The sequence below is a fragment of the Ekhidna sp. genome (genome assembly GCF_964218185.1).
GTDB lineage: Bacteria > Bacteroidota > Bacteroidia > Cytophagales > Cyclobacteriaceae > Ekhidna.
In genome coordinates this window covers 57,672-288,357 of sequence record NZ_CAXPLV010000005.1, presented here as the reverse complement: position 1 = coordinate 288,357, position 230,686 = coordinate 57,672, and the positions used below count along the sequence as shown (strand labels likewise).

211 protein-coding genes and 1 tRNA gene (2 of these 212 only partly in view) are annotated in these 230,686 nt (G+C 42.1%); 127 read left to right on the top strand and 85 right to left on the bottom strand.

Translation table 11 applies throughout. The features are described from left to right. Both nadC and ACEQZT_RS06710 read right to left on the bottom strand, forming a co-directional pair. On the bottom strand, positions 1 to 205 hold the 5' portion of the coding sequence (nadC, locus tag ACEQZT_RS06715; RefSeq protein ID WP_370088504.1) for a carboxylating nicotinate-nucleotide diphosphorylase. Its footprint begins 653 nt before the window's first position; only the first 205 of its 858 coding nucleotides appear in the window; its start codon is at positions 203 to 205; its stop codon lies off the left edge, out of view. Positions 206 to 246: 41 nt separating this feature from the next. Beyond that, positions 247 to 621 (bottom strand): DUF4783 domain-containing protein, encoded by a 375-nt coding sequence (locus ACEQZT_RS06710; RefSeq protein WP_370088502.1) that lies wholly within the window; start codon positions 619 to 621, stop codon positions 247 to 249. Positions 622 to 723: 102 nt separating this feature from the next. On the opposite strand from ACEQZT_RS06710, the gene gpmI reads away from it, so the two are divergent. Then, positions 724 to 2,226: a 2,3-bisphosphoglycerate-independent phosphoglycerate mutase gene (gene gpmI / locus ACEQZT_RS06705; RefSeq protein ID WP_370088500.1), complete on the top strand. Its 1,503-nt coding sequence runs from the start codon at positions 724 to 726 to the stop codon at positions 2,224 to 2,226. A 2-nt stretch (positions 2,227 to 2,228) separates the two neighbouring features. Further along, positions 2,229 to 2,777 carry a hypothetical protein gene (locus ACEQZT_RS06700; protein ID WP_370088498.1) on the top strand — a complete coding sequence of 183 codons (549 nt, stop codon included), beginning with the start codon at positions 2,229 to 2,231 and terminating at the stop codon, positions 2,775 to 2,777. Here the strand turns inward: ACEQZT_RS06700 and ribH are convergent. From ribH to pdhA, 3 genes are all read right to left on the bottom strand, one after another. Then, positions 2,774 to 3,256 carry a 6,7-dimethyl-8-ribityllumazine synthase gene (gene ribH / locus ACEQZT_RS06695; RefSeq protein WP_370088496.1) on the bottom strand — a complete coding sequence of 161 codons (483 nt, stop codon included), beginning with the start codon at positions 3,254 to 3,256 and terminating at the stop codon, positions 2,774 to 2,776. The genes ACEQZT_RS06700 and ribH overlap by 4 nt on opposite strands. A 146-nt stretch (positions 3,257 to 3,402) precedes the next feature. Continuing rightward, positions 3,403 to 4,098 carry a tetratricopeptide repeat protein gene (locus ACEQZT_RS06690; protein ID WP_370088494.1) on the bottom strand — a complete coding sequence of 232 codons (696 nt, stop codon included), beginning with the start codon at positions 4,096 to 4,098 and terminating at the stop codon, positions 3,403 to 3,405. 101 nt (positions 4,099 to 4,199) lie between these two features. Then, positions 4,200 to 5,216, bottom strand: coding sequence for a pyruvate dehydrogenase (acetyl-transferring) E1 component subunit alpha (pdhA, locus tag ACEQZT_RS06685; RefSeq protein WP_370088492.1), 1,017 nt, complete (start codon positions 5,214 to 5,216; stop codon positions 4,200 to 4,202). 188 nt (positions 5,217 to 5,404) lie between these two features. Between pdhA and ACEQZT_RS06680 the strand changes: the two genes are divergently transcribed. Both ACEQZT_RS06680 and ACEQZT_RS06675 read left to right on the top strand, forming a co-directional pair. Next, on the top strand, positions 5,405 to 6,472 hold the full coding sequence (locus ACEQZT_RS06680; RefSeq protein ID WP_370088491.1) for a DNA replication/repair protein RecF: 1,068 nt from the start codon (positions 5,405 to 5,407) through the stop codon (positions 6,470 to 6,472). Beyond that, positions 6,472 to 6,762 (top strand): DUF721 domain-containing protein, encoded by a 291-nt coding sequence (locus ACEQZT_RS06675; RefSeq protein WP_370088489.1) that lies wholly within the window; start codon positions 6,472 to 6,474, stop codon positions 6,760 to 6,762. The genes ACEQZT_RS06680 and ACEQZT_RS06675 overlap by 1 nt, the downstream gene beginning before the upstream one ends. On the opposite strand, the gene ACEQZT_RS06670 is transcribed toward ACEQZT_RS06675, so the two are convergent. Beyond that, positions 6,759 to 7,418, bottom strand: coding sequence for a DUF6048 family protein (locus ACEQZT_RS06670; protein WP_370088487.1), 660 nt, complete (start codon positions 7,416 to 7,418; stop codon positions 6,759 to 6,761). The two genes, ACEQZT_RS06675 and ACEQZT_RS06670, sit on opposite strands and share 4 nt — an antisense overlap. After that, positions 7,399 to 7,839: a hypothetical protein gene (locus ACEQZT_RS06665; RefSeq protein ID WP_370088485.1), complete on the bottom strand. Its 441-nt coding sequence runs from the start codon at positions 7,837 to 7,839 to the stop codon at positions 7,399 to 7,401. Before ACEQZT_RS06665 ends, ACEQZT_RS06670 begins: the two co-directional genes overlap by 20 nt. A 149-nt stretch (positions 7,840 to 7,988) precedes the next feature. Between ACEQZT_RS06665 and rimO the strand changes: the two genes are divergently transcribed. The 7 genes from rimO to ACEQZT_RS06630 all read left to right on the top strand — a co-directional run bounded on the left by rimO (position 7,989) and on the right by ACEQZT_RS06630 (position 18,128). Beyond that, complete coding sequence (gene rimO / locus ACEQZT_RS06660) at positions 7,989 to 9,305, top strand: 30S ribosomal protein S12 methylthiotransferase RimO (protein WP_370088483.1); 1,317 nt, start codon at positions 7,989 to 7,991, stop codon at positions 9,303 to 9,305. 16 nt (positions 9,306 to 9,321) lie between these two features. Continuing rightward, positions 9,322 to 10,875, top strand: a complete 1,554-nt coding sequence (gene bshC, locus ACEQZT_RS06655; protein ID WP_370088481.1) for a bacillithiol biosynthesis cysteine-adding enzyme BshC — start codon at positions 9,322 to 9,324, stop codon at positions 10,873 to 10,875. A 60-nt stretch (positions 10,876 to 10,935) separates the two neighbouring features. Further along, complete coding sequence (locus ACEQZT_RS06650) at positions 10,936 to 12,021, top strand: alanine racemase (protein ID WP_370088480.1); 1,086 nt, start codon at positions 10,936 to 10,938, stop codon at positions 12,019 to 12,021. Position 12,022: 1 nt separating this feature from the next. Then, positions 12,023 to 13,171, top strand: coding sequence for a glycoside hydrolase family 3 protein (locus tag ACEQZT_RS06645; protein WP_370088478.1), 1,149 nt, complete (start codon positions 12,023 to 12,025; stop codon positions 13,169 to 13,171). A gap of 39 nt (positions 13,172 to 13,210) precedes the next feature. Beyond that, complete coding sequence (locus ACEQZT_RS06640) at positions 13,211 to 14,083, top strand: bestrophin family protein (RefSeq protein WP_370088476.1); 873 nt, start codon at positions 13,211 to 13,213, stop codon at positions 14,081 to 14,083. Positions 14,084 to 14,121: 38 nt separating this feature from the next. Beyond that, positions 14,122 to 15,018, top strand: coding sequence for a hypothetical protein (locus tag ACEQZT_RS06635; RefSeq protein WP_370088474.1), 897 nt, complete (start codon positions 14,122 to 14,124; stop codon positions 15,016 to 15,018). Between the two features lie 116 nt (positions 15,019 to 15,134). Further along, positions 15,135 to 18,128, top strand: a complete 2,994-nt coding sequence (locus tag ACEQZT_RS06630; protein WP_370088472.1) for an ATP-binding cassette domain-containing protein — start codon at positions 15,135 to 15,137, stop codon at positions 18,126 to 18,128. Here ACEQZT_RS06630 and lipA read toward each other — a convergent pair. The 7 genes from lipA to ACEQZT_RS06595 all read right to left on the bottom strand — a co-directional run bounded on the left by lipA (position 18,125) and on the right by ACEQZT_RS06595 (position 24,293). Then, positions 18,125 to 19,006: a lipoyl synthase gene (gene lipA / locus ACEQZT_RS06625; protein WP_370088470.1), complete on the bottom strand. Its 882-nt coding sequence runs from the start codon at positions 19,004 to 19,006 to the stop codon at positions 18,125 to 18,127. The two genes, ACEQZT_RS06630 and lipA, sit on opposite strands and share 4 nt — an antisense overlap. Before the next feature lie 55 nt (positions 19,007 to 19,061). Continuing rightward, positions 19,062 to 19,769 (bottom strand): hypothetical protein, encoded by a 708-nt coding sequence (locus ACEQZT_RS06620; RefSeq protein WP_370088468.1) that lies wholly within the window; start codon positions 19,767 to 19,769, stop codon positions 19,062 to 19,064. 37 nt (positions 19,770 to 19,806) lie between these two features. Next, on the bottom strand, positions 19,807 to 20,184 hold the full coding sequence (gene ytxJ / locus ACEQZT_RS06615; RefSeq protein WP_370088466.1) for a bacillithiol system redox-active protein YtxJ: 378 nt from the start codon (positions 20,182 to 20,184) through the stop codon (positions 19,807 to 19,809). A 9-nt stretch (positions 20,185 to 20,193) separates the two neighbouring features. Beyond that, on the bottom strand, positions 20,194 to 21,453 hold the full coding sequence (locus tag ACEQZT_RS06610; RefSeq protein ID WP_370088464.1) for a hypothetical protein: 1,260 nt from the start codon (positions 21,451 to 21,453) through the stop codon (positions 20,194 to 20,196). Between the two features lie 71 nt (positions 21,454 to 21,524). After that, a complete protein-coding gene (locus ACEQZT_RS06605; RefSeq protein WP_370088462.1) occupies positions 21,525 to 23,075 on the bottom strand; it encodes a ribonuclease E/G in 1,551 nt (516 codons plus the stop codon). A gap of 145 nt (positions 23,076 to 23,220) precedes the next feature. Beyond that, the gene (locus ACEQZT_RS06600) at positions 23,221 to 24,006 is read right to left on the bottom strand and encodes a tetratricopeptide repeat protein (RefSeq protein WP_370088460.1); all 786 of its coding nucleotides are present in this window, start codon (positions 24,004 to 24,006) and stop codon (positions 23,221 to 23,223) included. Continuing rightward, a complete protein-coding gene (locus tag ACEQZT_RS06595) occupies positions 24,003 to 24,293 on the bottom strand; it encodes an HU family DNA-binding protein (protein ID WP_089355061.1) in 291 nt (96 codons plus the stop codon). Before ACEQZT_RS06595 ends, ACEQZT_RS06600 begins: the two co-directional genes overlap by 4 nt. A gap of 93 nt (positions 24,294 to 24,386) precedes the next feature. Between ACEQZT_RS06595 and mutY the strand changes: the two genes are divergently transcribed. The 9 genes from mutY to ACEQZT_RS06550 all read left to right on the top strand — a co-directional run bounded on the left by mutY (position 24,387) and on the right by ACEQZT_RS06550 (position 33,608). After that, positions 24,387 to 25,433, top strand: coding sequence for an A/G-specific adenine glycosylase (gene mutY / locus ACEQZT_RS06590; protein ID WP_370089538.1), 1,047 nt, complete (start codon positions 24,387 to 24,389; stop codon positions 25,431 to 25,433). A gap of 7 nt (positions 25,434 to 25,440) precedes the next feature. Further along, positions 25,441 to 25,881: a single-stranded DNA-binding protein gene (locus ACEQZT_RS06585; RefSeq protein WP_370088458.1), complete on the top strand. Its 441-nt coding sequence runs from the start codon at positions 25,441 to 25,443 to the stop codon at positions 25,879 to 25,881. Positions 25,882 to 25,943: 62 nt separating this feature from the next. After that, complete coding sequence (gene gldE / locus ACEQZT_RS06580) at positions 25,944 to 27,260, top strand: gliding motility-associated protein GldE (RefSeq protein ID WP_370089537.1); 1,317 nt, start codon at positions 25,944 to 25,946, stop codon at positions 27,258 to 27,260. A 19-nt stretch (positions 27,261 to 27,279) separates the two neighbouring features. Beyond that, the gene (gene gldD / locus ACEQZT_RS06575) at positions 27,280 to 27,858 is read left to right on the top strand and encodes a gliding motility lipoprotein GldD (RefSeq protein ID WP_370088456.1); all 579 of its coding nucleotides are present in this window, start codon (positions 27,280 to 27,282) and stop codon (positions 27,856 to 27,858) included. A 198-nt stretch (positions 27,859 to 28,056) separates the two neighbouring features. Further along, a complete protein-coding gene (locus tag ACEQZT_RS06570; protein WP_370088454.1) occupies positions 28,057 to 28,893 on the top strand; it encodes a M57 family metalloprotease in 837 nt (278 codons plus the stop codon). A gap of 167 nt (positions 28,894 to 29,060) precedes the next feature. Next, a complete protein-coding gene (locus tag ACEQZT_RS06565) occupies positions 29,061 to 29,894 on the top strand; it encodes a M57 family metalloprotease (RefSeq protein ID WP_370088452.1) in 834 nt (277 codons plus the stop codon). A gap of 194 nt (positions 29,895 to 30,088) precedes the next feature. Next, positions 30,089 to 32,182 carry an ATP-dependent DNA helicase RecG gene (recG, locus tag ACEQZT_RS06560; protein ID WP_370088450.1) on the top strand — a complete coding sequence of 698 codons (2,094 nt, stop codon included), beginning with the start codon at positions 30,089 to 30,091 and terminating at the stop codon, positions 32,180 to 32,182. A 38-nt stretch (positions 32,183 to 32,220) separates the two neighbouring features. After that, a complete protein-coding gene (locus ACEQZT_RS06555; protein WP_370088448.1) occupies positions 32,221 to 33,192 on the top strand; it encodes a peptidoglycan DD-metalloendopeptidase family protein in 972 nt (323 codons plus the stop codon). Next, positions 33,189 to 33,608, top strand: a complete 420-nt coding sequence (locus ACEQZT_RS06550; RefSeq protein WP_370088446.1) for a hypothetical protein — start codon at positions 33,189 to 33,191, stop codon at positions 33,606 to 33,608. Before ACEQZT_RS06555 ends, ACEQZT_RS06550 begins: the two co-directional genes overlap by 4 nt. A gap of 108 nt (positions 33,609 to 33,716) precedes the next feature. Here ACEQZT_RS06550 and purH read toward each other — a convergent pair whose 3' ends face one another. Genes purH through ACEQZT_RS06535 form a run of 3 tightly spaced genes read right to left on the bottom strand, consistent with a single transcriptional unit; the run spans position 33,717 to position 36,227 of the window. Next, positions 33,717 to 35,240 carry a bifunctional phosphoribosylaminoimidazolecarboxamide formyltransferase/IMP cyclohydrolase gene (purH, locus tag ACEQZT_RS06545; RefSeq protein ID WP_370088444.1) on the bottom strand — a complete coding sequence of 508 codons (1,524 nt, stop codon included), beginning with the start codon at positions 35,238 to 35,240 and terminating at the stop codon, positions 33,717 to 33,719. Positions 35,241 to 35,294: 54 nt separating this feature from the next. Continuing rightward, the gene (locus ACEQZT_RS06540) at positions 35,295 to 35,873 is read right to left on the bottom strand and encodes a phosphoribosylglycinamide formyltransferase (protein ID WP_370088443.1); all 579 of its coding nucleotides are present in this window, start codon (positions 35,871 to 35,873) and stop codon (positions 35,295 to 35,297) included. A gap of 12 nt (positions 35,874 to 35,885) precedes the next feature. Continuing rightward, positions 35,886 to 36,227, bottom strand: a complete 342-nt coding sequence (locus tag ACEQZT_RS06535; protein ID WP_370088441.1) for a YraN family protein — start codon at positions 36,225 to 36,227, stop codon at positions 35,886 to 35,888. Positions 36,228 to 36,272: 45 nt separating this feature from the next. On the opposite strand from ACEQZT_RS06535, the gene ACEQZT_RS06530 reads away from it, so the two are divergent. Further along, entirely contained in the window at positions 36,273 to 37,244 is a 972-nt protein-coding gene (locus ACEQZT_RS06530) for a type I phosphomannose isomerase catalytic subunit (protein WP_370088439.1), read from the top strand. 3 nt (positions 37,245 to 37,247) lie between these two features. After that, positions 37,248 to 37,952, top strand: a complete 705-nt coding sequence (gene lipB, locus ACEQZT_RS06525) for a lipoyl(octanoyl) transferase LipB (protein WP_370088437.1) — start codon at positions 37,248 to 37,250, stop codon at positions 37,950 to 37,952. Position 37,953: 1 nt separating this feature from the next. On the opposite strand, the gene ACEQZT_RS06520 is transcribed toward lipB, so the two are convergent. Next, positions 37,954 to 38,655: a hypothetical protein gene (locus ACEQZT_RS06520; protein ID WP_370088435.1), complete on the bottom strand. Its 702-nt coding sequence runs from the start codon at positions 38,653 to 38,655 to the stop codon at positions 37,954 to 37,956. A gap of 62 nt (positions 38,656 to 38,717) precedes the next feature. Between ACEQZT_RS06520 and ACEQZT_RS06515 the strand changes: the two genes are divergently transcribed. The 7 genes from ACEQZT_RS06515 (at position 38,718) to ACEQZT_RS06485 (ending at position 44,995) form a co-directional block, all read left to right on the top strand. Next, complete coding sequence (locus tag ACEQZT_RS06515) at positions 38,718 to 39,107, top strand: hypothetical protein (protein ID WP_370088433.1); 390 nt, start codon at positions 38,718 to 38,720, stop codon at positions 39,105 to 39,107. An 85-nt stretch (positions 39,108 to 39,192) separates the two neighbouring features. Next, positions 39,193 to 39,915, top strand: coding sequence for a 3'-5' exonuclease (locus ACEQZT_RS06510; RefSeq protein ID WP_370088431.1), 723 nt, complete (start codon positions 39,193 to 39,195; stop codon positions 39,913 to 39,915). A 22-nt stretch (positions 39,916 to 39,937) separates the two neighbouring features. Then, on the top strand, positions 39,938 to 42,112 hold the full coding sequence (gene rnr / locus ACEQZT_RS06505; RefSeq protein WP_370088429.1) for a ribonuclease R: 2,175 nt from the start codon (positions 39,938 to 39,940) through the stop codon (positions 42,110 to 42,112). Further along, the gene (locus tag ACEQZT_RS06500; RefSeq protein ID WP_370088427.1) at positions 42,109 to 42,639 is read left to right on the top strand and encodes a hypothetical protein; all 531 of its coding nucleotides are present in this window, start codon (positions 42,109 to 42,111) and stop codon (positions 42,637 to 42,639) included. Before rnr ends, ACEQZT_RS06500 begins: the two co-directional genes overlap by 4 nt. Positions 42,640 to 42,775: 136 nt before the next feature. Continuing rightward, positions 42,776 to 43,321, top strand: a complete 546-nt coding sequence (locus ACEQZT_RS06495; RefSeq protein ID WP_370088425.1) for a hypothetical protein — start codon at positions 42,776 to 42,778, stop codon at positions 43,319 to 43,321. A 64-nt stretch (positions 43,322 to 43,385) separates the two neighbouring features. Next, on the top strand, positions 43,386 to 44,639 hold the full coding sequence (locus tag ACEQZT_RS06490) for a sensor histidine kinase (protein WP_370088423.1): 1,254 nt from the start codon (positions 43,386 to 43,388) through the stop codon (positions 44,637 to 44,639). After that, positions 44,636 to 44,995: a response regulator gene (locus ACEQZT_RS06485; protein WP_370088421.1), complete on the top strand. Its 360-nt coding sequence runs from the start codon at positions 44,636 to 44,638 to the stop codon at positions 44,993 to 44,995. Before ACEQZT_RS06490 ends, ACEQZT_RS06485 begins: the two co-directional genes overlap by 4 nt. Here the strand turns inward: ACEQZT_RS06485 and ACEQZT_RS06480 are convergent. Next, positions 44,992 to 46,467: a DUF4301 family protein gene (locus ACEQZT_RS06480; RefSeq protein WP_370088419.1), complete on the bottom strand. Its 1,476-nt coding sequence runs from the start codon at positions 46,465 to 46,467 to the stop codon at positions 44,992 to 44,994. The genes ACEQZT_RS06485 and ACEQZT_RS06480 overlap by 4 nt on opposite strands. Positions 46,468 to 46,572: 105 nt before the next feature. Here ACEQZT_RS06480 and ACEQZT_RS06475 point away from each other — a divergent pair, with 105 nt between their 5' ends. Beyond that, positions 46,573 to 47,031: a hypothetical protein gene (locus ACEQZT_RS06475; RefSeq protein ID WP_370088417.1), complete on the top strand. Its 459-nt coding sequence runs from the start codon at positions 46,573 to 46,575 to the stop codon at positions 47,029 to 47,031. On the opposite strand, the gene ACEQZT_RS06470 is transcribed toward ACEQZT_RS06475, so the two are convergent. Continuing rightward, a complete protein-coding gene (locus ACEQZT_RS06470) occupies positions 47,028 to 47,795 on the bottom strand; it encodes a S1/P1 nuclease (protein ID WP_370088416.1) in 768 nt (255 codons plus the stop codon). The two genes, ACEQZT_RS06475 and ACEQZT_RS06470, sit on opposite strands and share 4 nt — an antisense overlap. A gap of 400 nt (positions 47,796 to 48,195) precedes the next feature. On the opposite strand from ACEQZT_RS06470, the gene mfd reads away from it, so the two are divergent. Then, positions 48,196 to 51,555, top strand: coding sequence for a transcription-repair coupling factor (mfd, locus tag ACEQZT_RS06465; RefSeq protein WP_370088414.1), 3,360 nt, complete (start codon positions 48,196 to 48,198; stop codon positions 51,553 to 51,555). A 148-nt stretch (positions 51,556 to 51,703) separates the two neighbouring features. Next, positions 51,704 to 53,038: a gliding motility lipoprotein GldJ gene (gldJ, locus tag ACEQZT_RS06460; protein ID WP_370088412.1), complete on the top strand. Its 1,335-nt coding sequence runs from the start codon at positions 51,704 to 51,706 to the stop codon at positions 53,036 to 53,038. A gap of 53 nt (positions 53,039 to 53,091) precedes the next feature. Here gldJ and ACEQZT_RS06455 read toward each other — a convergent pair whose 3' ends face one another. Continuing rightward, complete coding sequence (locus ACEQZT_RS06455) at positions 53,092 to 53,763, bottom strand: ComF family protein (RefSeq protein WP_370088410.1); 672 nt, start codon at positions 53,761 to 53,763, stop codon at positions 53,092 to 53,094. A 23-nt stretch (positions 53,764 to 53,786) separates the two neighbouring features. Here ACEQZT_RS06455 and ACEQZT_RS06450 point away from each other — a divergent pair, with 23 nt between their 5' ends. The 8 genes from ACEQZT_RS06450 to ACEQZT_RS06415 all read left to right on the top strand — a co-directional run bounded on the left by ACEQZT_RS06450 (position 53,787) and on the right by ACEQZT_RS06415 (position 65,053). Continuing rightward, a complete protein-coding gene (locus ACEQZT_RS06450) occupies positions 53,787 to 54,143 on the top strand; it encodes a hypothetical protein (RefSeq protein ID WP_370088408.1) in 357 nt (118 codons plus the stop codon). A gap of 40 nt (positions 54,144 to 54,183) precedes the next feature. Beyond that, positions 54,184 to 57,558 carry a hypothetical protein gene (locus ACEQZT_RS06445; RefSeq protein ID WP_370088406.1) on the top strand — a complete coding sequence of 1,125 codons (3,375 nt, stop codon included), beginning with the start codon at positions 54,184 to 54,186 and terminating at the stop codon, positions 57,556 to 57,558. After that, the gene (locus ACEQZT_RS06440) at positions 57,551 to 57,955 is read left to right on the top strand and encodes an ATP-binding protein (protein ID WP_370088404.1); all 405 of its coding nucleotides are present in this window, start codon (positions 57,551 to 57,553) and stop codon (positions 57,953 to 57,955) included. The genes ACEQZT_RS06445 and ACEQZT_RS06440 overlap by 8 nt, the downstream gene beginning before the upstream one ends. Then, complete coding sequence (gene ybeY / locus ACEQZT_RS06435) at positions 57,955 to 58,377, top strand: rRNA maturation RNase YbeY (RefSeq protein ID WP_370088402.1); 423 nt, start codon at positions 57,955 to 57,957, stop codon at positions 58,375 to 58,377. The genes ACEQZT_RS06440 and ybeY overlap by 1 nt, the downstream gene beginning before the upstream one ends. Before the next feature lie 63 nt (positions 58,378 to 58,440). Next, positions 58,441 to 60,306, top strand: a complete 1,866-nt coding sequence (gene mnmG / locus ACEQZT_RS06430; protein WP_370088401.1) for a tRNA uridine-5-carboxymethylaminomethyl(34) synthesis enzyme MnmG — start codon at positions 58,441 to 58,443, stop codon at positions 60,304 to 60,306. Next, complete coding sequence (locus ACEQZT_RS06425; RefSeq protein WP_370088399.1) at positions 60,306 to 61,175, top strand: class I SAM-dependent methyltransferase; 870 nt, start codon at positions 60,306 to 60,308, stop codon at positions 61,173 to 61,175. The genes mnmG and ACEQZT_RS06425 overlap by 1 nt, the downstream gene beginning before the upstream one ends. Continuing rightward, the gene (locus ACEQZT_RS06420) at positions 61,172 to 62,863 is read left to right on the top strand and encodes an Ig-like domain-containing protein (RefSeq protein WP_370088397.1); all 1,692 of its coding nucleotides are present in this window, start codon (positions 61,172 to 61,174) and stop codon (positions 62,861 to 62,863) included. Before ACEQZT_RS06425 ends, ACEQZT_RS06420 begins: the two co-directional genes overlap by 4 nt. A 429-nt stretch (positions 62,864 to 63,292) precedes the next feature. Then, complete coding sequence (locus ACEQZT_RS06415) at positions 63,293 to 65,053, top strand: tetratricopeptide repeat protein (RefSeq protein ID WP_372530140.1); 1,761 nt, start codon at positions 63,293 to 63,295, stop codon at positions 65,051 to 65,053. Here the strand turns inward: ACEQZT_RS06415 and ACEQZT_RS06410 are convergent. Next, on the bottom strand, positions 65,030 to 65,500 hold the full coding sequence (locus ACEQZT_RS06410) for an Lrp/AsnC family transcriptional regulator (RefSeq protein WP_370088393.1): 471 nt from the start codon (positions 65,498 to 65,500) through the stop codon (positions 65,030 to 65,032). The genes ACEQZT_RS06415 and ACEQZT_RS06410 overlap by 24 nt on opposite strands. Positions 65,501 to 65,634: 134 nt before the next feature. On the opposite strand from ACEQZT_RS06410, the gene ACEQZT_RS06405 reads away from it, so the two are divergent. Then, on the top strand, positions 65,635 to 66,873 hold the full coding sequence (locus ACEQZT_RS06405) for a cystathionine gamma-synthase family protein (protein WP_370088391.1): 1,239 nt from the start codon (positions 65,635 to 65,637) through the stop codon (positions 66,871 to 66,873). A 3-nt stretch (positions 66,874 to 66,876) separates the two neighbouring features. Here ACEQZT_RS06405 and ACEQZT_RS06400 read toward each other — a convergent pair whose 3' ends face one another. Continuing rightward, positions 66,877 to 67,434 carry a hypothetical protein gene (locus tag ACEQZT_RS06400; protein ID WP_370088389.1) on the bottom strand — a complete coding sequence of 186 codons (558 nt, stop codon included), beginning with the start codon at positions 67,432 to 67,434 and terminating at the stop codon, positions 66,877 to 66,879. Between the two features lie 89 nt (positions 67,435 to 67,523). Here ACEQZT_RS06400 and ACEQZT_RS06395 point away from each other — a divergent pair, with 89 nt between their 5' ends. From ACEQZT_RS06395 to ACEQZT_RS06375, 5 genes are all read left to right on the top strand, one after another. After that, the gene (locus tag ACEQZT_RS06395) at positions 67,524 to 68,018 is read left to right on the top strand and encodes a MarR family winged helix-turn-helix transcriptional regulator (protein WP_370088387.1); all 495 of its coding nucleotides are present in this window, start codon (positions 67,524 to 67,526) and stop codon (positions 68,016 to 68,018) included. Between the two features lie 29 nt (positions 68,019 to 68,047). Beyond that, positions 68,048 to 70,429: a 3-hydroxyacyl-CoA dehydrogenase/enoyl-CoA hydratase family protein gene (locus ACEQZT_RS06390; protein ID WP_370088385.1), complete on the top strand. Its 2,382-nt coding sequence runs from the start codon at positions 68,048 to 68,050 to the stop codon at positions 70,427 to 70,429. Between the two features lie 31 nt (positions 70,430 to 70,460). After that, positions 70,461 to 70,811 carry a four helix bundle protein gene (locus ACEQZT_RS06385; RefSeq protein WP_370088383.1) on the top strand — a complete coding sequence of 117 codons (351 nt, stop codon included), beginning with the start codon at positions 70,461 to 70,463 and terminating at the stop codon, positions 70,809 to 70,811. A gap of 38 nt (positions 70,812 to 70,849) precedes the next feature. Beyond that, the gene (locus ACEQZT_RS06380) at positions 70,850 to 72,025 is read left to right on the top strand and encodes an acetyl-CoA C-acyltransferase (protein WP_370088381.1); all 1,176 of its coding nucleotides are present in this window, start codon (positions 70,850 to 70,852) and stop codon (positions 72,023 to 72,025) included. Positions 72,026 to 72,153: 128 nt separating this feature from the next. Beyond that, positions 72,154 to 73,623, top strand: a complete 1,470-nt coding sequence (locus ACEQZT_RS06375; protein ID WP_370088379.1) for a M28 family peptidase — start codon at positions 72,154 to 72,156, stop codon at positions 73,621 to 73,623. Positions 73,624 to 73,996: 373 nt separating this feature from the next. Here ACEQZT_RS06375 and ACEQZT_RS06370 read toward each other — a convergent pair whose 3' ends face one another. From ACEQZT_RS06370 to ACEQZT_RS06345, 6 genes are all read right to left on the bottom strand, one after another. After that, on the bottom strand, positions 73,997 to 74,656 hold the full coding sequence (locus tag ACEQZT_RS06370; protein ID WP_370088377.1) for a response regulator: 660 nt from the start codon (positions 74,654 to 74,656) through the stop codon (positions 73,997 to 73,999). Between the two features lie 23 nt (positions 74,657 to 74,679). Continuing rightward, on the bottom strand, positions 74,680 to 75,450 hold the full coding sequence (locus tag ACEQZT_RS06365) for a sensor histidine kinase (RefSeq protein ID WP_370088375.1): 771 nt from the start codon (positions 75,448 to 75,450) through the stop codon (positions 74,680 to 74,682). 241 nt (positions 75,451 to 75,691) lie between these two features. Then, complete coding sequence (locus ACEQZT_RS06360) at positions 75,692 to 76,372, bottom strand: hypothetical protein (RefSeq protein WP_370088373.1); 681 nt, start codon at positions 76,370 to 76,372, stop codon at positions 75,692 to 75,694. Positions 76,373 to 76,374: 2 nt separating this feature from the next. Further along, positions 76,375 to 76,725, bottom strand: coding sequence for a hypothetical protein (locus ACEQZT_RS06355; RefSeq protein ID WP_370088371.1), 351 nt, complete (start codon positions 76,723 to 76,725; stop codon positions 76,375 to 76,377). Positions 76,726 to 77,037: 312 nt separating this feature from the next. After that, positions 77,038 to 77,166, bottom strand: coding sequence for a hypothetical protein (locus tag ACEQZT_RS06350; RefSeq protein WP_370088369.1), 129 nt, complete (start codon positions 77,164 to 77,166; stop codon positions 77,038 to 77,040). After that, positions 77,163 to 78,254 (bottom strand): aminotransferase class V-fold PLP-dependent enzyme, encoded by a 1,092-nt coding sequence (locus ACEQZT_RS06345; protein ID WP_370088367.1) that lies wholly within the window; start codon positions 78,252 to 78,254, stop codon positions 77,163 to 77,165. The genes ACEQZT_RS06350 and ACEQZT_RS06345 overlap by 4 nt, the downstream gene beginning before the upstream one ends. Positions 78,255 to 78,345: 91 nt before the next feature. Between ACEQZT_RS06345 and ACEQZT_RS06340 the strand changes: the two genes are divergently transcribed. After that, positions 78,346 to 78,663, top strand: a complete 318-nt coding sequence (locus ACEQZT_RS06340) for a Rieske (2Fe-2S) protein (RefSeq protein ID WP_370088365.1) — start codon at positions 78,346 to 78,348, stop codon at positions 78,661 to 78,663. Here ACEQZT_RS06340 and ACEQZT_RS06335 read toward each other — a convergent pair. Next, complete coding sequence (locus tag ACEQZT_RS06335; protein WP_370088363.1) at positions 78,660 to 79,856, bottom strand: sodium:calcium antiporter; 1,197 nt, start codon at positions 79,854 to 79,856, stop codon at positions 78,660 to 78,662. The two genes, ACEQZT_RS06340 and ACEQZT_RS06335, sit on opposite strands and share 4 nt — an antisense overlap. Before the next feature lie 166 nt (positions 79,857 to 80,022). Between ACEQZT_RS06335 and ACEQZT_RS06330 the strand changes: the two genes are divergently transcribed. From ACEQZT_RS06330 to ACEQZT_RS06320, 3 genes are read left to right on the top strand one after another with little or no spacing between them, the layout of a single operon-like run. After that, complete coding sequence (locus tag ACEQZT_RS06330; protein WP_370088361.1) at positions 80,023 to 80,784, top strand: SDR family NAD(P)-dependent oxidoreductase; 762 nt, start codon at positions 80,023 to 80,025, stop codon at positions 80,782 to 80,784. 60 nt (positions 80,785 to 80,844) lie between these two features. Continuing rightward, positions 80,845 to 81,264 carry a TerB family tellurite resistance protein gene (locus ACEQZT_RS06325; RefSeq protein WP_370088359.1) on the top strand — a complete coding sequence of 140 codons (420 nt, stop codon included), beginning with the start codon at positions 80,845 to 80,847 and terminating at the stop codon, positions 81,262 to 81,264. A gap of 14 nt (positions 81,265 to 81,278) precedes the next feature. Next, entirely contained in the window at positions 81,279 to 81,674 is a 396-nt protein-coding gene (locus ACEQZT_RS06320) for a TerB family tellurite resistance protein (protein WP_370088357.1), read from the top strand. A gap of 53 nt (positions 81,675 to 81,727) precedes the next feature. Here ACEQZT_RS06320 and ACEQZT_RS06315 read toward each other — a convergent pair whose 3' ends face one another. Together ACEQZT_RS06315 and ACEQZT_RS06310 are read right to left on the bottom strand one after the other, a co-directional pair. Beyond that, positions 81,728 to 82,552 (bottom strand): arylamine N-acetyltransferase, encoded by an 825-nt coding sequence (locus ACEQZT_RS06315; protein ID WP_370088355.1) that lies wholly within the window; start codon positions 82,550 to 82,552, stop codon positions 81,728 to 81,730. Then, positions 82,549 to 83,628, bottom strand: coding sequence for a hypothetical protein (locus ACEQZT_RS06310; RefSeq protein ID WP_370088353.1), 1,080 nt, complete (start codon positions 83,626 to 83,628; stop codon positions 82,549 to 82,551). Before ACEQZT_RS06310 ends, ACEQZT_RS06315 begins: the two co-directional genes overlap by 4 nt. A gap of 66 nt (positions 83,629 to 83,694) precedes the next feature. Here ACEQZT_RS06310 and ACEQZT_RS06305 point away from each other — a divergent pair, with 66 nt between their 5' ends. The 6 genes from ACEQZT_RS06305 (at position 83,695) to ACEQZT_RS06280 (ending at position 92,029) form a co-directional block, all read left to right on the top strand. After that, positions 83,695 to 84,273 carry a DNA-3-methyladenine glycosylase I gene (locus ACEQZT_RS06305; protein WP_370088351.1) on the top strand — a complete coding sequence of 193 codons (579 nt, stop codon included), beginning with the start codon at positions 83,695 to 83,697 and terminating at the stop codon, positions 84,271 to 84,273. Positions 84,274 to 84,296: 23 nt separating this feature from the next. Continuing rightward, positions 84,297 to 87,089, top strand: a complete 2,793-nt coding sequence (locus ACEQZT_RS06300; RefSeq protein WP_370088349.1) for a T9SS type A sorting domain-containing protein — start codon at positions 84,297 to 84,299, stop codon at positions 87,087 to 87,089. Between the two features lie 55 nt (positions 87,090 to 87,144). Next, the gene (gene prfA / locus ACEQZT_RS06295) at positions 87,145 to 88,215 is read left to right on the top strand and encodes a peptide chain release factor 1 (protein WP_370088347.1); all 1,071 of its coding nucleotides are present in this window, start codon (positions 87,145 to 87,147) and stop codon (positions 88,213 to 88,215) included. Positions 88,216 to 88,230: 15 nt separating this feature from the next. Beyond that, entirely contained in the window at positions 88,231 to 89,604 is a 1,374-nt protein-coding gene (locus ACEQZT_RS06290; protein WP_370088345.1) for a hypothetical protein, read from the top strand. Positions 89,605 to 89,671: 67 nt separating this feature from the next. Next, positions 89,672 to 91,651 (top strand): tetratricopeptide repeat protein, encoded by a 1,980-nt coding sequence (locus ACEQZT_RS06285; protein ID WP_370088343.1) that lies wholly within the window; start codon positions 89,672 to 89,674, stop codon positions 91,649 to 91,651. A 3-nt stretch (positions 91,652 to 91,654) separates the two neighbouring features. Beyond that, the gene (locus tag ACEQZT_RS06280) at positions 91,655 to 92,029 is read left to right on the top strand and encodes a response regulator (protein WP_370088341.1); all 375 of its coding nucleotides are present in this window, start codon (positions 91,655 to 91,657) and stop codon (positions 92,027 to 92,029) included. Here the strand turns inward: ACEQZT_RS06280 and ACEQZT_RS06275 are convergent, their stop codons facing one another. After that, a complete protein-coding gene (locus ACEQZT_RS06275) occupies positions 92,030 to 92,326 on the bottom strand; it encodes a hypothetical protein (protein WP_370088339.1) in 297 nt (98 codons plus the stop codon). It abuts the gene before it with no gap. A gap of 50 nt (positions 92,327 to 92,376) precedes the next feature. On the opposite strand from ACEQZT_RS06275, the gene ACEQZT_RS06270 reads away from it, so the two are divergent. The 7 genes from ACEQZT_RS06270 to ACEQZT_RS06240 all read left to right on the top strand — a co-directional run bounded on the left by ACEQZT_RS06270 (position 92,377) and on the right by ACEQZT_RS06240 (position 100,559). Further along, on the top strand, positions 92,377 to 93,105 hold the full coding sequence (locus ACEQZT_RS06270; RefSeq protein ID WP_370088337.1) for a DUF3667 domain-containing protein: 729 nt from the start codon (positions 92,377 to 92,379) through the stop codon (positions 93,103 to 93,105). A gap of 48 nt (positions 93,106 to 93,153) precedes the next feature. Next, entirely contained in the window at positions 93,154 to 97,101 is a 3,948-nt protein-coding gene (locus tag ACEQZT_RS06265; RefSeq protein ID WP_372530138.1) for an ATP-binding protein, read from the top strand. A gap of 89 nt (positions 97,102 to 97,190) precedes the next feature. Further along, positions 97,191 to 97,583: a hypothetical protein gene (locus ACEQZT_RS06260; RefSeq protein WP_370088333.1), complete on the top strand. Its 393-nt coding sequence runs from the start codon at positions 97,191 to 97,193 to the stop codon at positions 97,581 to 97,583. Between the two features lie 134 nt (positions 97,584 to 97,717). Next, complete coding sequence (locus ACEQZT_RS06255) at positions 97,718 to 98,251, top strand: RNA polymerase sigma factor (RefSeq protein ID WP_370088331.1); 534 nt, start codon at positions 97,718 to 97,720, stop codon at positions 98,249 to 98,251. A gap of 13 nt (positions 98,252 to 98,264) precedes the next feature. Continuing rightward, a complete protein-coding gene (locus tag ACEQZT_RS06250; RefSeq protein WP_370088329.1) occupies positions 98,265 to 99,008 on the top strand; it encodes a HEAT repeat domain-containing protein in 744 nt (247 codons plus the stop codon). Between the two features lie 49 nt (positions 99,009 to 99,057). Further along, positions 99,058 to 99,897, top strand: coding sequence for a DUF4097 family beta strand repeat-containing protein (locus ACEQZT_RS06245; RefSeq protein ID WP_370088327.1), 840 nt, complete (start codon positions 99,058 to 99,060; stop codon positions 99,895 to 99,897). A 2-nt stretch (positions 99,898 to 99,899) separates the two neighbouring features. After that, positions 99,900 to 100,559 (top strand): hypothetical protein, encoded by a 660-nt coding sequence (locus tag ACEQZT_RS06240; protein WP_370088325.1) that lies wholly within the window; start codon positions 99,900 to 99,902, stop codon positions 100,557 to 100,559. A 14-nt stretch (positions 100,560 to 100,573) separates the two neighbouring features. Here the strand turns inward: ACEQZT_RS06240 and ACEQZT_RS06235 are convergent, their stop codons facing one another. Further along, complete coding sequence (locus ACEQZT_RS06235; RefSeq protein ID WP_370088323.1) at positions 100,574 to 101,608, bottom strand: SMP-30/gluconolactonase/LRE family protein; 1,035 nt, start codon at positions 101,606 to 101,608, stop codon at positions 100,574 to 100,576. Here ACEQZT_RS06235 and ACEQZT_RS06230 point away from each other — a divergent pair. Then, positions 101,589 to 102,104 (top strand): hypothetical protein, encoded by a 516-nt coding sequence (locus ACEQZT_RS06230; RefSeq protein ID WP_370088321.1) that lies wholly within the window; start codon positions 101,589 to 101,591, stop codon positions 102,102 to 102,104. The genes ACEQZT_RS06235 and ACEQZT_RS06230 overlap by 20 nt on opposite strands. Here the strand turns inward: ACEQZT_RS06230 and ACEQZT_RS06225 are convergent. Both ACEQZT_RS06225 and gcvP read right to left on the bottom strand, forming a co-directional pair. Then, the gene (locus ACEQZT_RS06225) at positions 102,101 to 102,769 is read right to left on the bottom strand and encodes a hypothetical protein (protein ID WP_370088319.1); all 669 of its coding nucleotides are present in this window, start codon (positions 102,767 to 102,769) and stop codon (positions 102,101 to 102,103) included. The genes ACEQZT_RS06230 and ACEQZT_RS06225 overlap by 4 nt on opposite strands. A gap of 80 nt (positions 102,770 to 102,849) precedes the next feature. Next, positions 102,850 to 105,729 carry an aminomethyl-transferring glycine dehydrogenase gene (gene gcvP, locus ACEQZT_RS06220; protein ID WP_370088317.1) on the bottom strand — a complete coding sequence of 960 codons (2,880 nt, stop codon included), beginning with the start codon at positions 105,727 to 105,729 and terminating at the stop codon, positions 102,850 to 102,852. A gap of 145 nt (positions 105,730 to 105,874) precedes the next feature. On the opposite strand from gcvP, the gene ACEQZT_RS06215 reads away from it, so the two are divergent. The 3 genes from ACEQZT_RS06215 (at position 105,875) to ACEQZT_RS06205 (ending at position 109,136) form a co-directional block, all read left to right on the top strand. Continuing rightward, a complete protein-coding gene (locus tag ACEQZT_RS06215; RefSeq protein WP_370088315.1) occupies positions 105,875 to 107,320 on the top strand; it encodes a M28 family peptidase in 1,446 nt (481 codons plus the stop codon). A 334-nt stretch (positions 107,321 to 107,654) separates the two neighbouring features. Further along, positions 107,655 to 108,995, top strand: a complete 1,341-nt coding sequence (locus tag ACEQZT_RS06210) for a dihydroorotase (protein WP_370089536.1) — start codon at positions 107,655 to 107,657, stop codon at positions 108,993 to 108,995. A gap of 65 nt (positions 108,996 to 109,060) precedes the next feature. Then, positions 109,061 to 109,136, top strand: a tRNA-His gene (locus tag ACEQZT_RS06205). A 169-nt stretch (positions 109,137 to 109,305) separates the two neighbouring features. Here the strand turns inward: ACEQZT_RS06205 and ACEQZT_RS06200 are convergent. Next, on the bottom strand, positions 109,306 to 109,962 hold the full coding sequence (locus ACEQZT_RS06200) for a hypothetical protein (RefSeq protein ID WP_370088313.1): 657 nt from the start codon (positions 109,960 to 109,962) through the stop codon (positions 109,306 to 109,308). A gap of 106 nt (positions 109,963 to 110,068) precedes the next feature. On the opposite strand from ACEQZT_RS06200, the gene ACEQZT_RS06195 reads away from it, so the two are divergent. Together ACEQZT_RS06195 and ACEQZT_RS06190 are read left to right on the top strand one after the other, a co-directional pair. Next, a complete protein-coding gene (locus tag ACEQZT_RS06195; protein ID WP_370088311.1) occupies positions 110,069 to 110,617 on the top strand; it encodes a DUF4442 domain-containing protein in 549 nt (182 codons plus the stop codon). 184 nt (positions 110,618 to 110,801) lie between these two features. Beyond that, positions 110,802 to 111,365, top strand: coding sequence for a hypothetical protein (locus ACEQZT_RS06190; protein WP_370088309.1), 564 nt, complete (start codon positions 110,802 to 110,804; stop codon positions 111,363 to 111,365). Positions 111,366 to 111,385: 20 nt separating this feature from the next. Here ACEQZT_RS06190 and ACEQZT_RS06185 read toward each other — a convergent pair whose 3' ends face one another. The 6 genes from ACEQZT_RS06185 to ACEQZT_RS06160 form a co-directional block, all read right to left on the bottom strand. Next, complete coding sequence (locus ACEQZT_RS06185; protein WP_370088307.1) at positions 111,386 to 112,555, bottom strand: hypothetical protein; 1,170 nt, start codon at positions 112,553 to 112,555, stop codon at positions 111,386 to 111,388. A gap of 31 nt (positions 112,556 to 112,586) precedes the next feature. Next, a complete protein-coding gene (locus ACEQZT_RS06180) occupies positions 112,587 to 112,985 on the bottom strand; it encodes a hypothetical protein (RefSeq protein WP_370088305.1) in 399 nt (132 codons plus the stop codon). 71 nt (positions 112,986 to 113,056) lie between these two features. Then, positions 113,057 to 113,779: a DJ-1/PfpI family protein gene (locus tag ACEQZT_RS06175; RefSeq protein WP_370088303.1), complete on the bottom strand. Its 723-nt coding sequence runs from the start codon at positions 113,777 to 113,779 to the stop codon at positions 113,057 to 113,059. Then, complete coding sequence (metK, locus tag ACEQZT_RS06170; protein WP_370088301.1) at positions 113,779 to 115,032, bottom strand: methionine adenosyltransferase; 1,254 nt, start codon at positions 115,030 to 115,032, stop codon at positions 113,779 to 113,781. Before metK ends, ACEQZT_RS06175 begins: the two co-directional genes overlap by 1 nt. 51 nt (positions 115,033 to 115,083) lie before the next feature. Then, entirely contained in the window at positions 115,084 to 115,794 is a 711-nt protein-coding gene (locus tag ACEQZT_RS06165; RefSeq protein ID WP_370088299.1) for an SAM-dependent methyltransferase, read from the bottom strand. Next, a complete protein-coding gene (locus ACEQZT_RS06160; protein ID WP_370088297.1) occupies positions 115,791 to 116,552 on the bottom strand; it encodes an alpha/beta fold hydrolase in 762 nt (253 codons plus the stop codon). Before ACEQZT_RS06160 ends, ACEQZT_RS06165 begins: the two co-directional genes overlap by 4 nt. A gap of 108 nt (positions 116,553 to 116,660) precedes the next feature. Here ACEQZT_RS06160 and ACEQZT_RS06155 point away from each other — a divergent pair, with 108 nt between their 5' ends. The 4 genes from ACEQZT_RS06155 to ACEQZT_RS06140 are packed head-to-tail and all read left to right on the top strand — an operon-like array spanning position 116,661 to position 122,024. After that, positions 116,661 to 118,019 (top strand): alanine/glycine:cation symporter family protein, encoded by a 1,359-nt coding sequence (locus ACEQZT_RS06155; protein WP_370088295.1) that lies wholly within the window; start codon positions 116,661 to 116,663, stop codon positions 118,017 to 118,019. A 60-nt stretch (positions 118,020 to 118,079) separates the two neighbouring features. Further along, complete coding sequence (gene trkA, locus ACEQZT_RS06150) at positions 118,080 to 119,420, top strand: Trk system potassium transporter TrkA (RefSeq protein ID WP_370088293.1); 1,341 nt, start codon at positions 118,080 to 118,082, stop codon at positions 119,418 to 119,420. Positions 119,421 to 119,423: 3 nt separating this feature from the next. Continuing rightward, entirely contained in the window at positions 119,424 to 120,881 is a 1,458-nt protein-coding gene (locus ACEQZT_RS06145) for a TrkH family potassium uptake protein (RefSeq protein ID WP_372530137.1), read from the top strand. A 48-nt stretch (positions 120,882 to 120,929) separates the two neighbouring features. Continuing rightward, positions 120,930 to 122,024 carry a prolipoprotein diacylglyceryl transferase gene (locus ACEQZT_RS06140; RefSeq protein ID WP_370088289.1) on the top strand — a complete coding sequence of 365 codons (1,095 nt, stop codon included), beginning with the start codon at positions 120,930 to 120,932 and terminating at the stop codon, positions 122,022 to 122,024. Positions 122,025 to 122,064: 40 nt separating this feature from the next. Here the strand turns inward: ACEQZT_RS06140 and ACEQZT_RS06135 are convergent, their stop codons facing one another. The 3 genes from ACEQZT_RS06135 to ACEQZT_RS06125 all read right to left on the bottom strand — a co-directional run bounded on the left by ACEQZT_RS06135 (position 122,065) and on the right by ACEQZT_RS06125 (position 125,955). Continuing rightward, positions 122,065 to 125,268 (bottom strand): T9SS type A sorting domain-containing protein, encoded by a 3,204-nt coding sequence (locus ACEQZT_RS06135; RefSeq protein ID WP_370088287.1) that lies wholly within the window; start codon positions 125,266 to 125,268, stop codon positions 122,065 to 122,067. Continuing rightward, positions 125,243 to 125,620, bottom strand: a complete 378-nt coding sequence (locus ACEQZT_RS06130; protein ID WP_370088285.1) for a hypothetical protein — start codon at positions 125,618 to 125,620, stop codon at positions 125,243 to 125,245. Before ACEQZT_RS06130 ends, ACEQZT_RS06135 begins: the two co-directional genes overlap by 26 nt. A 104-nt stretch (positions 125,621 to 125,724) precedes the next feature. Then, complete coding sequence (locus tag ACEQZT_RS06125) at positions 125,725 to 125,955, bottom strand: hypothetical protein (protein WP_370088283.1); 231 nt, start codon at positions 125,953 to 125,955, stop codon at positions 125,725 to 125,727. 253 nt (positions 125,956 to 126,208) lie between these two features. Between ACEQZT_RS06125 and clpB the strand changes: the two genes are divergently transcribed. Beyond that, complete coding sequence (gene clpB / locus ACEQZT_RS06120) at positions 126,209 to 128,824, top strand: ATP-dependent chaperone ClpB (protein WP_370088281.1); 2,616 nt, start codon at positions 126,209 to 126,211, stop codon at positions 128,822 to 128,824. 166 nt (positions 128,825 to 128,990) lie between these two features. Here the strand turns inward: clpB and ACEQZT_RS06115 are convergent, their stop codons facing one another. Both ACEQZT_RS06115 and ACEQZT_RS06110 read right to left on the bottom strand, forming a co-directional pair. After that, positions 128,991 to 129,512, bottom strand: coding sequence for a DinB family protein (locus ACEQZT_RS06115; protein WP_370088279.1), 522 nt, complete (start codon positions 129,510 to 129,512; stop codon positions 128,991 to 128,993). 41 nt (positions 129,513 to 129,553) lie between these two features. Beyond that, complete coding sequence (locus ACEQZT_RS06110) at positions 129,554 to 130,708, bottom strand: PQQ-binding-like beta-propeller repeat protein (RefSeq protein ID WP_370088277.1); 1,155 nt, start codon at positions 130,706 to 130,708, stop codon at positions 129,554 to 129,556. Positions 130,709 to 130,816: 108 nt separating this feature from the next. Between ACEQZT_RS06110 and ACEQZT_RS06105 the strand changes: the two genes are divergently transcribed. The 3 genes from ACEQZT_RS06105 (at position 130,817) to ACEQZT_RS06095 (ending at position 133,719) form a co-directional block, all read left to right on the top strand. Next, a complete protein-coding gene (locus ACEQZT_RS06105; protein WP_370088275.1) occupies positions 130,817 to 132,046 on the top strand; it encodes a hypothetical protein in 1,230 nt (409 codons plus the stop codon). Positions 132,047 to 132,125: 79 nt separating this feature from the next. Next, positions 132,126 to 132,293 carry a hypothetical protein gene (locus ACEQZT_RS06100; protein WP_370088273.1) on the top strand — a complete coding sequence of 56 codons (168 nt, stop codon included), beginning with the start codon at positions 132,126 to 132,128 and terminating at the stop codon, positions 132,291 to 132,293. A 55-nt stretch (positions 132,294 to 132,348) separates the two neighbouring features. Continuing rightward, positions 132,349 to 133,719: a T9SS type A sorting domain-containing protein gene (locus ACEQZT_RS06095; protein ID WP_370088271.1), complete on the top strand. Its 1,371-nt coding sequence runs from the start codon at positions 132,349 to 132,351 to the stop codon at positions 133,717 to 133,719. A 46-nt stretch (positions 133,720 to 133,765) separates the two neighbouring features. Here the strand turns inward: ACEQZT_RS06095 and ACEQZT_RS06090 are convergent, their stop codons facing one another. The 3 genes from ACEQZT_RS06090 to ACEQZT_RS06080 all read right to left on the bottom strand — a co-directional run bounded on the left by ACEQZT_RS06090 (position 133,766) and on the right by ACEQZT_RS06080 (position 136,225). Further along, positions 133,766 to 134,602 (bottom strand): dienelactone hydrolase family protein, encoded by an 837-nt coding sequence (locus ACEQZT_RS06090; protein ID WP_370088269.1) that lies wholly within the window; start codon positions 134,600 to 134,602, stop codon positions 133,766 to 133,768. Positions 134,603 to 134,680: 78 nt separating this feature from the next. Beyond that, entirely contained in the window at positions 134,681 to 135,328 is a 648-nt protein-coding gene (locus tag ACEQZT_RS06085; RefSeq protein ID WP_370088267.1) for a TPM domain-containing protein, read from the bottom strand. A gap of 12 nt (positions 135,329 to 135,340) precedes the next feature. Further along, positions 135,341 to 136,225, bottom strand: coding sequence for a YgcG family protein (locus ACEQZT_RS06080; protein ID WP_370088265.1), 885 nt, complete (start codon positions 136,223 to 136,225; stop codon positions 135,341 to 135,343). Positions 136,226 to 136,251: 26 nt separating this feature from the next. On the opposite strand from ACEQZT_RS06080, the gene ACEQZT_RS06075 reads away from it, so the two are divergent. After that, complete coding sequence (locus ACEQZT_RS06075; RefSeq protein ID WP_370088264.1) at positions 136,252 to 136,842, top strand: LemA family protein; 591 nt, start codon at positions 136,252 to 136,254, stop codon at positions 136,840 to 136,842. Between the two features lie 18 nt (positions 136,843 to 136,860). Here the strand turns inward: ACEQZT_RS06075 and ACEQZT_RS06070 are convergent, their stop codons facing one another. From ACEQZT_RS06070 to katG, 4 genes are all read right to left on the bottom strand, one after another. Further along, a complete protein-coding gene (locus ACEQZT_RS06070; protein WP_370088262.1) occupies positions 136,861 to 137,550 on the bottom strand; it encodes a TonB family protein in 690 nt (229 codons plus the stop codon). A 64-nt stretch (positions 137,551 to 137,614) separates the two neighbouring features. Beyond that, positions 137,615 to 138,130 carry a hypothetical protein gene (locus ACEQZT_RS06065; RefSeq protein ID WP_370088260.1) on the bottom strand — a complete coding sequence of 172 codons (516 nt, stop codon included), beginning with the start codon at positions 138,128 to 138,130 and terminating at the stop codon, positions 137,615 to 137,617. Between the two features lie 31 nt (positions 138,131 to 138,161). Beyond that, a complete protein-coding gene (locus ACEQZT_RS06060) occupies positions 138,162 to 138,521 on the bottom strand; it encodes an ankyrin repeat domain-containing protein (RefSeq protein WP_370088258.1) in 360 nt (119 codons plus the stop codon). Between the two features lie 66 nt (positions 138,522 to 138,587). Then, positions 138,588 to 140,792: a catalase/peroxidase HPI gene (gene katG / locus ACEQZT_RS06055; RefSeq protein ID WP_370088256.1), complete on the bottom strand. Its 2,205-nt coding sequence runs from the start codon at positions 140,790 to 140,792 to the stop codon at positions 138,588 to 138,590. Positions 140,793 to 140,884: 92 nt separating this feature from the next. On the opposite strand from katG, the gene ACEQZT_RS06050 reads away from it, so the two are divergent. Both ACEQZT_RS06050 and ACEQZT_RS06045 read left to right on the top strand, forming a co-directional pair. Continuing rightward, positions 140,885 to 141,826 carry a LysR family transcriptional regulator gene (locus ACEQZT_RS06050; protein WP_370088254.1) on the top strand — a complete coding sequence of 314 codons (942 nt, stop codon included), beginning with the start codon at positions 140,885 to 140,887 and terminating at the stop codon, positions 141,824 to 141,826. Further along, positions 141,823 to 142,878, top strand: a complete 1,056-nt coding sequence (locus tag ACEQZT_RS06045) for a DUF3089 domain-containing protein (RefSeq protein WP_370088252.1) — start codon at positions 141,823 to 141,825, stop codon at positions 142,876 to 142,878. Before ACEQZT_RS06050 ends, ACEQZT_RS06045 begins: the two co-directional genes overlap by 4 nt. Here ACEQZT_RS06045 and ACEQZT_RS06040 read toward each other — a convergent pair. Continuing rightward, positions 142,875 to 143,636, bottom strand: a complete 762-nt coding sequence (locus tag ACEQZT_RS06040) for a hypothetical protein (RefSeq protein ID WP_370088250.1) — start codon at positions 143,634 to 143,636, stop codon at positions 142,875 to 142,877. The two genes, ACEQZT_RS06045 and ACEQZT_RS06040, sit on opposite strands and share 4 nt — an antisense overlap. 83 nt (positions 143,637 to 143,719) lie before the next feature. Between ACEQZT_RS06040 and ACEQZT_RS06035 the strand changes: the two genes are divergently transcribed. The 6 genes from ACEQZT_RS06035 to ACEQZT_RS06010 are packed head-to-tail and all read left to right on the top strand — an operon-like array spanning position 143,720 to position 147,849. Next, complete coding sequence (locus tag ACEQZT_RS06035) at positions 143,720 to 144,202, top strand: hypothetical protein (RefSeq protein WP_370088248.1); 483 nt, start codon at positions 143,720 to 143,722, stop codon at positions 144,200 to 144,202. 9 nt (positions 144,203 to 144,211) lie between these two features. Further along, positions 144,212 to 144,556, top strand: coding sequence for a DUF4260 domain-containing protein (locus ACEQZT_RS06030; RefSeq protein WP_370088246.1), 345 nt, complete (start codon positions 144,212 to 144,214; stop codon positions 144,554 to 144,556). A gap of 3 nt (positions 144,557 to 144,559) precedes the next feature. Then, positions 144,560 to 144,964 (top strand): VOC family protein, encoded by a 405-nt coding sequence (locus ACEQZT_RS06025; RefSeq protein ID WP_370088244.1) that lies wholly within the window; start codon positions 144,560 to 144,562, stop codon positions 144,962 to 144,964. 1 nt (position 144,965) lies between these two features. Further along, a complete protein-coding gene (locus ACEQZT_RS06020) occupies positions 144,966 to 145,673 on the top strand; it encodes a glycosyltransferase (protein WP_370088242.1) in 708 nt (235 codons plus the stop codon). Then, entirely contained in the window at positions 145,670 to 146,680 is a 1,011-nt protein-coding gene (locus tag ACEQZT_RS06015; RefSeq protein WP_370088240.1) for a glycosyltransferase family 2 protein, read from the top strand. Before ACEQZT_RS06020 ends, ACEQZT_RS06015 begins: the two co-directional genes overlap by 4 nt. Beyond that, complete coding sequence (locus tag ACEQZT_RS06010) at positions 146,680 to 147,849, top strand: nitrate/nitrite transporter (RefSeq protein WP_370088238.1); 1,170 nt, start codon at positions 146,680 to 146,682, stop codon at positions 147,847 to 147,849. Before ACEQZT_RS06015 ends, ACEQZT_RS06010 begins: the two co-directional genes overlap by 1 nt. On the opposite strand, the gene ACEQZT_RS06005 is transcribed toward ACEQZT_RS06010, so the two are convergent. After that, positions 147,830 to 148,279, bottom strand: a complete 450-nt coding sequence (locus ACEQZT_RS06005; protein WP_370088236.1) for a DUF6265 family protein — start codon at positions 148,277 to 148,279, stop codon at positions 147,830 to 147,832. The genes ACEQZT_RS06010 and ACEQZT_RS06005 overlap by 20 nt on opposite strands. Before the next feature lie 76 nt (positions 148,280 to 148,355). Here ACEQZT_RS06005 and ACEQZT_RS06000 point away from each other — a divergent pair, with 76 nt between their 5' ends. The 3 genes from ACEQZT_RS06000 (at position 148,356) to ACEQZT_RS05990 (ending at position 150,790) form a co-directional block, all read left to right on the top strand. After that, on the top strand, positions 148,356 to 149,156 hold the full coding sequence (locus ACEQZT_RS06000) for a hypothetical protein (protein WP_370088234.1): 801 nt from the start codon (positions 148,356 to 148,358) through the stop codon (positions 149,154 to 149,156). Further along, a complete protein-coding gene (locus tag ACEQZT_RS05995) occupies positions 149,153 to 149,665 on the top strand; it encodes a DUF350 domain-containing protein (RefSeq protein WP_370088232.1) in 513 nt (170 codons plus the stop codon). Before ACEQZT_RS06000 ends, ACEQZT_RS05995 begins: the two co-directional genes overlap by 4 nt. A 132-nt stretch (positions 149,666 to 149,797) precedes the next feature. Further along, positions 149,798 to 150,790 (top strand): hypothetical protein, encoded by a 993-nt coding sequence (locus ACEQZT_RS05990; RefSeq protein ID WP_370088230.1) that lies wholly within the window; start codon positions 149,798 to 149,800, stop codon positions 150,788 to 150,790. Positions 150,791 to 150,801: 11 nt separating this feature from the next. Here the strand turns inward: ACEQZT_RS05990 and ACEQZT_RS05985 are convergent, their stop codons facing one another. Together ACEQZT_RS05985 and ACEQZT_RS05980 are read right to left on the bottom strand one after the other, a co-directional pair. Then, entirely contained in the window at positions 150,802 to 151,236 is a 435-nt protein-coding gene (locus ACEQZT_RS05985) for a YHS domain-containing (seleno)protein (protein WP_370088228.1), read from the bottom strand. 74 nt (positions 151,237 to 151,310) lie between these two features. After that, positions 151,311 to 151,580, bottom strand: a complete 270-nt coding sequence (locus ACEQZT_RS05980; RefSeq protein WP_370088226.1) for a hypothetical protein — start codon at positions 151,578 to 151,580, stop codon at positions 151,311 to 151,313. Between the two features lie 232 nt (positions 151,581 to 151,812). On the opposite strand from ACEQZT_RS05980, the gene ACEQZT_RS05975 reads away from it, so the two are divergent. Continuing rightward, complete coding sequence (locus tag ACEQZT_RS05975) at positions 151,813 to 152,682, top strand: hypothetical protein (protein ID WP_370088224.1); 870 nt, start codon at positions 151,813 to 151,815, stop codon at positions 152,680 to 152,682. A gap of 6 nt (positions 152,683 to 152,688) precedes the next feature. Here ACEQZT_RS05975 and ACEQZT_RS05970 read toward each other — a convergent pair whose 3' ends face one another. After that, complete coding sequence (locus ACEQZT_RS05970) at positions 152,689 to 154,101, bottom strand: SUMF1/EgtB/PvdO family nonheme iron enzyme (RefSeq protein WP_370088222.1); 1,413 nt, start codon at positions 154,099 to 154,101, stop codon at positions 152,689 to 152,691. 387 nt (positions 154,102 to 154,488) lie between these two features. On the opposite strand from ACEQZT_RS05970, the gene ACEQZT_RS05965 reads away from it, so the two are divergent. Beyond that, positions 154,489 to 155,277: a PhzF family phenazine biosynthesis protein gene (locus tag ACEQZT_RS05965; RefSeq protein ID WP_370088220.1), complete on the top strand. Its 789-nt coding sequence runs from the start codon at positions 154,489 to 154,491 to the stop codon at positions 155,275 to 155,277. 137 nt (positions 155,278 to 155,414) lie between these two features. Here the strand turns inward: ACEQZT_RS05965 and ACEQZT_RS05960 are convergent, their stop codons facing one another. Both ACEQZT_RS05960 and ACEQZT_RS05955 read right to left on the bottom strand, forming a co-directional pair. Next, positions 155,415 to 156,035, bottom strand: coding sequence for a DinB family protein (locus ACEQZT_RS05960; protein WP_370088218.1), 621 nt, complete (start codon positions 156,033 to 156,035; stop codon positions 155,415 to 155,417). Positions 156,036 to 156,122: 87 nt separating this feature from the next. Continuing rightward, positions 156,123 to 156,941 (bottom strand): LytTR family transcriptional regulator DNA-binding domain-containing protein, encoded by an 819-nt coding sequence (locus tag ACEQZT_RS05955; RefSeq protein WP_370088216.1) that lies wholly within the window; start codon positions 156,939 to 156,941, stop codon positions 156,123 to 156,125. A gap of 94 nt (positions 156,942 to 157,035) precedes the next feature. Between ACEQZT_RS05955 and ACEQZT_RS05950 the strand changes: the two genes are divergently transcribed. Continuing rightward, positions 157,036 to 157,290 carry a type II toxin-antitoxin system HicA family toxin gene (locus ACEQZT_RS05950; RefSeq protein WP_370088214.1) on the top strand — a complete coding sequence of 85 codons (255 nt, stop codon included), beginning with the start codon at positions 157,036 to 157,038 and terminating at the stop codon, positions 157,288 to 157,290. Then, positions 157,287 to 157,631: a type II toxin-antitoxin system HicB family antitoxin gene (locus ACEQZT_RS05945; RefSeq protein WP_370088212.1), complete on the top strand. Its 345-nt coding sequence runs from the start codon at positions 157,287 to 157,289 to the stop codon at positions 157,629 to 157,631. The genes ACEQZT_RS05950 and ACEQZT_RS05945 overlap by 4 nt, the downstream gene beginning before the upstream one ends. Here ACEQZT_RS05945 and ACEQZT_RS05940 read toward each other — a convergent pair. Then, entirely contained in the window at positions 157,626 to 160,490 is a 2,865-nt protein-coding gene (locus ACEQZT_RS05940; RefSeq protein WP_370088210.1) for an FAD-binding and (Fe-S)-binding domain-containing protein, read from the bottom strand. The two genes, ACEQZT_RS05945 and ACEQZT_RS05940, sit on opposite strands and share 6 nt — an antisense overlap. Before the next feature lie 304 nt (positions 160,491 to 160,794). On the opposite strand from ACEQZT_RS05940, the gene ACEQZT_RS05935 reads away from it, so the two are divergent. The 13 genes from ACEQZT_RS05935 (at position 160,795) to mnmD (ending at position 171,205) form a co-directional block, all read left to right on the top strand. Further along, positions 160,795 to 161,346 (top strand): RNA polymerase sigma factor, encoded by a 552-nt coding sequence (locus ACEQZT_RS05935; RefSeq protein ID WP_372530136.1) that lies wholly within the window; start codon positions 160,795 to 160,797, stop codon positions 161,344 to 161,346. An 8-nt stretch (positions 161,347 to 161,354) separates the two neighbouring features. Beyond that, on the top strand, positions 161,355 to 162,143 hold the full coding sequence (locus tag ACEQZT_RS05930; protein WP_370088207.1) for a HEAT repeat domain-containing protein: 789 nt from the start codon (positions 161,355 to 161,357) through the stop codon (positions 162,141 to 162,143). Positions 162,144 to 162,159: 16 nt separating this feature from the next. Continuing rightward, positions 162,160 to 162,984, top strand: a complete 825-nt coding sequence (locus tag ACEQZT_RS05925) for a DUF4097 domain-containing protein (RefSeq protein ID WP_370088205.1) — start codon at positions 162,160 to 162,162, stop codon at positions 162,982 to 162,984. A gap of 12 nt (positions 162,985 to 162,996) precedes the next feature. Then, positions 162,997 to 163,824 (top strand): DUF4097 family beta strand repeat-containing protein, encoded by an 828-nt coding sequence (locus ACEQZT_RS05920; protein WP_370088203.1) that lies wholly within the window; start codon positions 162,997 to 162,999, stop codon positions 163,822 to 163,824. 109 nt (positions 163,825 to 163,933) lie between these two features. Further along, entirely contained in the window at positions 163,934 to 164,857 is a 924-nt protein-coding gene (locus tag ACEQZT_RS05915; RefSeq protein ID WP_370088201.1) for a bile acid:sodium symporter family protein, read from the top strand. Positions 164,858 to 165,013: 156 nt separating this feature from the next. Then, the gene (locus ACEQZT_RS05910) at positions 165,014 to 166,846 is read left to right on the top strand and encodes a SurA N-terminal domain-containing protein (protein WP_370088199.1); all 1,833 of its coding nucleotides are present in this window, start codon (positions 165,014 to 165,016) and stop codon (positions 166,844 to 166,846) included. A gap of 86 nt (positions 166,847 to 166,932) precedes the next feature. Continuing rightward, positions 166,933 to 167,193 (top strand): DUF493 family protein, encoded by a 261-nt coding sequence (locus ACEQZT_RS05905; RefSeq protein ID WP_370088197.1) that lies wholly within the window; start codon positions 166,933 to 166,935, stop codon positions 167,191 to 167,193. 12 nt (positions 167,194 to 167,205) lie between these two features. Further along, on the top strand, positions 167,206 to 167,439 hold the full coding sequence (locus ACEQZT_RS05900; protein ID WP_370088195.1) for a 4a-hydroxytetrahydrobiopterin dehydratase: 234 nt from the start codon (positions 167,206 to 167,208) through the stop codon (positions 167,437 to 167,439). A 159-nt stretch (positions 167,440 to 167,598) separates the two neighbouring features. After that, positions 167,599 to 168,279: a 16S rRNA (cytidine(1402)-2'-O)-methyltransferase gene (rsmI, locus tag ACEQZT_RS05895; protein WP_370088193.1), complete on the top strand. Its 681-nt coding sequence runs from the start codon at positions 167,599 to 167,601 to the stop codon at positions 168,277 to 168,279. Next, positions 168,276 to 169,061 carry an inositol monophosphatase gene (locus ACEQZT_RS05890; protein WP_370088191.1) on the top strand — a complete coding sequence of 262 codons (786 nt, stop codon included), beginning with the start codon at positions 168,276 to 168,278 and terminating at the stop codon, positions 169,059 to 169,061. Before rsmI ends, ACEQZT_RS05890 begins: the two co-directional genes overlap by 4 nt. A 34-nt stretch (positions 169,062 to 169,095) precedes the next feature. Beyond that, the gene (locus ACEQZT_RS05885) at positions 169,096 to 169,932 is read left to right on the top strand and encodes a DUF4349 domain-containing protein (protein ID WP_370088189.1); all 837 of its coding nucleotides are present in this window, start codon (positions 169,096 to 169,098) and stop codon (positions 169,930 to 169,932) included. Between the two features lie 57 nt (positions 169,933 to 169,989). Further along, positions 169,990 to 170,475: a 2-C-methyl-D-erythritol 2,4-cyclodiphosphate synthase gene (ispF, locus tag ACEQZT_RS05880; protein WP_370089535.1), complete on the top strand. Its 486-nt coding sequence runs from the start codon at positions 169,990 to 169,992 to the stop codon at positions 170,473 to 170,475. Positions 170,476 to 170,539: 64 nt separating this feature from the next. Then, positions 170,540 to 171,205, top strand: coding sequence for a tRNA (5-methylaminomethyl-2-thiouridine)(34)-methyltransferase MnmD (mnmD, locus tag ACEQZT_RS05875; protein WP_370088187.1), 666 nt, complete (start codon positions 170,540 to 170,542; stop codon positions 171,203 to 171,205). Here the strand turns inward: mnmD and ACEQZT_RS05870 are convergent, their stop codons facing one another. Together ACEQZT_RS05870 and ACEQZT_RS05865 are read right to left on the bottom strand one after the other, a co-directional pair. After that, complete coding sequence (locus ACEQZT_RS05870) at positions 171,206 to 171,916, bottom strand: hypothetical protein (RefSeq protein ID WP_370088185.1); 711 nt, start codon at positions 171,914 to 171,916, stop codon at positions 171,206 to 171,208. It lies immediately after the preceding gene. A gap of 56 nt (positions 171,917 to 171,972) precedes the next feature. Then, positions 171,973 to 172,683 carry a hypothetical protein gene (locus tag ACEQZT_RS05865; RefSeq protein ID WP_370088183.1) on the bottom strand — a complete coding sequence of 237 codons (711 nt, stop codon included), beginning with the start codon at positions 172,681 to 172,683 and terminating at the stop codon, positions 171,973 to 171,975. A 103-nt stretch (positions 172,684 to 172,786) separates the two neighbouring features. Here ACEQZT_RS05865 and polA point away from each other — a divergent pair, with 103 nt between their 5' ends. The 3 genes from polA to ACEQZT_RS05850 are packed head-to-tail and all read left to right on the top strand — an operon-like array spanning position 172,787 to position 177,387. Beyond that, a complete protein-coding gene (polA, locus tag ACEQZT_RS05860; protein WP_370088181.1) occupies positions 172,787 to 175,546 on the top strand; it encodes a DNA polymerase I in 2,760 nt (919 codons plus the stop codon). Positions 175,547 to 175,555: 9 nt separating this feature from the next. Continuing rightward, the gene (locus ACEQZT_RS05855; RefSeq protein ID WP_370088179.1) at positions 175,556 to 176,506 is read left to right on the top strand and encodes a threonine/serine dehydratase; all 951 of its coding nucleotides are present in this window, start codon (positions 175,556 to 175,558) and stop codon (positions 176,504 to 176,506) included. After that, positions 176,506 to 177,387 (top strand): diacylglycerol kinase family protein, encoded by an 882-nt coding sequence (locus ACEQZT_RS05850; RefSeq protein WP_370088177.1) that lies wholly within the window; start codon positions 176,506 to 176,508, stop codon positions 177,385 to 177,387. Before ACEQZT_RS05855 ends, ACEQZT_RS05850 begins: the two co-directional genes overlap by 1 nt. Here ACEQZT_RS05850 and lgt read toward each other — a convergent pair. Continuing rightward, positions 177,374 to 178,156, bottom strand: a complete 783-nt coding sequence (gene lgt / locus ACEQZT_RS05845) for a prolipoprotein diacylglyceryl transferase (RefSeq protein ID WP_370088175.1) — start codon at positions 178,154 to 178,156, stop codon at positions 177,374 to 177,376. The genes ACEQZT_RS05850 and lgt overlap by 14 nt on opposite strands. Before the next feature lie 71 nt (positions 178,157 to 178,227). On the opposite strand from lgt, the gene ACEQZT_RS05840 reads away from it, so the two are divergent. Next, a complete protein-coding gene (locus tag ACEQZT_RS05840) occupies positions 178,228 to 178,617 on the top strand; it encodes a hypothetical protein (protein WP_370088173.1) in 390 nt (129 codons plus the stop codon). Between the two features lie 5 nt (positions 178,618 to 178,622). On the opposite strand, the gene ACEQZT_RS05835 is transcribed toward ACEQZT_RS05840, so the two are convergent. After that, positions 178,623 to 179,105: a PaaI family thioesterase gene (locus ACEQZT_RS05835; protein WP_370088171.1), complete on the bottom strand. Its 483-nt coding sequence runs from the start codon at positions 179,103 to 179,105 to the stop codon at positions 178,623 to 178,625. A 124-nt stretch (positions 179,106 to 179,229) separates the two neighbouring features. Between ACEQZT_RS05835 and ACEQZT_RS05830 the strand changes: the two genes are divergently transcribed. Next, positions 179,230 to 180,114 (top strand): MBL fold metallo-hydrolase, encoded by an 885-nt coding sequence (locus ACEQZT_RS05830; RefSeq protein ID WP_370088169.1) that lies wholly within the window; start codon positions 179,230 to 179,232, stop codon positions 180,112 to 180,114. A 39-nt stretch (positions 180,115 to 180,153) separates the two neighbouring features. Here the strand turns inward: ACEQZT_RS05830 and ACEQZT_RS05825 are convergent, their stop codons facing one another. From ACEQZT_RS05825 to ACEQZT_RS05810, 4 genes are all read right to left on the bottom strand, one after another. After that, entirely contained in the window at positions 180,154 to 181,656 is a 1,503-nt protein-coding gene (locus ACEQZT_RS05825; protein WP_370088167.1) for a RagB/SusD family nutrient uptake outer membrane protein, read from the bottom strand. Between the two features lie 2 nt (positions 181,657 to 181,658). Then, positions 181,659 to 184,745: a SusC/RagA family TonB-linked outer membrane protein gene (locus ACEQZT_RS05820; protein ID WP_370088165.1), complete on the bottom strand. Its 3,087-nt coding sequence runs from the start codon at positions 184,743 to 184,745 to the stop codon at positions 181,659 to 181,661. A 111-nt stretch (positions 184,746 to 184,856) separates the two neighbouring features. Then, positions 184,857 to 187,232, bottom strand: a complete 2,376-nt coding sequence (locus ACEQZT_RS05815; RefSeq protein ID WP_370088163.1) for an FtsX-like permease family protein — start codon at positions 187,230 to 187,232, stop codon at positions 184,857 to 184,859. Between the two features lie 58 nt (positions 187,233 to 187,290). Further along, on the bottom strand, positions 187,291 to 187,644 hold the full coding sequence (locus tag ACEQZT_RS05810) for a DoxX family protein (protein ID WP_370088161.1): 354 nt from the start codon (positions 187,642 to 187,644) through the stop codon (positions 187,291 to 187,293). Positions 187,645 to 187,785: 141 nt separating this feature from the next. Between ACEQZT_RS05810 and ACEQZT_RS05805 the strand changes: the two genes are divergently transcribed. Continuing rightward, positions 187,786 to 190,059, top strand: a complete 2,274-nt coding sequence (locus ACEQZT_RS05805) for a penicillin acylase family protein (protein ID WP_370088159.1) — start codon at positions 187,786 to 187,788, stop codon at positions 190,057 to 190,059. A gap of 37 nt (positions 190,060 to 190,096) precedes the next feature. Here ACEQZT_RS05805 and ACEQZT_RS05800 read toward each other — a convergent pair whose 3' ends face one another. Further along, entirely contained in the window at positions 190,097 to 190,762 is a 666-nt protein-coding gene (locus ACEQZT_RS05800; protein ID WP_370088157.1) for a hypothetical protein, read from the bottom strand. Between the two features lie 94 nt (positions 190,763 to 190,856). Between ACEQZT_RS05800 and ACEQZT_RS05795 the strand changes: the two genes are divergently transcribed. Further along, positions 190,857 to 191,570, top strand: coding sequence for a membrane or secreted protein (locus ACEQZT_RS05795; RefSeq protein ID WP_370088155.1), 714 nt, complete (start codon positions 190,857 to 190,859; stop codon positions 191,568 to 191,570). Positions 191,571 to 191,656: 86 nt separating this feature from the next. Here ACEQZT_RS05795 and ACEQZT_RS05790 read toward each other — a convergent pair whose 3' ends face one another. After that, the gene (locus tag ACEQZT_RS05790) at positions 191,657 to 193,318 is read right to left on the bottom strand and encodes a glutamine--tRNA ligase/YqeY domain fusion protein (RefSeq protein ID WP_370088153.1); all 1,662 of its coding nucleotides are present in this window, start codon (positions 193,316 to 193,318) and stop codon (positions 191,657 to 191,659) included. A 119-nt stretch (positions 193,319 to 193,437) separates the two neighbouring features. Beyond that, positions 193,438 to 194,751 carry a fibrobacter succinogenes major paralogous domain-containing protein gene (locus ACEQZT_RS05785; RefSeq protein WP_370088151.1) on the bottom strand — a complete coding sequence of 438 codons (1,314 nt, stop codon included), beginning with the start codon at positions 194,749 to 194,751 and terminating at the stop codon, positions 193,438 to 193,440. A 114-nt stretch (positions 194,752 to 194,865) separates the two neighbouring features. Between ACEQZT_RS05785 and ACEQZT_RS05780 the strand changes: the two genes are divergently transcribed. The 3 genes from ACEQZT_RS05780 (at position 194,866) to ACEQZT_RS05770 (ending at position 197,595) form a co-directional block, all read left to right on the top strand. After that, positions 194,866 to 196,740 (top strand): ATP-binding protein, encoded by a 1,875-nt coding sequence (locus ACEQZT_RS05780; protein WP_370088149.1) that lies wholly within the window; start codon positions 194,866 to 194,868, stop codon positions 196,738 to 196,740. Further along, complete coding sequence (locus ACEQZT_RS05775; protein WP_370088147.1) at positions 196,737 to 197,348, top strand: response regulator; 612 nt, start codon at positions 196,737 to 196,739, stop codon at positions 197,346 to 197,348. Before ACEQZT_RS05780 ends, ACEQZT_RS05775 begins: the two co-directional genes overlap by 4 nt. A gap of 82 nt (positions 197,349 to 197,430) precedes the next feature. Next, entirely contained in the window at positions 197,431 to 197,595 is a 165-nt protein-coding gene (locus ACEQZT_RS05770; RefSeq protein WP_370088145.1) for a Lacal_2735 family protein, read from the top strand. Between the two features lie 11 nt (positions 197,596 to 197,606). On the opposite strand, the gene ACEQZT_RS05765 is transcribed toward ACEQZT_RS05770, so the two are convergent. After that, on the bottom strand, positions 197,607 to 198,095 hold the full coding sequence (locus ACEQZT_RS05765; RefSeq protein ID WP_370088143.1) for an arsinothricin resistance N-acetyltransferase ArsN1 family B: 489 nt from the start codon (positions 198,093 to 198,095) through the stop codon (positions 197,607 to 197,609). Positions 198,096 to 198,246: 151 nt separating this feature from the next. Here ACEQZT_RS05765 and ACEQZT_RS05760 point away from each other — a divergent pair, with 151 nt between their 5' ends. From ACEQZT_RS05760 to ACEQZT_RS05750, 3 genes are all read left to right on the top strand, one after another. After that, positions 198,247 to 199,092 carry a helix-turn-helix domain-containing protein gene (locus ACEQZT_RS05760; protein ID WP_370088141.1) on the top strand — a complete coding sequence of 282 codons (846 nt, stop codon included), beginning with the start codon at positions 198,247 to 198,249 and terminating at the stop codon, positions 199,090 to 199,092. Then, on the top strand, positions 199,089 to 199,799 hold the full coding sequence (locus ACEQZT_RS05755) for a CPBP family intramembrane glutamic endopeptidase (RefSeq protein WP_370088139.1): 711 nt from the start codon (positions 199,089 to 199,091) through the stop codon (positions 199,797 to 199,799). The genes ACEQZT_RS05760 and ACEQZT_RS05755 overlap by 4 nt, the downstream gene beginning before the upstream one ends. A gap of 107 nt (positions 199,800 to 199,906) precedes the next feature. Next, positions 199,907 to 200,071, top strand: a complete 165-nt coding sequence (locus ACEQZT_RS05750) for a Lacal_2735 family protein (protein ID WP_370088137.1) — start codon at positions 199,907 to 199,909, stop codon at positions 200,069 to 200,071. A 2-nt stretch (positions 200,072 to 200,073) separates the two neighbouring features. Here ACEQZT_RS05750 and ACEQZT_RS05745 read toward each other — a convergent pair whose 3' ends face one another. The 8 genes from ACEQZT_RS05745 to ACEQZT_RS05710 form a co-directional block, all read right to left on the bottom strand. Then, positions 200,074 to 202,743, bottom strand: a complete 2,670-nt coding sequence (locus ACEQZT_RS05745; RefSeq protein WP_370088135.1) for an FtsX-like permease family protein — start codon at positions 202,741 to 202,743, stop codon at positions 200,074 to 200,076. Continuing rightward, the gene (locus ACEQZT_RS05740) at positions 202,740 to 203,072 is read right to left on the bottom strand and encodes a PadR family transcriptional regulator (protein ID WP_370088133.1); all 333 of its coding nucleotides are present in this window, start codon (positions 203,070 to 203,072) and stop codon (positions 202,740 to 202,742) included. Before ACEQZT_RS05740 ends, ACEQZT_RS05745 begins: the two co-directional genes overlap by 4 nt. A gap of 274 nt (positions 203,073 to 203,346) precedes the next feature. Beyond that, positions 203,347 to 206,007 (bottom strand): ABC transporter permease, encoded by a 2,661-nt coding sequence (locus ACEQZT_RS05735; RefSeq protein ID WP_370088131.1) that lies wholly within the window; start codon positions 206,005 to 206,007, stop codon positions 203,347 to 203,349. Continuing rightward, a complete protein-coding gene (locus tag ACEQZT_RS05730) occupies positions 206,000 to 206,353 on the bottom strand; it encodes a PadR family transcriptional regulator (RefSeq protein ID WP_370088129.1) in 354 nt (117 codons plus the stop codon). Before ACEQZT_RS05730 ends, ACEQZT_RS05735 begins: the two co-directional genes overlap by 8 nt. A 209-nt stretch (positions 206,354 to 206,562) precedes the next feature. After that, the gene (locus tag ACEQZT_RS05725; RefSeq protein ID WP_370088127.1) at positions 206,563 to 208,119 is read right to left on the bottom strand and encodes an FtsX-like permease family protein; all 1,557 of its coding nucleotides are present in this window, start codon (positions 208,117 to 208,119) and stop codon (positions 206,563 to 206,565) included. Between the two features lie 160 nt (positions 208,120 to 208,279). Continuing rightward, the gene (locus ACEQZT_RS05720; RefSeq protein WP_370088125.1) at positions 208,280 to 209,287 is read right to left on the bottom strand and encodes an ABC transporter permease; all 1,008 of its coding nucleotides are present in this window, start codon (positions 209,285 to 209,287) and stop codon (positions 208,280 to 208,282) included. Further along, positions 209,280 to 211,877, bottom strand: a complete 2,598-nt coding sequence (locus ACEQZT_RS05715; protein ID WP_370088123.1) for an ABC transporter permease — start codon at positions 211,875 to 211,877, stop codon at positions 209,280 to 209,282. The genes ACEQZT_RS05720 and ACEQZT_RS05715 overlap by 8 nt, the downstream gene beginning before the upstream one ends. Then, the gene (locus ACEQZT_RS05710) at positions 211,878 to 212,213 is read right to left on the bottom strand and encodes a PadR family transcriptional regulator (protein ID WP_370088121.1); all 336 of its coding nucleotides are present in this window, start codon (positions 212,211 to 212,213) and stop codon (positions 211,878 to 211,880) included. A gap of 176 nt (positions 212,214 to 212,389) precedes the next feature. On the opposite strand from ACEQZT_RS05710, the gene ACEQZT_RS05705 reads away from it, so the two are divergent. The 6 genes from ACEQZT_RS05705 (at position 212,390) to ACEQZT_RS05680 (ending at position 217,405) form a co-directional block, all read left to right on the top strand. Beyond that, entirely contained in the window at positions 212,390 to 213,178 is a 789-nt protein-coding gene (locus ACEQZT_RS05705) for a DUF6503 family protein (protein WP_370088120.1), read from the top strand. 69 nt (positions 213,179 to 213,247) lie between these two features. Further along, a complete protein-coding gene (locus tag ACEQZT_RS05700; RefSeq protein ID WP_370088118.1) occupies positions 213,248 to 213,769 on the top strand; it encodes a sigma-70 family RNA polymerase sigma factor in 522 nt (173 codons plus the stop codon). A gap of 50 nt (positions 213,770 to 213,819) precedes the next feature. After that, positions 213,820 to 214,680 carry a PhzF family phenazine biosynthesis protein gene (locus ACEQZT_RS05695; RefSeq protein ID WP_370088116.1) on the top strand — a complete coding sequence of 287 codons (861 nt, stop codon included), beginning with the start codon at positions 213,820 to 213,822 and terminating at the stop codon, positions 214,678 to 214,680. Continuing rightward, a complete protein-coding gene (locus ACEQZT_RS05690) occupies positions 214,677 to 216,077 on the top strand; it encodes an aspartate aminotransferase family protein (protein ID WP_370088114.1) in 1,401 nt (466 codons plus the stop codon). Before ACEQZT_RS05695 ends, ACEQZT_RS05690 begins: the two co-directional genes overlap by 4 nt. Before the next feature lie 70 nt (positions 216,078 to 216,147). Continuing rightward, positions 216,148 to 216,567, top strand: a complete 420-nt coding sequence (locus tag ACEQZT_RS05685) for a cupin domain-containing protein (protein WP_370088113.1) — start codon at positions 216,148 to 216,150, stop codon at positions 216,565 to 216,567. A gap of 1 nt (position 216,568) precedes the next feature. Further along, positions 216,569 to 217,405 carry a DUF6597 domain-containing transcriptional factor gene (locus tag ACEQZT_RS05680; RefSeq protein WP_370088111.1) on the top strand — a complete coding sequence of 279 codons (837 nt, stop codon included), beginning with the start codon at positions 216,569 to 216,571 and terminating at the stop codon, positions 217,403 to 217,405. A gap of 10 nt (positions 217,406 to 217,415) precedes the next feature. Here ACEQZT_RS05680 and ACEQZT_RS05675 read toward each other — a convergent pair whose 3' ends face one another. Beyond that, on the bottom strand, positions 217,416 to 217,874 hold the full coding sequence (locus ACEQZT_RS05675; RefSeq protein ID WP_370088109.1) for a nuclear transport factor 2 family protein: 459 nt from the start codon (positions 217,872 to 217,874) through the stop codon (positions 217,416 to 217,418). A 32-nt stretch (positions 217,875 to 217,906) separates the two neighbouring features. On the opposite strand from ACEQZT_RS05675, the gene ACEQZT_RS05670 reads away from it, so the two are divergent. Beyond that, positions 217,907 to 218,947, top strand: coding sequence for a hypothetical protein (locus tag ACEQZT_RS05670; protein WP_370088107.1), 1,041 nt, complete (start codon positions 217,907 to 217,909; stop codon positions 218,945 to 218,947). Positions 218,948 to 218,978: 31 nt separating this feature from the next. On the opposite strand, the gene ACEQZT_RS05665 is transcribed toward ACEQZT_RS05670, so the two are convergent. Continuing rightward, the gene (locus ACEQZT_RS05665; protein ID WP_370088105.1) at positions 218,979 to 222,074 is read right to left on the bottom strand and encodes a CHAT domain-containing protein; all 3,096 of its coding nucleotides are present in this window, start codon (positions 222,072 to 222,074) and stop codon (positions 218,979 to 218,981) included. A 324-nt stretch (positions 222,075 to 222,398) separates the two neighbouring features. Between ACEQZT_RS05665 and ACEQZT_RS05660 the strand changes: the two genes are divergently transcribed. Next, on the top strand, positions 222,399 to 230,686 hold the 5' portion of the coding sequence (locus ACEQZT_RS05660; protein ID WP_370088103.1) for a LamG-like jellyroll fold domain-containing protein. The gene runs 6,388 nt beyond the window's last position; the window shows 8,288 of its 14,676 coding nt (coding positions 1-8,288); its start codon is at positions 222,399 to 222,401; its stop codon lies beyond the right edge, outside the window.

Genomic DNA, 230,686 nt, shown 5'->3' with positions numbered 1-230,686 from the left:
GGTCGGCATCCACATAATTGAAGATCTTTTCTGCAAGCTCCAAACCGGCAATCATGCCATCATCTTTAATTATTAGGTGCGCCTGGCTAGTGGCATCCTCGGGTATTGACCCCAGTGACGAGTGATCACCACTGCCAATATCCTCGGCGAGGGCCGCCTTGATAAAGGCATTGATATTTTTAGTCGTTAGATACGGTAAATTCATAACACGGGCGGATTACAGTAACAGGCGAAAGACGAAATAAGTTACTCCTGACTAAAATTCAAAGTATCGATCAGGTATTTGTCGCCTATTTTCTTAATGAACATAACCACTCTATAAGCTCCATCAGCGTGGGTATAACGTCCAATTGTGTATTTAAGTCCCTCAGGGGATGCTCCCTGGTGGATGTAGGTGAAATTTTTTGGTGCGTTTTTACTAAAAAAATTACGCAAAATCACTTCTGCCTGAGCTTTGCTGTAGTTGGAGCTCTCTCCATTTATTTTTATTTCCACAGTTGCGTTGCAGAATTTGATAAGCTCTTTAGAGCTGCCGGCTTTTATAGCCGTGCCAATATCCTTCACAGTTTCATCCTGTGTAGGGCCAAGCATCAAAGAGAGTACTATTATCAAAAACTTCATTAGGCTTTAGTCTAAATGTTTGTACACAATGTAGTAAAAACCATGCCCAATTTATTCATTCGATGGAGGACATTCAAAAATTGACCCTTCTATATTTGTAAAATGAACAAGAAAGTCATTCTTCTGATACTTGATGGCTGGGGTATCGCCACAGACAAATCAGTCTCTGCTATTGATAAAGCGAACACTCCTTTCATGGACCGAATGTTTAAAGAATATCCCCATAGTACGTTAGAGGCCTCTGGCTTGGCTGTAGGCTTACCTAATGGGCAAATGGGGAATTCCGAGGTAGGTCACATGAATATTGGTGCCGGGAGAGTGGTGTATCAGGATCTGGTAAAAATCAGCAATGCGGTAGAAGATGGATCAATAGCGGAGAATGAAACACTAAAGTCAGCAGTTGACTATGCCAAAGAAAATGACAGGCCTATTCATCTAATTGGGTTGGTTTCTGACGGTGGAGTGCATTCTCACATCAATCATTTGAAAGGACTTCTATCCACTTTTCGTCAGGCAGGTTTTGATAATGTTTTTGTTCATGCTTTCACTGATGGAAGGGACACTGACCCAAAAGGTGGCGTGGATTACCTTCGAGACCTGCAACACCACATGGCTGATACGGTGGGAACGCTGGCGACCATTACAGGAAGATACTACGCCATGGATAGGGATAACCGATGGGAGCGGGTGAAACTGGCGTATGATGCCATGGTCAAAGGAGAGGGGAAGGTAGTTCAGGATCCGCTCCGGGCTGTAGAAGAATCCTACATGGAAGAGGTAACAGATGAGTTTTTGAAACCTATTATCTGTGCAGATGCAAAAATTCAAGATGGAGATGTAGTCCTCTGTTTCAACTTCCGAACCGATCGGGGAAGACAAATTACGCAGGCACTTACCCAGCAGGATTTCCCAGAGCATGACATGAAAAAGCTCGACCTTCATTACGTCACGATGACTAACTATGACGATTCCTTCAAGGGAGTAAATGTGATGTATGGAAAAGAAAACCTGATCATGACGATGGGTGAGGTGTTGGAGAAAAATGGGAAGAAACAAATCCGTATTGCAGAAACAGAGAAATATCCGCATGTGACATTTTTCTTCTCAGGTGGGCGAGAGGAGCCCTTTGAAGGTGAGAAACGCATTCTGTGTCCATCACCCAAAGTGGCAACTTATGACCTACAGCCGGAGATGAGTGCGTATGACATTCGGGATAAGATTATTCCTGAACTGAAAGCTAAATCCGCTGATTTCATTTGCCTGAACTTTGCCAACCCCGATATGGTGGGGCATACCGGCGTTTTTGAGGCTGCCGTAAAAGCGTGCGAAACGGTAGATCACTGTGCTGAGGCGGTAGTAAATGCCGCTTTAGAAAATGACTATGTGTCAATCATCATAGCAGACCATGGTAACTCAGACATGATGATAAATCCGGACGGGACACCCAATACGGCACATACTACGAACCTTGTCCCCTTCATTGTGGTTGACAAGGAGTTTAAAGGTGAACTTAAAAGTGGAAAACTTGGCGATCTGGCTCCAACCATTTTAAAATTTATGGGACTGAAAGCCCCTGAGGAGATGACCGGAAATGTTTTGATTTGAAGATGAATCGATTAATTGATTTGAAGATTTTATTGCTGCTTTTGGTTCTGGTAAGTTGTCAAAAACTGAAACCGGAATCAGTAGCTATCCCAGAATACCCTGATTTTAAATCACTGATGGATGATCAGGTGGAGCGACTTGGGAAAGGGCGGATCAAAAAAGAAGTTTGGCTGGATGGGAAGAGCGAAGTTCGGATAATCGAAATGGATTCTACAAAGTGGGCTGAAGAGCTTTCATTCCTGAAAGAAATCAATCCAAATCAACCTGAGTATGTAGGAGCTTTCGAAAAGTCAGCAGATGACCAAAATCAGGTTTTGACCCTCTCACCTAATGAAAAGGGAGCTATCAAAAAGATTTCTTTTTCAAAAAGTGATGACGAATATCAACGAATTACTGCTTCCTTTCACGAAGACAAGGATGTCTACATCCATCACCGCGATATTGAAATGACCTTTGAAGATGGCATACTCAACTTCTTAAAAATAGATGGTTATCAGAAAATGATGTTTAAGGATACGGTGAGGTTTAGGGTAAAAGTTGAGGTTTATTAATCTCTAACCCCCAACATCTTTATTGCTGTAGCAGCTGCTTCATCGCCTTTGTTGCCATGTTTGCCTCCGGCACGATCAAGTGCCTGTTTCATCGTATCCGGAGTAAGCACACCGAAGATTACTGGCTTATTGAACTTCAAAGACACATTGGTAATCCCGTTTGCTACTGCATCGCAGATGAAGTCGAAGTGGCGGGTCTCGCCTTGGATCACACAGCCCAGACAAATCACTGCATCAATGTCATTTCGTTCAGCCATCCACTGGCCTCCGAGGCTCAGCTCAAACGTGCCGGGCACATTCATTCGTTCAATATTATCGCGATTCGCTCCAGCTCCAATCAGGGTTTGGTAAGCCCCGGAGTAAAGGGATTCGGTTACTTGCTCATTCCATTCCGCTACGACGATTCCAAATTTGAACTTGCTGACGTCAATGGATGAGTTGATCTTAACGTCGCTGAGGTTTTTATCTGCTGATGACATAACGATTCATTTAAGTTATTCCTCCCCCAACCCCCTCCAGAGGAGAGGATGTATCCCCTTGAGGGGATTATAGGGGTGATTAAATATCTACAAATAAAAAATGTCATCCCAAGTGAGATGACATTTCCTATAATTTTATTTCTAGCTTACTGAGCTAAAGCCTCAAGTCTGGCTTTCTGCTTTTTCGCATCATGAATTTGTGCAGAGTTCGGATAGTCTGACACAATCACTCCATAGGTTTTTGCTGCTTCTGCCAAGTTTCCATTTTGCTCTTGTGCAATGGCCAACTTCTTCAAATAGATTGGAGTAAAAGACTCATTCTTCTTATAGTTTGCGGCCTGCTTATAGCTAGCAATAGCATTCGAAAAGTCATCCATTTCCATGTACGCATCACCTATTAATGAATAAGCTCTTCCTTGTAATAGGTAATCGTCGCTGCTAAATTCTTTCAACTGCCGAATGGCGCCATCAAAATCTCCTTGCTTCAAGAATGACGCACCAGCATAAAACCTGGAAAGATTTGCTGCTTTTGTTCCGGGAAATTCTTCAATGATCTCAAGAAACCCGTAGCTATTTCCATCGCCATTGAGTGCTAGCCCCAGGCTATCTGCATCAAAGTAGAATTGTGCCTGGAACAGCTCCTCCTGTGCAGTTTGATTTTGGTTTGTGATGTAGTAATTATATCCAGCAAAGCCCACGATCAATAGTGCGATCACACCACCGATTCCAAAGACCATCGCTTTGTTTCGTTTGTTGCTAAAAAATTCATTGGCTTTTTCAACGATTGCATTTGGATCCTCCAGGATCTCGATACCATCATCTTGCTTTTTTCCTTTTGCCATTTTCTTCTAAAATCTTGTTGTTAATCAAATCCCAGCCTGATGCCAGAAAATGCGGTCGCAAAGATATATTTTTTGTTCAGATGTGTAAGACTCTCAGTTAATTATGTGTTTACGAATGGGTAATCGTTCTCTACATAATTGTCTGTGTATGCCTCAGATGCCTCCGGCCATGGCGATTCTTCCGCAAAATCTACCGCTTTCTGCACCTGATCTTTGATCTCTTTGTCAATTTCTTTCAGCTCATCTTCTGTCGCCCACTTCTTCTTGAGGATCGTCTGTTTCACCTGCTCAATCGGGTCTTGCTGCTTGTATTCTTCTAGCTCCTCTTTGGTTCTATATTTTGCCGGATCAGACATAGAGTGTCCTTTGTATCGGTAGGTTCTAAATTCAAGGAATGTTGGTCCATCACCTTTGCGTGCTCTTTCTGCTGCTCTTGCCACCGCGTTATGCACATCCTCCACCTTCATAGCATCCACTGGCTCAGAAGGCATATCATAAGCTTCCGCCAATGTATGTAGCTCAGTCACATTTGAGGTTCTTTGCACAGAAGTTCCCATAGCATAGCCATTGTTTTCCACTACAAAGATTACAGGCATTTTCATGGTCATGGCCATGTTGAATGCCTCATGCAGTGCTCCCTGACGAACGGCTCCATCACCCATGTAGCAGATACACAGGTTTTTTGTGCCCTTATATTGTTCCGCAAAACCAATTCCTGCTCCCAGCGGAATCTGACCTCCAACGATCCCATGGCCCCCCATGAAATTCACTTCCTTATCAAACATGTGCATGGAGCCTCCTTTACCCTTAGAAACGCCGGTCGCCTTTCCATAAAGCTCGGCCATCACTCTGCCAGGATCTGTGCCCAGTGCCAGTGGGTGACCGTGATCTCGATATGCTGTGATCCATTTATCATCTTTCTCAAGAGCTGAAACCGCACCAGATGCACACGCCTCCTGTCCGATATATAAATGACAAAATCCGCGAATTTTCTGCTGGCCATACAGCTGGCCTGCCTTTTCTTCAAACCTCCTCATGAGCTGCATCGAGCGAAACCACTCCATGTATTGCTCTTTCGAAAACTCACTTGATTTTTTTGTTGTCTTTTTAGCCGCCATAGGACCCAATTGTTTGATTTACTTTGCTAAACGGATTGCGAAATTAGCTCAAAACAGGTTGAGTTGAAAAGATTTGGCCTTAGATGCTTCCTTCGTCAGCATGACATGATGGTAAAAGCACCGCTTACAAATCGAAGTTTCATCCTGATCCGCCGGTTGGCGGAGAAGGATCTTTACAAAAAAGATAGATGATCCTTAAAAATTTAAAGCTCACATCCTTTAAAAACCATCCCGAATCCACTTTTGAGTTCGGAGAGAGGATCAATTGCGTGCTGGGGAAAAATGGTATGGGCAAAACCAACTTGCTGGATGCTATCTACTACCTCTCGTTTACCAAAAGTGCAGTCGGCTCTCAGGATAAATTAGCAATCACGCAGGAGCATCGAGCCTTTACCCTCCATGGGTCTTATCAGGATCTGACCATTGCTCTCCAATTTGAAAAGGGGAAGGTAAAAACCTTGAAAATTGATGGACAAGAACCAGAGCGGTTGAGCGATGTGATTGGTAAAGTCCCGTTGGTCATCGTTTTGCCGGATGACACCTCCATGATCAAAGAAGGAAGTGAGGAACGCAGAAAATTTTTTGATGGCGCGCTATCGCAATTTGATGCTGAATATTTGAAAGCATTGCTCAAATACAACAAGGTGCTGAAGCAGAGAAACAGCCTTCTTAAAATTGAAGACGGCAGGAAATTAAATCAAAAGTTGCTGGAAACTTATGATGATCAGCTAATCCCGCTAGCAATAGAAATATCCAAAAAAAGACAGGAGATGAAAGAGGTGTTTCTCCCCTTTCTTCAAAAAAACTATGCGGATCTGCATGATGGGGGTGAGGTTCCCGATCTGAATTTCAAATCCCATGTGAATGATGACTTTGAAGATCGATTCAAGGCAAACACTCAAAAAGATCAGATCATGCAGCGTACGCTGATGGGTAGTCACAAAGATGATTTTGAATTTTTGCTGGATGGGGAGCTGATCAAAAAATTTGGCTCTCAGGGACAGCAGAAGACTTTTATCATTGCCTTGAAACTGGCGCTCTATGATTTTCTGAAAGAAAAAACCGGTAAAAAACCGCTTCTACTCCTTGACGACATTTTTGACAAGCTGGATGATTCGAGAATAGAATTACTTGTATCGCTATTGCTAAATCATGAGCGTTTTCAACAGATCTTTATCACTGATGCAAGAAAAGACCGAAGCAAAGAATTGTTTAAAGGAGAGAAAGAGGTGAATTTTATTGAAATTGCACCGTGATGAAAGAAGATCCAATCAAAAGTTTCCGAAACGCTTTTCAGGGATTTCTCAAAGAAGAAAACCTCGAGCACACCTACAAGCAAAAGCAGGTGATTGCTGACTGGGAGCGGATTATGGGCAAGACTATCGCATCCAGAACTACTAAGATGTTCTTCAATCAAAAAACGCTATTCGTTAAGTTTTCCTCAGCACCACTAAAAAATGAGATGCAAAACTCAAAGTCACAGATCATTGAGTTAATTGAGAAAGAGATTGGGAAGGGTGAAGTGGAGGATGTGAGGTTTCTTTAATCCCTAAAAGGGATCCTCCACATCAGATAATAATCAAAAGCGGTAGAGTTCTGTCGCTTTGTTTTTCCAAAGCCCGGGATGTCATAAGTCTTCAACTCTCCTTCACCATTGATTTTTCTGGCAAACTGCCAGCGCATAGTAAAGCCCATGTACAGGTTTGAAACAACCTTGCCTCGCAACCCAAAAGCTACCTCGAGCCACCTGGCTGTTAAGTCATCGTTTTCGAGGGTGTAGGTTTGCTCACCAAATCCCTGATCAGAAGTAAATGTCATGCGATCCTCAAAGCTGGCTCGGGCATATCTAAGCCCAAGAGAGAGCACATTCCCACTTTCTTTGTCCTTAGTAAAATTCCGATCTATGCCTACCCGGTAGTATCCTCCTTTATTCTGGTAGTCAAAAGATGCTCCTCGCTGATTCTCCTCCACGCCAAAATCAACAACCACATTATATCTGTGTACTGCCAGAGCAGCTTCTACTTCATGAGAAGTGAGTCCGGAACCAAACGCCGTGCGTCCACTTCTGATCGCATTAACCCCAATTTTGATTTCATACGGACGAAAGTCCACGGGTTCTTTGGGTTTTTGCTGCTGCGCTGGCTGCCCAAAAACTAAGAGACTCCATGCCAATGTCGATATGCTAAAAATATACTTCAACATTGGTATCAAGTTGTCTATTGGTAACTGTTCCGGGGATAGATAAAGAATCAAAAGTATGTCTTACTGTATCCAGACCTATGAAGGTTAGAGCCGGTTCACATTTAGGGTCAAAAATGGAAACCTGAAACTGATCATAACTCATTTCCAATTCAAAATGTGAAGTGTCCGAATCAAAGAAGAAAGTAGTAGTAGGATCATCTGGATTCAGGGGCAGCCCTACTCCTGTGGAGTCTGTGAAAGGTGTAAACTGATATGGCGAGTTTTCTGCGGTTATTGTAAATCCAATCTTCTGTGCGCTCTGGGTCTCGTAATCAAAGAATCTCAAAATCATAAAGTCCAGGTTATCATCCGTTCCACAATTTTCGATATCCTGGCAGGACACAATGATCAGACCTAAAATTATGATTGAGAGTTTTTTCACAGGCGGCAAAATTAAAGCTTAAAGGTTTCTAACTAAGGGTATACCTAAGATTTCCACTAGCTTTGCACCCGCCAAGCGGGATTGATTCATGAATGATTGTATTTCAATCTAAATACTAAAAAAGACAGAACACTTGTCTATCTAAAGAAATGAAAACGAAGGGGTTAAAGAAAACAAAAGTCAACATCGTTACACTGGGATGCTCCAAAAACCTAGTGGATTCTGAAGTGATGCTGACACAGCTGAGGGGAAACAATATTGATGCCACACATGAATCAACGAAAGACGATGCAAATGTGGTGGTGGTGAATACCTGCGGGTTCATTGACAATGCGAAGCAAGAATCAATCGATACCATCCTGAGGTATGTGGATGCGAAGCAAGAGGGTCTTGTGGAAAAGGTGTACGTTTCCGGCTGTCTGTCCCAGCGATATAAAGATGAGTTGAAAGAAGAAATTCCTGATGTGGACGCCTGGTTTGGAACGGGGGATTTGCCTGCTCTTTTAAAAAAATTCAAAGCTGACTATAAGAAAGAATTGCTTGGTGAGCGAATATTGACAACCAGCAACCATTATGCTTACTTAAAGATCGCCGAAGGATGTGATCGTCCGTGTAGTTTTTGTGCAATCCCACTCATGCGTGGCAAGCACGTGTCCAAACCGATGGAGCAGGTCATCTCTGAGGCAGAGTCTTTGGTTCGTCAAGGGACGAAGGAAATCTTACTCATTGCGCAGGATTCTACTTATTACGGGCTGGATCTTTACAAAAAAAGAAACCTGGCCGAACTAATGGATCGTTTGGCTGACGTGGAAGGACTGGATTGGATTCGCTTGCATTATGCTTTCCCAACAGGATTCCCAGAAGATGTTTTGGATGTAATGGCCAAACGATCAAACATCTGCAACTACCTCGACATACCACTTCAGCATGCCTCCACCAATATGCTGAAAATGATGCGAAGGGGCACGACCCGAGAAAAAACCGAAGCACTACTCGATATGATGAGATCTAAGGTTCCGGATATCGCAATTCGAACGACCCTCATTGCAGGCCACCCGGGAGAAACTCAGCAAGACTTTGAGGAAATGCTGGATTTTGTTGAAAAGAATAGGTTTGAGAGACTAGGCATTTTCACCTATTCACACGAAGAAAATACCCACTCATACAATTTTGAGGATGATGTGCCTGAGGAAACCAAACAAGAACGAGCAAATGCCGTAATGGATTTGCAGGAAGAAATTTCCATGAGTATCAATGAGGGAAAGATAGGGAAAGAGTTCAAGGTGCTGATCGACCGGATGGAGAGCGGAACATTTATCGGGCGTACAGAGTATGATTCGCCCGAAGTGGACAATGAGGTAATCATCCCGGCGGACCACTCATACTTGCGAATTGGAGATTTTGCCCAGGTAAAAATTACCGACGCTACAGCCTTTGACCTGTACGGCGAACCAATTAAGCAATAATTCACATTACTAAAGCGTGCGCACCGAGACCATTCCTTTAGACGAGACCGACTGTTTTTCACAGTTTTTTATCGATTACATCACGCAGAAAAAAGAGCTCGCTCCATTTTATTCTGCATTTCCCTCGGTTAAAAATTTTAAGGAAGCGATCGCTTCAAGAAATTTCCAGGCCGCTAATCGGCAAGTACTAGGAGAGGTTTTGAAGGAGCAATATGCTAATACAGCTATGAGTTCCTCGGTTAGTCAAAACATTGACCTTCTTGAAGATTCTAAAACCTTCACCATCACTACCGGTCATCAGCTCAATATTTTCACGGGTCCGCTATATTTTATTTATAAGATCGTCACAGTAATCAATGCCTGCAAAACACTGAAACAGGCTTATCCGGAATATAATTTCGTTCCAGTGTATTGGATGGCAAGTGAGGATCATGATTTTGATGAGATCAATCACTTCTTCTTGGAGGGAAAGAAATACGAGTGGCAGACTGATCAAAAAGGTGCTGTAGGTCATTTCGACCCATCGGGGTTGAAGGAAATTGCTGCTAAGCTGCCGAAAGCTGCCGAGTTTTTTAAAGAAGCTTATTCCCAAAAAAGTCTAGCTGAGGCTGTTCGAGAATATGTAAATCACCTTTTTGGCAATGAGGGGCTGGTGGTAGTTGATGCGGATCATGCAAGGCTAAAAGCATTGTTCAGCCATGTTATGCAAAGTGACCTTTTTGATCATACACCTGAAGCATTGGTGGCTGAAACCTCCTCTTCACTTGAATCCCTGGGCTACAAAACTCAAGTTCATGCCCGGCCTGTCAATTTCTTTTATTTGGATAAAGGCATTCGTGAAAGAATCGAAAAGACGGAAAGTGGATTTCAGGTGGTTGATACAGATCTCTCATTTTCCGATTCTGAAATGAGGCAACTGATTCAGAACCAGCCGGAGCGCTTTAGCCCAAATGTAATTCTTCGTCCGCTCTATCAGGAAACCATCCTCCCGAACCTTGCTTACGTAGGAGGCCCATCCGAAGCAGTCTACTGGTTGCAACTCAAAGCTGTTTTTGATCATTTCAAAACGGCATTTCCTCTTTTGATGCCCCGAAATTTTGCGCTTGTTATACCAGGAGCAGCATCAACTAAATGGAGCAAAACAGGACTTTCACAGAGAGATCTTTTTCTAAGTGCCGAAGCAGCCTTTGATAAATGGGTGAAAGCCAACTGTGATCATGATATTTCTTACGGGTCGGAATTGAAAAAACTCGCGAAAATTGAAAAGGAATTGAAAGATAAAGCCTCCGCTGTAGACCCTACATTGACTCAGCACATCGAAGCTCTACATACCTCATATACAAAACGAATTGAAAAGGCTGAAAAGAAATTAGTGAGAGCAGAGAAACGCCTCTATGAGGATAGAAAAAAGCAGATAGAAGCTGTAAAAGAATCTTTATTCCCTGCTGGAAGCTTGCAAGAACGCAGGGATAATTTCCTCAACTTTTATCTCAAAGATCCAACATTTATCGAGAAGCTTTTACAATCATTTGATGCATTTGACTATCGGGTGTATTTACTGTTTCAGTAGGTAGAGCCTTAGTGTTTTCAGTGATTGCTTCGTATTTTTCAGTTAAGTAATCAGCTCATCATGGAAATCAAAACACCCACACTCCTGATCGATAAAGAGAAGTGCATCAGAAACATTGACCGTATGGTGTCAAAGTCTGTGAAAGCAGGCGCCTCACTTCGCCCTCACTTCAAAACACATTTCTCCGGAGAAATCGGAAACTGGTTTAAAGAAAAAGGTGTGAAACAATGCACAGTTAGCTCAGTTTCCATGGCCCAGTATTTTGCCAGTCACGGATGGGATGATATTACCATCGCCTTCCCATACAACACATTGGAATCAAACGAAATCAATGCTTTAGCACAGAACATTAAGCTAAACATCCTGATTGAATCAACCGAAAGCATGGAGCATGCTTCCAAAAGCATCAAGGAAAAAATTGGCTACTTTATCAAAATTGATGTGGGCACTCATCGCACTGGAGTGGACCCCAGAAATGAAACATTAATCAACCAACTCATAGCAGATTCTTCCGAAAAGATACAGTTCAAGGGGTTCTTGGCTCATGCTGGACATACATACGGTTGTAGAGACCTGGATAGCATCAAATGGATTTTTGATGGTTCGGTCAAAATCCTGACAGAGTTGAAAAAGAAATTCGGAGGAATCATCTCATATGGTGACACACCGTCGTGCAGCTTAATGGACGATCTGTCATTTTGTGATGAAATGCGTCCTGGAAATTTTGTGTTCTATGATTGGATGCAGCATCAAATTGGTTCATGTTCATTAAACGAAATAGCCGTTTGTCTTGCTTGTCCCGTTGTGGCTATACACAAAGAAAGGAATGAGGTTGTGGTTTATGGTGGAGCTGTTCATCTTTCAAAAGAATCGATGATAGAAAAAGATGTGCGAGGAAAGGATAAGCACTGTTTTGGAAAACTGGTGAAACTCACTGAGGATGGATGGAGCGCCGAAATTTTAGGCAATGTAGAGCGACTTTCTCAAGAGCATGGTATCATTAAATTGAGCAGTGAAGAAGTCGCTCGTGTAAAAGTGGGCGATCTGATTGGTGTGATTCCTGTACATTCGTGCCTTACTGCCGATTTACAAGGACACTATCTTTCCACCAGTGGTGAGAAGATTGAAAAAATGACGAAAAACTAAAATGCAAAAAATACTTTCGCTGGTTTTTATTGTACTCGCCCTATCCGGTTTCTCCAGAACTGACCCACCGAAAGATTCCATTGATATTATGATCGGACAGATGATCATGATTGGGATTGGTGACTTTAATCTAGTAGACGCCTCTGAGCCCATTTTCAAGGAAATAAAAGATGGAAAAGTGGGTGGTGTCGTGCTTTATGAAAAAAACATCCTCTTTGAAAGTCCAAAACCGGAGCTAGCTCTTCTGGTAGAACTCCTTCAACGAAATGCCTCCATCCCCCTTTTTGTAAGCATCGATGAGGAAGGCGGAAGGGTAACTCGAATGAAGACACGATATGGTTTTCCGAAAAATGTCTCCGCACAATATTTAGGAGACATGAACAACCTGGATTCCACCCGCTTCTATGCCAATCAAACAGCGTCAATTCTTAGCAGCTTTGGTATAAATATGAATTATGCTCCTGTGGTAGATGTGAATCTTAACCCTAAGAATCCGGTAATTGGAAGGATTGAAAGAAGCTACTCCGAAGATTATGAAGAGGTTATTCGTCAGGCATATGAAGTCATCAACCAGCACAACAAGCGAGGGATAGTCCCCGTGCTCAAGCATTTTCCAGGTCATGGAAGTAGTCATAGCGATACACACCTTGGTCTTACCGATGTAACTGAAACCTGGCAGCTTGAAGAAATGTATCCATATTCTGCGCTGATCGATAGTGGGGTGGTAAAAGCCGTAATGACTGCCCACATTGTGAATAAGACACTGGACGGTACGAAAAACCCAGCCACCCTTTCAAAGCGAATCGTAACCGGAATGCTGCGAGATTTTCTGGGCTTTCAGGGTGTGATCATTTCTGATGATATGCAAATGGGAGCCATCAACAATGAGTATGGATTGAGGGAAGCTATTCGTCTATCCATTGAAGCAGGTGTTGACATGTTGATGTTTGCTAACAATGTGCAGGATTACAATATGGTATCAGCCAGTACCGTACATGCTATCATCAAGGATTTACTTTTTGAGGGTATAATCACAAGGGAACGAATTTATGCGTCGTATAAGCGAATTATGAAACTAAAAGTAGAGACGGGGTTATGTGATGAAGGGTATTACCGATCATTGAAAAATAAACTTCGAGCATACAACTGAGTACCGAATAAAAACTGATTTTACTATCTTCACCAGTCCATGATCCAATACAACCCAAAATCGTGGTTTTCGCTCATCTTTGATGTCTACAGCAGGTACGTCATTCGGGCGCTCTTTCCGCTAATTTTATTTGCGGGAGTGCTCACATCCGTGCTGTGTTTCTTATTCATAGATGTGATGCAAATCACTATCGTAGATACCAAGGCCTTTCACTCCATACTTGGGGTGATCCTCGGCTTGTTTCTCGTGCTTCGTACCAATACCGCTTATGACCGATGGTGGGAAGGACGGAAGCTTTGGGGCCAACTGGTAAATGATACCCGTCAGCTTGCAATCAAACTAACAGCCTTCATCCCGGAAGATGCTAAAGAAGATCGTTTGTTCTTCAAGAAAATGATTCCCAATATCACTTTCGCAATGAAGAACAGCCTTAGAAACAGCATTCTTGTTGGCGAGATGGACTTCTATGATGAGGCCACCAAAAAGAGAATCATTGACAGCACACACCGCCCGAACATCATCAATAAAATCTTGATGGAAAGGGTAGTGGATATGAATAAGCGAGGGTTAATCACCGCAGACAAGCTGTTTATTTTAGATAAAGAAATCAAAGGGTTTACGGACATAATCGGCGCTTGTGAGCGAATTAAGTCTACGCCTATCCCTTATTCATACAGTATGTTCATTAAGAAATTCTTGTTCATTTACTGTATTACGCTACCCATGACATTCATTGGAGAATTTGGATATTGGTCTATCATCCTCGTGGTAGTCGCATTCTATTTCTTAATGAGTGTGGAGCTTATTTCAGAAGAAATTGAGGATCCATTTGGAAAGGACATCAATGATTTGCCTTTGGATGAACTTTGCGTGAAAATCAAAAAGAACATCATTGAAATTTTTAACAGGTAACTTCACAACCAATAATTGCTATTAACACATTACTAATTATGAAATTCAATCAACTTAAACTAGCCTCTCTTGCACTTTCAGCTGCTGTGCTCGTTTCATCTTGCGGTGGCGGAAGTCAGGAAAAATCCTCAGATGCCGGATCTGAGTTTGATGCAGCCAAAGAGCAGGTTGCTGCTGATGTATCTAAAGTACTCAAAGACCTTCCACCTCCATCAGAGGTTCCTTACTTGCTAATGAACGCAGGAGCTGAGTTTGATGAAACAATTATCAACTCGCTGGACAACATGGAATCTTATCAAAATGATGAAACCAAAGCAGCGCTAAATCTTGGCGTATATGCTACGGATATTGGATACCTTGCTTCTTACGAAAAATCTGAGCTAGCGCTTGATTACATGGGTGAGTGTCAAAAACTAGCCGCGCCTGTGGGTGTCGCAGAAGCCATTGATTATGGTATGATTGCACGCTTTGAGTCAAACATGGAAAACAAAGACTCTCTCACTGCAGTAATCAACGATGTGATGCAAAAGTCTGGTGAGCGTCTAAGCGAACTAGATGAGCTAAACAGCGCCGCACTTTTATTGGCAGGTAGCTGGATCGAAGGAGTTTATATCTCTACAACTATCGTAAACACTTATCCTGATGATCTACCGGAGGAGTCAAGAACTTTGATCCTTGAGCCTTTGGTTAAAATTGTGATGGATCAAAAATTATCTCTTGAAGACCTTCTGCAGGTAATGAAAGATGTGCCAGAGTCTGAAGCAGTGAACAGCATGATGGCTGAGCTTAAGAAAGTAAAAGCCATCTATGACGGAGAGCTTGCTGAGGTAGAAAAACAGATCGCAGAAAATACCGGAGGCTTTGTTCTTAAGCCAAGTACGCTGGACAATCTTGCTGCTGAGGTGGGACGCATCCGTGCTTCAATTGTAGAATAATATCATTAATTTGAGAAAAAGCCGTCATCGCATCGCTTTGACGGCTTTTTTTATTTACCGGGATGAGCCGAATGTTATAAATTTATCCCTTACTACTAACCTAACCACGTCACAAAATGAGTGAAGAACTCCTGAAAGCCATCATTCGCCTTCTTGTAATAGTTGCCAAAGAAGAAGGAGAGGTTGATGAAAGTGAGAAAGAGACCGTAAGGGAGTTTCTCTATGAAAATGTAAGCCGTGACGATACCAGGCATTACCTGAAAATACTCGACCAGTATGTTTCCGAAATTGATACCGGAAAGGATGATACAAGCCAAATCGGTGAAATAACCAGAAGCATAAACAACGAACTCACCCAGCAACAAAAACTTGTGGTGATGGTTCGCCTCATGGAGCTCATCATTGCAGACGAAAAAATTACTGAGCGAGAGGCCAAGCTTCTGTATTTGATTGGAAAAGAATTCAAGTTTGATGATGAAGTAGTAGACGCCATCAAACACTTTGTGGTAAATAAAGATCCCAATGAATATTCAGACCTATACTCAGTAGTGGTCTCCGGAGCAGACGAGCCAAAGCTTCCCAAACAAATCCATTTGGAGGACTTTAGAGGACATATAGCCTTTTTTAAGCTCCCTAAAATTGATACCTGCTTTTTCAAATATTATGGAGGTGACATCCTCAACCTAAACGGGCTGATGGTATCTCCATATAAGATCAAGGTGTTTTCTACTGGTAGCTCTCTCAAGGGAAAAAGAACAGAGCGTCTTTACTACAGCGATGTAATCAGTGTCTTCCGCGATGATGTGACCGAAACAAAAGTCTCCTTTGTTGCAGAGGATATTTCGTACCAATTTAAAAACGGAGATCTCGGATTAGTCAATATCAACATTTCCGAACCAAGCGGGAAGCTCTTTGCCATCATGGGCGGAAGCGGTGCTGGTAAATCTACGCTCTTTAATGTGCTAAATGGAACGGCCAAGCCCTTCAAAGGGTCAGTTCGAATCAATGGAATTGACATCTACAAAAAACCGAAAGAAGTAGAGGGGATCATAGGTAATGTGCCTCAGGATGATTTGCTCATTGAAGATTTAACGGTCTATCAAAACCTCTACTATGCTGCAAAGCTTTGTTTTGACAAAACCGAAAAACCCGTGCTTCATGAGCTCGTCACTAAAACGCTGGATTCGCTCGGCCTCACAGAAGCAAAGGATTTGAAAGTTGGAAATCCACTTCAAAAAACTATTAGTGGAGGCCAGCGAAAGCGCCTCAATATTGGTTTGGAGTTGTTACGGGAGCCATCTGTACTTTTTGTGGATGAGCCAACCAGTGGGCTCTCCTCTCGAGACTCAGAAAACATAATGGATCTTCTGAAAGAGCTTTCTCTCAGGGGAAAAATGATATTCGTTGTGATCCACCAGCCCTCATCAGAAATCTTCAAAATGTTTGATCGGTTGCTCATTCTTGACGTAGGAGGTCATCAGATTTATTATGGCAATCCAGTCAAGGCAGTCACCTATTTCAAAAACATCGTGGAGATGATTGACAAAGATCAGAGTGCCTGTATCGAATGTGGCAATGTAAACCCTGAGCAGATTTTCAACATCATCGAAATGAAGGTGGTGGATGAATATGGACGCTTTACAAACAAGCGAAAATATTCCCCTGCACAATGGCATGAGCAGTTTGAGTCTAATATTGATGTTGAAAAAGCTGTAGAAGAAAAAAGTAAGCCAGAAAAATCTCTTGATCTGCCTAGTAAAATCAAGCAGGCGCAGATTTTCTTGCAAAGAGATGTGTTGGCCAAAATCAGCAATCGTCAGTACGTGCTTATAAATCTGCTGGAGGCTCCTGCCTTGGCCTTACTCCTTGCCATCATCACAAAATATGCTCCGGCTGGCGCAGATTATACTTTTTATAAAAACGAAAATATCCCTGTCTTTTTCTTCATGAGTATCATTGTGGCGCTTTTCATGGGCCTCACAGTCAGTGCAGAAGAAATCATCAAAGACAGAAAAATACTCAAGCGCGAAGCGTTTCTGCACCTGAGTAAACTCAGCTACTTATCCTCGAAAACACTCCTGCTATTTTGCTTATCTGCCGTTCAAACCCTGCTTTTTGTTTTAGTAGGATCGTGGATTTTAGAAATTCATGGTATGACGCTCTGGTATTGGATCATCCTGTTTTCTGTATCCTGCTTTGCCAATATTCTAGGTCTTAACATTTCTGCAGGATTCAATTCCGTCATTACAGTCTATATTTTAATTCCGCTCCTTATCATCCCTCAGCTAATTCTTAGTGGTGTAGTTGTAGATTTTGACAAGCTCAATTCATCATTTGCCAACAGAGCAAAAGTTCCGCTGATCGGTGAGCTCATGGCATCAAGGTGGGCATATGAAGCGATTGCGGTTACTCAATTTCGTGACAACCCTTCCAACAAAGAAATCTACCCGCTGGAACGGCAAGTGGCTGATAACACCTACAAATCCATTTACTATACAAAGTATTTGCAAGAACACCTGGATTATTGCTATCAAAACAAAGACTTCAACGGTCATGAAGGACAACTTAAGCTGGTTCAAAACGAGATCAAGAAACAGCTAAGCATTTTCGGAGCTGATAAGCTGACTGTTGTGGATCAGATCACAGCTGAAGGACTCACAAAAGATGTGTATAATCAAACAGCGGAGTTCTTAGCCGCCATCCAGTCGGTGTATAACACAAGGAGGAAAAAAGCCAAAGATCAACTGGACGATTTGATTGAGCGGCGAACAGCAACTCCAGAATTGGAAGAGTATTACCTATCTCAACGAGACAAATATGAGAATGAGCGACTGACTCTGATGGTGAAAAACATTCAAACCAAACGCAGAGTAGTGAGGTCTGGTGAGGAGCTGGTTCAGAAGATTTATCCAATTTATGCCAAAAATGAGCAGCCTGAGCATGCGCTGGATTTTAGAACGAACTTTTATTACCCTGAGAAGCATTTTGCAGGAGTGTATATAGACACTAAAATCTTCAACGTGATCATTATTTGGGTAATGACCATTATCTTATTTGTGGCTGTCTATTATGATTGGCTGAGAAAAATAATTAGAAGTGGTCGGTTTTAGATAGGAACGTTTACATGTCGCTCCGCATGATATGAAGATCTCACCAGCGGACCTGACTCTACATATTTTAACCCTCGCTTAAGTCCCTCTTCACGGAAGTGATCGAACTTGTCAGGGTGAACGAACTCAGCAACCTCAATATGTCTTTTCGTCGGTTGCAGGTATTGTCCTAGTGTGAGGATGTGAAGTCCATGCTCTACCAGATCATCCATTGCTTTGTAAACCTCCTCATCGGTTTCCCCTAAGCCTAGCATAATTCCCGACTTTGTTCGTTTTCCGGCTTCATTTGTCAGTTTAATTTGCTCAAGGCTTCTATTGTATTTTGCCTGAGGCCTTACTCTTCGGTAAAGGCTCTCCACTGTTTCCATATTGTGTGAAACTACTTCCTGACCACCTTCAATCATTCGGTACAGCGCTTCCCAATTTCCTTTCACATCGGGAATCAATGTCTCTATTGTAGTCTCCGGGGAAAGTTTCTTCGTCTCCACCACTGTCTGATACCATATTTCAGCACCTCGATCTTTAAGCTCGTCACGGTTTACCGAGGTAAGTACTGCATGCTTTACTCCCATGAGTTTGATAGCCTCAGCTACTCGCTTTGGCTCTTCCTGATCATACTCTGGAGGTCTCCCCGTGGCAACCGCACAAAACGTACAGCTTCGGGTACAAACATTTCCAAGAATCATAAACGTGGCTGTCCCCTCTCCCCAGCATTCGCCCATATTCGGGCAGTTTCCGCTTTCGCAAATGGTATGAAGCTTATGCTGATCTACTAGTCTCCGTACTTTCGCATAATTTTCCCCTACTGGAAGTTTTACTCTAAGCCAGTTTGGTTTTTTCTTTCTTTCCGGATTTTCTACTACTGGTAAATCGATCATACGCTTCAATTCAGATATAACAATGCAAATCTAATCAGGACTAAGAGATTACCCGTTACTTTCGGGTGCCCCAAAACAATGTGAAGAAAACAGAAGAGTAAACAGATTTGTTCGGCTGGGTAGGTACGAGGATGATTTCTTTAGTGAATGCTTCCACCATTACGCCAACTTCCACGCCAGCCACATTGCTTCTATATGTTCCAAATTCAAAAAGGACAGAGCCCTTGGTGTTTAAACCAGGCACAAAATCTGAATCTCCTAACCCTTGAAACAGTTTCCCCGGACCTAGAATAGCACCGGGTGACCCATGTCTGGAGAGTGAAAATTGCTCGTATCTCTGATCCGAGCTTAATACATAATAAGGAGTGACCAGACCAAAGGTGGGGCCAGCTGCTGCTGCCAGGCTGATTTGAACGCCCTGTTGATTTGCCTTCTTGAACATAAGTCTCTCCAGCCCATAATTTGTGCGGATGGCATAGAGATAATTTGACTTTCCGTAAATAAAGCCTGCACCCTGAAGACCAACATACCTGGCCTCACTTGGATGCTTTACGTTAGAGAGTTCCAACCCAAATGTGTGGTAAACATCATTCCCCTTTTTCCGGCTGTGTCGCACCATCAGACCACCAATCAATCCACCATTGGTGTTTTTGTTTATTCCCCAGATCCACTCAGATGTATATTCAAACTCCTCTCCTTCAAAAAGCTGAGCCGATCCCATGAATGGGAGTGTGATAAGAAGAATGATTGAAAGCCTTTTCATCTGCGTGAAACAATAACAAAAATAATGCGCAAAGCCCCTAACTCCTTTGCGCTATTGAATTTAGCTCATCAAAATTGATTGCCGTGTGCGATTCGTGGAAAATTACTTTTCCGTCTTTGATCAAAATCGCTTGAGGAGACTCATGCTTAATTCCATACTTGGAGGCAATCTCATTAGAAATGTCCCGGTGAGCAATCAGGTCTAAAAAATACGGCTCAAAAGCAGCCTCTTCCTGAAATGAACGCTCAAATCTACTTAGGGTCATTGCACTGATTGAGCACCTGGTGCTGTGTTTGAACAACAAAACCGGCTTTTTATATGAGGCTTCATCAACTTTATTTAGTTGATCTATTTGGTTGAGGTGAGTCCATGGCAACTCGACTTTTTCTTTCTTGGAAAATAGGCTTGAAAGCATTGTAATTTCTTAATTATTCCAGATCACCCGTTCTTTCTTGTCGAACTTAGGCTCTTTTACTGGCTCATTAACACCATCAGAGTTTTGCTTGTTCCCATTCATGCGAGTCCAGAAAATATTCCACTTTCTAAGCATTTTTCGAACCTTGGGGTTATTAAACTTCATGGCCAGGTGGTAGTTGCTACTTGGGTGTTGGTCTCCGATTTTTTTGTGTTTAACCTTAAGATCCCCCTCCCACATGGATGACTCTCTGAAGTACTGAGCCTCACCCCATTCTTTTGTGTTACCAAACCAGCCGATTTTAGTACCAGTATACCTGGGGCGTACTTTATAATCTACACCCCTGAACGGTGAGCCCGCAGAATAGCGAGGCTTTACATTGTAATCTTTACCTCTAAATGGCATGCCTTGGGAATATCTGGGATTTACATGATAGTCTTTTCCTCGAAAAGGCATCCCTTGAGAATATCTTGGGTTGACGTTATACCTCTGTCCTCTAAATGGATTAGGTGCTGAATAGCGAGGAGTCACTCTATAGTCTTTACCCCTAAATGGCATCCCTTGAGAATAGCGAGGGGTTACCTTATAGTCTCTGCCTTTGAAAGGACTGCCAGCAGAGTAACGGATATTAACCCTATAGTCTTTGCCTCTAAATGGGTTTCCTTGTGAATAGCGTGGGGTCACCCTGTAATCTTTTCCTCTAAATGGACTTCCTGCAGAATAGCGGATGTTTACTTTATAATCTTTCCCTCTGAAAGGATTCGAAGATGAGTATCTCGGAGTAACACGATAGTCCTTTGCTCTGAATGGATTTCCACCGGAATAGCGAGGCGAAACCTTAAATTGACTCCCCCGAAATGGGTTGCCAAATGAATAGCGTGGGGTCACTTTATAATCACTGCCTCTAAATGGATTGCCACCGGAATATCTCGGAGATGATTTTCGTGTCTTGAAGTTGGCAACACCACCTGAATATCTCGGCCTTACTGAATATCTTTTTTGGCGCTCTCGAGGTGAGGAGTACCTGGGAGAAGTGGAGCCTGAAAGTTTGAACGGAGAGGAGGCGCTGGAGTATCGTGGGGTAGTACGATCACCAGAACTTGGAATACCATCACTTGTTCCCGGATTCTTTTTACTTCTAAAAAAAAGGAATCCTTTACGTTCGACTTTTTTAGTTTTCAGCCTTCTGTCAGAGTCTTCAATTAATTGAGCATCGGCAGAATACACTGCCGTGCCAATTAAAAATGCTATGATCAGAAACCGTTTCATTCACTCCGTCTCACCCAAAGGTTCACAATTTAGGTGATAATCTCAACGATTTGGCCGATTCGATTCGTATCCTATATTTGAATTGGCTCTCCCTGAGCGTTGAGTACTTCAAATTCGGTCAGTGCTTTTGAGCTATCCTCTACCATGTTAACCCAACGGAAATATTTGAAAAACCATTTAGTTCTCCGTGAAAAAACTCCTGCTGTAAAGTAAGTGTACAAATAAGGGTGTAGTGCTACAGTAATTTTCTTTTCGTTTTGTGACTCAAAGAAATACTTAACGGTATTCTCCACCTGATCTGCAACCTGAATGGATGCTGAAATTTTTCCTGTTCCTCCACATGTAGGGCATGCCTCCTTAGTGGTAATGGCTAGTTCCGGTCTCACTCTCTGACGAGTGATTTCCATCAAACCAAACTTTGATAAAGGAAGGATCGTATGCTTTGAGCGATCATCCTTCATTGCTTCTTTCATCTTTGCGTAGAGCTTTTTCTTATTCTCTATTTTTCGCATATCGATGAAATCAACAACGATGATTCCTCCCATATCGCGCAATCTAAGCTGCCTGGCTATTTCTTCTGCAGCATCAAGATTTACCTTGAGTGCTGTATCCTCCTGATTATCTTCTTTGTTGGACTTATTGCCACTGTTCACATCGATTACATGGAGCGCCTCCGTGTGCTCAATGATCAAGTAGCCTCCATTCAGCATACTTACAGACTGACCAAATGAGGTCTTCATCTGCTTCTCAACACCGGTAGCTTCAAATATTTTGGCTTTGCCAGTATACTGCTTGATGATCTTCTCCTTATCCGGAGCTATCCCTTTTACAAAGGTTTTGATCTCCTGGTAGAGATCCTTATCATCTACCTGAATGCTGTCAAAGCTTTCGTTGAGAACATCTCGCAGGATAGAGTTGGCGCGATTCATTTCGCCAATCACCTTGTCACGCACCTTAGCTGTCTTAAGAGCCTGCATGCCCTTATCCCATCGCTCAACAAGGTTTCGAAGGTCTGTATCCAGCTCTTTTACATCCTTTCCTGTAGCCACAGTACGAATGATCACACCAAAACCCTCAGGTTTGATTGAGCTGATAAGACGCTGCAGACGCTTACGTTCGTTTGCGTCTGTAATTTTTTTAGAAACGTTTACCGTATTAGAAAACGGTACCATCACCAGGTATCTACCTGCTAATGACAACTCGCATGAAAGTCGTGGGCCTTTTGTAGAAATGGGCTCCTTTACTACCTGAACCAATACTTTTTGTCCTTTAGTAAGGACCTGATTCATCTTGCCAAGCTTATTAATATCCGGCTCTGTTTTGAAACCTGCGAGCCTTGTGCTGTTCAGCTTCTTTGCCAGTGTTAGCTTGGTAAATTTATTCAGGGATTGGACTTGTGGTCCTAAATCCAGATAGTGTAAAAAGGCATCTTTTTCATATCCAAGATCAATGAAAGCGGCGTTCAATCCCTGAACTACTTTTTTAACTGATCCCAGGTATATGTCACCAACGTTGAAGGTCTGGCCTCCTCCGTCCTGGTGAAATTCTACCAGCCTTTTATCCTTAAGTAAAGCAATACGACATCCTTCGCGAGTTGAGTTAATGATTAGTTCATTACTCATAGCGATTGATTAATGGTGTGTATTACTTCTTCTTGTGTCTGTTTTTTCTAAGTCTCTTTTTTCTCTTGTGAGTGGAGATCTTATGTCTCTTTCTTTTCTTACCGCAAGGCATAATTTCTGTTTTTTAAAATGTTTTCAAAATGTTTTAAAGTCCTTCCAGGTAATCACTCGCCATCATTTTGATAGCTGGAATAGAATCCTGAGAGGCTAAAATTTCCTCCAAAAGCAGGCGTGCCTGCGATTGTTGATTTATTTCTATCATCGAAACCGCCAAGTAAAGTTTTGCTTCATTGTCAGCAGGGTTCAACGATATCAAATTTTCAAATCGTTCCTTGGCTCTCTCAAACTGTCCACTTTGAATAGCCAGTAGGCCAAGGTTTAGAATAGCTTGCCTGTTTGTTTCATCCTGTGCCAAAATTTCTCTCAGCATAGCTACCCCTGCCATAGGGTTTTCTGAAACAACCAACGTCATTGCCAGTCTGTTTTTCAATACCAAATTTGTTGGATCTTTATCCAACAAGCTCTGCAAAATTCCTCTGGCTTTTACAGCATATTCTTTTGCTTGCTCAGGTCCTGGTGACCTCTCATAAGCAGTGAAGTAGATGTCTGCGGCTAGCTCAGATGGGGTTTCTTTCCATCTCTGAATGGCCTCTGCATATCTTGCTGCACTATCCACTATCCCATAATCAAGATAGCGTCTTGCCAAAGAGTGCGCAAAGTTAGCTTTTTTATCAATATTTTCTTCCTCTTCGATTAATCTTCTTAACTCATTGATCTGAGTTTCAACTTCTTGAGGAATTTCCATCGAATGACTTTCTGGACCGCCAACTTCCTGAAGCTGTTCATTCTCTACCACACTGCGGGGTAGCTGAAACAAAACAACCACCAAGGCGGCTGCTCCCAGTACAAGGATTAATTGTGATCTAGTCACTTGATCTTAGGAGAGTTTTTGATTTTCTCTACAAAAATTTTGGATGGCTTAAAAGACGGTATGTAGTGCTCGTCGATCACAATGGCGGTATTTTTTGAGATATTTCTGGCAATCTTCTTCGCTCGCTTTTTGTTAACAAAGCTTCCAAAACCTCTCACGTATACATTCTCTCCATTGGCCATGTTGTTTTTTACTACTGTAAAAAATGCTTCAACAGAGGCCTGTACATCTGCCTTATCAATTCCTGTCTTATCAGATATCTCGTTTATCACATCAGCTTTTGTCACAACTGTCTGGTTTATAGGTGGGTGTTAAAAATTGGGAGGCCAAAATTAAATTTGCACCTTCACATAAAAAAAGGATTTCTAAATTATTAAGCCATCGAAGAGAAAACATTTACCAAAAGGCTAATTAATTGGTACACAGAGAGAAAGCGAGACCTTCCGTGGCGGAAAACGAAAGACCCATATCCCGTTTGGTTGTCCGAGATTATCCTGCAACAGACCAGAGTAGATCAGGGGTTGCCCTATTGGGAACGATTTATGGAGAGCTTCCCAAATATTCATGATTTGGCAAACGCCCCTGAAGAAAAGGTGCTAAGGCTGTGGCAGGGGCTGGGCTATTATAGTAGAGCAAGGAATCTGCATGCCTCGGCTAAACATGTTTCTAAAGATTTGAGTGGAGTTTTTCCACAGTCTTATTCCGAAATCAAAAAACTAAAAGGTGTAGGTCCATATACTGCGGCGGCAATTGCATCTATTTGTTTCGGTGAGGCTACCCCTGTTGTTGATGGAAATGTGTTTCGGTTTGCCTCCAGGTACTTTGGTATTGAAGATGACATCTCTAAGAGTGGAACCCGAAAGATTTTTGAAAGAAAGCTCGAGAAAGCAATTTCCAAGAAACATCCAGGGGCCTTCAATCAAGCAATGATGGAATTTGGTGCTACTGTGTGTTCTCCAAAGCCAAAATGCGAAGAATGCCTGTTTCATATAGAATGCTATGCTTTCAGAAAAAAGATTCAACACACACTTCCTGTAAAAACCGGCAAAACGAAAGTTAGAGATCGTCACTTTAATTATATGGTCATTTCCACGGATGAAGGCTACTTTATGAAAGAACGAACAGAAAAGGATGTGTGGAACGGTCTTTATGATTTTTATTTGATTGAAGGGAAACTGACTGAAGAAAGTGTGCTGAGGCAAATGAAAGAAAAACTAGATCTGAATGGGTTTCAGGTTGAAGATATCACTGAACCTGTTTTGCATATTCTCAGCCATCAAAAAATACTCGCCCGGTTTTATTCTATTAAGATTAGCGGGGATGTCAAAACTCCGGGAGGATTAAAATCATATTCCGTTGAGGAAATGCTAAATTTGCCAAAACCTAAATTGATCGTAAATTACCTACAACGAGTAGGTATCAAATAAAAACACTATGTCTGGAGTAAATAAAGTAATCTTAGTAGGCCGATTGGGCAAAGACCCTGAAGTTCGTCACCTGGAAAATGGTGCAACCGTAGCTAATTTTTCATTGGCTACTTCTGAGACGTACAAAGACCGACAGACTGGTGAGCGAAGAGAACAAACTGAGTGGCACAACGTAGTGCTATGGAGAGGTTTAGCTGAGGTCGCTGAAAAATACGTGAAGAAAGGTGATATGATTTACGTAGAAGGGAAGCTCCGTACCCGATCGTGGGAAAAAGATGGAGTGACCAGATATACTACCGAAGTGGTAGGCGATAATATGACCATGCTAGGTGGCAGTGGAGGTGGATCTTCTCAAAATCAAGGAGGAGACTATAGTAACCAACAGCCTCAGGAGTCCGCACCTGTTCAGGATACGGGTAGCGATGCTTCGGATGACCTCCCTTTTTAGAAACTAAAAGATAGTACTTGGAAACATCACTGGACGACCCATTCCCCACGGTTTTGCTTAGCATGATGGGAGACATGCCCATCTCATTTTACCTGATCAATGGATTGGTGATATTGGTACTGCTGTGCCTATCCGGATTGATTTCAGGGTCTGAAGTGGCCTTCTTTTCATTTTCACATAATGAAATCAAAGAATTTAATAGCTCAATGAGTGTTAACGAAAAGAGAATAAGTCGCCTGCTTTATCATCCCAAAAGGCTACTGGCCACTATTCTCATTCTTAACAATCTTGTGAATATTTTCATTGTGACCATTTCCACTTTTGCCACTTGGCAAATTGTCGGAGAGCAAGGTAAACAGGGTATAACTATTGTTATTCTAACAACTGCCATTACTGTTCTCATCATTTTTTTCGGAGAGATCATCCCAAAAGTATATGCCAATCACAATGGAAAAGAATTTGCCAAACTGACCTCTGGCCTTCTTCTTATTTCTTACAAATTTTTCAAACCCGTTTCTTGGTTTCTAATGTCCGTCACTGGGCTGATCGAAAGGCGCATGGAGAAGAAAGGATATAACCTTTCTGTTGAAGAAATAAATCAGGCGCTGGAAATTTCTGTGGAAAAGGAACAGGTATCTGAGGAAGAAAAGGGGATACTCAAAGGAATCGTAAATTTTGGAACACTCTCTGTAAAACAGGTGATGAAGTCGAGAATGGACATAACTGCCATTGATAAGGAGACGGATTTTCACGAGTTGATGAACCAGATCAATAAGACGGGGTACTCTCGTATTCCAATTTTCACGGAGACTGTAGACAAGATCGATGGTATTCTATATATCAAGGATTTGCTTCCGCATATTGGTGAGGAAGAAGACTTTGAGTGGTCTCAACTTTTGCGCCCAGCTTTTTTCGTGCCTGAGAGCAAAAAGATAGATGACTTGTTTAAAGACTTCCAGGAAAAGCAGGTACACATTGCTGTGGTGATCGATGAGTATGGTGGAACGTCCGGGCTCATTACCATGGAAGACGTGATTGAGGAAATTGTGGGTGAGATCAATGATGAGTTTGACGATGAAAGCGATGTGGCATATAACAAGCTGGACAACAACACCTACATTTTTGAAGGCAAAACCTCGCTAAACGATTTTTGCAAAATCACCAATTCGGATATCTCAATTTTCGATTCCGTAAAAGGAGAGAGTGAGTCTCTGGGCGGACTGCTTCTGGAAATAAATACCAAGCTTCCAAGTGCCGGAGAAAAAATCCGATTCCTAAACTTTGTGTTCACGGTGGTGGCTGTAGATCAAAAAAGAATCAAAAGACTAAGGGTTTATATCAATTCTGACAAGAGTAACGTTGCAGGGTTTGAAGATTAGTCAGAGTTTTGCCTCGTTTATGAAAAACCTTACCATCCTTCTTATCTTCTTTTGTTTTGCCTGTGGTTCTGATTACTTGCCAAAACCAAAAGGCTATAATCGCATCGATCTTCCGGAGGCTGCCTATCAACCCCTCCCTGACAGTCTTCCTTATTTTTTTGAATACTCAAAGCATGCCGATCTTTTGCGAGACTCCAGCTGGATCACCGAACGATACTGGATCAATCTTTACTATCGAGAAATGGGAGCAACCATCCAGATCACTTACAAACCTGTTACAGACTCAATCATTAGGGAATACCTTAGCGATTCATATAAGCTTACCTCTCAACACAACGTGAAAGCTTATGCCATAGAAGAAAGTATTATCGAATTGCCCAATGGGCTGTACGCTTCGTTCACAGAGCTGGAGGGGGAAGTTCCCACACAGGCACAATTTCACATCACCGATCAGGACAGCACCGATCACTTTTTAAGAGGAGCTCTTTACTTCAGGACTGCCACAAAAAATGACTCACTTGCTCCAGTAATCTCATACCTCAAGCAGGACATTCTACACTTGATTACCTCCATGCAATGGAGGGACTTAGCAGATTAATATTTTCATCCGTTTCCTTCTCATTTTCAGTAGAATTATTCTGAAAATCAAGACAATTATCTGACTAAAAATAGAATTTAGTCAGCCAAATAATATTTTTCAATACAATCAATTGTATTTTAATATTTGGTATTATTTCTATTTTATTTAGATATATATTGCCAATCTTTAAAAACACCCAACATTAAACTAAACATTATGAGGAGAATTAATTATGTGTTAAGTCTTGTCGTGTTGGCAAGCTTCACATTTGTTTCATGTTCGGAAGATCAAACTTTGGTTGATGATCTTACTGTCCCACAAGATGTAGTAGCACAAATCGCTGCTCTAGGATTTGATGTGGACAATTTTATTCCTACCAAATTCGAAAATGGTTATCTGGTAGAAGGTGATATCTATCTAACCGACCAAACTATTGCTGAAATGGGTCAGCCAAACAAGCTGGCTTCTAAAGAGCAGTATAGCACTAATAACCTGGTATCAACAGGTGGTAACAGAGTGATCACACTATATGCACCAGTTGGTGGAAATAATGGGTATAGCCCGGGTATGATTGCTGGGCTTGATCTGGCCATCGCGCGTTACAATGCTGAAAACCTTTCACTCTCATTTCAAAGAGTAGCCTCTTCTGGTGGAGCGGATATTGTGATGACACGCCTTAGCAAAAGAGATGAGCGAAGAGGGGTGCTGGGTTCAGCTGGCTTCCCAACTTCTTCAGGCGACCCTTATGGTCAAATTAAAATGAGTGGAATCCTGGAATCTTCTTACGGTTTAAGTACTGCGGGCATTGCTACAATTATCGCTCACGAGATGGGGCACTGCATAGGTTTCCGCCATACCGATTACTTCAACAGAAGTATCTCTTGTGGGGGAAGTGCATCGAATGAAGGAACTGCTGGAGTAGGTGCAAACCATATTCCGGGAACTCCCACAGGCGCTACTGCTTCTGCAAAATCCTGGATGCTGGCCTGTACCGATGGTGGAGACAGACCATTTAACAATGATGATAAAACAGCTCTTAATTATTTGTACTAAAAACGAAACATTAACCTAATGGGTGTTTTAAAGGGAGATTCGTCTCCCTTTTTTATTACCAAATAATCTATCGTTTTTTAAATAATTCTCAGATTATTAAATGGGTTAAAAATAATTTATATAGATTGGCGATTGCTAAAAACACCCAACACTTTAAAATAATTATTATGAGGAGAATTAATTATGTTTTGAGTCTTGTCGTATTGGCAAGCTTCGCTTTCGTTTCATGTACAGAAGATCAAGCTGTTGTTGATGACTTATCTGTACCACAAGATGTAGTAGCACAAATCGCTGCACTAGGATTTGACGTAGACAATTTTATTCCTACCAAATTCGAAAATGGTTACCTGGTAGAAGGTGATATCTATCTAACCGACCAAACCATTGCTGAAATGGGTCAACCAAATAAGTTGGCTTCTGCTGAGCAGTATAGTACTAACAACCTTGTATCAACAGGTGGTAGTAGAACAATCACTATGTATGCTCCTACTGGCAGAAAGGGATACAGTGCTGGTATGATTGCTGGCCTTGACCTGGCCATTGCTAGGTTTAATGCTGAAAATCTTGAAATTTCGTTTCAAAGAGTTAGCTCTTCGGGGGCTGCTGATATTGTAATGAAACGACTCAGCAAAAGAGATGAAAGAAGAGGGGTGCTTGGATCAGCTGGATTCCCAACCAATAGTGGTGATCCTTATGGTCAAATTCTTATGAGTGGTATTCTTGAGTCATCTTATGGATTGAGCACTGAGGGAATTGCAACTATCATTGCACATGAGATGGGGCACTGTATAGGTTTCCGCCACACAGACTTCTTCGACAGAAGCATCTCTTGCGGAGGTGGTACTGCAAATGAAGGAGACGGTGGAGTAGGTGCAAACCACATCCCTGGTACTCCAACCGGAGCTAATGCTTCTCAAAAATCTTGGATGCTGGCTTGTACTGATGGTGGAGATCGTCCATTCAACAATGACGATAAAACTGCACTAGATTACCTATACTAAAAAATAAACATTAACCTAATCGGGTGTTGAGAAAGGGAGCAAAACATGCTCCCTTTTTTTGTGTTTTTATTTTAAAACAAAATATTATATTGCAAGGTGATTAACAATCACCTTTTATTATGAGAAGATGTAAGGTGAACCAAAGGGAGCTGCTCAGCTCCCTTTATTATTTTGGTTAAAACTATCTTAGCCAGATGCACCCATTCTTTGATCGATCCATTGAGTATCTGAAAGGAGTCGGCCCACAGCGAGCCGAAACGCTCAACAAAGAATTGCAGATTTTCACCTTCGGAGATCTACTCCAGCATTATCCATTCCGACATGAAGATCGGAGTAAGTTTTACAGAATCAAAGAGCTACAACCCGACCTCCCCTATGTTCAGCTAATTGGAGAGTTCAAGTCATTTAAAACCATAGGAATTGGTCGAAAGGCGCGATTGGTCGGGGTGTTCGCTGATGAAACGGGAACCATCGAAATGGTCTGGTTTAAAGGTGTGCAGTGGATTCAAAAAAGTCTAACCATCGGGGTGAAGTATGTCGCTTTCGGCAAGGCAACTCTTTTCAATGGTAAGTTCAACATTGCCCACCCTGAGATCGAAATCCAGACAGAAAAAAACACAAAAGGAGGCTACCTCCAACCTGTGTACAACACCACCGAAAAAATGAAAAAGAAAGGGCTGGACAGCAAGTTCTTTTCGAAAGTCATGAAAGTGTTGTTGGTGGAGGCTGTAAATCATATTCCTGAAACACTTCCTCAAAACCTCCTCAATCAATTTCAGCTGATCGATAAAAAAACGGCTGTTGTTTCGATGCACTTTCCAAGAAATGCTACACTGCTTCAGCAAGCACAAAATCGGATGAAGTTTGAGGAGTTATTCTTTGTGCAACTTCGGTTGATCAAACTAAAAATTGCCCGAACGGAAAAGTACCGCGGTGCGATTATCAACAAAAGTGACCTCCTCAACAAGTTCTACGAAAATCATATGCCCTTTGAGCTGACAGGTGCACAAAAGCGAGTGGTCAAAGAGATTTATGCTGACTTCAGATCCGGCCAGCAAATGAATCGACTTGTGCAAGGGGATGTAGGGAGTGGGAAAACCATGGTTGCCTTTCTCTCCATGCTCATCGCCATTGGTTCGGGATTTCAATGTGCCTTTATGGCCCCAACCGAAATATTAGCAGAGCAGCATTTCAAAGGATTACAAGAGCAAGCTAAACCATTGGGCATCCACATTGCCCGTCTTACCGGATCTACACCAAAGTCTGAGCGAAAGCTGATTCATGAAGGATTGATGTCGGGGGTGATCACCATTTTGGTTGGCACGCATGCGCTGCTGGAGGATAAAGTGAAATTTAAAACCCTCGGGCTTGCAGTTATTGATGAGCAGCATCGTTTTGGGGTGGCGCAGAGAGCCAAACTCTGGACCAAAACAAAGGAGGTCTATCCGCATGTACTGGTGATGACTGCCACCCCGATTCCACGTACCCTTGCCATGACCCTTTATGGTGATCTGGATATTTCAGTCATCGATGAACTGCCCGCTGGGAGAAAGCCCATCATCACCCGGCACTTTCGGGACACCAAGCGGCTGGAAATGTTTGGGTTTGTGGAAAAAGAAATCGAAAAAGGACGGCAGGCATACATCGTATATCCGCTCATCGAAGAGTCTGCCACATTGGATTACAAAGATCTGATGGATGGGTATGAAAGCATTAAACGGCGATTTCCCAATTATCAGATTTCGATTGTGCACGGTCGCATGAAGGCCGAGGACAAAGAGTGGGAGATGCAGCGGTTTGTAAAAGGTGAAACCCAAATCATGGTGGCCACCACCGTAATTGAGGTGGGGGTAAATGTGCCGAATGCTTCCATCATGGTCATTGAAAACGCTGAGCGGTTTGGTTTGTCCCAACTCCACCAGCTAAGAGGAAGAGTGGGTCGTGGGGCTGATCAATCTTACTGCATACTTATGACGGGGGTGAAGCTTAGCACCGAAGCACGCACTCGTACCAAAACTATGGTGGACACAACCGATGGGTTTAAAATTGCCGAGGTGGATCTTGCCCTGCGTGGGCCTGGTGACTTGATGGGGACTAGGCAGAGTGGAGCGTTGGACCTCCTGGTTTCGGATTTGGTGAAAGATGGAGAAATATTGAAAACGGCTAGAATTGCCGCACAGGATTTATTGAAAGATGACCCCAAACTAGAGAAGCCCGAACACAGAATGATCAAATCACATATTGATTCATTCAGTAAAAATGCCGTTAATTGGGGGAGAATCTCCTAACTGGGATTAAATGAAAACAAATTACCCAATTTAAAAACATGAGACTAATCACCTATATCACGCTAATAATTACATTTTCTGCTATTCAGGCGCAGAATGAGCAGGAAACTTACAAGGAGGTTTCCGGAAAGCTCGAAGCATATTACAACTCTGGAGATTACAAAATGATCTTTGAGCTTTATTCTCCGGAAATGAAAGCCGCTCTACCTGAAGATAAGTCCACCGCTTTTTTCACGACACTAAGCATGCAGGTAGGTCAAATAAAGGAACGGACTTTCAAAAACTACATGAACAGAACATACGCTGTTTACAAAACCAATTTTGAAAGAGGCGTGCTGGCGCTCAACCTTTCTTTGAACACACAAGGTGAAATCAACGGGTTGCTTTTCAAGCCATATGTGGATGAGTCATTTCCGGTAATTGAACGAAACTCCACTTCGCTAATCCTACCATTTAAAGATGAGTGGACGGTGTTTTGGGGAGGAGAAACCAAGGAGCAAAATTATCATGTTGACTATCCCAACCAGAAAGGAGCCTTTGATCTTATCATTACGGATAAGAATGGGAAATCTTTTAAAGGTGATGGCAAGACTAATGAAGACTATTACGCCTTTGGCAAAGAGCTGATAGCACCATGTGATGGTGAGATTGTTTTGGTGGTGGATGGGGTAAAGGACAACAAACCGGGCGAACTAAACCCGACTTATGTTCCAGGAAATACGGTCATTATCAAAACGGAAAAAGATGAGTTTTTCTTTTTCGCACATTTCAAACAAAACTCCATCGTCCTGAAGCAGGGAGACAAGGTGAAGCAGGGCGACTTGCTAGGGCTCTGTGGAAACTCGGGCAATTCATCCGAACCACATTTACATTTTCACCTACAAAACATTGAAGACTTTAATAGGGCAACTGGGGGTAAAACTTACTTTGAAAAAATTGAAGTAGATGGCGAAGTGAAAGAAGATTACTCCCCGGTAAAAGGTGAAAAAATAAAAAACATAGAGCAGTGAAATCGGAATACATCAAACTCCTCAAAAAACAGATCAGCAAGCTGGACGATGGACAGTTTGACCTGGAAGCCTGGAAAACCAGTGCCATCACCGTTCTTCACCGGATTTTTGGTGAGGGCGATATCCGGGCAAAACAGATTGATCAGCTAAAGATTGATTACAGTAGCTGGGCACTACGTGACTCCAACGCTAACTATAAGCCTGTGGAGACCGCTAAACTCAAAGGCAAAGAAATCCTCAATACGGCCATTGATGAGATTGAGATTTTTGGCGCCCCGGAAAACCATGCTATGGATATGCTTGGTCAGGATTTTGCAAAAAAACTGCAAAACATGAGCGATTCCGAGCGTAAAAAATATTTTGAAGGAATGAAGAAGGATGAGTTGGTGGAGTTGTTGATGAAGTTGACATCTTGAGTTTTCCGTCATTCCGGTTTTTGAGGAACGAAAAATGCCGGAATCTCAATGATAAATGAGATTCCTGAATCCTTCCTTCGTCAGTCTTAGGAATGACGCAGTATCATGTCAGTGCTTAAAATGCCTTACTCCTGTCATCACCATAGCTAAGCCATTTGCATCGCAGTAGTCTATGGAGTCCTGATCTTTGATAGAGCCTCCCGGTTGAATAACTGCAGTAATGCCTGCTTTGTGCGCGATCTCCACACAATCAGGGAACGGGAAGAACGCATCTGATGCCATCACCGCACCATTCAGGTCGAAACCAAACTTGCCTGCTTTTTCAATTGCCTGATTGAGTGCATCCACCCGTGAGGTTTGCCCTACTCCGCTGGCGAGTAGTTGCCCGCCTTTAGCCAGCACAATTGTATTTGATTTTGATTGCTTACAAACCTTAGCAGCAAACAATAAATCCTCCACTTCATCAGCCGTTGGCTGTTTTTTGGTTTTCACTTCCAGGTCGTCTTTGGTCTCAGACTTTAGGTCATAGTCCTGAACGATGGTGCCGTTCAGCAGGCTTTTGTATTGGGTTTGCTGATGCCATGGCTTTTTCTGAACAAGCAGGATTCTGTTTTTCTTCGTTTTCAAAACCTCAAGCGCCTCCACGCTAAATGACGGAGCAATTAAAATTTCGAAGAAAAGGCTGTTCATTTCTTCGGCAGCCTCCTTATCAATTTCCTTGTTGGAAACCAGCACACCGCCAAAGGCTGAGATCGTGTCCGCCGCAAACGCTCGCTGGTAGGCCTCTTTGGTTGTTGATCCGGTGGCAATGCCGCATGCGTTGTTGTGCTTCAAAATTCCAAAAGCCGTTTCATCAAACTCGGCCATCAACTGTACAGCCGCCTCTATGTCCACCAGGTTGTTGTATGAAATTTCCTTACCGTGCAGCTGATCAAAATATTCTGAAAGGTCACCGTAAAAGGTACCCTTCTGATGTGGGTTTTCGCCGTATCTCAATACCCTGCCAGGTCCCGATGAAATTCTAAATTCCGGAAGTTGGTCATTTCCATTCATCCAATTGAAAATGGCCGAATCATAATGGCTGGAAGTCGCAAATGCCTTCGCAGCAAATAACTTTCGTTCCTCCTCTGTTGTTTCGCCGTTTTGATTTTCAAGGATGTTTTGTAAGTCCTGATAATACTGCCTCGAGCTCACCATTACCACATCTTTGTAGTTTTTGGCTCCTGCGCGGATCAGCGCTATCCCTCCGATATCTATTTTTTCAATGATGTCCTCCTCGGAAGCTCCGCTGGCGACCGTCTCCTCAAACGGATATAAGTCCACAATCACCAAATCAATGGGTGGAATCTCAAACTTCCCCGCCTCAACCAGGTCAGACTCATTGTCTCTTCGGTGAAGAATTCCTCCGAAAATTTTTGGGTGCAGTGTTTTCACTCGTCCACCAAAAATGGAAGGATAATCCGTTAGGCTTTCCACAGGTATTACATCTATCCCTAGCTCTTTGATGAATTTCTCTGTACCTCCGGTGCTGTAAATTTTTACTCCTTGCTCGTCCAGTTTACGAACGATTGGCTCCAGGCCGTCCTTGTGAAAAACAGAGATTAGCGCAGACTGAATTTTTTTGGTAGACATGTTTTGTGGGTTGGTTTATTTCAAGGTATGCAAAGTTAACCATCGAGAATGGTTTTAGCTGTTTTGTGCAACGATATAGCTTTCAATTGTTTTAGGAAAATGTGTGTACTCTAAACTGTGGATTTTACTTGCTAGCGAGTCTGGAGTGTCACTAGGCTCCACCTCGCATTTAGCCTGAAAAAGGATTTTTCCTTTGTCGTATTCTTCATTTACCAAATGAATCGTAATGCCAGATTCCTTTTCGCCTGCCTCGATCACAGCTTTATGCACATGATCTCCATACATGCCTTTGCCTCCAAACTTTGGCAGCAGTGAAGGATGAATATTGATGATTCGGTTGGGGAAAGACTTTACAAGAAACTGAGGAATCAGCCATAAAAATCCGGCCAGGATGATGTAATCGATATCTTCCAGTCTTTTGATAAACGAGGAATCACGAAACTGATCGCGTGTGAAAGTTGATGAGGGAATATCTAGTTTTCTGGCTCTTTCATGGACAAAAGCATCAGGTTTGTTTGAGAGAATCTCCTTTACCTGAATATTAGGGTGGGTGTCAAAATACTTGGTAATATTTTCTGCATTACTTCCGCTACCGGATGCCAGAATAGCCAGGTTTACTTGTTTATCCATCATCGCAAAACTAATTCAGAACGCATCCTCAAACACTTCAATGTTTCCCTGGCCATCCACGCACACAATATCAAACCGAATGTCTTTCTGCCAGTTGATTCCATAGATGTACTCTTCAGCTGCTTCTTTGATCCGCTCTTGTTGCGATTCTGAAACAAACGTTTCTGCCTCACCAAAATCCTTCCGACTCCTGTTCTTAACCTCAATGAATATTAGCAGGCTTTCATTTTGCAAGGCGATCAGGTCAATCTCCCCTCGCTTATAGCGGTAGTTTTCTTCCAAAATTTCACAACCTTGTTTTTCATAGCACCGTTTTGCTATTGCTTCACCTACAATACCTTTAGTTTTGCGATCCATGTTTGCTTTTTGGAGTTTAGCGTGTCGAAACCCGACTTAAAGTTAATGTCAGAATTATACCCACTTAAGTTCCGTCCCATTTTCAAAGAAAAGCTTTGGGGAGGTCAGAAAATCAAAACCATTCTCGGAAAAGATTTTGGTGATCTGGACAACTGTGGGGAGACCTGGGAGCTTTCCGGGGTTTCTGGGAATGTCTCTGAAGTGTCTGCTGGGAATTTAACTGGGCAAAAGCTTTCAGATCTGGTCTCGGAGTTTAAGGGTAATCTCGTTGGAAATGTGATTTATGACAAGTTTGGTGAAGAGTTCCCTTTGCTTATCAAATTCATAGATGCGGCAAAAGATCTTTCCATTCAGGTGCACCCAGATGATGAGCTAGCAAAAAAAAGACACAAAGGAGTAGGTAAATCTGAAATGTGGTACATCCTACAGGCTGATAAAGGGTCGTCATTAATAAATGGCTTTGCTAAAGACTCAAACAAAGAAGAATATCTTGAAAACCTTAAATCTGGGAAGTTGGAGGAGCTACTAAACAGGGAAGATGTGAAAGTTGGAGATGTATTCTACCTGCCTGCTGGTAGAGTTCACACAATCGGAAAAGGTTTGTTACTTGCAGAAATTCAACAAACTTCTGATTTTACATACCGCATTTATGATTTTGACCGGGTAGATAAGCATGGAAATAAAAGAGAGCTTCACACAGAGCTCGCTTTGGATGCCATCGACTTTTCAAAGCCGAAATACGTAAAGAGTGCATATGACCAAGTACCCAATCAGACCAACAGCATTGTCTCCACTCAGTACTTCACAACAAACAAGCTAATTCTGAATGAGAAAAAGCAAATACTTAGAAATGAACTTGACTGTTTCAAAATTTACATAGGTGTTGGTGGAAGTGGAAAAATCGGAGGAGAGGAGATTCACCTTGGTGAAGTCATACTCGTCCCTGCCTGTATGAAATCCTACTTCATTGAACCGAATGGAGAACTTGAATTGTTAGAAACTTATATTGAGCTCTAACTCGTGAACAAAAAAACTCAATTCATACACCTCGGACTTAAGGATTACCAGGAAGCCTGGGACTACCAGGAGCAACTATTTAAGGAAACCGTCGATCAGAAAATTAGCAACAGAAAACTGCCGGAAAAAGAACAAATTCAAACTAAAAATTACCTGATCTTCTGCGAGCACCCCCATGTCTACACGCTGGGTAAAAGTGGTGATGAAAATCACCTCCTCGCTAACGAGGCTTTTTTGAAAGAAAAAAAAGCAACCTTCTACAAAATCAACCGCGGAGGCGATATTACTTACCATGGCCCTGGCCAAATCGTGGGATACCCAATTTTGGATTTGGATCATTTTTTTACCGATATCCATAAGTACCTCCGCTTCCTTGAAGAAGCTGTGATCCTAACTCTAAAGGAATATGGTATCGAGGGTGGAAGAGTAGACGGACTAACAGGCGTGTGGCTGGATGGCGGTGAGCCAGGCAAAGCAAGAAAAATCTGTGCACTTGGGGTAAAAAGCAGCAGGTGGGTAACCATGCATGGCTTTGCATTCAACGTCAATACCAATCTTGAATACTTCAACTACATTGTGCCGTGTGGCATCCAGGATAAAGCAGTGACTTCCCTGCAAAAAGAATTGGGCAAGGAAATTGACATCAAGGAAGTAGAGGAAAAACTAAAACACCACCTCTCCTATGTGTTTGAGATGGAGTTGTACTAACTCACCTCTTTACAAACCAATAAGAAATCAAGAAACCAAGCCCGGTCGCCATCACATGCATTAAAGAGATGTGCAGGTCTATTCCTAAAACCGTAAGATTAAAAATTTCGAAGAGCACCGGCATACTCAGCATAATCCATGGTTTTCGACTCCTGGTTGCAAGAGCACCATACACTTGAAACATCCCAATCGAGCCACCCATCCAGTTTCGTTCAAAAGCAAACAGCATAAACTCACTGTCTGGAAAGAAGTGAAGTCCAACGTTATAAAACACACCAAAAAATGGAGCCACTGTCAAGTAGGCTGATAGAAAAATTAGTCCCGTCACTTTAGAACCAAAAATCACCTCGTGTGATTGAACAAAAACCAGAACCCCCAAAACGGATACAAACAAGATATGATCCAGGCCATTGTGAAGAAACAGGGTCGTGAACATGTTCCTTATAAAAACCCAGGGAGCTTCAGTCAGGTTTTTTACCCAAAATGCATACTCGCACTGCAGTGCTAACTGCCACGTTCCCTCACAGTTTCTGGTAGAGGCAAAGCCAAGAACACCTATAATGGTCCAGATGATGACCAAGTATAAAATTGAAAATGATTTTAATCGGATCAACTGACCGAAAGAAATCTGCTCATTACTGGCCCCTTTCCATGGCCATACAAATGGAAAAATTCTTTCCTTTTGAGGGTTATTTTGGTTCATTTGCCTAAAATAGGTATTGTGAGCGTCTTGCAAATAATTGAAACTAAAATCAAACCAAGTTTGTGAAAAAAGACATTGATTTTTCTCCGGTAAAAGATGTGCATGTAGTCATTGGAAAAAGTGACGAAGGGTGGAGGGTTTTCATCATCAACCGAAACAAATCCAAACTGGAAAATGTAATGGTGACATCTCGGGGATACGGAGAAACTAAAACTGAAAAACAAAAGACCTCTATCCTTAGACATATGATCCCGTACATTGAGCCTGGGATGTATGCCCTAATCGAGCCCATTGATGAATCCGTTTTTCACCTTAACAATGAATATTGGGTCAGTTATTTCATTGACGGGCAGGTCTACGACAAAAAGTTTATCTTTGTGCCCGACTCCATCGTTGAAGAAAACCTCATCTTCATTGAAGAGTTAGGAATGAGCGGTATCTTGCATGATTAATTGCTCTATCAAACACTGAGAGACGATATTCTCATAACATAGATCAGGTTAGACAGGGCAAACGAAGTATTAAAACAAACCAAGTTTGCGTAATCACTTTCAAGACTTCCTTATCATTGATATTGAAACCGTCTCAGGAAATGAAAATGTAGAACAACTGCCTCCTGCTCTACAGAAGCACTGGGAACGAAAAGCTGGCTTTATTCGAAACCCTGACGAGAAAACACCAGATGAGCTTTACGGCGATAGGGCTGCTATTTATGCAGAGTTTGGAAAAATCATTGTGATTGGGATGGGTTTTTACCATGAGCAAAAGGGGAAGCCGGCGTTACGGGTCAAATCCATCGCATCCCATGATGAAAAGAAATTATTAACAGAATTTAAAAACTTTATAGAATCAAAATTTGATCAGGATAATCTCAAGCTATGCGCCCACAATGGAAAAGAATTTGATTTTCCATACCTGTGCCGTCGGATGCTGATCAACGATATTAAAATCCCCTGGTCATTAAACATGACAGGGAAGAAACCATGGGAAGTTAATCACATAGATACCATGGAACTATGGAAATTTGGCGATTGGAAAAGTTTCACTTCGCTGGATTTGCTAACCACCATTTTTAACATTCCGTCGAGCAAAAAAGAATTAGACGGATCAATGGTGACAAAAACATATTATGAAGAAAAAGATGGGTTAAAGAAAATTGAGGAATATTGCCAAAAAGATGTGGTAGCCACTGCCCAGCTCTACCTCCGCCTCAACAACTTACCTCTGATCGATCCTGATCAGATAAACATCGTAAAATGACCGCACGGTCGAAAAACAAACAATGAGTAAAAAACGAAAAAAGAAATTAGGAACGAGATCAAAAAATCAAGAACCCAATCACGTAAAAACAATTAAGAATAAGCTTCACGAAGTTTTCGCTCTCAATGATGGAAAATCCTACGGGTACCGTGAGCTAATCCGAAAGCTTCAGCTTAAAGATAAAAAATCAAAAGACTATCTAAAAACCCAGCTCTTCAGTCTGGAGAGTAAAGACAAAATCAGGCGGCTAAGTGACGGAAGATACGTCACCAACGCTGAGACCGAATATATTCAGGGAAAAGTAGACCATGTCAATCCCAACTTCGCATATATTTTGACCCCTGAAGGCGATGATGATATTTGGGTAAAAACCCAGGATCTGAATTTTGCCATTCACGGGGATCTGGTTAATGTCATTCTCACAAAACCCGCAAACAAAGGATTTCGCCCAGAAGGCAAAGTGGTCAACATCCTCAACAGAGAACGAGATGAATTTGTCGGGAGAATTGAGGTGTCCCAAAAGTTCTCTTTTGTAGTCCCGGATAGTAGGCACATCCACTTCGACATCATGGTCTATCCTGAAAAAATCGGGAAAGCAAAACCAAACGATAAGGTATTGGTGAAGATTGACAAATGGCATGATGCGAAAAACAGGAGTCCGCTCGGAACTGTCACAGAAGTGCTGGGTCAGGCTGGAGAAAATGAAGCAGAAATTCATTCGATCATGGCCGAGTTTGGTTTGCCCTTCAGGTTCACTAAGAAAATAGAAAAAGCAGCAGACCAAATTTCTGATTTGATCACCGAAGAGGAAATCAAAAAACGCCGTGATTTTCGTGACATTACCACTTTTACAGTGGACCCACACGATGCAAAAGATTTTGATGATGCATTATCCATCAAGGAAATTGGTGATGGAAAATACGAGATCGGCATTCACATTGCCGATGTGTCTCATTACGTAGAAGAAGGTAGTGAACTGGATAAAGAAGCTGTTGATCGGGCCACTTCCGTTTATCTGGTCGATCGAACCATCCCGATGCTGCCGGAAAGGCTGTCAAACGGACTTTGTTCGCTTCGTCCCAATGAAGAGAAGCTGACCTTTTCAGCTGTTTTTGATATTGATTCAAAAGGAGTGGTTTCCAAAAAGTGGTTCGGACGTACGATCATTAATTCTAATAGGAGGTTTACCTACGAAGAAGCACAAGAACGAATTGAAGGACTGGACAGTGATTTCACTAAAGAAATAGTCACGCTCAACAATATCGCCAAACAGTTGAGGAAAAAGCGCTTTCAGCAGGGAGCTGTGAACTTTGAAACAGTTGAAGTGAAATTTCGACTGGATGAAAAGGGAAAGCCATTGGAAGTAATTCCGAAAGAGCGGAAAGATGCCCATAAGATGATTGAGGAGTTTATGCTATTGGCTAACAAAGAAGTGGCCACTCATATTTACAAGTGGAAAGAGAAAGGCAAAGAGGAAGGTAGCAAAACCTTCGTTTACCGTGTACACGATGATCCGGATCCTGAGAAGCTGAGCACATTTGCTTCGTTTGCAGCGCGGTTTGGCCACAAGGTAGATACGGGTGGTAGCATCTCCCATGGGTTGAACAAGCTCATGGAAAACATTGAAGGGAAGCCTGAGCAAAATGTGCTGGAGTCTCTTGCCATCCGATCCATGGCAAAAGCCAAATACACTACAGACCCAAGAGGCCATTTTGGTTTGGCCTTCGAACATTATACTCACTTTACATCACCAATTAGACGATACCCCGATGTAATGGTCCATCGCCTCCTCGAACACTATCTGCAAGGAGGGAAGAATGTGGGCAATGAAGAGTATGAGCCGCTTTGTATGCATTCTTCAGAGAGAGAAAAGCGAGCAGCTGATGCTGAGCGCGCTTCTATTAAATACAAGCAAGTGGAATTCATGGAAACTATGCTTGGTCAGGAGTTTGAAGGAATTGTTTCCGGGGTAACCGAGTGGGGAATCTTTGTGGAAATCATTCAAACAAAATGTGAAGGAATGATTCGGATGACCGATCTGGACGATGACTTTTACGAGTTTGACGAAAAGCAAATGCGGGTAATTGGAAGAAATAACAAACGAATCATTACATTAGGTGACAAACTAAATGTCCTGGTAGCCAAAACAGACATTGATCGAAGGACGATTGATTTGGAGTTGGTGACAGAAAAATGAATTCACTTAGCAAAAAAGCACTGGATATGCTGGAGTACAATGGGTACTCTTTCAAGCAAACAAGCAAGCAATCCATCTTCAGGAAAACTGGAATGGATCGAGTTGGGCTCACGATTATTATCATTCTTTGTTTGATTTTTATCACTCTTGTTTTTGCGCTCCAATGGTGGGCAGGATTTATAGCTTTAGCCATTGGTTTTTTTGTGTTTCGCCCACTTGTAAATAGAATACCCGGTAGCTTGAAGCTCCTGATCGATCCGGACAACAGAACCTTGGAGCTGGATAACAGAACCAGAATTTTCAACTTTGATCAAATAAGTGGTGTCTATGTCCACTCCAAGTTTGTGGATGAATACTCTAGTGCATTTAAGAGCACAAGTCAGGAGCATCAGATCACAATTGGGTTAGAGCTTACTAATAAGCAGCTAAATCCTCTTTTCAAGCTAATCTCAGATCACGCAAACCCTTCAAAGGAGATGAATGAGGTGCAAAGGTTTATTGAAAATTCAGTGAAATCCGGAAGGTGAGTTATAACGATTTAGGCAAGTTGTAATAGAATCAGTGCTTGATTAATTACCTCCAAAAGGGTGGAATCCTAAAAAATTTCGCTTAATATTAGATTAGATTGAAGTAAAGCTCTGACGCTTTCAAACCAATTTACTCATGAAATCACCTAACCTAAGCAAGGGAGCTGTTCACCTTCTAGAAGAAAATGGCTACTCTTTTAAATCGAAAGATGGCAAAGTAATAATCAAACACAGGAGTAGTTACATGGGGGCTGTTGTCCTCCTCTTTGTTACCCTTTTTCTCTCCATTCCTGTTTTTTCCGCCGGCACTATTTATGGCATTGCTCTCATCGGAATTGTGCTGGGAACTATCATTATAAGTAAAATCTATTTTGCCAAAAGATCAAGCCTTACCATGGACTTGAATCAAAACACCTTCACAGCAAAAGTTGGAACATTTTATCAGGAGGATCAACCCCTTAAAATGATTTCTGAAATAAAACTTAGTTCAAAGTTTGTTGATGAATACACCACTGCCGCTCGAAACTCCGTGGAAGAACACCTGATATCCATAAGCATACAACTAATAACCAAAGAGGAGGTAACTCTCTTTCATTTAAAATCTGATCAGTCTGAGCCTACCCCGGAAATAAACGAGCTATATGAGCTGCTGGAAAGTGCTGTGAAAGAAGCAAAAAGCTGATACGCTTTATAAGGTAAGCTTGCTTCTTATTTGCTAATTTTCAGGAATCACCGAAACCGCCACAGTGAACAAACTAAGATACCTGCAAAAAGAACAAAGTTTCTATCTGTTTCTGATGATTTCCGCCTATGCATCCACCCTGGTCTTTGGCGGTTTTTACTATACGGCGGACATTCCAGAGCTCTACTGGCCTACATTTATAGCATTCTTTTTGTTTGTTTTCTACGGTATTCTTTCCTTCTTTTCGATAGGGCTGGTCGCACTGTTTCGGTTATCTATAATCACAGCGCTGCTAGCATTTTTGAATCAGATATTCTACACAGGTGGTGTGCTCTCTCCAGCACTTGTAGAGCTCCTAATTCCACCCCTTCTTGCCTACTTTTATCGCCCTATTTATGATCGGTACATTTTTATGATTGTATCCGCTGTTGTCATGATCATCATGTACCCTTTGACAGAAGCCGGATACACCTCTAACCTGATTCCTGAAGTCTATGAAAACTCACATGGTATTCTCTGTGCTTTATTTGTATTCACCATTGTTTCCATTTACAGCTTCCTGTTTCGAAATGCGCTGGTGATCAAAAACCAAAAACTGGGAGACTCAATGAAGCAGCTGCAGGAAACCACTCATAAGCTGGTAGAATCAGAAAAAATGGCATCTCTCGGAATGCTCTCTGCTGGTGTGGCACATGAGATAAACAACCCGCTCAATTTCATAAAAGGAGGTGTCGAGATTTTGGAATCAGAACTAAAAGCTGAAAAAGAGCTGAGTTTTGAGGCAGCACCGAGTATTCATGTTATAAAGGAAGGCCTCAACAGAGCTACCGTTATTGTAAATAGCCTGAACCATTTCAGCAGAAACACCGAAGCAATGAATGAACGCTGTAACATTCACGAAATCCTGAATAATAGCCTTGTCATGCTTCAGCCCAAGCTGAAATACAAAGGGACGGTTGTAAAAGAGTTTGACAATTCGGATTTGATCATCTCAGGAAATGAGGGAAAGCTGCATCAGGCGTTTTTAAACCTGATTTCAAATGCGGAGCAAGCAATTGGCTCCACTGGTACGATCACCGTAAAAACGAAAAAGCTGAGTAATAAAATCAGGGTGGAAATAATCGATGATGGCGTAGGTATCAGCAAAGAAAACCTCAATAAAATTAGTGATCCGTTCTTCACCACAAAGCCCGCCGGAAAAGGCACTGGGCTTGGCTTATCCATTACCTACAAAATAATTAAAGAGCACAATGGTGAGATAAAAGTTAGTTCAAAGCCAGGCAAAGGCTCTAAATTTGCCATTTCTTTTAGTTTGTGAAAAGCACCATTCTGTTTGTAGATGATGAGTTGATCAACCTTTTTGTGCTGGAAAAAAGGTTTGAGGAAGAATATTATGTGCTTACCGCACAGTCCGGTCAAGAGGCTCTTCAAAAAATTAATGAGCATCGAGATTCACTAAGTGCAATCATCAGTGACCTACGTATGCCCGAAATGAGTGGGCTGGAGTTGATCCAAAAGCTAAAGACAGAAATTGATATCCCTTGTTTTCTACTCACCGGATATGACAACCACGAGCAAATAAAAGAAGCCATCGAATCAAAGATGGTTTATTGCCAGTTCAAAAAGCCATTTGATTACAACGAAATACATCAAACACTGCAGGAGGTACTTTAGCGGTGTGTTGGTTTCAAGAGGTCAGTCACTGTTTTTACCGGATTAAAAGTAATCAAAGGCACCTCCACAAAGATGGTATTCCAGTTCGCCATACTTCCATTCCAAAGCCCGGGAAGCTCCATAGCAAGTAGTTTCTGCCCATTATGCGATTTTTCTGAAATAAAACCCGTCTCGTCATCTCTATATTTCAGCAAATCAAATTTTTCACCCTTGTAGTTTTTGATTCCACAAACCAGGTCTACCGGGTTGAAATGTGTGCCTGTCTTAAAAATAGATTTTTGCGACTTGTCATCTTTGTCCACTTGCGCAGACTCTACTATTTGAAGTGTCTGATCAGAACCACTTGCTACCCAAAACGGGCCCCCTCCAGGCTCTCCCTCATTTTTCACCATCCCGCATACACGTATTGGTCTGTTTAGCAGCTCTTCAACTTTTTGGTTTGAAAAGTCACCTTTATATCCCAGGTCTTCCAGAAGTCCCCGCGCTTCATCATAAACATCAGCTCCTGACTCAAGTTGACTTAGAAGTGAAAATATTTTTGATTGATAAGTAATTAAAACTCCCGCCAGCGCCTTCTTATATCGAATGGTTTCCTTTTTGATACGATCTGGCACCACATTATCAATATTCTTAATGAAAATAATGTCGGTGCTGATTTGATTCAGGTTTTCGAGCAGAGCGCCATGTCCTGCCGGGCGGAAAAGGAGACTTCCATTATCTAACCTAAACGGAGAAAAATCTGGCTTTGATGCGATGGTGTCTGTTTCAGGTAGTTGTGTACTGTAACCAACCTTGAAATTATCATTCTCACCTAATATCCCGTCAACATGACTTTTGAACGCCTCTAAATGTTCGGGTGAGACAGTAAAATGAACTTTGATTTTACCCTGCTTGTGCGCGTAGGCTTTTGCTTCCACCAAATGTTCGTGAGCAGGAGTTCTAGGCCCTTCTTCATACTCATGAAATTTCAATAGTCCTTTCGGGAGCTGACCATAATTCAGTCCTGTCTGACCCAAAAGGGTTTCGACAATCAGCTTATAACCGCCCCCATTTAATACTTCACCAACTTGCCGATTTTCTCGTTTAATTATTTCACTGGATAATTCTCCGTAGAATGCAAACTCATCCAGTTCTGTAAAAAACTTACCCACTTTTTTTTCTTCCCGGGTGATGAAATCAAAGTTTGATCCATCAAAATGTTCCAAAAACTGAAACAGGGGCTTAAACATGCGGGTTGCTGCTCCCGATGCTGGCACAAACTTGATCACATCCAAATCTTTCCTATCATCGTAGGCCTCAACATAGTGATCAACTTCTTCCTGGCTTAGCTTTATTATACCATCACCAATAGTGGCTGACCGGGTTAGATGTATATGCGGGAAGCCTTTTCTAAATCGATCAAGCTGTTGATCCACTTTTTGGAGTGTAATCCCACGCTTTTTTATCTGCTCTATATCGCTATCTGAAAACATGCTTCTTTCTAATTCGGGGACAAATGTAAATTCAGGCTGTTAAGAAGTTCCATTTCATCTTAAAACAAATTAATTTGGATAGATCAAATTTTTCGCCAAAACAATATGAGCACAGATATTTTCAAAATCGCCCCAACATTTTATGGTATCACAATGGTGCCTCCCGCTTCTTGGAGAGAGTATGGCTATGCACTTCTCATTATTGCGGGCTCAGATGGTGAGGTGTCTGACCCTGAGCTCGAGTGGCTTACTGTAGAGTGTGCACAAGCTGTTGGTGTGGATGAAGAAATTATCGCAGATTGGGAGGAGTTCGATTTTGAGGAATGTGAGCTGGAAGAGATCTTTCATGAGTTCAACACAAAATCATTTGCCAACTTCAACAAACTCTTGATTTATGACGCGATCAGGATGTCAAGTGCAGATGGTGATTATGCTCAAGACGAGCGCGATCAGGTTTACCATGCGGCTCAAATCTTGAAAGTGCCAATGGAAACTGTAATGGCAATAGAAGCATTGGTAGATTTGGAACATGCAGCCAACAAGCTCCGGCTAACTATACTTTAGCCATAAATCTTATTCAGGACATTCGCTAGTCTGATTCCAGCCTGGAGTAACCTTTGATTTAGTAGCTCAATATTATCGTAGCTATATCGGTAACTCAATTCTTTATTCTCAGGCATAGTATCATAGCACTGATTTCGCCATTCTTTCGATTCATTAGCCCAGTCCAGCACATTCAAAGAAGACCATTGGTCCAGCTGATCGTCAGTAGCATGATCTATCCACTCAACATATTCGGTATAGCTATACTGCTGCCCATCAATCATCTCACTATCCCACACCCTATGCAGATTAGAACTCTGCCAGAAATATTCCAGCTTCACATCATTCCCCCCCCTATCTTCTCCATTGCCTACATGAAGGGGCTGATGAATATCGCCGATGAGATGAACCAGACATTTTAGTGCAAAAGCCTCATCTTCATCGGTGAATGATTTTGTCTCCAATTCTTTCATCAAACGCTGAAGTGTCACGATGATATCTCCCTCCTCTGGTGTTCCGGCTTCAGCATACGTTTTTCCGTCAGGAATAGTAGCATAATGCCAGGGCGACATGTGCCGGTAAGTTGCGTCAGACTTTATAAAATCCATGTAATTGCTTACTTCGGCCAGGGTCTCAGTTCCCAAAACAAGCGCAATGTTTTTCTTAGCTTTTTTGGTAAGATGTCGCTCTGCAATCAGCCCTACGATTCTGTGGCCTGTAGCTCCCCACCCGAAGGATTTGAAAGTAATTAGAAAAATAACAGTGATTAGCGAAAACTTCTTCATGGAATAAAGTTAGGCGAATAGAATAAATGAAAGGTGTGTTGATTGTTAAGAAAGTGATAAAAAAGAGAAGGCGTGCCCGAAGAACGGTACACGCCTAATCACCAACCTAACCTAAAAGAAAGTTTTTAAACAAACGTTTGAAGTCTGTTTTATTATGTCTTTAAGAAAACAAGAAGAGAAGAGAGTTGATTCCTTCTTATCCTGAACTCTTTGGTTCTATAAACCCATGTTTTCCACTATATGTTGCAATTGCATCTTGAAATAGTTCATTTTTTAGATGAATTGCCAATTATGATCTATCAACTGCCTTTTTAAGTCAAACATTAAAATCATGCCTGCGTGTTTGAACCATAGGTGAATCAGAAGAGTTTACTTTTGCGACCTATAAAGGATAGAGGGTTTGAATACACATGATTTATTAAGGAAGTACCAGGAAAGCTCTAATGTACAAGCTATAGCCGAGAGCATTGGCAAAAAGAATCAGCTTCGCTTGAAGGGAATTTCAGGGAGCTATGATGCTCTTTTGCTAGCTGCAGTAGCAAAGCGTGCAGGCGGCATACACCTTGTTGTGCTGCATGATTTTGAAGAGGCGTCCTATTTTCAAACTGACTTGTCTAATTTTCTTGAGGATGAGTTTATTGCTTTCCCTTCTTCCTATAAAAAGCCCTATCAGTTTGAGGAAATTGAAAATGCAAACATTCTTCAGCGAGCAGAAGTGCTTAGTGACCTGAACGACAAAGATCATCTGGTCATCATCACATATCCAGAGGCTTTGTCAGAAAAAGTGATTAACAAACGGTCGCTCGTTTCAAACACTTTTACTGCACGGTCCGGAGAGCAACTTGACACTGAGTTTCTATCGGACCTTCTTCTAACCTATGATTTTGAAAAAACGGACTTTGTTTACGAGCCTGGTCAATTCTCTGTCAGGGGGGGTATCGTCGATGTTTTTTCCTATGCCCATGAGCGACCTTACAGGCTGGAATTGTTTGGAGATGAGATTGAGTCAATTCGTGAGTTTGATCCTGAGAGTCAGCTGTCAACCAAGGAGCTCGATCATATTTCGCTGATTCCAAATGTGCAGACCAAGCTGGTAACAGAGGAGCGTCAGTCTTTCCTTGAGTACATTCCAAAAGAAACCACTATCTGGCTAAAGGATTACCAGCAATCCCTCGACATTATAGATAAGTCATTTCACAAGGTTGAAGAACAATTTCAGACTATTCGTGAAATGAGTGGTGATTCCAAGCTGATCACATCACCAGAACAATTATTCGAAACGCAGGATTCTTTTACCTCATCTCTTGAAAGTTTCACCAAGATAGAATTTGGGAAGCGCTTCTATATTCAACCTGATGAGGAGCTCACATTGGCAACCCGACCGCAACCTTCTTTTCATAAGAATTTTACATTGCTTGCAGAAAACCTCCGGGAGCTACAGCAAACCAGCTATCAAAAATTTATTGCTGCAGAGTCTTTCAAGCAAATCGAGCGATTGGAAACAATCTTTGAGGAAATTGATCCTGAGATCAAATTTGAAGGAGTGACTGCTTCCTTACGCGAGGGGTTTATTGATGATCACGAAGAGCTTTGTGTTTATACAGATCATCAAATCTTCGATCGGTTTCATCGATACAAAGGCAAAGAAAAGTTTACCAAAAGCAAGGCGCTCACCCTCAAGGAGCTAAAAACACTGCAGCCAGGAGATTTCGTCACTCACATCGACTATGGGGTTGGACGATTTGCCGGGCTGGATACCGTGGATGTCGGAAACAATAAACAAGAAGCAATCCGATTGGTTTATCGGGATGATGATTTGCTTTATGTCTCCCTTCATTCGCTACATAAAATTTCAAAGTATTCCGGTAAGGAAGGAGAGCCTCCATCCATCAACAAACTGGGATCCCCAGATTGGGAGAATAAGAAAAAGAAGGTCAAGAAAAAAGTTAAGGACATTGCCAAGGACTTGATTGAACTCTACGCGAAACGAAAAGCTGCCAGAGGGTATGCTTTCCCGGCAGATGATTATTTGCAGGCAGAGCTTGAGTCTTCCTTCATGTATCAGGACACACCTGATCAGTCCATGGCTACCTCTGATGTAAAAGCTGACATGGAGCTCGAACACCCGATGGATCGACTGGTCTGTGGCGATGTGGGGTTTGGGAAAACAGAAATTGCGATCCGTGCAGCCTTTAAAGCGGTTAATTCCGGAAAACAGGTGGCTGTGTTGGTTCCAACCACCATTCTGGCTATGCAGCACCACCGAACGTTTGCTTCACGTTTAGAAAATATGCCGGTGAGCATCGATTACATCAATCGTTTCAAAACATCCAAGCAAATCACAGACATTAAGAAAAGGGTAAAAGAAGGAAAAATCGATATTCTGATCGGTACGCACCGAATCGTAAATAAGGATATCGAGTTCAAAGATCTTGGCCTAATGATTATAGATGAGGAGCAGAAGTTTGGGGTAAAAGTGAAAGAACGATTGAAAGATATGCGTGTGAATGTTGACGCATTGACCTTGACCGCAACTCCAATTCCAAGAACACTTCATTTTTCCCTGATGGGAGCAAGAGACTTGTCTATTATTTCCACACCACCCCCCAACAGAAGACCGGTAACGACAGAGTTGCATGAGTTTAATGAAGAGGTAATTCGAGATGCAGTTAGCCATGAGCTGAGAAGAGGGGGTCAGGTTTTCATGGTTCACAATCGGGTAAGCGATATCGAGCAGGTCGGCAATATGATATTCAAGTTGGTTCCCGATGCAAGAATCGGTATAGCTCATGGTCAGATGGAAGGACCAAAGTTGGAAAAAGTTATGCTCAAGTTCATTGAGGGAGATTACGATGTTTTGGTTTCGACTAACATCATTGAAAGTGGATTGGATATCCCGAATGCAAACACCATCATTATAAACAATGCCCACATGTTTGGGCTTTCGGATCTTCACCAGATGAGGGGTCGTGTAGGCAGGTCGAACACAAAGGCCTACTGCTTTATGCTTACCCCTCCAGCATCGGCACTTACGAGTGATGCCAGAAAGAGGCTGAATACACTTGAAGAATTTTCCGATCTTGGGGATGGATTCAAAGTCGCCATGCGTGATCTGGACATTCGCGGAGCAGGAAACCTGTTGGGTGCAGAACAAAGCGGTTTTATCAATGACATTGGGTTTGATATGTATCACAAAATTTTGGATGAGGCTGTGCAAGAGCTTAAAGAGGGTGAGTACAAGGAGCTTTTTGAAACTGATCTTTTGAAGAACAAGGAGGTGCTGGACAAAATGGTGGAGGACTGCAACATAGAAACTGATTTTGAGGCACTCATTCCTGAGAGTTATGTAAGCAACATCTCTGAAAGGCTAGGGTTATACACCCAACTAGATGATTTAAAAACTGAAGATGAATTGGTAGATTTCATCAAAATGATGAAAGATCGATTTGGCCCACTTCCGAATGGCGTGAAAAACCTAACCGAAACAGTCAGATTAAGGTGGAAGGCGATGCAAATCGGTTTTGAAAAGGTGACGATAAAAGGCAATAAAATGCGATGCTACATTTCTGATAAAAAACCACCTGAGTATTTCCAATCCGAAAGATTTGGTAACGTTTTGGCCTTCATCAAATCAAACCCACACGATAGCAAAATGAAGGAAGTAAAAAATAAGCTATTAATCAGTGTGGAAAATGTAGGCTCTGTTGAAAATGCCGGGCAGGTGATTAATCAGATGCATTCACCGCTTGCTCATGCCTAATATTTGTTCAAAATCACACAATAAATGTGCATAATCTGGCATTAGATCAATAGGTTTAATCTAAAATCCATTGACTTACGATGGGTTTTTTGAAATATTTGTGTTTATTAGTACGTTGAAACGTTTCAAGACAAATTCAAACGGTGTTATGAAAAATTATGTGAGAGCAGCCAGAAGCATTGGTTACTTTGCTATTGCTGCAGCTTTTTTAAGCGCTTGTAACTTTATTAAAGGTAGCGGAGGAGCTCCTTCCGCAGAAAATCCGGGCTTTGCCAGTTCTGCCACCGGCCTGGAGTTTAACGAAGAAGGTGGTTTTCAAGTAAATGATTTTCAGGGACAGCCAGACGGACCAAACCTTATTTTTATTGAGGGTGGTCGAACTGTGCTAGGTTCCTTCGAAGAAGATGTTGTTTATGCGCACGATAACCTGGAGAGAGCTGTAACTGTTGCTTCATTCTACATGGATGAAACGGAGGTTGCAAACATCCACTGGTTGGAGTATGAATATTACATCAAGCAAGACTCAGACGAGTATTACTGGAGAAATAACCTCCCTGATACAACTGTTTGGGCAAAAGATCTTGCTTACAACGATCCATATGTAAATAGTTACTACAGATACCCTGGATTCAGATACTTCCCTGTGGTGGGAGTAAACTGGAGACAAGCTGTAAACTACTCTAAATGGAGAACTACAGTTGTAAACTTAAAATTAGCTGAGGATGCAGGATACCTTGATCCGGTAGCATCAGGAGACGATGCTTTTGCTGGTGCAGAAGGTGGAGACCTATCTGCTTCAGCAGGAACTGTGCCTGGCTTAACATCTGGTGTAGTACTTCCTGGCTACAGACTTCCAACAGAAGCTGAGTGGGAATATGCAGCTCAGGCACTTATCGGTACTCAGTGGTTAGACGAAAACCAAACTCACAGAAGACTTTATCCTTGGGATGGTCACGCATTGAGAAATCCTTACGGAAAAAGCATGGGATATTTCCTTGCCAACTTTAAAAGAGGAAATGGTGACTATGCCGGTATCGCTGGTAAGTTGAATGACGGTGCAATGATTACAACTTACATCTACGACTATCCACCGAATGATTTCGGTCTTTACAACATGGCTGGAAATGTGAATGAGTGGGTGCAGGATGTATACAGACCGCTTTCATTCCAGGACATGGATGATCTGAACCCTGCGCGAAGAGATGCAATATTAGATTCAGAGACAGGATACGATGCAGATTATTCATTCATTGGGCGAGAAGCTCCGTATGAAGAAGCAGAATGGGTTAAAACCTCAGGTCTTCAAAAATCTTTCAATGCAGATAACCCTCCAATGAAAAGGTTGAGAGTATACAAAGGTGGTTCATGGGCTGACGTAGCTTACTGGCTATCTCCTGGAACCAGAAGATTCCTTTTCGAGGATTCTGCAACTTCAACCATTGGATTCCGATGCGCAATGATCCGCGCAGGGTCTAATTTCTAAGAATTTAAATCTCACAGATTTTTCAATGAGGCTGTTCGAAAGAACAGCCTTTTTTATTTGCCCCTCGCAATGCATGCAATATGAATAGCGGCTGCATTTGCCTCTATCAAGCGATCACACAACATACCAACGGTAGCTCCTGTAGTAATCACATCATCTACAATCAGGATAGACATACCAGTGAGATCACGATCTACCTTTGAGTAGACATTTTCAAGGTTTCGCCAACGCTGAACCTTGCTTTTCCTTGTTTGGCTTTGTGTGGCGACAAGTCGAGTCACTAAGTTCAGCTCAACAGGCTTTTCAAGAGTTTCAGATAGCCCTTCAGCAATACACTCGCTCTGGTTAAATCCTCGTTTTCGTTTCTTAGATTTATGAAGCGGTACGGGAATGATAAAATCAACATCCGTGCCCATCTCAGAAAGATTAGGCGCAAACCAGTAACCCAAAAGAATACCTAGGTCCTTCTTGCCTTTATATTTCAATTGATGCAGTAATTTTTGAGCAATGCCGCCTTTATGAAAATACATAAATGCGGTTGCTGACTTTATCTTTGGTTCAAAGACAAATTTTCTATGCAAATCATTTGATTCAAGCTTGTGATCATTTGTTCGCGGAAGGTCTATTTTGCAGGGAGTACATAAATAATCCTCTGCGGATATCAATGACTGCTGGCAGTTTATGCAGTTTTGAGGAAAGATCAGGGAAATAAAATCCTTCAGCATTCTCAGAAAATTAATGATAAATAATGGTTTTTAAAAAGGATTTGGATCTACAGAAGGAATGGGTAGCATTACTATATAAAATCAAAGATGTAACGGGTAAGCGTCCAGCAGATTTAAATTCAGTTCTTTTTTTGATTGGAGTGCAAGAGCTTGGCCAGGGAACAAAGGCTTTTTCCAAAGAAGAGAAACAGGATATACTACATATTGCGATTTGCAAAGTCCTTTCCCTGGCTGGATACTATGAACTGGAGGGGCGAGATAAGGATGGATGGCCTCATTGGAAGCTTGTAAAAAAGCTTCCTCGTTTTGATTTACTTGAGCAGGAAAAACTGTTAAAAATTCAGATTTTAGAGTATTTCAATGAAGAAATTGGTTGGTAACATGCACCTTTGATTGGCATTGTCCGTTTACAACCCAACAATGAGTGGCTTAATTCAAATAAAGGATCGGCTTGAGGCTTTTAAGAGAAGGTACTATTTCCGGCAGCTACTGCTGGGGGTGTTGATCTTTCTGATCATAAACTCAGCTGTTTTTTTGTTCATTAGTGGTCTCGAGCATCAGTTTTGGCTTGGTGTGGCGGGAAGGTCCATTCTGTTTTTTGGTTTTTTGCTATTAATTATAGTTTCAGGATACACTTTGGTGGCTAAACCGGGCCTTTCACTTGCCAACATCAAAAAAGGCATAAGTGATGAAGAGGCTGCTGGCATTATCTCAAAACACTTCCCTGAAATCGAAGATCGGCTACTAAACACCTTGCAACTTGGAAAACAAGCAGGCAATGAACTGCTGCTCGCTGCAATCGAAAAAAAATCATCAAACTTCAATCAGTTTGCGTTCATTCAAGCTGTAGACTTCAAACCAATAAAAAAATATAGCCTGATACTCATTGCTGTTGCTGCTACATTCGGACTTGTTTCATTCATCAGCCCATCTCTATTAACTGAAGGTTCGAGCAGGATTGTTTACTTCAAGAAAGAGTTTATTCCAAAAGCACCGTTTCAGTTTGAGTTAAAGAATGATGACCTGAAAGCATTCCGAGGAGAAGATTTCACCATTGAAGTGCAGGTTGTTGGTGATCAGTTGCCGGAGACTATCACTCTTTTGGAAGATGGTAAATCATCAAAATCTGCTAGTCTGCTTAAAGAAGCTAGTTTTTCTTTCTCTTTTCCAAAAATTCAATCTAGTAAAAGCATCCGGTTCGAAGCAGCGGGTTTCATCTCAAAAACATACAAAATTGAGGTAAATGATCGCCCAGATCTGGTTTCTATGCTTATCAGAGTACAAGAGCCTGAGTATACCGGGGGTCAGAGAAAAACAATTGAGAACACCGCCAACTTAACTCTACTGGAGGGGTCATCAGTTACTTGGGATATTAAAACTTTAGCTACTGATAGTGCTCATTTCGTATTCAACAATGACAAATCCGGGATTCCGAGAACAAATGAGAACAACTTTATTATTGAAAAAAGAATATTAAATTCTGGAATATATCAGGTTGACTTATTCAATAAATATAGCAGAAACAAGTCCGAGCTTTCTTACACCATCGATGTGATCAAGGATCAATATCCTGAAATTTTTGCTCAATACTTCCCAGACTCCACAACTTATGAAGAGATCACCTTTGCAGGATCTATTTCAGATGATTACGGATTTAGCGGCCTAAACATCAATTACAAAAAGGCCAATCAAAAAAAGTTTACAAGAATACCACTCGATATAAATCAACAGGCGAGAAGTCAAAGTTATTTTGCCAGCTGGAATTTGGATACGCTGAACCTGAAAACCGGCGAGTCTTTGGAGGTGTATATGAGTGTAGTCGATAATGACGGTGTACATGGCCCAAAAGAAACTAAGGCCGCCTCTTTTATCCTACAAACTCCAGACTCAGAAGCAATATCTTCTCTAATTTCTGAAAAACAGAATAATGTAGAAGACCAACTTGGAGCAACAGAAAAGAAGGCAGAGGAAATTGCCAACAGACTAGAAGAAATAGAGGAACGGTTGAAATCTGAGCAAAAATTTGACTGGCAGGAGAAAAAGCTTCTCAACGATGTGATTGAGGATAGAGAAAAGCTATCTGAGGAAATCGAAAAGCTTAAAAAGCAACATGAGGAGTTGATGAAGTCAAGCAAGCGATTTCAAAACCAAAGCGCTCAACAGCAAGAAAAGAATCAAAAACTCCAAGAGCTCCTAAATGAAATGATGGACGAAGAGACTATGAAGCTTTATGAAAAGCTAAAAGAGTTGATGAAAGAAAACAGCTCATCAGACCAGGTCTCTCAGGAATTAAATGAACTGAAGAAAAGTGAGCAAAATCTGGAGCGAGACCTTGAGCGAGCTCTAGAGCTTTTTAAGCGACTGAAAATGGAAAGCGCCTTAGAGCAAAACCTACAGAAACTCGATACGCTTGGCAAACAACAAGAACAAATCGCCGAGAATGATGCTAGTAAAGAAGCCCAAGAGCAGATAAATAAAGAGTTTGATGAGTTCAGAGAAAAGATGGACGAGATTCAAAAGCTAAATCAAGAACTCAAGCGGCCAGAGGCGATGGAAGACTTTGAGCTAGAGGAAAGGCAGATTTCGAAAGAGCTTCGCGAAATCATAGAGCAGATGCAACAAGAAAAGGAGGGTAATGACGAGCAATCGGAGAGTAATGAAAACTCTGGTGATTCAGACCAAAAAAACAAACAACAGAGTGGGGAACAAAATTCATCTCAAAAAAATCAACCTAAGAATATTCAGCAAAAACAGAAAAATGCTGCACAAAAAATGCAAAACTTAAGCAAGAAGCTCTCAAACATGCAAGGCGGTATGCAAATGGAAATGATGCAAGCAAACCTTGATCAGCTGAGAGATATTTTGGACAACCTTGTTAAGCTGTCATTTAATCAGGAAGAGATCATGCTTGAGATGCGAGAAGTAAACCAGTCGGATCCACGATTTCTCGAACTTTCCCAAAATCAGTTAAAGCTTAAGGATGATGCGAAGGTGATACAGGACAGTCTGCTATCACTTGCCTCCAAGGTGGTGCAGATATCTTCTTATGTCACCCGTGAAGTAGGCGCCATCAATGAAAACATAGATGAGGCTATTGACTTTCTCAAAGACAGAAATCGAGGGAGAGCCCTGTCAAGTCAGCAATTTGCTATGACATCCATTAACAATCTTGCACTTCTTTTGGATGACACTATGCAGCAAATGCAAATGTCCATGTCTGAGGCTATGGGCAACTCTAGCTCCGGACAGAAGAAACAACCTCAAGGAATGCCAGACTTGCAAGAGCTGCAAAATCAATTAGGAGAAAAAATCAATGAGCTAAAAGGATCAGGAAAATCAGGAAGAGAGCTTTCTGAAGAACTAGCCCGGTTAGCAGCTGAGCAGGAGATGATTCGAAGGCAAATGGAAATGCTCAAGGAAGCACAGGATGGTAAGCCCGGTGGCGGACTAGGGGGGGATGACATGAAGCGAGCCATTGATATGATGGAGCAAAATGAAGTAGACTTGGTAAACAAAAAATTAACTCAGCAACTCATTAATCGCCAAAAGCAGATAATGACAAGAATGCTGGAAGCAGAAAAAGCACAAAGAAATCAGGAAATGGATGAAGAGAGGGAGGCAGAACAACCCAAAGTTATCACCCGGGAAATGCCTCCTGGATTCGAAAAATATCTCGAGTTGAAGAAAAAAGAGATCGAACTTTTAAAAACTATTCCTTTAGAATTAAATCCATTTTATAAAAAAGAAGTAAACGACTATTTTAGACGCTTAAGTTCAGACGAAGAGAATGATTGACAACATTCAAATACAAATTCCATCACTTCCGGAGAATATTCGGATTGTTGAAAGCTTTATAGATAATGCAAAAGATCAATATAACCTGGATGATGACATCTATGGGAATATCATGATTGCGGTAACAGAATCGGTAAACAACGCGATAGTCCATGGCAATCAATCTGATAGTAAAAAGAATGTTCATCTTCAACTTGCACTTGAAAAGACACTAATCAAATTCACCATCAAAGATGAAGGTGCAGGTTTTGATTACAACAACCTCCCAGACCCCACCCTTCCTGAAAATATTAGCAAGCCGGGTGGTAGAGGAATTTTTCTAATGAAAAACCTTTGTGATGAAGTTTCTTTCAAAAATGAAGGACGAATCGCAGAGCTCAGCTTCTACCTTTCGTAATGAAAATTCAGTATCACGCTGAGGACACAGACTTTCTTCCTTCTAATCAAGACGAACTTTCGGAATGGGTTTCTGCGGTAATTAAATCCCATGATTACATTCTAGAAGAAATAAACTACATCTTTTGCTCTGATGAATATCTGCTGGAAATAAACAAAGAGCATCTCCTGCATGATTACTTCACTGACATAATCACCTTTGACAACTCTGATGAGGAGAACATCATCGAGTCCGACATCTTTATAAGCGTGGATCGCGTAAAAGACAACTCCACAACACAAGGTGTGCCCTTTGAAAGAGAGCTGAACAGGGTGATGATACATGGCATACTTCATCTTCTAGGTTTTGGCGATAAGACCGAAGCTGAAAAAAACCTAATGAGAGAAAAAGAAGACGCCTGTTTATCTTTGCTAAAAAATTAACGTTCCACGTGAAACATTGATGCGTGGTGACTGTTTAGGTTCCACGTGAAACATTAAAAATTTATGCTTCAAGATTACGATATTATTGTAGTGGGTGCTGGCCATGCGGGGTGTGAAGCAGCTGCGGCTGCAGCAAACATGGGATCAAAAGTGTTGTTGGTTACCATGAATATGAACACTATTGCTCATATGTCATGTAACCCAGCCATGGGAGGCATTGCCAAAGGACAGATCATTAGAGAAATTGATGCGCTCGGTGGATACTCCGGGCTAGTGACCGATAAGTCTATGATTCAGTTTAGAATGCTAAACAGATCTAAAGGCCCGGCAATGTGGAGTCCCAGGGCACAATCGGACAGAATGAAGTTCGCAGAAGAGTGGAGGTGGTCTCTTGAAGCAATTCCAAATCTTGACTTCTGGCAAGAGATGGTCAATGGACTTCTTGTAAAGGATGGAAGAGTGATTGGTGTTAAAACCGGAATTGGTTTGGAGATAAAAGCCAAGGCTGTAATATTGACAAACGGGACCTTCCTCAATGGGCTTATCCATATCGGAGAAAAACAGTTTGGTGGTGGAAGGTCTGGTGAAAGAGCAGCTACTGGGATAACGGAGCAATTAGTGAATCTTGGGTTTGAGGCTGGCAGGATGAAAACAGGCACTCCACCTCGAGTGGATGGTAGGTCTCTAGACTATACCAAAATGGAAGAGCAGGAAGGAGATGAAATACCAGGAAAGTTTTCATATCTGGATTCATCAAAGCCATTAACTCAACAAAGGAGCTGCCATATTACATACACTAATCCTGAAGTGCATGAAATTCTGCAGACAGGATTTGAGCAGTCCCCGATGTTTACGGGTAGAATTCAAGGTCTGGGTCCAAGGTACTGTCCATCCATTGAAGACAAAATAAACAGATTTGCAGAGCGGGATCGTCATCAAATCTTCGTAGAGCCAGAAGGGTGGAATACAGTAGAGATATATGTCAATGGCTTCTCCACATCCCTTCCCGAACATGTTCAGTACAAAGCACTCACCAAAGTTCCAGGATTCGAAAATGTCAAGATGTTTAGACCTGGCTATGCCATTGAATATGATTTTTTCCCACCGACACAATTGTCAAACACTCTTGAAACTAAACTAATTGAGAACCTTTATTTCGCAGGTCAAATAAACGGTACCACAGGATACGAAGAAGCCGCTTGTCAGGGCATGATGGCAGGCATCAATGCGCATCAAAAAGTGCAGGAAAAAGAAGCATTCATTCTTAAGAGAAACCAAGCATACATTGGTGTACTTATAGATGACTTGATAAACAAGGGCACTGAAGAGCCATACCGAATGTTTACATCCAGGGCTGAGTTTAGGTTGCTACTACGTCAGGATAATGCTGATTTAAGGCTGACAGAAATGAGTCACAAAATTGGTTTAGCGACAGATGAAAGATTAAATAAGGTAAAGCACAAAAAATCAGAAACCGAGAAATTAATAAAAATCCTTAATGAGGCTCAGTTTAAACCAAGTGAAGCAGAAGATAAACTTGCGTCATTGTCATCCGCTCCCATAAAGGATCGCTCATCTCTTGCAACTATTTTGAAAAGACCTGAAATATCTATTTATGATTTCAAGATCTTTTCCGGTGAAGTAGAAAAAGCACTTGACTCCTTTTCCGCTGAGGTCATTGAGCAAGCAGAGATTCAAATCAAGTATCACACCTACATTGAGAGAGAACAGCAGAACTCTGAGAAAATGAACAATCTTGAAAATCTCAAAATCAACAAATCATTTGACTACAACAAGCTTGTTTCCTTATCAGCTGAAGCACGTGAAAAACTATTAAAAATAAAACCCGAAACCCTTGGACAAGCATCCAGAATCAGTGGAGTTTCTCCTTCAGATGTATCAGTTTTAATGGTTTATCTTGGTAGATAATGTACGAGAAGATTGAAGAGTGTCCTGTCTGTAAACACACGCAGTTTGACAATCACCTTATTTGCGATGACCACTCTGTTTCCGGTGAAAGTTTCGCTTTGGTAAAGTGCACCAAGTGTCAACTCATTTTTACCAATCCAAGACCTGCAAAGGATCACATTATTAAATATTATCAGAGCGACCAGTATATATCACACACTGACAATGCGAACTCACCAATACATTTTATCTATAAACTGGTAAGAACATATACTCTACGTCAAAAACTTAGCCTAGTCAATCAGTACTCAAAAAAAGGATCAATCTTAGATTATGGTTGTGGAACTGGTGATTTTCTCAAGCTCTGCAATAAAAATAATTGGCAAGCTTTTGGGTATGAACCTGATGAGGCAGCAAGAAGCATTTCCATAAAGAAAAACCCGAGATCAATTGTTGATTCTATAGACAAGCTTGACACTAAACTTGATGTAATTACGGCATGGCATGTGATTGAGCACGTACATGAATTAAATATGACAATCAAATCATTAAAAGGTAAACTAAAGGATGGAGGCTACCTTTTCATGGCAGTTCCCAATCATAAGTCTTTCGATGCGGAGCACTATAAGGAATACTGGGCTGCATATGATGTACCCAGACATCTATATCATTTTGATCAAGACTCCATGAAATCATTTGCCAGTCACTTCAAATTGAAATTAGTAGATACCTTACCCATGAAGTTTGATTCTTATTATGTATCAATGCTCAGTGAAAAATATAAGAATGGCGGTAATCTTTTAAGCTCAATAAGAACAGGATTTCAATCTAACCAAAGTGCCAAAAAGACAAATAACTATTCCAGCTTAATCTACATACTCCAAAAATGAAGCAGCTTCTATACATAATACTTTTCATACTTTTTATAGACTTAAGCTTTCAGCAATGTGCCAATCCGGGCAGACCAACTGGCGGACCTAAAGACACTATCCCTCCAACACTACTCTACGCAAATCCTACAAATGGTACCACAAACTTTTCATCAAGTACAATCGAGCTTGAGTTTTCAGAATTCATCAATGCAGACAAGCTGAAGCAACAATTAATCATTACTCCAAAAACAAGTATTACCTACAAATCCATAGTAAAAAGAAACAAGCTAATCATCAAGCTCAACAATAGGCTCAATGACTCAACAACCTACAATTTCAACTTTGCAAATGGAATCACCGATATAACCGAGAAAAATCCAGCAGTCAATCTATCTGTCGCCTTTAGTACAGGTGCATTCATTGACAGCTTGTCTGTCAGAGGCTATGTAGAAGAACTATTGACAAAAGAGCCTGGCAAAGGGTATGTTGTCGGACTTTATCCATTCTCTGATACCCTTGATTATTTCACACAAAATCCAATGTATTTCACCACTGCCAATGACTCTGGAAGTTTCAAAATAAATTATATTAAAACAGGTAAGTATAAAATATTGGCTTTTAATGATGACAATAAGAATCTTCTATTAGATCCCGAAACCGAATCACATGGTTTTCTCAGTACCACTATTGTGCTCGACTCAGCAACAAAAGTAGAGCCAATCAGATGTATTCTTCAAAATGTAAAACCATTATCACTTATCAATGCCAGACCAACTGGCCCTTATGTGGAAGTTAAATTCAACAAACAAGTTGATTCTTATCAGCTAACACCTTCAAACTTATCTCACAATATTGTCGGAGAAAACAAAGACGTTATTAGAATTTACAAACCAACCCAAATCAATTACAAAGATTCCATCCAATCATTCATAAAAGCCTATGACAGCTTAGGCAACATAGTCGATGATACAATAAAGTATGTATTCATTGAATCCAATAGGAAACCAGCAACATTCTCCTATTCATTTGACAAACAAAGTTTGCCTCTCGAAGACAATCCTACAATTGCATTGACTTTTAATAAACCGATCACATTTGTAGATACATCCAAACTGATATTTAAATCAGATACTACATTTACTTATGCCACTAAAAAATCAATCTCTTTTAACTACAACAGAACAAAAGCTACTATTGATTTCTTCCTCAATGCTGATTCAATAAAAGCTGCGTTTGAAAAAACAAGACCTAAGGATTCAAGTGCTACAGATACAACTTCCAGATTGACTAACCTTAGACCAAAATCTAATCAGAACAAAAGTGCTATTTCTCTTTTTGCTGAAAAAGGAGCATTCATAACGGTAGAAAATGACACTTCGAAAACTAATTCCATACAACTACAAGAACCATCTGTCCCTAAATTCGGAAAAATTAAACTCACCCTTACCACTGATCATACTCACTTCACCCTTCAACTGATCAACTCAAAAAAGAAAGTTGCATATTCCCTGCAAAACCAAAAAACAACAATCCTTTCTGTTGTACCTGACACTTACAAAATCAGAATTCTTATTGATGACAACAAGGACGGAAAGTGGTCCTTCGGAAATCTTCTCAACAATGAAGAGCCAGAACAAGTATTCCTTTATCCAGAAGAGACATCCGTTCGTGAAAACTGGGAGATTGACCTGGGTATAACTTTCTAATTAGGGTGGATAACTCCACAGTTCTTAGTGGATAATTCAGACTTCATATCTAATTAACACAATCGCTTTAATACGTCAAATTATAACTTTATTCAATTCCTTATTTATAGACATTTTACCCAATCAACTAAACCAAAAAGATTCCCACAGAATCACATATTATCTTATCAACAAAATTTCCTAACTAATTAATTTTCAAATACTTTAGGTGTTGATAGACTGTGAAGTAGAATTGATAGATTCTAACCTTATAAACAAATCAATTTTCCAAATAAAAATCTAAAATCTTATCCACGTATCCACAGCCTTAGTAATAGAAATAGTTTTTAATTAAACCTTATATATATAATATAGGTATGTATATAAGTTAGCTGAAGAAACATGCTCCGTAAAATTCTTATACATCTCTTACTCCCACTTAATATCATAATGGCGCAGAGTCATGAGGATATCGAGTTGGCCAATGAATATTACCAGCAAGGTGATTTGGAGAAAGCAAAAATTCTTTATCAGGAGCTGGCGCAAAATCCTTACAATGTTCAGCTTATTGCCAGCAATTACTTGACTCTGTTGAAATCCACCGGCGACTTTTCTGAGGCTGAGAGATTCCTCACAAATGCTATCAGAAGATTTGCATCCAATGTTCAATTTCAGTCAAACCTTGCCGGTGTGTATGCTGAGTCCGGTGATCTTAGCAAGCTCGATAAATACATAACTGATCTTCGAAAAGAATCCAGATCTAATCCATTTCAGCTCAGTATTCTGGCTCAGTACCTTGCTAACGAACAACTGTACGAGCAAGCACTACTATTTTTTCAGGATAGTAGGGAAGTTCGCAACAACCCGACCGTGCATGCCCTCGAGATGGCATCCATCTACAGGATGATCAATGATAAATCATCGATGATCGAAGAATACCTCAACTATGCTTCAGATAGTCCAAACAGGTTGAGCTACATAAAAAATTTGCTTCAGAGCTTTATTCAGGAAGATGAAGAACTTGACGAATTGGAAAACACGCTCATTCGTAAAATGCAAGAGGATCCAGAGGATACAAAATTTGCAGAACTCCTACTTTGGGTCGAGCTTCAACGTAAAAATTTTTACGGCGCATTTATTCAAGCCAGAGCGGTAGACAAAAGAAACGATCAGCCCGGAGACAGATCCATGGATATTGGAAGGATAGCCCTGGAGAACAATGCGTATGAAGATGCGGCAGAAATTTTCGCCTATGTTGCTAAGCAATATCCAACATCCAGAAATTATCAATTTGCCAGAAGACTTTGGATGGAAGCGAAAGAACAAAAAATAAAAAATACCTATCCGGTTAGCCAGGAAGACATTCGGGATCTGGCCAATCAATATCAACTTTTGTACAACGAACTTTATCCGTCTCAGACATCCTTTGATGCGTTGAGAAGCAAGGCGCTTTTGCATGCATTTTATTTAGATGAAATTGACATAGCAGCTCAATACCTAAATCAGCTGGTACAAAATCCTCGAGCCGGTATGCAGCTTATCTCTCAAAGCAAATTGGATCTCGGAGATATTTACTTACTAAAAGGAGAGCCCTGGGAGGCAACACTACTTTATTCACAAGTAGAAAAAGCCTATAAAAGTCATGAGCTGGGATATGATGCAAAACTGAGAAATGCAAGACTGCATTACTTTACAGGAAACTTTGCTCTGGCCAAAGGCCATCTGGATATTCTGAAAAAAAACACGACACGGGAAATATCCAATGATGCAATTTCACTCGGCATGCTGATCACAGACAACACAGCACTGGACACTACAGATGCGGTGATGCAGGAATTTGCCAATATTGAACTTCTAATTTTCCAAAACAAAAAAGCTCAGGCGAATCACAGACTCTCAGAAATGCTTGATCAGTACATGCATCACTCCATTACTGATGAGATATTCTGGCTGAAATCGAAGCTTGAATTGGAAGTGGGAAATACGCAAAGTGCCATCGATTATCTGGATAGAATTTTAGCATCTTATTCCTACGATATTCTGGCTGATGATGCCGCATTTAAAAAGGCAGAAATTGTTGAACAACAACTCAAGGATGTAGAGCAAGCCAAAACTCTGTATCAACAATTTCTAATCGAATATCCAGGGAGTATGTATGCAGCGGAAGCCAGAAAGAGATTCCGTCAGCTACGAGGAGATTTTATCAACTAGGGGGAGCACTGCTGTTTGCTTTATTTTTTTAAGAACCATCATACTCTGCACCAGTCGGATATTATTAAGCTTCGCTAATTTTTTATTTACAAACTCAGCGTACTCATCCATATCCCGGACAAGCACCTTCAATAAAAAATCGAATGAGCCGGCAAGGTGATAGCACTCCATCACCTCAGAAAATTGAGTGATCCCTTCTTCAAACTCCCTGAGATATTCCGACTTGTGAGACTCTAGTGTCACAGATGAAAACACCTCAAACCCAAAACCGGCCTTCTTCGGATTTACAGAAGCATGATAACCCGTAATAAGTCCATTACGCTCCAATCGCCTTAACCGCTCATATATGGGAGTAATGCTTAGACCCAACTCAGCACTTAATTCCTTCATTGTAAGCTTTCCATTCTTTTGAAGTAGAGACACAAGCTTCCGATCTATCTTATCCATTCTTTCTCTTTGTTCTAAGGTTTAAGATCAATTTTAGAAAAAAAATCTATATATCTAATTTATTATAGTTGATTTATCTAGTACTATTTCATATCTAAGATAAATCAACCATTTTCGATTAAAATATCGAAGCAATGGAAAAATTCAGCCCGGAAAGTTTAATGATGTCATATGGTTTTAAGCCAGCCCTTTCTGAGGGAGCGATTAAGCCACCTATTTTTCAAACTTCAACGTTTGTTTTCAAAAGTGCGGAGCACGGAAAAGCATTTTTCGAGCAGGCCTACGGCCTAAGAGAAAAAGATGAGGGGGAGGAACTAGGGTTGATTTACAGTAGGCTGAATAATCCTGATCTCGAAATTTTGGAAAACAGGCTGACCCTGTGGGATCAGGCAGAAGATGCAGCGGTGTTTGAAAGCGGCATGGGGGCAATCACGACTGTATTGCTACAGTTTCTTGCTCCCGGAGATTTGCTCCTACATAGCAATCCGATTTATGGTGGTACAGATCATTTTGTAAAACATGTTCTTCCAAAGTTTGGTATCAATGTGATGGGTTTTGATCCGAATCAGAGCCAGGAGGAAATAGAGCAAATGGTGGAGGAAAGTGGCCACAGTTTAAAAATGATTTATGTGGAAACTCCTGCAAACCCAACTAACCATCTGGTGGATTTGGAGATGTGCAGGTCAATAGCTGAAAAATTTAAAACGGAAGAATACCGACCACTTATTGCGGTGGACAACACCTACATGGGTCCGCTTTGGCAGCATCCGCTAAAGCATGGAGCTGATTTGGTTCTTTATTCTGCAACCAAGTATATCGGAGGCCATAGCGATGTGATAGCTGGAGCTTGTCTTGGCAGCAAAGAGCTCATCGCTGAAGTAAAAGGCATGCGAACATTTTTGGGAAATATGGCTGGTCCATGGACGGGTTGGTTGCTGCTTAGAAGTTTGGAAACACTCAAAGTGAGAATGGAGCGTCAGGCTGAAAATGCAGCGTATGTTTACCAAGCTTTAAAAGATCACCCAAAAGTTAAAACCATTCATTACCTCGGTGCGCTGAAAGAAGGAACTAAACAGCATGAAATTTTCAAAAAACAATTTTCATCTGCTGGTGCGATGCTTTCCATTATTCTAGAAGGCGGTGAAAAGGAATCATTCAAATTTTTGAACAACCTCCAGCTGATAAAACTAGCAGTGAGTTTGGGTAGTACGGAATCATTGGCTCAGCATCCAGCCTCAATGACCCATGCAGGAGTAGATCCGGAAGAACGAAAGAAATACGGAATCACCGATAATCTGGTTCGCGTTTCTGTGGGCGTGGAAAATCCGAAGGACCTGGTTTGGGATATGGAGCAGGCGCTAGAAAAGGTTTAAACTCTACAATAAAACCAACCTTGGGGGAACCGGCTCCATCAATGACGGGTCTGGTGAGAAGTGTTTTTTGAGAAATCCATTCATTTCATCAATGGTTTTGTCGGAAAGAAGTGGAAGCAGTTCCTCCATTACCTCTCCAGAAATCATATAAGGTGGATTTTCCATATTCACCTTACGCCCCTTGCAGTGTGCATAGATCTGATATTCACGACAGTCATTCACACCGGTCTTTTTGATCATACAATTTTTGAGTCCTTCTTCCGGACTTTGAAACTGCATCTCTAGGCGGGACTGAACATCTATGTTTTCCTGAAAGTACTGCATCATGCTTTTCCAAGATTCCTGTGAGATCTCTTTTCGCATTCGTTCGGCACAGTCCATACATATCGCATAGTCAAAAACGGTATCTTTAGCAGAGTATCCTTCATAATTCTTAACCGCTTTCTCAATAATGTATTCGGTTTCATCATCGAGCAGATACTTTTCGCACTCAATGCATCGCTCAAAAGGAGCATTGGTTTCAAATGAATAAAACTCTCTCGGAATATCATTTTCTTGCATAGCCCAAAGCTAACCGGAAAAGCAGATGAGAGAAAAAATAGTATGCATGCATAACAAATTTTGCTATATTTGAACCATACTGTACCAATATGAAAAGAGAAGAAACGGTCGACTATAACATTAAAGGGTTGTGGCACAGCATTTCTCGGATGTACAATCAGTACGGGGCAAAGTATGACGTTACAGCCTCCACAGGTTTTGTTCTCTTAAACATTGATGTGGAAAACGGAACACCAGCTACCAAAATTGCACCGCTACTAGGTATGGAATCCAGAAGCCTTACTCGTATGCTTAAGGCAATGGAGGAAAAGGGCTGGGTATATCGTGAGAAGGACCCAACCGATGGTCGTTCAGTCAGAATTTTTTTATCGGATATCGGTAAAGAAAAAAGAGAGCTTTCGAGAAGAGCGGTTCGGGAATTCAACACGAAGATTCGGACACTTATACCTCAAAGTGATCTAACAAGCTTTTTTAAAGTTGTCCAACAAATTAATGCAATCATTGACGACCCTTCTTTGTTTGATAAAATAGCAGAGGAGATTTCAAAAGAATTTGCAGGCAATGGACTCTTACACAATCATTAACTCACAGAATAAAAAATATAAAACCTAAAATGAAACGAACCATTAAGAAAGCAGCAGTTTTGGGATCCGGAATCATGGGATCACGTATTGCCTGTCACTTCGCCAATATTGGCGTAGAAGTGATTTTGCTTGATATCGTGCCTCGTGACCTTTCTGATAAAGAAAAGGAAAATCCCGCTGCAAGAAACAAGTTGGTAAATGATGCTCTTCAATCTGCCATCAAATCAAATCCTTCTCCGCTTTATGATAAGTCAAAAGCGAAGTTGATCGAAACAGGAAACTTTGATGATGATATGAAGCGCATCAAAGAGGTAGACTGGATCATTGAGGTGGTGGTTGAAAATCTTGAAATCAAGAAATCACTGTTTGAGAAAGTAGAGCAGCACAGAGAACCAGGAACGCTGATTACCTCCAACACATCTGGCATTCCAATTCACTTGATGCTGGATGGTAGAAGCGAGGATTTTCAAAAGCATTTTTGTGGCACCCACTTTTTTAACCCGCCGCGATATCTGAGGCTTTTGGAGATTATCCCCACACCAAAGACAGATCCTGAAATCGTCGATTTCTTCATTCATTATGGAGATCTTTATCTTGGAAAAGAGACAGTACTTTGTAAAGACACACCGGCATTTATTGCGAACAGAATTGGAGTATATGGGATGATGTCTACCATTCATGTCGTGGATGAGTTGGGGCTTACGGTCAATGAAGTAGATAAACTAACCGGTCCGGTAATTGGACATGCAAAATCAGCAACCTTCAGAACATCGGATGTGGTAGGGCTGGATACGCTAGTCAATGTTTCGAACAACTTGTATGCGGCTCTTGAGAAAGATGAATCGAGAGATAAATTCAAACTCCCTCGAGTGGTTCAGAAGCTTTCGGATGAAAAGTGGCTTGGAGATAAAACCGGACAAGGCTTTTACAAAAAAGTAAAGAAAGACGGTAAATCAGAAATACTTGAGCTCAACCTAAAAACTTTTGAATACGAGGAGAAATCTAAGGCAAAGTTTGATGTAATGGACAAAACCAAAAACATGGAAGATGTCCGTGATCGACTGCCTGTATTGTTGAAGGATGAAGGAAAAGCTGGCGAGTTTTATCGCAAGACGTTCTATGATCTTTTCAAATATTGCTCGAACCGAATTCCTGAAATAGCAGATGAATTGTACCGCATTGATCAGGCAGTAGCTGCGGGTTTTGCCTGGGAGCTAGGCCCATTCGAATCCTGGGATGTATTGGGAGTAGAGGAGACAACTGCGAAAATGAAAGAAGCAGGAATGGAGCCTGCAAAATGGGTGGACGAAATGTTGAGTGCAGGAAACAAGTCATTTTACAAATTTGAAAATGGTAAAAAGCACTACTACGATATCCCTTCTAAATCCTATAAAGTAATTCCAGGAACTGAAGGCCTTGTTTTCCTTGATGCGTATAAAGCAAATAATGTCGTATGGGAGAAAGCAGGTGCTACCATTTATGATATTGGTGATGGCGTTCTCAATCTTGAGTTCCACACAAAAATGAATTCGGTAGATGCGGATGTTATCGAAGGTATTAACACTGCTATCACGATGGCCGAGAAAGATTACCGGGGAGTGGTTATTGGTAATGAAGGCCAAAACTTCTCAGCTGGTGCAAACCTGGCGATGCTTTTTATGTATGCGGTAGATCAGGAATTTGACGAAATCGACCTGATGGTACGTACGTTCCAAAACACCATGACGAAAGCAAGGTTCTCGAGTGTACCCGTAGTGGCGGCAACATCCGGACTTGTTTTGGGAGGTGGTTGTGAGCTTTCGCTTCATTGTGATGCCATACAAGCTCATGCAGAATCATATGTCGGATTGGTTGAAGTTGGTGTCGGTTTAATACCCGGAGGTGGAGGAACCAAAGAGATGACACTTCGAGCAGCGGATGATTTCACGCCTGGAGATCCAGAGTTGAACACATTGCAGGAATACTTCATGAACATCGCTACAGCTAAAGTGGCCACTTCTGCTGCTGAAGCGAGAAACATGCACATTCTTAGAGGTGGAGATGAAATCACGCTCAATAGAACAAGGTTATTGACCGATGCTAAGGAAAAAGTATTGGCATTAGCGGACGCTGGATATACTCAACCCGTTGAACGAACAGATATAAAGGTTCAGGGTAAAGCAGCATTGGCAATGTTTCATGCAGGAATCAGTGGAATGCAGTACGGTAATTACATTTCGGAGCATGATAAAAAGATTGGACAGAAACTTGCCTGGATTATGGCAGGGGGAGACCTATCTGCTCCAGCGGAAGTTTCAGAGCAATATCTGTTGGATCTTGAAAGAGAAGCATTCTTGAGTCTTTGTGGCGAGCCAAAAACATTGGAACGAATTCAAAGTATTCTTTTCAAGGGTAAACCTCTTCGTAATTAGACATTAGATGTAAGAATCTAGACATAAGATTATGCACAACTTCAGAGACTTCAATGTTTGGAAAAGAGGAACAGAATTGGTTAAGAACATTTATTCGGCTACTTCTGATTTTCCAAGTGAAGAGAAATTTGGAATCACATCTCAGATAAGAAGGTGTGCTGTTTCGATTCCATCCAACATTGCGGAAGGTTCAGGAAGAAAAACGGATAAAGATTTTTCTAACTTTCTCTCAATATCGCTTGGATCACAATACGAACTCGAAACACAACTTATAGTCAGTAGTTCACTTGGTTTTTTACAAGAAAAAGTACTAGAAGAATTATTAAATGAGTTAAATGAAATTCAAAGAATGACGAGAGCATTAATTGATAAATTCTCTTAAATCTTTCGTCTTTTCTCTTAAATCTAAAATATAAAAACATGAACGCATATATAGTAGCAGGATATAGATCGGCGGTAGGCAGGGCCAAAAAAGGAGGTTTTCGTTTCTACCGTCCGGATGATTTAGCAGCAGATGTGATCAAACATCTTGTAGGATCAATCAAAGATTTTGATGCCACCCGAGTGGACGACCTTATTGTGGGGAATGCAATTCCGGAGGCAGAGCAAGGACTTCAAATGGGCAGGTACATTTCACTTCTTTCTCTTCCTATTTCTGTTCCGGGTATGATTATCAATAGATACTGTGGTTCAGGCCTGGAAGCAATTCATCTAGCTTGTGCAAGGATTCACTCAGGCACGGCTGATTGTATCATCGCTGGAGGCACAGAGTCCATGTCGCTTGTCCCAATGATGGGATACAAGGCAGCCCTCAACTGGAAAATTGCCAAAGACCACCCAGAGTATTACTTAAACATGGGACTCACGGCTGAAGAAGTTGCAAAGGATTTCAACATTTCTGCAGATGACTCAAACCAGTTTGCGATGGAATCGCATCAAAAGGCAGCCAAGGCAATCAAAGAAGGAAAGTTCAAAGATGAGATCGTTCCGATTACTGTGGAAGAAACTTTTGTTGGTGAAGATGGGAAACGGCACAAAAAAGAATTTGTGGTGGATACCGATGAGTGTGTGAGAGAAGAAACCAACATGGAAGGTCTGGCAAAGCTTCGACCAGCATTTAAGCAAGGCGGACAAGTGACAGCCGGAAACTCTTCTCCAACTTCTGATGGTGCAGCTTTTGTGATGGTGATGAGTGAGAAGATGGTGAAGGAGCACAACCTGGAGCCAATTGCGCAAATGATTAGCTACACAGCAGCAGGTGTGGATCCGCGAATTATGGGAATCGGACCGGTGGAAGCAGTGCCAAAAGCACTGAAGCAGGCGGGAATTAAGCAAAATGATCTTGATCTTGTTGAGTTGAATGAAGCTTTTGCAGCTCAATCTCTGGGAGTGATCAGAGGCTTGGATTTGGATACAAGTAAATTGAATGTAAACGGAGGAGCAATTGCACTTGGGCACCCGCTAGGATGTACCGGAGCAAAACTTTCTATCTCTCTATTCAACGAAATGAGAAGAAGAAAAAGTAAATACGGAATGGTAACCGCTTGTGTAGGTGGAGGCCAGGGAGTTGCAGGAATCTATGAGTTTCTGAATTAAAACATGTAGTAGTAGCGGTTAGTAATGAAATGGCCATTCATCTGCCAACTGGTGGATGAATGGCCTTTATTATTTATCACCAAGTCGTCTTAGTGTCTTAACTTGGCTAAAAAATAACTTCTTAAAAAATGAGAAAAATTCTATCACTTACCATCTTGTCTGCATGGTCGTTGGTATCAATAGGTCAGACAGATAAAGAGCTGGCAGACAAATCTGTAAATCAGGGAATCATAAAAAGTCACATTGGATTCTTAGCCTCAGACGAACTAAAGGGAAGAGATACCCCATCGGAAGGCCTTAAGATTGCTGCAAAATATATTGAAAGCCGATTTGTGGAGTATGGTGTACAATTGGCACCAGGCATGGACAGTTATTTCCAGCCGGTTCCTATGAAAAAGGTAAGCCCACCGGAATCGGGCACTATTAAAATTGGTGAAACAGAGTTGAAACTCAACGATGACTTTGTGATAATGGATGGAAGCTCTTCTATTTCCAACCAACCATTCTTTTATGCGGAATACGCAATGCCTGAAGAACTGAATAGGGCTGACGTGGAAGGAAAGGTTGTTTTTGCTCTGTGTGGAGATGGAAAAAGCCAGAGTCCTCAGGAGTGGTTTACTCTAGCTGGTGAAAAAAGAAAGAAGGTTAAAGAACTAGGTGGAATGGCATTGGTTGAGCTTTATAATAGTCCACAAATTCCCTGGAATTTTTTGGTTAGATATCTAAACAGGGAGCAAGTAGTAATAGATGAGGGAGACGATAATGAACAGTCAATGGCTCATATCTGGCTCAACAGATCTGCTGATGATGTTTCATTTTTGGAGTCTGGCACTTCAGCTTCTATTGATATTCCGGCCAGCAAATCAGAAAAGTTTACCTCTCAAAACATCGTAGGTTACCTACCCGGAGCAGATGACAAGTTGAAAGAGGAATTTGTTGTTTATTCCGCTCACTATGATCATGTTGGAATTGGACAGGCAGATGCAAACGGAGATAGCATCTACAATGGTTCAAGAGACAATGCGGTAGGAACTGTGACAGTTTTAAGTGCCGCACAAAACTTAGCGTTAAACCCGACAAAGAGGTCTGCCCTTTTCGTACTCTTCACCGGAGAGGAAAAAGGCCTGTTGGGGAGCAAGGCATTTGTAGATAATTCTCCGATTGACCTAAGTAAGATCGTATACTGTTTCAATTCAGATAATGGAGGATATAATGACACCTCCAAAGCAACAATCATTGGGCTGACCAGGACGACAGCTGAAGAAATGATCATCGAAGCATGTAAGGCATTTGGATTGGAGGCAATAGAAGATCCCGCACCAGAGCAAGGCCTCTTCGATCGCTCGGACAATGTAAGGTTTGCGGTGAAGGGAATACCGGCACCAACTTTCAGCATGGGTTTTACTGCGTTTGATGACGAAATCACCAAGTACTATCACCAGGCGGGTGACAACCCCAACACGTTGGACTATGTGTATTTGGAAAGATTTTTCAAGAGCTATGTTTATGCCTGCCGCTTGATTGGAAACAGCAAGAAAGCGCCTTTCTGGGTGAAGGGGGATAAATATTACGATTCAGGTAAAGAGCTCTACAAGTAAGCAAAACAAAAAAGGCCCGAAAAAGGGCCTTTTGTATTTTAACAGGATTGGTAGTGTGGATTTTACTAAAATGTTTTTGTTGAAAATACCTGGGAGTCCACTATGTGAGTGAGATAGTTGGCAAACCAAAGGATTAAGCGAAAACCTTGGACTCCCGGTATCTTCATAGATTAACCATCAACCTAAGAGCTTATCATCTATTTTGAATAAATGACAATATGAAATTAGGAAAGTGCCAGGATTGAATTTTGCGTGAAAACACCCCGTAGTGCGCCTTAAAATCACAATGCTCTGAAAAACAATTAGTTATAAAAAAATTGAATTTTGGAATTACCCAAAAACAGGTAGAACAATACCCAAAAGTGGGTAGTAGCTAAATGGTTGCTATTCCGTTCTGAAAAGCGAACTTTACCAGACCAACGGCATTTTTTGCCTTTGTTTTTTTCATGAGGTTCTTTCGGTGGGTGTGTACGGTCTGTTCACTCACAAAAAGTTTCTCACCTATTTCTTTCATCGTGAGTTCCTGACAAATAAGCTGAAGGATTTCAATTTCTCTAGGGCTTATGTCGGCGCGTCGGGCTACACCTTTATCAATGCCATTCTTCTGGATTTTCTTATGAAGAGCCTTTGAGACTAGCTGATTATAGTAAAAGTCATTGTTCGTTACCGACACAATTGCCTTATGTACTTCCTCTGGGTCGGCATTTTTTAAGAGGTAACTGTGAACACCAATTTCAATCAAATCAGAAATGATCTGAAGTGAGTCATGCATTGAAACCATGATGATCTTTACCTCAGGATATTTCGAAACAATTTTTTTAGCCGTTTCCCACCCATCGAGCACGGGCATTTCCAGATCCAGAAGTATAAGGTCAAAGTTGTTTTCGGAAAGTTTTTCAAGTGCCTGCTTCCCGTTTTCAGCTTCATCTACACTTCCCACCTCGTCGAAGGAATCCAGTAACATCATGGTGCCTCGTCTGAAAAGGGTATGGTCATCAGTGACCAAAATGCTTAGGTTGTCTGGTTGGTTCATCTCACGCTCACTTCATCTTGAAATTAATCAATTGAGCGGTCTATTACCAAATTTACTTTTGCTCCACCTTCATTTTTGTTTTCAAAAGACACACTTGCATTTATGGCCTGCGCCCTGTTTTTGATATTTAGTAAGCCCATTCCCTGGCTGTTTTCCAAAACTTCGGAAGGAAAGCCCTTTCCATTATCGGCGTATTGGATTTTCAATTGGGAACCAGCTTTAGCAAGAGAAAACTCTACTTCTGTGGCGTCAGCATGTTTAATAGTATTATTCAAAAGCTCTTGAACAATCCTAAAAAGCATCAACGAATTTTGCCGATCCAATTCTTCTTCAGTATTCCACTGAGTGATTATTATAGATAAAGAATCACCCGACACCTTATCAAAAAGGTCTTCGACAGCACGTTTTAATCCATATTTATCCAGTATGATTGGCATCATCTGATGCGAGATGCCCCGAACCTGAGAGATGGTGTCATCCAGGTGACCAAGAACAGGTCCCAGCGTTTGAATGTCGCCTTTCCTTTTAGCTACTTCCAGGTTCAGCTTGATGGTGGAGAGCATAGCTCCAACCCCATCGTGCAGTTCTGTTCCCAGTCGATTTCGCTCGGCTTCCTGAGATTTTAGGGTAGCATTGAGCATTTCAGTTTGATGCTTAGTCTTCACTTCCTGTATCTCCAGCTCATTTTCCAGTACCCTCCTACGGTATAGCAACACAAAGAACACCACGGAAAAAGCCATCAGCATAACCCCAATGGTTCCAATGATCACAAGCAAAATGACTTTACTTTCCATTTACTTTCGGATTTGGAAAAAGATCATGATCAAGCTGTTGTGAGAATCCACTTTCTGAAGAGAACATCTGCGAATACCCGAGTAACGGTTCAGGTCAGCCAAAATCCAGTATACATCAGAAGACGTCAATTTTGTATTTTATTCTTGGCATGATACGCTTTGGAGAAAGCATACAAAAACCAAAGAGCTCCACCAAAGATAAGCCCTGTCCCATACACCACGATATTAACGATGATTTCAATCATGCGGCTTCAGCTGGTTTTAGAGTGTCAGGATATCCTTTGTCGATTAGGACAAGGGCATAGAAAAGGATGAAGTTTTTACCAACATTAGCAATCAGATTTATTATCCATACAATCGTATATGCTTCAGAAGATATTTGTAAATCAAATACTAAATAGTTGTTAAAAATATTTTGAAGAAATAGCATACTGTAGTAGACAAAAAAGGAGGTTGCTATCCAAAAAACGGGATGATATTTCAATTTTTCCCCAGGCCTTTTTAAAAGTTGAAAATGAAGGTATAGCGAAAGAATTATGAATGAAATATTACTCCACAAGAAAACAAATGTGTTTGACTCTGTGAAACTGTAAAAGAAGATAAATGAGATAGATGCACCAAGAACAAAGCCTGCTACTAAACCTGTTAATAAGGTTTTTGGTATGTTAATAACCTTTTTAAAAGTCCAAAGTACGAGGAAAAAGTTTATTATTAACCAACAATTTCCAATAATAAAGCTGTTTGGGTAAACCAATCGTATAAAAAAATAATTTAATGTATCAGCCAAGAAAGATGCAAAAAGGATCAAAAATAATCCTGAAGCTACTTGGTTTACTTTTAGTTTGGTGAATAGATAATACAGGATTCCAGCGATAGCTGAAATCCTACTTAAATCCGTTAACCAATCATTAAAGGCTTCCAAGCTTATATTCCTTCAGGACATTTTGGAGGACAAGATTCGCTAAAGTCGGCAGGATCATCTCCCGGGTCTCTTAAACTAACAGCAGCCCCAAGTGATTTCATCTTTCTGTCAAGAATGTTTCCATCAGCATCCGCTGGAAACATCACTAGTTTTTCTTCGCCTTCATCATTTATTGCTTTAAAAAACCAAATGCCTTCACAGCCTTTATAGTTCACTAGTTTTTCAATCACATCATCCCCAAACAACCATCCATGTGTACTGTTCGGATTTTCTTTTTGATATTTTTTCACCCATTTCTTGGCTTTCGATTTATCCATCGTTTTACCAATTTTTCTTACGTTTTTTTCTTTCATAATTCTATTGGATTAGTTGGTTTGAAGACAATGGTAGTGCTACCTGAGAATTAATCAAAGAGGAGGGAGGAAAAGCAGCGATAAAATACCCAAAAGTGGGTAGAGATTTTGTCGAAAAAAGAAAAGGATAGTATGAAATTAGACCAAAGTTGAAGAAGCAACTATATTTGCTCTCCACATTAAAACTGATGAGAAAATGGCAATGCTAGGAATAATAATCGGACTGTTTGTTTTGGCTATTCTATGTCCGTTCATCTTACCAAACAAGATGGTAAGCAAGCACTCAAGAGATCACGAAGTAGACTAAATGGTTTAGTGCTTCTTTTGTTTCTCTTTTCTTGCGTTTACAAACAGTAGTGCGTGAGCAAATGCCGCAAGAAAGATGATGATGTTAACAAAAATGTTTACGCCTTCGGTTACTGCTGGATTTGTTAAGTTCATTTGTTTGCCTGTTTTGATGCGAAGATAGGTTCTTTCATTGCTTTCAGCAATTTTCTTACATCCATTTCATCATTATACACATGTGGTGAGATGCGAATAGAATCCCCACGATAACTCACACTCACCTTGTTTCTTACGAAAGACTCTTTGATTTTAGCTAAATCAATGGTTTTTGGAAGTCTCACACCAAATAAATGATGGCTTCTGTTTTCCGGCTTTTCTATGTTGAAACCAAGCTCGAGCATTTCTGCCACAGCGTCCTGCATAAGGTCTTTTGTATAAGATTGAATCGCTTCAGGGGTCCACCGAACAAGTTGTTTAACACCTTCGTGCAGCATGGGAATTAAAATAAAATTGCTATGCTCACCAACCTCGTATCTGAGCGCTTGCTCTCTATACTCTGGCTGATAGTTTACAAGCTGAGAAAAATCGTCACTATCCAGTCGGTTAATCCAGTTTTCTTCTATCGGCACGCCACCGTCAAAAGCAGGTCCATAATATGCCAGACCAATCGAGTATGGCCCCATTAACCACTTATATCCGGCGCAGATCAAGGCATCAGGTTGAATTTTGGAAATGCTAAATGGCAAAGCCCCGACGGACTGTGTTCCGTCCACGACAAGAAGCCCACCGACTTCATTCAGCTTTTTTCGGATGGCGTCTAGCCGAAAAAGGGTACCATCTGACCAGTGAATATGACCCAAAGCAACAACACGCGTTTTGGAGGTGATTGAGCTTAAGATCTTTTCATTCCAGCTCTCACCTCGATTTTCGCTATCGGTTGGAGAAACGGTAGTAACCTCAAATCCTCTTTCTTTCAAAACCAACCAGGGATAAACATTGCTTGGAAACTGCTCACTACAAATAATTATTTCACCGTCTTTAAAAGGAAGGTTATTGATCACATTGGCAATTCCGTATGAAACGGACGGGATGACGGTGATCCTGTTTGGCTCTGGGTTATCAATGAGTTTTGAATAATGACTTCTAAGATCTTCTGTCTGCTGAAAGAATTCTTCCGAGGTGATATGAAATGGTTTTCTTTTTTTCTTCAAACCCTCAATCCCAGCCTTTTCTACCTTTTTCATCAAAGGAGACATATATGCACAATTGAGATAGGCGTACTTGCGCTGAAGGTTAAATTTTTGTCGCTGGCATTTCATAGTTATAATTACTCAGATGAAGTTCAAGCTTTTTGAATCGAAGGCTAAAGCAAAAGAAGTCTTAGCAAATAACCAACCCAGGCTTGTGAGGGCGGGGAGCAAAGAGATTTGTATTGTCCTTTCCTCGGAGACCATTTTCGCATTCCAAAATGAATGTGCTCATATGGGAGAAAGGCTCCATGGAGGAAAAATAAACTACCTGAATGAAATTGTCTGCCCACTACATACCTATCGGTTCAACATTAAAACCGGAGAAGAGGCACAGGGGAGGTGCAATTCTTTGAAAACCTACCTCGTGATAGAATCAGACGAAGGAATATTTATCGACTGCTAGCCTATTCTGAAAAACTTCACTACAGAAACTAACCAATCCGCAATGCTTTGAGCAAACTCATTTCCTGAGCCCCGACCTACGATGTAAAGCACGAAAAGCACGTATATGGTCAGCAGCAAGTAGGACTTTCTTTTTCCAAAATAGTTGCCACTGGTGAATATGACTACCGCTACAACGGTAAGCAACCAAAGCAAGAACCGAAGTTCACTACTTAAATCCACAATTTCTGGCGGCATGTGAATAGGTCCGTTGATGATTGTGAAGATGAAAAGAGGAAAACCAAGGGCGAAACAAATGTCGAAAATGTTGCTACCCAGCGCATTCGAAATTGCATCATCGTACTGACCTCTTTTCGCATCTTTGATGGAAATGATCGTATCAGGGAAACTGGATGCAGCGGAAGCAAGTATCAGCGCCACAAACATCACGGGAATATTTAGTCCGTTGAACTCTCCAAGGCCAGCCACTGAATATGTGTCTGCTCCGATCCATTCGCAAGCCAGCACCAAAAAGTAACAAACCATGGCAATGGAAAGAGTAGAGAAAAGCAACAACGACCATGCTCGTCTTCCGCTAATTTTATTATTACCAATAAAAACACGCTCCAGGTCAAATGTGACCAACCCCTTGAAGAAAGGGCCTTGAGGTTCCTCGTCACTTTCAAACACACCTTCATCCAACTGACCTTCTTCCAACATTTCTTCTCTTTCAGATTTTTTCATCGTTGCAAACATGTAAACGATATACACAACATATACGAGCATCAAAAGCATACCATGATACCAGTAAAGGACAGATCCACTAATTAGTATCAGGAAAATCAACTCGGCGATGATGAGCGCTATACCATCTCTCATCAAAACTTTTCTAGACACATGAACCTTTTTGGTCATTTTCATTCCGATCACTGCAAGCACAGCTACGGCAGGAATCACCATCCCATTAAATATGGCACTACCAGCGGTTGTTCCGATCCCTCCGGAGAAGCCTTCGGCATCTGTAAGCACAAATAAGAAGAACAATGAAGTGAACACTTCCGGCATAGAGCTCGCAATTGCGTTGATCGTTGCTCCACGAACACCCTCGGAAAGATTTCGTCCGATGTATTCTGATGCTGTCATAAAACCATCGCCAGCTCGCCAGATAATTATACAGCAAAATGTGATTAGGAGTAGGGGTATTACAATGCCCATGAATAAAATATTACGTTCAAGTGTGTATTAAAGCGGTGACCTCTAAGCTGGAAGGCCTAAATTAACAAAGTTTTTTCAGTGGATTACAAGTTGGTACATCTTTTATCAACATATAATTCAACTTAAAACCGGATTTGTCTAATTTTTCGACTCAAATGAAGACTATATGTATATCAATCTTTCGGGCTTAAACATCCTTGTAACAGGTGCAAGCAGAGGAATTGGGAAAGCTTTAGCTACTAAGTTGGCAGAAGCTGGCGCGACCATAGCCGTGCATTACAATAAAAATGTGCGTGAGGCTGAGAATCTTGCTCATATCTTAGGAAATGAGTCTAAAGCCTTTCAGGCGGATTTTACTAAGCCTGACGATGCAGCTAAGCTTTTTGAGCGGGTGAGCCTGGAGATGGGAAGCGTCGAAATTGTAATAAATAATGCTGGCCTGGCCAAGCCGGCGAATTTGGATGCAAAAGATGATGAGTGGATGAAGGCCTGGAATGAGACCATGATGGTAAACCTGAATTCCGCAGCAATAATCTGTAAGAAGGCAGTCCAGCATTTTGTGAGTAGAAAAGCTGCGGGTAGAATTATAAATATTGCGTCACGGGCAGCATTTAGAGGGGAGGAAGCTGAATACATATCGTATGCCGCATCCAAAGCAGGGCTTGTGTCACTCACTCGGTCTATTGCCAGATCATATGGAAAGGAAGGGGTCAAGGCGTTTGTCATTGCACCTGGTTTTGTCCGCACGGACATGTCCCAGGAATTTATGCAGCAGTACGGCGAAGATCACGCCAAGGGTGACCTGGCGTTGGAGCGACTAACAGAGCCAAAAGATATAGCGCCTCTGGTTACATTTATAGCCAGTGGAATGGCCGACCATGCTACGGGAGCCACATTTGATATTAACGCCGGAAGCTATTTGCATTAAAGGAGTTTCTATTTAGGGATTAATTCCTAAATTAGAAGGACGAAACACAATACAGCGCACATGGAAAATAACATCAAGAACCACCTGAAAGCTTTGATACAGCTATCAATCATTGATAGAGATTTTGGACAACCAGAAAAGTCCTATGTATATACTATCGGGAAAGCGAATAGAGTACCTGAAAAGGAGATAGATGAGTTGGTAAATGAGGTGCTTAATACAAAGGAGAATAGTGAAGTAAACTTTCAGGGCCTTCTTTCTGAGGAGAGATTTGATTATCTATATGATGTGATTCAACTGATGAAGATAGATGGAGAGGTTTTCCTCACAGAAATCAGATATTGTGAAGAAGTCGCTGAGAAACTTGGGTATGATAAGAAGGTGGTAAAGAAAATGTCTTCGAGGATATACGGAGACCCATCAATAACAGGAAATAGAGAAGCCCTGATGAAAGAGGCGAATAAATTTTTGAAAAAGTAACCTAGATAACGAATATGAGCATCAAGTCAAAACTCAGTGTGCTGGTTCAGTTAGCAAACATCGATGGAGAGTTTGCTGGAGAAGAAAAAGACCTGATATACATGATTGGGAAGGCCAATGGCATTAGCGAAGAAGAGATCAACGATATGGTCGAAAACCCTGAGCCTATTCCTCCCTTGAGTACCCTCAGTGAGGATGATAAATTTGAATACCTTTTTCATTTAGTCCAACTGATGAAAATAGACAGTCAGGTATACTTATCAGAAATTAAGTTTTGTGAGGAGCTTGCAGAAAAGCTTGGCTTCAAACGAAATGTTATTTCTGAGCTTTCGTCAAGAATCTACAGTGATCCGACAATCACATCGGATGTGGCATCACTCAAAAGAGCGGTTAAAAAGCACAGGCACTAAACGTAGTTTACTAACCTAAACTGATAAGAAGGATCCGCGCAAGCGGATTTTTTTTATGTCTCTTGCGGGATCAGTTGAAATTTGGTGATCCCAAAATGCTGCTCCAGCTTAGAAAGAAACTCGTCCTCATTCATGATGCTGGACTCTGTCATTTCGCCTTTGTCATAAATCTTAAGTGCACGGTCCGTAAGCGTAACCCGACCATTGGGGGTAAACTGGCTGATCAGCTTTTTCTGAGTAAATGGTGATTCCGGTGATGTCTGGTGATAATCACACATCTCCATAAATTGGATAAGCTGACGCTCCTTGAGGGTGAAAATGTACTTAGATTCATAGTAGCTAGTATCTTTTGATACTTTCAGAATTAAGTTTTCATCCGGATCCGTATCAAATTTCCAATATCTAGTATAATCCATCTGGACCAGATTGGTTTTTATTTTGATTGGAGAAATGGGACCATCTCCAAACCCAACATCCACTAACCACTGATCATTATCCAATTCCACTACTATGGCCATGTGATCAAATGGTTTACCAAACACACCTTTTTCTTGGCTCCATACCTGTGCCGAAATTATGTAGCAATCAAAACCCAAGTGATATAGCAGGTGATAAAATAGCCCATTGAGTTCGTAGCAAAATCCACCCCTTCCCCTACTCACAACTTTTTCAAAAATTCGCTGATAGTCGAGTACAATTTTGCTGCGATAGTGAATGTCCAGATTTTCAAACGGGATCAAATGAAGGTGTGCTTTTTGAATTTCCTTCAGATAGCTCAGGCTTACTTCTTTCTGATCCACCCCGATCCTTTTCAGATAAGCATCCACATCTATTTTGGAAGCCTTGGGTCGATTTTGAAAAAAATTAAGCTTTCTCAATTTTTTATATTCAAGTCCTGTGTGAGGTTCCCAATCATGTTGTGAAGTGCTTGCTGCCAGGTCACATCGGCATCCCACTCACCCACATGTACATTTTTAGAAATATTTTGCCTTACGTAAAACTTATAGACCAGCGCATCCTTTGGAATAGTTTTTACTTTGGTTTGATCAGGCATTACGGGTATCACAGACACAAAACCCGTTTCACTCGGCAATACTTCATAATCCAGCATCTGCTTTACGGATTTGGCGGAAGCGTGAGCAGACCGTAACAAATATTGATAGCGGTTCCTTTTTAGTTCATCATCCGACATGGGGTCTATCATCACATACTCATATGGATAGGTCTTCATGATCTCCTCCAGCTCTGTATTCTTCATTCTTACCTCATCATTGTATGTTTTGATTCTTTGAGCAACTTCAGGGTCAGTCACCTTGGTGGAGTCAAGCATGGAAAAACGCTCAACAGCCAGCACACTCCTTCTTAGCTGTCCTGGGTAATTTTTTAGCAGCGTATTTTCTACGATCGAAATTCCTTGTAGATAATTGGGCTTTTCGGGAATTAAAAAATTCATAAGCTCCTGATCAGCTCTTCTGACCTCCCTTCCAACATTAAGTAACAAGCTATAGGTGTCGGACTCTTTTGCAAAAAAAACTTCAGAACCATCCTTTATCAATCGAGGACTTCCATCAAAGTCGCCCATTAATAAGCTGATTCCGTCGGCTTCCTTAGTTACAAAAAGGATGTTCTTGACTCTTCGTTTGCTCAGAAGATCCACATAGGCCAATCGTGAACTATGGCTTGCAGTGAAATCGTATTCATTCAAATAAAGAATGACATCCACGCCCATGGTCACAAACCCTTTATGTAGTTCAGCTAGCAGCTTTTCATGATCTCCCAACAAGGTGAAATCTCCCTTCTTAGTGGGTACCGAGAAGATAACGGCACTTCGCTCGCTGTTTAGCTTGGCGGGAATATTCTTTGACTTATTAAAGGAGACAAACTCATAGAGAGGAGTTTGACAAAATGTAATTCCTGAGATTCCCAGTGCGATTATGGAAATGAATATCCTCATTGATTGATAAACTAATAGCTAATTTTATAAAGTCTCAACTGATTATTGTCCCAATTTAGTATAAGTATGCAAACACGATGCACTTGGTGTGCCAACTCCTTCGAAAAATATGTACGCTACCATGATGAAGAATGGGGTGTTCCGGTTCATGATGATAAAAAACATTTTGAGTTTTTAGTACTGGAGAGTGCTCAGGCAGGACTTAGTTGGGCCACCATTTTGAAAAAGCGGGAAGGCTACCGAAAAGCGTTTGCTGATTTTGATGTCAAAGTGGTTGCGGAATATGGGCCTGGAATGGTCGAAGACTTACTACAGGATGCGTCCATCATTCGCAACAGGTTAAAGATTGAGGCGACCATAAACAATGCCAAGCGATTTATTGAAGTACAAAAGGAGTTTAAAACTTTTGATAACTACATATGGCAATTTGTGGGAGGTAAGCCAATTATTAATCAATGGAAAACAATGAAAGAGGTACCTGTAACCACTAAAGAATCGGATCAATTATCTAAAGACCTAAAAAAGCGAGGATTCAAATTTGTTGGGTCCACAACGATGTATGCTCACATGCAGGCTATAGGTTTAGTAAACGATCATACCGTGGATTGTTTTAGGTATGATGAGTTGAAAAACCAGTATCTTTAAATCACTATCTCACCATTTTACACATGAAAAAAATTACTCTACCAATTGCAGTCGCACTCATTTTGATTGCAATTTCAATTACTCAAAAAAGCGACAAGGAAAGCGTATACTTAAAAAACATTTCAAAGCTCAATGTTTCAAAATTAGATGGTCCGGAAAAATCCACTTTTCGTGATGTGCTCATGACCATGAACCCGAAAACAGGAGAAATCCCAATAAGAAATATTCAGCAAACTATTAGATCCAGAAAAGGCCGAGTTTCAGAAGAAAGGGACTTTCAATGGACACAGGTCAATTCAGAAATTGCCGGGAGAACCCGAACAATTATGGTTGATCCAAATAATTCCGATAAGCTATGGCTTGGGGCAGTCACCGGCGGGCTGTGGTATAATTCAGACTTTAGAAATAATGCAAAATGGGTCCCCGTCTCTGATGATTGGGAAAGTCTTTCAATAAGCAGCTTGACCTATGATCCAAACAACACCAGTATATTTTATGCAGGAACCGGAGAGTCTTTCACTTCTGTAAATATCTACAGAGAATCAACCTCTGCAGGTGTTGGAATTTATAAAACGACCGACGGTGGCACTACATGGTCTTTACTACCATCGACATCAGAGTTTCAATATGTTAATGATATTGTAGTGCGTGATGAAGGAGGCTCAAGTGTAATCTATGCAGGTGTTGCTTCCGGACTCTATCAGGGAAGTGTTTTTGGGTCCTCTCCGTCTGATGGCCTCTTTCGATCTACAGATGGGGGCACAACCTGGACACAAGTACTTCCCAACATTGCGGGTTCATCCGTACCGTATACTGTTAGCGATATTGAGATAGCACCAAATGGGGATTTGTATGTTGGCACCATGAGAAACTTAGCTATCGAAGGAGGAGGCTACATTCTTCATTCTACAGATGGAACAAATTGGACTGTAGAAGATAGGCATGTGCTACAAATGGAGTCAGATTTTGGTCCGGACATTAAACCAGGCAGGGTTATGCTTGCCTCTGGGGGCAATATGGTTTATGCTGTAGCAACAGGAGGGTTCCAAAATAGCTTTAATCAAATTAGAGATGGGGGTGATTATTACGATTATGAAAATGAAATTGCCTACATAAAAACCAGATTAATGTACAAAGACGGAGATGGAGGCTGGGCTGATTTGGAAATACCAAGATTCAATTGGGCATCTATCCCATGGCACGCGCTAGCTCTTGGTGTGGACCCCAATGATGATGACCACTTGATGATAGGGGGGCTAAATGCTCACGCACTTTCAAATGCGAGAGAGGCGGGCTCTTTAAGTTGGGTGGAGGTCAGTGACTGGTCATCGATGTACTACTTCTCTGATTATTTGATTCCTTATTATGGGTTGAGTGATGAAAACATAGACAGTGTGCAAAATCATTTTATCCATGCGGACATTCACTCTCTACTATTTACAGGATCATCCGATGAGTTGGTGGCAGCCACAGATGGAGGAGTTCAATACACCAGTGATTTAACCTTAGCTTTTGCAACTTTAGAAGGAGAGCGATTAAATACCTATCCAACGTTCAGCCACATAAACAACAGCCTGGCGACTACTCAGTATTATACCATTGCGCTTCATCCTGAAAAGGGAAATATGGAAGTCCTGGCGGGCTCTCAGGATAATAGTACGCACACTACAGAAAGTGGAAGCATTACATACGAGAGTATGATTGGAGGCGGAGATGGCGCTTATTGCTTCTTTGATAGAGATGACCCAAGCCTTAGAATCACCTCATCGCAATCGAATTCCTATAATGTTTGGATAAATGATGTTGGGTCGTTTTATGGATTAAGCTCTGGGACATTCATAAATCCTGCAGCTTATGATGATAGGTCCAACTTACTTTATGTAAACATGGCTGTTGATGGTGGTTATGAGGCATTGAACACCTGGCTCGAAGGGAGGTTCTTAGATACTTTAGGCATCATCAATATTAATGAGCCCCTTGGTAAGAATATGCTTGGACTTCAAGCGAGAGACACAATTAAGCTCGGAACCAATAGCACAGCAGCATTTTCAGCCCTTAAAATTTCACCTCATGATGAAGAGCTAAATGCCACAATGATCTTAGGTAATCAACTTGGTGATATCTATAAAGTGACCGGGCTTCCATATTCGCCATCGGCTACTAAAATTGATGATGAACAGCTTCCTGTAGGATATATTTCAGCTGTTGATATAGGGGAGAGCAACGATGAAATACTTGTAAGCTTTTCCAACTATGGTGTTACATCAGTTTGGTATACCAATGATGGTGGAGAAAACTGGCAAAACATTGAAAGGAATCTACCTGATATACCCGTGAGGGATGCAAAATTCAACCCCTTGAATAATGACAAAGTGATGATAGCCACTGAGGTAGGTATTTGGGGACTCGAAAGCATTAGTGATGAAACCGAAGAGTGGCAATCATATAATAACGGACTCCCAAATGTCAGAGTAGATATGTTTCAGTTGAGAGCTTCTGACAAAACCATTGCTTTGGCTACACATGGAAGAGGTGTTTTTCTAGGCACTTTTGATCAGGGAGAGCCATTCCCACTAAGCACGGAAGAAATTGCTCATCAGAAACAGCATGTATATCCGAACCCTACTGTAAATGAGATAAACTTTAGTTTTGAAATTGAGCAAGCAGCAGTATATTCCGTAGGAGGTGAATTGCTTTTAAGATTTACTATCCAAAACGGAAAGCTTGACCTTTCTTCTTTGCAGAAAGGGGTGTACTTCGTAAGAGCAGAAACACCCACCGGGGAATCTAAATCTTTCAAAGTCATCAAAAAATAGTTTTACTGAGAATTACATATTCGCCGTAACTTTACCTCCTAATTATTTTGAGCGGATGATTGAGAAACTGGAGGAAATAAAGCATCGTTTTGAAGAGGTAGGCCAGCTCATTGTGCAGCCGGATATTGTGACGGACATGGATAAGTATGGCAAACTCAACAAGGAGTATAAAGACCTTGAGAAGATTGTTGTCAAATACAAGGAATTCACCCAGGCGAGCAGCAATCTAAAAAATGCGAAGGAAGTACTGGCAAATGAAAAAGATCCAGAGTTTAGGGAGATGGCCAAGGCTGAGATAGATGAACTGGAGCCACAGATAGAATCTCTGGAGGAAGAGCTCAAGATCATGCTCATTCCGAAAGATCCAAACGACAGCAAAAACGTGATTCTCGAAATCCGAGCCGGTACAGGTGGGGATGAAGCGTCCATTTTTGCAGGGGATCTTTTCCGCATGTATAAGTCATACGCAGAGGATCAAAACTGGAATTTTTCTGTATTAAACTTCAGTGAAGGAAGTGCAGGAGGATACAAGGAGATAGTTGCTTCGGTGGAAGGTGAGGATGTTTATGCCAAGTTAAAGTTTGAGTCTGGAGTACACCGGGTACAGCGTGTTCCCGCTACAGAGTCGCAAGGAAGAGTTCATACATCAGCCGCTACTGTGGCTGTTTTGCCAGAGGCTGAGGAAGTAGATGTAGAACTGAATATGGGAGACATTAGAAAAGATACTTTTCGAGCATCAGGAGCTGGAGGTCAGCATATCAACAAAACAGAATCAGCAGTGAGGTTAACTCACGCACCATCCGGCCTTGTGGTAGAGTGTCAGGATGGACGATCGCAGCATGCAAACTATGACAAGGCGCTAAAAGTTCTGCGATCCCGGCTATATGAAATTGAGCTTCAAAAGCATAATGCGGAAATAAGCAGCCAGCGAAAAAGCATGGTGGGTTCCGGGGACCGCTCCGATAAAATCAGAACTTATAATTATCCTCAAGGGCGGGTTACAGATCACCGTATAGGACTCTCGGTCTTTAATCTACCAAACGTCATGAACGGCGATATTGAAGAGTTTATCGAACAACTTCGTATTGCAGAAAATGCAGAGATAATGAAAGAAGAGGCGGAATAATCCGTTTTAATCCAGATGCGAAATCTCATTCTTATTTTACTGGTATTCTTATGCTGGACGGGCTGTTCCACTCAGGATGAGACTGTTTCGTTTGACCCGGGCTTATCGCTTGTATTTAGTAATGACTCTGTGTCTTTTGACACCCTTCTGTCCAACAGAAGAAGCAGCACTCGACGGCTAACAGTTTATAATCCAAATGAGGCCGCAATTCAGCTTTCAGAAATTGCACTGGGTAAAAACCAGAGCTCAGATTATAAAGTGATTATCAATGGAAGGGAAACCAACCAACTGATCAATGAGCGAATTTTTGGAGGCGATAGCATTTTCATTTTGGTGGAGGTCAATATCAACCCCCGCAATCAAAATTTGCCATACATTGTCAAAGACTCGATCGTCTTTAGATGGAATACCAATGAGGAACACGTGAAGTTGATATCGTATGGGCAAGATGGAAATAAGATCGGTAAGTCAACAATTTGTGATGAGACCTGGACGAGTGATAGACCCTACATTATTTCCGATACAGTTGTTGTAGCCCCGGGCTGTCAGCTCACTATTGAGAAGGGAGCCAGAATTTATTTTGAGAATGATGCGGGCATGTTTGTTCAGGGATCATTGAAAGCGATTGGAGATTCGGCGAACCACATCATTTTTCGAAACACACGATTTGATGGGGTTTACGATCAAGTGCCGGGTCAGTGGGATGGCATCTATTTTTTAGAGGGGAGTACAAGAAATGAGGTGGCATTTGCAGAAATCTTTAATGGGCAGGTTGGTCTTAGAGTAGGGACTCCAGATGATGATAATGACCCTGATCTCACCGTGGAAAATACGGAGATTTATAACATGAGTCTTGCGGGTATTTTGGCTTTCACTTCGGATGTAGTTGGCACCAATTGCCTTATCTACAATTGTGGAAACTACCTTGTTGGCGGCTTTGCCGGAGGCAATTACGCATTCTACCATAGCACTTTTTCCAATGAGCCAGCACTTTTTATTCAGGATGAGCCCACTGTTCAATTTTCCGACAATCTGGTGATTGGTGAGAATGAGCTTTTGACGGCAGACCTGAATCTTGAGCTTATCAACTGTATTGTCTGGGGGACGGCAGAAGAAGAGCTGTTGATTAATAATGGTGGAGGAGCTGCTGTGGCTGTTAGTTTGCAAACTAACATCATTCGATCGGGTGAAACCATTTCTAATAACTTCACTTCCCAGGAGTTTAACTTTCCTGGGTTTAAAGACACATTCTTAAATGACTATCGCTTGGATACTTTGGCTTTTGCCAAGGATAAGGGAACAGAAATAGGTGTCGGAATTGATCTATCGGGGGCATCAAGGGACGACACACCGGATATAGGTGCTTTTGAACGAATCGATAAAGAGTAGGCAGTCATCTAATTCATATCTTCCTTTAAGTTTATTATTGCTATATTTTGTTGATTAGTAAACCAGTGTGAAGACAACCAGCGTTATAATTCTTTTTCTATCTATCGCTTTTGGTGCTCAAGAGCAAAGCGATAGCTTATCAGCTCTTCTTGAAAATAAGCAGGGGAGCGAACGTATAGATGTCCTTCATCAAATCGTCATAGATGTCTGGCTCAATTATCCGGACAGGGCAATGCAATATGGTGAGGAGGCACTTAAACTTTCAGAAGATTTAGGAGACTCTATTCTAATATCCAAGTCCCTACGCCTCATTGCCGGAGTATATTACTATAAGGGAGATTATGAGCACTCACTGGAGTACAACAACCGAGCCTTTGATCTGGCGGTTTTGTTGAAAGACTCCTCACTGATGAATAACGGCTACAACAACATTGGGCTCCTGTACTACAACCTGGGAAGCTACCAAACAGCACTCGAATATTTGCTCCGAGCCAAACTGATGAAAGAAAGTATAGGTGAGACTTATGGTATGGCGACCACCTTAAATAATATCGGGCTGATCTACCATAGGTTGGGGGATTTTAAAGAGGCTAGAAAATATTTCAGAGAGGCGTTCGCCGTTGCAGAACAAATGATGAGAGATGATGACAAGATTTATTCTCTAAATAATGTTGGCATTACTTATTTGAAGGAAAACAACCTTGATGCTGCAATGGATCATTTTAAGAGTGGGCTGGAACTTGCCCAGGAAGTGAAAAACATAAATTGGGGAGCTGTTTCTTTAAGGGGAATCGGTGAAGTTATGATGAGGCGAGGCGATATGGACTCTTCTCATCTGCTGTTTTCAAAATCACTTAGCGATAGTGAAAGCATAGATGACAAAAAGGGAATTTCAGAAGCATATTTTTTACTGGCTCAACATGCGCTGAGAAGAGGTAATACTGAAGAAGCCATTCAGTATTTAGACTTGAGTAATGAAAAAGCCTTTCAGCTTCAGCTTCGCCAACAAAGACTTGACAACCTGAAACTATACTCAGAGGTCTACAGAGATGAGGGAAACACACCCTTGGAAATAAAGTATCTAAATGAATACATAAAGCTGAGAGACTCCCTGTTTCAAGATGTCGTAACAAGAAACCTGAATCTTGTCCCCCTGAAGCTGAAAGAAGAGGCAGATAGATATAGGCTGACCCAGCAACAGGCGGAGTTTCAGAATCAGCTGCTCACCAACCAACTGTTTGCCATCATTATTATTATCACAGTGCCATTGCTCGTGGTAATGATTGTCTTATTGCGGAAAAATGACAAAAAGAAGCGGGAGTTGGAGGAATACAATGAGGAGCTTAAACGAACGCAAAAACTTCTGATAACATCGGAAAAAATGGCATCCTTGGGTGTGTTGGCAGCAGGGGTTGGTCATGAAATAAACAACCCGCTCAACTTCATTAAAAATGGAATCGAGGCGGTTTCTAAGAAAATAAGTGAGAATAAGGACATAGATGATGAAGAGTTGAAGTCATATTTCAAGATCATCAATGAGGGCGTAGATCGGACGGCCAACATCGTAAAAAGTTTGAGTCATTTTAGCAGGAGAGCGCCGGGCGCAAATGATAGATGCAACATCAATGAGATCATTGAAAACTGCCTGCTCATCCTTCATAATAAAATCAGGAATCGAATTCGGGTTATCACCAACTTTACCAGCCAGAGTGCAGAGCTCAAAGGGAATGAGGGGCGCTTGCATCAAGCCATGATGAATATCATTTCCAATGCCGAGCAGGCGATAAAGGGAGAAGGAACCATAGAAATAACCACGCGCAGGAAGAATGATGTGATGGAAATATGGGTAGAGGATGATGGCGAAGGCATTCCGGAGGAAAACCTTTTAAAAATAAGTGATCCATTTTTCACCACTAAATCCCCTGGAGAAGGCACAGGCCTGGGTCTCTTCATCACATTTTCTATTGTAGAGGAACATAATGGACATATAGACGTAAAATCTAGTCCTTCTGAAGGCACTAAGTTTATTATTACATTACCTTTATAAGGGATGAGTGAGAAACCTGCAATTCTGTACGTCGATGACGAGGAGGCGAACTTGTTGTTATTCCGGATTTCTTTTGAAGGAGACCGAGAGGTACTAGTGGCCAATACTCCCGAAGAAGGACTCGAAAAACTAAAGCAAAATCAAGAAAGAATCCGAGCGGTGATAAGCGATATGCACATGCCAAGGATGAATGGCGTTCAATTCATCAAAAAAGCGCAGGAGACCGTCAGCAATATCCCGTACTTTATACTCAGCGGCTATGCATTCAATGACGAGATAGATGAAGCGATGCAGGAAAAAATTATTCGAAACTTTTTCACAAAACCGTTTAACCGTTCAGAAATAGAAGAGCAACTGAAAGCAGCTAGCGGGTTTTAATCAACCGTCACTCTCCTCCTCTTTTCCCAGCAGCCTTTCTTTTTTCTCTTTCAGGCTTTCGCTCGCCTCTTCCAAATTCAGGCGAGCTTTCAATCGATTTAAAATTCCTTTCCCTATAGATAAAGCCCGATCGCTAAAAGTGAGCTCCTCAGTATTTGCTGCTTGCTGGGATGGCTTTTGTTCAGGTTTAATGAGGTATTTGCTAGTAGATGCAGTATCCACCACAATTTTTTGTGATTTGGCAGAGAAAACAATCCCTAAAACCAAAAGTACGGTGATGAATAGCTTGGAACTCAATGCAACGAATTATTTTCGATGTTCATCAATATTAGTGTAAACAAGGAATATTGGAAAGAATTTGTAAAAACTGTTGCAGAAAACTTGAAGCAGAGTTTAAGTTTTGCCCCACATGCGGACAGGAGCATAAGGACAAGGTAGTGCACTTCAAGCAGTTTATTCTCGACTTTCTTGGCGATTATTTCACTTTCGATTCTCTCATTATCCGAAGCGTGAGACCGTTATTATTTCACCCGGGCTTTCTTACGAATGAATTTATAGTAGGTAGAAGGGTAAGGTATATTCCTCCCCTTCGGATGTTTATCTTCATCAGCATTATATTCTTTCTCGTTTTAGGTTCTGTTGATCAGACAGTTGCAGTAGAGAAGACAGAAGAAGCGGAGTTTTTGGATTCCTTTTTTAGTGTCTGGTTTCCGAGACTCTTTTTTTTACTCTTACCCCTGTTCGCACTTTTCCTATATATACTATTTCGAAAACCTGGCAGATTTTATCTCACACATTTTATATTCTCAGTTCACTTCCATGCTTTCATTTTCATAGTGCTTACGGTGATGGTGGTGCTGATAGATTACATTTTTCCATCAAGTGTTTTTCTAAGCCAGTGGTCACTGATCATAACCATTTTACTTCTTCAGCTCTATTTAATGATCGCGCTAAGAAATGTATATGAGCAAAAATGGCTAACCACATTTTTCAAGCTCATTATAATAAACATCATGTACATAACTTCGGTGATGATCATATTCAGCGGAATTGGAGCGCTGATCTTTTACCTGTGATATTCCGATACCGAAAAAAGTACACCTTTGAACTCACGCTCTTTTGACATGGATGTTTATCTTTCAACCATGCTCACCAACCTGTGCCGAACTCTTTTACTGCTGCTTTGCTATTCCACTTTTGGACAGATCGAGACGCTACACAAAACCTCACAACACTATACCACAGAAGATGGGCTACCTCAGAGTTTTGTTTCCAATATTGCCCAGGATAAAGATGGGTTTATATGGGTTGCCACGCTTGATGGCTTAGCCAGATATGACGGGAAAGAGTTTATCTACTTCAAAATAGATTCCGACACAAACAGAAGAATATCAACCTCGCAGATTTATGATATTTATTTAGATAGCAGAAATCAACTCTGGATCTTCCACTTTAATCATATTGTAGACAAGGTTGATGCGTCAACACTAGAGATAACATTAGATGTCCAACCAGTAGTCTCTGTTGCCCACACAAGTTTTCAACAAGGGTTTGGTTCGAAAACCGTCAACCAGATAGTGAATGATGAACATGGCAATTGGTTTGCCGGAGACACTACAAACGTTGAACTATACGACTCCTCAAACTTACGGCTAGTTCATTTTTTTAAGTCATCTGCCCACAGCAGGCTTCCCATTGTTTACGGCTTTACAGAGGACACCAAGGGGAGGCTATGGATTATGACGGACGAAGGGTTAGCGGTGAGTGATCTTAATTGGGTAAACTTTCAAAAAATCAACATACCTGAATCATTCTCATATAACCCCGAACCGCAAACCCTCAAGGAAATGATGGTGCTGTCAAACAGCCGAGTGCTTTTTGCCTACAAAAACAGACTCTTTCTATATGAAGAAAATAAAATGAAGTTCTCTGAGCTTTCGCTTCCTTTACTTCCCGAGCTGGAAGGTGACTATATCTCCGCAATCACAAAAGATCACCAGGGTAGAGCGATATTAAAATACAATGGATACATTCTTAGGGTCGAGCATGACAATACAATTACCTATTTATGGGAAAGCCCTACAAGGGAGAGTTTCATTATAACTTCCGTTTTAATTGACCGATCCAATACAATGTGGGTTGGGATTAACACAGGGGGTCTGTACCGTGTGGATTTAAACTCACCTACTTTTCAATCATATTCATATCAGCGAAATTTTTTAGTTGATATTCTAACCAATCACCTGGGAATAAGTGAGTCAACAATACCCCCAAACTGGAAGCAAAAAGGCTGGTCCTATGGAATGAGGTATTGCTATTCGAAGTACGGCCTGCTGATAACTCACGAATCTTATGGCTATGGAAATGCACGAAAAATATACAGATTGAATAATGGAAAACTTGAGCAACTCCCTTTAGAAGACAAATATTTCCACTACATCATTGGAATAGATGAGAGTGATTCAGCCCTATGGGCTCTGGACATTGAAGGTTTTTTCTTTAAATGGAAAAGTATCTATGAGATGCCAGCGGAGAAAAAAGTCAAGCATATTCCTCACACAGGAGTAGAGCGCTTCTCTGACATGGTAGTTGATGATCAATTTCAGTGGGTCATTGCAACAAAAAACCTTATCTATCAACTTGATGATGGAAAGATCATAGACCAATTTGAAGTAGGTAAGATAGGTACGTCCTTGATTGATTTATGCGAGGACATGAGCGATCCTGATATCATGTGGATAGGAACGCTTGGAGGAGGGCTGCTGAAATGGAGTAAATCCCAAAAAGAAACCATTTCTGTTTTTGAGGTAGAGCATGGCCTCTCCAATAATAGCATAGGGAGTATTGTGCCTGATACATTGGGAAACCTTTGGTTAGGAACGTTTAACGGAATCAGCCGGTTTGATACCAAAACCAATGAGTTTGTCAACTACACCACAAGGGACGGAATCATCGAGAGTGAATTTAACAGGCATCATGGATTCATATTGCCTGATGGACGAATAGCCTTGGGAGCTACAATGGGCTATTCCATTTTTGATCCGAAAAAGTTCAAAAAAGATGAGTTTAATCCTTCAGTTATTGTTTCTGATTTACAAATCAACGGCAAAAAAATTCAATCGCGTTTTTTATCACAACAATCACTCAATGAGCTGACCCAACTCAACCTCAACCATGAACAGAATTCTTTGCGATTTTCTGTTGCTGCCATGCAATACAATGATCCTGAAGCCAATCAGTATAGGTATAAACTGGAAAATTTCAATGATGACTGGATTCTAAACGGAAACCAGCGTGTTATTCGGTTTGATAATCTGTCCCCCGGGAAATACACTTTATTACTCAATGCATCGAATACCGATGGTGTTTGGAGTGATAAGGTTAATAAGATAAGTATCACCATAAACCCTCCGCTTTGGCTTTCATGGTGGGCATACACTTTATATTTTCTAATAGCGATATTTCTGATTTTTAATTATTGGAGAAACTACAAGAAGCGCCTTAATAGATTACAAGAAATAGAATTCAACAAACGCGAAGCGACAAGGCTTCAGGAAATTGATAATATTAAGACAAGATTTTTTTCAAACATTACACATGAATTCAGGACACCCCTTACTTTGATATTATCCCCACTTGAAAAGCAAATTCGAGATAAGAAGTACTCTGAAGAGGTGCAGCAAATTCTGGAAAACAATTACAAACACGGAAGTCATCTTCTCAATCTGGTTAATCAGCTACTGGATATTTCAAAACTTGAATCCGGCCATATGCAGGTGCATAAATCTGTTGGGGATTTAGTCGAATTTGTAAAAATCTATGTAGATCAATTTCGTGATTATGCCAAGGAAAAGGAGATTAGTTTAGAATTCGAGCATGTTCAATTAAATGGTCAATATTTATTTGAAAAGACACATTTAGAAAAAATCATTATGAACCTGCTGAGTAATGCCATCAAGTTTACTGGAGCAGGGGGTAAGGTAAATGTCACACTTTCAGGGGTTCATCTTTTCGAGACACAGGAACAGATAATAATTAAAGTCCGGGACAATGGTCAGGGTATCCCCAAAGACAAGTTGGGAAAGCTATTCGATAGGTTTTACCAAGTAGATGATTCTGACACCAGGAGACAGGAAGGGACAGGCATTGGACTTTCGCTGGTTAAGGAACTTACGGAGCTGATGAACGGAGAAATTTTCGTAGAAAGCGATGTGGGTCTTGGCACAACATTTACTTTGAAATTGCCTGTAGATAAGGTTTCGATTGTTGAAAACGAAGAAGCCTCTGAAGAGACACTTATACCGCATCAATTTGATGAAGAAGAGGCTTTGGTTTTGGTAGTGGAAGACAATAGTGAATTGAGAAAATTCATTGTTGAAAGCCTTTCAGAAAAAAGAAATGTTTTGAGTGCAAAAAATGGCAGTGAAGCATGGGAGATTATTCAAAAGGAATTGCCTGACATTGTAGTGTCCGATGTGATGATGCCTGTAATGAACGGATATGAATTATGCCAGAAAGTGAAAAATGATATTCGCACCTCACATATCAGCTTTGTGATGCTTACCGCCAAAACTGCACAGGAGTCTAAAGAAACGGGTTTAAGCTCCGGAGCGGATGAATATTTGACGAAACCATTTCACGCCTACGAGTTGGAGCTTAGGATTGACAATCTAATTCGCCAACAAAAGAACATGCGAGATCACTTTAGAAGCAACCTACTTTCAAACACTTCCAGCCTTAACGTTCAGAATGTAGAGGATGCTTTTATCCATAATTTGTATACGTATCTGGAAGATTATCACAACGACTCTGCTCTTGATGTACCGCAAATAGCCGAAGCAATGTCAATGAGTAAAAGCACTCTCAACAGAAAGCTTAAATCTATACTAAACATTTCTGCGTTAGGACTGCTTAAAAAGTATCGTCTTAAAAAAGCAGTTGCTTTGCTGAAAGCCGGAGAACAAGTTTCCCAGGTAGCTTATCTTGTTGGATTCGATAGCCCCTCATACTTCACTCAACTGTTCAAAGAAACCTACGGACAAACACCAACGGAGTACAAAAACGATCTTTGATTCAAATTTGATAGGGGATGATTCAAATTTGATAAGGATGGAGTCTACTTATGATTTGATTTGAATATTAAAACATAAAAAGCACTGTCATGAAGAAAAATCTATCCATTGTACTTCTTTTAGGCTTGTTCCTCTTCACTAGCTGTGAAGAAGAGGAGGAGCCACAAATTTCTGGAGATGTTCCTACCGTTTCTCAACCCACCATAGTAAGTGGCTGGAGTGATCAAAACTCCGGACAGGTAGAAGTTTCGTCGAGTGTGATTAGTGATGGAGGGTTAGAAATCACCGAAAGAGGATTTGTATATTCCACAAGCTCAAATCCAGAATGGGGTAAGTCAGGAACTCAAGCGACAGGAGTTGGATCTTCTTTTGAAGGGAGAGTGATAGGCCTGTGGAAAGGAAACACCTGGTATATGCGTGCATATGCAAAAAATGCAGCCGGATATGGATATAGCTCACAAATCACAATTGACGCAAACTGATTTAGAATCCTCAATGTGTAAATACGAAAGGGAAGCATCATGCTTCCCTTTTTTATTTCAGCTCATCTGTAACCTTCCCTCCCTTTTCTTGTAACTTATCTGAACATACCAACACAACCTGGTTAGAATTGGAAATGACAGACGAACAGTTGATGTCGCTAGTAAAGGCCGGCCAGCTGGATTACTTGAATGAGTTGTTTAGCCGCTACAGCAAGCGCATTTACAATTATTTTTTGAAATCCACCCTGGATCGTGCCGATAGCGACGACCTCACTCAGGATCTTTTTATCCGGGTGATGAAATATCGAAACTCCTATAAGGAGGGGCATTCTGTTCAATTTTGGATTTTTCAAATAGCCAGAAACATGGTAAAAGACCACTTCAGGAAGATGAAGGTTCACAAGGATCAATTCAACCCTGTAGAGGTGATGCCGGAGGTGATGGAAGAGAGTGGTAATGGAGAATGGGAGCGCGAAAGAAAGCTTCATCAGGCCATGATGTCACTATCGGATGAAAAAAGGGAGCTGTTGGTGCTCAGCAAATTTCAGGGAATGAAATATGAGCAGATAGCCACCATGCGAGAGACATCTGTTAGCAACATCAAGGTGCAGGTGCACCGAACAATCAAGGAGCTAAGGGATATCTATTTTGAAATAAAAGAAGACTAAAAAACATAAAGTGATGAAAGAAGAAATCACAGACGAACAAATAATTGCGCTATTGGAAGGGGAGGTCAATCCAGCATTGAAATCCAGAATTGATGCTGACCCGGAACTCACCCGGCGATTCAATAACCTGAAAGAGGTTTTAGAGGCAATAGAAATCACCCAAGAAGTGGAGGTTCCTGCTCATGTTCAGGCGGGCTTTCAGCAAGCACTACTTCAGGAAAAGCTCAAAGGCAATAACCAAACCCAATGGTCGTGGATGCAAATAGCAGCAGCGATTGCACTCCTGGTAATCGGTTTTGGAGCTGGGAAGTTTTCCAGTGGTAATACATCAGAGGAGCTTTCGAGTATGCGAGCAGAAATCCAATCACTTAAGGAGGTGACACTTACAAATACGCTTCAAAAACATTCTGCCAGCAAACGGATTCTGGCAGTCAATCAAATTGAGGAAAAAGCCAGCATCAACAGGGAGTTGGTTTCCACACTCATCACCACGCTAAATACAGACGAGAGCCCCAATGTTCGCTATGCAGCACTACAGGCACTTAAGAAATTTATGGGAGAAGAAGATGTAAAAGCAGAATTGGTAAAGTCGCTTGAAGCCCAAACCGACCCCTTGATCCAAATCTCACTAATTACAATTTTGGTGGAAGCTGAAGAGCGAAGTGCAATTGCCCCACTCAAAGACATGATTAACGATGAACAGACAACACCTGAAGTAAAACAGCAAGCACAGGTTGCAATTCAGGTTTTGACATAAAAATATACCGGTACTTAATTAAATGATTAAAAATTCAAACTACATAAAAATGAAAACGATTATAACAGGACTAATACTTTTGACATGCGCCAGCGGAATGGCACAAGACAAAAAAGATATGATCGCACTGGCTGGTCAAAGCGGCGATCCTTTTAAAGCCACAAAGCAAGTGAGTTTCAGTTTTCCTATCAAAGGGAATGCAGCTGAAACCTGGTTGAGCATCGACAATCTATCAGCAGATCTGGAAATTCAGGCAGCTGCTGGTTCGGAGATAAAAATTGAAAGCAAGAACTACAAAGGCATGCCTGAAAAGGCCAAAGGACTGAAGCCTCTTTCTGCCACAGGACCTGAAAACACAGGGATCGGACTTAGCATGACTCAGGAAGGAAACATCATTTCACTTTCCGGCGCACATGGTGAGGCTGACAAGGCTGACTATGTGCTTTACCTGCCAAAAAATTTAAAACTGAAGATCAACTATAATAGCTGGCAAGCAGGAGATGTAGTGATCAAAGGGATGGCAGGCGAAATAGAAGCAAAAAGCCAGGTGGGAGATCTTGAGTTTATTGATGTTACCGGCCCGATAGTGGCTCATACATTGAGTTCTGATTTGGAAGTTACGTTCACAACTCTGGCAAGCGCTTCTCCATCCTCGCTTAGCTCAACCAGTGGCGACATAGATGTAACGCTCCCATCCTCAACGAAGGGAACGTTTAAAATGAGCACCATTTCGGGAGGGGTATACACCGGGTTCGATTTTGATTTCGGTGAAGACGCAAACATTCGCAGAGTAGGAGGACAAAATGCGACAGGTAAGCTGAATGGAGGAGGCGTTGAAGTTTCCTTGAAAACTATCAGCGGAGACATTTACATCAGAAAAGGAAATTGATCATGAGAGTCTTAACAATACTACTGTGCCTGGCAACCTGGGGGTTGTCAGCACAGCCTAAAAAAGTGACTGAATCTGTTGCTCTATCAGGGCAGCAACTTCTTGACCTGGATTTTGCTTTTGCTGACAACATTTCATTCAAAACCTGGGAGAAAAATGAGGTTTTCGTCGAGGTAATGGTTGAAATAAACAACGGGGAAGACAATGACATTTTTACACTCAAAACAGAGAAATCTTCTAACACGATCTACATCGAAATGGATAAGGACATGTGGAAAAAGATATCCAAGCAGGAGAATGGCAAGTGGAACAATTGTAGCTACACATCCACGATCAACTACACGGTTTACTTACCTGCTAAATTGAATGTGAGAGCCAATACCATTTCAGGAGATTATGAGTTTGAGTACTTCGGGTCTGAGATGAAGTTAAAAACCATTTCCGGAGCGATTGATGTAACGATACCTCAAAAGAAGGGAATGGATTTTAAAGCAAAAACCATTTCTGGTGAGATCTATTCGGATATTGAAATTGAATATCCATACGGCAAGGAAGGTCTGCGTCAGATAGTGGGTCAGGATGTGAGAGGCCGGGTGAATCCGGGCGGCTCTGAATCAAACTTTGAAACGATAAGCGGAAATATCTATTTAAGAAAAGGATGAGCAAAGGGGCGAGTCTACTCGCCCTTTTTTCTTAGTACCACGAGTCTACCATCCATTACAGTTCCCACAAAAAGCAAATCCTTATAAGGGGCAGCCACACTGCTGGCAGAGATGAATGACCCATTATTTTCGTACAAGCTTTCAACTTTCTCTCCATCCACCACCTTGATTACTTCAGACGGAGCAACTTCCTTTTTGCCAGCGGCATAAGCCGCAAAGGCCAGCAAACTAGGGTGAGAACCAATCCACAAGTCGCCATTTTCGTCTAGTTCAATATTATCAATACCCGTTCCAACATCTACATTTCGTTCATGAGTTAATGCTCCATTTTCTTCAATGTTGTAGTACAATAACTTGAATCCCCTTGGAGAAGCCACTAGCAATTGCTTTCGATCTTTGGAGATGTTAATGCCATTGGCATATTGAATCCCGTCGGCAACCTCTCTGTATTTTCCATCATAGTAAACTACATTGGAGACCCCAATACCCAGATAATCTTCTGCAAGCCGTCCCCACCTGCTGGTATATCCATGATCATTGGTAAAATAAAATGTGTCATCATCAAAGGCTACCACATCATTAGGGCTAATCATACTCTCATCTCGGTAAGTAGCCATGTATACAAGGCTGTCCCCAAACAATTCAAACTTTACAATGGAATGTTTTTTTGCGTGATTGACCACCAAAAGTTGGTAATGTGCAGAATCGAGCTTAAGCAGACTTATCCCATGCGGATAAAAAGGAAACGTATAATTGGCTGAGATTAGTTTAGGTTTAAAATTGCCCGAATCAAGATCGAGATAATATAACCCGCCTTGTGAGGGAGACCCATCTCTTCTTCCGGCACGATCATCTTGCGAAATAATCATAAATCCATCATCGTAACTTATGGTAAAATCTTCAGCACCTTTCATGGGGATTTCTGCAATAACCTCGTAGCTTTCGGTGTTATTAACTTCGCGGAAATATCCGGTGGAACTGAAGGTATAAAGTACAAATGCCGCAATAGCGAGCAAAACAACCAGAAGCGTGAGTAAGAATTTTTTCATAGCGATTAAAGGTCTAACACATAAAAGTATAAACTTCACTTTGTATTTTGTGTTAATTGGCGTCATGTTTTTAGGTTGTGGACGGGACGAGCTCGAGTTGCCAGAACAGGAGCTTGAAGGTCTGATAAATGGAAAAGAATGGAGCTATAAGTCGGCCAATGGATACCTGCAATCTTCGGATTTTAAATACCGAGTTAGATTTCTTTCGAGCGAAGAAAGCGTAAGCGATCCATGCACATTGCCATCACCATCACTAACTCATGTCAGGGCAATTTTTAAGCCAGCCGTTGGTAGTTTTTTTGTTTCGTCTCAAGCCATTGACAATAATCAGGTGGAGGTTTATTTTGAGATCTCTACTTCTCAAAACCTCAAAGCACAAAGTGGTACTATGGAAATCTTCGCTATAGAAGGACAGATAATCTACGGATTTTTGGATGCCGCTCTTGATGATGAAAATAAAGTATTAGGTTCTTTCGAAATCAGATTGTGTAACTAATCCGCAGTAGAAATAGTAATCCCATACCCAAGCTCAATTGTCCAAAGGCGAGCATCATTGATTTTTCCTGCGGCATTTGGATCATCATAGACAGGATTAAGTGAATAGCCTATATTTAGGCTGATCACATTATCAAAATCAAAAGCCGGAATCAGATAGTTGGCCCCCAGGTTGAAGAAGTAAACTGTTTTTGTCGCCTTCACTACGTCATCTTCCCGATCCCATTCCTCCCTAACGTTATTTGGATTGCTGGCATCAAAGGAATTAATCCTTAGTGCACTGGCGACATTTATGTGAGGAGTGATTCCTCCATAGAATGTAAAGTCGTTTACTTTTTTTCCATAGTTGATAGGTATAGCGATATAGTCTAAACGAGGACGAATTTTAAAACGAGCATCTGATGTAATTAGCCCGTAAAATCGCTGATACTGAATATCGGTTGTTTTGAAAAAGTAGCTGTCTCCGCCATTGGTGTATTTCACGCCCGTCTTTATAAAGGTATTTTCATTTAAGAAAACATCCATTTCAATGTTTATCACGGCCCCTGGGCGCACAGAGTTTTTAGCCTCAGAGGAGGCATTGATTCCATTATCAATTAGCGCTTGTCGGTATTCAATGAAGCCATACTCCTCCATCAGGTCTCTATCAAAAGTGGAGATTGTCATCCCGACTTGACCGTAGAATCTGACTTGGGCTATCGAACTAAAGCCAATTATTAAAAGGACAAGGGTGGACGTCAGCTTCTTCACGCCTCTACACCTTCTTCCACTTCTTCATAAACATCAAGTGGCAGACAACTGCACACCAGATTTCGATCACCATAGGCACTATCTACCCTACTCACAACCGGCCAGAACTTATTCTCTTTCACATAAGGTGCAGGGAAGGCTGCCTTCTCTCTCGAGTAAGGATATTTCCACTCGTCTGCTACAAGCGCTTTGTATGAGTGAGGTGCATTCTTCAATGGGTTGTCTTTCGAGTCAGCTACCCCATCAATCACCTCTTGTATCTCCGCTCTAATTGAAATCATCGCATCACAGAAACGATCCAACTCATCTAACACTTCACTTTCTGTGGGTTCAATCATCATGGTTCCGGGAACAGGGAAAGAGACTGTAGGTGCATGAAATCCATAATCGATCAAACGCTTGGCAATATCTTCTACTTCGATTCCGGACTTCTTAAAATCCCTGCAATCGATAATTAATTCATGTGCATTTCGACCTTTATCATTCGCATACAAAACAGGATAATGATCCTTCAGTTTTGCGGCAATGTAATTAGCATTGAGGATTGCCATTTTTGTTGCATTGGTTAAGCCCTCTGCTCCCATCATCGCAATGTATCCGTGAGAGATTGGCAAAATGCTGGCACTTCCATAAGGTGCCGCAGAAACCGCAGGATTGCTATTATGTTCGGTCACGTGTCCAGGTAGATAAGGAGCCAAGTGCTCTGCAACACCGATTGGACCCATTCCAGGGCCGCCACCTCCGTGAGGAATGCAGAAAGTCTTATGCAGGTTCAGGTGACAAACATCAGCACCAATGATGCCCGGAGAAGTCAGCCCAACCTGAGCGTTCATATTTGCACCATCCATATAAACTTGTCCCCCATTTTCATGGATGATGTTGCAGATTTCAACAATAGATTCCTCAAATACACCATGAGTGGATGGATAAGTCACTAGAAGAGCAGCTAATTCATTACTATTAGCTTCAGCTTTTTCACGCAAGTCGTCCACATCAATGTTTCCATTGTCATCGCACTTTACGATCACTACACGCATCCCCGCCATCACAGCACTTGCTGGGTTGGTTCCATGGGCGGAAGATGGAATCAGCGCAACATTTCTGTTTGGCTGGCCTGTGCCTTCCAGGTAAGATTTAATTACCATAAGCCCGGCATACTCACCCTGTGCACCTGAGTTTGGCTGGAACGAAATGGAATGAAAACCAGTGATCTCTACTAACCAGTCATGCAATTCATTGATCATGATACCATATCCTTCCGCCTGATCTTTTGGTGCGAATGGGTGTATGTTGGCAAACTCAGGCCAGGTCACCGGTATCATTTCCGAAGTAGCGTTCAGTTTCATGGTGCATGATCCGAGAGAAATCATGGAGTGAACAAGGGAGAGATCCTTGTTTTCCAACTTCTTCATGTAGCGAAGCAATTCATGCTCGGAGTGATACTGGTTGAAGATCGGATGCTCTAAAAATGGCGTGGTTCGCATAAGTGTGGACGGATATTCCACTTCAAAATCTTCTACAATTGGAGCTTCAAATGCATTGCCAAGGCGTGCAAAAATCTTCACCACTTCATTGGCGTCATTTACCGTGTGCGATTCGTCAAACGAAATACCTACCCCATCGTCAAAATAGCGGAAGTTGATTTCACTCTTGTGGCTCAACTTTCTCAAATGAACAATTTGTTCTGAATCCAGAGGAATTCTTAGGGTATCAAAGAAATAAGTGTTTTGATTTTCAAAGCCATACTGAGCGATTGCATTGGCAGTCTCTTTGGCCAGGCCATGGGTCCGTGCTCCAATTTGTTTCAACCCCACAGACCCGTGATATACGGCATACATTCCGGCCATTACTGCAAGCAATACCTGAGCAGTACAGATATTGGAAGTAGCTCGCTCTCTTTTGATGTGTTGCTCTCTGGTTTGAAGAGCCATCCTGTAGGCATCATTGCCATGAGCATCCTTGGATGCACCAATGATTCTTCCCGGTATAGCTCGTTTGTAAGCTTCCCTTGTGGCGAAGAATGCCGCATGTGGGCCTCCGTACCCCATTGGCACGCCAAAACGCTGACTGGTTCCAACAACCACATCTGTACCCCAATCACCGGGTGCAGTGAGGAGTGTGAGGGCTAGTAGGTCAGTAGCGCACGCAGTAAATACATTGTTTTCTTGTGCAGATGCAACAACCGATGACCAATCTCTCACAGAACCCGAATTGTTTGGATATTGGAAGAAAACACCGAAAATCTCTGGAGAGGAAATGTCCGCATCAGCTAAATCGACGACCTCCAGCTCTATTCCGAAAGGAAGCGCTCTCGTTTTAAGAACGTCCAGTGTTTGTGGAAATACTTCCTCATCAACCAAAAATTTATTAGACGATTTTTTATCTCCTTTCCTCAGACCATAAAGCATAGACATGGCTTCAGCGGCGGCTGTCCCCTCATCTAGCAGCGAAGCATTTGCTATCTCCATTCCAGTAAGGTCGATGACCATGGTTTGGAAATTAATCAGTGCCTCGAGTCTACCCTGAGCAATTTCAGCCTGATAAGGAGTGTAAGCAGTATACCATCCAGGGTTTTCCATGATATTTCTCTGAATAACCGTAGGCACCACACAGTTATAATAACCCTGACCGATGAACGATTTGAATACTTTGTTTTTATCTGCCACCTTCTGCATTCGGTTGAGGTACTCAAATTCATTTAGTGAAGGAGGTAGGTCAAGAGGCTTTTTCTTCAAGATAGGTGCAGGAATGGCTTCATTGATAAGGTCGTCTATAGACTTGAGACCTATGGTTTTGAGCATATGAGAAACCTCTTCTTCTGAAGGGCCATTGTGTCTTCTTTCAAACTCTACACGATCGTTAAGATTCAATTTCATCAAGGGTACTGTTTAGAGGCCGCAAATTTACGTCAGGAGATTGAGTACAAAAAGGTTTTTCTTCTAACCATTGGTGTAAATAATTGGTTTGGCTGCATCAAATTTCTTTAGTTTTAAACCCTGATTTTTAACACGTTATATCAAAATGAGAAAGATAACTTACGTACTGGGCCTTATTGTGGCCTTTGGGCTGCTGGCGCAGGATAAAACAGCCATAAAGTATGCGAAGACCATAACCGCAGAAGATCTGAAGACACACCTTTCAATACTGGCTTCTGATGAGTATGAAGGAAGAGAGACGGGCCAAAAAGGACAGAAAATGGCAGCAGAATACATAGCGAACCATTTTAAGTCGCTTGGGTTGGAAGCACCTGTAGATGGGAGCTACTTCCAGAAATTTAACCTGACCGAATCCACTATTGGGTCTGTGTATTTCAGAAAAGGAGAAGAAAAGAAGATTGGTTTTGAGGATTTCATTTACTACTCCAGCTCAGAAACAATGGGCGAGGAATACATTAGTCTAGTAATGGCGGATGAAGAAAACGGCGGAGATTATGATGGTAAATATGTTGTTTTTGAAGCCGATCAACTTGGCGGATTGCAGGAGAAAGCAGAAAAAGCAAAAGAGGCCGGTGCTGCCGGAGTTATAGTGGTGCTGAAAAATGATCAGGAGTTTGATTCATTTGTGATTAGATACGGGCCATACCTTCAAAGACCTTCCTTGAAAATGGAAGCTAGAGATAACGAATCAACCAAACTATTGATCGTTGATAAAGAGGTTGCAGGCTGGATGTTCGAAAAGTCGTTTGAAGAAATCAAAGCCGGAGATAATGCTGATGTAATCTTCAATGCCGATTATTTGGATAAGCCAATTGGCACTGAAAATGTGCTTGGTTTTTTGAAAGGAACCGAGAGGCCTGACGAAGTTTTGATCATAACTTCTCACTACGACCATGTGGGAATTATCAATGGTGAAATCCACAATGGTGCTGATGATGATGGATCGGGAACAGTGAGTGTGCTTGAAATTGCAGAAGCATTTGTGACAGCAGCTAAAAAGAAAAAAGGTCCGAAAAGAAGTATTCTATTCATGACAGTGACTGGTGAGGAAAAAGGGCTACTAGGTTCTCAGTATTATACAGACGTTGATCCAATATTTCCTTTAGAGAATACGGTGGTAAACCTTAACATTGATATGGTCGGAAGAGTGGATGACGCTCACAGTGAAAATGCTGACTACATTTATTTGATCGGCTCTGACAAGCTTTCTCAGGATCTTCATGATCTTTCTGAGAATATGAATAAGACGTATACTAATCTGGAGCTGGATTATACATATAATGATGAAAATGATCCAAACAGATTTTACTACCGATCTGATCATTACAATTTTGCGAAAAACAATGTGCCAATCATTTTTTACTTCAATGGCACACATCCAGATTATCACAAACCAACAGATACAGTGGAGAAGATTGAGTTTGAGGTGATGGAGAAAAGAGCCCGACTTGTATTCCATACCGGATGGGAAATAGCAAACAGAGAAGAGCGCATAACCGCAGACGCTGATAAAGTAGATGCCGGAAATTAATTTTGGAGAGGCTGTTTGAAGATAAATTGATCATTGTGGGGCATTCGCCCCACAAGATCTTTTCAACCAGCTATGGAAAGAAAGACATTAAAATCAATCTTTCTGATACAATTATACTTATTTAATACGGTTTCCATAAACCTTTTGAGCCAAAAAATTACCGATACAGCATTGGGTCTTCTTTTTTCACTCAAAATCATCGTTTTTAAGGCGTATTCTAACTTTTTTGTCACACCTTCTTTCCGAAGAAAAACGGATAAAACTCTCCATATATCTTAAATTTGTTTGAGGACGAACGATTGGTTTCCAGAATAATTATACAAAAACTTAAAATATCACAATGTATTTGATCAAAGAGGTAAGCATCGTAAATGAAGGAAAGGTCAAATCAGGTGATGTTTTGATCAAGGATGATCGAATTGAAAAAATTGGTGAGCAGATAAATCCAACTGAAAAATGTATTGAGATTCGTGGAGAAGGTCTGCATCTTTTTCCTGGTGTGATTGATGATCAGGTTCATTTTCGAGAGCCGGGGCTGACTCATAAGGGAAATATTTTTACAGAATCCAGAGCTGCGGTGGCTGGAGGTGTAACCTCTTTCATGGAGATGCCCAACGTAAATCCCCAAACGATAACTCAGAAATTACTTGAGGAGAAGTACCAAATAGGCGCAAATAATTCCCTCGCTAATTATTCATTCTACATGGGGAGCACCAACGACAATCTGGACGAGGTGCTAAAAACAGATCCAAATTCTGTTTGCGGAATTAAGATTTTTATGGGCTCGTCCACAGGCAATATGCTTGTAGACGATCAGGAAACGTTGGAAAATATTTTTCGAAATGCGCCCATCCTAATCGCAACGCATTGTGAGGATGAAGCGACTATACGGGCAAATACTGAAAAGTACAAAGAAGATTTTGGAGACAATATTCCTTTTAAATACCACCCGATTATTCGGAATGAGGAGGCGTGCTACTTGTCCTCATCCAAAGCTGTAGAACTGGCGAAGAAGAACAATGCAAGGCTTCACATTTTGCATATTTCTACGGGAAAGGAAACGAATCTTTTTTCAAATGACATTCCTTTAAGACAGAAGCGAATTACCTCAGAGGCTTGCATTCATCATCTATGGTTTACGGATGCAGACTATGATGAGAAGGGTGCTTTTATCAAATGGAACCCTGCAGTGAAGTCCGCATCGGATCGGGATCAAATTTGGAAGGCACTGCTCGACGATCGCATAGATGTAATTGCCACGGATCATGCGCCACACACACTAGAGGAAAAACAAAATCCCTACATGAAAGCACCATCTGGGGGGCCTTTGATTCAGCATACGCTGGTGGCTATGTTGGATTTTTACCATCAGGGAAAAATATCGCTTGAGCGCATTGCTGAAAAGATGTGTCATGCGGTTGCCGAGTGTTTTGATGTGAAAGAGCGAGGATATATCCGTGAGGGATATAAGGCCGATTTGGCATTGGTAGATTTGAACAAGTCGTGGAAGGTGACTAAGGAGAATATTAGAGCAAAATGCGGATGGTCACCATTTGAGGGTCATGCATTTAAATCCTCCGTTGAGAAGACGTTTGTATCTGGACACCTAGCCTATTCTGATGGAAAACTCGACGAAAGCAAGCTTGGTCAGCGACTTTCATTTGATCGAAAATAATCGTTTGCAGATTTCATTTGGGGTATTAACTTTGCACTCCTTTTCAGGATAGCCTGAAAATACATGGTGGTTGTAGTTCAGTTGGTTAGAACGCCTGATTGTGGTTCAGGAGGTCGCCGGTTCGAGTCCGGTCTTCCACCCTTAGAATAAAGAGCAGTTACAGAAATGTAATTGCTTTTTTTGTTTTACGACCTCCTGACTTGCTCCATTGTGGTTCAGGAGGTCGCCGGCCAACCAACGGTTGGTCCCATCGGTCGTCTTCCACCCTTAAAAAGAAAAGCAGTTACAGAAATGTAATTGCTAGGGCTCACTAGTTTTTGAGAGGTGCCCACTTCCTGCTCGCCAGCGCTATTAATGGGCTGCCAATTGCGGCAGGGAGAATCCACAACAACCACTGATAGGAACTTTCTGGCATAAATAAGTTTGGGTTTTGAACCGCAAACGCAGTGATAGCAGCGATGTAGCTACCGCCCATGGCGCTGATGTGCTGCTTAAGCCACCAGTTCTTTTCCACGGTTGGCTTTCGTACAAAGAACCGTAAATCCTGAGCACCATTGAGAAGGGTAAAAAAACCAAACAGCAAACATAAAAAGGCAAGAATGGTGTTTGGTGAATTGAGATAAAGGTGACCACCGTAAATCATAATCCCGAGCCCGGAAACGGTGGTGATAAGACTTACACCCCAATCATACCACTTTTCAGATCCTGCCTTTTTGCGCCTAAAAATCCTAACGCCAACAAATGAAGCATGAAAGGTGAGAACGGCTATAACCATCAGAAAGGCACTGAACCTGTAGAAAGAGACGATACCCCAGGCACTCAAACAAATCCACCACATGGCAGCCACATAAATCTTTCCAATGAAGATGTGATTTTTGCTCCCCTTACGATTCAGCATCTGGTAAATACCTAGCAGCAGAACGATTCCTCCGCAAACGATATGAGAATAGACAAGTAGCTTTTCCATTTCTTTTTTGAGCAATTCAAGGCAAGAATTCCTCAACTCAAAATTTAGATTAACTGAATTGTTAATTAATGAGGATGAGTTGTTGTTTCGGACTTAAATTGACCATATGTATCAGTTTCTTTCTCGTATCTCAAATCGCTATTTCAGCAAATATTCTCACCGGCTGTTTAAATGGTTTTTCAATATTTCCCCAATGTACCGACGATCGACAGGGCGAATTATTTCTGTTACAAAAGATCTTGGCAGAATCGAGATAAAGATTCCACTATCCTACAAAAACAAAAACTACGTGGGGACTATTTTTGGTGGAAGCCTTTTTTCTGCAACAGACCCGATTTATATGGTACAGCTCATCCAGCTGATGGGAAGAGACTATGTAATATGGGACAAATCGTCTATGGTGAGGTTTAAGCGTCCGGCAAATGAAGATGCCTATGCTAGCTTCGAGTTTACGGAGGAGGAGGTCACTCAGCTCAAGCAGCAAATTGCGGAGGAGAAAGAGGTTAATTTGGTCAAACTTGTTGAGATCAAAAGCAAAGAAGGGAAGCTTTTCTGTGAAATAGAAAAGACAATTTATGTTGCTGATAAGAAGTATTATAAGGAGAAGCGAGCTAAAAAATCTAGCTCTGAATCCACAGTAAAAGTCGAGGTATAAGCTGTTACCTATGCTGGTAGCTTTAAGGCAGTATTTATGGTTTTGTTAAATTAGATTAGGAATAGACTTTTATAAGTACCACTAAATGATGATTTCCAGCTTAATTTATATTGGGGTATTTGTTATTGTAGTACTAGTTTTCTGGATTTTTCCTTTTAGGTTTTCCTTCACAATTTTCACCGTATTGCTAGTTGCAATAATCGTTCTTTACATCAATGAAATTGTAGACAACTGGCTTCTAAAACTTTATGGTTCTGGGTATCTTTTGGGGCTTATCAGTAAGGTTGGAGGTAAAGAGACAAACGAAACAATCTACGGTTATTTCAAGAAAGAATTTTCATCAAATGAACTCCATCTTTTGCTATATCAGTTAAAAGAATACAGTGACGATTGGAAAAACCAACCAACATTTGGTGAAGTGGATGTTGTTTCATTTCTTAATTCTGCCGAATGGTATGCACGGAAAATCGGGAATAAAGTATTGAATCAATACGAAAACAACATCAAGCTTTGTGCATTGCTGATGTATAAGACTGCATTGCTTCAAGCGATCGAAAAGGATATTGAGATCTATAAATTTTCGACTGATTTATTTCAGCAGATAAAGGAGCGTTTAACTGTTTTCAAAGCCTTTGATGATTATCTTAATGAGAAGATATTATCTCTTGAACTAAATGTATCAGAACGAGAGAGGGTAAGTGAAGAATTAAAGAAAACAGAGCAATTATTTAAGGAATTTAACATTTAATAAACAAATGAAAAGGCTACCTATCCTTTAATAGGCATTCGTTTAAACTCCTTCGTTCGGTCGAATAAGTAGCGATAGGTATGGTGTGTTTTTACCACATCACCACCCACCTGGTCTACTACTCTCAACATTTTAGGATTAAAGTCACCGATCCAGTTCATTTCGAGCAGAGGATATCGCTTGTACTTATCTTGTACCATCTCCCGGATGGCCATGATCAATGCTCCATCCACACCTTTCCCCTGATGTTCAGGTGAGATACCGAATACTAAACCAATCATTTTCTTGTTGGTTTTTCGGATTTTGTGATAGAGAAATTTAAGTTTTCCAAGCAGGTCCAGTTTTCCATTTACATGCTTAAAGACCTGATTTAGCTCAGGAATATTGATATAGAAACCGACTGGTTTGTCTTTATGGTAGCCAAACCACATGATCTTTTCATCCATAATGGGCTTCATCTTTTTGATGATAGCATTGGCTTGAAGTGAGGTCATCTTCGCCACTCCCGGGTGCCTGGCCCAGGCATCATTATAAACTGTTCGGAAGTCCTCAGCGTACTGCTTTAGCTTGCTTTTTTCAATGTGCCTGAAAGTGTAGTTCGGGTCTTTCATGGCAATCTCAGCCTTTTCGTAAAGTCGTGGAATCAATGGCTCAAATGTATTTCGCCCAAACGTAAATTGCTTGAAATACATCTGGAACCCATAGTTCTCGAAGAGATCCTGATAGTAGGGGAAATTGTAATTGCATTGATAATTGGGCTCACGATCGAATCCATCTACAAGCAACCCCCACCATGCGTCCCTGTCGCCAAAATTTATCGGGCCATCCATGGCTTCCATGCCACGCTCTTTTAGCCATTCTTTACCCGTATCGAATAGCAGGTTGGCTGACTCCTGATCATTGATGCATTCGAAAAAACCAACACCCCCAGTAGGCTGGTCATTGTCTTTGTCTACCGTTTTTTTGTTGATAAATGCGGCGATACGCCCTATGGTCTTTCCAGCATCGTTCCTTAGAATCCAACGGGCACACTCCCCGTGTCTAAAAGTTTTATTTTTCTCAGGGTCAAAGACGCCATTCACATCCTTATCCAGCGGCCTTATCCAGTTGGGTTCATCCTTGTACAGCTGTACCGGAAATAGTAAAAACTCTTTTGCTGTTTTCTTATCCTTAACTTCAACGATCTGCATGGAAACAATGATTTAGGCAAATAAAATCAATCTATTTTGCTTGCTCACGTCTGCCGTAAATAAATGCCATTGATGGGAAAATAATCCATGGAATAAATGTGAAAAAGGTCAAATACCAATAATCCAAAAGGTAAATCCAATCTTTCCCTTGATATAACACAAGGTATATGTAATCGTAGATCAGGAAAGGGACGGAAAAGTAGACACTCATCCACCATGCCACTTGATTGATTTTATCACCTTTAGCCATAGATAAGAGGAGTCCTTTGCCCAGGCGAATAAGTAGCAAAGTGGGTAGCAGGTCAACAATGATAAGCTGCTGAAAGAATCCCCATTGCTGATAGTAATCTGACCATAAACCGCCCAATAGGAAAAAAGTCCAGAAGCTAGTAGCGCAATAAAAAAGAAAGAGATGATGTCTTGGTTTCATTGGCTACAATTAAGCCAAAACCAATTGAAATCAGGTGATCAAGAATGTTAAAAGATGCTTAAGGAAATTTCTTATTCCCTCGAAACTTTTACGAAGGAGTAATCATTGACATCCCAATCTATGACCAAGCCTCTCCCCACACCCTTAGCAACCTGATCTCCATAAAGGTGATGAACCAAATAAAGAGCTACATCGTAAGATTTAGCCCCTCCTGCCGAAGTGAGGAGGTTATCATGATGCACGAATGACACATTTTCATGAACAGTAAGTTGAGGAAAGGTTTTTCGGTATTGCTCAATATCAGTTGGGAAGGTTGTTGATTCTTTTCCATCTACCAGACCAGCCTTGGCCAGAACAAATGCCCCATCACACAATGACATGACATAATCTGCATTCTTACCAATTTCACTCACCCAATTGATCAATGTCTCGTTTTCGAGATCAGAATCCATGTTATGCTCGGCACTAGGAACAACGAGAATATCAATCTCCGGAAGGTCCGGACTGTCAAATGCATAATGTGGGATAAGCTTCAACCCTTCGAAAGTGGTCACTGTGTCCATGGTTTCATTTACAGTGAAAACATTGATGCCACCATCGGTGTGAAAAACGGTATGCTGGAAAATATCATATGGTGCCATCAATTCAGAGTTGTAGACACCATTGATCATTAAAAATGCAGCATTGAATGTTTGTCCCTCAGCAACGGGCTGGATTGTTATTTCGGTCTTGTCCTGTGTTGGTTTTGAGCAACCAATCAATAGAACCAAAAAAATGAAAACATTCTTTTTCATTAAAGGCCAAAGGCTTCTTTCACCTGATCTACATAGTCAAGCTTTTCCCAGGTAAATGTTTCTACCACTTTCTTCACCTCTTCATTTCCATTTCCCCTAAAAACCACCTGCTTTACTTCTGGGTTTCGTCCCATGTGTCCGTACGCAGCAGACTCAGAATAAATTGGCTCTTTCAGTTTCAATCGTTTGATGATGTGTGCAGGGCGCATGTCGAATATTTTTTCAACCAGCTTAGCAATCTCACCGTCGTTCATATCCACATTGGAAGTGCCGTAGGTATTTACATAGATACCCATTGGTTCTGCTACACCGATCGCATAGGAAACCTGAACAAGAATTTCATCAGCCACTCCTGCAGCAACAAGGTTTTTAGCAATGTGCCTAGTTGCATAGGCGGCAGACCTGTCCACTTTAGATGGATCCTTTCCGGAGAAAGCCCCACCTCCGTGAGCCCCTTTTCCACCATACGTATCCACGATGATTTTTCTTCCGGTGAGTCCAGCATCTCCGTGTGGCCCACCGATCACAAACTTGCCGGTTGGGTTTATGTGATACTTGATGTCATCATTAAACAACTCCTGATTGGCAGGCTTTAGCTTGGCCTTTACTCGGGGAATCAAAATGCTGATGATATCTTCCTTGATCTTCTTTAGCATGTTGTCCTCATTGTCAAACTCATCGTGCTGAGTAGAGACAACAATGGCATCAATTCTTACAGGTTGATTGTTGTCATCGTATTCGATGGTCACTTGAGATTTGGCATCCGGCCTGAGGTAAGTCATTTCTTTTCCCTCTTTGCGGATATCTGCAAGCTCCATTAGAATTCTATGCGATAGATTCAGTGCAAGCGGCATGTAATTTTCAGTTTCTTTGGTGGCATAGCCAAACATCATTCCCTGATCTCCCGCGCCTTGCTCATCTTCTGATTCACGCTCTACTCCCTGGTTGATGTCTGGTGACTGCTCATGGATGGCCGATATTACCCCACATGAGTTACCATCAAACATATACTCACCCTTGGTGTATCCGATTCGGTTAATGACCTCACGGGCTATATTTTGTACGTCCACATATGCTTTGGTTTTCACTTCACCTGCAAGCGCTACGAGTCCGGTGGTCACCATAGTTTCACACGCCACCTTGCTGTCAGGGTCAAACGCCAGGAAGTGATCCAATAGTGCATCTGAAATTTGATCAGCAATTTTATCTGGGTGTCCTTCGCTTACGGACTCTGAAGTAAATAAATAGGGCATCTATATTCTGTTTAAACTGGTCGGCAAATTTAGAAGATTCGATGAACTCAATCAGGGGAATTGGCCAAAACTAAAAATGGCCGGAATTTTATGTATCTGAATGTCAGTTTTTTGCCACTTGGCTATTGGCTGGGTCAGAATTTTTTCATTGTTTCCAGAAATGTCCGCTGCAACACTTAACAAGGTATCAGGCCTACAGGTTTTCAAAATGTCTTTGATTAATTGCTGATTACGATAAGGTGTTTCCATGAATAGCTGAGTGTATCCAGTCTGACTCAGCTTTTCCAGCTCCCTGATTTTTTGCTGCCTTGGATTTTTATCAATGGGGAGATATCCATGAAAGGTAAATTTTTGACCGTTGAATCCGGAGGCAATAAGCGCCATCTGAATGGAGGAGGTGCCGGGCATAGGCACCACCTGAATGTGAGTTTGATGAGCAAAGCTTACCGCAAGATTGCCGGGATCCGCCAGACATGGCACCCCGGCTTCCGAAATGACAGCCATGTCTTTTCCATTCCGAATGGGTTCGAAAAGAGGATACATCTGATCCCAGTTAGACTTCTTGTCTAAAACCTGAAACTCTAAATCTTCAATGGTAATCCCAGCCTTAAGACTGCTGATAAAGCGTCGGGCTGTACGAACGTTTTCTACGAAATAGTGAGAAGTGTTTTTCAAGACCTCAGCCACCATTGGAGACATGAAGGACGCATCATTGTCTGATGACAGGTAGGTTGGGATTAGAAAGAGTTTACCTTGGATCATTTCAAAAATTCAATTACCATTTTACCTAGTTCATCGGGCTTCTCAGCATGTACCCAGTGGCCGGCCCCCTTAACAGAGACAATTGTTGCCTTAGGAAAATAGGATCTGATCAAATCATGATCATCATCGGTGATGTAATCAGAATTACCTCCCGCAATGAAAAGAGCATTTCCATCGAATGAAACTTCTTCTTCAATTCCTTCGCCCACTTTTTCAATAGCATTTTCTATCGCATTCAAATTTAGCTTCCACTGAAAGCTTCCATCCTTCTTTCGATCCAGATTCTTTAAAATGAACTGTCTTACACCAAAATTGGAAATAACTCCTGCCATCTGATCATCTGCTTCTTTTCGATTTTTTAGGGTGCTTAAGTTTACTGAATGGAATCCTTTAAAGATTTCCTGATGATGAGGAGGGTAGTACTTTGGAGCTATGTCCACCACGATTAGTTTGTCAACTTTTCCAGCGTGCTGTGTGGAGAGGTGCATTGCCACCTTGCCGCCCATTGAGTGACCAAGGATGTGAGCCTTTTCCAATCCCTCATCGTCCATGAGTTCCACTACATCACTTACCATTACATCATAGTCAAACTCATCACTATGAGGGGAGTTTCCATGGTTTCTTAGGTCAACCAAATAGACTTTAAAGCTTTCTGCGAAAACCTTTCCTAATGTCTGCCAGTTATCAGACGACCCAAAAACGCCGTGCATGATGATGAGGGGTTCGCCTGCCCCCAGTGTTCTAAAATTTAATTTCATGGACTAAGTCTCATTTTGGCATTAGTAAGCATTTGTTGTGATTTTTTGTTCATTGCTTACCTATAAAATCGATTTGACTCAAAGATACATATTACCTTCACGAGCTTTATGGATTCAGTTAGCACCTTTTTATCAAATGCGGTAAACTTCATTTGGGGGCCTCCGCTATTGATTTTACTCCTGGGAGGAGGGCTTTTCCTCCTTATCTACTCCCGCTTTTTACCCTTTAGGTTTCTTCGTCACGCGATCAATGTATTGCGAGGAAAGTACGACGATCCTAATGATCCTGGAGAGATAAGCCATTTTGAAGCACTTTCAGGAGCGCTTGCCGCTACCATTGGTATGGGAAATATTAGTGGTGTGGCACTGGCCATAGCTGCGGGTGGGCCAGGCGCCATGTTTTGGATGTGGGTGAGTGCATTTATTGGGATGGCCACCAAGTTTTTTACGTGCACACTTGCCGTACAATATCGCGGAGTGGACTCAGAAGGAGCGATTCAAGGAGGGCCAATGTACGTGATTCGCGAGGCACTTGGAAAGAAATGGATGCCACTTGCAGGATTTTTCTGTGTGGCAGGATTCTTTGGGGCCACACCTGTTTTTCAAACAAATCAAATGGTGGCGGTTTTCAAAAATGTGATCTTAATCCCAGCAGGAGTTGAAGATTCTTTTACAATCAACCTAACCATTGGGTTAGTAATCGCGGCTCTTGTGGCAACCGTTATTCTTGGGGGGATTAAACGTATCGGGAGCGTGGCATCCAAGCTGGTTCCTTTTATGGTAGTGCTCTTCGTGATTAGCGTTTTGACTATTATGTTGACTAATCTTGGGAAGGTCATTCCGTCCTTTTTATTTATCCTGGAAGATGCCTTTACAGCGAAGGCTGTACTCGGTGGAGCTGTCGGAGCAGTCATTGTAGAGGGGGCGAAGCGTGCGGCCTTTTCCAACGAAGCAGGAATAGGCATGGCTCCACTGATGCACGGAGCAGCAAAAACCAAAGAGCCGGTGAGGGAGGGACTTGTTGCCATGCTAGGACCGGCCATTGATACTATCATCGTTTGTACCATGACTGGCTTGTGCATATTAATTACCGGAGTGTGGGACAGTGGTGAGGCAGATGGTATCGTGATGACAGCAAATGCTTTTGGCTTAGGGTTACCTGGGTTCGGTCCTTATGTATTAATGATCTGTGTAATGATTTTTGCCATTACGACCATTTTTGGTTTGGCTTATTATGGACAGAAATGTTTGTCTTTCCTGATAGGAGCTAAATATGGGAGATATTTTTATTATTGGTATATCGCCCTGGTACTTGTAGGTTCTGTAGCTTCATTGACGGATGTGGTAAATTTAGTTTTTGTGGCTTACGGTCTGATGGCTGTTCCAACCATGATTTCCACGATTGTGCTGGCACCAAAGGTGATGAAGGCAACAAAGAAATATTTTAGTGAGGTATATAATTCGTAATCATTTGGAATGCTGGCACTTAGATGCAATATCTTTGCAGCCAATATCATTTAAGATAGGATGAGGATTGTCATAGCTGGTGCTGGAGAGATGGGCTTTCATCTTGCAAAACTGTTAACAGCGGAGGAGCAGGATATCGTAATCATCGATTCTAATGCTTCCGTTTTGGAATATGTGTCGCAACATTTGGATGTGAACACGGTCAGGGGTAGTTCCACCTCACCCCGCGTACTAAAAGAGGCAAACATTGGCAAGGCAGACTTGCTAATCGCCGTAACCTCCATTCAGGAAACCAACATCACCACATGTATTTTGGGGAAAAGTCTTGGAGCCAAAAAGACCATTGCCCGAATCTCAAATACTGAACTACTTCACGCTCGTGAAGAATTGAACCTCAGCAATGTCGGAATTGATGAGATTATCTCACCTGCATCGTTGGCGGCACGGGAGATCAAACGACTACTCAAGCAATCCGCACTTACAGACACCTTTGAGTTTGAAAAAGGGACACTTTCACTAGTGGGCATTACGGTAGATGAAGATTCTGAACTCTTTGGGAAAACGCTCACGGAAACAGCCTACCTCAACCCCGATCATAACTTTACCACCGTTGCTATTCTTCGGGACAACAAGACAATAATTCCTTACGGGGAAAACAAATTCCAAAACGGAGATCATGCGTATTTCATTGCTCAACCAGACGGAATAGACCGGGTAACGGCGCTGGCTGGAAAGGAGAGCTTTGAAATTAAGAATGTGATGATTCTGGGAGCGAGCAAGGTGGGTATCAACACTGCTAAACTCCTAAGCAAGAAGTACAACATCAAACTTATCGAGGCTGATAAAGAGAAGTGCCTTCACCTGGTAGATGAGCTACCGGATACCATGATCATCAATGGAGATGGTAGGGATATCAATTTGCTGAAAGAAGAAAGCATTGATCGGATGGATGCTTTTGTCGCACTTACAGAAAACTCCGAGACCAATATCATGGCTTCATTGCTGGCCAAAAATCAAGGGGTGAGGAAGACTATAGCGCTTGTTGAAAATGTAGACTACATCCACCTTTCGCAAAGTATCGGAATTGACACTTTGATCAACAAAAAGCTGATCGCTGCTAGCTTTATCTTCCGATACATTCGTAAAGGAGAGGTTCTGAATATTGCCGGTATCCATGGTGTGGACGCAGAAATCCTGGAGTTTGAACTGGGAGAAAAATCCAGAATAATGGAGAAGCAGCTCAAAGACATGGACTTCCCTAAAACCGCTATTGTAGGTGGCGTAATACGTGATGGAAAGGGTATTGCGGTTAGAGGAAATTTCGAATTTCAGCCAAAAGACAGAGTTGTGGTTTTGTCCAAGCCTGAATGTATCAGAAAAGTGGAGAGTTTCTTCAAATAATACATGCAGTTCAACTATAAGGTAATTTTAAAAGTCATTGGCATGCTCCTTCTCATCAATGGAGGCTTCATGTTGACTTGTTTGCCTTTTAGTTTTTATTACGGTGAGGGAGATCACACTGCAATCATATCATCGTCATTGATTGCGCTTGGAGTTGGTGCAGCACTTCTATTTCTCACACGCAACCTTCAAAGTAATGACATTCGGAAAAAAGATGGTTATCTGATTGTGACGATTGGCTGGCTATCTATGTCCTTCTTTGGATCACTTCCCTATATTTTTAGTGGAGCCATACCCGACATCACCAATGCCTTTTTCGAAACACTGTCAGGCTTTTCTACTACAGGAGCCACCGTTCTGACAGACATAGAATCCGTCCACAAGGGGATTTTGTTCTGGAGGAGCCTCACACAATGGATTGGGGGCATGGGTATTATCGTACTGACGGTTGCTATTCTTCCGCTTTTGGGAATTGGAGGAATGCAGCTCTTCGTTGCAGAAGCTCCCGGTATTTCTCCGGACAAATTACAGCCGAGGATTAAAGAGACAGCCAAAAGACTATGGATTATCTATTGTGGGCTTACACTCACGGAGCTTGCTCTTCTATGGGCAGGAGGAATGACATTTTACGATGCGATAAATCACAGTCTGACAACTATGGCAACTGGTGGATTCTCCACCAAAAATGCTAGCATTGCCTACTATAGCGATCCGTTTATCCAGTATGTGATTATATTTTTCATGTTCATGGCAGGCACGAACTTTACCATGACCTACTTTGGATTGCATGGCCGTTTCAGAAAAGTATTGAATAATGAGGAGTTTCGGTTCTACCTAATATTCTGTGTGCTCGCTTCACTTATTGTTGGCTTAATCATCTACAACCTTGGACACGACACATTCGAAAAATCTATCCGTGATGCATTGTTTCAGGTTGTTTCTGTGGTAACCACTACTGGATACGTAACACATGACTATACAGCATGGACTTCTTTTTTGACAGTGATTTTCTTCTTGTTGATGTTTGCGGGTGGATCTGCGGGATCTACAGCCGGTGGCGTCAAGCTGGTTAGACATATTTTGCTTATTAAAAATAGTTTGCTGGAACTGAAACGAATACTTCATCCGTCCGCAATTATTCCAGTAAGATTTAATGGGAAATCAGTCAGTCGAGACATTACCTTTAATGTTCTGGCGTTCATCATGATCTATATCCTGATTATGTGCTTTGGAGCGATAGCCGTGTCATCATTTGGAATAGATTTCAATACATCTTTAGGCGCTGTGGCTACCACGCTTGGTAACATAGGTCCGGGCATTGGAGACGTAGGGCCAGTTGATAATTTTGCTCATTTGCCAGTAGGAGTAAAATGGATCTTATCTTTTATGATGCTGCTTGGTAGATTGGAGCTTTTCACAGTTTTAATCCTTTTCACACCTTATTTCTGGCGAAAAGTTTAATAGGTTCAGCAGATTAAGGCATCTTTGAAACTTTCAAAATTTAGCTAAATGAATATTCTGAGCTACATTATCTGGACGTTTGATCCAGCTATTTTCACCATTCCATTTACTGATTATGCACCAAGGTGGTATGGAGTGCTATTCGCACTGGGCTTTCTACTTTCGCAACAAATATTCTTTAGGATATTTAAAGCTGAGGGCAGGCCGGAGAAAGATGTAGAGCGAATCACCGGATATATGGTACTTGCGACTATCATCGGAGCACGACTAGGGCATTGCTTATTCTATAATCCTGATTATTACCTGTCTAACCCCATTAAAATTCTCATGATATGGGAAGGAGGTCTTGCCAGTCATGGAGGTGCGCTCGGTATCTTGGTGGCGATTTATTTGTTCTGCAAAAAGTACAACTATCGCTATCTATGGATTTTGGATCGACTTGTGATCGTCGTAGCACTTACTGGAGCTATGATACGAACCGGAAATCTTTTCAACTCTGAGATGGAGGGGACACTGACCAACTCAAACACAGGTATTGTTTACGCTCGGGCAACATTGGACGTGCTGAATTACTCGGATGATATTGATGATGTTCGCTTCGAAAAAGGTGGAGATGTGCAAAGCGATCAGGCTGGGATTGTTCCGATTAAGGCGATCATTGAATATCGAAGAGGTGTGAAGTTTGAGTTGAAGGACAAGATGTTCGTAGAAAATCAACTGAAAAGCACATTGGCTAGATATACCGAAGTATCTGAGCACATTGATTTTGGTGATGGCCCATTAGCTTATCGTAATTATCAGAGTAATGGAAGGGAGATCGTCGAGATTTCTGCGCTTGGAAAAGTAAGACACGCAGCTCAGCTCTATGAAGCAATGTATTGCATCATATTGATGATGATCCTTTACTGGCTGTGGAGTAAAAAAAGAGATATGCTGCCCCAAGGATTCAACTTTGCGCTGTTCATGATTGTGCTTTGGTCACTACGATTTGTAGATGAATTCTTCAAAATGAATCAGGAAGCATTTGAAGAGAACATGGTTCTGAACATGGGTCAGATTTTAAGCATTCCTCTCACCATTGCAGGTGTGATACTTATGATTTGGATTTTTCAGCAGGATAAGAAAATGAGCGACTTTAACTAAACACAAAAAAAGGGAGCATTTGCTCCCTTTCTTTTTGATGTTATTTTATAATTATTTTCTTAACATGTTTCCTGTTATCCAGATCAAAGTGCAAGAAGTATAAACCAGACTTTAAGTTAGGCCGATATTCAATTGTGTTAGATCTATGATCTGGGGATATATGATCAACTATTTTTCCATTCAAGTCAACAACATTTATTTGATTTGGCGCTTTCTTATCAAAGGATATAGTAGCAAGATTCTCTATTGGATTAGGGAAAATATTAACCAATTTTCTTGATGACTCATCTGCTGAGAGTGTAGTAGCTGGAATGTCTACAGACCATATACCCCTACCATAAGTGGCTATAACTAGGGTATTTTCTGATAATTTGAAGTCGTAGGTGTTGACAGCCGGAAAATCACTTTCCAGTAAGTGCCAAGACTTTCCTCCGTCAAGAGATTCAATGATCCCAATTTCGGATCCAACCCAAATTTGATTATTGTCATGAGGAAAGACAAAAAGGGTGTTTACTGCTACATCAGGAAAACCTCTATCGCCACTTCCATCAAAGCCTGAAATATCTATCCACGATTGACCGAGATTAGTGGTCTTGAGAACCTTAGGATACCCAGCAAATGAAAATAGCACGAAAGCGGTGTTATCATCAACTGGATGGGTAGCTATTCCTGAAACCGATCCCATTTCAAATGAATCATAATTGTTTGCGGGAGCGAAAGTCGCTCCTCCATTTGTAGATATAAAAAGTCTTTGGGTGTCTGTCATTCTACCACCAGCCCAAACAATATCTTCATTGCTATATGAAACTTCCACATCAGCGCTATTTGTAAAAGACCACAGTTCTGGCGAGGACATGCTACACGCACTCCAAGATTCCCCAAAACTTTGACTTATCCATACCCCTTGCTCACCAACAGTGAAGATCCTTTCTGGTTTTGATTTATGATGAGCTAGCCTGGTAATGAAGGGTCCATTGTCATCATAACCGCTTGAAGCGTTCTGCCATGTTTGTCCCCCATCAGTAGTTCTTACAAAATTATTGTATTGAGAGCCACCAATAATCTTGTTTCTATTGACACTATGCCAGAGTGATTCGAATCCATCTCCACCAATGGCAAAAATTGCATTAGCGGAAGCACTACCTTCTGTACCTACTTGATTGTACCAGGTTCCATTGTCCTGCATACCTCCAACAAATCGGTAAGAATCTGGAGCCTTATCAGCACTATAAAATTGGGTTGTATTGTAGCCAAAACTGACGTACTCAAAATCACCATCAGTTGTGCCTGGATCACTGCTTGTGACAGACTTGTAGACACCTCCATCATTGGTAATTAAAAAGCCAAACTCTTGTGTAGAGGGGTTTTCATTAATAATCATTGAAAAATGTTGATCAGGGTGAATTCCCTCATCTCTTCCCGATTGTGGAAAGCTATTTGGGCCACCAAATTGACGATAAGCATCTGATACACTAGTGGTTATCCTTTCAAGACCAGCTACGTCATTAACGGTTACTGAAAGATTGGAATATGGTAGGTCGGTTGGATCAAATGTGGCCATCTCGCTCGATAAGGTAGGCCAGAAATTATACATTTGTTGGTGCTCAAACCCTCCAACTGAGGCTATGGATCCATCGGCAAACTCAGAATAAGGAACATTGTGAATAAACACATACTCTCTTGAATGCGTCGTGCCATCACCACTGGTGTTGAATGAGATCAAGTCCCATTCTTGGTTCTCTTGTTGATCCCGAAATGAAACCATTAGTTGATTGTTATTATCAGTATCCCATACCTGAAACGGAACTTCTATATAGTCCTGATATATGTATTGGCTCGGATCAGCTCCGGATCCATGACCTCCTACGGTAAATCGATGAGCCAATTGAGAGCCTTGTCCAAAACGTATTTCCACTGATTTTAAATCTTGATCGGCGATTGCGTCATACTTATCTATTGCTCCACCATAATAATCTCCTCCGAAATTGATATAAGAAATAAAAGATGTAGTTCCATTATCGCTCGCACTCACAGCTGTAACATTTGAAGACCCGCCGCTTAACTCAAATTTCCAGTTGTTAACACCACCCACATATACAATATCTTCATTAAATGGATGAGGTGTTACGTAATTATCATACCATCCCTGTCCACCCAAAAAGTCTTCATTTCCGCCAAATCCATTGATAGCAATATTCCATGACGTGGCACCATCACTCGTCACATAGAGATCAGAGTTTGTACCACTTAGTCCCCCTTCTACAGATGCCCAAAGTCGACTTGGATTGACTTTTGAAATGGCTATTTCAACTCTTCCTGACGGGTACATCCCATTACTTGCGTCAAACCAGGTAATACCTCCGTTGGTTGACTTAATTACCCCCTGAGATCGTATAGCTACATACAATGTGTTAAAATCATTCGGATCAACTGCTATGTCATCGTATCTTTCAAAAGTTGATTCTCTTAGCTTAGTCCAAGTAGCTCCACCATCTAAACTCTTATAGATTGCAGATTGCAACCCTCCCTCCCAAACGCTATTTCTGGACGTTACTACTAATTCATCCTCATCGTTAGGGTTTACTGCTATTCTTGAAATGTTTTTAAAATCTGGAAAGTCTCCAGGACTGGCTATCTGAACCCAAGTTACCCCTTTATCATTCGTCTTGAACAAACCAGATCCATCAATGTCATTTGTAAAATGCTCACCTGTTCCTGCATAAATCACATTAGGATTAGCTGGTGACATAGCTAATGTGTTGGTTCCAAGATTAGGTATATCCTCCGATATAAAGGTCCAATTGAAGCCGCCATCTGTTGTTTTCCAAATACCTCCTGATGCAGAGCCTGCAAACCAAGTATTATCTGTAACATCATCGGGATCCACAATTATGGCTCTTGTTCTGCCAGCTACATTCCCAGGCCCTCTTTCTACAAAATTCCAATCCTCATTAGCGAGACGAAGTTGTTTTCTTACATTTTTTGCTTTGTAATATTCATCTAATACCTGATTTGGGGCATACTCCGGATGCTCTTGCCCATGCCTGGTTCTTAAATCTTTTTGAATTAAAGCATGAATATCAGGTGCTGTGGATTTTGTGTGTCCATTTTTCTTCAAACTGATTTTCTCTTCAATATACTTTTGATACTCTGTAATTTTTTGGTCTGAACCACCTATCGTTATAAATACCAAGAAAACTCCAGCTCCTAGAAGGGAACTAATAATCGTTGTTAATCTTCTCATATTTTTTACCTGTTATAAGGTTATAGTAATAAATGCTTTTTTCGCCATCTTGTTTGTTTTGGATTGTTTCAGGATACTCTCTAATTATCAACTCACTATCTGATTCCCATTCAATGTCCGCATTGAGTTTTTTTGGACCATAAACAACCTCATTCGAGTTAGAATGATATACTAGAAAAGTTTTGTAAGGATTTGAAAGATCCAATGCCGACTGGCAAAGTACATATTCACCTCTTTCGGCCTTTTTGAAATCTTTTCCAAGTGTATTTAAAAGGTACTTATAAAATGTAGCATCATTACCTTTTTGAATAGAACATGAAGCTATTGCAAGTACTAGAAAAAAGTTTTTCATCTCTAAATTTTAAAAGCGACAAAAATAATAACACACCACTAATTGGGATTAGACACAAAAAAAGGGAGCATTTGCTCCCTTTTTTTTTGATGTTCTAAATTCTATTATTCTTCAGTTGCCTCCTCAGCAGCTTCTTCTACCTCGGCAGCAAGAGAATCAACAGCCATATCCAGAGAATCCATTGCATCTTCTGCAGCCTCTTCCATTTCTTCCATTGCTCCTTCAGCAGCCTCGCCTGCTTCTTCTACTGCATCAGACTCTGATTCAGATGAGGATGATGAGGTGCAAGCTCCTAGGAATGCAACCATCGCTAACAATAATAAGATCTTTTTCATTTTTGGTCAGGTTTTAATTTCCCTTAAAATTAGAAGGATAATGCTCATAAACAAACGATAGAGGCTATTTAGTAAAAAAAATCGAAATAAAAATTTATGATTTTAGAAATTGTTTTTCATTATTACTGCCTGACGACTTGTCCTCTTTTCCGCATCTCCACTAAGAATCACCTGCCAACTTGTCTTGAAATAGTCCAATAAATTCTTTGGAATAGCATTTGTCATCCTCCTATCGTACAAGAACTAGAAGACTATGAACTTTAATAATTATACAATAAAAGCTCAGGAAGCCTTACAAAAAGCTACTGAGATAGCCTCTGGAGGAGGACAGCAAGTAATTGAGACAGGACACCTTCTTAAAGCTATTTTGACGTCAGATGAGAACCTTGTGTCATTCCTTTTGAAAAAACTGGGCACGACCAAGCAAATGATTTCATCGCCTTTGGACGACCTGATCAATAATTACCCACAAGTTTCTGGGGGTCAACCCTACCTTTCGAATGATGCAGCAAAAGCACTACAAAAAGCTGAAAAGTATCTGAAAGATTTTGGAGATGAGTATGTTGCCGTGGAGCATATCATTCTTGGAATCTTAGCTGGTTCTGATAAGTCTGCGCAAATTTTAAAAGATGCGGGTTTTCAGGAGAAACAATTGATTGCTGCAATTAAAGAGCTTAGGGGAGGTGAAAAGGTGACGGATCAAAATGCTGAATCTAAATATCGATCTCTGGAACGTTATTCAAAAAACCTCAATGAACTTGCTAAAAAAGGAAAGATTGATCCGGTTATTGGGCGTGATGAGGAGATCAGAAGAGTGCTGCAAATCCTGGCCAGAAGAACAAAAAACAACCCTATTCTACTAGGAGAGCCTGGAGTAGGAAAAACCGCGATTGTAGAAGGTATGGCCCAGCGAATCGTAGATGGTGATGTGCCGGAGAACCTGAAGTCAAAAACCATTATCTCTTTGGACATGGGCCTTCTTGTTGCCGGAGCTAAATACAAAGGAGAATTTGAAGAGCGCCTAAAAGCGGTCATAAAAGAAGTGACGAATAGTGATGGTGAGATTATCCTTTTTATAGACGAGATACACACGCTGATTGGTGCGGGTGGAGGAGGTGAAGGAGCCATGGATGCCGCCAACCTCTTAAAACCGGCACTTGCTCGAGGAGAACTCCATGCAATAGGTGCGACCACCCTTCAGGAGTATCAGAAATACATTGAGAAAGACAAAGCGCTAGAGCGTAGATTCCAGTCTATTACGGTTGATGAGCCGGGAGTTCAGGATGCCATTTCCATACTTCGCGGAATCAAAGATAAATATGAAGTGCACCACGGTGTTCGCGTGAAGGATGATGCAGTGATTGCCGCGGTGGAGCTTTCTAATCGATACATTTCTGATCGTTTCTTGCCCGATAAGGCCATCGACTTAATGGATGAGGCGGCTTCTAAGTTGAGAATCGAAATCGATTCATTACCTGAGGAACTGGATGAGCTCAACAGACGGATTATGCAGCTTGAGATCGAGCGGGAGGCCATTCGTAGAGAAAAAAACAAAGAGAAAGAGAAGCAGCTTAATAAAGAGATTGCCGATCTGGAAAGTGATCGCAAAGAGCTGAAAGCTAAGTGGGACAATGAGAAGTCCGTTATTCAGGGATTGCGTGAGCAAAAAGAGAACATTGAGAATTATAAGCTGGAAGCTGAGCGAGCAGAACGGGCTGGTGAATATGATAAGGTTGCCGAAATACGCTACGGAAAAATTGTAGAAGCCGAGCAGAAGCTGGCAGACTATCAAAATCAACTGCACGAAATGCAGGGTGAAAAAAGCCTTCTGAAAGAAGAGGTAGACGCTGAGGATATTGCCGAGGTTGTTGCAAAATGGACGGGCATACCTGTTTCCAAAATGCTCCAAAGTGATCGTGAGAAACTGATTCATTTGGAAGAAGAGCTTGGCAAAAGAGTGGCTGGGCAGTCTGAGGCAATACAGGCCGTGTCAGATGCGGTAAGAAGAAGCCGTGCAGGCTTGCATGATCCTAAACGACCCATCGGTTCATTTATATTCCTTGGAACCACCGGTGTTGGAAAAACAGAGCTGGCAAAGGCATTGGCGGAGTATCTTTTCAATGACGAGAACGCCATGGTGCGCATCGATATGTCAGAATATCAGGAGCGTCACGCAGTAAGCCGGTTGATTGGTGCACCTCCGGGATATGTGGGTTATGATGAGGGGGGGCAGCTTACAGAGTCTGTGAGGAGAAAGCCATATAGTGTGATCTTGTTAGACGAGATTGAGAAGGCTCACCCGGATGTTTTCAACATCTTGCTTCAGGTATTGGATGATGGTCGCTTGACCGACAACAAAGGTAGGGTGGCCAATTTCAAGAACACGATCATCATCATGACCACCAATATTGGTTCTGGCCTTATCCAGGAAAGCTTTGAAAAAATGGATGAGAAAAACCCTGAGCCAGTCATTGAGGAAACTAAAAATCAGGTGTTTGAATTGCTGAAAAAATCAGTACGACCAGAATTCCTAAATCGGGTGGACGAAACAATCATGTTTAGACCATTGAATAGGCAGGACCTTCAGAAAATTGTCAGCATTCAATTTAAGCTGATTCAGAAACGACTTGCTGAAAATGGTATCAAGATTGAAGCGGATGATGAAGCTTTAGCTTATCTGGGTAAAATAGGTTTTGACCCACAATTTGGTGCCAGACCATTGAAGCGAGTGATTCAGCGGGAAATCCTGAACGAATTGTCGAAGGAAATTCTGGCTGGCAACATTGCAAAGGATTCCGTGATTGGTGTGACTTTGTCAGAGAGTGGGGCCATTGAATTTATGAACCTTGATAAGGTTGAGATTGGGTAAATTTTGGAAATTTATAAAAAGAGTGATGTGGGTGGCGATCATCGGAACGATGATCGCTTTTCACAACATCTATAACCAGGAATTCAAATCCATAGAGGATGTGAATCAGGAAATTGTGCAGGAAGATGAAGAAGAATAAAAGACCGGCAGTGCCGGTTCTTTTTGCTTAAAACAATTTATACTGTGGTGGAACCACACCATTCATTCGTAAATAAACAGCAGCCTGGCCTCTGTGATGAGATATATGCTCGTGGGCTTTTTGCACCCATGCAAGCCGGGTAATTTTAAACGGCCCTCTTTCCACAATTTCTCCAAACGAGCTTTCATCCATTTGTTTGATGGATGAGATAGCAAAATCAAAACTTTCTGCAACCATTCGTTTTACTTCTTTTTTGGACTGCAATGCCTCGTCTTTCTCCAAATTGCTATCTGCATAAATCCGATCAGCACCTGTGCCATTACTTACCAATCCAATTGTTCCCTGAGAAGCATGCAAAAACTGCTCGGCGAAAGAACGAACACCCTCGGTTGGACGGTAGTTAAATTTATCTTCAGGCATAGCTTCCACGTATTCAAGTGACAGTGCCTTTGCACGCTCAAAATCAGCAACTAATGTCTCAATTGTAGTTTGACAGAAAGCAACTGACCCCAAGGAAAGTGCAAGTGTGTAAATGATAGTTTTTTTCATGAGTTCAGTTAGGTTAATAACCTTCTGAAAGCAGAAGAACCTTATTTGCTAAAGGTACTGTGAATCTTTACTGAGTAGATTTTTCCATCATAGCATCCAAAAACGATCTGATTCTTTGTAAGAGCTGGCGATGAGAATGAGCCCATTGGCAGCTCATATTTATCCAGCACTTCGCCAGTTGATCGTTTTAAAAGAAAGACTACACCTGTATCGGTAGGGTTGTATCCGTTTCCTGCTGAGTATATTACCCATTCATCAGTTACCACAGGTTTGGTATAAATGTTTTTCCCGCCTTCCTGCGCCCAAATGGGTCTGCCAATGATCGGATCAAAAGCAAGCATGGAATAGTTATCCGAACCACCTATATAGAGGGTGTCTTTGTATATAACCGGATCTCCAATGATCCATCCTTTTCGGGCATCTGTATAGGTCCATTCTTTTTCACCGGAGGAAAGGTCCAGCACGTTTAGCATGTAATTTCTTGCCCCAAAGAATAACAGGTCTTTGTAAATGACAAACTCTGAAACCACTCCACCAAACGTACCATAGGGCTTTTTACCTCTATAGGTTTTCTTTTTCCATATCAGCGAATCATTGTATAGCGAGTAGCAGTAGACCATTCCCTCCCAATCGCCAAAGTAGAGCTTGCCATCCTCTACCAATGGTGATGAGCGAACAGGGGCATTGTCCTCAGCAGCATATTTTTTCACCAGTTTGCCACTGGTAGCGTTTATAGCATAAACATTCCCATCACCACAGCCAACATAGATAATTCCACCTCGGTATGTTGCAACAGAGCGCTTGTCATCGAATGGGTCAATTTTATAAGGCCATTCCCGATCTTCATACTTGAAAATGAAAGGCTTCATTCCCGCTTCCAGCGTCCAAATGATTTTTCCGCTTTTAGCATTGACCAGATAAAAAACATTGGCTGATTCAAAGAAGATGTTTTCCTCAACAGTTGTAGCTTTTGCCTGAATGTTGCCACCTGTTTCCAGTCTCCATTTTTCATTTCCTGTTGTGAGATCGAGGCAAAAGAAAACGCCGTTTTGATCTCCTATGAAAAGGTCTTCTCCTTGTACTAAAGGAGCAGCTAGTACTTTGGCAGTAGCTTGAAACTCCCAACTCTTTTTAAGTTCCTGAGCCTTTATCGTCCCCCAAAGGGCAACTGTGAAAATGATCGCGATGTATTTCATTAGTCCAATTTTAAGTTTGTATAGACAATCGTACATGATGCACCGGAATTTTTCGGTATAATCATCTTTTCAAAACCTTGTTAAAACCTTGGCAGTATAATTCAGAGCATGTCAGATCAGGAATACATAGAGCTATGCAAGAGAAAGATTGAACGGAAATTCAATCTGCAAGCCTCGAACCTGATGGAGCGTGACTATGAATATCTTCGCGAGGCTATTTTAAAGCAAACCCGAACAAACCTGAGCACTTCAACTCTGCGCAGGCTTTGGATGGATAAGTATCAAAGCGTTCCACAGATTAAAACTTTGGATGCGCTGGCTATGACGTTGGATTATTCAGGCTGGTATGCATTTAAAAATGCTATGTCGCCACAACACTCAAAAAACAAAAAGAGCAGGAGGACTTTACTTTATCTACTTGGGATCGGCATTCTTGGGTTGGCCGCAACCATTCTTCTAATGTCAACAGATAGACCCATAGGAGAAGTAAGTCTGGAACCTGAAAAATTCGCTCACGAAGGCGTGCCAGCCACCATAGGCTTTCACTACATTGTGCCTAATTCTGAGGTGGAAATTGAGCTTTCATGGAATCCGCATGAGCGTACTACATTGGATGCTGATCAAAGTTTTTACACAGGAACCTATTACTATCCTGATTATCATCAGGCCAAACTCATCTACAATGACCGAATTCTAGCCCAAAGTGCTATCCATATTACCACAACTGGCTGGCATGGTTTGATTATGGATTCTGGCATGGACACCCGCCCTCAATACGTCGAAAGCGGTGATTTCATTTTTGGTGATAGCCTGTCTATTGATCACCAACTCATAAAGTCTTTGACAGGCTCATCAAACACACTTTATCCTGTTTTTACTTTTTCAAATAAAGAATTGGAAAAACTATCAGGAGACGATTTTAAGCTGGTTACAGAAGTGAAGATGGAGTCTCTATCCCAAACCAGTGATCCATGTGGTTTTTATGAAATTCTCATTAAAGGCGAAGGAGGAAATATGAGAATACCGATAGTGCAAACAGGCTGCTATGGTTTGGTCGCCATTCAGTGTGCAGAGGAAATCATTTCGGGAAAGCAAAATGACTTAAGTGGTCTATCAACAAATTTGAAGCTAGAGCATCGGGTAGAGATTGCCAGCAAGGATAAAGCGTTGGAGATCATCGTGGGGGATAACCCTCCTTTTCGCTTTAAATATGAGGGACAGATTAGCACATTGAAAGTGATTAAATTCATTTTTACTGGTTCTGCCACGGTGAGTTCTTTTCAACTTTTAAGCGAGCAAGGGGTTGAATTAAAAACAGAAGCTCTGTATCCATTTTGATGAATGTTTGAGATCGGGGAACGATAATCAGAAAATTTCTCTTAAATTTATTCTATCGATTACCCGTAACAAATGCGTCATGACTACTGAAGAAATCCAATCCCAAATCACAGAATTAGAAGCCAAACTTACAGGAGACATGTTTAGCGACATGGACATCAAAGACAAGATTCACAACCTAAAGATGAAGCTAAATGGAACCCGTCCAATGAACTCAGAGATTGAGTGCGTAGGTTGCGGCAGCTAAAATCATCATATTGATAAGTCGTTGAAATAAGGCAAATTATGCCATATTTAAGGTTATGAAAACCTTTATCACCTCCTTTTTACTGCTTTTATGTTTCGCCTCTTACTCGCAATTTATATCTGTCCAAGCTGGGGACTGGGACAATTGTGCTACATGGGGAACTTGTCCTGGAACAACAATTGGAGTTGATTATCCGGGGCGCAATGACAATGTTTCAATTGGTCATGCAGTGTCGGTTAACAACACACTTGACAACTCTGCCACTAATACTCAACCGAATGATGAGGCAATCGCCGGAGTATGCGGATGCACCGGTTCTGGTACAACAGGCTGTGGAAATAACCCGACAGGCTGTAATGCCAATGCTTTTTATCATAAAGGTACAATCACCATCACCAATGGTGGAGCGTTTACGAGTACCGTTGCTACGGTTTTTGAAGGAGATGTGGAGGTTCAAAATGGTGGCTCCTATCGGCTAAATGCAAACTCAACTTTATTTTTGATTGGAAGAATAGATGTAAGAGACGGGGGGTCATTTATCTCTAATCAAAATCTGATTGTATCCGGGCCAGCGATTTTAAATATTGAGAGCACAGCTACAGCTGGAGCTGGAGATGACCTTTATTTTGATGGAGACAACTCGTTTGTCTGTGGTGACGGAACCCTTGCTCTGGATGGCCCAGCCTATTATGGAGGGACTCGAAACAATTCAATCAGACACTACAACACATCTGATAACTCTACGACCGATCAGATTTGTTCAGGCACGACAATTACTTGTCAGGACGGCAATTGCTGCGGGGGACAGTGCCAGCCGGACATGAATACGGATGGAAGTGATGGTACTATTTCTCCTGGTGAAGGAGGTGCAACATCTTCTGTGGTACTGCCTGTAGAGCTTGTTGCCTTTGATTGGGAAGATGAAATTTCATCCATAAAGATTCATTGGACCACCGCTAGCGAGCTCAATAACGAAGGGTTTGACCTTTATAAATCCACAGATGGAAAAGACTTTGCGCATCTGGCTTTTATCCAGGGTGGAGGAAATAGCAATACTATTTTACACTATGATTTTGTTGATCACTCTCCTGTCATCGGAGCAAATTACTATCGTTTAATTCAACGAGACTTTGATGGGAAAAGCGAAGATCTTGGCGTTATTAGAGCTTTTTCTAAGGCCGCTGATTTGTTTACAATATATCCAAATCCTGCCAATGAAAAAGTGACCGTTCTCTTGGGAAATCAATTCATCAACACGACTACCAATGTAAGGCTGTATTCCATTTCTGGTGAAATGATTTACCGTTCCTCGTTTTGGATTAATTCAAACTCAGTTGAATTAGCGTTAAATTATGAAGCCGGTATCTATTTCATAGAAGCGGATAATGGCACATATCATCAGAAGAAAAGGTTGATCATAAAATAAAAAAAGCCCCACGAAGGAGCTTTTTTATCCGAACTATTGTGTTGAATTAGAACGATTCTTCAAAAAGCTTTTGCATCTCTGCCCAGCTCGCACTGTCAGCACTGGCGTTATAGGCTAACGGCATATTGAACTGTGCTGCAATCGAGTCAGCCATTTTGCTGGTGAAGCTATGAACAGCCCCTTCATAATTGATGAACTTGTATTCTGCACCAGCAGCATCCATCGCGGCTTTAAAATCAGCAATTTGTTGTTCCGTCACGAACGGGTCATCGGCACCATTGGCCACAAGCACTCGAGCTTTCAGGCTGCTGGAATCTGGCATCACTGGAAGGCCTAACCCACCATGGAAGGAAGCTACAGCATCCAGATCATACCCTGCATTGGCCATACTCAGCACCACTGATCCTCCAAAGCAATAACCTATAGCGCCAATTTTTTCTGTGTCAACATTTGGATGGTTCTTAAGTGTTTCAAGTGCCGCCTCAAATCGAGCTTTTGCATCCTCAAAGTTGCCCATCACCATTCCGGCAAATTCCCCAGCCTCATCCGGGTGTGCTGCTTGTTTTCCTTCGCCATACATGTCTACGGCGAGGGCGACATAGCCTAGTTCGGCGAGCATGTCCGCTCTTTGGCGAGAGTATTCATTGTGGCCCCACCACTCGTGCACTACGAGGATACCCGGTCTTTTGGAAGAGTCATTTGCATCAAAAGCCAAATAGCCAATCATCACAGTAGAATCAGTGGAATAAGACATTTCAGAACCCTCTACCATAGGTACCATTTCATCAATGATGGCGTCATCGGTAGATTCTTCTTTTGATGAGCTGGTACAAGCAACCAGTAGTGCGCCCATCAATAGTGAGTAAAACAATTTCAATTTCATCTTTCTAGGTTTTAGTTTTCTATAAAGGTAAACAGGAAAGGGGTAGGTACCGTTCTGATCCCAATGAAGAAAATTATGCTATTCTTTGATGCGGAGCTCATCTGATAGCTCGTTTGTATCTGAATCCTTTCTTACAAACCCATTTTTTAAGAGCAACTCTTTGCAATGATTAATACCATTTACCAGTCCTTCACCAATTTGTCCCTGCTTTAACCCGTTGGTGATAAGAGAAACAACTTCTTCCCAATCCTCTTTTTGCACTTTTGCATTGATCCCCTCATCCCCAAGTACCAGTACAATATGTTCCAGTCTACTTACATAAATCAAGATTCCCACACGCTCTTTAGTATCATATACTTTTTCATTTAGAAAAGCCTCCTTTGCCCGTAATGAGATCATTTCCATAGCTCTTTCGTCTGAAACGAAAACCCGTTTAAAGACTGGAAAGATGATGGGAAGTGAATACCCGGTAATCATCAACCCAAGTATTACCAAGAAGGCTTCAAAATATGATAAAGCCGGCAACATCCATGTGTAAGAAAGCAATGCTATGATTGCAAGCCCGGCAATACCTAATATAGCAGCTACATGCCAGGAGACCTCAGAGTAGTCATCACTACTCCTGGTAAAAAAAGGTACAATTTCTCCACAGGATTCACGCTCAAGGGCTTCAACAGCCTCTTTGACTCTTCTCTTCTCCTCTTCTGTAAATATGTATTTTTTCATTTTTTCAAAATTTTACCAACCTCCTGAAGCACCACCGCCACCAAATCCTCCGCCACCTCCGGAGAACCCTCCAAATCCACCACCACCGGAAAACCCGCCGGAATATCCTCCTGAATAACCCCCATAGTAACCCCCGCCTCGTCCACTGCCACCTGAACCTTTACCATTAAGAAAAACCAGTGCGAAGAATGCAGCAAATAACCCAGCAACTAGGTTTACCACTATCCAAACAATAAGGAATACTATAGAAATTACAATCAGATTACTTTTAAGATTGCCAAGCTTTTTGGATAAAACCACTTTTGCGATCACAACTAAGAAGATTAGCGCAACAATGCCAATAAAGAAAAACAGACTTAGGGTTTTGTTGCTTGTCTTAGTGGATGTGGTTACCTCAGGCAGCTCCTCCCCATCAATCAGTCCTATGATGGCCTCAACACCTTCCTCAATACCCAGATAATAGTCACCGTCCCTGAAATGCGGAACAATGATGTTATTGATGATTCGCTTGGCGTAGGCATCTGGGATCGCTCCTTCAAGTCCATAGCCTACTTCAATTCTAAGCTTTCGATCATTTTTTGCTACAATCAATAGCACACCATCATCCGCATCTTCGCGACCAAGCTTCCATTGATCAACAACGCGAATTGAAAATTGCTCAATTGTCTCGGGAGCAGTAGTGTTTACAGTTAAAATGGCCAGCTGGCTACCTTTTCTATCTTCTAGCAGTTTGAGCTGATTTGTTAAATACGCTTCTTCATTTGTAGAAAGCAGGTTAGCAAGGTCTGTCACCCTTTCGGTAAGCTTTGGTACTTCTTGCTGATCTTGTCCTTTTGAAACGCAGATGGTAATGAGGGAGACCAGTAAAATGACTATTGATTTTAGGTATGATTTCATATCTTCGATGAAAATAAGAAATAAAGATGAATAAGCGAGTCATAACGATACTGATCATAGTCCTTGTTGTTTTTCTTGGGTATAACTTCTTCGCTGGGAAGTACAATAGCATGGTGACCATGGATGAGGAGGTCAACACAGAGTGGGCAAATGTGGAAACGCAGTATCAGCGCAGGTATGACCTTATTCCAAACCTCGTGAATACCGTAAAAGGGTTTGCAGAGCAAGAAAAGGAAGTGTTGACTCAAGTAACAGAAGCACGCGCTAAAGCATCAAGCATTCAGATTGATCCGTCGAATTTAAATGAGGAGGCTCTTCAAAATTTTGCAAATGCCCAGGGGCAATTAAACTCTGCCCTTTCCAGACTACTGGTGACCGTGGAGCGATACCCTGATTTAAAATCCAATCAAAACTTTTTGGAGCTGCAAGCGCAGTTGGAGGGGACGGAGAATCGAATTTCTGTAGCTAGAACGCGATACAATGAAAAGACAAAGACTTACAACACCTACATTCGTAAGTTTCCAAACACGATGCTAGCCGGTATGTTTGGGTTTGAGAGAAAGCCATTGTATGAAGCAACAGAAGGAGCAGAAAATGCCCCTACTGTTCAGTTTTAGTAGAAAAGCCAGATTTCCTTAATTCAGTCTAAAATGTACTGGGAGTCGCATTTTGACTTTCACAGGTACCCCTCTTTGTTTTCCAGGGCTATAGTTTGGAAGTAACTTCAAAACTCTGATGGCCTCTTCATCACATCCGGCACCAATACCTTTGATGATCTCAATGTTGGTTATTGAGCCGTCCTTATCAATTACATAAGACAAAGTGACCCTGCCTTCAACGCCTAGTCGTTGAGCGGTTTTAGGGTATCTTATATTTTGGGCAATAAATGAAAGCAATGCCTCATCACCACCAGGAAATTCGGGCATATCTTCAACAACATCGAATTCGGTTTCTGGTGCCTTTTCTACATAGGTTGGCTCGCTTTTCATTGCATCATTGATTGTAGTTTCTATGTCTACAATCTGGTCCTCGACCTCCAATGTTTGTGACAATTCTTCCACTTCTTTAATATCTACTGCGGCTGAAATAACCTGCTTTTCAACCTTTGGTTTAGGTAATTCAGGGATTTCGTGTTTGGTTACTTTAGGCTCTTCAACAAAATACCAGGGCTCATCTACAACCGGTTGAGCATCAACTACCGGATCAATTGGCGACTTCCATTCAAAAGCTAAAATGGTAAGCGACAAAGAGATAATCATTCCAACACCAAAGAACAATGGTCTTCTTTGTTCCAAATCATACTTTTTGTTTTTCTTCAGCTCCATAATTCAAATGTTTATTAGGTTTTCAATCATTAGATCGAAATAAAAGCATGAATCATGCCTGAATTCAATTCAGAAAATCATTGATGTGTTCGATCAGGTCGGCAAAGACTTCTTTTCGTGGCAGTAAGTCTCCAGCGTTGGTGCCAGAGACAGGGCGGGCAATGGTTTTGTGAGAGGTCTGTAGGTACTGCTCACAAAGTTTGAGGTCACTCAGTATCGGATTGTTTCGATCCAGCGAAATTGCATGACGAAATTCTTCGAGATATGCATCATACCACTTGTTTGCACTGCTGAATGAAACCAAAGAAGTGAAGAAGAGCTCCAAAGCCTTATCTCTTCCCTCTGCAAAAGTGAGCAGGGAAGAGTCAAAAGATTGCTCCTGAAGCGACCAAAGCTTTAGGATTTTTTCGGAGAGGTTTTTTTCCGAAGAATAGAAAACGTCTGTTCGATAAAGCGAAGAAATAACCAGAGATGATCCATCCGTAAATGACTGAATCAGCGACTTGAAGTTTTGGGCGGTTTTATCGCGAAAGTAAAACCTGGGCGCTTCCCTCCCTTGAATATGGATGTAATGAAGCATCTTGTTAAGATACTATGTATTGACAAATTTCTTAGATCATCAATTGCTCGATTGCTTTATGCCCGTGCGTCCTGGCAAAAGAAATTGCTGTATCTCCTTGGTGGTTTTTTATGGTTGTGTCAGCACCATTATCAAGGAGCATTTTAGCTAATTCAGGATAGCCCTTAAAGCAAACACCCATTAGTGCGGTATTGCCGGAGGCATCCTGTGCATTTACCTGAGCGCCATTATTTATGAACAGTTCGGCCACCTCCATTTTGTTCAAATAAGTGGCCAAAATAAGTGGAGTAAAACCACGCTCATCAGGAGTGTTGACAATTTCAGGATTGGCGTCAATCAGTTTTTGAATGCCATCCAAATCGCCTGTATAAATCAATTGTGCTAGTTCCATTTTTTTTATAGAGTTAGAAAAGGGCTCACAGGAAGAGTGAGCCCTTTCATTTAGATGGTGATAATATCAATTTAGATCGAATCGATCCAGATTCATCACCTTATTCCAAGCTGATATAAAATCATTGATGAATTTTCCTTTTCCATCTTCGGTCGCATACACTTCCGCTATGGCTCGCAACTCTGTGTTGGATCCGAAGATCAAGTCAACACGGGTTCCGGTCCACTTCACATTGCCGGATTTACGATCTCGGCCTTCGAAAGTGCTTTGATCATCGGATATGGCTTTCCATGTAGTAGACATGTCCAACAGGTTCACAAAGAAATCATTGGTGAGTGTTTCAGGACTCTTTGTAAATACCCCATGCTGAGATCCGTCAAAGTTGGTATTCAGCACTCTCATTCCGCCTATCAAAACGGTCATTTCCGGAGCAGTCAGCGTCATCAACTGTGCTTTGTCTACCAGCATTTCCTCTGCGGAAACCTTGAATTTTGGATTTTTATAATTGCGGAAACCATCTGCTCGTGGCTTCAGCGCTTCAAATGCTTCTGCATCTGTCTGTTCAGCTGTAGCATCCCCTCTCCCAGGAGTAAACGGCACAGTCACCTGATGACCAGCATTTTTAGCCGCCTGCTCTATCCCCGCGCATCCGCCAAGAACTATCAAATCCGCAAGCGATACTCCTTTACTGAAATCATTCTGTATTGCTTCCAGTGCTTGGAGCACTTTAGCAAGTTGTTTTGGGTTATTTACTTCCCAGTCTTTTTGAGGTGCCAGTCTGATTCGAGCACCATTGGCACCTCCTCGCTTGTCAGAATCACGGAAGGTAGAAGCAGAGGCCCACGCAGTTGAGACTAACTCTGAAACTGAAAGACCAGAGTTCAAAATTTTATCTTTCAATGTAGCTATGTCTTTGTCGTCAAGCTTGTGGGTGGCTGCTGGAATAGGATCTTGCCAGATCAGTTCTTCTTTAGGTACCTCAGAACCAAGATAGCGTGCAATTGGCCCCATGTCTCTGTGGGTCAATTTGTACCATGCTCTAGCGAACGCATCCGCAAACTCGTCCGGATTTTCGTGAAATCGTTTGGAGATTTTAGCATAGGTGGGATCCATCTTCAGCGCCATGTCTGCAGTTGTCATCATTAGCGCTTGTGTGTTGGATGAATTGCCAGCAGCAGGAGCTTTCCTTGCATTCGATGCAGCGGTTGGTGTCCATTGGTGTGCACCTGCAGGGCTTTTGGTAAGCTCCCAGTCATACCCAAGTAGCACTTCAAAGTAGTCATTGTCCCACGTGGTTGGATTTGGTGTCCAGGCACCTTCTATCCCACTGGTTATGGTATCATCCCCATGTCCGCTACCAAAAGAGTTTTTCCACCCCAGACTCTGCTCTTCTATGGGAGCGCCTGCCGGCTCTCTTCCTACATACTTCTCAGGGTCAGCTGCACCATGCGCTTTACCAAAGGTGTGACCGCCGGCAACAAGCGCAACAGTCTCCTCGTCATTCATCGCCATCCTACCAAACGTTTCCCGGATATCGATTGCTGATTTAAGTGGATCAGGGTTGCCATTCGGTCCTTCCGGGTTCACGTAGATCAAGCCCATCTGTACCGCACCCAGTGGATTTTCCAATTCGCGATCTCCCGTATACCGCTTGTCGCCAAGCCACTCGGTCTCAGAACCCCAGTAGATATCCTCTTCAGGTTCCCACACATCTTCACGGCCACCTGCAAAACCAAACGTTTCAAATCCCATCGATTCCAACGCACAGTTCCCTGCCAGAATCATTAGGTCAGCCCATGAAATTTGCTTTCCGTACTTCTGCTTGATAGGCCAAAGGAGCAAACGTGCTTTATCCAGATTTCCATTGTCCGGCCAGCTGTTGAGCGGGGCAAATCGTTGCGAGCCCGAACCGGCACCACCGCGACCATCCTGGATACGATACGTACCTGCACTGTGCCATGCCATACGAATAAAAAGAGGGCCATAATGACCATAGTCCGCAGGCCACCAATCCTGAGAGTCTGTCATCAAATCGAAAAGATCTTTTTTCACAGCCTTCAAGTCCAGTTTTTTGAATTCTTCAGCATAGTTGAAATCCGGATCCATGGGATCGGATAATGAGGAGTGCTGTCTCAGGATGTTCAGATTGAGCATGTTTGGCCACCAGTCTCGATTAGATGTGCCACCACCGGAGCTATTCGTCAAATGGCCACCCAAGAATGGGCATTTGTCAGCACCGTTGCTTCCTGAATTGGTTTTCATATTTTCCATAAAAGTCAAAAGGTTTACGATCGATAAAAATTCTAAGGTTAAAGATGATATAATTGAATTTTATTAAATTAATCGCCTCATAAGTAAAAACTATGACCATCAATCAGCTTCAATATGCACTGGCTTTGAGCAAGCATGGCAACTTTAAACGTGCGGCAGAACATTTGAATATCAGTCAGCCAGCGCTGAGCTTGCAAATACAGAAGCTGGAGGAGGAGATAGGTTTCAAGCTATTTAATCGGGCGACCAACCCAATAGAAGTGACAGAGGATGGCAAGCTCTATTTGGTGAAAACCCAAGAGGTGATATCAGGGGTAAAGCAACTTCAAAATTTCACTTCGGTAATCAAAGATGACTATCATGGGAAACTGGTTATTGGGATCATCCCTACGTTGGCACCATTCCTTGTCCCCTTGTTTGTTGAGTCTATTGAGCAAGACTACCCGGATTTACAATTGGTGATAAAAGAACAGATCACTGAGAAGGTGGTCAACAATGTTCGAAATGGCGAGCTGGATGTGGGCATTATTTCAACACCCATTGATATCTATGGGATAAAATCGATACCTCTATTTTATGAGCGCTTCTATGTTTACACTTCTGGTGAGCAGGATGCAAGTTCAGAGTTTCGCATTGAGGATATTAATTATGACAAACTTTGGTTACTCGATGAGGGAAACTGTTTCAGGGATCAGATCAATAACTTTTGTGATCTGAAAACTATTCGTGAAGGCAGAAACCTTGTTTACCAAAGTAACTCCATTGATGCCCTCATCCGCATAGTGGACACGAAAGGGGGGATGACCATTCTACCCGAGCTAACCTCCATGTGTCTCAACGCATATCAGGAAGAAAATCTAAAAATCATTAGTGGTAGACCTAAGGCGAGGGAAATTGGTCTGATTGTGACCAATAAGTACGATAAGGAACGTTATATTGAAGTATTGCAAACCTATATTCAGAAAAATATTCCACATCACATGCTGAGCCAGCATGATTATGAAGTTGTAGATCCAAACATTCAGATCAAATGAGAAAAATCTTTTTTTTGTTTATCCTAATCTCCACCATCTCCTATTCTCAGCACAAGCCATATAAAGGAAAGTACGGAAGAGAGGATCTAGACAAGGTACCTTCTGCCCCTGTTTATTCAGACCTGAAATACTGGATTGCGCATCCGGATGTGGAGGATTATGCTGATGTGGTGCCAGGAAAGGGAGAGCTTGCGGAATATCAGGAGTCAGCAGATGTAGATGTGTTTTTTATCTACCCGACCATTTATAGCAAAAAGCAATACAAAGAACATCCTTGGTTTGCGGATGTTAATGACGAAAAACTCAATAAAGAGATTGGCACCTCTACCATAAAGTATCAGGCAAGTGTTTTTAATGGATCAGCGAAAGTTTATTCTCCTCTCTACAGGCAGGCGCACATCGGGATTTACTATGCAGATAACCTCCCACTCAAGGTTGAGGCACTGGAGTATGCTTATGAAGATGTGAAAAGAGGTTTTGAATACTATCTGGAAAACTGGAACAACGGTAGGCCCATCATCATCGCCTCGCACAGTCAGGGAACGAACCATGCCACAAAGCTTCTTCGTGAGTTTTTCGAAAACCGCCCATTGATGGATCAGCTTGTTGCTGCCTACATTGTTGGTATGCCAATGGACAAGGGGACTTTTTCATACATCCCCGTTTGTGATGATCCTAAGGATACTGGCTGCTGGCTTACCTGGAATACTTACGCCAAAGGCTACTATCCCCCCAATCACGATTTTTGGTATGCCAATGCGCTCAACGTAAACCCATTGAGTTGGACCACCGACACGACTTATGTCTCATGGGGTACCAACAGGGGAGGAGTTTTGAAGAACTTCAAAAAAATAAGGCCAGGTCTTTCTGATGCACAAAACATGGATGGGATGCTGTGGATCAATAAGCCTCAATTCTTTGGCAACTTCCTGATCAACTGGAAGCGCTATCATGTGGTGGACTACAATTTATTTTATCTGAATATCCGTGAAAACGTGGCGGAACGAGTGGAGCAGTATTTGATCGAACAGGAGTCCAGAGCAACCAACTAGCTCTTTTCTTTCTCTGCCAAAAACCGAGGTAGCAACTCCATCATCCGTTCATGGATAGCAAATAAAGTTTCGCTGGCTAGATAGTCTTCCGAGAAGTTGCAATAAGCAATGAAACTGGTAAGTTTTTCGCCAGTCAGCTGAGTGTTTTCACTCACCCACTCACGAGTAAACTTCAAGCGAGCCTTTTCAGTGATGTGTTGGCGCTTCATGATCTGCTGCATCTTTCGCTTTTCCTTCTCCTTTTTGCTGAACGAGTGATGCACCGCTGAAATTGGATGGAAAAAAACAAAGGCCGGATTCAGGTACTCACTCTTTTCCATTTGAGGGTATGGATCCATGACCACTTTTGGAACACCGAAAACCTGAAATGAGGTGTCCTCTACCTCCATTTTTATAAGATCTTCTTTGAATCGTTCGTACTCAGGAAATTCACCCACTATTACTTCATCCAGGTAGATGGTATTTACTGGCATCAGAAATTCGATTTCCTCTCCCTTGAACCACGTAGAATCTGCTATCCAGGCAAGCGTAGAATGCCCAACACTAGAGAGGACAAGTGTATCACCAATCTGTGCTGGTATTTTGAATTTACCATCTGCGTTGGTGGAGGTGAGGCTACCCGCATCGATGTTTCGAACGTGCACCCCTATCATATCATCACCACTCAAGCTATCACGCACAACTCCAAATACGTAGGATCGCTGTGCATGTGCAGCCATTCCAAGTACGATCAATGATATGGTTATCAGAAACTTCAAGAAGTCAAATATCAGTTTTTATTGAACGTGATTTTTTGATTTAGGATTATTTAACATTTTGGCTTTCAAAGAGTTTATTGTTCATGATTGAAATCAAAAAGCATTCCGGCATCTATACATTAACAGTAATGCAGCAACTCCCGATTGGGTTGTCTGAGGCATGGGAGTTTTTTTCATCACCTAAAAACCTTGAGCGAATCACTCCAGATCACATGGGATTCATAATCACTTCTGGCAAGCCGGGGAAAATGTATCCTGGTCAAATCATCAGCTACAAAGTTTCTCCACTTTCTGGAGTAAAGACTAGTTGGATTACTGAAATTACCCACGTAAAAGAAGGTGAATATTTTGTAGATGAACAGCGCTTTGGTCCGTATCGAATGTGGCACCATGAACATCATTTTGAAGAGAATGATCAAGGGGTGCTGATGACGGACAAAGTTTCTTACAAAATTCCGTTTGGATTTTTAGGCTCCATTGCTCAGATACTATTTGTAAAAAAGCAGCTGAAAGGGATATTTGAATATCGTGTGAAGGTACTGGATGAGATGTTTCAGAAAGGTTAACTTTCTTAAATGAAAAGTCTGATCAAACTAGAGGAACTGATGATGTTCCTCCTGTCCATCTATTTATTCTTCTTCCTTGATTATGCCTGGTGGGTATATTTAGCCCTTATCCTCACACCAGATATTGGCATGTTGGGCTATCTGATCAATACTAGGATCGGAGCGTCTACGTATAATCTGTTCCATCATAAGGGCGTTGCGATTTTGGTTGGTTTTGCAGGTTTTTGGTGGATGATGCCGGAACTGCAGCTTGCAGGAATCATCCTTTTCGGCCATGCTAGCATGGATCGCATTTTTGGCTATGGCTTAAAGTACAGTGATAACTTTAAACATACACACCTAGGAAATCTGTAAGTCATGGCAAAAACACCATTCCCAACCGAAGATATGGCCTTAACCACAATTTTGGTGGTTTCTGACATGAGCAAGTCAAAGGAATTTTATCAGGATGTACTAGGTGCGGAAATCTACCGGGAATATGGTGGAGACTCATGTGTTTTCCAGTTTCTTGGAAACTGGATATTGCTGGTGACTTCAGGGGATTCCACCAAGGATAAACCCAACACTCGGTTCATTCCGCCAAAAAATCCTAATGATGTGAGCCATTCGTTTACCATTCGAGTGAAGGATTGCATGGGGTGCTACGAAACACTCAAGGAGCGAGGAGCCAGGTTCCTTACCCCTCCGGTGGATTGGGGTGCTGAGATTCGCGCATTTTTCCACGACCCGGATGGACACCTGTTTGAAATAAGCCAGGTTTAGTATGCTTTCCATCATTTTACCAACTCTAAATGAGGAGGCCTTTTTACGAAGAACGATTCTTCACACTTTGGAAAGGGCCGAGAGCCCTGAGCGTCTTGAGTTACTGGTGGTTGATGCGGGAAGTACAGACGGTACGGTTCAAAGTATTGAAGATTTAAACGTACAGGTGCTTCAGAAGCCTGAATTCATTTTTAAAAAACATGAAAGCCTTACTTACGGGGTTTCAAAATCCACACATGATATCATCATGTTTTTGGATGCCGACACGCTGCTACCTCGTCACTTTGATGTGTTGATTGAAGAGAAACTTAAAAACGACTCAGCGGTAGGAGGTGCGTTTGAATTTGCGTTCGAAGATCCCGATTGGAAATTGGCTCTGCTAACATTGGTAAACAGGATCAGGTACCGATGGGGCAAAGTATTTTATGGAGATCAGGCAGTATTTGTGAGGAGAAAGGCACTCGATCAAATTGGAGGAGTTCCAAAGGAGCCGCTAATGGAAACAGCCTTCTTGTGTAAGGAATTGAGAAAAGTGGGTCAGCTGAGTATCATAAGACCAGCACTAAAAACATCACCACGCCGATTTAAGACGCATGGTTTTTTTAAAGTGTCGTGGTTTGATCTCAATATGTTCATTCGTTTTAATTTAGGCCTTCCTGTCTCCGGCTATGCTAAGCGCTACTGGAGCAAAAACCTAACGACTAGATGAACCAGCCTTTAGTGTCAATAATCATGGCGGCCAAAAACACTGCGCCGTATCTACCAGGGTGTCTCAACTCCATCATCGGCCAGACCTATAAAAACTGGGAGCTGATCGCGATCAATGATCACTCTACGGATCGTACCCCGGAGATTCTAAACTGGTATGCAGAAAAAGATGATCGGATTAAGGTGGTTCATAGCAGGAGACATAAATTAATTCCTGCACTAAAGGAAGGCTATGCCATAGCCAAAGGAGACCTAATTAATCGGATGGACTCTGATGATAAAATGCCACTGGATAAGCTGGAGGTGCTGGTGAATGAATGGAAAAAGTACGGGAAGGGACACATTATCGCCGGGGGCACGGAACATTTCGTGGAGAAAGGCGTGGTGGGAGATGGCTTTAGACGATATGAAATCTGGCTAAACGAAGTTGCCAGAAACGAGACCCACTATCAGGAGATCTATCAGGAGTGTGTGATCCCCTCCCACTGCTGGATCATTCACAAAGAGGATTTTGATAAAGTGAATGCCTTCGATCCTGAAGTTTACCCCGAGGATTATGACCTGTGTTTTCGCTTCTACAAAGAAGGGTTGAAAGTTCATGGAATCGACAAAGTGTTGCATTACTGGAGAGATCGGTCGGATCGTATTTCACGAACGTGGGAGGAGTACAAAGACAACCGCTATTTTGATATGAAGCTCAGGTACTTTTATCAGATTGATCGGGACAGGACCAGACCACTAGTTCTGTGGGGGGCAGGGAGAAATGGTAAAGATTTGGCAAAGTTGCTTTTGGAAGAGGAGAACACCTTTCATTGGGTATGTGACAATAAGCGCAAGGTTGGCAAGGATGTCTACGGTATCACCATTGAGCATCAGGATATGGTGCCCAACTATGACAATGCCCAGATATTGGTAGTGGTAACTTCTCCTGAAGAAAAAGTGGAGATCCGGAAAATGCTGGAAAACTGGGGGAAGGAGCCTGTGAAAGATTATTGGTTTTTTGCCTGATGGCTACCCCGAAAATTATATTACCCATCATTGTAGCTGCCCAGTTTATGTGCACCTCGCTATGGTTTGCTGGCAATGCTATCATGCCGGACTTGGCTGTAAAGCTTAACCTGATGTCTTCAGATGTTGGGCTTATGACTTCCTCGGTGCAGTTTGGGTTTATTGTCGGCACACTGATCTATGCTATTCTCACAATTGCTGATCGTTATAAAGCGCCTAGTGTATTCTTAATTAGCGCCTTGCTAGGAGCTGTTTTCAATGGCCTCATCATACTGGATATCTCTTTCATACAGATTCTGACACTTCGTTTTTGGACCGGATTTTTTCTGGCGGGCATATATCCTGTGGGGATGAAAATAGCCGCAGATCATTTTGAACATGGCCTGGGGAAGGCGCTGAGCTTTTTAGTAGGAGCGCTGGTATTGGGCACTGCCTTACCGCACCTGATCGCAGCGATGGATTTTAATTATGATTGGAGAGTTGTTCTGCTGATGACTTCATCCCTTGCAGTAATTGGTGGAATTCTGATTAAAATATTTGTGGGGGAGGGATCATATCGCAGCAAGATACAAGCTCCAAAGTTTAGTGGTATTGGAGAGGTGTTTAGGAATAGTGCATTTCGCTCGGCAGCCTTTGGATATTTTGGGCATATGTGGGAGCTGTACGCTTTCTGGGCTTTTGTTCCAATTATTCTTGATCAGTATCGCGCGTATCATTTGATTGCCGTTGATGTTCCGATTCTCTCTTTTTTGATCATAGGATTAGGTGGTTTAGCCTGCGTTGCGGGAGGCTATCTATCAGGACGACTAGGGACAAAAAGATTAGCAACTTTGGCCTTGAGTTTGTCAGCTATCTGCTGTTTGGTTTCACCCATTATGTTTCAGTTGCCGATATCATTATTTTACGCCTTTCTCGTTTTTTGGGGATTAGTGGTGATTGCTGATTCACCGCTGTTTTCTACACTGGTTGCACAAAACGCCAATCCAGCACTAAAAGGAACAGCACTTACGATCGTGACTTGTATAGGCTTTGCTATCACAATAGTAAGTATTCAACTGCTCAGCTATTTGATAGAAAAAAGCTCTTTCGAGTTTGCCTATTTGATTTTGGCCATAGGGCCTTTGATGGGTGTTATTTATCTGTTGAGACCTACCTACGCTTCATCTTAAAAACCTCCGTCCACTTTTTGTCTCCATTATTCAGATCCAATCGGATTTCCATTTCAGTATCCGATTTTCGTTCAAATACCAGACCTTTTAGAATGATCTTATCCTCGGTAAACTCGATTGCTTTGAAATGAACGAAATCTTCTTTCGTTTCCCATCCTACCATGTCAGGGTTGAAATGCTTGAGCCGAAGACCCGTTGAGTCCATCACCATAAATTCATAAAAGTTTAATGAGCCATCGCCCTTGTGGTGTCGGTAGGTTCCCATCATTGTACCATCAGCGGAAGGCTGTGACCAAACTTCTTCGGATATGCCACCAAAACCATCGCCAACCCAGTTTCCGGCGAGCCAGGCATAAGGAACATCTTTGGTTTGAGACATGCAGGCAGAAAAGATCAGCAGTAAAGCAGAGGTGAGAATTAGCTTTTTCATAAGTGTGATGTTTTGCATCTGACGATCGAAGATGGTTATATAGGACAATCTACCAAAGATTTCAGATATTTAGTGTGTGAAAGGTGTGTTCCGTTTTTTGGTATTTGTGGTCATTGTTTATGTGATCCTCACAGCTGTAATCGGGTTGTTTAAGGTAGACGATTATTCTCCGGTAGTTTGTGTCGATCGGTTCGAAGTAATCAATGAAGAAAATGACCGGTGGCATCAACGGGAGTGGGATTTTTTGAATTATTCACAATCTTTTTGTGCAAGTTATGAGTCTGTTGAATCTGTCAGCCTGGCCTCTGGCAAGAATAGAAATAAGATCATCTACGAGCTGGATAGCTATGAAAACTTGTGGGGCAGTGTCTACCATGCACTGGTTGAAGACAGCCGCATGGAAATCTCTTTTTTGGTGGATTCACTTCAGCAGATTGCGCTTGATCAACAGTTGAGGAGGCCGGAATTGGCAGAGTTGGTGGTGACCTTTGTGCAGGACATCCCATACAGCTATGTGCGTGTGGAAGACTGTGCGGAGGCTAATAATCAAGGCAAACCTTGTGTTGGGAATATTGCCCTGGGATTGCTATCTCCTTACGAATTTTTGCACTCGCTCTATGGTGATTGTGATACACGAGCCGTGCTGATTTATTCGTTGCTGGAAGCGATGGCTTTTGATCCGATGATTGTGGTAAGCAATGAATATGCTCATGCGATGCTGGCGCTTAACCTTCCTGCAAGCGGTGATCACCTCACGTTTCAGGGGAAGAACTATTACTTTTGGGAGACTACCGCCAAGGGCTGGCCACTGGGAATACTTCCACCAAACACGAATAATGTCAACTATTGGAAAATTGCTTTAGTCAATAAATTATGAACCCAAACCTGGCCATACTGGCACTCATAGAGATTATCTCGGCGATAACAATCGGTATTTTCATCCTTGCGCTCACCTACAAGATCGTGCAATGGGTGGGTAGAAAGTATTATCGCATCAAAGACTACAATTTGTCTTACAGCATCTTCGTTTCTGCAATCATTCTGTCTGTAGGCATCATGATCAGTGGGATTGTACAGCCTTTGATTTCTTCCTTTCGCCTGCTCAATAAAAGCAGCGACAGCTTCATTCTCGCATTCAAATACATTGGAACTGGAGCGATCTACATTGCCATCGCATATACAGCCACCATTTTGATCGGACTGATCAGCACTTTCCTTTATAGCAAACTCACCCCGATAGATGAGTTTGAAGAAATCCGAAATAACAATGTTGGTGTTTCCCTGATCATCAGCAGCATACTGATCACGCTCACACTTTTGGCCAAAAATGGAGTAATTCTGATGATCGAGTCGATCATTCCTTATCCTGAATTACCACCTATTTAACCAAAAATTGCATTAGTCTTTGAATGCCGGATAATCCCCCAAAGCATCAAACTTTATTTTGACTTATTGTTTGCCTGGTTAGGGGCGTGGCTGATTTGTGGAAACTTATGCTGAGAACAAACCCATAACCACATGAAAGCCTATCTTATTTCACTCAGCTTTTTATTGATCTTTCAGTGCTCATTCGCACAAAAAACGGTTTATTTCCCGGGCTTTGAGTTAATCAATATGGACTCAGCCGCAGGGCTGCAATATTCCACCTCCAAGCTGCTGAAATCATACATTGAAGATAATCACAACTACACGATCATCCTCAACGAGCACCTTGGGAATCCTAATTATACTGCTCGTGAGTTGCTGGCCGAGTCTGCAAGGGTGGCCGCCGAAAAGGGGACGCGCTATGTCATGCAAGGAGAGATTCATTACCTGCAAGGCGTTTATATCATTTCACTTGGCGTTTATGAATCTGCCGATCATACCCAAGTTTGGCACGATATGGCCAAGGGTTCCGTGGAGCAGGACCTGGATCCATTGCTATCCAGATTGGGGAGAGCATTTTTTACCAGCCGAACGGCTAAGACCGACATTGAAATAGATGAGGTGACTGAATATGATCAACAAGGAGTGGAGCTGGCGCAAATCAAGGTGAATCACTTTGTGGGTGTGATGCTGGGGGGCAAGCACATCCCTAATCAAAGCACCCTTTCGGGTTTTGGGCTTGCTTACACTTATGACGCGTCAACGGTGCTTTTCAATTTCGATTTTGAGCTGTACCCGACTTCTACACTTTCCATCGATCATCACTCCTCTGACCGGAGGTTGCAAACAGGCAACATTGGTCTGGGCGTGACCTACCCACTCACGAGAAAGCGGATGACATTTTATGTGCAGGGAGGCATGGAGTATGGTTTTACAAGCATTCGGGACAAGTCGTATGACCTGCCCTATGCTGAGACTGAATCCGGGATTGGAGCTTATCTGGGAGGTGGATTTCTGATCAACCGCAACTCAACGGTGAACCTAAGGATGTTTACTACACTTTCCATTCCATTCTATCAGGTGGATGGCTCCAATGTCACTGGTATCAAATTTGGGATTGTGACATCATTCGCCAAGAAGAGGTAGGTTGAGCAATCCTACTCCTCAATCAACTCCGGCCAATTCTCCTCAGCTTTTTTGATAAAATTGGCCTGATCTGCTTCCCATTTTTTCTGAATGCCCCTTCTGTAGTTGAGATAGAGCTTGCCATCTACAATCTTCCAGGCTTTAGGGTCTGACTCATAGGTGTAGCCATTCCCTACAGCGTAAGCGCAATAGCCACCAAACTGCGGCGCATACTTTTCAGGATCAGATTTGAATGCTTCCAGATTTTCCTGCGTGCTGAAATACCAGTTTGCTTTATTCCACTCAAACATGAATGACTGATCGCCCTTTGTGGGTTCACCTTTTGTGAAATAAGCCACCGGGTCATATCCTTTGATGGCTCCATCCTTGGTAGTGTATGTTGGGCTTTTCTGTGCTGATGCCAGGAACCCGAAGCATAGCAGAAGTATAGTTGCGATGTTTTTCATAGTGTGACGATACGGAAAATAATGAGGAAGGATGGGCTGAGAGAGTCCTTTTGTCTGCTGGCAGGCATTGTGACCTAATCCATGAAATTTGAATTTTGCAGTGCCTTCGAAGTGGAATTGCTGTAACCGATACATACCTCTTCGGATGCATCTACATCTGTCACCACGTTTTTATCGATCAAGAGCTGACACAAGCGCTGCGCTTCACCAAGAGGAATTTCCACTTCAAATTCCTTAAAAAAGTACCTGGAAACATCAGAAGCCGTCAAGATGCTTTTGCTTCTATGATTAGAGATATAATCCAGATGCCTCAGAATAGCATGGAGTTTTTGATTTTGTGTCATGTATTAAAGTTAATCGAAATCCAGCGCAAAACATCAGTGCTTGATTTTGAGTCATTACATCCCCCTCCGGCCCTCTGGCATGCGCACTCCCCCTTTCTTAAGGGGGAATCTTACGAGCACCAATTCCCCCTTTGAAGGCGGTCCGACGTTTCGGGGGTGTGATGGGATGTGCGAAAGCAGGGGGATGTAATACACTATTCCAAAAAACGGTAGAGGTTGGTATATTTAGAATATGGAAAACATTGTTAAATCATTGAAGGCTTTTCTTTACGATCGCTCATCAAATCCTTTTTTTGCTAATTTTTTATTTGCATGGTTAGTTTACAATTGGGAGATCATTTACATAACCTTATTTGTTGATGCGTATGAATTTGAACCACTTACCAAACTTCAATTCATAGAAAGAGAATACATAAATTATTACGATAATGCTTTATGGCCGTTTTTAGGAGCTATATTTCTTACTATGGGAATGCCTTGGTTATTAAACAAGGCTATAATTCCTGTTTATGAGAGTTATTTGAACCAAAGAGCTGCTTTGCGTTTGAAGGCAAGAAAAGAGAAGCCGTATTCGAGAGAAAAAGCAAATGAGCTGTTTGAAGAGTTAAATCGATCAAAGACTAAATATGTGGATTTACTTCAAGAACTTGAAAATGAAAAAAGATCTAATCTCACACTTCAACAGCAAGCCAATGAAAAGGTAAGTCAATTTAATAAATTGAATAACCGATTTGATGAAATTCGGGGTGAACTAGAAAATGTTAAGAGAGACCTCACTTTGAAGAAGGAGGAATTCGAAGCTGCCTTAAACCAGAAAAGAATAAGTGATGAATCGCTTGAATCCTTACGTGGAAAGTATGAAGATCTTGAAAGTCAATTCAAGTATTTACAAGATGTTTTTAACTCAAACGAAGCGAAGCAAGAACTTGTGAAAATTTATAAAAAACAAGGGACTGACACAGTTGAGTTAGATGTTAGAATTGTTGATATCTTGGATAGAGCGGGTCTAGTAAACTTACGTAAATCAAAATCTATAACAATTGCAAATACCTCACCGCTTGGTCGTGACTTGGTAAACCTATTATTTGAAGTTTATAAGTAGTTAATGTCATTCACTCCTCACAAACCTTAACCCATAGGCATAATTAGGTTTACCCCCGGCCCAGCCACCATACGGGCGTAGGGCAATCGGGCTATACGGATTATAATCATGGTACTCACGTCCATAGCCATAAAAGCCACCTCCCCGGAAGCCATAGCCTCCTGAGTTTTCATTGCCTGCCGGCCAGTCTTCGTTCGTTGCTCTTCCTGCTTCGGTAAGGTCACCATCGCCATGTGTGCCTTTGAAGTTTCTTCCAATTTCATGACCGATGGAGATCATGCGCTCCCACAGGCTTCCGGCCAGGTCATGCACACGGAAAAGGGAGACACCATAGAGGTCGCGATTGCTGTTAGTAATATCTGCCTCATCCAGATCGAGGTAGACCAGGTTTCCATCGCCATCCACTTGTCGCCTGATCTGCACTTTTTCTGAAGTATTCCAAGGAAATTCATTTGCAATGGGTGCATTGGAACCCCTGCAGGCTTTGGTGTATTCAAACTCTGTCATGGGTCGTAGGCCTGCCCAATCGGCAAACGCCATCCCTTCATCCCACCCGAGATAGTTGCACGGCTGGTTTGGCTTGTCTGCCACATATCCGTTTTCTGTTTTTCTAATAGTCCCACGGTTTTCATAATACCCGTTGGATTGACTGATATCATTGGCTTCCTGCATCGCTGCTGGCAGACTGTTGAGAAAATCAACATATTGTCCCTGGGTGGGCTCATACTTCATGATGTAAAACCCATTTACTCCTTTTGGAAAATCGGCTCCAATCGTGCCTTTTTGATCTCCCTGATATTGATTGCTTGCCTGGTAGTACAGCTTGCTGTTTTCCGGCCCAATCTCCACAATCTGATCCTGCTTTTTGATTTCATAAAGTCCTTTCATTCCCCCATCCTTATCGGAGAGGTAGAGTGCACCATTTTCGGTAGTGTTGGGAGCGCCCAGCGTCACAGGCCCCTCGGGGATGTAAACCATTTCTATGGCGTAAGGAATAAGCTCCTGCCTCCTTGGATTGATACCAATAAAGTCCTCAGGATTCAATTCAATTACTACTCGCGCGTTTACGTTTGCTTCTCCGGGGTTTGCCAGCGAAATGAATACACCCATACCATCTTTGCTTGGGGTGAACTTTAGTGGCACTTGTTTCTGTCCATTGGCAACAGCTTTGTGACCATCCTGCTTTACATGAAGGGTGACATAACCGTTTCGTTCATTATTCACCCATTTGAAAAACACCCAGGCCGCATCGTAAAACTCTACATCCTCCTGTTTGAGACGGAAGGCATTTTGCCAGCTGATATCCATGGAGACATAGGCCCTATCGCCTTCTTTGTAGAAAATCGTGTTTTCAACTTTCAGGTTTGTAGCCGATGCAGACAAACAAAAAAGTAAGAGTAGAATGGTTAGGTGTTTCATGGTAAAAAGGATTTTAACTCAGCACCCTCGCCGGCAGCATAAACAGCGCCCGGATAAATGCGAAGACCCCTTCCACTGCAAATCCAAGGATCCTAAATGGAAGTAAAAGCAGCCAAATGATCGGATAGAAGAACAAAATGGCTAGGGCTAACGGCCAGCAGATGACGAGGAGGATGAACCAGAGTAGTATTTTCATGAAAGATTTTACGATTAGAAAAACGATTGAGTTATCTGTATCATAAGCGGACAGGTTAGTTCAAAATCGTTCTTTTTTGGACAATAGACCCTGAAATAAGTCCAAGGTGACCTGTTTATAAAGAGTTTGTCATGCTGAATTTATTTCAGCATCTATCTTTTTCCTGCCTTGTGATTTTTATCTTTAAGAACATGAAGCTACCCATTTATCAAGTCGACGCATTTACTGATCATCTTTTTGCAGGCAATCCGGCGGCTGTCGTTCCAATAGGGGATGAATGGCCCATAGAAGATGTCTTACAAAAGATCGCCATTGAAAACAACCTGTCGGAAACGGCCTTTTTCCAGGAGCAGGGAGATGTTTTTGAGCTCAGGTGGTTTACCCCGGAGTTCGAGATTGACTTGTGTGGACATGCGACGCTAGCTTCTGCACATGTGATTTATAATCATCTTGGCTATCAAAAAGATCAAATCAATTTTGAAACAATGAGTGGTCCACTTACGGTGAAGCGAAAGGATCACTTACTGCAACTGGATTTTCCGTCCAGAAAGCCGGAACCAGCCGAAATGAATGAGACATTACTCAAAGCATTTTCGCATCCTCCAAAAGAGGTGTTGAAATCTCGGGATTGGGTGCTGGTCTATGACAGTGAGGCAGAGGTTCGAGCGCTTAAGGTAAACGAAAGTCTATTGAGTCCCGCTCAGTTTGAAAAGGGAGGAATCATCTGCACTGCGAAAGGAGATGGAGTTGATTTTGTTTCACGATTTTTCTTCCCGGGAGGAGCCATGTTCGAAGATCCGGTGACGGGTTCTTCCCATTGTTCTTTGATTCCGTATTGGTCGGAGAAGCTCGCAAAAAATGAAATGATTGCCTACCAGCTTTCCGAGCGTAAAGGTTACCTCAACTGTACTGCACTTGGGGAGAGAGTGCTCATTGCAGGAAATGCGGTGACGTATATGAAAGGGGAGATTGAGGTATAAATGAAGCTGTCCTGCATTACTCCAATTGTCACAATGAGCTTGTCGAAGTGTATTTAAACATTTCAAAACACAGAGGTTTCGATAAACTCAACCTGACAGCAACCCTATGGACAGCTTCCAACTACTCTACTACAAACTCAAATCGGGAACTCCGGATTAGCCAAAACCTCATCCAGTTGTTTTATGTGTCGCTGAGTGTGCGCACTAATAAACACCAACCAATGATAGCCGCTGATTTCACCCAAAGGACCAAAATCTTTGTAATACCCTTTTAGAGGTTTTTCCACCTCATTTACATAAGTAATTGTCTCACCTCGCTTCTGTTTGAAATCTGAAATAAACGCCTTTGCATTGGCAAACTGGCCTTCCGGTTGGATGTGCTCCGGTGCGTTGAACTTACGTTCTCGGTTCTGAAGGAAATCGATAATAAAGTCTACTTTTTCATTCACATAATCTTCCGGTTGAGGCTTCCATTCGGTCGTGTCCATCGCATCAGCTCGTTTCACCAGCGTGCTTTCCGTTTTGAAAATGTGCTCACAAATTTCGGCTGGCGACCATGAGGTTTCTGTGGCTTTAAAAGTCCACTGTTCCTCGCTTAGATTTTTGATTCGGCTGAAGAGTTCCTTTTGGGATTGCTTCAGATAATCGACGACATACTTCCGATCTTCTTTGGTCAGATCACCTTCTTTTAAGGTGTTGAATGATGATCCGATAATCCAGACCAATATTAGGGTAATTGTGCTTACATACTTTTTCATAGCATTAGATTTTTTAGCCAATCCTAACGCCTGGAAGCCTTTTCTGACTGTGAAAAAAGAAAGTTAGATGCTGAGTGGTATCTGTTTTCAGACTGAATGGTCAGACTTGAACCAGGTTTTTAACTCCCGACTTTTATAGCGGCTGACATTGACGGTTGTCGAAAGGTGCTCCAATTGGACCTTGAGTTTGTTGTTTACATCCTTTTGCAAGGCACGGATGGCAGGTATGGAGATGATGGTTTGCCTGTTGGCACGAAAGAACCGATTCGAAAGCTTTTCTTCTACTTCACTCAACGATTCGTACTGTGTCACAAGCTTGTTCCCATCCGTGTCAATAAGAAAAACACACCCATTTTGATGGACAAAGCATGAAACTTCATTTTCCTGAATGGTTCGAAGTTCTCCGCCTCTCACAATGGTGAGTGTATCAGATGTAGACGCCAGCTTATTGAGGGTGAGTGTTCCATTTCCTTTGGCATATCCTCTCAGAATAAATACGCCTGTTTCTATCAATGAAATCATCAGGCAGACACCCAGCAAACCTACAAATCGGAATGGATCCATGACGTATTGGAATATCAGCATTTGGCCGATGCTGAGAATCGTGAAAATAAGCGTGCAGTAAAGCAGGTTGGTTCGAATGATCAGAAGGACCGAAGACAGATCATTTCCAAGCTTTGATTTTTTTGAAAGCCTGCGATAATTCCAGGTATTCGTCTCGCAGATAAATAACCCGTAAATCAGGAAGATGGTGAAAGGAATAAACGGGAATTGATAATCCGGTGAGAATGGCAGCTTCTGATAGGTAATCAGATGCGTCATGACAAATGCAAGCAGCACCATCAATGAGCGACGAACGGTGTTATCGCTGAGTTTGATTTTTTGGTGTGGTAGCGCAATAGTCATGATATGAATTTAACCATTTTGGAGATTAGAAGACCATGATTATTACATGAGTGGAATTTTCATTTGTAACTATTTTTTAGTTACTTCGTTATAAATGAGCAAACATGAAAAACTTCTAAGAAAGTTAAAAAGCTATCCCAAAGATTTCACTTGGAATGAGCTAGTTACATTACTATCAGGATTTGGTTTTGAAGAGTTTAATAAAGGCAAGACATCTGGATCCAGAAGAAGATTTGTGAATGAAAACCAAAAAATCATCAGTCTTCATAAACCACATCCAGGAAACGAGTTAAAAACCTACATGATTAAGATTGTTTTGAATATTTTAAAAGAAGAAGGATTGATATGAAAAGTATGACACATAAAGGGTATAGTGGTAATGCAGAATTCAGCTATGAGGATAAGGTATTTCATGGGAGTATTCTTGATATTAATGACTTGGTGACCTATGAAGGAAGTACTGTTGCTGAGCTTGAAAACGCTTTCAAAGAAGCTGTTGAAGATTATCTTTCTTTATGTAAAGAAATTGGTAAATCTCCGGAAAAACCATTCAAGGGACTATTTCAAGTTAGAGTTACCCCAAGTTTACATCGAAAGATTGCTGTGAATGCCAAAAGAAAAGGAGTTACCCAAAACACATATATCAACAAGATATTAAAGGATTCAGTAGAGCAAGACTCTGCTTTATAATATCTCCACAATATGCCTAGCAACTTTGCCGGTCCCATCCCAAATCTGGTGACGGCAAGAGGTGCCTGACGCAAGAATGATGGTGTCCTTATCCGCTTCTCGGACCTTAGGGAAAAGTACTAGCTCACCGATCTTCATCGACACCTCGAAATGTTCCTTTTCATAACCAAACGAACCAGCCATACCACAGCATCCACTCGGGATCATTTGCACTTCAAAACCTTCAGCAGCCTTTAATATTTTCATTGTTGGCGTCATGGAGGAAAGGGCTTTTTGATGACAATGGCCATGGACCAGCACTTTCTGTTTTTTTCTTGGAATATCTTCAGCTTTGAGATTACCTGAGTCCAACTCTTTAGCCAGAAATTCTTCGATGGTGAAGGTTTTTTCAGCCACTTTCATGGCCTGCTCTTTCTCTTTGCCTCTGAGGAGGTCCGGGTATTCATCTCTGAAGGTAAGAATCGCAGAAGGTTCAATACCCACCAGGCAAATTTCCTTCTTCAAAAGGCTGTGAAAAAGGTTTACGTTTTGCTCAGCCAGCGCTTTTGCCTCCTCAAGCATTCCTTTGGACAAATAAGCACGTCCGCTTGCTTCATGATTCGCCGCTCTGACTTCATACCCCATTCGGTCCAGTAGCATAATGGCCTTCTTGCCGATTTCTACATCCAGATAGTTTGTAAATTCATCAAAAAAGAAGTAGACCGTCTTTTTGGGTTTTCGCTGCAGCGAATGGAATTTGGTATCAAACCATGATCGCAACGTTTGATTCGCCATCTTAGGAATGGATCGTTTCGTCGCAAAGCCCAGCATGGGTTTAGAAAGATTCCTTGTCAGGTTGTAAGCCCAGGGTACCTTCTCAAAACGCTCCATGCTCCTGGCATAATTCGCGATCATCTTTGTGCGAAAAGGCACACCTTTTTCCTTCATGGATTGATACTGCCACTCCGCTTTGAGTTTTCCCATATCCACATTAGAAGGACACTCCCGCTTGCAGCCTTTACACGACAAGCACAGGTCAAGGACTTCTTTTATCGCCGGTTCTTCAAAAGGGTTCATTTTTTTTGAGCGAGTCAACATCTCACGTAGGATATTAGCTCTTGCACGAGTGGTATCCTTTTCATCCCGGGTTGCCTGGTAGCTTGGACACATAGTGCCTCCGGTCAGTTCTGATTTTCGGCAGTCACCGGACCCATTGCACAGCTCTGCAGAACGAACAATCCCTTCGTCTTGAGAAAAGTCCAGCATGGTATCATATTCTGGTGTCTCTTGGTTCTTCTCATATCTGAGAGAAGTATCCATAGGCGCTGTATCCACAATCTTCCCAGGGTTAAAGATGTTGTTAGGATCCCATGCCTTCTTTACTTTTTTAAGTAACTGATAGTTCTCCTGCCCAATCATCCGTGGAATAAACTCACCTCGCAATCTCCCATCGCCATGCTCACCTGAAAGTGAACCATTGTACTGTTTGACTAAATCAGCAATCTCCTCTGCTATGGTTCGGAAGAGCTTGACTCCTTCTTCTGTTTTCAGGTTTAGATAGGGGCGAAGGTGTAATTCGCCTGATCCTGCATGTGCATAATGCACACTATATAAACCATGCCTATGAAGAATTTTGTTGAAGTCGCCGATGTAGTTAGGCAAGTCTTTAACATCCACTGCAGTGTCTTCAATGACCGGAGCTGGTTTGGTATCACCGGGGATATTAGATAGTAATCCCAACCCAGCTTTTCTCAGGTTCCAAACTTTATTGATATCATCTCCTTTGATTATTGGGAATGCATATCCAAGTCGCTGTTTCCCTAATTCAGTCAGAAAATTAAGTATGCGAATATCTACTTCTTTCTCAGTCTCACCTATAAGTTCAATAACTAAAATTGCCTTCGGCTCTCCTTCTACAAAAAAACGATTTTCCGCCTGCTCTTTATTTCTGGCCGTAGCTTCAAGGATGTAATGATCCATAAGTTCACAGGCATATGGCTGATAATTCAATGCTACCAGATTGGCCTTCAGTGCATCATCTATTGTTTGGGTGTGAATGCAGACCAGTCGCTTGTGTCCTTCCGGGATTTTGGTGATCTTGAGCTTTGCAGCTGTGATAAACGCTAAAGTCCCCTCTGATCCGGCAATGAGTGTGCAGAAGTTGAAAGGCTTTCCGTTTGGATTGAAGGGCTGCATGTCCGCCAGTAAGTCCAACGCATAGCCTGTGTTTCTTCGAGGGATATTAGGGTTGGGGAATTCCTTTTTGATGCGCTCAACATTCTTCTCATCCAGTAGGATATCTGAGATGTTTTGGTAAAGCTGTTTTTCCAGATCGGACGACCCTCGTAAATCTTCAGAAGCTTTAAAATTAGCCTCAGAGCCATCGGAGAGTAAAGCTTTGACTTCCAACAGGTGCTCACGTGTGCTTCCATACACCACCGAGTTAGATCCACAACTATTATTGCCAATCATCCCTCCGATCATCGCCCGATTGGCCGTGGAAGTTTCGGGAGCGAAGAAATAACCATGCTTTTCGAGTTCCCGATTTAATTCATCCCGAACGATACCCGGTTGCACCCACACATATTCTTCTTCAATGTTGATTTCTAAAATTTGGGTGAAGTGTTTGGAGACATCCACCACTATTCCACCTCCAACCACCTGCCCCGCAAGTGAAGTGCCTGCTGTTCTCGGAATGAGTGATGTGTTGTTTTCTCTGGCAAAACGAATGAGTTTTTTAAGGTCTTTATCATTTTTCGGGATAGCCACAGCTTCTGGCACTTCCCGATAGGCCGAAGCATCTGTCGCATAGATATGGCGGATGGCTTCACCATCATTGAGCTCACCATTAAGTTCCTTTTTGAGACCCACGAAATTCATTATTCAAACCTAGCTGAGAAATTCCAATTTCGAGGCGTCATTCCTGATGGAGTAAAACGAAGTTCAGGAATCTTTATAAAAAAGATTCCGGTATTTCTCATTCTTCGAAACCGGAATGACGAGGAGAAAAAATCTCCAATGAGATGCTTCCTTCGTCAGATGGCAGCTTAGAGTCATTCAGCTTTTTAGATTATAGGTGTCATTCTGAACGCAGTGAAGGATCTATTGGAAGTAGTCAAAAGAAATTTCCAATCCCCATGTAACCTTCCGAAATTACTGGAGTTTCCCCGACAGAATGCACCAAATGAACTTATTGGAAGACCACAGTTTGATGTTGAAAGTAAAGGAGGGAGAGGTAGAAAAACTCAACCTTTTGTACAAGCGATACAGTCGCCGATTCTTTGGATTCTTTTATGGAATGACCAACGATGGAGCGACGAGTGAAGACCTGGTGCAGAATGTGTTCATGAGGATTTTGAAGTATAAGCATACCTACAAAGAAAACGGTGACTTTGAAGTGTGGGCCTTCCAGATGGCGCGTAATGTGCATCACGATCATTACCGAAAAAATAAAAGATACGCTTTTCAGGAGGACATGAATCCGTATGAGGAGCGATTGAGTGAAAACGAAAACCGAGAGGTCGAAATGGAAAAAAGTGATGAGCTGAATTACTTAAAAAAAGCGCTGGCGAATCTTTCTGAGGAAAAGCTTGAATTGATTGAGCTGGTGCGATTCCAAAAAGTGAAATACGCGAAAGTGGCAGAAATGCTGGGTGTAACAGAAAGTGCCATCAAAGTGAGGGTGCACAGAATATTGAAAGAATTGAGAGAATCCTACATAAAAATGGATGTCTAGCTATGAAAATGACTAAGAAAAAAGCAGAGGAATTGTGGCAGGATAAGATGTCTGGTGATATCAGTGAAAATGAAGAAAGGGCATTAGCTGAGTTTCTTGCTGCAAATCCGGAAATGGCTACTGAGCTTAAAGAAATGGAGCAAACCTGGCAGCTGTTTGAAGAAATTGAACGCCCGGAACCTTCTGCACAAATGGATGCACGGTTCGAAGGGATGATGGCTGCTTATGCTGAAAAGCAAAAAGAAGTTCGTCCAAATGTGCTTGATTGGATAGTAGCCCAAATGACGAAAAGCTGGCAAGTGGGTTTAGCTTCTTTGGTGATGGGTCTGTTTATTGGCTGGTGGATGCTTCCCTCTCAGGATCAAAAGCAAGACATTGCTCAACTGAGTAGCGAGATTCAGAGCATGAAAGAAATGATGATGCTCACGCTTATTGAGCAGCCCAAAGCACAAGAGCGAATTAGGGCGGTGAATATGGCCGCAGAACTCCCAAAGGCAGATGAAAAAGTGGTTAATGCACTGATCACTACGCTCAACAATGATGAGAATGTGAATGTACGGTTGGCTTCTTTAGAATCACTGGTCAGATATGCGGATGAGCCAAATGTGAGGCGAGCGCTTGTTGATGCGCTGAAGATGCAGGAATCACCGCTCTTATTGGTGGCAATCGCAGATGTTCTGGTCGCCATTCAGGAAAAATCATCTGTAGATGCGATGGAACAGCTCAAGGAGAGTACCGAAGATGAATTTGTGAAGGAAAAGCTGGACGAAAGCATCCAAACACTCAAGAATACATAACTCAAAACAAGGACTAATGAATTTATTACTCTTACTAATAGCATTGATCAACCCTGACCTCAAGGAGGACAAGATCGAGATCACAAAGACATATGAAATTACAAATGCCGAGATGCTGGTCATGATTCACAACATGAACGGAAGTGTAACTGTGGAAGCGACGGAGGGCAATCAAGTGCAAATGGATTTGACCATCGAAATATCAGCTGATTCTGATGACTTGATTGCACAGGCTAAGAAAGACTTAAAACTTGGAGAATACATCAAGAACGATTCGCTGGTATTGTACATGAAGGCTCCCTTCATGCGTCGTTGTGAGGGGCAGCAGTTTTGGGGATACAATATGAATGACGGTCCCGATTATTCATTCAAATACCAGTATAAACTGAAAGTACCCAGGGAGATTGCTATACACGCCAAGACTGTAAACAATGGAGATATTTTGGTGAAAAACATGACCGGAAAAGTGATGGTGAGCAATGTGAATGGAGACATTGAAGTCCAAAATGTCCATGACTTAAGAAGGGCCTCCACGGTAAATGGCGATGTAGATATCACCTTTGTGAAGGCGCCTCAAGTGCCGATCAAGTTCAATACAGTAAATGGCGACTTTACCTTCGAATTGCCGGAAGACTTTAGCGCTCAGGTGTTTTTTGATAGTATGAATGGAGATCTGTATACAGCTTTTGACTATAAGCAACTGAGTCCTAAAGTGGAGAAAAGTGAACGCAATGGAACCTTCAAAATCGGAACTAAAACAGGAGTAGAGATTGGGTCCGGTGGCCCTGAACTTTCGTTCAAAAGCATCAATGGAAATGTTTATTTGAAAAAGAAATCATAAAAAAATAAAGACATGAAAAAGTTATTAATCATATTATTTCTTGTTGCCTCAGCGAGCGTTTGGGCACAGGACTTCAACGAGCGTCTGGCTATCCCACTTAGCTCTCCAGATAAAAAGGGCAAACTGGAAGTTGGTTTGGTTAGAGGAGACATTATGGTGGAAGCGTACAACGGAAAAGAAGTCATTATTGAGGCGGAGGCAAGTACTGAATCTAAAGATGATGATTGTGCAAGCTGTGACCATGATGATCATGAGGATAAAAGATCAGTGCCATCAGGAATGAAAAGGATTGCGACAAGTCCGATTGAACTCAGTGCTTCTGAAAACAACAATCGGGTAAAAGTGGAAACCAACTCATGGAAAAAGCCAATCAATCTGACCATCAAAGTACCCGCAAATTTTGATCTGGAGGTCTCTACTGTCCATGGGCAGGTGGATGTGACAGGGGTGAATGGGACGCATGAAATTTCCGCAGTGCATGGGCCACTCACACTCAAAGACATGAGTGGATCCATCGTGTCAAATACAGTACATGGAGATATCACTGTCAACTTCATCAAAGTGACGCCAAATGAGCCCATGTCTTTTGTGACGCTGCATGGAAATGTAGATGTAACATTCCCTCCGGGAATCAAAGCCACAGCCAAGATGCGCTCGGATCGTGGAGAGATCTTTACAGATTATGATATGACAGTAGACCGCTCCAAGCCGGAAGTAAAATCCGATGATGGAAAGTACAAGGTGTCTATCAACTCATGGGTTTATGGTGCCATTAATGGAGGGGGCCCGGAATACACCTTCAAGAATATGCATGGAGATATTATAATCAGGAAGAAGTAGATTGTATAAACTTTAAGAGATCCTTCCTTCGTCAGGATGACAGTAAAAAGTAGTGTCATGCTGAGGAACGAAGCATCTCTTTTTTTATTAATCTTTATATCTTGCTCAGATGGACCCCATCGATCAGGTGACGCTCAACTTTAGTGAAGCCAATCTTTTCTATCTGAATCTGAGCCTAGGCTTTATCATGTTTGGGGTAGCTATCAATCTTCGAATTGAAGATTTTGTTCGGGTCGTAAAAAACCCCAGAGCTGCTTTTGCGGGAATACTCTCTCAGTTCATCGTTCTTCCAGCGCTCACCTTTCTGCTCATCCTGATTATCCAGCCTCGCCCCAGCTTTGCACTCGGCATGATGCTGGTAGCAGCTTGCCCAGGAGGCAATATCTCCAATTTCATGTCGGCAATGGCACGAGGAAATACCGCGCTTTCGGTGAGCCTCACAGCGGTTTCCAGCACGATGGCTATTTTCATGACACCCATCAACCTTACCTTCTGGGCAGGCATGTATGCGCCAACCGCAGAAATCCTAACAACTGTTTCTCTGGACTTTTGGGAATTACTCGAAACGATTACCACATTGTTGCTGATCCCGATTGTTTTGGGAATGTTTCTGAGAAAATGGAAACCTCAGGTAGCCGATCGATTGCATCCCATTATGCACTATTCATCCATCGCCATATTTGCAGCCATTGTTATCATAGCATTCAGCGCGAACTTTGATTTATTTCTGCAATACATTCACCTGGTCGTTTTGCTGGTGCTAATACATAATGCTGTGGCTTTGATGGCAGGCTATCAGATAGGAAAGCTTTTCAAGCTCGACCAATCGGACAGAAGGTCCATCTCTATTGAAACAGGCATACAAAATTCCGGCCTTGGACTTATTCTCATTTTTGGATTTTTTGATGGTCTGGGTGGAATGGCCATTGTGGCAGCCTGGTGGGGAATCTGGCACATCATTTCGGGTTTGAGTCTCGCCTATTTATGGAGCAGAAATTCGCAGGTATACCCTTCTGAAGTATCGAATATTTAGTCATCTCAATGCCCGATTGATTAAAGCTGTGGAGTAATGGCTAACTGTGTAATCTCGTGGTAGTTAGGTCTTGTTTTATAAAAACCCACTGTATGGGTCAATAGCAAATTATTTCCTTATTTTTGCCGACCTTATATAAAGAGCACTTAGAAGAATATGGCACTAATAGGCACACTGAGAAACAAGATGGGTAAGATCGTGGTGGGAGCTATCATGGTCACAATGGTTGCTTTCATTGGCACGGATTTGATTGGAAACTCTACCCTTTTGGGTGGAGGTGATAATCCAGATATCGGAGAGATGGCCGGCGAATCTATTTCCAACACTCAGTTTCAAAATAAAGTAGATGAGCTGTCTTACAACTTTGCTATCAATACCGGACGAAATCCGCTTCAGCAGGAGACAGATCAAATTAGAAATCAAGCGTGGAATGCGCTGATCCTGGAAAAAGTTTACGAAAAGCAGTTTGAAGAGCTTGGCATTGTGGTAACCAACAATGAGTTGGTAGACATGGTACAGGGCAGCAACATTAGCCCGCAGATCATGCAGTTTTTCGCAGATCCTCAAACAGGTCAGTTTAGCAAAGAGAATGTGACTGCCTTTCTCGGAAGCCTTCAGCAGGCACCTCCACAGCAGAGAAATTCATGGATTTCGTTTGAGCAGTCGTTGGTACCAAGCAGAAAACTTGAGAAGTATGCAAACCTGTTCACGAAGACAAATTATGTGACCAAGTACGAAGCAAAGGATGAGTACATCAGCCAGAATGCAAACGCGACCATCGACTACATGTACGTTCCTTTCCTTAGTGTTTCTGACGAAGAAATTTCGGTGACAGACAAGGAACTTCAAGCATACCTAAACAATCATGAGTCTGAGTTTCAGCGTGAGGAAACACGGAATATGGTCTATGTTCTTTTCGACATTGCTCCATCAAGTGCAGACTCAGTGATCGTTGCTGGTGAGGTAGCAGATTTTCAGGCTTCCCTGGCACAAGCTACCAACGATTCGAGCTTTGTGAGCATCAACTCGGATGATCCATATCCATTCATTACTTATTACGAAGACAATCTTCCGTTATCACTTCAAGGCCAGGAAGTAGGATTTGTTTCTGAGCCTGAAATCGTAAACGGAGCGTATGAATTTTACAAGCTTTCAAGAAAAGATGAGATCACTGCTGATAGTGTGCTTTATCGGGTAGCTAAAATGAAGAAAGAATTTTTCGTTTCTGATGAGACGATCAATGAAGTATACAGACAAGCTGATTTGTTCGCAGCATCTGCAGGAAACCTTGAAGAATTCAGAAAACTGGCTGAAGAGCAAGGACTGACAGTAAGAGAGGCTAACAGAATCGGTAAGAACGCTCAGCGTGTAGGACCAATGAGTGAGGCTAGAAGCCTGGTGCTTTGGTTGTACAATGAAGCATCAACCGGGTCAGTATCTGATGTAAAAGAAGTAGGAGACCGATACGTGGTAGCTGCGATGACTTCAGAGCAGGAAAAAGGTGCCGCTAATCTGGACGAAGTTAGAAATCAGGTGGAGCGAAAAGTGAGAAATGAAAAGAAAGCACAAACGATCATTAGCAAGCTGAATGGTCTGGATGCAGCTGATGTTGAGTCTATGGCAGTAGCTTATGGCGATGGTGCCAAGACAGGAACGGCAGACTTCCAGCTATTCTCAAATAGTATCACGGGTGTTGGGTATGCTCCTGAAGCAATCGGCCTTTCGTTTGCACTAGAGGAGGAAGAAATGACTCAGGCATTTGGTGTTCAGGATGGTGTGATCGTAGTTAAACTTATTGCAAAAGACATTCCGACAGATGTAGATGATTATTCTTCATTTGCACTTCAGGTATCACGTCAGCGTTTAGGACAAAATGCGATGGTAGCAGATTTCCCTCTTTCATATTTCAGGCTTTTTGTTCCTAGAAACATTGATGAGACCTTGAAAGAGTTTGCTGAGATTGAAGATATGAGATACAAATTCTTCTAATTAGAATTTAATCAACTGAAAAGCCATTCCGAACTTTCTCGGGATGGCTTTTTTTATACTACAGGATTCCATTTAAATTGAAATGTATGAGCTGGGACGAAAAAGCCTTTGTTGAAAAACTGGAAGGAACGCATGAGTTTCCTGATAACTACACCTTTAAGTTCATCGTGAAGCCAGAGCATCAGGCAAGCGTGGAAGCATTGCTACCAGATGCTGACATTAAATTAAAGCCAAGTTCAGGCAATAAATATGTGAGCATCACTTTGAATAAGAAGATGAACACTAGTCAGGAAGTGGTGGAGGTGTATAAGCAAGCCAATAAGATTGAAGGAATCATTGCACTTTAAAAATCAAAGATTATGAGTTGGAAAGAAGAAGATAATAAGCTGAAAAAGACATTCAAATTCAAAGACTTTGTAGAAGCGTTTGGTTTCATGAGCCAGGTGGCAATCATCGCAGAAAAGATGAATCACCATCCGAATTGGAGTAATGTCTACAATACAGTCAGCTTTGAGCTCAATACGCATGATGCCGGGGATGTGGTGACGGATAAAGATCATAAACTAGCTGAAGCAATTGATTCACTGGTTTAGAATGTCATTTCGAGGGAAGCGCTAGCGACGAGAAATCTTTTAGGTTAATAGCAAGGAGTAAAGATTTCTCACTTCGTTCGAAATGACGCTAAAAACTCGTCTTATATACCCTGTGATCATTCTCTGTGTCCTCTGTGGTTAAATCTCTAAATTAGCCTTATGACCATCGAGCCCGGAAAACTATACCTTGTACCTACGCCCATCGGCAATCTGGATGACATGACCTACCGAGCGGTGGAAGTATTGAAGAACGTAGATTTAATTTTAGCTGAAGACACACGTACGTCTGGTTTTTTACTAAAACACTACGAAATAGGAACTCCAGCACAAAGCTTTCATGCGCACAATGAACATAAGAAAGTAGAAGAAGCAATTGCAAAACTGAAAGAGGGTATGTCCATCGCTCAGATTTCTGATGCTGGGACGCCCGGTATTTCAGATCCCGGATTTCTTTTAGTTAGAGAGGCATTGGCCAATGAAATTCCTGTAGACTCTCTTCCTGGGGCGACAGCCTTTGTACCTGCTCTTATCAAATCAGGATTTCCCTGTGAGCGCTTTGTGTTTGAAGGTTTCTTACCTCACAAAAAAGGGCGGCAGACTCGAATAGAGGCTATGAAAGATGAAACGCGAACGGCTATCTATTATGAATCACCACACCGGTTATTAAAAACATTGCAACAATTCAAAGATATTTTGGGGGATCGAAACGTTTCAGTTTCCAGAGAGTTAACAAAGAAGTTTGAAGAGACGGTGACAGGCCAAATTGAGGAAGTGCTTACCTATTTCAGCACCAAATCCATCAAAGGAGAATTCGTCATTGTTTTAGAAGGAGTTAAATGAATCTTGAAAACATCACAGAAAAAGTAGCTTCCATTGCCTTAGAGACCGGAGGCTTTATCAGGCAGGAACGAAAGCGCTTTTCATATGATGAGGTGGAGTTCAAAGGTGAAAGCGATCTGGTTTCCTATGTAGATACAGAATCCGAAAAGAAGATCATTTCGGGACTTGAAAAGATTCTACCCGAAGCGGGATTTATAACAGAAGAAGAAACAACAGCTCAGGGTCAGAAAGAATTTACCTGGATCATCGACCCACTGGATGGCACCACCAATTTCGTACACGGCATTCCCAATTATTGTGTGAGTATAGGCTTAATGCATGAAGAGAAAATTGTTGCTGGGGTGGTTTATGAAGTAGCTAATGACGAATGTTTTTATGGATGGAAAGATGGTGGAGCCTTCATGAACAAGCAGCCTATTCGTGTTTCTCAAGCCCAATCTTTTTCGGATACTGTGTTGGCTACCGGTTTTCCCTATTATGAATTTGAGCGATTGGATGAATATCTAAAAGTCCTTCATCAATTAATGGAGTCTACGCAAGGACTAAGGAGAATGGGAAGTGCCGCCGCGGATATGGCCTATGTGGCATGTGGCAGGTACGGGGGCTATTTCGAATACAACCTGAATTCCTATGATATCGCGGGTGGTGTGATTCTAGTGCAGGAAGCGGGTGGAACTGTTACCGATTTTCGAGGAGGAGATGATTATATTTTTGGAAGAGAAATAGTTGCTGGAGGCGGAGTTCACTCAAATCTTTTAGAAGTGATCAAAAAATATTGGTAGGATTCTTGTTAGCTTCATCTTCAAATTAACGGAGATGAAAACACTCACTATTCTCATTATTTTCTTAATGGCCGCCTGCGGTGGCAATGATGGATTCCAATCTACTTATGCTGATATGGAAGTTCCGATGGCAATGCAACCAGCCGTTGAAGAGGCTGATGCTGGGTCTTACAGAAAAGTTTCTAACTCTGAACAGGATCAATCAGAGATTCAAAAGAAAGTCATCAAAACCGGTGGACTTTCCTATCGTGTAGAAAGCACCAAAGAGGAGTATCAAAGACTGTCGAGCTTGCTCAATCAATATGAGGCATATATCAGCTCTGAAAATGAAAACAAAGGATACGATCGGATCAATTACAATGTGAGCATCAAAGTCCCACCACAGAATTTCGATGCACTCATTAAAGCTGTAACAGAAGGCAAAAAGCTTGACAACAGATGGGTAAATACAGATGATGTCACCAATCAATATTACGATTTACAGTCTCGGATTGAAAACAAAAAGAAACTTGAGGAGCGATACCAGGAGATATTGAAGCAAGCCAATAAAATCAGTGACATTCTGGAAGTGGAGCGAAATCTAAATCAGGTTCGGTCGGAGATCGAATCATTGCAAGGACAATTCAAATTGCTCAACCATCAGGTCAACTACAGCACACTGGATATTTCTTTTTATGAGTTAATTCCATATGAATTGGATCAGGAACAACGACCGGGATTTGGTACTCGTGTGATCAATTCCCTTTCCGCTGGTTGGCAGGGGTTTCAGACCTTTCTGGTTTACCTATTAGCACTTTGGCCATTTGGTTTGCTTGGGCTTGGTGTTGTTTGGTTAGTAAGGAAGGTGAGAGCTCGCAAAAAATCAGAATAATTCATGTGTCCCCTTGAGGGGACTATAGGGGTGATTACTTTTACAAGAAAAGTAACAATGAAACCCAACATTCGCGTCGGTTACGGATACGATGTTCACGCCCTTGCTGAGGGCGTTGATTTCTGGATCGGGGGTATTAAAGTACCTCATACACACGGAGCTTACGGCCACTCCGACGCAGATGTATTGATCCACGTGATTTGTGACGCGCTTCTCGGTGCAGCAAACATGCGTGATATAGGGTTTCACTTCTCGGACAAAGACCCCAAATACAAGGGGATAGACAGTAAGATTCTGCTCAAAGAGGTTGTTAGGATCATTGGGGAGAAAGGATATAAAGTTGGAAACATAGACTCAACAGTTTGTCTGGAAATGCCCAAGCTTAACCCACACATTCCTGTGATGAAGAAGGTGTTAGCGGAAGTGATGGGCGTTGATGAGGATGATATCTCCATTAAAGCCACAACAACCGAGAAACTAGGTTTTGTGGGAAAGGAAGAGGGTGTGGCGGCACATGCTACGGTGTTGATTTATAAAGATTAAATGTCACCCTGAGGCTCTCGAAGGGTGTCTATCTTTCGACAGGCTCAAGATGACCCCCATACCAATGTCAATCAAAATCATAACCACCGAAGACGGCTCTCACAGCCTCTACGATGAAGAGCTGAACGAGACCTACCACTCGACCAGAGGAGCAAGAGGGGAATCCATGCATGTCTTCATAAAGGAGGGACTCGAGTATTGGCTGAATCATAATCAAAAAGAAGAAGTCAAGATATTGGAGATTGGATTAGGAACAGGCTTGAATGCATTTCTTACCGCACAATTTGCCGAAGAGCAAAACCAAAAAATTCATTTTACTTCCTTAGAGCCGTACCCAATTGGAGAAGAAATTTATACGAATCTAAATTTTCATAAATCCGATGAGGAGAAAATTCTTCTGATGAAAATCCATGAGGCTGAATGGGAAAAAGATGTTGAGATTTCACAAAATTTCGAGCTACACAAATCAACCTTAAAACTTGAAGATTTTTCAACTCCTACGTTTTTCAATCTCATTTACTTTGACGCCTTTGCCCCTAGTAAGCAACCAGAAGTGTGGTCGTTAGAGAACTTAAAGAAATGCTATTCATTACTTGAAAAAGGAGGGGTTCTTACCACCTATTGTGCTCAGGGACAATTCAAACGTAATCTGGCCGAGGCAGGATTTGAGGTTGAAACCCTTCAGGGTGCCATGGGAAAGAAAGAGATGGTAAGAGGAATTAAATTTTGATCAATTCCATTTTATCATTGTTTCTAAAATGCCCTGCACAATCTCTGACGAGCCGATAGGGACTCTGAGCATTCTTAGTATTACCGTAAGAAGAACAAGGATTGTTGCCAGATGCTTGACTTTACCAAATCGGATAGCATAAATCAGGACGACAGGGATAAAGATTATTTCCGCACTAATGCTTATTAGCATTGGATTTAGTTTTTCTGGAGGAAGAATATTGCGCCAGAAAATAATCATCCCTCTTCCAATCGCGGGCATCATAAGGAAAAAGACACTGCAGATCATCCACCATGCATGTTCATTAAGATTTTTTCTAAAACGAATGGCCTGAACAACAGAAAACGCATAAAGCCATGCAAGAAAAAATTCTATGACCAATGTGCCATAAAAGAAAGGAGGCGGAGGGCCGGGCGCTCCATTGGCAATTCTTTTCAAAGGAACATCGAGCAAAGAAATACTTGTGAAAATGATTCCACCCGCGATTATCAAGCCGAGCATTCCAATCATTCGATGCTGCTCTACTTTCTTAATGGTGATTAAGTAGGGCTGGAAGATCATCAGGATGAGCCAGGCGGTAACAAGCCAAAAATGAATATGAAATTCCCAGGGAGTTGTGGTGAATTTCGGCCAATAGAAACGAAAAATTCCTAATTGGATTAATAATAGAGGGATTATCATCCAAAGGTGTAGGTTCTTAAATTTTTGCATGGTGTGATTAGGTTATAACCTAAATCAATTTAGTCTATAAATAGGATTTGAGAACTTTAATCACTTGTCTCCAACTTTTCAAGTAGATACTCTGCATGACGTCTTAAGTTGGCAATTCTTCCTCTATTCATATCAAATAAGACTCTTGATGAGAGTACCAACGACTCTATATCTCGAATCTGATCCGAATTAGACTTCAATAGCCATGCATACTTTTTGGTGTCAACTTCAGCACTTTCCCAAATCTTTCTCTGGATCACCCAATAATCATTGTATTCTGGTCCAATCATTTTAGTCCTGAGCTGTTGATTGTCTCGCTCAATGTACGTGCTCCATTTTTTCACATTTCGATAGTAGCTGATAATTTCTGATCGGAGTTCTTTTTCATTCATCGAATACAGTCTTCCGGTATTCAGCATTTCATCATATGTAGTAAAATTTGCTTCTACTAAAAAGAAATTGATCAGGTGGACGGAAATCATGGAAAGACGTTTGTCGATATTGTCAAGGTCATTGAATAGCGCAAACACTGAATCGCATTTTTTTACACGTTCTTCCAGTCGATAATCCAGGTAAGCAAATCTGGCTGTATCACTTTTTATATCATCAATCAATCGCTCAATGGTGAGTCTTTGAGTGTTTGCAGCTATCCTGTTTTGATTCCAATGGTTGAGTAAGAATGCTCCAAGAATTCCAATAGTTATGACCAGAATTTCAAGGAAGTACTCTGCCCATTTTTGGCTTAATGTTGCTAAGATCTTTTTCATTACTATTTAGGATCACATTTAAAAATAATCAATAACTGGGTGTCTTTAGTGATTGAATTCTTCAAACGACCAATTCTTCCCATTGGTAAATTACCTTTACCTCATGTCCGAAAAGAAACTCTTCCTGCTCGATGCTTTCGCATTAATTTACCGTGCTCACTTTGCCATGAGTCAGAATCCAAGACTCACGACCAATGGCATCAATACCGGTGCTATCCTTGGTTTCACCAACTCGCTGCTGGAGATCATTACCAAGGAAAAACCTTCTCACATTGGGGTAGCATTTGATACCCATGCCCCAACTTTCAGACACGAGGAATACAAAGAATACAAAGCCACTCGTCAGGAGCAGCCAGAGGAAATCAAGGTGGCCATTCCCTATTGTCTTAAGATCGTGGAGGGATTCAACATCCCAATCCTTATGAAGGATGGCTATGAAGCAGATGACTTGATTGGCACCATTGCTAAGAAGGCCGGAGCACAAGGTTTTAAGGTCTACATGATGACTCCAGATAAGGATTTTGCGCAGTTGGTGGATGAAAACATATCCTTATTCAAACCTCGAAGAATGGGTAATGGAGTAGACATCATGGGTATTCCTGAGGTACTGGAAAAGTTTGATATTGACAAAGTAGATCAGGTGCGGGACGTGCTTGGTTTAAAGGGAGATTCTGTTGATAATATTCCGGGTATTCCGGGAATCGGGGATAAAACAGCATCCAAGCTCCTCAAGGAATATGGATCTGTGGAAGGAATAGTAGAGCATGTGGATGAGTTGAAAGGAGCTCTGCAAAAGCGCGTGCAGGAGCATGGACAGCAAGGCATTATGTCAAAGGAATTGGCTACTATCAAGATCGATTCACCCATTGACTTTGATGAAGAGGCCCTGAAATACGGAGATCCAAATCCAGAAATTCTTAAGCCAATTTTTGATGAGTTGGAATTCAAAACAATTGCACGAAGAGTCTTTCAGGAAGAAAATGAGATTAAAAAAGGAGAAACCCAACAGCTTGGTTTATTCGATGGTGGAGGTGATGCCCCGGCTGTCTCAGATGACAAAGAGTCGATCAGCACCACCAAACATTCCTATCACCTGGTAGAGGGGAAAGATGCTATCAATGATCTGGTAAAAAAATTGATGAGGGTGCCCTCCTTCTGTTTCGATACAGAGACCACCAGCCTGGAAACTAGAGAAGCGAAGCTGGTAGGGATTGCATTTGCCATTGAGAAAGGGGAGGCGTGGTATGTGCCTTGTTTTGATAATGCTGACGAGGTGGCGACTGCCTTCAAGGAAGTTCTGGAGAACGATAAAATTCAAAAGATTGGCCAAAACCTGAAGTACGACATTCAGGTGATGAGAAATTATGGCGTTCATGTTAAGGGTCCGATTTTCGACACGATGTTGGCGCACTTTCTTCTGGATTCGGACTCCAACAACAGCATGGACTGGCTGGCGGATAAATTCCTTAATTATAAAACAATCTCATTTGAAAGCCTGGTTGGACCAAAGGGGAAGAATCAAAAAACCATTGATCAGGTAGATAAGGAAAAGGTTAAAGATTACGCTTGCGAGGATGCCGATATTACCCTCCAACTGAAGGATCTTCTGGCTAAAGATATTGATGAACGCAAGCTTCAAAAATTGCTCCATGAGGTAGAAGAGCCTTTGTCTTTTGTGCTTGCGGATATGGAATATGAAGGGGTGAAAGTGGATACCGATGCTTTGGAAAAAATGTCTAAAGAACTGGATGATGAAAGCCGACGCACACAGCAGGAGATTTTTGATATTGCAGGGGTTGAGTTCAACATTGGGTCTCCTAAGCAGCTAGGGGAGATTCTTTTTGAGCAACTCAAACTGGTGGAAAAGCCGAAGAAAACGAAGACCGGACAATATGCAACCGGCGAGGATATTCTTTCCAAGCTGGCAGACGAGCATGCTATTGCAGCAAAGATTTTAGAGTTCAGAGAATACCAAAAACTGAAGTCTACCTATGTGGATGCTCTGCCTAAACTAATCAGCCCGGCGAGCGATCGCATCCATACGGATTATAGGCAAACGGTTGCCTCTACCGGCCGTCTCAGCTCCAATAATCCGAACCTCCAAAACATCCCCATAAGGACAGAAAAAGGGCGTGAGATCAGAAAGGCATTTGTGCCCAGAGACAATGATCACCTGATTATGGCGGCTGACTACTCGCAAATAGAGCTGAGAATTATGGCAGCTTTCAGTAAGGATGAGAGCATGATGAATGCGTTTAAAGAAGGCCGAGATATCCATGCAACCACTGCCGCAAAAGTGTTTGGTGTTGATGTGGATAATGTGGAGCCAAACATGCGTAGGAAGGCCAAAGAGGTCAACTTCGGGATCATTTATGGCATTTCTGCCTACGGGCTTTCGCAAAACCTGAATATAGCCCGAGGGGAAGCACAAGAGATCATCGATTCGTATTTCAAGGAGTTTCCTAATGTGAAGAAATACATGGATGAAACGATCGAAAAGGCGAAAAAGGATGAATACGTGGAGACGATTCTTGGACGCAGAAGATACCTGAGAAACATCAACTCCAGGAACTTCACCATGCGAGGATTTGATGAGCGCAATGCCATCAATGCACCGATTCAGGGCAGTGCTGCGGATATCATAAAAATTGCCATGATCAACACGCACAAGTGGATGCAAGAGGAAAACCTGAAGTCCAAAATGATCATGCAGGTGCATGATGAATTGGTATTTGACATGCACAAGGAAGAAAAGGAACTTTTGGTTGGTAAAGTGGAAGAATTTATGAAGAATGCCTACCCACTGGAGGTGCCAATGGAAATTGGGATGGGTATAGGTGAAAACTGGCTTCAGGCACATTAATTTTAGGGCATGCTCACATCTCCACCTTCCTTTTCTGACATCAAGCGAGCACACCAGCGCATCTCGCAGTACATCATTGAGACTCCAGTGATGACCTCCAAGAATATCGATGAGATAGCAGGATGCCACATATTTTTCAAGTGTGAAAACTTTCAGAAAGTTGGAGCCTTCAAGATGCGAGGAGCCGCAAATGCCATCTTTAGCTATCGTCCGGAAGACAGGGTAAATGGTTTTGCCTGTCACTCTTCAGGGAATCATGGTCAGGCGGTAGCTCTCGCCGCAAAACTTGCAGGATCAAAGGCCTATGTGGTGATGCCTAAAAATGCTTCGAAAGTGAAAATAGAGGCTGTGAAGGGATACGACGCTGAGGTTATCCTGTGTGAGCCAAACGATCAGTCACGTTCGCAAACGTGCCAGGATGTGGTAGACCGAACAGGAGCTATTTTGATCCACCCTTTTGACAACTATAACATCATAGCAGGCCAAGCAACGGCAGGGAAAGAGCTGATTGAGGAGGTAGATGATCTGGATTGCATCATCGCTCCTGTTGGTGGTGGTGGACTGGCTGCTGGCACCTCATTGATTGCTCACTACCTGGATCCAAATATGGAAGTTTACATCGGAGAGCCGGAGATGGTGGATGATTGCTATCAGTCTTTAAAAGCAGGTAAGATTGTACCAAATAAGAACTCTGATACTATTGCCGATGGGCTAAAGACCACTATTGGCCAAAAGAATTTTGACATTTTGAAGGAGCATGTAAAAGAAGTGTTTACCGTTTCTGAAAAAGAGATAGTTGATGCTATGAAGCTGATATGGGAGCGTATGAAAATCGTCATTGAACCTTCTTGTGCCGTGCCTTTTGCCGCCATATTGAAGAATCCTAAGACGTTTAAAGACAAGCGGGTCGGGGTGATCCTCACCGGTGGAAATGTGGACCTTACCAAGCTGCCGTTTTAATGGCACGGAAAATCTTTATCATCTGGAATCCCTTTGCAGGAGGAAAGGCTCAGAAAATATGTAAACACCTTACCGCACGATTGAGCGCAGATACGATTGAGTATCAGGTGTTTGATACGAACGAGAGTAAGAGTGCCACAGCAACAGTTGATGAGTTTCTTAATGAGACCTTTACAGATCTTATAATTATCGGTGGAGATGGCACAATCAACGAGGCTGTAAACGGACTAAGCTATGACATACCAGTCGCCATCCTGCCTGCCGGAACAGGTGATGATTTCATCAAAAATGTCTCGATAGGAAAGACTTTGGATGAACAAATAGAAACGTCAATCAAGGGTGAAATAAAACGTATAGATCTGGGTCAGTGCAATGATCGCAAGTTTGTCAACGGTGTGGGCATTGGGTTTGATGGACAGATTGTGGAGGATATGGCCTCCAAGCGAGTGCCATTTTTGAAAGGCCATGCTTCCTATTATTATCATGTGCTTCGAATTTTAGGAGGTTATCGGGAACGATCATTTAAATATCAGATAGACGACTCAAATTTTGAGAAAGATTTGATTTTGTTGACCGTGGGGAATGGGACCACTTTTGGAGGAGGTTTCAAATTAATGCCTGAAGCAAAGATCAATGATGGACTGTTGGAGATTTGTGAGATCGGGAAAGTGTCCGGGCTGAGGAGGTTCTTAAATATTCACAAGCTGTCAGGGGGGACTCATGGATTATTGAAGGAGGTTCACTTCCACAAGGCCAAGTCCATTCGTATTGAGTCAAATAATCAACTATTCGCACACATGGATGGCGAGCGAATGGGTCAGCCTCCGTTTGAAATTAAAGTGTTGCCAGAGGCGTTACAGCTGCGAATTAAGACTTCTTGAACCTAGCCTTCTTTTTAAATCTCAAATATGCCCATACAGTTACAGCAATCACAATCAAACTGATAAACTGTGAATGGGAAAGGACGCCCTCGATGATGTAGCCACGCTCTTCGTCTCCTCTGAAAATTTCTATGATACCTCGTCCTAAAGCATACAGGATGATGTAGATAAAGAACAACTGTCCTTCAAATCGCTTGTGTCGTCTGAGCATCAGCAACAAAATCATAATACCGAAAATCAGACCTGCAGAGTATAGTTGCGTAGGGTGGAGTGCGGTATTCAGTGGCTCAGCCTGAGATACGGGATCAGTGAATGTTACTCCCCAGGGCATATCTGTCGGAACTCCGTGGCAGCAACCGGCAAAGAAACATCCGATCCTTCCCAATCCGTGGATGATGCAAGTTGTGATTGCTAACCGATCCATTAAAGGCCAAAGCGGCCATTTTTCTTTTTTGAAATACCAAACAATGAGTGGGACGGCAAAGATCAACGAGCCATAAAAAACAAATCCAGTTCGGAAGTTTCGCTGCATGTTTTCCCACGAGCTGAAATAAAATTCGGGATCCTCCAGGTAGAAGAAAAGCTTGCCACCGACGAATGCTGCGACAATCACCATGATCGCCAGATTTTGAATTTGATCCCGCTCAATACCCAGATCTCTTTTTGCTACGTGCGTCATGTAAAAGAAACCCAAGGTCGCTCCAATCATGATCATGAAGCCATACGTGTGGATCGTAAAGTCACCTATTGAAAATAATTCCGGATGCATATGTCTTGTTAAAGTATAAATATCGTGCGATATGGCATAGGATTTGAACTATTGAGAACAAATTAATTGCAATGAGCTTCTTAAGAGTACTTTTAGTTGGTCTCGTCTTTATGGGATGTAAGGACGATACCGGAATATCTGTTGGAGATAATGAGATCCTTGTTCAATACGAGCAATCAAGGTCAAAAGAAATAGACGGGAAAGAATGGAGCGTGGAATTTGTTGGAATTGAAGAAAACTCGCTATGCCTACCGGACGTCAACTGTGTGTGGCTTGGAAGGTTAGTTGTCTCATTGAAGATCAATGGAGAAGCTACTATTCTTGGTTTCGGTGACCTGGAAACGAATGCGGAGGAGGATTTTCAAAATCAGGTAGAAATGGATGGAGTGACTATCACTTTTTCTGAAGCACTGAATTATGATGAAGAAAGCACCACGAAAATTATCCTTGTTTTCGAGTAGCTATCCTAGCTTTTAAAAACGGTTTCTTTTCCCTCGCTGCTATCAAACACGCGGATGGCAACCACATCGGCCTCCGCGGTTTTTTCACCATTTGCCGACAGAAAGTCGCATTTCAACACCGTCTTTCTGCCCTTTACTTCTACCACCCGTGCTCGAAGCTCGACAGCCGTATTAGGTGTTGGTTTGAGATATTTCACAGTGAGTGTGCCTGTTGCGTATCGGTACTCTGGATCAGTATCAAGCGATCTTCCTTCACGCTTGTAAGCATCCGCCATGGCTGTGCCCATACAATGACAGTCTATGAGAGTAGCCATAATCCCACCATTCATCAGCTGACTCCACCCGTGATATTTTTCTTCCGACTCCCACTTGCACACAGACTCATCACCTTCCCAGTAGCTCTTGATTTGTAATCCTTCATGGTTGTGCCCACATCCAAAGCAGACATTTTCTGGCATGTGATCCTGAAAGTATTTTGACTCACTCATTTTTGTAACTTTACCTGGAGGCCAGGGGCCTTTTTTATTAAGAAAATATAAACGGATGAGAACTTTCGCACCAAACAACCCAGTCAAGGGCAGTTCTGAAATTCTCTATTCAAAGAAATAAAATATGTACCATACCCTCGACCTTCATTTCCAAAATTACGATCATGCCATCGCGGCATTCTTAATTGAAACCGAAGACGGTCCGGTGCTCATCGAGTCCGGCCCCTATTCTACATTCCCTAGTTTGGAAAAAGGATTGGCAAGTCATGGATATAAGGTGGCAGATGTAAAGCATGTATTCCTTTCGCACATTCATTTTGATCACGCGGGAGCTGCGTGGGCATTTGCTGAAAAGGGGGCGAATATCTATCTCCACCCATTCGGGGCAGAACACATGCATGATCCTACAAAGCTGGTAGCTTCTGCGACCATGATATACGGAGATCAAATGGATATACTGTGGGGGAAGATGGATAAAATAGCCAGGAACAAACTCAAGGTTGTGGAACATGAGGAGGTTGTGGAAATTGGGGGACAAAGCTTTCGAGCCTTGCATACTCCAGGCCATGCCAAACATCACATTGCCTGGCATTGGAAAGACACCATCTTCACCGGTGATGTTGCTGGAGTTAAGATTGATGGAGGGCCTGTGGTCCCACCATGCCCACCACCGGATATCAATTTAGAAGACTGGTTGCACTCCATTGACCTGGTACTTTCTAAGAATCCAAACCGATTAGTGCTAACCCATTTTGGAGAAGAGATGAACCCCAATATTCACATGACCGAGCTGAAAGAGATTCTCAACGACTGGAGCATGTGGATCAAGCAGAAATGGGAAGAAGGGCTTAGCAACGATGAAATCACGCCTCTCTTTATGAAATACACCGCTCAACAACTTGAAGATCGTGGTGTTTCAGGCACTGGCATTAAGCAGTACGAAGCAGCTAACCCCTCATGGATGAGTGTGGCGGGCTTGGTCAGATACTGGATGAAAAAGCAGGGATAAAAAAAGGCCTCATTTGAGGCCTTTAAATCAATTAATATTTTAGTCACACAGTCCCGGACTTGCGTCACATTCAGATTGTGGGATGGGAAGAATGAACCGATCGTCCAGAGGATCAAGATTTGAATTGGTGATTCTAACGGAAAGTCCATTGGCCGCCTGTCTTTTTAGGTCATGAAAAATCACCCCCTCGTATAGAAGTTCCCGGTTTCTTTCTACAATGATGCTGTCATAAAAACGATCAGCATCACCCGCAAAATCAGCTACAAAGAGCTCACTTAGCCCAGCTCGGGTTCTGATTTCATTCAAATCACTCAAAGCAGCAGGATCAATCGTAAATGGATCCTGTTCAAAAATTGATTCCGCCCTATCCAGATACATTTCCGCCAGTCGAATTAACGGAATAACATCTGTGCTGCGTAGATACTTTGATGAGCTAATGGAGTTCGTATTCACCTTATCCAGATAGTAAAGGCTGTCTACTTCGTCTGCGGAATTAGAAACTGAATCAATATTTGCACGGTGATCTGCATCACTAAACCTTGGGTTGTTAGCCAAGAATGTTGAATTCAATGAAGTAGGTTGAATTCTGAACGTACTTCCAAAATCATTAAATGACGAGAAGAATGCGGATAAACCCGTGGTGTTTACGCCAGTATTGCTCGATGCGGTTTGCTGAACACCTAAAATGTCTCCGCTACTGTTAGAAGCATTGGCAAAAGCTTCAAACGGGCGATCCTCCAGTGTAAAAGGCCCTCCAATCACATTGTTTAAAAATCCTTCTGCTTCAGTGTAGCTGTTTTTTTGCATGGCCACTTTGGCGAGATATGCCTGACATGCATAGTATGAAATGCGGTTGTTGTTGGTGCCTAGAGGTTGCAATGCAGCAGAGGCAGCAGCCAAGTCAGCTTCAACCTGTGTGTAGACAGCACTCACAGTTGCCTTGACAGGGGTACCAATATCATCTACGGAAGTAATTGGTTCGGTAATCAATGGGATGGCGGGATCGTTTGCTGTACCATCATATTGTGGCCCCCACAATCTCACCATTTCAAAATATAGTATGCCCCGAATGGCTAAAGCCTCTCCTTCAATTCTCGCTCTTGCGTTGGCATCACTTACATTGTCCAGATTTGCGAGAATATCATTTACGATGTTGATGGTCTCATACCCTCTTCGCCAGTTAGCTTCCACCCGTATGTTGGTTTTCAAAATGCTTTTGCGCACAAAATCTTCATAGCCGGGAGCGTTGGTTTCATCCCATGATACTTCCAGATTTACTTGACGGGTCAATAATGTGGCGATGAGTTTGAAATCCCCACCCAGTAATTCTCCACCATCAGCCCCATCATTCATGCCAAAGAGATTATAATAGGCTCCATTTAATGCTTTTTCTATGGATGCCTGATCGGTCAGCACATCCCCACTCAAGGAGTTTTCTGCGTCAATATCCAGCAGGTCATTGCAGGAGAAAAGTGTAACAGTCAGAATTAAGAAAGCGATTGCTTGCTTCATGGTAGTGTTTGTTGTCTTAGATGCTTTCATGATTAAAATCCGATTTTGATGCCAGACATAAAGATTCGAGGTTGCGGTGCAGTGAAGTTGTCAATGCCGCGACTGATATTTTGACCAATGATTCCATCAAGAGGATCAAAATAGCTGACATCCGGGTCGTACCCTACATAATCAGTGAAGGTGAGGAGGTTGGTCGCTCCCACGTAAACACTGAGATTTCTCAATCCCATTCCCGATAGTTTGTCGGCTGGGAAATTATAGGTAATTGTGATATTCTTTAATCGAACGTAGCTGCCATCTTCCAGCCATCTACTCGAAGGGTTAGGTTCATCCTGAAAAGGATTCAAGCCCGGGTATAGTGCTTCATCACCCGGCTCATACCATCGGTTGCTTTCTCGTGAGAGCTGACCCAGGTTTAAAATACCACTGTTTGCCAGATACTCTCCGGTTGCAAAATAAAGATCGGCACCTCCCACAAATTGGAACATGGCTGATAGCGTCCAGTTTTTATAGGTCACGGCATTTGTTAATCCTCCAAAAAAATCAGGATTTGGGTCGCCCATAATCTGCCGTGGTGCTTCTTCCCAGTTGTCGGTAGTACCACCATTGCCATCATCATACAGGGCATTTCCTGTTGCCGGATCCACTCCTACGTAATTGCGCATGTAGAAAACTCCAGCAGACTCACCTTCAAGAAAGGCATTGACTCCAACAATTGCCTGCTCACCATTTAGATCGGTAATCGTGTTTTTGTTTGATGAGATATTAAAATCGGTAGTCCATGAAAAATCAGGGGTGGATACGTTGACAGAGCTCAGGTTGATTTCGAACCCTTTGTTTTCCATTGTGCCGATGTTATCAAATATGGTCGCAAAACCAGAGGTTTGAGAAACAGGAATAGGGAATAGCAGGTCTGTTGTGGTTTTAATGTAGTAGTCAACAGACCCGCTGATGCGATTGCTCATGAAGCCGAAATCAACACCAACATTTAGCTGTGAGGTTGTTTCCCATTTTAACTTTTCATTTGAGAGGTTTGCCAATTCCACTGCGTCTTCATCATTGTAACGGGTACGGATGTAATTTCTTCGATACAGGAAATCGTCTGTTGGGGCATTGCCTACTAATCCATAGCTGGCTCTTAGTCTTAGTTGACTTACTGAATTGGAACTGAAAAAGTCTGCATTGTGCATGTTCCATCCTGCAGAAACCGCAGGGAAGTAGCCGAAGCGATTATCCTCACTAAATTTAGAACTTCCATCCATTCGGGCAGTTACCTGAAAGTCGTAAAGTTTATTGATTGAATAGCTTACTCGGGCGTAAGAGGATAGAAACACATTTGCGTCACCTTGTATAGGCTCATTGAACAAGGACGGGTCGGTTTCAGCAAGTGCTTCTAATGTGGCTATGCTATTCACATTGGCCTGACGGAAGTCGTAGGTGGTTGTAGATTTTTGATAAGAACCGCCCAGTATCACAGATAATTTGTTGCTTCCGTTCATCTCTGGATTGTAAGTGGCCCAGCCATTCAGCACGTAATTGTTGGTAATCTGCTCACTCAGCTGTGATCGGCCTGTTGGTGCTCCATCCAGCGTCTCTGGTCCTTGTCTTCTTTCTACTTGAACATTCCCTTTGTCAACACCTCCATTTACATCAATGGAGAATTTCTCTGAGAAATCGTATTTCAGCCCCAAACTTCCAATGATACTGCTGTTGGTAGCTTGATTGTCAGCAAAATGAATTTCTGTTAATGGATTGTATTCCAGGCTTCTCACGAGCAAACGGTAATTGTTTGCAGGATCATAGCTGTCTGATGGAGGGAGCACAATGGCTTGGAGTGGTGCGCCTAAATCCTGATCTTCATTTAAGCGATCGTCCTTCGTATGGATGTAGTTGATGTTTAGATTGGCTGAGAGTTTATCTGAGAGTTTACTGTCTAATGATACGGATCCATTTAGTCGATCAAACTTGTTGCCGATAAGAATGCCCTCCTGAGTAGTATAGCCCACGGAAGCAAAATAGCCCAGCTGTTCTGTTCCTCCCTGTACGTCTACATTAGCTCGATGGGATGGAGCACTGCGGAAAATCTCCTCCTGCCAGTCGGTATTATATGTAAGGTCATCATAGAATCCCGGAATGTTGAATGTAAAGGTTCGGTCACTGGCCTGATCATAGAAAACCACTGAAGAGATATTAGAATTGTATGCACTTCTTAAATAATCATATGTGATTGGAGTGGTTGTGATTGGTGTAGTCGTATCATCAATTACGATTTCAGGGTCTAAAACACCAGGCAACCCACTAACTGCAAAATCATACCCTCTTACAATGCCTTCGAACGTTTGAAGCCTATTTTCATCTGCTGATTGGATGTCTAATTTTTTGGGTGTCTGGCTTACTGCAAACTGATAATCCACATTCACCTGCATGCCGCCGGTGTTTCCACTTTTTGTCGTGATGATGATGACACCATTGGCTGCTCGTGTACCATAAATGGCGGTGGCAGCAGCATCCTTCAGTATTTCAATGGATGCAATATTGCTCGGGTTGATATTGGATTGATTTCCAGAAGTAAGTGGCACTCCATCTACTACATAAAGTGGCTGATTGGAAGCTGATAGAGAAGACCCCCCCCTAATTCTGACAGTCGTACCCTGCCCCAGCTTACCGCTTGAATTTTGCACAAACAACCCGGCAGTCACCCCCTGATTGGCCTGCTCCAGGTTAATCAAAGGTGCTGGGCTCACATCTTCAGCAGATACGCTGGAAACGCTGCTGGTCAACTTGTCTTTGCTTTGGGAGCCGATACCCATGTTGACCATGTTTCCATTGCTTCCGCCCGATTTCATTTTTATAGAAATCGAAGTTTGGCCGGTTAGGTAAATTTTTTGAGTTTGCAGTCCTTCTCCGTTAATTACCAGCGTTTCATAGCCATCTGTGAGTTGTATTGAGAAGTTTCCATTGATGTCGGTGGTGGTGGAGTTGTTCGTGCCTTCCACCTGCACGATCGCTCCGGCTACTCCCGCATTGTTCTGATCAGTCACCGTTCCTCTAAGAGTCACTTGAGCTGAAATTGTAAATACCAATAGCAGGGAAGCCAGGCAGGTTAGGATTAGTTTCATGAGTTGGTAGTTAGATAATACAATGCTAAAAATAGGCAGATTACTTTTTAGCGAAACTAAAAAAGGGCAGTAATCGATGATTCTGCCCTTTGTTTCGATTTTATATCCTGATTACTCGTATCGCAATGACTCCACAGGGTTTTTGGTGGCGGTTCGGAATATTCTACTTGAAGCAATACTGACTGCAATGGTCATTAGTAAGATGAATGGTGCCAAAACTGTGAACACACTTATCGCTTGATACACAGCGAAAATGGAAGCCATAAGAGCATCTATGGCTAGATAGGATAGAACAGACCCTACTATCGCAAAAATCAGGAGAAGCCAAAAGAACTGCTTATTCATCAGCACCAGAATTTGATTGACCGAAGCTCCAAGCACTTTGCGTACACCAATTTCCTTCACACGCTTAATGATATTCAGCGAAACGAGCGTGTACAGTCCGATGGATGAAAGGATCAGCGCCAGCGCCCCAAGGAATTTGAACATGGTGGAGATGTTGTTATTCACATAGTCTGTGCCTGCAAGTTCCTCATCCATAAATGAGGCATTGAAAGGGGTGTTGGGAGCTACTTCATACCACTTGGATTCCATTTTGTCACGGAGCTCTGTTGGATTCACTGCGCTTTTGATTATCACAAAATTCATTTCTTCGTTATCAGCCAACCTAAATGCACACGGCTCCACCGGATCAAAAAATCCATACATATAAAAATCTTCCATCACACCAACGACTGACAGTCGAGTACTGTCATCAATCTGAACCACTTTCCCAATCGGTTCATCCCAACCAAACTCTTTTACAAGCGCCTCATTCATGATGATCGAGTTTTCCTTGTCAAACTCGTACAGGTCTTTGTCAAAGTACCTGCCGTCTTTGATGGTGAGATCCATGATGTCCTTATAATCGAGGCTGAAATTCATCATGTCTGATTCCACTTCCTGCTCACCTGCCCTGAGTGTTCTTCCATACGTCCACCAGCCAATGTGGTGGGTGCTTCCCGTGATCTGGTCAATTTCCGGCATTTGGCTTGCGAGGTTAAAGAATCGATCATACTCGGATTTATTCTCTACACGCACGCCCATGATATTTTCTTTTTCAAAACCTACATCCAGATTGTTCTGATACTCAGCATTATTTGTAAAGGCGAGTGCAGAAATCAAAGCGATGATGGTAAGCATGTACTGCAGACCCAGCAATGTCTTGGAAAACCAGTTAGTCCCACCAAGGGAGAGGCTGCCTCTCAGAATATTTACTGGCTGGTATGCACTGATGTAGAGAGAAGGATAGCCCCCGGCAATCACAGAAGTGAGAACTAAAAGTCCGATCAGGAACAAGTAAATCTCACTATCGGAAACCAGGTTCAACTCCAACGTAATGAAATCCCACATGGCACTGTAGGCCGGTACCAGAAAGTAGGCAAACCCTAATGCCACTACCATGGATAGGAAAGAGAGAATAAGATTTTCGCCCATAAACTGTGCAATGAGCTGCTTACGGTCACTACCCATCACCTTTCGAATGCCGATTTCTTTTAGTCGTTTGCTTGAGATAGCAATGCTGGTGTTGGTGAAGTTGAAACAGGCGATCAATAGCATGAGAAATGCCATGATCATAGGCACAACAACTGCCGGAGGTGGAGGTGGCTCACTAAGCCAGTTCGCACGAATGGATTCAGCAATGCTTCCAAGATTGGTCAATTGCACGGCATAATAGCTCCCTATCTTAAAGTCGTCCCTAGCCTTGTTCTGTACTTCTACATAGTTGGCATTGATGTCTTCCAATAGATTTTGCGGAAAGCTACCATCGGTCATCACAAAAGTGGCAGCCACAAATTGTTTCCAATCTGCATTCTCAACATCTCTTATCTTCAGGTAATTGTCAAAGTGTGTCAGAGCACTGAATCGCACAGATGAATTTTGAGGGATTTGCTCGAACACGCCTCCAACGGTCATGGGATACTGATTGCCCTCCTCTGAAATGATTGTAATGATCTCTCCCGTTGGGTCTACCCCTTCTCCAAAGTACGTGTTGGAGGTATAGTTGCTAAGTATGATTTTGCTGCGATCAAAGAAAGCAGATGCATCACCGTACTTTAAGGGAAAGGAGAACATCTCCAGAAAATCATCTTCAGCAAAAGCGATCCCCTGATTGAAAACTTTAAGTTCTTTTTTGAGCACGAGCCCGGTCTCAATGTACCGTGAAGTGTGGGTGACTCCAGCTACTTTATCCTTTATTACAGCTCCGAGGGGGAGTGGTGAAATACCATAAGGTACTTGCTGGTTTTGTACGTCCTTGTAGATCTGCACTTTAAAAATGCGCTCATGATTTTCATGGTTTTGATCGTATTCAGCAGCAAATTTCCAATTGAGATAGCCTACAATGCAGCATGCCAGGGAGAGCCCCAAGCCGAGCATATTGATAAAAACGTAGGATTTGTTCTTTCGGAAATTGCGAAAGGTAATCTTGAAGAAGCTCCGAATCATGATAATTTGAGTTTGGTGACCGTACTATAATGATTCGGAAAAAATAGAAAGGTTGCTTTTAGGTAAAAGTATACGCCCACCAGATCAGCACAAATTGGAGAGGTAAGCGCAGAGCCAACACCCAAACCATCTTCTTTTTTCGCCACCCCTTGATGAAATGATAGATGTTGGCGGGGAATACAGCAATGAGTAATAGAATGACACCCCATGCAGCTATTGAGGTATATGCGGGAATGAGGAGCATGATCCCAAGCATGATTTCCGCAATTCCGCTCAGCCAGTTGATCAGCTTTTTATTTCCGAAAAAAGGTGGAATAATGCTTTCGTAGAAGCGAGGCATCAGGAAGTGGTTGACTCCTGCGAGGACATACAGGATCGCCATGATCCAGAGGCTAATGTTTTCGGTAGACATAAAAAAGCAGTGTCATTCTGAATTTATTTCAGAATCTTTTGTGAAAACTACACAGATCCTGAAACAAGTTCAGGATGACCAAAAATATATTGGTCTCATTTTATGGATATATTTGATAAACATCAAATTCAACCCAAACCTATGTATCGGATTCTCACCCTTCTTTTCATTTTACTTATAGCTTGCTCACCCCAATCCTCAAACTCAGAAATAGAGCAGTGGACAGCACAGGCAGAAAACATAACCATCATTCGTGATGACTTTGGAGTGCCACATATCTATGGAAAAACAGATGCAGATGCGGTCTTTGGATTGCTGTATGCGCAATGTGAGGATGATTTTCGAAGGGTGGAGCGAAACTTTACCTGGGCAATCGGAAGGCTGGCAGAGGCTGAGGGAGAAGAGGCGCTTTACAGCGATTTGAGAGCACGACTTTTCATGACCGAAGAGGAAGCAAAAGCAACCTATGAGTCTGCTCCTGATTGGCTGAAAGTATTGTGTGAGGCCTGGGCGGATGGCATCAATTATTACCTGCACACTCATCCGGAGGTGGAACCAAAGGTGATCCAAAAATATGAGCCATGGATGACCATGTATTTTACAGAGGGTTCTATCGGAGGGGATATTGAACGGGTATCCACAAGGCGCATCAAATCTTTTTATGAAAATATGGATGCCAATGAGATAAGCATTTTGAATATGTCCTCTCCCTACCCCTCTCCAGAAGAGGGACATAAGGAAGCTTATCTCATCGGCCGTGAGAGGATTGTCTCCCCCTCTTGGAGGGGGTTAGGGGGAGGAGCTTTTGAAGACAAACCCCTCCTCGAAGAACCCCAAGGTTCCAACGGGTTTGCTATTTCAGGTGATCTAACTGAATCGGGCAATGCGATGCTGCTGATCAATCCGCACACCTCTTTCTATTTTAGGGGAGAAGTGCATGTGGTGAGCGAGGAAGGACTCAATTCCTACGGTGCGGTGACCTGGGGGCAGTTTTTTGTGTATCAGGGCTTCAATGAAAACACGGGCTGGATGCATACCTCAACAGGAACAGACATCATCGATGAATTTCAGGAAACCATCATTGAAAGAGAGGGTGGCCTGTACTATCAATATGGAGATGAAGAGCGGGAAGTAGAAGAAAAAGAAGTAACGCTGAAATACAAGGACGGGGAGGAAGTGAAAGAAAGGACTTTCCCCATCTATCGAACGCATCATGGACCGATTACCCACGAGACAGACGGGAAATGGACAGCAACTGCGCTGATGTGGAAGCCCGTGGATGCACTCACCCAGTCATACACCCGATCGAAAAAGAAAAACCTGGATGAATTTCATGAGATGATGAACATCCGAACCAACTCATCCAACAATACGGTTTTCGCTGATTCGGAAGGCAACATTGCCTACTACCATGGCAACTTTATTCCGAAGCGAGATGTACAGTTTGATCACTCACAACCCGTGGATGGCAGCAATCCCGCCACCGATTGGCAAGGTTTGCACGAGTTGGATGAGACCATCATTGTCAAAAATCCACCCAATGGCTGGATACAAAATTGCAACTCTACCCCATTCACAGCGGCTGCCGAGCATAGCCCGAAAAGAGAAAACTACCCCTACTACATGACTTCTTTTCCGGAGAATTTCAGAGGCGTAAATGCTATTCGATTGCTTACTCAGGTGGAGAATCTTTCATTGGACGGCCTGATTGAACTAGGGTACAATCCGTATTTGCCAGCATTTGAAAAAGTAATTCCCGGATTGATTGAAGCGTATGACAATAGCAATAAAGACAAAACGATGTGGGATGCGATGGAGGAATTAAGAGCTTGGGATTTCACAACAGGTGTTGATTCCAAGGCGATGACACTTGCTCATTTTTATGGCCGAGCGTTATTTCAACACGCATCAGCACCCGAAGAATTGGTGGGTCCGGACCGATTTCATTGGTACGGGACGGGTCTTGCAGAAGCCGAGCGTTTACGCGTTTTCAAAATAGCCATTGAAGAAATGGACTCTCGGTACGGAACCTGGCTGATCCCCTGGGGAGAAGTGAATCGATTCCAAAGATTATCAGGTGATATTGACGCCTCTTTTGATGATAATGCGCCAAGCATTCCGGTTGGGTATACCACGGCATGGTGGGGGCATCTTGCAGCTTACGGCATGCGTGGAAATCATGATGTGAATAAAATTTATGGTACACGAGGAAATAGCTTCGTAGCTGCAGTAGAATTTGGAGATAGAGTAAGGGCTAAAACTATTTTGGCCGGTGGTCAAAGCAGTGACCCAAATTCACCCCATTTTGATGATCAGGCAGAGATGTATGCCAGAGGAGAATTCAAGGAGGCAGCCTACTATCGGGAAGATGTGGAGGCAAGGGCAGAGGAAACCTATAAACCCGGAAAGAGATAGTAATAAGGGTGCAGCATTTTTCTGCACCCTTTATTTTTTAGTTCTTTTGACCGGTGAATGTTCCTGACCCTCCTTCAGAGTAGCTGAATGTCCCGGAAATGGTATTTCCGGAAATGGTACCATTAAGCGAGGTAACACTTCCATCGGAAAAGAAAATATTGAATGTGATAGAACCAGAGCTCCCAACAAATCCATTGATTGCTGTGGTTTCTCCGTCCTCCGTATAGGTTCCCGTTATTTTTCCATTAACGATAGTCACAGAGAAGCTACCAATCACTGTTCCGCCAGAGGAAGCTGTTCCACTGTAGCTACCATCGAAAGTTGTGGATTCAGGGGCACCTGCTACACCGCCAGTTCCTCCTTCATTATCTGTCCAGCTGCCAGCAACGGCTCCTCCCTGAAGAGACAGAGTAACAGAAACAGTATAACCATCTGAGTAAGCAATCTCGATAAACACTGTTCCACCAGGATTTACCGTACTAGAAAAAGTCTTGGATTCGAATCCATCGTTGAAGGACCCACTGACTTGTCCGTCCACAATGACCATGGTATAGTTTCCGATCTGCACTGAGCCATCAGTAATTACACCATAATAGACCCCATCAAATTCTGTTGATATTTCAGGGCCTGAGTCATCACTTCCACAGGAAGTGGACATCACAACAAGAAGTAGGACGCTAAAAATTTTAACTATTTTTTCCATCTTATTTTTATTTATAAAGCTCTTTTGTTTGGGACTAAAAAGACATACCTACTAATGGGTATATTTATGTATTCATTTGAAAAAACTAAACGTCATGAGAAATACCATTGCAGCTATATTGACTATTCTGTCAGGATTGACCTTTGCTCAGAGTCCTATTGGAGCCTGGGAATGGACCGAGACCAGAGATGATGGTCAAAAAGTAAAAGGAGTGGTCACCTTTACGGAAAACTATCAGGCAGCAGCCTGGTTTGATGCTGAAACCGGAGCATTTATTGAAACGAATGGCGGTAGCTGGAAACTCGAGGGAAACACGATGACCGAAGTGCCGGAATTTCATACGAGTGATACGTCTAAGATTGGCAAGGCTTCCTCTTTTGAAATTGAATTTGATGGGAATGATAAGCTTAGAATTGTACGTTCGGAAACGTGGGCAACACGTGTAGATGCAGGGGAGCCTGGAGACCTGGCCGGGGCATGGCTGATGTCAGGGAGAAAACGAGATGGAGAGGTACAGGAGCGGGACACTAGCGGCCCAAGGAAAACAATGAAGATACTTTCAGGGAAGCGATTTCAATGGATTGCTTACAACACAGCAACGAAACAATTCATGGGTACGGGAGGAGGAACGTACACCACCGTGGATGGTAAGTACACCGAAAATCTGGAGTTCTTTTCACGTGATGATAGCCGTGTAGGCATGAGACTGGAATTCAACTATGAACTTGTTGAAGGCAAGTGGCACCACTCCGGCAAAAGCAGCAAAGGAGATCCAATGTATGAGATTTGGAGTCCTAGAACGAACTAACCTAGAACGTCATTCCTGACGAAACGAAGTGAAGATCAGGAATCTCAAAGATTCCGGCACAAGGCCGGAATGACGTTTCGGTGGGGTTACTTCGCCCAGTTATCCCTCAACGTAATCGTCCGATTGAACACAAGGTTATCAGGAGTAGAGTCTTCATCCACACGGAAATATCCGATTCGCTCAAACTGCATCTGGTCACCAACTTTCGCATCTTTCAGTGAAGGTTCCACCACTGCTTTTTTGTTGATGGTTAAGGAATCCGGATTCAGGTGATTTTTAAAATCGTCCTCGATTGTGTTTAGGTTTTCTGTTTTGAACAGGCGATCGTACTCACGCACCTCTACGTTCACCGCATGAGGCACAGAGACCCACCCTAGCGTTCCTTTCACTTTCTTTCCGCTGGTGTCCTGTCCACTTCGGGTTTGCGGGTCATACTCGGCGTACAGCTCCTCGATGGAGCCATCGTCTGCTTTTTTGTAGCCCGTGCATTTGATGATGTATCCAAACTTCAATCGTACCTCGCGATCCGGACCTAAACGATACCACTTTTTAGGACTTGGTGGATCCTCCATAAAATCTGACTGGTCTACATAGATTTCCCTTGTCAGAGGCATCTCTCGTGTTCCTGCAGATTCATCGCCTGGGTTGTTTACCCCGGTCATCATCTCCACCTTGTCTTCCGGCCAGTTGGTGATGATCACTTTGAGCGGATTCATGATACCAAACACCCGATTAGTTGTTGCATTCAGGTCTTCCCTTACTGCATGCTCGAGAACAGCAATATCTGTGATACCATCTCTTCTAGCTACTCCGATCGTATCAGCAAATTTTCGGATAGAAGCAGGAGTGAATCCTCTTCTTCTGATGCCTGAGAGTGTAGGCATGCGGGGGTCATCCCAGCCGGACACATGTCCTTCCTCTACCAACTCGCGTAGCTTCCGCTTACTTACGATGGTGTAGCTGAGATTCAGTCGGGCAAACTCGGTTTGTTTGGATGGGAAGATTTCCAATTCCTTGATCAGCCACTCATACAAAGGTCGGTGTACTTCAAATTCCAGCGTACAAAGGGAATGGGTGACACCCTCAATCGAATCTGACTGACCATGTGCAAAGTCATAGGTTGGGTAAATGCACCATTGATATCCGGTGCGGTGATGTGGCAGCTGTTTGATTCTATATAAAATAGGATCACGCATATGCATGTTAGGAGAGCTGAGATCGATCTTAGCTCTCAATACTTTTTCTCCATTCTTGAACTCTCCTGAGCGCATCCGTTGAAACAGGTCCAGGTTTTCTTCAGGCGAGCGGTCTCTGTAGGGACTTGGTTTTCCGGGCTGAGTAGGAGTACCCTTCAGCTTGTTAAACTCTTCTTGTGATAGGTCATCCACATAAGCTGACCCTTTATTTATCAGCTTAATGGCCATTTCATATAGCTGCTCAAAATAATCTGAAGCGTAATATTCACGATCTTCCCAGTCGAAACCCAGCCACTTGATGTTTGATTTGATGGACTCTACGTATTCGGTTTCTTCCTTTTCGGGATTGGTGTCGTCAAAGCGGAGATTGCACTTTCCGCCATATTTTTTTGCCAATCCAAAGTTGAGGCAAATAGACTTGGCATGGCCGATGTGAAGATATCCGTTAGGTTCCGGAGGAAAGCGGGTCACGATAGAGTCATGTTTGCCTTCCTTCAGATCCTTCTCGATCATTTGCTCAATGAAATTCAATGATTTTTTAGCCTCGTCCATGGTTTGAAATTAGGGTGCAAAAGTAGGTCAATGATTAGTTAAAATCTATCCCTAAATTGCATCCTAATTGATAACGCTAGCTAGGATTTGACATTTTTAGCCTTCAGGAAGGTAAACTTTTATTGATCTTTCACACATCGGCAACTGTAGCCATCGCTTTTTTTCAATGCAAGTTGATCTACATATTCGGCGCTATGATAGACTGCAAATGATAGAGTGGCGTGCGTGTCATTAGCTTCGCTGCTGCTCCAAAATGCCCCGATATAATTGATATCCTGATAGGCTCCATCTTCGTGAGCAGTTCCCACGTTGATTTTTCTTTTTCTGTAACCGCCCGGCTTTAATGTCATACCGATTTCATCAGTAGCAGCTGTATTAGGGGCAAAAAACAGACCGGTAGCTGCTTCGACCGTTCCTGTTTGTTTGAGTTTTCCACCTGCTACGGTAGTACCTCCTAACGAATTGATAACCTCTAGTGCTTCTGCCTGTGTAGACACGTGCCACCCCTGCGGACAAAGCCCTCTGGTGTCAGTTACAGCATACCAGTTGTAGAGTAAACCGTAAGTATTTGCATAGCCGATTGTTCCCCCAAAATCTGAATAGGCTCCAGTTGTGGATGCTTCCCATGCAGTTCCGCTTAGGTTAGTTGGGATGGAAGATCCATCTCTGTATTTGGTGGTTCTCAGGTTTTCAACGGTCCAGCAAAGGTTACCCACTAAAATGGTAGTGTAGATGTTTCCATCAATATCCGTCACCGTCTCCGGGCATCCTCCACCACCAATTCCTTCGATGGTGCCAGTTGTATTGTCCGTTTTAGTATAACTGCCAGTCATTGCTCCTTCAGATATGGTAGCAAAGAGCGAGATAATTGACTCGTCAATAAACACAGCGTTACCTATTAATTCGCCATCTCCATCAACAAATCCATAAATAGGAGTTGTAGAAAAATCGCCGGTGACAAATCCATTCTCAACCATGATGCTATAGGTCCCAATGGGATTCTGGCCAAAAGCTTTTAAGGTTCCACTATAATTTCCATCATAGTCCGTGTGGCTACCGTACCCGGTTATCAACCCTACATTTCCCTCTGAGTCATCGAAAGAGCCTGTGATTTTTGTGTCGGATGAAATCGCTAGAGAAACTGAAACAGTAGTTCCATCGAGCAGATTAAATTCGAAGTTTGCATTTCCTCCGGTCGCAACTATTGCCGTGAAAACATTGGCAATTGACCCGCTGTAATATGTGCCCACCACATTACCTGATGAAACGGTGAGCGTAAAAACGCCAATGACAGTGGTGCCGTTGTAGGCTGCTCCATGGTAGATTCCATCGTGATCAAGCGAAGGGCTGTTATTATCTGAATCACCACCGCATGAAATACATAGGAAACCAGTAAGTAGGTATGGTAATAGTCTGGATATTAAATGCTTCATTTGACGGTCAGTTTAATTTGAGTAAAGTGCTTAACAAAGGTTATGTTGTTGTGTCCGCCTAACAATACCTACTTACAGGTATTTATTTTGACTTTATAACTAAGCAGTTTTGAGATGGTGAAACGAACGATCATGTGTTGTGTGCTTTTGAAGATGCTGACCATCCCGGTGATTGCACAGGGAGTGGGAGACACCCTGCGTATAGAAGGAGCAAACCTGGAGGACCTTTCAAACTATGCAGTTTACTGGGTCGATGATTCGACTAACCCTTCATTGTCTCAAGCAATCAAAGCCCTGGATCAGGGTCAGTTTTCCAGTTGGAAGTCATCCACACGATTGAAGTTGGGACTGAACCCTTATCCTCTCTGGATCTTTTTGAATGTGAAAAATGAATCCGAAAAGACAGAAAGCTATTGGTGGAGTCTTTACTCGCATGCAGACACTACCATCATTTATCAAAAAGGGGATGCAGGATGGAGTCCAATGGATACAGCCCTGTTCAGAAGACCAATCAGAGAACGTAAAGTCCCAACGAGGTTTCTAGCCAACGAAATCACTTTAGCTCCGGGAGAAGCAGCTTCCCTATTGATGAAAGTAAGAAATGTGAGTACACCTCAACACGCCGTGACAGATTTTACCACACCTGCTCATAATCTGCTTTGGGAAAAGAAGTTTTATTGGTCCATTGGCTTTATTGTAGGTGCGCTGTTACTATTATGTTTCTTCAGCTTTGTTTTGGGGATCATCACAGGCCAGCGGATATTTTTATTACTGGCAATCTATCTGGCCATCGTCACCATAGTGGTTTTAAAGGAGGAGCTGCTCGTTGTGTTTTTCCCAGGTCCGGTCTCCTTTTATTTTTTGACAAGATTGTCGGTGATTGGCCTTACTGTAATCGGATGTGGATTGCATTATCTGATCATCAGCTTCGCTCTAGGTAATCCACAAGATAGATTTTCACGGCCACTAAACTGGTTTAATTGGATCGGTCTGATCATCGGTCTTCTGGTTACCGTTGCACTATTTGTATTTGAAGATTTCAATATAGAATACGGTCTTTACAGATTGATCTGGAATGGGTGTGTGGTGATTGCCATATTGCTAATGATTGTGCTGTCAATCCTTGTTTTGAGTCAAATTAAAACGCCAAAACAGGCGATCGTTTATGTACCACTTGCATTGCTCCTATTCTATTTCAATGCGGCTGGATACGTTCTCAATTACGAAGGAGTATTGACTTACTATGACATTACCTATCCGAACTACTTTTTTTGGGCACTCTGTGGTGAGTTTACTTTCTACGGTCTTTTGATTGGGTGGAGGTATAAAAACACACTAAAAAAGAACTTCAAGCTTGAGAAAGAACAAGCAGACCATCAAACGGAATTGTACCAGAAAGAAATCGAAACTCAGGAACGGGAACGCATCCAGATAGCCCGGGATATTCATGATGATCTGGGGGCTACTGTGAGTGCGATCAAACTGATCATTACCAACAGCTATACCCACGATGAACACCTGGTGAAGATGGCCAATAAGGCGAGTGCAGATCTTCGTTATTTTCTTGGAAATTTTTCGGTCACTAACATTTTGGAAGATGGCTTATTTCATGCAGTCAAGCAGCGAGCAAGCGAGATCAATGAGTTGCAGCTGGTGAAACTTAGCATTTTAACCCAGGGAAATGATCGGATTGTTTCTCAGGAATTGTCTCTATCGTCTTACCGGATGGTTTCTGAAATTATCAATAACATCATTAAACACTCCAAGGCTTCTTCTGCTACGATTCAGGTCCTCATAGACGAAGATCAGCTTCAAATCATTGCAGAAGACAATGGATGTGGCTTTAATACCAATCAAAAAAATGAAGGCATGGGTCTTTCCAACATTCGCATGCGAGCAGCACGATTTAGCGGAAACGTACACATGGTTTCCGATAAGCGATCCGGCACCACCATTATCATCACCATACCAATCTCCTCGGCATTATGAAAAAACCAATCTCATTCACCATCGTAGATGATCACCGCCTGTTTGCAGATGGGCTTGCCCGAATTCTCCATGAAGACGGAGCATTTCAGTTACAAAAAGTGCATAATGTCACGCAGAGTTTCATCGACGAATTATCACAAGTCCAATCAGACTTATACATCATTGATATACAACTTGGGGAACTGAGTGGGCTGGATATTTGCGTTCAAATCAAAGAAAAATATCCGGAGGCTAAGGTGATCCTGATATCAATGATACAGGCACCTCACTTGATCAAACAAGGAAGAAAAAATGGAGCTGATGGCTTCATTCCCAAAACAACAGATGCCTCAATCCTGAAGGAAATGGTCAATAGGGTATGTGCTGGTGAGACCGTGTTTGTAGAGCGTGATGAGGAGATCTCGAACCCACACTCCATTGAGCTTCTGACGGAGCGCGAAATGGAAATTATTCATTTGGTGAAGTCTGGTCTCACTACCCGAGCCATTGCTGATCAGTTGTTTCTCAGTGAGTTTACAGTTGAAACGCATCGAAAAAATATCTTGAAAAAGCTTAAGCTGTCAACGGCAAACGAATTGATTGCTTATGCCTATGCTAACCACCTGTAGAGAAATTTGAAGGGTGATGGGAGGGTTTTCCTGGAAGTGATCGTCTAATGATCAAACCAAGAAAATTGAAACCAGTAATTCTATGTTAAAGTTTTTCAAACGATCGAGCATAACCACCCTTCAAAGACAGTACGACAAGCTGATGCATGAAGCGTATGTCTTAGCGAAATCCAACCCGCAAGCCAGCGAGCAAAAGCAGCGGGAGGCTTTTGAAGTACAGCGTCAGTTGCTGGCAAAGAAAGCCTGATTCATTGGGAGCTAGAGCTGTAGCTCCCAATACCCTACATCTATCCATCGATCAAATTTGTAGCCGACTTCTTTAAAGACACCAATTTTTTTAAACCCAAGTTTTTCGTGGAGTGCCAGACTGGCGTCATTTGGCAGGGACATCCCGCCGATGATTGCATGGTAGCCAAGTGTTTTAAGCTGAGCCATCAATTCGGAATAAAGCGGAAGACCGTATCCTTTACCACCTTGATCTTTGTGAAGGTAGATGGAGCTTTCGGTGGTTCTGGAGTACGCCTTTCTAGCCTTCCATTGGGTGGCGTAGGCATAGCCCACTATTTGGCCATCCTCCTCCAATACCAACCAGGGAAGTTTAAACTCTTCCTGCACTTTTTTGATCCTGCTTATCATTTCATTCGCATCAATTTCCTCTAGTTCGAAGGTGGCGTGAGAGTTGAGAATATAGTGATTATAGATAGCTACTATTGCTGCTGCATCATCGGCTGTGGCTGAACGGATCATACGTTAGATTTTTAATTTGCATATGGCTGTGGCAAAGATGCTCTTTAAACAGTTTTTACAAACATTTTTTGAAATGTCACATTAACGTCACCTCATTTATTTGAACCACATTTGTGATACAGGTAGCATTGTGTCAAACAATGACATATTGATGATAGTACAACCAATACTTGGAAGCAGACTTCTGGCGCTTAGAATAGAAAAAGGCATGACACAGCATGAACTAAGGGAAAAGTGTCATATAAGCGTCCGGACCATTCAGCGTATCGAATCAGGTGCAGTAACACCCAGAGCATCTACGGTAAAAATTTTGTTGGAAGCATTAGGAGAGAATCCTGATGTTTGGTTCGGGTCATCAAATGGTATTGTTGAAAATCATTTTTCAATTAAATCATTGCGTAGCATGCTACTTATCAACTCATCCGAACAAGACCAAAAAAACGCATTAACACCTGCCTGGATTGGTGGGATTATCTATCTGTTGATCGGAATCATTGAAATCGGAGTGAATGTTCACACTGAAAATCATGAGACTTCTGTCTCTTTACTGACGGTGGTCATCATGGTAAAACTCATATCGATCGTTTCGTTTTTCTTGTTTACCCGAGGGTTTCTTTCACTCAGTATTTTATTTGAGAATCAACTTCTAAAGATCGCATCTTACATTGCCATTGCAGCTATTACTGCCATTTACAGTGCTGAAATAATAATCATATTTTCGGTATCAGATTATGTTGAGATGATAGATACCATCAATGTCTTTTCGATTGTTCCTTTTGGTGCCATATCTTTCATTTTGGGCTTAGGAATACTCGGGCTTCAGGATGGAATGGGGAGAATTGCGAAAGTGGCTGGCAGGCTAGAGATTGTCTACGGGATATCCTATATGACGTTGATATTTTCCTTTGTATACGTGGTGCTTCTACCAGCGGTTCTTATTGTTGAAATTGTGCTTTTGGCTAAAGCAGATCAGCTGGTAAAAGAAGGTCAACTATGATTGGCATACTTGTTATTCTGGCAATTTCCTGGGTTCTGCTGTACTTCATTGAAAAGAAGCATTTGAATGTGTTGGGGGTCACACCTTTTTATCTACGAGTTAAACAATTCACTATTGGTTTTTTGCTTGCAGGCCTACTGTGTGTAGTAGCTCAAATGCTTGAAATATGGATAAAGTCTGCCGATTTAGTTTTGGTGGAAGGTGCCGGATTTAGCAAGGTACTTAATGGGCTGTGGTGGGATTTTAAATCTGTTCTGACAGAGGAGTTGCTCTTTCGCGGGGCAATACTTTTTATTCTCATCAGACGCATTGGACACAAAGCAGCTATTCATCTCTCTGCGGCGGCCTTTGGCGTTTATCACTGGTTTTCATACGGCGTTTTCGGAAATCCGGTTCCAATGGTTCTCATATTCATTGGAACGGGTTTAATGGGCTTTGCATGGGCCTTAAGCTTTCACAAGACCAAATCCATCATGCTGGGCTTAGGATTCCATTTGGGATGGAACTTTGTTTATAACACCATTTTTTCTAAAGGCCCCTTGGGCAAGGGGTTTCTTTTTATCGAGGGAGGCAATCCATTAAGTGACTGGGCTTCATTGATCAATTTTCTTGTACCTATGATAGGTGTGCCATTAGTGATTATACTGTTTGTCTTAAGAGGAGTGAAACCTTCCGATTATCACACTCTTCAGAACCCGGATCAGTAGATTATGAACAAAAATTCATCGAGAAAAATGGGTACTTCGAAGAGTTAGTTTATTACGGGTCAAACTACCGAATATATTCGCGATCGAATTTCTTAAATCAATTATTTATGATAAAGTTTTTTCGGTCATCTCAAGTGAATTCTCTCCAAAAGAAATATGATCGTTTGATGAAAGAGGCGTACGAATTATCAAAATCCAACCCGGATGAAAGTTTAAGAAAGCAAAAAGAGGCGCAGGAAGTCAAAAGGAAACTCATCGCTACGCCTCTTTGATTTTATTCGTCCTTTAAAGAGTCTACCGGATTCGCCTTGGCCACCTTCCAGGATTTGTATCCTACAGTAAGAAACGCAATAACAATACTAGCCGCGATTGCCAGAATAAAAAAGGTTGGTCCCATCGTAATTCTATAAGCATAGTTTGCCAAAAATGCGTCCATCATGAAGAAGGACAATGGAGCAGCTATTGCAAAGGCAATGATCATAAGCATGATCAGCTCTTTGGAGAAGATGTTCCAGATAGATAGCTCTGAAGCACCCATCACCTTTCTTATACCGATTTCTTTGGTTTTCTGGTTTGCCATGAAGGAGACCAGGCCGTAAAGTCCCAATGCTCCAATGATTATTGCAATGATCACGAATAGTCGGAAAAGCTTACTCACACTTTGCTCCAACTCATACATCCCCGCTATTTGGTCATCGTAAAACTCAAAGTCAAATACATAGTTGGGGAAGACCTCTTTCCAGCTTAGCTCAATATGCTCCAGCGTGCCTTTTAGTGCTTCGAAGCTTCCATGCTGATCGCTCAGCTTGATGCTGGCCTGGAAGATGTTCCATGAATAGTTGGCTAGGAATACGTTGTTGATTTCGGAATGTAAAGAAGCCGAATGAAAGTCATCCACAACTCCAACAATCGTCAGCTTTAGCGAGCCCCTTCCATATTGCACCTGCTCACCAATAGCCTCATTCGGGTCACTAAAGCCAAGGGTATTAACCAGTTTTTTATTGACCACCACGTGACTGGACGGATCGGTTTTCTTAAACGGTCCACCAGCTATAAATTCAATTTCATACACATCGAAATAATCTGCATCAACATTTTTCAGGTTTCCGCTGTAGTCCTGTCCTTCGATATTGGGATGAAAAATGGGATTAGTGGAGTTGAAGGAGGCGATAGGTCCTGCCGTATTCAAGCTTACATTTTTGATTCCGGAATGATTGATCAAATTGGTTTTGAGAATCTGCAGCTTGGTAGAATCATCTTCGGGCAGCTCCACGGTAACAATAGACTCCTCGTTGAAACCCAAATCTTTTTCCTGAAAGAAATTCATTTGGGCATTGAGGATAAGTATACCGATAATTAGAATCTGAGAGATGGCAAACTGCAAAATCACGAGTCCTCTTCTCAGTGACAGGAAGCCTGATGTCTGCTTAATGTTGAGACTGTTTTTGATGGCGAGCACGGGATTCATTTTAGCCAGAATGGTGGAGGGGTATAGTCCGGAAAGGAGCGTAACGCCTAACATGGCCGGTAGCAAAAAGTATAGAATGCTGAGATCAGAAGTGAAATTCAGATCAATGGGATAGGGATAAATGTCCTGCACGGGCTTAGCCATGAGGGAGGCAATCGCTAGCCCCATAATGGTTGCCAGAATGGTGATGATAAATGTTTCGCAGAGAAACTGAACCACCAGTTGTCGCTTACTGCTGCCCATTGTTTTGCGAACTCCTACCTCTTTTGATCGCTTCACTGCCTGGGCAGTAGCCAGGTTTATGAAGTTGATGCAAGCGGTGAGGATAAGAAAGAGTCCCACCAGTCCGAAGACTGTTAGCTCTTCTTTGGTCGCAGTGATGCCCGCATAGGTTTTTCGGATGGTATCGCTGTAGTGCAGGTCAGATAGTGGCTGTAATCTATAGGTTCTGTTTTCGGCCGTATGCTCAGGCAGATACTTGTCTACGATAGCAGCCAACTGACTCTCGATTACCAATGGAGATGTTCCTTCTTTGAGCAGCACATAACAGTTGGTCGCGCTATTGTACTCTTCCCAGCTTTTACCATCATAAAACCACTTGTTGGTGACATCCTGATCCTTGTAATGGAAGATGATTTCAAAAGGAAAATCAGATGCCTTTGGCATATCTTCAATCACCGCAGAGACGATGGTGTTTCGCTCATTTTCAAGGATGACCGACCGACCAATGGCCTGATGAAGGTTGTCATCAGACAGCCCGAAATATTTTTGAGCAAGAGACTGAGTGAGGATCACTTTTCCTGGTTGGTTTAGTGCGGATTTTGCATCTCCGGCCAAAAAATTCAATGTAAAAAGATCCAGGAACTGAGGCTCGACGAATACCACTCCGTCCTCTTCCTGATATCTTGTGATATTTCCCTTGCCATCATCAATTCCAATTAACCCCTCGTTTTCATAAAACATCATTGTTGCATTGAGCTGAGGGAATTCGTTGCGAATCGCCTCCGCTAAAGGATGCGTCTGGCCTCTGAAAAGCACTTTACCGTTCGTGGTTTCCTGTTCATTGATTACCCGATAAAGCTGATCATAGTTGGTGTGGTGCTTGTCGTAGCTAAGCTCGTGGCTCAGTATTTTGTAAATAAGTAGACCACAGGCGATTCCCATGGCTAGTCCTGATATGTTCATCAATGCGTAGACTTTCTCACGCTTGATGAACCTGATTGAGGTTTTGAAATAGTTTTTTAACATACCGTAATAGTTGAGTTTTCGTCCCGAAAATTTGGGATTGATAATGTCCTTTCTGAAAAATCGAATCACCGTCCATGCAAATCTTTTTCGCGCGCTGAATGCACCACGAGTTTCCAGATCTTCATCAAATTGTTCTTCCATATCGCCCAGAATAGCTTCCTGTAAGCTGGGGTCACAATACCATTTGAAGAATCTGGAGAATAGCTTCGGTGGACGGGGAGTACTCATGCAGAAAAGTTGAGTTGTGGAGTAAGCTTCCACAGGTTGGTCCTTGCATCCTTCATCTCCTGAAGAAGCACTTTGCCTGCATTCGTAATCTTGAAGTAGCGTTTTTTCCTGCCACCTCGCTCTTTCGTCGCTCCACCCATATAGGATTCCAAAAAGCCTTTTTCTTCAAGCCTGTACAGAGTGATGTGTACAGAGCTAAGGTTGACTTCACGGCCCTGATGCTCTTTGATGGCCTTAACAACCGTGTTGCCGTACGCTTCTTCTGCGAGGATCAAAACCATGGTAAGGATGAGCTCTTCAAACTCACCCAGAAAATTTGTTCTACCCATTTTTATTGAATTTGTAAAACAAATATACGGAGCATTTCTATTTAAGTTGTAAAAGAAATAAAAATGCCTAAAATCCCCTCCTTGGAGGGGAAGGGGTGGGTTTAAATTTTTTTTCTTATTTATCATTTTTTATTCAAAAATGACCGGTTTTTATACTAACCCACCTCTCACTCCTCCCAAGAGGAGACTATTTGCGTCATTTTTGAATAAAATTTGAAGTTCTCCTCCCCAACTCAAGGTATCTAAGTGAGTTGCAAAGTGAGTTTGGATTTTGTTATTCGTACTTAAGTGACTCTACCGGATTCGATTTTGTAACCTTGAATACCTGAGATCCGATGGTGAGAATACCTAAGACCAGCATAATGAGTGAACCTAGTAGTACCACTCCAACACCAAAAGGAGCCTGATTGGGGATGTTTTCTATCCAAAGTTTATTTACGAAATAGCTCAGCGGAGCTGCAATGACGATTGCAACGCCAAGCAGAATGAGAAACGATCTACCCAACATCAAAGCTAGCTGAGTGCTACCTGCCCCCAGCACCTTGCGGATGCCAACCTCTTTCACTCTTCGCTCGGTGGTATAAACGGCCATTCCTAATAGTCCCAGACAGGAGATTAGGATGGCTAAGAATGCAAAATAGCCAATGATAGCCCCCAGATCACCCATCCATTGATTGGATCTTGCAATGGATTCATCGTAGAATGTGCCTTGCATTTGATGAACAGGATCTACACTCTCCCATTTTTCACTAAGCAACTTTGTGACTTTCAGTGGATCATTGCCGGCAATCTTGATATTGAGATAGCTGAACACTGAAGGGTCATTTCTCATCAAAAGAGACTGCTCTCCCTCACCCATGATCGCGCTTTGGAAGTTAAAGTCTTTGATCACGCCTATTACTTTCCAAGGTTCCGCCTCCTTGTCAATAAAAAGTGTTTGATTAATAGCATCATTGGGATTATCATGTCCCATCAGCTTCGTTGCAAATTCATTGATAACCAGCTCTCTGCGCCCCTCAGATTCATTGTCCAGATTCTTTCCAGCAATAATGGTAAGTTCTAAATTCTCAGCAAATGAAGGGCTGACACTCATAAATTCAGAGGGATACCAATTTTCATCATCAGCACCAGTTGTCGAGTAAGAAGCACCATGACTTATAGGTAAAGCCGGAATTGTGAGGCAGGCAGAAATCTGCTCTACACCGGGAACAGTGCTTAGCTCTGCCATCATGATCTTATGGTCATTTCCCTGCAGAGGAATATTTAGAATACTATTCGTCTGCATACCATAGTCAGTAGAGAGGTAGTGATTAAACTGACGTATGATGACGATAGCTGTAATGATGAAGAAAAGTGAAAAGACAAACTGGGTAATGTTCAGTGCGGCTTTCAGTCCCAGCTTTCTTGAACCTGATGATAGGTTTCCTTTAAGCACTTTCACAGGCGTGAATTTTGAAAGTCTGGTGGCCGGGTACAATCCTGCAAAAACACCAACACAGAGTGCAAAAACAAAGAACTGGATTAAAATGGAAAATGTGAGATCTAGCTCGGGACCCAGATGCTGAATTGCCCAAAGGTTTAAAAAGAGAGGTTTTATCAATGCAAGTACTGCATTGGCAACCAACAATGAAATAAGTGAAATCAAGATTGACTCAATCATGAACTGAAAAAAGACATCCTTTTTTGTGGCCCCATTTACCTTTCGAACACCTATCTCTTTTGCACGGGTCAGTGCTCTTGCTATTGACAAGTTGGTGTAATTAAGGCATGCAGAGAACATGATTGCGAATGCCAGAATTGCCAGAATGTAATACCCCTCAATGGGTAATCGCAGCGCAATAGGATTAGCCAGAAACCTACCTACGTTGATTTCTTCCATTGCCTGAATCTGGAATGATTGCTCATTGAGAATTTCTTCTTTCTCCACCGTAATCTGGTTGAGTGATGCTTGTAACTCACTGCCAGACACCCCTTGCGAAAGCAATACATAAGTGTATGATCTTGAGTTGTGTCCCCAGCTTTTCTGATGATCGGTCAGAAATTCCAATTGGTCAATGGTAGCGCTGGAGATGAGCGCATCAAACTTGATGTGAGTTGGATACTTAGACAAATCGACAACACCTGTGACTATATACTGTCCCCAGTCAACAGATTCACTTCCTCGAGCAACACCAAAGTCAAGCTTAATGGCATCTAGTCCCCGCTCTGTAAATTGTATGTTCTGACCGATTGGATCCACATCCTTAAATAACCTATCAGCAACTGCCTTGCTTATTACGATGCTCCTGGGGTCTTTTAGGGCACTAGATTTAGCCCCTTCTTCCAATTCAAACCCGAAGACTTCAAAGAAATTTTCATCCGCGAAAAAGCCCCTTGCTTCGGTGCTTTTATTGAGGTCTCTGGCTTCTATGTCTCCACCAATCCCCCTGACCAAATGAGTGCTTTTCTCAATACCCGAATAATTCAACAGCTCCTCAGCCATTGGCAATGGACTGGTTGCTCTCAGCATCCCATCACCTTCCTTTGCTGTAAGTATCCTATAAATTCTTTCTTTATTCGGATGAAACTGATCCGCTTTGTCCTGATTAGCTATCATCAGAATAATGAGCATACTTACGGACATGGCTACCGCCAGCCCGAAAATGTTGATAAACGAAAACGTTTTGTACTTCAGGATATTCCGAACCCCTACTTTGAAATAATTTTTTAACATACCGTAATAGTTGAGTTTTATTGATCCTTCTGCTGGTTTTATAATGTCCTTTCTAAACAGCAGGAGAACGTCCTTTATAAATTTTCTGTCCGCTTTTTTCTTTCCTAGTTCCAGCACTCTTTCCTCATACAACTCCATAAGATCCCCCTCGATTGGCTTGACCAATCTTGGATGGCAAAACCATCGGAAGAACTTTAGAAAAAGTTGGGGAGGGTTATGCATGGAAGAGTCTGGCAAACTTTACATCTAAAGAAATAGAAGGAATAGCATCCCAAAGCGAATTTCTTGTCTCTTTGGTGTACTCCATTGCTTCTTTACCAAGGGCAGTGATCTTATAGTAGCGCTTGGGTCTTCCGGCTCGTTCTTGCGTTGCATCTCCATCATGAGATTTCAGGTAGTCCTTATCCTCCAATCTCTTCAGGGCTGACTGTAATGCGCCAACACTCACACCACGATTAAGTCGGCTTTCTATTTCTTTTTTGATGGATACGCCATAGGCATCATCGTACAGAATAGCGACTGTAAGCATGACGATTTCTTCGAATTCGCCTAATTGAAATTTCTTCATATCATAAACTTAAAATCAGCGATTTGCTACCGTATCATTTCATGAGGTTCTTTTTCTCAATGAATGGGTCAAGCAGCATGCTTGAATTAATTCCTAATTGTAGAGTTTACGAAAAAACGAATTTTTAGTTATAAATTCCTAATTGTAGTAAAATTATTTCTATAGATGTGTGTTGAAGCCGGATAGCTTTGGGAAAGTTTAATTAAGTGCTACTCATCCTTCAGCGTTTCCACTGGATTTTTATTCGCGGATCTTATTGATTGAAAGCTAATGGTGGCTATTGCTATTAGCATTGCTACTAAGGTAGCTACCATGAATACCCAAAATTCAATAGGTGTGCTGTAAGCAAAATCTTCCAACCACTTTTTCACGAAGTACCATGCGATAGGGCATGCCAACAGAATCGCTATTAATACCAGACTTGTGAACTCTTTTGAGAAAGTAATGGCCAGTTCTGATATACTTGCCCCGAGTACTTTTCTAATTCCCAACTCTTTTGTGCGCTGTTCAGCGGAAAAGGCAGCAAGTCCGAACAACCCAAGGCAAGCAATTATCATAGCCATGATTGTAAAAACATTTAATATGGTAGCCATCTTTCGTTCTGATCGGAACGTAGCTTCAAACTCCTGGTCCATAAAGCTGTACTCAAACGGAACAGTTGGGTCAACCTGCTTCATCTCTTCCTCCAATGAAATGAGCACCTTATTTAAATCATCAGTAGTTGAAATGGCTTCCCTATTTAAGCGCATCGAATAAAAAGATCGGCCTGCCCCATAATCCCAAACGATATCATTATGGTGATGTATAAGGATCAATGGAGCTATTTCTTGCTTCACACTGTTGAAGTTGAAGTTCTCTATTACACCAATGACTTCAAGTTCTTCCTCGTCTCCCGATGCAAGGGCTACTGATTTACCAACAGCATTTTCTACTTCCCAACCTAGGGTTTTGACAGCCTCTTCATTCAGAATCACCGTGTGCTTATCAGCTTCAAGGTTAGGATCAAAATTTCTTCCGGAGAGAAACTCCGGCCCAAGTACATCAAGGTAGTCCTCATCAATCCGAAGATTGTTTAATTGAACAACAGGCGCTTCTGGTTCTGCAGCCTTATAACGATCGCCCGAATGCACAAATGGAGGCACACCAAACGATTTGCCTACTTCTGAAATCTTTGGATTGGATACAAGCCTGTTTTTCAGTGCCTCCGTTTCAAATCCTAGTTCTTCTATATTGTGCAGCTGAAGTATGTTGTCTTTAGCAAATCCAACGTCCACATTCGAGGCATAGCTAAGTTGCTTCTGCACAAAGAATGTAGTGATGATTAGAGCAATGGAAATGGTGAATTGAAAGACTACAAGACCATTTCGAATGCTTCTTCCCTTAAAACCGGTTTTGATTTTGCCTTTTAGCGATTCTATTGGCCTGAATGACGACAGGTACAATGCTGGATAGCTGCCTGCTATTAATCCCAATATCAGAATAAATGCACCAATTGTCAGGTAGAATGTTGGATTTGACAAATAAGTACTCAAATTGATTTCTTTATCGGCCAGGTGGTTGAAAGGATTGAGTGTAAGGTTTACCACAATCAAAGCCAGCATGGTGCCAATCAAAACAAACAGAACAGATTCTAAGATGAACTGTTTAACGATGGTTTTTCTCTCAGATCCCAGTACTTTCCTAACACCAACTTCTTTTGATCGGTTGGTGGCGCGCGCTGTGGATAGGTTCATAAAATTGATCGCTGAGAGTGCCAGAACTAACAATCCAATGGCTCCAAATATTTTGATAAAAAGCGGATTGCCAGTTGGCCCAAAGGCATGTCCACTGGGTGATCCGGCAATGTATACTTCGCTCAGTGGCTGCAGTTGAAGCTTCCAAGGGTTTCCATCCGTAAATTCTTCGAACGTCTGGTTGAAGATACGTTCAGTTGTTGGAGGAGCCCATTTTGGCGGAATGGCCTGAAATGTCCTTTTCCAGGACAGCTACATTGGTGCCTTCTTTCACCAGTCCATAAGTATTGAAAGCTGTCCAAATCCATTTCCATCCATGCGCTTGCATCATTTCTGATTCACTCTGAAGCGAAACAAGCATATCAAACTGAATATGAGAGCGTGCTGGAACGTCTTCTAAAATTCCAACGATGGAGAAGGTTTTCCAAGAATTGTCATACTGTTTGATCTCAATGTTCTTTCCAATTGTTTCTTCTGGCATTGCCTCCTCACCGAAATACCGCATCATGGTTTTTTCAGTGACTAAAATATTCTGAGGGTCTACTAACGCTGTTTTAGGACTTCCTGCCTTGAATTGAAATGAGAAGACATCAAAGAAGTTCTCTTCTGCTGCATAAATGCGATCTTCTTTAAATGCATTGGATCTACTACCTCCATCTGCTGCTGTGGCAGTTAATGATCCAAGAGATAGAATTCGTGTGATGGCTTCAAATGCAGGAGCATCTTCACGTAAAGCTGTAGCCACATTTGGCCCGGTACTGGCCATCATTTTATTCCAATCGCCCCAGATATAGGGTTGGTTGACTCGATAGATACGATCTCCTTTTTCATGAAATGCATCGAAGGTCATTTCATCATGAATGTATAGGCCAATCATAATGCATGTGCTAATGCCTATCGTCAATCCAAGAAGATTGAGAATGGTAAATTGTTTTTGTCTGATGGCATTTCTCCATGCCATTTTGATCATTGATTTAAACATGCCGTAGTTGTTGAGTTTTTTAGTTCCTTCAAAATTTTTGATGATACCTGGACGAAACAGCCTAAGTACATCAAGTGCGAACAGCCACCGTGCTGTCTTTTTTTCATTAGTCCTCTTTTCAAATCGCTCCAACAGATCACCCTCTATATCTTCCACATAGTCCGGATGGCAGAACCAGCGGAAGAAGCGAAGGGGATATTTGGGAGGCTGTTTATTCATCTTTCAATGATTCTACTGGATTCATAGTCGCCGCTTTAACGGTTTTAGTGCTTATGATCAACCATGCGATTACTAGAGCAAGGGCAGCTCCCACAGCGAAATACCACCATTCCAGATCGATGTGATAAGCGAAATTTTGAAGCCATTCTTGTACTCCGAGGTAACTAAGCGGTATTGCAATTAAGATAGCCAGCAAAACCAATTTTGTAAAGTCAGAGGATAAGAGCAGGACGATCTTTGTCACTGAGCACCCCAGCACTTTTCTAATCCCAATCTCTTTGATTCTCCGTTCGGTAGTAAAAGTTACTAATCCCAGGAGTCCAAGCGAAGAAATGATAATAGCAAAAAGCGCAAAATATCCCGAAAGGCTACCGATGCGCTGTTCTGAAACATATAGCTGATCATACTCATCATCTAAAAACTGAGATTCAAATGAGAAATTGGGGTATACATCATTGTATAGTTTTTCGATTTCTTCAATCACACGTAATTCCGCACCGGCATCTATTCGCACCATATAGTTTTCTCCTCTCCCTCTAAATCGAAAAATCAACGGCTCAATTGGTTGGTGAAGTGATCCATACTGAAAGTCTTCTACCACGCCGATAATCTCTCGGTATTCATCATCGCCATATTTTAGTTTAAAACCTATTGGCTCTTCCAAACCCATCATTTGAAGTGCAGATTCATTGATGATGATTTTGGTTCTATCATCGTTGAAAGACCGGTTAAAAGACCTGCCTGCAAGTAGTTTCAATTCCAAAGTTTCAATGGTGTTAAAACCAATTTTTGGTGATTTGAATAAATGATTGCGGTTTGCTTGATCGCCGTTCCAGTGAAATCCGCTTCCATTATCATTTCCCCATAGAAAGGGTCCGGCCATGCTGGTTGCATTCTTAACTCCCGGGATTTTTTCAATCTCAGCAATCAGAATACTTGGGTCTACTCTGTCTGATCCCTTCCCCTCGAAAGTCAGCAAGTTTGTTCTGTTATATCCTAATGGTTTGTTTTCTATAAAATTCAGCTGGCCATTTACTACCAGCATCCCGATGATAAAAATGACAGATAGACTGAATTGTGCGATCACCAATCCTTGCCTCATCCATTTTTCTCCAGACATGGATGGTAGTTTCCCTCTCATGATAGAGATTGGTCTAAACGAGGATAGATAAAACGCAGGATACAATCCGGCCAATAAACCCAGCCCAACCACTGTCAGGGCTATAGTTGGAATGTTATCAAGCAATGTGAATGAAAGTGTCTGATCAATAAGCTGATTGAAATAAGGAAGCATTGCATATACCAGGATAATTGCACCAACTATAGATAAAAATGACATTAGCATGGATTCAGTTAAAAACTGGAAAACCAGCTGCTTCCTATTACTGCCCATTGCTTTCTTCACACCAATCTCCTTCAATTTGGTGGAAGCTTGTGCGGTTGATAAATTAATGAAGTTGATTGCGGCTATCAATATGATAAATAAGGCGATGTAGGTGAATAATCGAACATTGGAGATTCGTCCACCAACTAGTTTACCATCCTCAAACTGGCCAAAAAGGTATCGATCAGAATACTTTTGAAGAAATAACGTGAACTTATCATTCTCAATTTTCTCATCAATGTGATGAGCAATTTTCTTATTGAATGCATTGATATCGGTGTTTTCGCTGAGGACTAAATAGGTTTCTGCGTATCCACCCTTCCAGTGATCCGCCCATTCATCCGCATCAATTAATACCTCGTAATTGATCATTAAATCAAACTGACGAGTGGCGTTTTTAGGAGGGGAAGCATACACACCTGTTACCACAAAGCCTTGATTAAATAGTGAACAATTCCATTGAATGGTTTGGCCTATGGCATTTTGAGCACTTTCAAAAAGTTTCTTTGCTAGTGATTCTGAAATAACAACAGACTGCTTATCACTAATTGCTTTGGTCGGATCACCAATGATCATTTGATAGGAGAGAACAGAGAAAATGTTGGGATCAGCGAATTGACCTTCTACTTCCTGATGACGATCATTTGCTGTGACAATTCCTTTTGGTATAAAGAATTTGTTATTGACTCTGGTACTCTTAATCACTTCCGGGTATTCTTCCAGCATGGACTCAGCAAGCCTCCCTGAGGTGTATTCCCATGTCACTTTTTTAGTCGGAAGCTGGAAGTGTGTCATCGCACGATAAAGCACTTTGTCATTGGTGTTGAAAGCATCTACCGACCTTTCGTTATCCACCCACAGGTGAATCAGAAAGACAGAAGCAAAGGCAGTGGAAAGACCTAGTAGATTGATCAGAAATGTGGTTTTATACCGCTTAAAACTTCTAATTGAGATTAATAGGTTGTGCTTGAACATGCCATAATAGTTTAATCGTAGACCGTCAAAGACGGGTTTAATAATACCTGGGCGAAAGAGTTTTAATACGTCCAATACAAATAACCACTTGGCTGATTTTTGCTCATTGGCCCTCTTTTCGAACCGCTCAAGCAAATCCCCCTCTATATCTTCTACATAGTCCGGGTTGCAAAACCAGCGGAAGAAGCGGAGCGCCCACTTTGGTGGTGATATTTTTTCTTTTTTGTTCATTTAATGACTGAACTTCACCACAAACTCTGGAACAGCATTCCATAGTCCAAGGCGTTGCTCTTTGGTTTCCTGAAGGATGTTTTTACCTGCAGAAGTTAGGTGGAAGAAACGTTTTCGTTTACCTCCACGCACGGCCGTTGCTTCTCCCATCTCTGAAGTCAGGTAGCCTTTCTTTTCCAGTCTTCGAAGAACAGTTTGTAGAGCTCCGATACTCACCTTTCGGTTCAGCCGCTTCTCCATCTCTTCGATGATGGCAAATCCATATGCTTCATCAGTAAGGATAGCCACTGTAAGCATGACCACTTCTTCGAATTCTCCGAGTTGATGTTTTCCCATGATTTACATTTTTACCTTAAATGTAGTATTAATAATTAGACTTATACCCTAATTGTAGTTTTAATGTTTCATTTTTATAATAAGTCAGAATGTATGCTGGCTTACTTTTCATCCTAAAATGTATTTGATGATCTATAGTAGCCATTTTTCTCTTCTACTTTTGAATAAAAAAAATTATGAAAAATCTCACCTATCTAGCTATTGTCATGCTTATAGCCGCTTGTCAGCCCGGCAAAAAGGCAGAAGAAAATCAAACAGAGGAGGTTGCCTATCAAGCCCCTGAACATCATTCGGAATCCTTAACCAAAGTACTGGATGCACACGGAGGCTATGAGCTGTGGTCTAAAATGAAATCACTTTCCTACACTAAGGGAGACGAGTATACGATTACCAATCTTCAAAATAGAAAAATCAGACTGGAGACGCCTGAACAAACCATCGGTTTTGATGGCAAGGAAGTTTGGGTAACTCCTGATACGGTAGATGCCAGCAGAGCCAGGTTCTATCACAACCTCTACTTCTACTTTTATGCAATGCCATTTGTAGTAGGTGATCCGGGAGCCTTTCATGAGGATGTTGAGCCGCGGGAACTGAAAGGTAAAACCTACAATGGGATCAAAATCTCATATGGTGAAAATATTGGTGATGCTCCGGATGATAGCTACATCTTGTGGTTAGATCCAGCCACTAACAAAATGGAGTGGTTGATGTACACGGTAACTTATCGAAGCGGTGAACCGAATGATACCTACAAGCTCATCAAATATGATCAATGGACAGTGGTCAATGGATTAACCTTACCAACAGCCATCCAGTGGTATCAGTTTGAGAATGATGTGGTGGGTGAAATGAGAAATGAAGTAAAATTCGAGAACATCGAACTCTCAGTTGAACCTCCTTCAGACAGTTTATTTGTGATGCCCGAAAACGCTCAGATCGCTCCTTTGAATGTGGGCAAAGGATGAAGCTTGGGAGAAAAGGGTGACTCGATTTGAAAGAATGAACTCAGTCTTAAAAATCTGGGTTTTTTATTCATGGATGCGGTAGAATACATTTGGCAGGACCTGCGCTCGGAGCTGAGCACGTTTATCGTCAGCAAAATTCAGGATAAAGAGACAGCACAGGACATCCTTCAGGATGTATTTATAAAAGTTCATTTGAATCTGGGACAACTTCATGATCCATCCAAATTAACCTCATGGATTTATCAGATCGCCAGAAATTGCATTGCAGATCATTTTAGATCAGCCAGTACTAATAACAAGCTGGCTGATTTTGAATTACCCGAAGATGAAAATGACGAGCCTCTGTATGCTTCATTGAGCGGATGCATCAATAGCAAAATAAATAAGCTACCAGATGACGAGCGCAGGGCAATTGTTTTGACCTATTTTCAAAATGTCTCTCAAAGGGAGCTTGCTGAGATGTTAGGAATGTCTTACTCTGGAGTAAAGTCTAGAATCCAGCGAACCCGTGAAAGACTAAAAAAATCTATCCTGGAGTGCGATAACGTAATCTCTTCCGATGGTAAAGTCACGGATACAATACTTCATTAAAAAAATGTGCGTCCATTTTTAGTTTCTGTCGTCTATAGGAAAAAAAGCACATGAAACTAAAAGCTCTCATCTTGAATTCCTTTGCCCATGAAAGTAAGGGAGGGAATCCTGCAGGACTGGTTTTAAACGCGGATAATCTTACCCACGATCAAAAACTGGCACTGGCCAGTAAAATAGGTGTTTCCGAGACAGCTTTTGTCTCCGAGTCTAAGATTGCCGATTTCAAGCTAGACTTTTATACGCCTACCAAGCAGATTGCCCATTGTGGTCACGCGACGGTAGCCACATTTTCCTATTTAAGACAGTTAAAACAGATTAATTCTCTCCGATCAAGTAAAGAAACAGTGGACGGGACTCGGGAAATATTCTTTCAAGACTCCCGGGCATACATGCAGCAGAAGGCACCTTCTTTTCACCGGGTAAGTGAGGAAGAGGTTGAAAAAATAGCACAGGCAATGAATATTGAAGCCAGTCAATTATTGACACATCCGGAAGTGGTAAACACTGGAAACTCTTTCCTTATAGTTCATGTGGAAGAGTCACTTTTGAAAGATATGAAACCAAATCTGGATCTTATTTCAGCATTTTCTGCTCCTTATGACCTGATTGCCTTTTATGTTTTTTCCTTTACAAATAAGGAAGGGTTTGATGCAACCACCCGAATGTTTGGGCCGTACTATGGCATTCCGGAGGAATCAGCGACAGGCATGGCTGCAGGACCACTGGCTTGCTTTCTGGACAAGTATTTTTTCAATGATCGTAATGAATACAACATTTTGCAAGGTGAGTACATGCCTGAGCCTTCGCCCAGCCATTTGCATATCAGACTTGAGAAATCAGATGGGGAGATCAGCACACTATATGCCGGTGGGGAAGCATACATATCCAAAGAACTGACAATTGAAATATGAATAATGTATTAGCAAAAGATCTGCAGCAAATCTCTCAATTGCTGCATGAGGCATTGAATGAGGGAGTGGATTATTTATCTAAAATTGACACCATCCCGACCTCTGTTCCCAGGGTAGAAAGGCAGACAACTTCACTTGAAGAGTTGGGTTATGGAGGTCAGCTTGCGCTAATCGATTTCATCGATCGATATCGGGAGATCATGGTAGCCTCTACGGGTCCAAGATACTGGGGCTTTGTAACCGGAGGAGCAACACCGGCAGCCTTGATGGGCGATCTGTTGGCTACAATTTATGATCAAAATACCCAGACCGATAATGGGCATGGTGATATTTCTGCGATCATTGAGTTTGAGACAATTCAGTTGTTGCTGGATCTTTTCGGACTTCCTAAGAATTACCTGGGGGGCTTTGTGACTGGTGCGACCATGTCAAATTTTACTTGCCTGGGTGTAGGGAGACAGTGGCTGGGGAAAAAACTGGGTTTGGATATCGCCAAGCAGGGCATGAGTGTGCCACTCCATGTTCTGTCAGCCACACCACATTCTTCTTCCATCAAAAGCCTCTCCATGTTGGGAATTGGGAGCCAACAGATCACAAAAATTAAAACCATTGATGAAACCAGAGAAGCCATTGATGTAGCTGATCTGGAGGAGAAAATACTTGCTCTCAACGGAACACCTTTTATTTTGATCACCAGTGCAGGCACGGTCAATACCGTGGATTATGATGACTTTAAAGCCATTGCTTCTTTAAAAGAAAAGTATGATTTCTGGTGGCATATAGATGCTGCCTTTGGAGCTTTTGCGGTGCTTTCTCCGGATCATGCGCATCTTTTAAACGGATGGGATCAGGCAGACAGCATCACAGTGGATGGCCATAAATGGTTAAATGTGCCCTATGAAAATGCGTTCTTCTTTATCAAAGAGAAGCACAAAATGCTTCAGGTAGAGACTTTTCAAAACTCCAATGCACCCTATCTGGGAGACCCACTCGATAACTTCAACTATTTGAATTTTTTGCCAGAAAATTCACGCAGACTCAAAGCATTGTCTGCCTGGTTTTCACTCAAGGCGTATGGACGTAAAGGCTATGAAGAAATTGTGTGTAGAAATATTAAGCAAGCACAGTCGCTCGGAGCATTTATTGAAGCTTCCAACTATTTTGAATTGCTGGCTCCTATAAGATTAAATACAGCATGCTTCACTTTAAAAGGAGTGGATGACCTAGCCAAAATAAACAACTTTTTGAGTAGACTAAACGATACAGGAAAAGTATTTATGACTCCTACTTCATTTAGAGGAAAGGCAGGCATCAGGGCTGCATTGGTCAACTGGCGAACAACTGATGAAGATGTAATCCTGGTGCAGGATCTGATGGTAAAAGCAGCTACCGTATAGTCGCTTTGATACAATTTTTAAGGAACAAAGAAATTCAATTTTGCATCATATTCACTTTAACTAATAAAATATGATAGCAGTAAACTTGAATGAGTTGGAATTGAATGAGTTTGTAGGTGTAGAGGAAAAAAGGCAGCATTGCAAGGCAACCTTTCCTTTACTTGGAGCTCATGGGACAAAAGATTTGGCAGCAGTATATTTTGAGATTGAGGCTGGAGATATGCTTGGAAGACATGTTGATTCAGCAGAAGAGCTCCTGATAATTTTGAACGGAGAAGCAGAAGTAGAGGTTGGTGGTGAAACTACGCTGGCAATAAAAGGAGAGGTGGTGCTAGTGCCCAGAGAAGTGCCTCATAATGTGAACAACATTGGTAAAGAAACCCTAAAGGTACTTGGGGTTTTTGGAGGGGCGAGCAACATTGTTGCTACGTTCGATCAGGATTTTCTTCCACTTAATTCAAATGTGGTAGACACTTCCCAGATGGGATAGTATGAAGAGGGGGAGAGCAATGAATATCATCTTTAAGGAGTTTAGCCCTCAATCGTCTCTTGCACCGTATGTGCAGTCCTTTTGGACCGGGGATTTCAACATTAATAGGGAAGGGGGATTTACACGACGTGTAGTTCCAAACGGTTGTGTTGAATTAATTATTCACCTTGAAGATGATCATTGCTCTTTACTTAACTCAGAAAACCAATGGATTAAGTCACCTAATTATTTGATTATTGGTACGTATCAACAACCTTACGATGTTCAGTTTTCATCTGCTGTCAAAGTATTTGGGATTCGGTTTTTTCCTGATGGCGTAAAGCAGATTTTCGGTATCCATCCTTCCGAATTCATCAATGCCCATGAAAATGGAGTCGATGTGCTTGGAAGGTCCATTGATAGCTTTTGTGATTCTCTGAGATCATCACCGGTTTCTGATGAATGTGTGACTATTGCAAATACGTTCCTTGAAAAACAATTAGGAAGGAACCATCAGAAGCATGATTATACACATATGGCAATGAGAAAAATACGTGAAAATATAGGAGTGGTGAATCACGGAAAAATTTTGAATGCGGTTCCATTAAGTCAGCGTCAGCTCCAACGTGAGTTCAGAAAAATCTATGGTATCACAATGAGTGATTATATGAGGTTGTCACGGATAAATGCCATTCATAACTACCTGCTGTCGGGAAAAATGGACTTAACAAGGATTTCGTATTCATTGCATTTTGCTGATCAATCACATCTGACAAAGGAGTTTAAAAACTTCATTGGGATAAGTCCAAAAACCTTTTCAAAACAGAGTGATCAGTTTATTGTGAACTCCGCATTCTAATAAAGACGAATTATTGGAGCGGTGTATCTTGGAAGCCTGCTCTCAGCCAGCGACCCTCATCAAATATCCAAAAGTTGGATACTCTGAATTGTTTATTAAATCGTTCATTGTCCTCAATTCCGGCAGTTGAAATTCTGGCAGTGACAATCGCAGCATCATCATGCATTTCAATGGATAGCTCATCCATCTCGTAGGTCTCGATTAGTAGTGATCCATTGTTAATTTTTCTAGAGCGGTCTTTCATGTAACCGAGCCACTTTTCCTTACTAAATGACTTCCAGGAGCCATTTGTATGAACGTAATTATCAGTAATCATGGAAGCGAGCTGACTTATGTCTCCTTTTTTGAAAGCTAAATTGAAGGAATCCAATGCTCGGTATAAATCATCACGATTAGGGGATTTTTCTGTTGTAGAAGTGGAGCAAGAAGTCAGGACTATTGTGATCAAAAAGCTGAGGAGAGGTTTCATTTTATCTTTGTGTTTAATCATCCCTAATTACAATGAAGAAATTATACCTCGTCGCGTTCATTTTTGTTGCACTTTCTCATCTTGCAATAGCCCAGGAAGGAGATTCACCTCTCGATAATCTTCCTGATTATATCACTCAGGTGACAGAATTCGGTGAGCGAGCAGATTGGTCACATGATGGGAAAAGAGTATTGTTTCTGGAAAAAACATTCGGAGATGTTTTTGAGCTTGAAATAGAAACAGGCAAAATCCGCTCGATGACACATCACTATTTCCATGAGGGATATGTTAGAGCGCTATACCTGGCGAATGGAGACATCCTACTTTCCGGGGCAAGCAATTTCAACTCCAATGACCCTTGGAAAAGTCGGGACGCGAGAAACACTGAATTGTGGGTATTGAAAAAGGATTTAAAGTCTGCACCCACAGCACTTGGCGTTCATTGTAAAGAAGGCCCTGCTGTATCCCGAACGAAAATGAATATAGCCTGGGCGCTTGGTTCTACCATTTATGCAGGGGAAATAGATTATGAAAGCGGAAAGCCAAAATTGAAAAACTGGAAGCCGCTTTTCCAGTCCGCTGAGCTTCCGGCACCTGCAAAAGGTTGGGATCTGGAAACTCAAAATTTCAATCCAAAGAATGAGAAAGAGCTATTCTTTTATGCCTTTGGAGGTCAGTTCGGGTTTAATGCGGAGGTGTTGAGCTACAACATAGAAGAAAAGAAATTTACCAACTATTCGAAAAGCCAAGATACCTATGATGAAGCTGAGGGAATCTTTCCGGATGGCCTGAGTATGCTCATAGAGAGTAACCGCCACCGCACAAGCTATAAAGGGATGAAGGAGTTTTTAACACTTGACATTTACAAGCTAAAGCTGGATGAAACAGGCGATGTGGAGCGAGTGACCTATTTCAATGAAAACCCTGAATATAAGGCTTCCAATCCTGTGGTAAGCGATGATGGTAGATACATGGCCTTTCAATATGCACATGCGGAAGATCCAGCTGGCTTTGGTAGAGGAATTTTAATTATGGATCTGAAGGCCTGGGAAAAGAAAAAGGGAAAGCGTTAGCCTTCCCTTCCACTTATATATTCCTTTTGGCTTACTCGCCTACCATGACAAACGCACCCCAGTAGTATGGCTTACTGTATTTGTCTTTTAGCCGTTTCTGGGCGGTATTGAATGCCTGCCTTTTGTTTCCATGCGTTAGCCACTCTTCGTAGAAGTTGGTCATCAATTCCTGAGTAGCGGCATCATCAACCGTCCACATTGACATGATGATGGCATCAGCTCCTGCAATCTGGAAAGCACGTTGAAGTCCGTAAACTCCTTCACCGTTTTTGATTTCTCCAAGACCGGTCTCACATGCAGAAAGCACTACAATATCCGTTTCATCCAGATTCAGATTCATCGCCTCAAAAGCAGTAAGAATACCATCATCGTCACCCTGTCTTTCATCCAGTTCTCCCGTTCGGATGAAGCTGTTGGCTCCCGCAAGCACAAGCCCTGATCTCAAAAGCGGATTCTCTACATATTTATCATTTGACATATCATCTGGATCGAGCTCAAGGAAGAATCCGTGTGTAGCGATATGAAGTGTGCTGGGGTTTTTAATTTCTTTCAGCTTGTTCTCTACCGCTTCTTCGAGAAGATAGACCTCAGCATCCTGCTCTTTTTTCGCATAGAGTTGGTCTATGAGTTCAACTTCTTTTTTTGTACCGGGTAACATCGCCAGCCCATTAAAGGATCGCATGTATCTTACCAGGTTGCCCCGAATTCCACGAGGAATGGTTGCGCCTCTTTCAAGTGAGCCATCACCACCGCTTCTCATGCCTCTTCCGCCACCGCCTTCGTCTTGATTTATACCTTCATTAGATCCCATATTATAGTTCGGGTATCCGAAGAAGACACTTCCATTTCCACCTTTCGGGCCTGATTCACTTGCAATTAGGTCTTTGGTGTTGGTCACAATTGAAAGGTCAATTTCATTTATCAGGTAATCCTTCGTTTGTGGATTCTGAAGAGTGTAGATACTAATTTGATTGTAGACACCATCAGGTGCTAAATATATTTTTTTAACGTCACCCAACCTGTTAGCGATAGGTCTCCAGAAAAGTCGATAGCTGTAGTTTTCAGCTATTTTATACTTGATAGCATTTCGATAATTGTTCAGATAGCGGGTTTCCATCTGCTCTCCGTTTCGCATAATCACCATTTCAGGATAATCTTCCGTATCAGCTTTCACGATCAGGGCAGCATAGTGAACTTCATCAGTAAATACCCCGGCTGAATCCGTAGAAAAGTCTCGATAGCGAACAATTTCGATTGCTGCTTCGCCGGGCTTTAATGTCTTTTTCACATCCTGCCAGGTCAGATTTCTGTTGGCAAAGTTTTTTCCAAAAACATCAGAGGATTGACTCAACTCTTCCTCCAGCTTGTTTGAGATTTCTGTAAGAGAATCAATTTTTTTATTTCGTTCCGTCAACGAAATGTCAGTGGCACTATAAAGCTTGGCCAGCTGCTCTTTTTGGCTGATCCAGTTTTCATATTTCTCAATCAACAACTCATCACCACTGGAAAGGATACTGGCTCTAACCTTGGAGGTAGCATACATGATCAACCCTTTTAGCGCCAGCTGGTAATTGTATATTTCACCGATGAGTTCCTTGTTGTCACTAGAGGTTTCTTCAATGAAAGAAACATACTGCTCAAAAGCAGGCTTTAGGTTGGTGTAATAAAATGTGGTTTTTTCTTCCTCAGTAAGTACAGGAAAGTACGTGTTGATCTGATTGAAATAGTTATCAAACGTCTCTTTGTAGAAGCTAAGGGCTTCTTTAGAGTTGCCTTGCTTCCAGTTGATAATGGCCAGTTGGTTCGCACTTCGGGCAAAAAACGGATGCTTATCACCCAATGATTTTCTACGAATGTCGTATGCTTTTTGTGCTAATGGAAGCGCTTTGTTTACTTCCTCATACCCGAGATAAGCATTAGCCAGGTTGAAGTTTGCAAAAGCGGTTTCAGGATGATCAGCACCAAGTGATCCGGAATAAGTTTTGATCGATCTTTGTCCATAATCAATGGCCTGATCCACATCACCTTTTTCATAGTACAGCCTGGAAAGCATTGTTTCTACACGCCCATAGTCAATTCCTTCGGAGCTCGCTTCTTTCATAATGGAGAGAGCGGCAAGCAGCTTCTCCTCTGCTTCTTTGTACTGCTTATTCTCCAGGTATGTAAGACCAAGGGTTATTAGGTCGATCCCATAAATAAAGGAGTCCTCACCATAGAATTCTCTGTTTTCAGTGACTACCTCTTCCTGTATCTTAATGGCCTCTTCATAATTACCAAGTTCAAAATAGACCTGTGCAAGGTTACCCTTCAGGTTTATGATCATATCCTCATTTTCGCCTTGAAGCCTATTCAGGATATCCAGCGCCTGCATGAAAATTTCTTCCGCTTCAGGTACTTTCCCCTTGTCAAGATAGAGTATGGCCAGGCTGTTTAATGTTGAGACATACTCAAAAGTTGCCTCAAGTCCATTTTGTTCAAACGTTTTCAGACCATTTAGCAGATTCTTTTCAGCTTTCTTAAACGACCCTTCTATAGCATATGCATCCCCAACCCACTTATACGAAACACCCTCTTCAATGCTGTTTTTAGCTACTTCTTTTTTGATCTCTTCGGCAACTTCCAGTCCTTTTTTGACTTGCTCTGTTTGGAGATACAATTCCACCAGACCTCTTGAGGAGTCAAAATATTCTGCACTTCCTTTTCCAAATTCTTTTGCATCAGCTTCCCTGATTTGCATTAAGAACTCTTCGGCTTCACGATAATAGCCAAGCTCAGTTTGCAGGGTTGCCATATTGTAGAGTAGGTCTTTTCTATCTCCTTCGGGATCTATTTTTTCACGAATTTTTAACTCCAAACTGTAGAAGTCCAGCGCTTTTTGAAGGTCACCGATTTCATAATCATACGCTTCAGCCAGGTAGCTATAGACATTAGCTGCGACCGTATCTTCATTGGATAGGAACGCAGCTGTAGCAGCTTCTTCATTATCCAGAATTGTTTCATAATCATAGTCCAGGTAGGCATCATCCAGCTTGTAGTAAAGCTTCTCAGCCTTTTTGTCAACGAAAGCGTATTGACCAAATGCAGAAGAGCAGAAGAGAATTAGAATGCTAGTTTTTAAAAGTTTCATGGGCGTAATATTTTGATTTGTCCGACGGATAAAATCCAGATAGGACACATATCATGGTAGTGATTTTCTTACTAAGAAAGCAAGGGTTTAGATAATTGAAAAATGATACATAAAATATGCACCGTAAGATAGCATATCAAAATACTGTGAAATGTACGTTTCATAGCTTCAACCTTCCTATTAATCGAAATAACAAATTGATCAAAAGAAAACGTGGATTTGAGGATTATTTTTAGCATTGGGAAATACCCGGTTTACGGTATTTCTATTCGCCTTAGAATTAATCTTATTTGCCAAGTAATAAGTCTTACCAAATAGCCAAAAATGAACTACTCCACCTTAACAAAGCCAGCCTTAGTTAGTATTCTTATTTTATTTTCAATAGCGACTTCAGGTCAGCAAGCCCTGGATATGTCAGGAGCTGGAAATGAAGTCAACGTCACTTATAATTTAGACGCCAGCAATGGATTCACTGTTGAGCAGTGGGTTTACATACCAACTCTTTCTGCTGGAGGACCACTTGTAAATCAAACTAATGGCAACCTAGCCGCACCACTTGATATTTATATTCAAGGGGATGGTACAATCAACCTATGGACCGGGGATGGGACTACAACAACAAATCAGGTTTCCGGAGTAGTAATAACTCAAGCAACTTGGCATCATGTTGCTGTGGTGTACGACCCATTGGATGTTGGAAATGAACGTAAGTTGTATATTGATGGTAACTCGACTCCAGTATTATCTGGAGCATCACCAGCATTAGCTAACATTGGACCCGTAAGAATAGGCAGAAGAGATGATGATTTTGAGGGTGATGATATCTACTTCGATGAAGTAAGAGTATGGAACATTCCGAGAAATGGAGCTGCCATTAATGCAGACTACAATGCTGTGCTAGCCGGAGATGAGCCTAATTTAGAGGTATACCTACGTTTTGAAAATGACCTGCTGGATGCAGCGGTTGGAAATGGTAGTCAGGATGGTACAATAGCTGCAGGATCCATTGGTTATACTTCTGGTGCACCATTGGTAAACAATGCTCTTTCCTTAGATGGAATTGATGATTACGTAGATATGGGGACACCCATCCCTTTGGAGATATCTACCGGAACTGTTGAAGCCTGGATAAATACTGCCAATGCTGGATCATCCTTCAGGTCAATCATTACATTACCCGAACGCTACTTTTTAGGTCTCGACAATAATGTACTGATGGTATATGATTGGGGAGCCCCGGGATCAATTACGACAGGAATCAACGTGGCAGATGGAGCATGGCACCATGTGGCGTTTAGCTTCAACTCCGGAGTTACAGATGGTTCTGCCCTTTACCTTGATGGAGAAGAAGTTCTGAGGTTTACCTACGTCGGAGGTACAAGTCAAACACCACTTCAGATAGGTGCGCAAAGTGGCGCTCAAAATTTTTCCGGACTAATAGATGAAGTACGAGTATGGGGGGATGAGAGAACATTGGAAGAGTTATACAACAATGCAAGGACAAATGATCCAATCGGAGATCAATTACTTGCTCGATGGAGTGCGGATCAGGTAGCAGGAAATCTAGGGGATGCTGCTGGTAATCATACAGGAACGATCATTGGTGGAGATATTGGATATGTTGCATCAACAGCCTTTGACGCTGACATTTTCCCACCCTACTACCCGGTTGGGTATCCATCGGGGACAAATATCTTCGATAATTCATTTGACCTAGAAGTTCAAACCAATGAAGCAGGTGGATTTGTAGCTTATTCGCTTTATCAACAGCCCTCATCTGCACCGGTAATTGATGATGTGGGATCAGTAGGCGATCAATTTGGAGTCATTAATATCTCAACTCCCTTTGTTACAGAGAGTACCAATTTCTCAGGACTTCTACCTGGCACGAACTACGATTTGTATTTGGTAGCATATGATGGACTGAGTAATAGAACACGCATACGTCAGGAGGTAGTAACCACTACTGGAGTACCACCAAACGCCCTGGCTTTTGATGGAGTAGACGACTATGTAGAAATTCCGGATAACCCAGCATTAGATATCACAGGGGGAATTACACTGGAAACCTGGGTGAAGTTCGATGTGCCAGTTACAGAGGAAACACCTCTGATTACCAAGTGGAATCCGGATGCCCCTGATGAAAGATCTTATTCATTATTCATTAACAATTCATCTGAAATCTGGATGGCTGTTTCTGCAACTGGTGCATCTACAACAGAGGGAACGGATATCTCTTACGTAAATGCTCCGTTCGATTTTGAACCAGGTAGGTGGTACCATATTGCTGGCACATTCTCACCTTCTTCTTATGCACGTGTGTTCGTCAATGGCGAAATGATCGCAGAGAAATTCACCAATATGGTTAGCTCCATCCATTCGGGTACATCCCCAGTGGCATTTGCCGCTGATGGGAATTCAGCACAGGTTGCTCCTGGAGCTATGAATCCCGGAGTTGGGATGGAAATGGATGAGGTAAGAATTTGGGATGTTGCGAAAAATGATTTTGAACTTAGAGATTACCTCTATACTGAGTTGACTGGCCTTGAAGCTAACCTGATCGCTTACTATGACTTCAATGAAACCAGTGGAACCACTTTGCTGGATAGGACATCTAACGGCAATGATGGAACCCTATTTAATGACAATGGAGTAGAACCTCCGGCAGACGGATCAACTAACGGTCCTATCTGGGGAACTTCAGGTGCATTTGCACCATCAGTTTTTGAAGCATCGGAGATGTCCCAATATGGCTTCCGGGCCAACTGGCAGCAAATTCCCAATGCGAACCAAGTAACAATTGAATGGTCTGCGGACAATTTCGCTTCTGCGCCTCTAGGCTCCACTTCACTATTTGGGGAGGATGCAACGGAAAGAAATTACAGGGTTGATTACAATGGGTTCGCGTCGAACGCCAGGTATCAATATCGAATTCAGTATACCAATGGTTCATTTACGAGCCCATATTCTAATGTAGTAGATTTCTTTACAGGACCAGGTAGTGCGCTGAATTTTGATGGAACGAACGATTATGTTGACCTTGGTTCTGAAATTAGAGATCAGCTTGCAGGCACATCCAATATCACAGTAGAAGCCTGGGTTTATCGTACGGTCGATAAAGCTTTTCATACAATCGTAGGAAATTATAATGGAGCTTTACAGTTTCTATTGCGAATAGATAGCAATAAGCCGTCTTTTTGGGTTAATAATGGTTCACAAACAAACGTACTTGGAGCTACAGATGTACCATTAAATACCTGGACGCATATAGCCGGAACCTGGGATGGCACCACGATGAGGGTGTACCTTAATGGTGTAGAAGACGGCACAGCGAGCCTTTCTGGTTTGTTGATTTCAGCAGGGGGCAATTTTAATTTAGGAGGTGACTTTCCCACTGTGCCAGGAGAGTTGATGCAGGGTTCTGTAGATGAGGTGAGAATCTGGAATCAAACACTCGACGTGACAACTATCCAGGAAAATCAGTATGATCAGGTTAGTCCTCAAAATAACTCCTCGTTGTTGGCATACTATCGCTTTGATGAGGCAGACGGTGGAGTTACTAATACCGGAATTTCAGCTCCTGAAATAAAGGACTTGTCAGGCAAAGGCAATGACGGAACCATGATAGGGTTTGCAAAAGATGGAGTGGCCTCAAACTGGGTTATTTCGGCCGCCTTATCTTCCGGGACTCTTCCACCAGACCCTACAAATGTTCACACACAAACAACACAATTTGGTGACCGGGTATTTATTGACTGGGTGGTGCCTGATGGTGCCGATATCACAGGCTCAGAGATTGAGCGAGATACGGACCCTGGCTTTGGTGCGGCAGTCTCATTTACCACCTCTTCCAGCGGTGAGTTTGAAGACATCACAGTCTCCCCTGATACGGACTACTTCTATCGTGTCAGAACAATCAACGCTACTGGTGTGTCAAACTGGTCTGCCGGAGAAGCGGCAACAACCCGGCCTTACCCCGGAACAGCTTTCGACTTTGATGGGGCAACCTATATAACTTCAACAAGTGGGGGTTCAGCTATTGGTGGATTGAGCACTTTTAGTATCGACTTTTGGATTAACCTAGACGCATTAGATGCAACCATATTTGATATAACTGGTGTAGGGGGGAACAGGCTAAATATCACAGCATCAGGAGCAATACAACTAATTGACGGGAGTTTGAATACACTTCAAACAGAAGATGGTGCTTTGAGTGCTGACGGCAGGTGGCATCATGTTGCTGTAACAAATGCGGGTTCAGGAAATGGTAAGATATACTTAGATGGAACCGAGCTATTTACTACAAGTAACAGCTTTGATTCATTTACCGCTATTTCTAATGATCTGGCTGTAGGAGCCAGGGATATTTTAACCACGCCTGCAGGACACATAGATGGACGACTGGATGAGCTTCGAATCTGGGATTATGAATGGCTTTCCAATGAGATCACAGAGTTGATGTTTTACGATCCAGAGGGCGATGAAACGCTATTCACTTATAAGTTTGATGTAAGTGCAACCACCTCACCAACGACTGTACACGACAGAAGCCAAAATCACTTTGATGGCACTGTCACAGGAACAAAGACCTTGATGACGCCTGATTATATCAATGCACTGGTTACCAACACTGGTGACTCAGGAACAGGATCACTGAGAGAAGCTATTAACTATGCGAATGCAAATCCTGGAACTCGCATTCAATTCAACATTGATCAACCCGCACCATGGATCATTTATCTTGGCTCTGACCTACCCAACATTACAGCACAAGGAACTGTTATCGATGGAACCACACAGCCAGGTTGGGATATAGCCACTGGAAACATCCCCCAAATCAATGGACAAGGGACTGCTAGCATAGGTTTAAACTTTGCCTCCAACAATCAAATGGAAGTATATGGATTGCACATTCATGATTTCACAGTGGCAGGAATCCGGTTCAACGTAGTTGGAGGTGCCCCAAATGGATATACATTCGGAGCTCCTGGTATGGGAAATATTATTACCGATTCCAACACAGGAATTAGTATTTTATCCTATTTAGGTGGTGGAACCATACAAAGCAATTACATAGGTATCATGCCTGACGGAACCACGGCAGGAATGGGTAATACCAATGGAATTAGTCTGGGAACAAATGCAGACAATGCACTTATTGGAGGCCTTTCTGCAGGGGAAGAAAACGTGATTTCCAACAATACCACTTCTGAAATTAGCATAAGTGGAGGTGATATAGCAACGGTTCAGGGTAATATCCTAGGTCTTTTGCCTGATGAATCCGGAGCTGCTGGAGCAGGTAACGGGATAAATATCAATGGATCAGATGGAGCGACCATTGAACAAAATGTGATATCAGGACATACCACGGGAATCAGGTTCAATAACTCCAGCGGGCATACGGTAATAAGAAATTATATAGGAGTTGCTTCAGATGGTGTAGATCCATACCCAAATGTGAATGGAATTCACATGATCAACAATTTGAATTCTGATAACAACATTATCGGGTCGTCATCGAATGCAGGAGATGGAAACATAATTGCGGAAAATAGTTCTAACGCCATTCTGATTGAAGGCTCAGGTAATAACGGTAACCAAATTCAAAGAAATTCAATATTTAATAATGGTGCCGGAATCACGTTAGTAAGCGGAGCTCACAACGGAATTCTGTCACCAGTCATTGATCCAATTTCTGATCCATCACAGGTAACAGGAACTGGCTCAGAGAATGACGAAATTGACCTCTACCTAACTGACGGCAATGGGCAGGGTCAATCTTATTTGGGAACAGCTACGGTCACAGGAGGTGTTTGGACTGTGACGAGCCTTTCTTTAGCAAATAACTCTGAAGTCGCTGCAACGGCCACAAATGCCAGTGATGGAACATCACAGTTTTCGAGTCCTGAAACATACTCAATTGTTTACCCGGCAGCCGAAGGTGCAGGTGAGGCGCTAAGTTTTGATGGTATAGATGATGAAGTAACCATTCCCCACAATATAGACCTGAACCTTTCCACAAGAGACTTTACCATAGAAGCCTGGATCAACACATCCAGTACAGATGGTGAAACCATTCTATCCAAAGGTGAAGGAAACGGAGGATCCAGCCCTGACGTGTTTATTTTCCAAAAACTAAGCACAGGTAAATTAGGACTCGAATTTTCAAATGGCTCAACCAGTCAATGGCAGGAATCCATCACTGATGTACCTCTTGGCGAGTGGGTGCACGTTGCAGTCACTTATAATAGCAGTCTCAATCAGGTGAGTTTCTATATCAACGGTGTTCAGGATGGACAGTTTACCTACGCCATTACACCATCTGATTTTGGAGATACCAACCCCGTTTTCATTGGAAAGCAGGGATATGGTTGTGATTGTAACTATATGAATGGTGAGATCGACGAAATAAGAATCTGGGATTTTGTGAGATCGGAGGTTGATATACGATCCGACTTGGCCCAAAAGGTAACAAACATCCACTCTTCCTATGCCAACCTACTGGCCTACTATCGAATGGATGATAGTGGTGATGGCACCCTTAGTGATGTTGTCGGGGTGAACGATGGAACAATCAACGGTGGAGCAGGTCACGTGCCTTCTGGCGCACATCTGGGTGACGAAAGCAATTACGATTATTCTGGATTAGATTTTTCCTTTTTGGATATTGATGTTAGAAATATAAGCGGTGCTGGTCCTTTTCACATTTATCGGGTGAATCAAACTCCTGCAGACACTGAAGTTTCAGGTTTCAACAACATTGATGACGGAGATTATTATGGAATCTTCGCGCCAGGACTCACATTTGATCTGCTTAGAACTTATCCAGGTGTTGAAACAAACAGACGTATTATGTCGAGAGCGGACGGCACTACGTCATGGGCTGACGCAAGCGGTTTTTTCGGCACGGATCTGGAAAATCAAAGAATTTATGCAGTTGCGCAGCAAGACGGTGGACAATATGCCACGGCTCTTGAGACAACTCCATATCCTAATGAGCAGGGAGCGGGGTATGCGTTAAGCTTTGACGGGTCAGATGATTATGTTGATATGGGTGATGTACTGGATAATGTATTTGCAGGGGCAGATAAAGCATTCAGTATTGAAGCATGGATTTATATGACAACCACAGCAAATAGCAATCAAATTGTTTTTAAATCGGCCAACAGTGTTTGCGGGTCTGACGAAAGACAATTTGGTTTTAGTGTAGGAAGCTCTGGACAGCTTGGGTTTACATATAATGGATCTTTAGCAATTGGAAATCAAAGAACTGTACAAGGGACATCAACATTAGAGGCAAATAGGTGGTATCATGTGGCAGCTATCTATGATGGATCCATTGACACAAATGATGGTCTTGATAGAGTATCATTATATATTAATGGGAAACAGGATGCAACTGTATTGAGCACTACAACTGGGGTTCTTGGAGATATACCTGACGGGCCAGCTCATCTTGCCGTTGGTAGTTTGATCAATTCGGCGGGATCTGCATGTTCAGATATTGGATCTCAATTTGATGGATATATAGACGAAGTTCGAATCTGGAACACCGCTCTGAACATAACGGAACTTCGTCAGAGCATGATTGAGAAGATTGATGCGGGTCACCCTAACTTTACAAACCTGGTGGCAGCTTACAAGTTTGATGAAAACAGTGGAGTATCAGCCGTAGATTTAGCTGGTGGAAATCATGGAACAATCACAGGTGCGATTCCGGTCATCTCGGGAGCTCCTCAGGGTAATGGCAGCTTGTTTAGCTATGATGCTGGCCCGGTTAAGTTTGACACTTCACCAGATGATGATGTGGTGGTGGAGATCGATGATGCGAGTAGCGGGTTCCACATTTATTATGTGGCAGGTACACCAAATCAAACATTGGCAGATGGCTTTAATGCCATCACCGAGACAAAATATTATGGGGTATTTGCTCCGGGCAAGACCGTAGATGTAAGAATGGATTACAATAATGGAGGTAGCTCTGACCCTAACAAGCGAATACTTTACCGTGAAAACGCTGCTGACAATGCAGCCTCCGGTGGGTGGGAGAGACTTTCTGGTCTGATTAACAATGACCCGGCAATAGATTCTTTGTATGCCTTCAATGTCCCATCAGGAGAATTCACCATTGCTGATCTGGCTACACCAAGCTCATATCCGAATTTGACAGCCAATGATCCTGGCGATGCATTGGATTTTGATGGATCTTCTCAATACGTCCAAGGCCCTGATTTATCAGGTAAAATTGATAGCGACTTTACTATAGAAGCATGGGTTAACTCCAGTGCATCAGGCGCACAAAACATTGTTTCTATTGGTAGTAAAGTATCTGCCGGAGATCAAATTAACTTAAAGTTTAGATCAACCGATCAACTCTCAATTACACCGAACGGAGTAAATGGGCCTTCATCAGGTTTGGCAAATAATGATGGTAGTTGGCATCATATTGCTGGTGTTTATGAAGGTACCACCCTTAGTTTATACGTTGATGGTGTTTTTGCAAATTCAATTACCACTTCCCTGAATTTGGATTTAACTCAGTTCAGAATTGGTATTGATGCAGATGATGCATCTCAACCACTTACTGGACAAATTGACGAAGTGAGAATTTG

Bases quoted from the DNA above. Each gene is read 5' to 3' on its own strand.
- mnmG (WP_370088401.1), top strand. From the start codon at position 58,441: ATGCTTCAAGATTACGATATTATTGTAGTGGGTGCTGGCCATGCGGGG.
- ACEQZT_RS05690 (WP_370088114.1), top strand. From the start codon at position 214,677: ATGAATAATGTATTAGCAAAAGATCTGCAGCAAATCTCTCAATTGCTG.
- ACEQZT_RS06300 (WP_370088349.1), top strand. From the start codon at position 84,297: ATGAAAAAAATTACTCTACCAATTGCAGTCGCACTCATTTTGATTGCA.
- ACEQZT_RS05915 (WP_370088201.1), top strand. From the start codon at position 163,934: ATGGACCCCATCGATCAGGTGACGCTCAACTTTAGTGAAGCCAATCTT.
- ACEQZT_RS06380 (WP_370088381.1), top strand. From the start codon at position 70,850: ATGAACGCATATATAGTAGCAGGATATAGATCGGCGGTAGGCAGGGCC.
- ACEQZT_RS06445 (WP_370088406.1), top strand. From the start codon at position 54,184: ATGAGTGGCTTAATTCAAATAAAGGATCGGCTTGAGGCTTTTAAGAGA.
- pdhA (WP_370088492.1), bottom strand. From the start codon at position 5,216: ATGGCGGCTAAAAAGACAACAAAAAAATCAAGTGAGTTTTCGAAAGAG.
- ACEQZT_RS05995 (WP_370088232.1), top strand. From the start codon at position 149,153: ATGAACCCAAACCTGGCCATACTGGCACTCATAGAGATTATCTCGGCG.
- ACEQZT_RS05765 (WP_370088143.1), bottom strand. From the start codon at position 198,095: ATGATCCGTTCAGCCACAGCCGATGATGCAGCAGCAATAGTAGCTATC.
- ACEQZT_RS06330 (WP_370088361.1), top strand. From the start codon at position 80,023: ATGTATATCAATCTTTCGGGCTTAAACATCCTTGTAACAGGTGCAAGC.
- ACEQZT_RS05830 (WP_370088169.1), top strand. From the start codon at position 179,230: ATGTACCATACCCTCGACCTTCATTTCCAAAATTACGATCATGCCATC.
- ACEQZT_RS05735 (WP_370088131.1), bottom strand. From the start codon at position 206,007: ATGCATAACCCTCCCCAACTTTTTCTAAAGTTCTTCCGATGGTTTTGC.
- mnmD (WP_370088187.1), top strand. From the start codon at position 170,540: ATGTCAATCAAAATCATAACCACCGAAGACGGCTCTCACAGCCTCTAC.
- ACEQZT_RS06630 (WP_370088472.1), top strand. From the start codon at position 15,135: ATGAGTGAAGAACTCCTGAAAGCCATCATTCGCCTTCTTGTAATAGTT.
- ACEQZT_RS06155 (WP_370088295.1), top strand. From the start codon at position 116,661: ATGGATTCAGTTAGCACCTTTTTATCAAATGCGGTAAACTTCATTTGG.
- ACEQZT_RS05810 (WP_370088161.1), bottom strand. From the start codon at position 187,644: ATGTCTACCGAAAACATTAGCCTCTGGATCATGGCGATCCTGTATGTC.
- rnr (WP_370088429.1), top strand. From the start codon at position 39,938: ATGAGTAAAAAACGAAAAAAGAAATTAGGAACGAGATCAAAAAATCAA.
- ispF (WP_370089535.1), top strand. From the start codon at position 169,990: ATGAAACCCAACATTCGCGTCGGTTACGGATACGATGTTCACGCCCTT.
- ACEQZT_RS06675 (WP_370088489.1), top strand. From the start codon at position 6,472: ATGAAAGAAGATCCAATCAAAAGTTTCCGAAACGCTTTTCAGGGATTT.
- ACEQZT_RS05665 (WP_370088105.1), bottom strand. From the start codon at position 222,074: ATGAAACTTTTAAAAACTAGCATTCTAATTCTCTTCTGCTCTTCTGCA.
- ACEQZT_RS05700 (WP_370088118.1), top strand. From the start codon at position 213,248: ATGGATGCGGTAGAATACATTTGGCAGGACCTGCGCTCGGAGCTGAGC.
- ACEQZT_RS05945 (WP_370088212.1), top strand. From the start codon at position 157,287: ATGAAAAGTATGACACATAAAGGGTATAGTGGTAATGCAGAATTCAGC.
- polA (WP_370088181.1), top strand. From the start codon at position 172,787: ATGTCCGAAAAGAAACTCTTCCTGCTCGATGCTTTCGCATTAATTTAC.
- ACEQZT_RS05805 (WP_370088159.1), top strand. From the start codon at position 187,786: ATGTATCGGATTCTCACCCTTCTTTTCATTTTACTTATAGCTTGCTCA.
- ACEQZT_RS06005 (WP_370088236.1), bottom strand. From the start codon at position 148,279: ATGAAAAAGCTAATTCTCACCTCTGCTTTACTGCTGATCTTTTCTGCC.
- lipA (WP_370088470.1), bottom strand. From the start codon at position 19,006: ATGATCGATTTACCAGTAGTAGAAAATCCGGAAAGAAAGAAAAAACCA.
- ACEQZT_RS05985 (WP_370088228.1), bottom strand. From the start codon at position 151,236: ATGAAAAACATCGCAACTATACTTCTGCTATGCTTCGGGTTCCTGGCA.
- ACEQZT_RS06500 (WP_370088427.1), top strand. From the start codon at position 42,109: ATGAATTCACTTAGCAAAAAAGCACTGGATATGCTGGAGTACAATGGG.
- ACEQZT_RS05890 (WP_370088191.1), top strand. From the start codon at position 168,276: ATGAATCTTGAAAACATCACAGAAAAAGTAGCTTCCATTGCCTTAGAG.
- ACEQZT_RS06145 (WP_372530137.1), top strand. From the start codon at position 119,424: ATGCAGTTCAACTATAAGGTAATTTTAAAAGTCATTGGCATGCTCCTT.
- gldJ (WP_370088412.1), top strand. From the start codon at position 51,704: ATGAAAAATTATGTGAGAGCAGCCAGAAGCATTGGTTACTTTGCTATT.
- recG (WP_370088450.1), top strand. From the start codon at position 30,089: ATGCACCCATTCTTTGATCGATCCATTGAGTATCTGAAAGGAGTCGGC.
- ACEQZT_RS06085 (WP_370088267.1), bottom strand. From the start codon at position 135,328: ATGAAAAAATACATATTTACAGAAGAGGAGAAGAGAAGAGTCAAAGAG.
- ACEQZT_RS06160 (WP_370088297.1), bottom strand. From the start codon at position 116,552: ATGAAATTAAATTTTAGAACACTGGGGGCAGGCGAACCCCTCATCATC.
- ACEQZT_RS05820 (WP_370088165.1), bottom strand. From the start codon at position 184,745: ATGAAACTAATCCTAACCTGCCTGGCTTCCCTGCTATTGGTATTTACA.
- ACEQZT_RS06350 (WP_370088369.1), bottom strand. From the start codon at position 77,166: ATGAACTTAACAAATCCAGCAGTAACCGAAGGCGTAAACATTTTTGTT.
- ACEQZT_RS05795 (WP_370088155.1), top strand. From the start codon at position 190,857: ATGAGAAATACCATTGCAGCTATATTGACTATTCTGTCAGGATTGACC.
- ACEQZT_RS06075 (WP_370088264.1), top strand. From the start codon at position 136,252: ATGAATAAGCGAGTCATAACGATACTGATCATAGTCCTTGTTGTTTTT.
- ACEQZT_RS05870 (WP_370088185.1), bottom strand. From the start codon at position 171,916: ATGCAAAAATTTAAGAACCTACACCTTTGGATGATAATCCCTCTATTA.
- ACEQZT_RS06475 (WP_370088417.1), top strand. From the start codon at position 46,573: ATGAGCACAGATATTTTCAAAATCGCCCCAACATTTTATGGTATCACA.
- ACEQZT_RS05785 (WP_370088151.1), bottom strand. From the start codon at position 194,751: ATGAAGCATTTAATATCCAGACTATTACCATACCTACTTACTGGTTTC.
- ACEQZT_RS05760 (WP_370088141.1), top strand. From the start codon at position 198,247: ATGATAGTACAACCAATACTTGGAAGCAGACTTCTGGCGCTTAGAATA.
- ACEQZT_RS06245 (WP_370088327.1), top strand. From the start codon at position 99,058: ATGAAAACGATTATAACAGGACTAATACTTTTGACATGCGCCAGCGGA.
- ACEQZT_RS06455 (WP_370088410.1), bottom strand. From the start codon at position 53,763: ATGCTGAAGGATTTTATTTCCCTGATCTTTCCTCAAAACTGCATAAAC.
- ACEQZT_RS06110 (WP_370088277.1), bottom strand. From the start codon at position 130,708: ATGAAATACATCGCGATCATTTTCACAGTTGCCCTTTGGGGGACGATA.
- ACEQZT_RS06565 (WP_370088452.1), top strand. From the start codon at position 29,061: ATGAGGAGAATTAATTATGTTTTGAGTCTTGTCGTATTGGCAAGCTTC.
- ACEQZT_RS06400 (WP_370088389.1), bottom strand. From the start codon at position 67,434: ATGCAAGAAAATGATATTCCGAGAGAGTTTTATTCATTTGAAACCAAT.
- trkA (WP_370088293.1), top strand. From the start codon at position 118,080: ATGAGGATTGTCATAGCTGGTGCTGGAGAGATGGGCTTTCATCTTGCA.
- ACEQZT_RS06620 (WP_370088468.1), bottom strand. From the start codon at position 19,769: ATGAAAAGGCTTTCAATCATTCTTCTTATCACACTCCCATTCATGGGA.
- ACEQZT_RS05750 (WP_370088137.1), top strand. From the start codon at position 199,907: ATGATAAAGTTTTTTCGGTCATCTCAAGTGAATTCTCTCCAAAAGAAA.
- ACEQZT_RS05740 (WP_370088133.1), bottom strand. From the start codon at position 203,072: ATGGGTAGAACAAATTTTCTGGGTGAGTTTGAAGAGCTCATCCTTACC.
- ACEQZT_RS05975 (WP_370088224.1), top strand. From the start codon at position 151,813: ATGGAAAACATTGTTAAATCATTGAAGGCTTTTCTTTACGATCGCTCA.
- ACEQZT_RS06140 (WP_370088289.1), top strand. From the start codon at position 120,930: ATGAATATTCTGAGCTACATTATCTGGACGTTTGATCCAGCTATTTTC.
- ACEQZT_RS05865 (WP_370088183.1), bottom strand. From the start codon at position 172,683: ATGAAAAAGATCTTAGCAACATTAAGCCAAAAATGGGCAGAGTACTTC.
- gldE (WP_370089537.1), top strand. From the start codon at position 25,944: ATGATGGGAGACATGCCCATCTCATTTTACCTGATCAATGGATTGGTG.
- ACEQZT_RS06540 (WP_370088443.1), bottom strand. From the start codon at position 35,873: ATGATGGATAAACAAGTAAACCTGGCTATTCTGGCATCCGGTAGCGGA.
- ACEQZT_RS06425 (WP_370088399.1), top strand. From the start codon at position 60,306: ATGTACGAGAAGATTGAAGAGTGTCCTGTCTGTAAACACACGCAGTTT.
- ACEQZT_RS06645 (WP_370088478.1), top strand. From the start codon at position 12,023: ATGCAAAAAATACTTTCGCTGGTTTTTATTGTACTCGCCCTATCCGGT.
- ACEQZT_RS06280 (WP_370088341.1), top strand. From the start codon at position 91,655: ATGAGTGAGAAACCTGCAATTCTGTACGTCGATGACGAGGAGGCGAAC.
- ACEQZT_RS06605 (WP_370088462.1), bottom strand. From the start codon at position 23,075: ATGAGTAATGAACTAATCATTAACTCAACTCGCGAAGGATGTCGTATT.
- ACEQZT_RS05730 (WP_370088129.1), bottom strand. From the start codon at position 206,353: ATGAAGAAATTTCAATTAGGCGAATTCGAAGAAATCGTCATGCTTACA.
- ACEQZT_RS06690 (WP_370088494.1), bottom strand. From the start codon at position 4,098: ATGGCAAAAGGAAAAAAGCAAGATGATGGTATCGAGATCCTGGAGGAT.
- ACEQZT_RS06045 (WP_370088252.1), top strand. From the start codon at position 141,823: ATGAGAAAAATCTTTTTTTTGTTTATCCTAATCTCCACCATCTCCTAT.
- ACEQZT_RS06175 (WP_370088303.1), bottom strand. From the start codon at position 113,779: ATGAAAAAGAATGTTTTCATTTTTTTGGTTCTATTGATTGGTTGCTCA.
- ACEQZT_RS06440 (WP_370088404.1), top strand. From the start codon at position 57,551: ATGATTGACAACATTCAAATACAAATTCCATCACTTCCGGAGAATATT.
- ACEQZT_RS06375 (WP_370088379.1), top strand. From the start codon at position 72,154: ATGAGAAAAATTCTATCACTTACCATCTTGTCTGCATGGTCGTTGGTA.
- ACEQZT_RS05780 (WP_370088149.1), top strand. From the start codon at position 194,866: ATGGTGAAACGAACGATCATGTGTTGTGTGCTTTTGAAGATGCTGACC.
- ACEQZT_RS06450 (WP_370088408.1), top strand. From the start codon at position 53,787: ATGGTTTTTAAAAAGGATTTGGATCTACAGAAGGAATGGGTAGCATTA.
- ACEQZT_RS05855 (WP_370088179.1), top strand. From the start codon at position 175,556: ATGCTCACATCTCCACCTTCCTTTTCTGACATCAAGCGAGCACACCAG.
- gcvP (WP_370088317.1), bottom strand. From the start codon at position 105,729: ATGAAATTGAATCTTAACGATCGTGTAGAGTTTGAAAGAAGACACAAT.
- ACEQZT_RS05965 (WP_370088220.1), top strand. From the start codon at position 154,489: ATGAAGCTACCCATTTATCAAGTCGACGCATTTACTGATCATCTTTTT.
- ACEQZT_RS06200 (WP_370088313.1), bottom strand. From the start codon at position 109,962: ATGGAAAAGCTACTTGTCTATTCTCATATCGTTTGCGGAGGAATCGTT.
- ACEQZT_RS06700 (WP_370088498.1), top strand. From the start codon at position 2,229: ATGAATCGATTAATTGATTTGAAGATTTTATTGCTGCTTTTGGTTCTG.
- ACEQZT_RS06185 (WP_370088307.1), bottom strand. From the start codon at position 112,555: ATGCAGATCGTTGAAGTTAAGGATAAGAAAACAGCAAAAGAGTTTTTA.
- ACEQZT_RS06635 (WP_370088474.1), top strand. From the start codon at position 14,122: ATGAAATTCAATCAACTTAAACTAGCCTCTCTTGCACTTTCAGCTGCT.
- ACEQZT_RS05715 (WP_370088123.1), bottom strand. From the start codon at position 211,877: ATGAACAAAAAAGAAAAAATATCACCACCAAAGTGGGCGCTCCGCTTC.
- ACEQZT_RS06570 (WP_370088454.1), top strand. From the start codon at position 28,057: ATGAGGAGAATTAATTATGTGTTAAGTCTTGTCGTGTTGGCAAGCTTC.
- ACEQZT_RS06225 (WP_370088319.1), bottom strand. From the start codon at position 102,769: ATGACAATCTCCACTTTTGATAGAGACCTGATGGAGGAGTATGGCTTC.
- ACEQZT_RS06065 (WP_370088260.1), bottom strand. From the start codon at position 138,130: ATGCTTCATTACATCCATATTCAAGGGAGGGAAGCGCCCAGGTTTTAC.
- ACEQZT_RS06520 (WP_370088435.1), bottom strand. From the start codon at position 38,655: ATGAACCAAAATAACCCTCAAAAGGAAAGAATTTTTCCATTTGTATGG.
- ACEQZT_RS05705 (WP_370088120.1), top strand. From the start codon at position 212,390: ATGAAAAATCTCACCTATCTAGCTATTGTCATGCTTATAGCCGCTTGT.
- ACEQZT_RS06320 (WP_370088357.1), top strand. From the start codon at position 81,279: ATGAGCATCAAGTCAAAACTCAGTGTGCTGGTTCAGTTAGCAAACATC.
- ACEQZT_RS05930 (WP_370088207.1), top strand. From the start codon at position 161,355: ATGACTAAGAAAAAAGCAGAGGAATTGTGGCAGGATAAGATGTCTGGT.
- ACEQZT_RS05710 (WP_370088121.1), bottom strand. From the start codon at position 212,213: ATGGGAAAACATCAACTCGGAGAATTCGAAGAAGTGGTCATGCTTACA.
- ACEQZT_RS06115 (WP_370088279.1), bottom strand. From the start codon at position 129,512: ATGAAAAAAACTATCATTTACACACTTGCACTTTCCTTGGGGTCAGTT.
- ACEQZT_RS06530 (WP_370088439.1), top strand. From the start codon at position 36,273: ATGTCAGAATTATACCCACTTAAGTTCCGTCCCATTTTCAAAGAAAAG.
- ACEQZT_RS06215 (WP_370088315.1), top strand. From the start codon at position 105,875: ATGAGAAAGATAACTTACGTACTGGGCCTTATTGTGGCCTTTGGGCTG.
- ACEQZT_RS06090 (WP_370088269.1), bottom strand. From the start codon at position 134,602: ATGAAATTGAAATTGTTTTACTCACTATTGATGGGCGCACTACTGGTT.
- ACEQZT_RS06670 (WP_370088487.1), bottom strand. From the start codon at position 7,418: ATGTTGAAGTATATTTTTAGCATATCGACATTGGCATGGAGTCTCTTA.
- ACEQZT_RS06105 (WP_370088275.1), top strand. From the start codon at position 130,817: ATGTCAGATCAGGAATACATAGAGCTATGCAAGAGAAAGATTGAACGG.
- ACEQZT_RS05980 (WP_370088226.1), bottom strand. From the start codon at position 151,580: ATGACACAAAATCAAAAACTCCATGCTATTCTGAGGCATCTGGATTAT.
- ACEQZT_RS06290 (WP_370088345.1), top strand. From the start codon at position 88,231: ATGCGAAATCTCATTCTTATTTTACTGGTATTCTTATGCTGGACGGGC.
- ACEQZT_RS06235 (WP_370088323.1), bottom strand. From the start codon at position 101,608: ATGAAAAAATTCTTACTCACGCTTCTGGTTGTTTTGCTCGCTATTGCG.
- ACEQZT_RS05675 (WP_370088109.1), bottom strand. From the start codon at position 217,874: ATGAAACCTCTCCTCAGCTTTTTGATCACAATAGTCCTGACTTCTTGC.
- ACEQZT_RS05770 (WP_370088145.1), top strand. From the start codon at position 197,431: ATGTTAAAGTTTTTCAAACGATCGAGCATAACCACCCTTCAAAGACAG.
- ACEQZT_RS06535 (WP_370088441.1), bottom strand. From the start codon at position 36,227: ATGGATCGCAAAACTAAAGGTATTGTAGGTGAAGCAATAGCAAAACGG.
- ACEQZT_RS06415 (WP_372530140.1), top strand. From the start codon at position 63,293: ATGGCGCAGAGTCATGAGGATATCGAGTTGGCCAATGAATATTACCAG.
- ACEQZT_RS06310 (WP_370088353.1), bottom strand. From the start codon at position 83,628: ATGAGGATATTCATTTCCATAATCGCACTGGGAATCTCAGGAATTACA.
- ACEQZT_RS06495 (WP_370088425.1), top strand. From the start codon at position 42,776: ATGAAATCACCTAACCTAAGCAAGGGAGCTGTTCACCTTCTAGAAGAA.
- ACEQZT_RS06015 (WP_370088240.1), top strand. From the start codon at position 145,670: ATGAACCAGCCTTTAGTGTCAATAATCATGGCGGCCAAAAACACTGCG.
- ACEQZT_RS06365 (WP_370088375.1), bottom strand. From the start codon at position 75,450: ATGGAAAGTAAAGTCATTTTGCTTGTGATCATTGGAACCATTGGGGTT.
- ACEQZT_RS06250 (WP_370088329.1), top strand. From the start codon at position 98,265: ATGAAAGAAGAAATCACAGACGAACAAATAATTGCGCTATTGGAAGGG.
- ACEQZT_RS05925 (WP_370088205.1), top strand. From the start codon at position 162,160: ATGAATTTATTACTCTTACTAATAGCATTGATCAACCCTGACCTCAAG.
- ACEQZT_RS05720 (WP_370088125.1), bottom strand. From the start codon at position 209,287: ATGAATAAACAGCCTCCCAAATATCCCCTTCGCTTCTTCCGCTGGTTC.
- rsmI (WP_370088193.1), top strand. From the start codon at position 167,599: ATGACCATCGAGCCCGGAAAACTATACCTTGTACCTACGCCCATCGGC.
- ACEQZT_RS05910 (WP_370088199.1), top strand. From the start codon at position 165,014: ATGGCACTAATAGGCACACTGAGAAACAAGATGGGTAAGATCGTGGTG.
- ACEQZT_RS06080 (WP_370088265.1), bottom strand. From the start codon at position 136,225: ATGAAATCATACCTAAAATCAATAGTCATTTTACTGGTCTCCCTCATT.
- ACEQZT_RS06335 (WP_370088363.1), bottom strand. From the start codon at position 79,856: ATGGGCATTGTAATACCCCTACTCCTAATCACATTTTGCTGTATAATT.
- ACEQZT_RS06680 (WP_370088491.1), top strand. From the start codon at position 5,405: ATGATCCTTAAAAATTTAAAGCTCACATCCTTTAAAAACCATCCCGAA.
- ACEQZT_RS05835 (WP_370088171.1), bottom strand. From the start codon at position 179,105: ATGAGTGAGTCAAAATACTTTCAGGATCACATGCCAGAAAATGTCTGC.
- gpmI (WP_370088500.1), top strand. From the start codon at position 724: ATGAACAAGAAAGTCATTCTTCTGATACTTGATGGCTGGGGTATCGCC.
- ACEQZT_RS06395 (WP_370088387.1), top strand. From the start codon at position 67,524: ATGAAAAGAGAAGAAACGGTCGACTATAACATTAAAGGGTTGTGGCAC.
- clpB (WP_370088281.1), top strand. From the start codon at position 126,209: ATGAACTTTAATAATTATACAATAAAAGCTCAGGAAGCCTTACAAAAA.
- ACEQZT_RS06240 (WP_370088325.1), top strand. From the start codon at position 99,900: ATGAGAGTCTTAACAATACTACTGTGCCTGGCAACCTGGGGGTTGTCA.
- ACEQZT_RS05680 (WP_370088111.1), top strand. From the start codon at position 216,569: ATGAAGAGGGGGAGAGCAATGAATATCATCTTTAAGGAGTTTAGCCCT.
- ACEQZT_RS05885 (WP_370088189.1), top strand. From the start codon at position 169,096: ATGAAAACACTCACTATTCTCATTATTTTCTTAATGGCCGCCTGCGGT.
- ACEQZT_RS06070 (WP_370088262.1), bottom strand. From the start codon at position 137,550: ATGGAGCTGAAGAAAAACAAAAAGTATGATTTGGAACAAAGAAGACCA.
- ACEQZT_RS05935 (WP_372530136.1), top strand. From the start codon at position 160,795: ATGAACTTATTGGAAGACCACAGTTTGATGTTGAAAGTAAAGGAGGGA.
- ACEQZT_RS06025 (WP_370088244.1), top strand. From the start codon at position 144,560: ATGGCAAAAACACCATTCCCAACCGAAGATATGGCCTTAACCACAATT.
- ACEQZT_RS06050 (WP_370088254.1), top strand. From the start codon at position 140,885: ATGACCATCAATCAGCTTCAATATGCACTGGCTTTGAGCAAGCATGGC.
- purH (WP_370088444.1), bottom strand. From the start codon at position 35,240: ATGTCTACCAAAAAAATTCAGTCTGCGCTAATCTCTGTTTTTCACAAG.
- ACEQZT_RS06165 (WP_370088299.1), bottom strand. From the start codon at position 115,794: ATGATCCAAGGTAAACTCTTTCTAATCCCAACCTACCTGTCATCAGAC.
- ACEQZT_RS05815 (WP_370088163.1), bottom strand. From the start codon at position 187,232: ATGATTCGGAGCTTCTTCAAGATTACCTTTCGCAATTTCCGAAAGAAC.
- ACEQZT_RS06355 (WP_370088371.1), bottom strand. From the start codon at position 76,725: ATGAAAGAAAAAAACGTAAGAAAAATTGGTAAAACGATGGATAAATCG.
- ACEQZT_RS06325 (WP_370088359.1), top strand. From the start codon at position 80,845: ATGGAAAATAACATCAAGAACCACCTGAAAGCTTTGATACAGCTATCA.
- ACEQZT_RS06370 (WP_370088377.1), bottom strand. From the start codon at position 74,656: ATGAACCAACCAGACAACCTAAGCATTTTGGTCACTGATGACCATACC.
- ribH (WP_370088496.1), bottom strand. From the start codon at position 3,256: ATGTCATCAGCAGATAAAAACCTCAGCGACGTTAAGATCAACTCATCC.
- ACEQZT_RS06130 (WP_370088285.1), bottom strand. From the start codon at position 125,620: ATGAAAAACTTTTTTCTAGTACTTGCAATAGCTTCATGTTCTATTCAA.
- ACEQZT_RS05900 (WP_370088195.1), top strand. From the start codon at position 167,206: ATGAGTTGGAAAGAAGAAGATAATAAGCTGAAAAAGACATTCAAATTC.
- ACEQZT_RS06405 (WP_370088391.1), top strand. From the start codon at position 65,635: ATGGAAAAATTCAGCCCGGAAAGTTTAATGATGTCATATGGTTTTAAG.
- ACEQZT_RS06100 (WP_370088273.1), top strand. From the start codon at position 132,126: ATGACTACTGAAGAAATCCAATCCCAAATCACAGAATTAGAAGCCAAA.
- ACEQZT_RS05950 (WP_370088214.1), top strand. From the start codon at position 157,036: ATGAGCAAACATGAAAAACTTCTAAGAAAGTTAAAAAGCTATCCCAAA.
- ACEQZT_RS05775 (WP_370088147.1), top strand. From the start codon at position 196,737: ATGAAAAAACCAATCTCATTCACCATCGTAGATGATCACCGCCTGTTT.
- ybeY (WP_370088402.1), top strand. From the start codon at position 57,955: ATGAAAATTCAGTATCACGCTGAGGACACAGACTTTCTTCCTTCTAAT.
- ACEQZT_RS06010 (WP_370088238.1), top strand. From the start codon at position 146,680: ATGGCTACCCCGAAAATTATATTACCCATCATTGTAGCTGCCCAGTTT.
- ACEQZT_RS06585 (WP_370088458.1), top strand. From the start codon at position 25,441: ATGTCTGGAGTAAATAAAGTAATCTTAGTAGGCCGATTGGGCAAAGAC.
- ACEQZT_RS05755 (WP_370088139.1), top strand. From the start codon at position 199,089: ATGATTGGCATACTTGTTATTCTGGCAATTTCCTGGGTTCTGCTGTAC.
- ACEQZT_RS06410 (WP_370088393.1), bottom strand. From the start codon at position 65,500: ATGGATAAGATAGATCGGAAGCTTGTGTCTCTACTTCAAAAGAATGGA.
- ACEQZT_RS05970 (WP_370088222.1), bottom strand. From the start codon at position 154,101: ATGAAACACCTAACCATTCTACTCTTACTTTTTTGTTTGTCTGCATCG.
- ACEQZT_RS05695 (WP_370088116.1), top strand. From the start codon at position 213,820: ATGAAACTAAAAGCTCTCATCTTGAATTCCTTTGCCCATGAAAGTAAG.
- ACEQZT_RS06035 (WP_370088248.1), top strand. From the start codon at position 143,720: ATGATTGAAATCAAAAAGCATTCCGGCATCTATACATTAACAGTAATG.
- ACEQZT_RS05905 (WP_370088197.1), top strand. From the start codon at position 166,933: ATGAGCTGGGACGAAAAAGCCTTTGTTGAAAAACTGGAAGGAACGCAT.
- ACEQZT_RS05990 (WP_370088230.1), top strand. From the start codon at position 149,798: ATGAAAGCCTATCTTATTTCACTCAGCTTTTTATTGATCTTTCAGTGC.
- ACEQZT_RS06640 (WP_370088476.1), top strand. From the start codon at position 13,211: ATGATCCAATACAACCCAAAATCGTGGTTTTCGCTCATCTTTGATGTC.
- ACEQZT_RS05955 (WP_370088216.1), bottom strand. From the start codon at position 156,941: ATGACTATTGCGCTACCACACCAAAAAATCAAACTCAGCGATAACACC.
- lgt (WP_370088175.1), bottom strand. From the start codon at position 178,156: ATGCATCCGGAATTATTTTCAATAGGTGACTTTACGATCCACACGTAT.
- ACEQZT_RS06390 (WP_370088385.1), top strand. From the start codon at position 68,048: ATGAAACGAACCATTAAGAAAGCAGCAGTTTTGGGATCCGGAATCATG.
- ACEQZT_RS06125 (WP_370088283.1), bottom strand. From the start codon at position 125,955: ATGAAAAAGATCTTATTATTGTTAGCGATGGTTGCATTCCTAGGAGCT.
- ACEQZT_RS05825 (WP_370088167.1), bottom strand. From the start codon at position 181,656: ATGAAAGCATCTAAGACAACAAACACTACCATGAAGCAAGCAATCGCT.
- ACEQZT_RS06195 (WP_370088311.1), top strand. From the start codon at position 110,069: ATGTATCAGTTTCTTTCTCGTATCTCAAATCGCTATTTCAGCAAATAT.
- ACEQZT_RS05850 (WP_370088177.1), top strand. From the start codon at position 176,506: ATGGCACGGAAAATCTTTATCATCTGGAATCCCTTTGCAGGAGGAAAG.
- rimO (WP_370088483.1), top strand. From the start codon at position 7,989: ATGAAAACGAAGGGGTTAAAGAAAACAAAAGTCAACATCGTTACACTG.
- ytxJ (WP_370088466.1), bottom strand. From the start codon at position 20,184: ATGCTTTCAAGCCTATTTTCCAAGAAAGAAAAAGTCGAGTTGCCATGG.
- ACEQZT_RS05790 (WP_370088153.1), bottom strand. From the start codon at position 193,318: ATGGACGAGGCTAAAAAATCATTGAATTTCATTGAGCAAATGATCGAG.
- ACEQZT_RS05920 (WP_370088203.1), top strand. From the start codon at position 162,997: ATGAAAAAGTTATTAATCATATTATTTCTTGTTGCCTCAGCGAGCGTT.
- ACEQZT_RS06345 (WP_370088367.1), bottom strand. From the start codon at position 78,254: ATGAAAAAGGTAGAAAAGGCTGGGATTGAGGGTTTGAAGAAAAAAAGA.
- ACEQZT_RS06180 (WP_370088305.1), bottom strand. From the start codon at position 112,985: ATGAAACCAAGACATCATCTCTTTCTTTTTTATTGCGCTACTAGCTTC.
- ACEQZT_RS06555 (WP_370088448.1), top strand. From the start codon at position 32,221: ATGAGACTAATCACCTATATCACGCTAATAATTACATTTTCTGCTATT.
- ACEQZT_RS06255 (WP_370088331.1), top strand. From the start codon at position 97,718: ATGACAGACGAACAGTTGATGTCGCTAGTAAAGGCCGGCCAGCTGGAT.
- ACEQZT_RS06095 (WP_370088271.1), top strand. From the start codon at position 132,349: ATGAAAACCTTTATCACCTCCTTTTTACTGCTTTTATGTTTCGCCTCT.
- ACEQZT_RS05940 (WP_370088210.1), bottom strand. From the start codon at position 160,490: ATGAATTTCGTGGGTCTCAAAAAGGAACTTAATGGTGAGCTCAATGAT.
- ACEQZT_RS05670 (WP_370088107.1), top strand. From the start codon at position 217,907: ATGAAGAAATTATACCTCGTCGCGTTCATTTTTGTTGCACTTTCTCAT.
- ACEQZT_RS05960 (WP_370088218.1), bottom strand. From the start codon at position 156,035: ATGAAAAAGTATGTAAGCACAATTACCCTAATATTGGTCTGGATTATC.
- ACEQZT_RS06135 (WP_370088287.1), bottom strand. From the start codon at position 125,268: ATGAGAAGATTAACAACGATTATTAGTTCCCTTCTAGGAGCTGGAGTT.
- ACEQZT_RS06030 (WP_370088246.1), top strand. From the start codon at position 144,212: ATGAAAAGTCTGATCAAACTAGAGGAACTGATGATGTTCCTCCTGTCC.
- ACEQZT_RS06060 (WP_370088258.1), bottom strand. From the start codon at position 138,521: ATGGAACTAGCACAATTGATTTATACAGGCGATTTGGATGGCATTCAA.
- ACEQZT_RS06020 (WP_370088242.1), top strand. From the start codon at position 144,966: ATGCTTTCCATCATTTTACCAACTCTAAATGAGGAGGCCTTTTTACGA.
- ACEQZT_RS06260 (WP_370088333.1), top strand. From the start codon at position 97,191: ATGAAGAAAAATCTATCCATTGTACTTCTTTTAGGCTTGTTCCTCTTC.
- ACEQZT_RS05685 (WP_370088113.1), top strand. From the start codon at position 216,148: ATGATAGCAGTAAACTTGAATGAGTTGGAATTGAATGAGTTTGTAGGT.
- metK (WP_370088301.1), bottom strand. From the start codon at position 115,032: ATGCCCTATTTATTTACTTCAGAGTCCGTAAGCGAAGGACACCCAGAT.
- ACEQZT_RS06340 (WP_370088365.1), top strand. From the start codon at position 78,346: ATGAAGTTCAAGCTTTTTGAATCGAAGGCTAAAGCAAAAGAAGTCTTA.
- ACEQZT_RS06420 (WP_370088397.1), top strand. From the start codon at position 61,172: ATGAAGCAGCTTCTATACATAATACTTTTCATACTTTTTATAGACTTA.
- ACEQZT_RS05745 (WP_370088135.1), bottom strand. From the start codon at position 202,743: ATGAGTACTCCCCGTCCACCGAAGCTATTCTCCAGATTCTTCAAATGG.
- katG (WP_370088256.1), bottom strand. From the start codon at position 140,792: ATGGAAAATATGAAAACCAATTCAGGAAGCAACGGTGCTGACAAATGC.
- ACEQZT_RS06710 (WP_370088502.1), bottom strand. From the start codon at position 621: ATGAAGTTTTTGATAATAGTACTCTCTTTGATGCTTGGCCCTACACAG.
- ACEQZT_RS06610 (WP_370088464.1), bottom strand. From the start codon at position 21,453: ATGAAACGGTTTCTGATCATAGCATTTTTAATTGGCACGGCAGTGTAT.
- ACEQZT_RS06480 (WP_370088419.1), bottom strand. From the start codon at position 46,467: ATGTTTTCAGATAGCGATATAGAGCAGATAAAAAAGCGTGGGATTACA.
- ACEQZT_RS06265 (WP_372530138.1), top strand. From the start codon at position 93,154: ATGGATGTTTATCTTTCAACCATGCTCACCAACCTGTGCCGAACTCTT.
- ACEQZT_RS05840 (WP_370088173.1), top strand. From the start codon at position 178,228: ATGAGCTTCTTAAGAGTACTTTTAGTTGGTCTCGTCTTTATGGGATGT.
- ACEQZT_RS05800 (WP_370088157.1), bottom strand. From the start codon at position 190,762: ATGGAAAAAATAGTTAAAATTTTTAGCGTCCTACTTCTTGTTGTGATG.
- gldD (WP_370088456.1), top strand. From the start codon at position 27,280: ATGAAAAACCTTACCATCCTTCTTATCTTCTTTTGTTTTGCCTGTGGT.
- ACEQZT_RS06305 (WP_370088351.1), top strand. From the start codon at position 83,695: ATGCAAACACGATGCACTTGGTGTGCCAACTCCTTCGAAAAATATGTA.
- ACEQZT_RS06650 (WP_370088480.1), top strand. From the start codon at position 10,936: ATGGAAATCAAAACACCCACACTCCTGATCGATAAAGAGAAGTGCATC.
- ACEQZT_RS06470 (WP_370088416.1), bottom strand. From the start codon at position 47,795: ATGAAGAAGTTTTCGCTAATCACTGTTATTTTTCTAATTACTTTCAAA.
- prfA (WP_370088347.1), top strand. From the start codon at position 87,145: ATGATTGAGAAACTGGAGGAAATAAAGCATCGTTTTGAAGAGGTAGGC.
- ACEQZT_RS06385 (WP_370088383.1), top strand. From the start codon at position 70,461: ATGCACAACTTCAGAGACTTCAATGTTTGGAAAAGAGGAACAGAATTG.